Here is a 227881-nt window from a genome sequence, read left to right as displayed (position 1 = left end):
TGCATCCAATTACGCCGGTCAGGTGGACATCACCTGCGACATGCTGGTGTTGGGTGCAGGCCCAGGGGGTTATTCGGCCGCTTTCCGCAGTGCCGACCTCGGTTTGAATACTGTGCTGGTCGAGCGTTACAGCAGTTTGGGGGGTGTTTGCCTGAATGTGGGCTGCATTCCCTCCAAGGCTTTGTTGCACACCGCCCAGGTGCTGGAGGAAGCCCAACACATGGGCGAGCACGGCATCTCATTTGCGGCCCCCCAGGTTGATTTGGACAAATTGCGTGCCCACAAGGCTGGTGTGGTCGGCAAACTCACCGGTGGCTTGGCGGGCATGGCCAAGGCTCGCAAAGTTCAGGTGGTGCAAGGGGTTGGGCAGTTCGCCAGCCCAAATCACATGGAAGTCACAGCAGGCGATGGCAGCAAGAAAGTCATTCAATTTGCCAAGGCGATTATTGCGGCCGGTTCACAGCCTGTGCATCTGCCCTTCATTCCCGAGGACCCCCGCATTGTGGACTCCACTGGTGCCTTGGAGCTGCGGCAAATTCCAAAGCGCATGCTGATTGTGGGCGGCGGCATCATCGGCCTTGAAATGGGTACGGTGTACTCAGCACTGGGTGCCCGTCTGGATGTGGTTGAAATGCTGGACGGCCTGATGCAGGGTGCAGATCGGGATTTGGTCAAGGTTTGGCAAAAGCGCAATGCGCCCCGGTTTGACCACATCATGCTGAAAACCAAGACCGTGGCGGTTGAGGCCAAGCCCGAAGGTATTTTGGTGACATTCGAGGGTGAACAGGCCCCCAAGGAGCCTCAACTGTACGACATGGTGTTGGTGTCGGTTGGTCGAACACCGAACGGCAAGAAAATTGGCGCAGAGCATGCCGGTGTTGCGGTCACAGACCGCGGGTTCATTCCGGTGGACAAGCAAATGCGCACCAATGTGCCCCACATTTTCGCCATCGGTGACATTGTGGGTCAGCCGATGTTGGCTCACAAGGCGGTGCATGAGGGCCATGTGGCGGCCGAGGCGGCTGCAGGCGAAAAGTCGTTCTTCGATGCGCGGGTTATTCCGTCGGTGGCGTACACCCATCCCGAAGTGGCTTGGGTTGGTCTCACTGAAGAACAGGCCAAAGACCAAGGGGTCAAAGTGGGCAAAGCCGTGTTTCCATGGGCTGCGTCTGGTCGGGCCATTGCCAACGGTGCAGACGATGGGTTTACCAAGCTGATTTTTGATGAAGCCACGCACCGGGTGTTGGGCGGCGGCATTGTCGGCATGGGCGCTGGCGATTTGATCGGCGAGGTTTGCCTGGCTGTTGAAATGGGTGCAGATGCGACCGACATCGGCAAAACCATTCACCCGCACCCTACGCTGTGCGAGAGCGTGGGCATGGCTGCGGAGGTTTTTGAGGGCCACTGTACAGATTTGCCACCGGCTCGAAAGAAGTAATTCTTTCAGTCGGGACCTTGAACAAGCCACTCCGCTGTTGCGGGTGGCTTGCTTTTTTATGGGCTTGCTGGCTTTACAATACAGTTTTAGCGAGGCGACCATGCGACTGATTCTGGCCATATTTTTGCCCCCGGTGCTGTTTTTCACCATCGGCCGTCCCTTGGCTGGCCTCATCTGCCTGGTTTTGCAGTTCACCTTGATTGGCTGGGTTCCAGCTGCGTTGTGGGCAGTGTATGCCCTGAGTCAATACAAAACCGATCAACGAATTCAAGAAGCCATTGGAGACCGGGGCTAGAACCGACCTGCTGCCTCAACGGCGTGCTGGTTGTACATGCCGGTCCAAACTTTTCCTCATTCATACCCCATTCATTCAATAGATTCCATGGACGCACACAGTCTGAAACAGCAAGTGGCCAAGGCCGCGCTTCATTACGTCACGCCCAACACCATTTTGGGCGTGGGTACGGGTTCCACGGTCGATTGCTTTATTGACGCGCTGGCTGAGGCAGGCATTCCCTTGAAGGGTGCTGTGTCCTCCTCGGTGCGTTCGGAGAAGAAGCTGCGCGACATTGGTGTGCCGATTGTGGACATGAACGATGTCACAGAGCTGTCGGTGTATGTGGACGGTGCCGATGAAATTGACCCGGCGTACCACTTGGTGAAAGGCGGTGGCGGCGCACTCACCCGTGAAAAAATTGTGGCCGACATTTCACGCCAGTTTGTTTGTATCGCCGATGCTTCAAAGCTGGTGGACATTTTGGGGCGCTTTCCCTTGCCGGTGGAGGTGTTGCCGATGTCACAACAAGCCATTTCGCGGAAGCTGGCCTCTTTGGGTGGTCAAGTGAAGTTGCGGGAAGGGTTTGTCACTGACAACGGCAACGTGATTCTGGATGTTTCTGGCTTGCGCATCGCGGACCCGGTTGCACTGGAACAGACCATCAACCACTGGCCCGGCGTGGTCACCAACGGGCTTTTTGCCATGCGCAAGGCTGATGTGGTCTTGATTGGCTCGCCGGAAGGCGTCAAGACCCTGCGCTAAGCAAGCTTAAAACAGCCTGAGGCCACACGCTTGGGGTGTTTACACCCCCCAACGCGCGAGAACGTGGCACAATTAAATCGCTCGACGTGTTGCATGTGACAAATTCTTGTCATACGGCTATGACACAGTGTCGGCGTGGCATTCACCCAAAAAAATTGCATTCAAGGAAGAGACAATGACTGAACACACCTCCAAACAATATGACGCCGAGCTGGAATCGCTGCGCTCTCGCGTGCTTCAGATGGGTGGTTTGGTTGAGAATCAGATTGTGTCCGCCATTGAAGGCCTTGGCGCATCGGACACCAATATTTTTAAGGAAGTGATCCGCCGCGAGCAGGAAGTCAACCAGATCGAGATGGAGATTGACGAGCTGTGCAATCACATTTTGGCCCGTCGCCAGCCGGCTGCTGTGGACTTGCGGTCTGTGATTGTGGCCATCAAGATGATTCGTGACCTTGAGCGCATTGGTGATGAGGCTGAAAAAGTGGCCCGCATGGGCATGATGATTGCCGACGCCGGCAAGAACTTTGTTCCCAAAGTGGATTTGCACCGCATCTCCAGCAGTGCGATTGCCATGTTGCGCAAGGTGTTGGACGCTTATGCCCGCGTGAATGCCGTGTCGGCAGCCGAAGTGGTGAAGGCTGATCTGGAAGTGGACGATGAGTTCAAGGCGATTTTGCGCCAGCTCATCACCTTCATGATGGAAGACCCCCGCACCATTTCCCGATCCATTGAAATCCTGTTCATCGCCAAGGCGATTGAGCGGATTGGTGACCACTCCAAAAACATGTCGGAGCATGTGGTGTACATGGTCAAAGGCCGGGACGTGCGCCATCGGGGTCCTGAGGCGATTGCTCAGGAAGCTTCCGACGAATAAGGCGATTTGGCGGCTCCCCGCCAGCCATCACCAATAGCCTGGGCGGCCCATCATCCACCAAGCGGTGAACACGCGGATGGTGGGGCTCACGGCCATCACCGACAGCACATAAAACACCACACACCAGTTTGAGCCGGTGGTCTCAATGCCCATGCCCAACAAAAAGAGTCCGGTGGTCAGCAAGGTCCAACGACGCATGTAGGTGAGCAAGTGCCGCCGGTGGGCTTTGTTGTGGGCAATGGCGGCGTGGCGCCTGAATACTTCGGGTTGATTGACGTCTTGGAACAACCAGTCGTACAGCAGGTATTGTGCTAATCGGGATTGGGGCGCCATGCTCACCTCGGGCTGAATGGACCGCGTGAATGGTCAGTATGCACCGGGTTGACGGCCGTGAACAGGCCGTCCATGGACACCCGAACAGGTCAGTTGGCCGGTGGAACGTAACCCGCCGCCTGCACGTTGCCATCGCCGAAGAAATGTTTGTCCATTTGCTCCATCAAGTATTTGCGAGCACGAACATCGGCCAGACTCAAACGGTTTTCATTGACGAGCATGGTCTGGATTTTCAGCCATTCCTGCCAGGCTTGTTTTGACACATTTTCAAAAATTTTCTTGCCCAGCTCGCCGGGTGCGGGCGGAAAATCAAGCCCTTCGGCCTCCACGCCGAGTTTGATGCAGTGTACGGTGCGCGCCATGTTGACTCCTTATCGCGGTGCAGTTGTTTTTTCGTATGTGACAAAATCGAAGGCCCACGGGCGTTCGCCGGCCGGTGGGTTGTGAATGCGTTGGGTTTCGCGGAACTGTGCCTTGGGCCAGAACGGGAAATGGGCGTCGCCCGGAAAGTCGTGGTGGATTTCCGTCAATAAAAGCGTGTCCACCCAGCCCTGTTCCATGGCTTGGGTGTACAGGTTGCTGCCTCCAATCAGAAAAACCTGATCAAACGGGGCCAACCAGTTCAAAGCCTCATCCAGCGTGCTGGCCACGGCAATGGCCGTCTCGCCACCGGCGGGCAGCGCCTGTGGGGGGCGAGTCACCGCACGGGGGCTGCCGTCTTTTGCTGGGGCAGGCGCCCAGTCCGCTTGTTGAGTCAGGACCACATTCAGGCGACCGGGCAAGGGGCGGTTGATGGACTCATAGGTTTTCCGGCCCATGAGCACGGGGCAGCCCAGCGTGGTTTGCTTGAAGTAGGCCAAGTCTTCGGGCAAGTGCCAAGGTAGGCGGTTGTCGATGCCGATCACCCCATTGCGGGCCACGGCTGCAATCAGACTGACTTTCATTACACAGCCACCGGTGCCTTGATGTGGGGGTGACTTTGGTAATTCACAATTTCAAAGTCCTCAAAGCGGTAGTCAAAAATGCTCTCGGGCTTTCGGTGAATGACGAGTTGGGGCAAGGGCAGGGGCTCGCGTTGCAGTTGGGTTTCTACCTGCTCCATGTGGTTGCTGTACAGGTGGCAGTCGCCGCCTGTCCAAATGAAGTCGCCCACATCCAGATCACACTGTTGCGCCACCATGTGGGTGAGCAAAGCGTAGCTAGCGATGTTGAACGGCACGCCCAAAAAGATGTCGGCACTGCGCTGGTACAGCTGGCAACTCAGCTTGCCATCGGCCACGTAAAACTGAAAGAGTGCGTGGCAGGGTGGCAACTTCATATTCTCGATTTCGCCCACATTCCAGGCGCTCACAATGTGGCGGCGCGAGTCTGGATTGTTCTTGATCTGCTTCATCAACTGCGAAATCTGGTCGATGTGACGGCCGTCAGCCGTGGGCCAGCTGCGCCACTGAACGCCATACACCGGGCCCAGGTTGCCCTGTTCATCGGCCCATTCATCCCAAATACTCACCCCATTTTCCTTGAGATAGGCAATGTTGCTGTCACCCTTCAAGAACCACAGCAACTCATGGATGATGGAGCGCAAATGCAGTTTTTTGGTGGTGACCATGGGGAAACCGTCTTGCAGGTTGAACCGCATCTGGTAGCCAAACACCGAGCGCGTGCCTGTCCCTGTTCGGTCCATTTTGTCGGTGCCGTGGTCGCGCACGTGGCGCATCAGGTCGAGGTATTGTTTCATGGCCGCTGAGTTGGTTGGTTCACTGCCTCCAGTTTAACTGTTCAGACCCCCTGTTCGTTCAGGCAAGCAGGTGTTTTTCAGCCTTTTGGTCGATGAACTGAAGGGAAGCCAGCTTGGCATACAGGCCCTGTCGCGCCATCAACTCCCGGTGGGTGCCCATTTCCACGATTTGTCCCTCGTTCATGACCACAATCCGGTCGGCGGCCATCACCGTGGCCAAGCGGTGGGCAATAATCAAGGTGGTGCGGCCGTGGCGTGATTGTTCAATGGCCAGTTGCACCAAACGTTCACTTTCGGCATCCAGGCTGGCGGTGGCTTCATCCAGCAACAGCAGACCGGCATTGCGCAATATGGCCCGCGCAATCGACACCCGCTGGCGCTCGCCGCCGCTCAGCCGAACGCCTTTTTCACCCACCGAGGTGTTCAATCCTTCCGGCAGTCGTTTCACGAACTGGATGGCCGCTGCATCGGTCAAGGCCTGCAACACGTCGGCCTCGCTGGCCTTCGGTTTGCCATACCGAACGTTGTCGCCCAAGGTGCCGGAAAACACCACCGCTTCCTGGGATACATAGGCGCAGTGTTCACGCCAACCGGTCACATCCAGATGCTCAAGGGGTGTGCCCTCAATCAATATTTGGCCGCTGCGCACGTCATACCAGCGCAGCAACAAATTGAACAGGGTCGATTTGCCCGCACCGGAAGGGCCCACCACGGCCACAGTTTCGCCTCGGCGTATGGTCAGGTTGAAGTCACTCAGCACGGGTTTGTCGGGTGCCGATGGGTAGGCGAAATCCACATGATTGAACTCGATGTGGAAGCCACCGTTTTGCTGGGGCGAGGGCAGGCCTCGGCTTCGGATCATGGTGTTCAGGTTGAGCAATTCCACCAGCCGCTCTGCTGCACCAGCGGCGCGCTGAAATTCTCCCAATACTTCCGAGAGTGCCGCAAAGCCGCCGCCCACAAAGGCAGCGTACATCACGAACTGGGCCAATTCGCCGCCGCTCATCTGCCCGTTGGCCACGGCTTTGGCACCCATCCACAGCACCACCACCAACCCGGCAAACGCCAAGCCAATGGCGACGAACAACAGCGCTGCCCGGTTGACTGTGCGGCGCTTGGAGGTGGTGTACATGCGCTCGGACGATGCGTTGAATTTGGCCGCCTCGGCGCCTTCCTGGTTGAATGCCTGCACGGTGGTGATTTGGTTCAGCACCTCTTGCGCAATGGCGCTGCTGTCCGCCAGTTTGTCCTGACTGGCGCGCGACAGGGTTCGCACACGGCGTGCCAGCACCACCACGGGCACCATCACGACCACCACCAGCACCAGCACCGCGCCCGACAAATAAGGACTGGTCAGCACCAGCATGACCAAGCCCCCGAGTGTGGTCAGGCTGTTGCGCAGCGCAAATGACAGGCTGCTGCCCACCAGTGTTTGAATCAAGGTGGTGTCGGCGGTGAGGCGTGACAGCACTTCGCCCACTTTGAGTGTTTCAAAAAACTCGGGCCGTTGGATTAACAGGTGCCCGTACACCCGGTTGCGCAGGTCGGCGGAAATCCGCTCGCCCAGTGTGGTCACCAGGTAAAAGCGGCAGGCTGTGGCCACTGCCAGCACAAACACCACCAACAAAATCAGGCCAAATGCCCGGTTCAGTCCTTCGGGGTGTTGGCCTTGCAGAAAACCGCTGTCAATCAGCCAGCGAAACAGCATGGGCATGCTGAGCGACATGGCCGAACCCGTGAGCAAAGCAGCCAGTGCCGCACCGGCCCATGGTTTGTGGGGTTTCAGCAAACTGGCCAGCGTGCCGCCCAGGGTTTTAAACCGATTGGATTGAGTCATGTGAGTGGTTTACAAAGTCATGGGCCGATCATACCCGGTCATTTCAAGGTAGCCCCGCCCCCACGGTTGTTGATTCGCGTTTTCCACGGCCACAGCCCCCTCCCAGTACAGGGTGCCGGTGCTGTTTCGGGCATCCAGCTCTTGGTCGGGCATCATGGGCTTTAAATAGAACTGTTGGCCATCCAGCCGCAAGGCTTGTTCAACCGGGTACACGACACCAGTGCGGGGGGATGTCCAGGTTTGCCGGGTTTGGAATTCCACGGTTTTAAAGGTGTGCACCTGGCCTTGCGCGTTCCGCAGTGCGGCGTGGGTCCATATCGGTTTCAATGTTTTCCCGGGTTCGGGTTTGGGGCGTATTTGAAACGCCATCAGGGACTCACCCCCGGTGCCTTGAAGCCCAACCCAGTCCCAACCCTGTGCGTTGGGCGCCAGCACGGTGCTTGACCATTCATGGTCCATCCAGAAGCTGCCGTCCACGGGCAGTGTCTTGCTATCCACCCGAATGGTTCCCGTGGTTTTCAAGTGGGGCAGGGTGATGTAATAACTGGCCTGGGTTTCACCGGGCCCTTTGCGCGAGTATCCGTTGTTACCCTGCAACCAAGGGGCTTGGGTTTGTGTCATGCGCAAGCTCAGGCTCACCTCTTGAGCCTGAATGTCGCATTGCCATGTATCCCCTTGCGGGCTGGACAAGGCCCAGCCAGGCAACTGCAGGTCCAGTACTTTGCCCGGTGTGTTTCGGATGGCAGATAGCCCGGAGCCTGCTCGCCGGATGGTTTGCGCGTGTACCAGTTGACCCTTGCCGGGCATGGCAATCGCTGCGTGTGCGAACAACAACTGGCTGGGGTTGAATCGGCTGGGGTTCTCCACATCCAGCTCGGGTGCTGAACGGAAAAAAGTCACTTGTATGCCCAAAGGGTTTGCCATGCCAGGGCTGTTGAACCACCCGGTGAAATACCACCACTCGGTCCGAAAACCGGGGTGGGCTCCATGGTCTCTGGGCAGTTGTGGCGGCAGGTCAGCACGGGGTTGGTCAAACAGTCGGTTGGCTTTGGCCAGCACCGGGCCTTGCAGCGGTGCGGTCAGGCCGGCAGCCGCCAAAAACTGCAAGCAGGTGCGTCTGTTCATCATGACCAGTCCTCTTTCAACTGCATCAGCAGCTGGTGTTGCAAATGGCCGCGCAGCGCCAAGGTGACTGTCACGGTTGACATCACCATCAGCACGGCGACCATGATGACCAAGTCCCGCCAAGGCGTGAACCATTCCATGGTCCAGTGAAAGGATTGTGGGTTGACCACAAACACCAAAATGGCCGCGAATGACAAACCAATGGCCAGGCCCATGCCAGCGGCCAGTGCGCTGGACAGGAGTGCTTCGCGCAACAGCAGTTTTATCAGCAGAGACCTTGTGGCCCCCATGGCACCCAGCAAGGCAAACTCACGCCGTCGTTGCAAAGCCATGGCCGAAAAAGTGGTACCCACGCCAAACAGGCCGATGACCACAGCCGCCACTTCCAGCAGGTAGGTCACTGCAAAACTGCGATCAAAAATCCCCAGACTGACTTGCCGGATTTCGCCAGGTTCTGCAAAGGTGTACCGGGCTGCTTCGCCGGTATTGCCCAGTTGATTCGTCAAATTTTGTACCACAGCTTGTGGTGGAATACCTGCGCTGGGCCAAATGGCGCCTTGTGTATCGCGTAGCGTGTTGTTACCCGCTTTGTTCAGGCTCACCACATGCGCCTTGGGCACCACAATAGCGCCATGCTGGCGTGAGTAGTCGCGCCATACACCCATCACTTGCGCATTCAGTTGCTGACCGCTATCCAAGTGCAAGGTGAAGGTGTCGCCGCTGTGCAAGCGGTAAATGTCCACCATGGGTTCACTCACCCACACGGGAATGCGGTCGGCTTTCAAGCCGGTGTACTGAGCACCAATGAGAGGCAGACGCTGAGCAGCATCGGCCACGTCCAGTGGTCGAATGATCAACTCCACCGGTGGGCGCAGTGGGTCTAACACCACACTCTGGCTACCCCAAAATTCGGCACGCTCAACCCCTGCGGTGTGTTGGACCAGCGTTTGCACATTCGGCGGGATGGACTGCGATTGCATGTCCAGCACCTTCATGTACAGCGGTGCAGGCAGCACTTGGTTGAGCCACACATCCAGCGACTGTCGAAAACTGAAAATCATGACGTGCATGGCCACCACCAAAGCAAAACTGGCCACCACACCCGACAAACCCACACTGAGCAAATTCGGGGTGCTGGCCAGCCGTGAGCGGGCCAATTGGCCCAGGTTGTGCAGTGTTTTGGGTGGCCGCACAACAATACGCACAGCCAACCCCAAGAGCGCGATGCCACCAAACAGGCCCAGCGCCACAGCCAGGTAGCCGCCCACTGGAATATTGCCCACCGGTGGTATCCACAGGCAGGCCACTGCCAGAGCGCACAACACCAGGCCCAGCCAATGCGCCCGGTTGGCAAAGCGAAGCCCTGCCTCTTCAGTGCCGGCCCGCATGCGCTGCGCAATGGCCATTTGCGCCGTGTGTTGAGACGGGGCCAGCCCACCCAGAACAGTGGCCAGCAGACCAAAGCCCATGAACAGCAGGGCATCCAGAAGGTGCACGGTCAGTGCATGACTGCCGGTGTTGAAGTAGCCTGCACCCAGGTCAACGCCCAAGTGTTGAACCACCCATTGGGCAAGGCCTACACCCAGTGCAACCCCCAGCCCAGACCCCACCAGGCCACACACCGCACTTTCGAACAGCACCTGCAGCCGCAGCCGGGCAACGGACGTACCCATGGCCGCCAGCAAAGCCCATTGGCGTGACCGCTGAGCCACGGCGAGCATCTGCGTTGAAAAGCTCAAAAAGCCCCCTGTGAGCAGGGCAACCATCGCCAATATGGACAAGTTGGCCCGGTAGGCTTGCGAGACGGCTGCACCGCGTGTGGACTGGTCTCGTGGGGTTTCAAAGCGACCCACCGAGGAAAAGGCTTTGGCGTGTGTTGCGATGAAGGCTTCCGTTTGCACGCCCTCTTGCAGCTTGATGTCAACCCGGGATATTTTGCCGATGACGCCGAGCTTCCATTGCAGCGCAGCGATGTCGGACATGGCCAACAGTTGCCCGCTACCCGCAGCAGGCAAGCTGCCGGCAATTGTCCAGCGCACCGGTTTTCCGTTCATGTCGGCCAGCACTGTGGGGCTACGCTGGCTGTGTTGTTCAAGGGCGTGCTGATGGAGTGCCTCTCGCAAACTGGGGCTGATGAACACGGTGTCGCTCGCGATCAGCGGGATTTCACCGCGTGTTGGCGCTGTGTCCGTGTTGTCCACTTGCCCGATCAAATTGGGCGTTATTGCGGCAGACTGAAACACATCCAGGCCAAGCCATCGCACAGTTTGGTTCAGGCCTTCCAGGTGAACGCGCTGTTCAATCACGGGTGCTGCAAGGCGCACCTCAGGCAGTTGTGCCACCGTTTCCAAGAGCGTGTCGGGCAACCACTGGCTGTGCGGCAGCAGCTGGACATCGGCTTGCCCCGAAAATTGTTGAACACCTTGATTGAATTGCCCCAAGGCCTCTTGGTGAATGAGATGAACGGCCAGCCCCAACCCCACACCAACTGCAATCGACAGGGTGGTGATCAACCATTTCACGGGTTGGTCACGCACGGCGCCCTGCAACAGCAGAAGCATCAATCGCAGTCGTGGCCCAAAGCCCGGCATGGTCAGCCTCCAGCCAAACGGTGGTGGGTCAGGTTCAGTTTGCGTTGCAAATGGTTGGCGGCCCGGTCCGAGTGCGTCACCATGACCATGGCACAACCCTGGGCGTTGCAGGCATCCAGCAGCACGTTCAACACCTTGCCAGCATTGTCTTCGTCCAGGTTACCGGTGGGTTCATCGGCCAGCAGCAGGGGAGGGCTTAAGGCCAAGGCCCGTGCAATGGCCACGCGCTGCTGTTCGCCACCCGACAATTCGCGGGGGTAGCGAGACGCCTTGCCAGCCATGCCAACCAATTCGAGCAAGCGCATGCAATGCGCTTCGTCCGGTGTTTTGCCTGCCAGCAAATAGGGCAACTCGACATTCTGCCGGGCGTTGAGGTGCGGCATCAGGTAGTACGCCTGAAACACCAAGCCCACATGCTGAAGTCGCCTCATGGCCTGTTGGCTGGCAGTCCAGTGTTGAATGTTCTCACCGTGCCACAGCACTTCGCCAGCATCGGCGCTATCCAAACCGGCCATGAGGTGCAAAAGGGTGGATTTTCCGGAGCCCGATTCACCCACCACCGCCAGTGTCTCGCCACCCTGCAGTTGCAGGCTGACATCGGAAAAAAGTTGCGCACCCCCCAAGGATTTGGCGAGGTGCCGTATTTCCAGTGGCTGCTTTTTTTGCGACTGGTCCTTTTGCAACGGAGGATGCTGCATGTCAGCGGCTTGTCGGGTGCTTACTCGGCCATGCCGCTAACAACGGTGCTGTAACCTGCGTCCACGTAAGTGATTTCGGCCGTCACGCCGCGTGCAAGGTCAGACAGCAGGAACGCCGCCACGTTGCCCACATCCTGGATGGTCACATTGCGGCGCAACGGTGCGGCTTCTTCCACGGTGTGCAGAATTTTGCTGAAGCCTTTGATGCCGCTGGCCGCCAATGTCTTGATGGGTCCTGCGGAAATGCCATTGACCCGAATGCCGCGCGGGCCCAAGCTTTCGGCCAGGTAGCGTACCGAGGCTTCCAGCGAGGCTTTTGCCAAACCCATGGTGTTGTAGTTGGGCACCGTTTTCACGGCGCCCAGGTAACTCAAGGTCAGCAGTGCGCCCTCGCGGCCCTGCATCATGGGGTAAGCGGCTTTGGCCAGCGCCGGAAAACTGTAGGCAGAAATGTCGTGTGCAATCTTGAAAGCCTCGCGCGATATGCCTTCCAGAAAGTCGCCAGCAATCGCCTCTCGTGGCGCAAATCCGATGGCATGCACCAGGCCATCCAGACCGTCCCAATGCTTGGCCAGGTCAACAAACAACTGGTCAATTTGGGCGTCTTCTGCCACGTCCAGCGGGAAGGTCAGTGTGGATCCAAACTCGGCCGCCATGTCTTTGACCCGCTGTTCAAAACGTTCGTTTTGAAAGGTGAATGCCAACTCGGCACCTTGTGCTTTGCAGGACTCGGCGATGCCATAAGCGATGGACCGATTCGACAACAGGCCTGTGATCAGAATTTTTTTACCAGCGAGAAAACCCACTTTGCTTGCTCCTGAGAGAGAGGACATCTTGTGATTGATTTGTCCCGCTATTATAGGCGCGGCAAGCTGAGTGGGGTTGGTCGATGCAGCGTTTCAGGGTGTTCGCACGGGCTTGGCTTGCAGACGTGCTGGCCTCGTTGCGTTTTTCGGGCCGGTGTTCCACTCCATGGGCGCCAAGTACCCCAAAAACTGCTCGGCGCATTCGGCCCATGTGAAAGTACCCGCATGCGCCCGGGGCACCGAGCGGCGAATGTGCAACGCGGCCAATGCCGCCGTTCTCAGGTTCTCGTCCAGCACCCCGGCCCCGGAATTGCCCACCACGTCAATCGGCCCATTCACAGGAAATGCCGCCACGGGGCATCCGCAGGCCATGGCCTCCAACAACACCAAACCAAACGTGTCGGTTTTGCTGGGAAACACAAACACGTCGGCCTGCCGATAAATTTCGGCGAGGGCTGCATGCTTTTGCATGCCAAACCAGCGAACATCCGGATACTTTTTTTCCAACTGCTTTCTGGCGGGGCCGTCCCCCGCAACCCACTTTTCGCCGGGCAAGTCCAGGCTTAAAAATGCTTCGAGGTTTTTTTCCACAGCGACACGCCCAGCGTACAAAAATGCCGGTCGTTCAATCACCAGGGACTGTAGTTTTTTCAGAATCTCCACCTGTGCTGGGTCATCCTCATGGGATGCATCCGGGTTGTAGGCCAGGTTTCGCGACGCTTGGCTGGGTTCCGGACTAAAGCGGCTCAGGTCCACGCCGCGTTGCCACAACACGCAGTTGTTCAGGCCGCGTTGGCGAAGTATGTCAATCACGCTTTGGGTCGGCACCATGACATTGCGGCTGGGTCCATGAAACCATTTCAGCAAGCGCGCAGTGACGCGAACCGGTATGCCTGTTCGTGCCTTCACATATTCCGGAAACTGGGTGTGATAGGCCGTGGTAAACGGCAAGCGTCGGGCTCGCGCGATGAGCCGCATCGCCAGGCCAATCGGGCCCTCGGTGACAATGTGAATCGCCTGCGGCTTAAAGTCGTCAATGGCTCTGCGAACACCCGCCCAAGGCCACAAGGCCAAGCGAATTTCCGGGTAAGTGGGGCAGGGCACCGTCTTGAACAGTCCGGGGTGAATCACCTGCACTTCATGCCCTTGGCTGCTCAGTTGTAAGCACAGCTGGGTCAATGTTTGCACCACACCGTTGATTTGAGGTGCCCAGGCATCGGTGGCAATCAATATGCGCATTGGAAGTCTCCTTGGTCGGCCCGTCTGTGTTGCATCAAACCATTTCGGCTGCTTTGATTTTTTTGTGGCTCTCTGTCGTCGTGAGGGCATCGCGATGGGGCCAGTGCACAATCTCCAGTGTGCCGCAGGGCTTTTCAACCAGCGCGGTCAGGCTTTCTACCCAGTCGCCGTCGTTGCAGTACAACAGGCCATCCACCGTCTTGATTTCTGCCTTGTGAATGTGCCCACACACCACACCGTCGTAACCTCGGTTTTTTGCTTCGTGGATCAGGGCGTTCTCGAACTCCAGGATGAAATTCACGGCATTTTTTACCTGATGCTTCAGGTACTGAGACAGCGACCAGTAGGGGTATCCCAAGCGAATTCGAATGTTGTTCAACACCCGGTTCAGCATGAGCGCAAAGTTGTAGAGCGTATCTCCCAGGTAAGCCAGCCATTTCGCATAACGCACCACTTGGTCAAACTCATCGCCATGCACCACCCACAGCCGTTTGCCGTCTGCCGTGGTGTGCACATCGCGTTCCAGAATCGGGATGTCGCCAAAGGTCATGCCGCAAAACTGGCGTGCTGCTTCGTCGTGATTGCCCGGTATAAACACCACCCGTGTGCCTTTTCGGGCTTTTCGCAATACCTTTTGAATCACGTCATTGTGCGATTGTGGCCAGTACCAACCTTTGCGCAGTTGCCATCCGTCAATGATGTCGCCCACCAAGTACAGCGTGTCGCTCTCGTTGTGCTTCAAAAAATTCAGCAATGCATCGGCCTGGCAACCCGGCGTGCCCAAATGAATGTCGGAAATCCAGATGGTGCGGTAGTGTTGGTCGCTGGCCCCTGTTGGGTTGAGCATGGTCTCTGTCTGTTTTGTTGTCATGCAAACCATTACACGCGCGTGGTTTGACTGGCATGTGACAGATTTGTGATTCTTTTTTTACAGTGACCTGGGCGGCTTGCAATTGCCGTTGCTTTCTCTTATAGTTCGCCCACTCATTGGGGAGTAGCCGCCTTTCGATTGAAAAGGGCTGGTGTCAACACACTTGGTTCTGAGCAAACCGTTCAGCCATGGCACCAGCGGTCAAACGTACACATGGTGTACGGCGCACACTTGGCAAGACCTTTGACGACTTCGCAGCCTGGTATGGCCCGGGTAGGCGAGGGAGTCATTGCGTTCACTCCGGGCCAGGAACACTTCCATGTCATCTGCACTGCTCGTATCCACCGGCGTTGTTGCCCTGGCCGAAATCGGCGACAAAACCCAGTTGTTGGCGTTTTTACTGGCCACCAAATTCAAAAAGCCCTGGCCCATCGTGCTGGGCATTCTTGCAGCAACACTGATTAATCATGGCTTGGCTGGTGCCGTGGGCGCCTGGGTCACTGCCAACGTTGGCGCCGATATTTTGCGCTGGGTGTTGGGTGTTTCATTTTTGGGCATGGCCGTGTGGACCCTGGTCCCGGACAAGATTGAGGACGAAGAAACACAATTGGCCAGCAAACTGGGTGTGTTTGGGGCCACGTTCATCACATTCTTTTTGGCGGAAATGGGCGACAAGACCCAAATTGCAACAGTGGCCATGGCGGCCCACTATTCGGATGTGTTCATGGTGGTGGCAGGCACCACGCTGGGCATGCTGATTGCCGATGTACCCGCAGTGTTTGCTGGCGATAAACTCGCCAGCAAAATTCCCATGAAGTTGGTGCATGGCATTGCGGCGGCGCTGTTTGCCGCCCTCGGCCTTGCGACCCTGTTGGGTGCAGGCGGGCAGTTCGGGTTTTAACGCGCTTCCAGGCTCTTGGGCAACCACCAGGTGAAGCCATACAGCAGCGTTTTGAACACCACTTCCATGGTGGGCAGGTTTTTGCCGCGCAGGCGCAGGAATGCAATCGGCAGTTCCAGCGTGTGCGCAACCAGCAACAGCGCAGCCAAAATCAGGAAAATGGGCATGACCAGGCTCATCAGCATGTAGGCCGGTACAACAATCCAAAAGCCGCTCATGACCTTGCGCATGGATTCAAATGATTGGGGAGTCACTTTCATGTGGATTCTGTCTCTCAGTGGGGTTGTGGGTGTTTTTCTGTGTTGTGACAATAGGTCTTGTCAGAAGTAATGTCAAGCCTGCCCCATGTCTGCATTGACTTTCCAGCGTTCTGTTGTACAATCCCACCTCTTTCAGCGCAGGCGCGTAGCTCAGTTGGTTAGAGCACCACCTTGACATGGTGGGGGTCGTTGGTTCGAGTCCAATCGCGCCTACCACAACTTGACATCCAATCACGTTGTGGCCTGATGGTAAAATGGAAGTGCGGCGGCTGAATACGTCGCACTTTTTTTTTGCCTCAACAACTGCGCACCACAGCACTCTGCAAGGGAAGTACTATGCCTGTCATCCGCCTGCCTGACGGATCCGAACGCGTTTTCGACAAACCTGTGACCGTGGCCGATGTGGCCATGAGCATCGGTCCTGGACTGGCCAAAGCCGCTTTGGGTGGCTATGTCGATGGCAAGCAGGTGGACACTTCCCACACCATCACGCAGGACGCCAGCCTGGCCATCATCACCGACAAGGATGACGCAGGCCTGGACCTCATTCGCCACTCCACTGCCCATTTGTTGGCCTACGCTGTAAAAAGCCTGTATCCCACTGCCCAAGTCACCATTGGCCCGGTCATTGAAGACGGCTTTTATTACGACTTTTCCTACGAGCGGCCTTTTACGCCTGAAGATCTCGAAGCCATCGAGCAGAAAATGCAAGCCTTGGCCAAGCTCGATGAGGTGGTGGTGCGCGAAGAATGGGACCGCGATGAAGCCGTGAAGTTTTTCAAAGGCTTGGGTGAGCATTACAAAGCTGAAATCATTGCCAGCATTCCCACCAACGAAAAAATTTCCCTCTACCGCGAGGGTGACTTCATCGACCTGTGCCGCGGCCCACATGTGCCGTCCACTGGCAAGCTAAAGCATTTCAAGCTGATGAAGGTGGCTGGTGCCTACTGGCGCGGCGACTCCAACAACGAAATGCTGACCCGCATTTACGGCACGGCCTGGACCAAAAAAGAGGACTTGGCAGCCTACTTGCACCGCCTGGAAGAAGCTGAAAAGCGCGACCACCGCAAATTGGGCAAACAGCTTGACCTGTTCCACATGCAAGACGAGGCCCCCGGCTTGGTGTTTTGGCACCCAAAGGGTTGGACCATTTGGCAACAGGTTGAGCAGTACATGCGCAACGTGTACCTCGAAGGGGGTTATCAGGAAATTCGTTGCCCGCAGATTCTGGACCGCAAGCTGTGGGAAAAGTCGGGCCACTGGGCCAACTACAAGGAAAACATGTTCACCACCGAGTCGGAGAAGCGCGACTACGCGCTGAAGCCGATGAACTGCCCCGGTCACATCGAAGTGTTCAAGAGCGACCTGCGGTCCTATCGAGACTTGCCGCTGCGCTATGGTGAATTTGGCGCTTGCCACCGCAATGAAAGCTCGGGCGCTTTGCATGGCATCATGCGGGTGCGTGGTTTTACCCAAGACGACGGTCACATTTTTTGCACAGAAGACCAGGTGCGCGAGGAAGTGACCCTGTTCAACCAGGTGGCCATGAAGGTGTACGCCGACTTTGGCTTCAGTGACATTGCCGTCAAGTTGGCGTTGCGGCCTGAAGCCCGCCTAGGCAGCGACGAAACTTGGGACAAAGCCGAAAACTCCCTGCGGGACGCATTGCGTGCCTGTGGCGTGGAGTGGACCGAGTTACCGGGTGAGGGCGCTTTTTACGGCCCCAAAATTGAGTACCACATGAAAGACAGCCTTGGACGTTCGTGGCAGTGCGGCACCATCCAGGTGGATTTCCAGTTGCCGGGCCGTCTGGGGGCTGAATACGTGGCCGAAGACAACAGCCGCCGCACACCCGTGATGCTGCACCGGGCCATTGTGGGCTCCATGGAGCGTTTCATCGGCATTTTGATCGAAAACCACGCCGGTGCCATGCCGGTTTGGTTGTCACCGGTGCAGGTGGTAGTGGCCACCATCACCGATGCGCACAATGAATATGCACACACTGTGGTGCAAATGTTGAAGAAACAAGGCATTAGAGTTCAAGCGGATTTGCGTAACGAAAAGATCAATCGTAAAATCCGGGAGCAAACGCTTCAGAAGGTTCCTTACATCGCCGTCATTGGCGACCAGGAACGCGATTCTGGGCAAGTGGCCGTGCGCTTGCGCGGTAACGACAACCTGGGTTCCATGCCAGTGGCCGAGTTCGCGCAGCGCGTTCTAGGTGACATTGCAAACAGAACCTGAATTTTTAACTGACTTAAAAGAGGCACAACATCGTCGCGGAAAAGAAACATCGCACCAACGGAGAAATTCGCATTCCTGAGGTGCGTCTCATCGGAGTAGAAGGTGAGCAGCTGGGCATCGTTAAAACACTGGACGCCATTCGCATGGCCGAAGAAAACGATGTGGATTTGGTTGAAATAGCGCCACAGGCGGTTCCGCCGGTTGCCAAACTCATGGATTACGGCAAGTTCCGTTACCAAGAGCAGAAAAAGGCCCAAGAAGCCAAGTCCAAGCAAAAGCAGGTTCAGATCAAGGAAATCAAGTTCCGCCCGGGTACGGACGACGGTGACTACCAGGTCAAGCTGCGCAGTTTGACGCGCTTCCTGGAAGAAGGCGACAAATGCAAGGTGACCTTGCGTTTCCGGGGTCGTGAAATGGCCCACCAGGAACTGGGTGCGCGTTTGCTCGAGCGTGTGCGGGCTGACCTCGAAGAATTGGGCACGGTGGAACAGATGCCCAAGCTTGAGGGTCGTCAAATGGTCATGATGATCGGACCCAAGAAAAAATAAGTGAGTTGGAAATGCTCGAGCACGCAGTGTTCGGGCCTTTTAAATGCAGTGTGAACTGGACCCAAGCTGGGGTTACTCAAATGGTCAGCATCATTTGTGTATGTTCATGGTCTTCAAGGCACTCACTTATCAATTAGATCCGTCTCGAAGCTATTCGTCGACAGGTCAGCCAGTGACCGACCCGGGATTGCGCGGTCGTCTCCAATCGCTTTTTCAATCGTGGTTCAAAGAAAGAGCTGACTCGCCTTGGCACGGTCTGAGTCAAATTCCTGAAAGCTTTATGCACTCAGTCATGCAAAACCTCGATTTGCGTGATTTGAGTAGCCTGGCGATTGCCTTGTCACTGTCCCCACAAAAAACTGCGTGGCCAGTGGTCAGTTCGGCTCACTGGTATCCCTTCGGCGCGTTAAATGGCGAGCAAGCAAGGCTCGCCGTTAACCTCACGACTGTCCGTCTTGCGTCTATTACTCCCCAAATTAGAGAATTGGCAAACTTGCCCAATTTGCGGGTGCTGGATTTGACGGACAAGAAAGGGTTAAAAGACCTTGATGTCATGGATTTGTCCCTATTGATGGACAAAGGCAAGCCGACCCGGGTGTTGAAGATCCAGCCGAATGCCCCCCGCGCTGATCGCCTCTCCCTGGCCAGCCTTGCGCTCATTGATGATGTTGCAGACAGGCCCTGGCCACAGATTGATTTGGGGCCTTGCGAGGCCATCATCGCCGATGTGTTCAACGCCAGTTCAACACACTTGTCGCCAAGGCTTCAATCGGCGGTGGTGCCGCCAGTATCCATTCAGGTACGACTCGACGGCTTATCCGATGCCGATTTTTTGGTGCAGGCGGCAGGGCTGCCCACTGTAAATACCCGGGAGCTTGTGTTAAGGCAGGCTTCATCCAATCCAATTCTCCTGAAAAAGCCCCGATTTCATCGATGGATAGCCAAGCTGGTCATCGATACCTTGCATGCTGAATCCTTGGTCGTGGAACCCATGGATCTGACGGGTCTTCTGCAGCAATTGCCCAATCTTGAGCGTCTTTATCTAAACAATGTCGACATTGATTGGGACTATTTGTTTTCAAGGCAGCCTGAGTTTGGGCAATCACTGGTGTCGATCCAGGCAAAATCCAACCAAGCTTTCAAGCGATTGTGGTTGGTACCCGGTGAACGGTCGTTTCCGAATCTCAGTAACCTGCACATCACCAATGTCGACCCATCTGACATTGAGGTGGACCTTCATGTGAATTGGCTGCCTGTGATTGCACGGGCCCCCAACCTGCGCGTTATCCAACTGCATCTCCGTGATCCCCGGTTGTCCAGCGAGGAGATATCCCAGATCAAGACCTCAGTCATTCAGCAGCTGCAACAGTTCGCCAGGTTTGACCCGTCGGTGGTGGTCAATGTGCAGCCTCGTTTACTCCGGTCGGGTGTTTTTGGGCGGGTGTGAAAGCGCTTGATTGTTGTCGGGTTTTCGGTGTATTATCGCGGGCTAATTACAAAAGCTGTGATTGTTTTAAATACGCAATTCAGCCAGTGATTAATGCGCAACAGGTCTTAAAAGTGTTTCGATTCAATCTCTTGAAACCACCTGCACGCACTCATTAGGAGCACCCAGATGCCCAAGATGAAGACCAAAAAGAGCGCTTCCAAGCGTTTCTTGGTCCGCTCCAGCGGATCGATCAAGCGTGGTCACGCCTTCAAGCGCCACATCCTGACCAAGAAAACCACCAAGAGCAAACGTCAGCTCCGTGGTATGGAAACCGTGCATGCTTCCGACATCGGCCGCATTCGCGACATGATGCCTTACGCATAATTGGAAGGAGTGAACTATGCCTCGCGTTAAACGTGGTGTTACGGCCCGTGCCCGTCACAAGAAAGTAATCGCGCAAGCCAAAGGCTTCCGCGGTCGTCGCAACAATGTATTCCGCATCGCCAAACAAGCGGTGATGCGCGCCGGTCAGTACGCTTACCGTGACCGTCGCAACAAAAAGCGTGTATTCCGCGCTTTGTGGATTACCCGCATCAACGCGGCTGTCCGCGAGCACGGCATCACCTACAGCGTGTTCATCAATGGTTTGAAGAAAGCTGCCATTGGTTTGGACCGCAAAGTACTGGCTGACCTGGCCGTGACCGACAAGGCTGCATTTGCCGCCATCGTCGCACAGGTGCGTGCTGCTCAGGCCTAATTTTCAATTAGCGCCCATCAGCATTTTTCACGCTCATTTTGGCGTTTGCCAAATGTAAGCAACGTGAAAAAGCCCAATAAAAACGGGGCCTTCGGGCCCCGTTTGTCGTTTCTGCGCAGTACAATCTATGGCTTCATTCAAAGCCGTTCCCCACACGCCAACACACCATGGATGCTTCGCTGCTCGCCATACTGACCGAGGCCAATTCGGCCATGTCACACGCTTCAGACCCTGCCGCACTTGAAAACATCAAGGCCCAATTTTTGGGCAAACAAGGCAAGGTCACCGAGCTGCTCAAAGGCATGGCAGCGCTCACGCCCGAGGAGAAAAAAACCCGGGGCGCAGAAATCAATCAACTGAAGCAACAAGTGGAAGCGGTGCTAAATGCACGCCGCGAGGCCTTGGCCGATGCAGCCCTGCAAGCCAAGTTGCAGGCGCAAGCCATTGATGTGACCAAGCCAGGTCGCAGCCGTGGTGTGGGTGGCCTGCACCCCGCCATGCGAACCCTGGAACGCATTGAAGAAATTTTTACCTCCATCGGCTTTGATTTGGCCGACGGCCCCGAGATCGAAACCGATTTCCACAATTTCACCGCACTGAACACACCGGAAAATCACCCGGCCCGCTCCATGCACGACACGTTTTATGTGGAAGGTGGCAACCTGTTGCGCACCCACACGTCGCCCATGCAAGTGCGCTACATGCAAACCGGCAAGCCGCCCATCCGTATCATTGCGCCCGGGCGTGTATACCGTGTCGACAGCGACGCCACCCATTCGCCCATGTTTCACCAAGTGGAAGGGCTGTGGATTGACGAAGGGGTCAGCTTTGCCGACTTGAAAGCGGTGTTCATCGACTTTCTCAAAACTTTTTTTGAAACCGACGACCTCACCATCCGGTTCCGCCCATCCTTTTTCCCGTTCACCGAACCTTCGGCTGAAATCGACATGGCTTTCACCAGTGGCCCCAACAAAGGCAAATGGCTGGAAATTGCCGGCTCGGGTCAGGTTCATCCCAATGTGCTGCGCCACGTGGGCATCGACCCCGAGAAATACACAGGCTTTGCTTTTGGGGTTGGCCCAGACCGCTTAACCATGCTGCGTTACGGCATCAACGACCTGCGCCTGTTTTACGAAAACGACATTCGTTTTCTGCAGCAATTCAACTGATTACCGCTTGGACGAGCAACAATGCAATTCACAGAATCCTGGTTGAAATCCCTGGTCAACACCGACCTTGACACGCAGGCCTTGGGCGAAAAGCTCACCATGGCCGGTCTGGAAGTGGAAGAGCTGGAGCCGCTGGCCCCCGAGTTTTCGGGCGTGGTGGTTGGCCTGGTTGTCAAAAAAGACAAACACCCCGATGCAGACCGCTTGAGCGTGTGCCAAGTGCAGGTGGCTGAGGGCGATGTGCGCCAAATTGTGTGCGGTGCGCCCAACGTGGCCGAGGGCCTGAAAGTGCCATGCGCATTGCCCGGCGCAGTGCTGCCAGGTGGCTTTAACATCAAGCCCACCAAAATGCGCGGTGTTGAAAGTGGCGGCATGCTGTGTTCAGGCAAAGAGTTGGGTATTCCCAGCGATGTCGATGGCCTGCACATTCTGGATACTCAATTGCCAGTGGGCGGGAATGTTCGCGAATTGCTCGGTTTGAACGAAATGAAGTTCACACTGAAAATGACGCCCAACCGCGCAGACTGCCTGAGCGTGTGGGGCGTGGCCCGTGAAGTGGCTGCACTCACCGGTGCAACGCTCAACCCGCCCGCATTCACCCCTGTGGCCGCCACCATTGGCGACACGTTGGCGGTGAAGGTTGAAAACACCGACCTGTGCGGTCGTTTTGCGGGCCGGGTCATTCGGGGTGTTAACAACACGGTTAAAACACCCCAGTGGATGGTTGAGCGCCTGGAAGGTGCAGGGCAGCGCAGCCTTAGTCCCCTCGTGGACATTTCCAATTACGTGATGCTGGAGTTGGGTCGCCCAAGCCATGTGTTCGACCTGGACAAGGTGCAGGGTGGCCTCACCGTGCGCTGGGCCCGTGAGGGTGAGCAACTGAAGTTGCTCAACGACATGACGGTTGCGCTCAACCCCCGGTTTGGCGTGATTTGCGACGAGCAAGGGCCCGAGGCACTGGCTGGCATCATGGGCGGCGACCACACGGCGGTGAACGAGTCCACCACCAATATTTTTGTTGAAGCCGCTTTTTGGCACCCGGATGCGATTGTGGGTCGCGCACGCGAATTCAATTTCTCGTCCGATGCGTCGCACCGATTTGAGCGGGGGGTGGACTTCCAGAGCATTCCGGAACACCTGGAGCGCATCACAGCGCTGATTCTCGAGATTTGCGGTGGACAAGCAGGGCCGGTACAGGACCAGGTGCTCAACCTGCCTGCACGCAATCCTGTGGCGCTTCGCCATGCCCGCGCCGAAAGCGTGATCGGCATGCCCTTTGCGACCGAGCAAATCCAGACCGTGTTCCGCCAACTCGGTTTCCAGTTCAGTCTTGAAGGCGAGGGTGCTGAGTTGCGTTATGTGGTGACACCGCCCAGTTACCGCTTCGACATCGAGATTGAAGAAGACCTGATTGAAGAAGTGATTCGCGTGGTGGGTTACGACAGCCTGCCTCTGCGTGCCCCCCTGGGCAAACTCAAAATGTTGCCCGCACCAGAAAGCAAGTTGAGTCGGCATGCCATTCGCCGACAAGTGGCCGCCATGGGCTATCAGGAAGTGGTGAGCTACAGTTTCACACCCGAGCAGTGGGAGGCTGATTTCAATGCCAACACCGACCCGGTGCGCTTGCTCAACCCCATTGCCAGTCACCTGAGTGTGATGCGCTCCACCTTGTTGGGCAGCCTGACGGGTGTGCTCAAGCACAACCTGGGACACCGTGTGGACCGCCTGCGGGTGTTTGAAGTGGCCCGCGTGTTCGAGAAAAATGCCAAGGTGGGCGATGGCCCACAAACTGTGGCGGGCTTCATGCAAACCTGGAAACTGGGCGGTTTGGCCTATGGGCTGGCCGACCAATTGCAATGGAGTGCATCCAACAATCGCTTGCTGGACTTTTTTGATGTCAAAGGTGATGTTGAGCAATTGTTGGCAGGCAAAAAAGTGGAATTCAAGGCTTTTGATGCCAAGGCACAGCACCCAGCCTTGCACCCCGGGCGCAGTGCCCAGGTACTGGTCAACAACCGCGTGGTGGGCTTTGTGGGTGAATTGCACCCCAAGCTTGCGCAGGTGCAAGATTTGCCGTTGGCTCCGGTGGTGTTTGAGTTGCTGCTGGATGGGCTAAATACCCGCAAATTGCCGGCTTATCAGGACATTTCCAAGCAACCCGCTGTGGTGCGTGACCTGGCCTTTGTGGTGGACCAGCAGGTGCGCGCAGCAGACCTGAAAAAAGCACTGACAGATGCCAAAGAAGGCAACCCAGCTTGGGTGAAATCGGTTATTCTTTTCGATGAGTTTGTGCCGAAAGACGACGGTAAGGGTCTGAAAGCAAATGAGAAAAGCTTGGCGTTCCGCTTGACCCTTCAAGCCAGCGACCGCAGCCTCACCGACGCTGACATTGAACCCCTGTTGAACAACATGATTGAACTGGCTGCCCAGCGTTGTGCCGCCCGTTTGCGCTGATTATTTAAGTTTGAAGGTATTAACCGTGGACCAAGTTGTGTTGACTGACGACCGCTCGAATGAAACCAATGCCCGCAATGACCGCCTCGACCTGATTGAAGATGGTCTTGCGTCGGGTTCGCTCACAAAAGCCGAGCTGGCCGAAATGCTGTTTGACAGCCTGGGGCTGAACAAGCGTGAAGCCAAAGACTTTGTGGATGCCTTTTTTGATGAAATCCGCAACACGCTGGAAGGTGGTGTGTCGGTGAAATTGTCAGGGTTTGGCAATTTCCAGTTGCGTGACAAGCCTCAGCGCCCAGGCCGAAACCCAAAAACTGGCGAAGAGATCCCCATTGCTGCGCGCCGAGTGGTAACCTTTCATCCCAGCCAAAAACTTAAAGCCTTGGTTGAATAAAGTGGTCTAACTTCTGAATTGACCAAGGCGAAAGTCGAGAATGATCCAAAAACCGCACGAGTCCGAGAAAGTAGCACCCACCGCCAGTTTGCCACCCATTCCGGCCAAACGGTATTTCACCATTGGTGAGGTCAGTGATTTGTGTGGGGTTAAAACCCACGTGCTGCGGTATTGGGAGCAGGAATTCACGCAGCTGAAGTCCATTACCCGGCGAGGGAACCGGCGTTATTATCAACACCATGAGGTGCTGTTTATTCGGCGCATTCGTGAGCTGTTGTATGAACATGGTTTCACCATCAACGGTGCGCGCAACCGCCTGGATCAAGAGAAAAATGGCCCAGCCAACGACAAGCCACTGCCCGTGTTGATTGATCGCGAAGTTTTGAAAGAACAATTGTTGAATTTGCGCGCTGCGCTTCAAGACTAAGCGAAACACAGCTATAATCTCGCTTCTTCGGAATGTAGCGCAGCCTGGTAGCGCACTTGCATGGGGTGCAAGGGGTCGGAGGTTCGAATCCTCTCATTCCGACCAAATCAAAAAAGCCCGAGTGCTCTCAACGCGCTCGGGCTTTTTAACATCCAAATCCCGACATAGCCCGTTATACCCCCGCATTTGGGTGGGGGGTTAGCGTCGCCCCGCCGACAGATCAACGTGGCCCATTCCGGCATAATGAGTTGATTATTCATTTATTGTTTTATAGTCGCCCATGATTAAAATTGCCATTTTTGGCGCCGGTAGCATTGGTTGCTACCTGGGTGGCTGCTTGGGTGCAGCCGGTGCGCAGATCACGCTGGTGGGCCGCGAACGCGTGCTGACCGGCATTCGTGCCCATGGTCTTACTGTAACCGACTACCGTGGTCGGAATCAGCGCGTCAAAATGGATGACCTTACCCTGTCCATCCATGCCGATGTTGTGAAGGAGGCAGACCTAATTCTGGTCACCGTGAAGTCGGCTGCCACCCAAGAGGCTGGACAGGCGCTTGCACGCTTTGCACGTCAGGGAGTACCAATCATCAGTTTCCAGAATGGCGTGAGCAACCCCGAACAATTGGCCGTGTTGTTGCCCAACAACCCGGTGTTGGCGGGCATGGTACCGTTCAATGTGGTGGACCGTGGTCAAGGGCGCTTTCACCAAGGCTCATCGGGTGAGCTTGAAGTGGACGAGGGCCGTTTGCCCGGTGATGTGGAGTTGTGCTTTGAGTCAGCCAACTTGCCCCTGCTGCGGCAGGCCGACATGTTGGCTGTGCGTTGGGGCAAGCTTTTGCTGAACTTGAACAACCCGGTCAATGCATTGTCGGGTATTCCATTGAAAGAGGAGTTGTCCCAACGGGCCTACCGATGCTGCGTTGCCATGGCCCAGCGTGAGGCGCTGCAGTTGATGCAAATGGTCGGCATTCGCCCAGCCAAGGTGACTGCAGTACCATCCCATTGGCTGCCGACTGCACTCGAATTGCCTGATTGGTTGTTTACCCGTGTCGCAAAGAAAATGCTGGCAATCGACCCGCTGGCGCGTTCGTCGATGTGGGAAGACCTGCAGGCTGGCCGTCGCACGGAAATCGACTGGATCAACGGAGAAGTGGTGCGCCTTGCCGAACGTATAAAGCAGAAGGCGCCGGTGAATGCAAAGTTGGTTGAGTTGATCCGCGAGGCTGAACGCCCGGAGGACCGTCGGGACTGGTCGGGTGACGAGCTTCTTCAAACCCTGAAGGCGGCCCGGCAAAGGGCCGCTGCTGGTTAGTTCACAGTCACCGTGATGACCATGGCATCGGAATAACTGCCAGCCCGCACAAACTGGCTGGACGGGATGTGAATGAACGAGTCCTGCGTGGTGGATGCGCAGCTGGACAAAATCGCCACCACGCATTGCAAGGTGCCGCTTTGTGTTACGGTGCCGCCGGAGCCATCGCCCAATATGCTGGAGCTGGGGCTGCTGGTGGTGCGGATGCTGTAATTCAGTTTGCTGCTGCTGTCGGTGGCGTGCACCAATGTGCGTGCGGTTTGGTTGCCCGACCCACCCGCACCATACTGAATACTCCAGGTTTTGGTGGCAAACAGGGTGAGCACGCCGCCGCAGTCGATGACGATGCGGCTGGCCTGCGCCGCCGAAGCGGTGGGTACGCTGTACAGCACCGTGGGGTATGAGGTCAGCGTGAACGAGCACCCGCCCACCAAGGTGACCGCGTAGGCGGGCTGCGGCAATAAGCCCATCAGCCCTATCAGCAGAACCATTAAACCCAGTTTATTGCGCACGGCCGTCCACCTTGTAAACGCCGGACAAGGCCGGTGATATTTTCAAACGAATCGCGCCCATGGGCGAGTCCATGTCCACCGATTCAGGGTTGACCAACACCTGGTTGTGCTGGCCCACCAGGGCACCCGTGTTCAGGTTGTTGATGCTGACCTGTCCGTTGATGCGCGATTGAACGGCGTTGTAACCCAAATTTTGCGCCGCTTGCAGGCCGTCCACGGCCACCAACACATCGGCAGGCCGCGATGGGTCTTTGGGCAGGAAGCCGAGCACTTTGGGTTGTGGACCATAATCCAGGCCCACAATGCCCGAGATGGAGCCTTGGCCTCGCCCAGTGCTGTCCAATTGACCGCCCAGTGAGACGTGTTGGAAGTCGTGCCGTGTGCGTGCATAACTCAGTGCATCTGACACCAGCAAAAAACTGTCACGGGTTTGTAAAAAGCCGTTGAGCGACTCTTGGTGGGCCTGTGTGTTGCGCATGTCACCTGCGTTGGCCTTGGAATAGGAAAGCCCGCCCAGCAAGGGGTTGGGTGAGTTGAAACCCCGTGAATCCAGTGCCATGTTGGCGTTGACGCCACAGTACTGCAGCGACACATTCAGGCTGTCGCGGCCAGTTTTGCAATACAGGCTCATGTACCCGCCGTTGTAGAGCTCGGTGCGGAAGAACCGGGACAGCGTGTATTCAAACTCGGGGCCTTGCAAGGCGCGCATGTAGCCAATGCGCCAACCGCTGTAAGCAGCGTCGGGCTCAGTGGGTGAGCCTGCATTGAGCAACCAGCGCGGGTCGAAAGACACACCCATTTTTGCTGGCCCCAGGGCCTTTTCAAGGTACAGCAACTGGCTGCCATGGGCATACCCAATGCGCTGAATGCCCGGCCCGTAGGCTGTTTCGGACTGGTAACCCGCACTGAGAAAACCACCGCCCACCATGCTGCGTACAGCGAATGCAACTTCGGTGGGTTTGATGGGGCGCATGGTTTGTGCGGCATTCACCGGGGCCATGACATCCCCGGGGTGAATGTTGACTCGTCCACCTGCCTGTATGGTGAGCGCATCGGTCACGCCTTTTTCAATTTGGGCCTGCGCTGCCCAATGGTCCAGGCGTGCATCGCGATACAGGCTGGCTGCACCTTCCCACCGGCCTTTGGGTTGCAGGGCCTGGCTAAAAAAAATGTTGCGGTTGACCTGGACCAGCTCACCTTTTTCGTTGCGGTAAATAACCGCCACCTGGTTGTTACCCTCCACCAGCGGCACGTTGTAAATGCTGACATCCCCAGCCTGAACAGGCAGCGTGACGCGGGGTTGGTTGTTGACCAGCACGGTCAATTCAGTGTCAGACACCAAGCGGCCGCTGAACACCTGCACATTGTTTTGTGCCAAGCGGGAGGATTTGCGCCATTCAATGCCCTGGCCCAGCGATGACGCCAAAGGCCCTGCATCGGTCACCAGTTGCCCAATGCGCCATTGCCGAATGGCCACCGAAGAACTGTACCCAAACTGCTCGGCATCCAGCCGATACAGGTTGACATACCCTTGGCTGATACTGCCCACCTGGCTGGCGTTGAATTGCACACCGGGCCGCTGGTTGGCCATCAATTCATAATTCAGTTGGTGGGTTTGCGAGCCAGAAACCAGCTCGTAATTGAGGATGGCTGTTCGTGGGCTGGGTAGGTCGTAGCCTTCCAGGCGCGCATTGCCATAGCTTTGGCTCACGCGTTGAGCCTGCTCTTGAACCAGAAATTGCAGTTTGTCGGCTTGGTATTGGCCGCACCAGCGTTCGCCCCGCTCTGTCTCCAGCATGTGGGGCAGGGCGCCACATTCTTCCGGGTTTGCTTCGCGGATTTGTTGACTGCGCACGGTGCTGGTCAGGCCATCCTTGTAACGGATGTCTACAATATCCTGCTCACTCAGTACCGATGCGCTGCAGGGCCATGCAACGCTGAACAGGCAGCACGCGGTGGTCAGCAGGTGGGTGTGGTGGCGATCCATCGCGCAACTCGTACAAATCGCTCAGCATGCTTAAAACAGCGAGCCCAGCACGGACTGTTGCGTCTTGACCTTCAGGCCCAGCCGCAAACGGAATTCAAGTTGACTGCTGGCCACGGTACTGGGGTCAACCGAGGGCATTTCAGTGAAGTACAGCAGGCTTTGGTCGGTCAGGTCTTGCAAGGCGCAGGTGTATTGCAGGCGGACCGTTTGCGTGCCATTGGGGGGCAGGCTGATCTGTTTTGGGGACACCCGGTAACAAGACGTTTGTGCGGGGTCGCCGGCTTCCACGGTAAACAGCCGTGTTTGGTTGCTTTGATTGCTCAACTCCAAATGGGCAAAGCCGGTTTTGGGGTTGATCATGACGGCTGTTGGCGCAACGGAAATGCCAAAGGCATGCGCCAGGCTCAAGGTGGCGGAAAGCAGCAAGCCAGCCGTGTACCGAATCGATTGTGCGCGTGTCATGTTGGCCTCCTCATGGGAAGGTGACTGTGATGAGCACGGAGTCACTGTAGCTGCCTTGTTTCACACTCCATTGGGCCGAAGGAATTTTTCCAACCACAGTGAGGTTTTGGCTAGCGCCAGTGCCCGTTGATGAAACCACCCCCGCTTGCCCGGGTGCTTGCCACACGGTGGTGCCATCGCTTTGGTACAACTCGTAGTTCATGTACACGGTGTTGTCGGTGGCGTGCCGCAGGCGGCGTGTGCTGCCGCTGGCATAAGTACCCAGACCAAGGCCCACGTTGTAAGTGGTGCCCAAGGTGCAGCGCACCTGAATCACGGTGTTTTGCGTGCTGTCTGCAGCCGGTGTGTAGCTGCCCAGGTTCAGGCTGACGGTGGTGGCCCCCAACTCACAGTAGTCTGTGACGGTGGCCGACACATTCAGCGTGCCTGTGGTGGTGGCGGCCATGCTGGTGTTGCTGGCCAACAGCGCTGCAAGCATGGCGGGTGTGGCCAGTTTGCGCAGCATGGTGGTGTAGGGTGCCTGGTTTGCCATGGTTTGACTCCATTGGTTTTTCTGCCGCACGAGTTAAATGTGAAATAGCTCGTGTTTACACTTTAACCATTTAAATCAAGGTCAATTGATCTATATCCGGGCAAAAAACCCCTCATTTAGGGGTCATGCAATTGGAGGGGGGCGGAACCCCTTTACGAATCTTTACGCACTGGCCAGTAGGCAGGCGGCGCGGTTTCACCGTTAATACACACAGATGCCGATATTGGCATCCGTCACTAAAATTAAATTGCTTAGGAGTTTTAATCATGAAACTGAAACTGCTTGTAACCGGCCTGATCGCAGCTGCAGCTTTCCCCGTGTTGGCGCAAACACCAGCGGCTGGACAAGCGCCTGCTGAAAAACCTGCTGTGAAGCAAACCCACCAGGTGAAGAAGCACACCGCCAAACACAGTACCAAGCACCATGCCAAACAGGCTGCTGCCAAAAAAGCTGCTGAATAAGCCGCTGTAGATCGAGTAGACCGAACCGCACTGGGGCCCAAACCTGTACAGGTTTGGGCCCCAAGTATTGTTGAGGTCAGTTTGATTTGAGGCGCAGCCCCAACCCTTCCAGCAACAACAGGTTGACCTCCACGAGGTCATCAATGCTGGCGTTAAAACCCGAAATAATCCACGCCATGGTGGATTGACTGATGGCCCCTACAATCCCGATAGACAACAAGGTTTCCCGCTGTCGGTTCATGCAAAGATCGGGAAAGTAGTTTTTGACCATTTGCAGCAGCAGGTCACCAATGTCGTGGATGGTGGACTGATAAACCCTGTTCACGCGATCGCTCACGCCCAACACCTCAAACCAGATGGTTTTTGCAACCACTGGGTCTTGCACGCCTTTGAAAAAGGCCTGAAGGGCAGGACGTGCCATGTCGGCAATGCGCTCTTGACTTGAAATGGATGGCACGGCTTGCAGCACCGCGGCCACCAGTCGCTGGATTTCACGCTCATACACGGCCACCAGCACATCTTCCACGCTTTTGAAAGATTCATAGAAATAGCGGTCGGTCAGCTTGGCCTCGCGGCACAGCGCACGAACTGAAGCGGCCTTGTAGCCCACTGTGCCAAATAGCTGCAGCCCCGCATCCAGAAATTGCGCTTTGCGGCGCTGGGTGCGGTCTTCTGAAGTTTCACCACCATACAGGCGGCCGACTGTGTCGGATTTGGAGGGTTTCTTCATATTTGGCATTTGACTACATCCATCGTCAGATGTAAAGTGACAACACTCGTAGTCACATACAAAACAATCTTTCATCAGGGAAGCGAGACACATGGACAAGCATCACGTGGTTATTATTGGCAGCGGCTTTGGCGGTCAGTGTGCAGCCATCAACCTCATCAAGCGTGGCATCAGTGACTTTGTCATTCTGGAGCGCCGTGAATTCATGGGTGGTACCTGGTGCCAAAACAGTTACCCGGGCGCTGCGGTGGATGTTCAATCGCCCCTGTATTCCATTTCTCACGAGCCGTATAACTGGTCGCAAATGTTTGCGGAGCAGGCCGAGTTGGAGGAGTACACCAACCATGTGATCGAGAAATACAAACTGCGCGAGAAAACCCGCACCCACACCAATGTGGTGAAAGTGGAGTGGCAGGAAGAATTGAAATGCTGGCGCATCGACACTGAGCAGGGCGGGGCTGTATATGCGCAAATCCTGATCAATGCGTCGGGTCCATTGAGCACGCCTGTGATTCCCAATTTTCCAGGTCGTGACACCTTCAAAGGCAAAACATTCCACACCAACAACTGGGACCACAGTTATGACCACCGCGGCAAGCGGGTGGCCATCATCGGCAGTGGCGCCAGCGCAGCGCAGGTCATTCCAGCCATTGCCGGTGAGGTGGGCGAACTGCATATTTTCCAGCGCAGCCCACATTGGGTGTTGCCACGTCCAGACCGTACTTTCAAGCCCTGGCAGCGTGCCCTGTTGCGTATAAAGCCTGTTTACAAAGCGCTGCGCACCGCCATTTACTGGGGGCTGGAGGCCCGAGTGATTGGCTTCAAATATTCGCAAACCGCGCTCAAGGTGTTTGCTCAAAACCATGCCTTGAAGCACATTGAACAGCAAATTGCAGACCCGGAGTTGCGCCGCAAGGTAACACCCGACTTCACGATTGGCTGCAAGCGGATTATTTTGAGCAACACCTTGTACCCGGCTTACTGCAGGCCCAACGTGACACTGCATGACAAAGCCGATGGCATTGGCCGCATCACCGAAACAGGCATTGAAACCCAGTTGGGCTCACAGATTGAGCTCGATCTGATCGTATATTCGACTGGCTATGATGCAACCGATGGTGTCATTTCCTACCCGGTCAAAGGCCGTGATGGAAAGTCCTTGGGTGATGTGTGGAAAGAGTTTCCACGCGCTTACTTGGGTACGACTGTGCCTGGCTTTCCCAACCTGTTTATCGTCACTGGCCCCAACACGGGCATTGGGCACACCTCAGCCATTTTTGTGATTGAGGCGCAAATGAACTACATCATGAAGAGCATTGATGCCCTTCAGAAAAACAAGAAGCATGTGATTGAAGTCAAGCCACAGGCGGAACATGAATACACCACGATGATTCACACCGAGATGGACAAAACCGTGTGGAAAACAGGGGGCTGCAACAGTTGGTACCAGAGCAAGAGTGGTCATGTGATTGCCATGTTCCCGGGCTTCAGCTTTACCTATCGGCAAATGGCCAATAATTTCAAGCCAGAACACCACGTGTTTCAGTGAGGGCAATATGGGCTATTTCTCTGGAAAGGTGGTGGTGGTGACGGGTGCAGGATCTGGGATGGGCCGTTCCTACGCGCTGGAATTTGCGCGCAGTGGTGCTCGCCTGGCCTTGATGGACTTCGACGTGAAGGGCTTGGGCAAAACGGTGACCTTGCTCAATGGCCTGGGTCGAAGCGACATTCTGCACGAGGTGTTTGATGTGTCCAACCGTGAGGCGATGTTTGGTTTTGCGGAGCGTGTGTTGAAACGCTTTGGTACGGTGGATGTGGTTATCAACAACGCCGGCATTGCTGGTGATGGCATGCCTGCCTGGGAAACCAGCCTCAAGGCCTATGAGCGTGTGATGGCGGTCAATTTTTATGGTGTGTTGCACGGTACGCAAGCTTTTTTGCCCACGCTGATCCGCAAAAACCAAGGTCATGTGGTGAATGTGTCCAGCATTTTCGGTTTGGTGGGGGCACCCAGCCACACCGATTACAGCGCATCCAAGTTTGCCGTACGTGGTTACACCGAGGCTTTGATGGCTGAATTGAGTGCCACGGGTGTCGGTGTGCACCTGGTGCACCCGGGCGGTATTGCGACCAACATCGCCAAGGGCGGACAGTTTGACAAGTTTGATGCGCGCTATTTGACCACCAGCCCCGATGACATCGCCCGGGTGGTTCGCAAAGGCATCGAGCGCGGGCGCGCGCGTATGGTGTATGGCAACGACAGCTTCAAGACCTGGCTGGGAGCCCGACTGGTGCCGGTGAAGTGGCTCAGCAAACTGGTGTGGCACGACATGAAGGCCACTTTGAATTTGGCACCGTATGCGCAAGCCGGTGTGGTGAACAAAACAATTGAACAGCACAAGGAAACACAATGAAAAAATGGTTGGTGGGTGCGTTGGTGGTGGCTGGCTTGGCCAGCTGGGGCTTGAATGCCAACCCGGTGACGGGGCAGTTGTTCATGCAGTACGGTGGGCAACTGGAAGCCCGTGTGCATGGTTTTACAGAAAAGACGGTGACGGCCGCCGGCATTGCGCACCGCTTGTATGAAGGCGGTGATACCAACAAGCCCACTGTGGTGCTGTTGCATGGCTACAGTGCCGACAAAGACGTGTGGCCCCGTTTTGCTGCCCATTTGGTGAAGGACTACCATGTGGTGATTCCCGACATGGCGGGCCATGGTGAAACCGGTTTTCAGGCGGACTGGGACTACACCATACCGGCACAGGCTGCACGGGTGGTGGCGTTGATGGACGCCATGGACGTGAAGCAGTTCCATGTGGTGGGCAACTCCATGGGTGGTTATATTTCGGCCACACTGGCAGCCAATTTTCCAGATCGGGTGTTGAGTGTGTCTGCACTGGACCCAGCCGGTGTGCAAAGCCCCAAGCCCAGCAAAATGGCGCAAATGGTGGCAGCCGGGCGCAATCCATTTGAAGTGCAGAGTGCTGAGCAGTTCAAGGAGTTTTACGCCATGACCATGGCCAAGCCACCTTATCTGCCACAGTTTGTACTCAATGGCATGGCCAAAACCTACATGGACCGACGCGACCAATTGGCGACCATCTTCAAGGCCATTCACCAAATGGATGTGTTGGGCAAGCGCTTGGGCGACATCAAAGCGCCCATGCTGCTGCTGTGGGGCGCCAAGGATGACCTCATTGACGTCAGTTCAGTGCCCGTGTGGCAGGCTGGTGTGAAAAACCTGCGCGTGAAAATTTACGATGATTTGGGCCACATGCCCATGGTGGAGGCACCGGAGGAGTCTGCACGCGATGTGAAGGCGTTCATCGATTCAGTGCAAACCACCCCCGCGCATTGAGCGTTGGGAATCACTCCAGCAACAGATGGGCCCGTGCAACCGCCACGGGCTTGTCGGGCGACTCTTGCCAGGCTGACACCTGGACATTGGCCACTTGTTTGCCATGTTTGGTGACGGTGCACACCGCGAACAGGTCTTTCGCAAACCCAGGTCGCAAATAATCAATCGAGAAGTCCACGGTTTTGGGAACCGAATCTGTTTCCCGAATGCAGACCATGTGCATCAGCGCAGCCATTTCCATGAATCCGCCAATCAGCCCGCCATGCAGCGCGGGCAATTGGTCATTGCCAATGTTGTGGGGTTGAAAGGGCAGGTGGAATTCCAGTTGTCCGTCCCGAACTTCAATCTGCATGCCGATGAGCCGAGCGTAGGGCGACTGGTCCAGCAGTTGTTCCAGTTGATCGCGTTGGTCCATCATGCTGCTTCTCCTTTGGACGGGTGGCGGCGCATGAAGGTGCCCACGCTGTAAGCCACAGGCTGTGGGTTGCCTTCCTGGTAAGCGGTGGCGCGTGTGAAGGCAATGTTGCGGGCTAGTCGATAACATTCGGCTGTGCAATACACATCCACACCTGGTGTGGCGGGGCGCAGGTAATCAATCCGCAAGTCCAGTGTGGGTGTGGCTTCCGGGGTTTCCAGCAGCGAGAAAATGGACAGGGCACTGGTGGTGTCGATGAGCGCTGTCATCACGCCACCGTGCAACACACCGGTTTTTGAGTTGCCAACCAAGCGGTCCTGATACGGCAAACGCATGGTGGCTTTGCCGCGCTCACCCTGAACAAATTCAAGTTTTAAAATTGTGCAGTGGGGAATGCGGCACAACCACTGGGCAACGCCGTCAAACAGCGTGGGGTTGTTCACGGGCAGGGGCAGGTTCATCGGTGATCGAACTTAAAACCAAAACGCCCGCAGTCTAACACCGTAGGCCAGACAAACGGGCGCTCTCTATCTGGAGTATTTCTTCAGCGCATGTCGTACTTCAATTCAGCCATGAAGGTGCGTTGCGGATACGGGTGGAAATTCCAGTATTGGTAATTATTCAGGTTGTCGATGCCTGCAGCCACACTCCACGACGAGTCCAGCTTGTAGTGCACGCGCGCATCCACGGTGAAGTATTTGCTCACGCCCATGTAGGTGTAGCCGTTGATGTCCGAATTGTTGAGCGTGCGGTATTGACGGCCACTGTAGCGCGCCCCCACGCTGCCAGTCAGCTTTTCATCAAAGTGGTAAGCGAATAGGGCAGTGGCTCTTACTTTGGGGATATTGGGTTGATCTTTGCCAATGGTGTCGCCCGGCGTACTTACAAAGCCATTGTTTTCACGGATTTCCGATTGGGTGTAGGTGATGCTACCGCTGAAATCCAAGCCGCGGACCATCAGGTTTTCCGTATTGAGTACGGCTTCAATCCCTTGGGTTTCAATCCGCCCCACATTTTGAACCCGGCTCACCGTGGTGTTGGCGATGGGGTCGAAAATGCTTTGGCTGAATAAGCCGTCCTTGGTGCTTTCACGGAAATACGTCAAACGCAGCAAGCCTGCATTCAGCACCTTTTCCCAACTGAGTTCTCCAGTGATCGATTTTTCGGGATTCAGGTTGGGGTCGTTGATGAATTGCGAATTGGTGGTGGACGTGGCGCCGTACAGTTCAAATACGGTGGGCATCCGAACTGCACGCCCAACGGCGGCTTTTAGGGTGCTGTCCTCTGTCCATTGGTATGACAGCGCCGCTTTTGGAGACAGGAAATTGGCCTTGCGGGTTGGGTAGCTGGTGTTCAGGTTGGTGGCGGTGATCTGGGTCACACCCTCTTTGGCTTCCCAATACTCGCTGCGTAGGCCCAGCACAGTTTTCCACTTGGGCGCAAATGCCCAGGTGTCCTGTGCATAAAGGCTGGTCATCTGTGTTTCGCCACCCACAAAGCTGGCTTGTGCTCCGGCAGGGTCGGTGATCCAGTTGCCCGCAATGTTGGAAGTTCGGTAGCTCAGGTTGTAAAAGTCTTGTTGTACACCGAAGTCAACAATGTGCTCACCCTGAAGCCCTGTCGGTCGCCAGGTGCCTTTCAGTGCAAGGTTAATCCAGCCTGTTCCGCTGCCGTCTGCAATGGTACCTGCGCCACCCGTGCTGGCATTGGGCAGTGTATTTGCCGCGCTGTTTTGGCGCTTCAGGTCCTTGTCGTAATCATACAAACTTGCCGAGGCTTCCCAATCCCAGGTGCCTTTGGTATTGGACTTCAAGGAAAATCCATGCATCACATGGTTGATCTCCTCATTGGTCAACGGAAAGTCGCCGCCATTGACGCTTGAAAACTGCCGACCATTGATGACGATGGGACCACTGGTCACCGGTTGACCCGTTGCGGCGTTGGTCAGGTAGCTACTGGGGCGACCTTTGGCATCATTTTGCCAAATGCCAACCAGATAGCTGGCGCGCAAGGTGGGGCTGATGTCGTAGGCGACTTTGAATTTGAGATGGTCTTGAACAGTGTTGTATTGCGTACCGCCGCCCAGCACGTAAATGGGTGCACCTGTGGGGTCTGTGTCAGCCACTGCGCCGTTTACCGGCACGCCGTTGGTTGGTGCTGCACCCGTGCTGACGGTTCTGCGCGCAAAGGTGAGGGGTTGGCCTTGGCTGTCGGTGTGGCTCAGGTTGGCAAACCATGACCAGTCCCCAGTTTTGTTGCCCAGCGATGCGCTGCTGGACCAGCTTCGGTAGGTGCTGTCGGTGTTGTACAGCTTAAAGGGTTGCTCGCTGTAACCCAGCTTGGCGTGGGCTTCCAATTGTTCAGGCATGCGGGTGATGTAGTCGACCACCGCACCCACTGAGTTGCCGGGGTAGGCCGCTGAAAAAGGACCATACATCACATCCACCCGTTCAATTTCTTCGGGGGTTACCATGTTCCATCGGGGCGGAAAGCTCAGCCCACCCACACTGTTGCCCAAGTAGTTGGACAGCAAAATACCGTCCGCATACACGGCTGAACGGGCTGGGTTTCCAGTGCCCGATGCTCTGCTGGACAATATGGCGTGGTTGTAGTCACCTTCGTAACGTTTGCGCACCAACAAACTTGGAAAATATTTCAAGTAGTCTTCACTGTCGCGCGCATTGATGGATTGCTCAGCTTGCTCGGCTGTGATGCCTTCCATGGTGGCTGGAATTTGGGTGGGCAGTGAGGATGGGCGGCCTGAGTTGATGGTGACCACGCCCAATTCCTTGGTGGGCTCATCGACAGCCCAAACCAGCTGACCAAAGAGAATCAACAGGGCTGTAACCAGCGGTTTATGCGTGAATGGATGCAATCTCATGGTGATGCGTGTGATGAACGAGTGGTGATGGAACGTTTGCGGAGTTTGAGCAAACCCAAGCCTGCAAGAAAAATGACCATCAGGAGTGCCGTCACGGCCGTGCCCCAGTTTTGAAAGCTTCTTCCCAAGGGCTGGATGAAATTCCATTTGTGCAGATTTGAAAAGCTCCAGCGTTCTGGGCGGTCACTGTGGCGTGCAACATCGGCCAGCACGCCATTGCGGGTGTCGATGAACAGTGTTTTGTTCAAGGGTTCGCCGTATTGCACTTTCCACACAGGCAATCGTTTGTTGCGGAAATCGTAATCACCGCCAAAGCGGTTGATGAGGTGAACCGATTCTGGAGTGGCCGTGGGGTTTCCAATGAATCTTTGGGCCAATTGAATAGCCAATTCTCGGTCACCAGGCAGCCAGGCTGCGCCCGTCGTGGCATTCACGTAGAGCGCTGGGCCACTGATGGTCACGCCATCAAATCGTGCATTCCGAATGGCATCGGGCAGCACTGGAACGGCTTGGGATGTACTCACCAGGGTCATACCCAGGCGATATAGCAACTCGCCCTGCGGTGTTTGAACCAGGGACAGGCCCGCCAGAGAAAGGCCACGGGTGTCTTCCACCCAGTGGGACTGGATGTCATGTTGCAACAAGGCGAGGTTAAGAGGCGGGGACAGGTGCAGATTGAATTCTGCTGGGTGCAGGCGCTGGTTGATGAGGTGAAAGACACCGCTGCCAGACCATGCCACCAAAGGCACCACCAGCAACCAACCAGCGGCACGGTGCACGCGGCGCGGCCAAGGGCGCTTAGACACCACGGCCCTTTGTGGCTGGCCAAGCAACATGCGCAGGCCAGTCAAGGCCATGATCAACAGGCTCAGCATGCACAGCCCCACAATCACCAGCCGCAGTGGCTCTAGCCATTCGGGCAACCAAGACCAGGTGTGCAGCCATTGAAAGGTGGTCTGCATGATCCGCTTGGGTGTGTTGCTGACCGAGGCCAGACTGTTGTTCTCGGTGTACACATAGGCCACCAAGCCATTCACGTTGGGGTATTCCAATTTGTACACCGGCAGCAGGCGGTTAACTGCGGGGTAGGCTGTATCAAACGTCTGTTGGAAGCTCACCTTGGCCGGGTGGTCGGTGGGCTTCAAGCCCATGTAATGCTGAACCGCGAATTCCGCTTGGCGCATATCCTGGTCGGGTATTTCGACCCCTGTTTGCAGATTGAAGTATCGGCGCGGGGCAAGCGCATCGGTGCTGACCTGAAGAACAGGCTGCCCAGCATACGGCAATACCTGAACGGCCAGCGGCTGCTCAATATGCGCGGTTTGCAAGATGCTTTTGATACTGCGGGTGTCCGCCAGCTCCATAAGTGCTGTTGGGGGGCTAAACACAGTTTGTTGAATGCCAACAGCGCTCATCAAGGGGTGCAGTACCCCAGAAAGGCACCATGTCAGCATGGCGAAAAACGCGACATACAGCCATTGCCGGTGCAAAAACCTTGCCTTGAGCTTGCGTTGAAACACAGAGGGAAACATGGGGTGCGTGACACTTTACAGCCGAATTCGAAGTGGCTGATTGTGCCGTATTCCCAATAAAAAGGGCCGCGACATACTGCCGCAGCCTTCGCAGACTCGAAGTGTGTCGCGGGCCCACGGCCATGAGCGGTCCAAAGACCGCACCCGATGGGGCTTACACCTTCCCGATATATTTGGCATGCGGCATAAAGTCGCAGGGGTTTTAAACTCCTGAAAAGGATTCCATTTTGGAACCAGTCATATCAATTTAAGACTCACAAAGGCAGATTTTTCAATGAATGTTGAATGTATGACAATGCCCCCTATGAACAGTCAGAATTCTTCGCCTTTGCCAACTGATCACTCAGTCCAAAGAGATGAAGTTCCGAATCAGAAGATTTCGATATTGAATTCGCCTGGCCATCGATGCCGGGAGGTTGTTCAACAATTGGGGTACACATTGAAGCCAGTGCCAGCCCACATTGTGACGTTGTCGCCGCCTGTCGGTTTATTGCATTCCGCCATTCGACGATTTCCAAAGCGAAAAAACAAATTGAATTCCAGTCAGCAATTTTTAGACTGGACGATCAAACCTACCAATCCTTGCATGACAGACCGAGTTACCAACAGCTTCAATACCATGTGAGTGTTGGAAATACAGACAAGTCCAATCGGCTTGTGACCCCATCGATGATGGACGTTCCGATTGAATCAGCCTTGAAAGAGGCCAGGGAACGATTGGATGGTGAGGTTATCAATTGGATGAATCAGTGCAAATTGGCTTATGCCAAGTGCGATGTTGAGCCGATGAAGACCGCTGCGACAGCCCTTTATCAGCAACTAGAGACAACTGCCCGGTCTTTGAAACCGTTGGGTGTCGATGGATCTAGCTTATCGGGCGACTCCGTTCATGAGGAACGCCTCACCCAATTGATGAAGGTCGAATTCGCAGCTGCCATGCAACGCGCCCCGCAAGAGTTGTTGAATGAGCTGGGTCGGGTACCTCAGTATCAGGCACTGGATAAACAGATGGACGCTGATTTGGAACGTGGGAGAGTATTTATTCAGTTCGGCTTGAACCAATTTTTTTGGTAAGGATCGACCTGGGCCCACGACCTTGCTTCAGCAGGACGCCCCAAGTCGATCTTAATCCTGATCTTAATCGGATGCTCAGTCCCGAATTTCCAGCGCGCGGTTCAAACTGAGTGCAGCCAGCGAGCCCAATGCGCCCGACAGCAAATACAAGCTGACGTATTCCAAACCGAAATGTGCCGACAAGCCCAGGGCAATCAGCGGTGCAAATGCGGCACCCACCAGCCAGGCCAGATCAGACGTGAGTGCGGCACCGGTGTAGCGGAATTTCTGCTTGAAATTGGCGGTGACTGCACCGGCTGCCTGGCCATACGACAAGCCCAGCAACAAGAAGCCCACCAGAATAAAAATGGTTTGACCGGAATCACCACCATTCATCAGCATGGGCACAAAGCCACTGAAAATGGCAATCAACACCGCCAAGGTGCCCAGTGTGTTGCGGCGGCCAAAACGGTCAGCAATCAAGCCCGATGTAAACACCCCGAAAGCCGCCATGGCACCACCCAGCATTTGCACGGCCAAAAACTCGTCGACCGAGCGTTTGGAATACAACGAAATCCACGACAAGGGGAACACAGTGACCACGTGGAAGAGGGCATAGCTGGCCAGGGCCGCCAAAGCACCCACCAAAATGTTGTAGCCCTGCGAGCTCACCATCTCGGAAGTGCTCACTGGCTGCAGGGCCTGTTCTTCCAGCATGCGGGAATATTCGTTGGTGGCCACCAAGCGAAGACGCGAGAACAAGGCCACCACGTTGATGGCAAAGGCCACATAAAACGGGTAACGCCAGCCCCAGGTCAGGAAGTCGTCCTGCGACAGGTTATGCAGCAGGTAAGCAAACACGCCAGCCGCGATGATAAAACCCACCGGTGCACCCAACTGCCCAATCATGGCGTACCAGCCGCGCTTGTTTTCCGGGGCACTCAAGGCCAGCAGTGAAGGCAGTCCATCCCAGGAACCACCCAGGGCAATGCCTTGTCCAATCCGAAGCAGCGCCAGCAAAATCACTGCGGTAAAGCCAATTCGTTCGTAAATGGGTAAAAACGCAATACCGGCCGTGGAAATGCCCATCATGAAAAGCGCAATCGTGAGCTTGACCTCGCGACCAAATTGACGCTGCACCCGCATCATGAGCACGGTGCCCAGGGGGCGAGCCAAAAATGCGAAGGAAAAAATCACAAAGGAATAGAGCGTGCCTGTGAGGCGGTCCTCAAAAGGGAAGAACACCGACGGAAACACCAGCACGGAGGCGATGGCATACACAAAGAAGTCGAAGTATTCCGAGGCTCGGCCAATGACCACGCCGATGGCGATGTCACCCGGGTCGACATGGCTGCTGCCATGGTGGTGTGCCGAAATGTTGTTGGCTTGTGGGGTAGGTTTTGCCTGAAGTTGGCTGCTGTCCACGGTTTGCCCGCTCATATTTAGAATCACTCCTCACATCGTTCTTTGCTTGATTTGTTGTGGATTTTCAATGGTTTATTTCTTGTTGTTACAGGGTGGGACAAAATGTCCAATGCCCCCTGCCAGCCCACGGTACTAAAGTAGCACATATTCACATTCTGGCATTGGTGTATTCGAATGATTTCGCTACGCAAACTCAGCTCCTTTATCGGGCCGCGCATCAAGCACCGCGCGGGTCTGATCGCGATGCTGCCGGTGATGCTCCTTGCGGGGTGCAAAACGGTGGTGATGAATCCTTCCGGCGATGTGGCTGCCCAGCAGGCCGACCTGATTTTGGTGTCCACGGCCCTGATGCTGCTGATCATTGTTCCGGTGATTTTTTTGACGTTGTTTTTTGCGTGGAAATACCGCCAAAGCAACACGGCCGCCGAGTACGACCCTGAATGGGACCATTCCACCAAACTGGAATTGGTGATTTGGGGTGCACCGCTGCTGATTATTATTGTGTTGGGTCTTGTCACTTGGGTAAGCACCCACAAGCTGGACCCCTATCGCCCACTGGAGCGCATCGATGCCTCCCGCCCCTTGGCAGCAGACCACAAGCCCCTGGAAATTCAGGTGGTGGCCATGGACTGGAAGTGGCTGTTCATTTATCCAGAGCAGGGTATTGCCACCGTTAACGAACTGGTCACCCCGGTGGATCGCCCAGTGCGCTTCAAAATCACAGCCTCCACGGTGATGAACTCATTTTTCATTCCCGCGTTGGCTGGTCAAATTTATGCCATGCCCAGCATGGAAACCACGTTGAATGCTGTGATCAACAAGCCGGGTGAATATGAAGGGTTCTCGGCCAACTACAGCGGTGCCGGGTTCTCGCACATGCGTTTTAAATACTACGGCATGAACGAAGGCGACTTTGAGCAGTGGGTGGACAACACCCGCAAGGCCAGCAAAACGTTGGACCGCGTGGTGTACACCGAGCTAGAAAAGCCCAGCATCAAAGAACCTGTTCAAAAGTTTGGCAACGTGTCCAAGGACCTGTTCCATGCCATTGTGAACCGCTGTGTAGCTGAAGGCACCGTGTGCATGGACGCCCAGATGATGGCCGACAGCCTGCGCAACGGCACGTCGCTCAAAGCAGAGGAACTGGCCATCCTGATCAACAACGCCATGTGCACCGTCACACCGAATGGTGTAAACGCCAGCAACAAGGCCCTCCCGATTATCCAATCTTCGAAGAACGACGACCATGATGATTCACTATCCAACTGAGCCCAACCTGCTGTTCGGGCGACTGAGTCTGGACGTACTGCCGTTCCTGCATGACCCCATTGTGGGCGCAACCTTCGCGATGGTGATGCTGGGTGGCTTGGCGACAGTGGCCCTGATCACCAAATACCGCCTGTGGGGCACCCTCTGGCGCGACTGGTTTACCAGCATTGACCACAAAAAAATCGGAATCATGTACGTGATTCTCGGTCTGGTCATGTTGCTGCGCGGTTTTGCCGATGCAGTCATGATGCGAATGCAGCAGGCCATTGCCTTCAACGGCAATGAAGGCTTTTTGCCACCGCACCACTACGACCAAATTTTTACCGCCCACGGTGTGATCATGATCTTCTTCGTGGCCATGCCTTTGGTCACCGGGTTCATGAACTATGTGGTGCCCCTGCAAATTGGCGCACGCGATGTGGCTTTCCCGTTCCTGAACAACTTCAGCTTCTGGATGACCACCATGGGCGCAGCGCTCATCATGGCTTCGCTGTTTGTGGGTGAATTTGCCACCACAGGCTGGTTGGCCTACCCACCCTTGTCCGGTATTTTGGCCAGTCCGGGTGTCGGGGTTGACTATTACATTTGGGCTTTGCAGATTGCCGGTGTCGGTACATTGCTGTCAGGCGTTAACTTGGTGGTGACCATCGTGAAGATGCGCGCGCCTGGCATGACTCTGATGAAAATGCCGGTGTTCACCTGGACTGCACTGTGTACCAACGTCCTGATCGTCGCCGCCTTCCCAGTGTTGACCGCTGTGCTGGCCATGTTGGGCCTGGACCGCGTGTTTGGCACCAATTTCTTCACGAACGACCTGGGCGGCAACGCCATGATGTACGTGAACCTGATCTGGATTTGGGGTCACCCCGAGGTGTACATTCTGGTGCTGCCGGTGTTCGGTATTTTCTCGGAAGTGGTAGCCACCTTTAGCCGCAAACGTTTGTTCGGTTACACCTCCATGGTGTACGCGACGGTGGTGATCACCATCCTGTCCTACTTGGTGTGGCTGCACCACTTCTTCACCATGGGCAGTGGCGCCAGTGTGAACTCCTTCTTCGGCATCACCACCATGATCATCTCCATCCCCACGGGTGCGAAGATTTTCAACTGGCTGTTCACCATGTACAAGGGCCGCATCAAGTTTGAACTGCCCATGATGTGGACCATCGCCTTCATGGTGACCTTCGTGATTGGTGGCATGACCGGCGTGTTGCTGGCGGTGCCGCCTGCAGACTTCGTACTGCACAACAGCCTGTTCCTGATTGCGCACTTCCACAACGTGATCATTGGTGGCGTGCTGTTTGGCCTGTTTGCCGGCATCAACTACTGGTTCCCCAAGGCCTTTGGTTTCAAGCTCGATGTGTTCTGGGGCAAGATTTCTTTCTGGTGCTGGGTGATTGGTTTCTACCTCGCCTTCATGCCGTTGTACGTGTTGGGCCTGATGGGCGTAACCCGTCGCATGAGCCAGTTCAGCGACCCCAGCTTGCAGATTTGGTTCCAGATTGCAGCCTTGGGTGCTGCCTTGGTGGCCGTGGGCATCGCAGCCATGTTGGTGCAGTTTGGCGTCAGCATCTGGAAGCGCAAGGAACTGCGCGATGTGACCGGTGACCCTTGGGATGGTCGCACCCTGGAGTGGGCAACATCCAGCCCACCCCCGGCTTACAACTTTGCCTTCACCCCCAAGGTGTATGACAACGACGCCTGGACCGATATGAAGGCCAACGGTTACAAACGCCCCTTGACTGGCTTTGTGGACATTCACATGCCCAAGAACACGGGTGCAGGCTTCATCATCTCTGCCATCAGTGCAGTGGTGGGTTTCGCCCTGATCTGGCACATGTGGTTGGTGGCCGGCGTGAGCTTTGTGGCCATGGTGGCTGCAACCATCATCCACACCTTCAACTACAAGCGTGACTACTACATTCCGGCCAGCGACGTGGTTCGCACCGAGGATGCACACACCCAATTTCTGATGGAGGCCAAGCATGTCTAATGCTGCCGTGCTCGACGCGCACGCGTCCAACGATGTGACATCGGATGTCAGTTCACGTTATTACGTGAAGGAGCATCACCCCCAGAATGGCTCGCTGCTGGGCTTCTGGATTTACCTGATGAGCGATTGCCTGATTTTCGCTTGTCTGTTTGCAACCTACGCTGTGCTGGGCCGCAACTATGCAGGTGGCCCCACCGGTGCCGAGTTGTTTGACCTGAAACTGGTGGCCATCAACACGGGTTTCCTCTTGCTGTCGTCAATCACCTACGGTTTTGCGATGATTGCCTCGCAAGCCAAAAACAAAAGCGGTACCTTGGTTTGGCTGGCCATCACTGGCGTGTTTGGCGCAGCATTCCTGGGTTTGGAAATTTACGAATTTCTGCACCTCATCCATGAAGGCGCAGGTCCGCAGCGCAGCGGCTTCCTCACCTCGTTCTTTGCCTTGGTGGGTACTCACGGTTTGCACGTGTTCTTTGGCACCATCTGGCTGATTGTGTTGATGGTCCAAGTGGGCAAGTATGGTTTGATTCCTGAAAACAAGCGCCGCCTGATGTGCCTGTCCATGTTCTGGCACTTTTTGGACGTGATCTGGATTGGCGTATTCACCTTTGTTTACCTGATGGGAGTATTGCCATGAGCGATCACCACACACACGACGATGCTCACCACGACGAGCATGACGACCACGCCCACGGCACCGTAAAAAGCTACACCATCGGCTTTGTGCTCTCGGTCATCTTGACGGCCATTCCGTTTTGGCTGGTCATGAACAAGGCGATTCCGAGCTCCACCACCATGGGCCTGGTGCTCATGGCCTTTGCGGTGGTGCAAATTCTGGTCCACATGGTGTACTTCCTGCACATGAACACCAAGAGTGAAGGTGGCTGGAACATGTTGGCGCTGATCTTCACCTTGGTGCTGCTGGTGATCACGCTGGCTGGTTCAATTTGGGTCATGCACCATATGAACACCAACATGATGCCCGGCATGAACCATGAAATGCTGGACAAGATGAAGCAATTGCCATGACCCTCGGGCGGCAACGTCTCAACCTCAAAAAGGCTGCGCTCGCTCTGGGCGCGGCCTTTTTGTTTTTGGTGTTTCTGGCTTTGGGTACCTGGCAGGTGGAGCGGCGCCAATGGAAGCTCGATTTGATTGAACGGGTGGAAAGCCGCGCGTACGGTACGCCGGTGGATGCGCCCGGTCCCGCGCAGTGGCGCAGCATCTCGGCCGCCGATCATGAATACCTTCGGGTGCATGTGGCAGGGCACTGGGACGTGGCCCACACGGTGCGGGTTCGCGCTGCCTCGGCCTATGGACCCGGGTTTTGGCTCATGACCCCGGTCCAGACACCGGACGGCTACCGTGTGTGGGTCAACCGAGGTTTTGTGCCGGAAAACTGGGTAGACCCCTTGCTGGCGAAAAAGCCGACACTGGTGCATGTGGTTGGCTTGTTTCGGTTGTCTGAACCACAGGGTGGTTTTTTACGACCCAACCGCCCCGATGCAGGGCAGTGGTATTCGCGGGACATTGATGCGTTTAATCGACAGCTGCAGTTGACCCAGGCATCGCCCTATTTTGTGGATGCGCAACAACCGCCGAGCGCTGAATACCGCATTGATGCCGTGGTTCGCGCGCACAAGGCACAAGACGACACGGGCGAACAGCGGCTCAGCCTTGATCCAGCCAAGTTGCCATTGACTGGTCTGACGGTGCTGGTGTTTCGCAATAATCACCTGCAATACGCCATCACTTGGTATGCTTTGGCCTGCATGGTGGCCGGTGTCAGCATTTGGCTTGCACGTCGCCGCCCAGACTGAACCTGCGGTACCCCATGGCCAGCCACACCGACATTGTTAGCAAGCGCACACGCCCCGACGACGCCAGCCTAGAGCATGGTGTGGTCAGCCAAACCGGGCACAAAAACATGCTGCACCTCATCCACCTGCGGTGGCTGGCGGTGTTGGGGCAAATTGCCACCATCTTGGTGGCCACCCTGGTATTGGGCATTCATTTGCCCATGGCCAAAATGATCACGGTGCTGGTGGTATTGATTGCATTCAATGCGGGCAGCCACCTGCGTTGGCATGACGAAGCCTCGGTCACCAACCAGGCCCTGTTTTTGGCCTTGATGGTGGATGTGGCCACCTTGACAGCCTTGCTGTATTTCAGCGGTGGGACCAACAACCCGTTTGCGTTTTTGTTCTTGCTGCAAGTGATATTGAGTGCGGTGTTGCTGAAGGCCAGCAGCGCTTGGTTGTTCATGCTGATCACCACCTACTGTCTGGCTTTTTTGTCGGTGTTCCACGAACCGCTGGAGTTGCCGCCCACCAGTGCGCACCTCATGCCCAGCCTGTATTTACAGGGTTTGCTGGTGTGTTTCATTTTGATTGCCGCGCTGTTGGTGTTTTTTATCACGCGCATCAGCAGCAACCTGCGCGCGGGTGATGCTTACCTGGCCAATATCCGCCAGCGTGCTGTGGAAGAGGAACACATTGTCCGCATGGGCTTGCTGGCCTCGGGCGCAGCCCATGAGCTTGGCACGCCTTTGGCAACCATGGCGGTTATTCTCAACGACTGGAAGCGCATGCCGCAATTTCGGGATGATGCGGATTTGCAGGGGGATCTGGAGGATTTGCAAAACCAACTGATGCGCTGCAAAGGCATTGTCAGCGGGATTTTGATGTCGGCGGGTGAAACGCGGGGCGAGTCCTCCAAACGCACTACGCTTGACGCGTTTGTGCATGAGGTGGCTGAGCAGTGGAAACAATCCCAGCCCACAGTTCGCTTCGAGTGTGTGAATCGTGTCGAGCAAAGTATTCCGGTGGTGTTCGAGTCTGCACTGAAACAAACCCTGTTCAATGTGCTGGATAACGCCGCCGAGGTTTCTCCTCAATGGGTGAGGCTAGAGGCCAGTTGCATCGGTGATCAATTGCATTTGACGGTATCCGACCAAGGCCCTGGCTTTCAGCCTGAAATACTGGACAATATCGGTAAACCCTACAACAGCACCAAAGGCCGCCCAGGCGGTGGCTTGGGTTTGTTTCTGGCGGTGAATGTGGTTCGAACGTTGGGTGGAACCGTGAGTCCCATCAACAGGGCGGCGGGTGGTGCAGAGGTTCACATCCAGTTGCCTTTGAAGTCGATTGAGTTGTCTGTGGAGAAGTTGGATGTCCGGTGATCGTCTGTTGTTGATTGTGGAAGACGATGCGTCGTTTGGCCGAGTGTTGAGTCGCTCATTCGAGCGACGCGGCTATACGGTGCTGCACGCCGCCAATTTTGACGACATGCAAGACTTCCTGAAACAACACACCCCCACCCACGCCGTGGTGGACATGAAGCTGGATGGCAAGGCCTCTGGCCTGACCTGTGTGCAGGCTTTGCACGAGCACAACCCGGAGATGTTGATTGTGGTGCTCACCGGGTTTGCCAGCATCAACACGGCAGTGGAAGCCATCAAACTGGGTGCCTGCCAGTATTTGGCCAAACCCTCCAACACCGACGACATTGAAGCCGCATTTAACCATGTGGCGGGAACCGAAGAACCCGAGTTGTCCAATCGGCCAACCTCGCTCAAAAACCTCGAATGGGAGCGCATTCACGAGGTGTTGGTGGAAACCGATTTCAATATTTCAGAAACCGCCCGGCGTTTGGGCTTGCATCGACGAACGCTGGCCCGCAAACTTGAAAAGCAGCGCGTCAAATGAACCCCCATTACAACCACGAACACCTCATTCACCGCATTGGTTGGCTGCGTGCCGCCACCTTGGGTGCCAATGACGGCATTATTTCCATCTCCAGCCTATTGGTGGGCATGGCCAGCAGTGGGGCCGAATGGTCTGTGGTCATGACCAGTGGCTTGGCCGGCCTGGTCGCGGGTGCTGCGTCCATGGCAGCAGGTGAGTGGGTGTCTGTCATGTCGCAGTCTGATGCTGAAGAAGCTGAACTGGCGCTGGAGATCAAGCACATCGAAAACAACCCTCAGCAAGAGCTGATGGAGTTGCAGAAAATTTATGAAGGTCGAGGATTGAAGCCGGACTTGGCTCGCCAGGTGGCTGTCGCCCTCACCGAGCATGATGTGGTTGAAAGCCATGCGCGGGATGAACTGGGCATTACCGAGCACAGCAAGGCCAAACCAGCACAGGCGGCTTTGGCCTCGGCACTCACTTTTCTCAGCGGCGGTGTGGTGCCTTTGTTGCTGATGTGGCTCACCCAGACTTTGCACTTTGATCTGCCGGCCACGCTGTGGTGCATGGGTTTGGGCAGTGTGTTGACCTTGTTTGTGACGGGTGCGCTGGTGGCCCGGGCATCCAACGCCCATGTGTGGCGCAGTGCCTTCCGGGTGGCCATTTGGGGCACCATCTCCATGGCAGCCAGTGCGCTGTTGGGCAGGGCACTGGGTGTGCAAATGGCTTGAACTGGCCGCCTGATCAGTTCAGGTCATCTTCCTGAGGCAAGTGGGGCAGGGCGATGATGTCGATCCCCTCGTCCCGCAGTTCTTCAAATTCTTCCGGGCTGGCCTGTCCGCGAATGGCGCGAATGGGCGCCTCGTCGTAGTGGATTTTTCGCGCCTCTTCTGCAAACCGGTCACCCACATCTTCCGAGTGTCGAATCAGCGCCTGAATGGCTTGTTTGGCCATGACAAAAGCAGTGGCTACATCCACCGTGTTGGCTTTGTGGTCGGCGATGGTGGAGGCCGATGGTGCAGCAACGTTTGCTGTGGGTGTTTCGTGCGAGCGCGCCTGCCCAATGTTGATGCGGGATGGCACCTTTCGAATGGCCCCCGTGCCGCACTCCGGGCAGGTCAGCAATTTTTGTTCACGTTGGCTGTCAAAGTCGTCGGCTGAACGGAACCAGCCTTCAAAGCGGTGTGCGTATTCGCACTCCAGGTCGTAAATGATGGTGGCCACTGCAATTGAATGAAACGATGAATTCCAGTATTTTACAGTGGAATGGTTTGCCTACACGGGTTTGTCAAAGTTCTCTAGACTTCCGTGCACTCGATCAAAGCCCCAAAGAGGTTTGTATGTCCCGCAAAAAGTCCCTGGAACCGCACCTGCGTGGCCTTGTTGACTTGGTCTCGGCCACGCTTGATGAAGGCACTCGCCAAGTGGAAAGTGTGCACCGCCGCATTGCGGACATTCCATTTTCCGTGCTGAAAAAAATCCGCCCCATTGCGCCCATTTCATCGGCGGTGCACATGGTGGAAAAAAAGATCACACACTCGGCCTACGACACTGTGCGTTTGGTGGCCAAAGTGGGCGCTCAGGCCGTTCACAACGTTCTTCCCACCGACCCGGCAAGCCAGGGCATTGCAAAGCCCGAGTACAAACTCGACCACGACGCCATTCTGCGCGACAAGAAAAAGCCCCGCAAACCCTGAAACCCCCTTGAAAGAAGGGGATGGGTAAATCCGTAAGCTGCGAACATGCATATGGTAGTGGTATTCTTCTAAAGATGAGCATATGCTCATATAAAGCAAGAATTCGACGCGCAGGAGACCTTCGTGACAGACAGCATCCCAGCCAATATTGCATTTGGCCATGTGCAGCGGGCACCCGAACATTTCATTTCCCGGTCCGACGTGGCTTTGGTCAACCGATCCAGCGAGGAAGACCGTCGACAATTTTTTCGCAAGGCGTTTGCCATGGCGTCGGCGGCAGCCTTGTCGCCCAGCCTTGTGCGCGCTCAATCGGTGGGTGAGGGTGACCCGGCCATTTTGCAATTGCCCGAGCACAGCAAAGGCTTGGGTCAGTCGGTTGCTGCCCGTCCGTACGGTCAACCTTCAAAGTACGAGGCCAACCTTCAGCGTCGCCAGTCCCCCGGTTTGACTCGGGTGGGTGCTGCATCGGTCTCGTTTTCTCCGTTGCAGGGTCTGTTTGGCATCATCACCCCATCTGGTTTGCATTTTGAGCGCCACCACCAGGGTTGGTGGGACATAGACCCCACTCAGCACAGGCTGATGATCAATGGATTGGTGTCCCGACCGATGGTATTTACGCTGGACGAACTCATGCGCATGGAATCGGTGTCGCGCATGCATTTCATTGAATGCGGGGCCAATTCGGGCATGGAATGGGGCAATGTGGCTGTGCCCACCGTGCAGTACACGCATGGCATGTTGTCTTGCTCGGAATTCACTGGTGTTCCGCTGATCAAGGTGCTGGAGTATTGCGGCGTTGATTTAAAGAAAGGCCGATTCATTCTGGCCGAGGGGGCAGACGGCTCTTCCATGACACGGACCATTCCCATGGAGATGGTCGAGTCGGGTGAGGTGTTGCTGGCCTATGGCCAAAACGGCGAAATGCTGCGCCCGGAAAACGGCTATCCGCTTCGATTGGTGGTGCCCGGTGTGCAAGGCGTGAGCTGGGTGAAATACCTTCGCCGCATTGAGGTGGGGGACCAGCCTTATGGCACCAAAGACGAGTCGGTTCACTATGTGGACCTGATGCCAGACGGCCAACACCGCCAATACACGTCCATTCAGGAATGCAAATCCGTCATTACCACGCCATCTGGTGGCCAGAAGTTGTTGAACACCGGCTTTTACAACATCACTGGCCTGGCCTGGTCGGGTCGGGGCGCCATCAAGGCGGTGGACGTATCGGTGGATGGTGGGCGCAACTGGAAACCAGCCCGGCTGGAACAACCCGTGCTGAGCAAGTGTTTGACGCGGTTTAGCCTGCCTTGGGTGTGGGACGGGAAGGAAACCATTTTGCAAAGCAGGGCGGTGGACAGCACGGGCTACGTGCAGCCCAGTTATCAAACCCTGCGCGGCGTGCGCGGCAGCAAAAGCGTGTACCACAACAACGCCATCCAGAGCTGGCAGGTGTCTGCCGCTGGTGAGGTGAACAACGTGCAGGTGAACGCATCATGAGCCTATTCAAACGTTCAGGGTGCGCTGCACTGCTGTGGGCAGCTTTGCTCGCTGCCAGCCCCGTGCAGGCATTTGAGGGCTTGGGCCGTGTGGCCACACCCGCCGAAATCAAGGCATGGGACATTGATGTACGGCCCGACTTCAAAGGCATACCCCATGGCCACGGCACCGTGCAACAGGGGCAGGTGGTGTGGGAGGCGCAGTGTGCGTCGTGCCATGGTGCCTTTGGTGAAAGCAACGAGGTGTTCACACCGATTGTGGGCGGCACCACGGAAGCCGACCTCAAAACGGGCCACGTGGCAGCGTTGCGCACGGGTGGTGTGCCACAGCGCACCACGCTGATGAAGGTGCCCACACTGTCCACACTGTGGGATTACATCAACCGCGCCATGCCCTGGAATGCGCCGAAGTCACTGAGCACCAATGAGGTGTATGCAGTCACCGCGTACATTTTGAACCTGGGCGGCATTGTGCCGGATGATTTTGAGTTGAACCAGGACAACATCTCGGCCGTCCAACAAAAAATGCCCAACCGCAACGGCATGACCTCGAAACACGGCATGTGGCAGGTTTCGGGAAAACCCGATGTCAAAGAGCGGCGGTGCATGTCAAACTGCGCCAAGACTGTTGTTGTAAGCTCTTACTTGCCGGATTACGCCAAAGACGCGCATGGCAACTTGATGGATCAAAACCGCTTGATTGGCCCTGTGCGGGGGCAGCAAACGTCCAAAGTGTTGGCTGTGAATGCGAAGGCAAAGGACCTGTCCTCTGGCGAGGCGCTGTTCAATGCGCACGGTTGCACCGCGTGCCATGCGGTGGGCGAAGCTCGACTTGGACCTGCCATGGTGGCAGTGGCCGGCAAGTACAAAGACCGCGATGATGCGCAGGCCTACCTGGTCTCCAAAATTCGGCAAGGGGGTTTAGGTGTGTGGGGCAACATGCCCATGCCCGCTCAATCGCAGCTGAGTGATGATGATTTGAATACATTGGCGAACTGGGTAAGCCGCGAGTTGGTCAACCCGCAAAAAAAGCCATGACGAACAGACCGTTTTTTAGGAGGACGAAGTCCATGAATGAAAGCAGACGTGCAGTGCTGAAAGCGTCATCCGGGTTCACCGTGCTGGGTTTGGCGGTGGCTGCCGGGTTGATCAAGCCGTCCGATGTGTTGGCTTCAACAGCGGGTTACAACGAGAAGGCGTTCACTGCCAAAACCCTGGATGACTTGTGGAAAGCCATGGGCACCAAGGCCCCCAAAGAAAGCAATGCAGTCACCGTGATTGCCCCTGACATTGCTGAAAATGGTGCGGTGGTGCCAGTGGGCGTGTCCAGCACATTGCCCAACACCACCGAGGTGGCGTTGTTGGTGGCCAATAATCCGTCGGTGTTGTCAGCCAGCTTTGTATTGCCTGCCGGTACCGACACCAAGGTCAACACCCGCGTGAAAATGGGCCGTTCCAGCGATGTGTACGCGTTGGTCAAGGCCGATGGCCAGTATTACTTCGCCAAGAAGGAAGTCAAGGTGACCCTCGGCGGCTGCGGTGGCTGAAGCAAAACAAACAAGCTGGAGAATTCAAAATGGCTGATCCTATGAAAATTCGCGCCAAAGCCAATGGCGCCGATGTTGAAGTGAAAGTGTTGATGTCCCATGAAATGGAAACTGGCCAGCGGAAAGCCGCAGATGGCAGCTTGGTGCCCGCATGGTACATTCAAACCGTGACCGCAAAATGCAACGACAAAGTGGTGCTGCAGGCCAACTGGGGCCCATCGGTTTCTAAAAATCCATTTCTGTCGTTCCAGTTCAAGGGCGGCAATGTGGGCGACACGGTGGAGGTGAGCTGGGTCGACAACAAAGGCGAAACACGGACCGACAAAGCCAAAATCGCCTAATCCAATCACAACAATAGGGAGTCGGGGATGACACATTCATTGCACGGCAAGACCTTGGTCAAGGCAGGCTCATTGATTGCGCTCACGATGTGCTGCGCAGTCGGTAGTCCTTTGGCCATGGCACAAAAAACCGCTGAACAAGGCATTCAGGAATACCGGGACATGTTGGCCGATGGCAACCCCGCTGAACTGGTTGAGCTGCGGGGTGAAGACATTTGGAAAACACCGCAAGGCCCGAAGAAGGCGACGCTGGAACAGTGTGACCTGGGCATGGGCCCGGGCAAGTTGGAAGGGGCTGTGGCCAAATTGCCCAAGTTCTTTCCAGATGCCGGCAAGGTGATGGATGTCGAGTCGCGCTTGGTGTATTGCATGGTGAACCTGCAAGGCCGTGCTGAAGCCGATGTGACCAAAAAACCTTACTCGGGCACGGCCGAAAAGCCCACGGAGATGGAGTCTCTGGTGGCGTACGTTTATGCACAGTCTCGCGGAGCAACCATCGATGTTCCGCAATCCCATCCAGAGGAGCGGGCAGCCCGCGCACGCGGCGAAAAACTGTTTTACTACCGCGGTGGTCCTTATGATTTTTCATGCGCCAGTTGCCACGGGTCGGACGACAAACGCATCCGCCTGCAAGGCTTGCCCAACCTGACCAAATCGGGTCCAGCCCAGGCAGCGTTTGCGGCATGGCCAGCATACCGAGTTTCTCAAGGGGCCGTGCGCAGCATGCAATGGCGCATGTACGACTGTTTCCGCCAGCAACGCTTCCCCGAATTGAAATTCGGCTCGCAGGCGTCCATCGACCTTATCACCTTCCTGGGCGTGAATGCCAAGGGTGGCACGATGCAGGCCACGTCGCTGAAGCGTTGAAGGAGAACACACATGATGCGTAAAACCGTTTACATCGCTTTGAGTGCCACAGGCATAACCATTGCGGGCTGCGCCGCCCTGCAAAGCGGTCCTGAAGTGAGCAATGCCGAAGTGCGTCAGGAATTGCTGAGCAGCTTTCAGGACAAAGGCCAGGCAAAGCTTGACCGTGTTCAACAGACCGAATTGCAGGAAGCTTGTTCGGTGGCTGATTCTGGCAAAGCTTTGCCTGATGCAAAGCGTGCTGCGATTGAAAAATCGGCTTTGGCAGCAGTGAAATTTCCGGCCGATGGCCAGTACCTGGGCGACTGGAAAAGCGGTGAGAAAATTGCACAAACCGGCACTGGTTTTCAGTTTTCTGACAAGGCCGGGGAGCCTGCGGGCGGCAACTGCTATGCCTGCCACCAATTGGCCCCGCAGGAATTGGCCTATGGCAATATTGGCCCTTCGCTGTACAACTACGCCAAGTTGCGTGGCAACAGCGAAGAGATCATGAAGTACACCTGGGCCAAGATCTGGAATTCCCATGCGTACAATGCCTGCTCAGTCATGCCAAGGTTTGGCGATGCGGGCATTTTGACTGAAGCGCAAATCAAGGACGTGATGGCCCTGTTGATGTCGCCGGACTCACCGGTCAACAAATAAGCGTTCTTTGGTCGGGGGTGGCGGTGTCACCTCCGATTCACTCCACCCGATTGGACAAATTCTCATGCAAATGAATCGACGTGAATTCATGGGTATGCTGGCGGCCGCCTCGGCTGCGGGCATGGTGCTGAACAGTCGCGACGTGTTGGCCGCCGGCAAAGGCACAGCGCTGTACGACATCAAGCCTTTTGGCAACGCCAGCCTGCTGCATTTCACCGACTGCCATGCGCAACTGACGCCGATTTATTTCCGTGAACCGAATGTGAACCTCGGTGTGGCCGATGCTGTGGGCAAAGCCCCCCACCTGGTTGGCGAACGTTTGCTGAAAGCGTTCAAAATACCGAAGGGAACGCCCGAGGCCTATGCATTCACTTACCTGAATTTTGAAGAGGCCGCACGGCAGTATGGCAAGGTGGGTGGTTTTGCGCACTTGGCCACCTTGGTGAAACAGATGAAGGCACAGCGCCCGGGCGCATTGCTGCTGGACGGGGGCGACACCTGGCAAGGCTCAGCCACCAGTTTGTGGACCAACGCGCAAGACATGGTTGATGCCAGCAAGTTGCTGGGTGTCGATGTGATGACTCTGCACTGGGAATGCACCTACGGGCAGGACCGTGTACTGGAAATTGCCGAGAAAGACTTTAAAGGCCACATTGACATTGTGGCGCAAAACATCAAGACGGCTGATTTTGGCGACCCCGTGTTTCCCAGCCACGTCATGAAAAACATCAATGGCGTGCAAGTGGCCATCATCGGTCAGGCCTTTCCCTACACGCCCATTGCCAACCCACGTTACATGGTGGCCGACTGGTCCTTTGGCATTCAGGAAGACACCATGCAAAAAGTGGTGGATGAGGTGAAAGCCAAAGGCGCGAACATGGTGGTGGTACTGTCTCACAATGGCATGGATGTGGATTTGAAAATGGCCAGCCGCGTTCGGGGCATCGACTTTATTTTGGGTGGGCATACCCACGATGGTGTGCCCAAGCCCATCGCGGTTAAAAATCCGGGCGGTGTTACCCACGTGACCAACGCTGGCAGCAACAGCAAATTCCTGGGTGTGCTGGATCTGGATGTGCGTGGTGGTCAACTGCGCGATTTCCGTTACAAGTTGTTGCCCGTGTTTTCGAATTTGCTGCCGGCTGACCCTGGCATGCAAGCGTTGATTGACCGTGTGCGCTCACCCTTTGCAGAAAAGCTGGCCGAGCCTTTGGCTGTGACCGAGGGTTTGCTGTACCGTCGGGGCAATTTCAATGGCAGTTGGGACCAGTTGATTGTGGACGCCTTGATGGAAGTGAAGGGCGCGGACATTGCGTTTTCACCGGGCTTTCGCTGGGGCACCACCTTGCTGCCGGGGCAAACCATCACCCGCGAGCATGTGATGGACCAGACCGCCATCACCTATCCCTACACCACATTGACCGACATGCCTGGCAGCATGATCAAGACCATTCTGGAAGATGTGTGCGACAACCTGTTCAACCCAGACCCGTATTATCAACAGGGTGGCGACATGGTGCGGGTGGGCGGACTGACATACACCTGCCGACCCAACGAAACCATGGGCAAACGCATTGACAACATGCGTTTGAACGGAAAGCCACTGGATGCTGACAAGCTTTACAAAGTGGCTGGCTGGGCTCCAGTGGCCGAGGAGGCCAAAAATACCGGCGGTGCACCCATTTGGGATGTGGTTGAAACCTATTTGAAGGCCCGCAAGACGATTGCCAGGAAATCCCCTTATTTGCCCGAGTTAAAGGGTATGCAGGGCAATCCAGGGTTGGCGGCTTAATCCATGCTGGGGTGTTGGTCCGTGTGGCGGTGTTGGGCAGGGTTGGCGCTCGTCAATGTCATGCTGTGTTGGCCAGCCCATGCCAAAGACCAACACCTTCCATTTCCGGTCAACCTGTCGCAGGCTCAATCCCTGAGCCTGCAAAAGCCAGGTGCTGTTGTTATTTTGTTTTCCATTCCGGATTGTGCGTACTGCGAGCAGGTGAGGGCACAGTCGCTGCGCCATCTGGAGAAAGATCCCGCTTACCGGGGGCATGTGCGGGTTTTCGAATTGGATTTTACCGATGACCAACGCCGCTTGGTTTGGTTTGATGGTCAACAACGAACCGGCAAGGCAGTGGGGCAATTGTTGGATGTGAAATTCTCGCCCACCGTCTGGGTTTTTTCGCCGACAGGCGATGCGCCCGTAAAGCCTTTGCGGGGTGCAGGTTTGCCCGATTTTTACAATCAGTACTTGGATGACTTGATTCAACAGGTGTTTGCCACGCAAGCAAAGCCAGCGCGCTGATCAGTTGTCTTCAGACTGCTGTTTGTGGGCTTCAATGGACAAGCGAATGCGGTCCAGCATGCCCTTGGTGGGTTTTCTTCGTGAAATTTGCCGCGCCAGTTCATATCCTTTTTGGGCCATGCTCACCGAAAAGCACATTTCCAACAGGCTCGTCAGTGTCTCGTTCTCCATGCTGTCCAAGTCATCGACATGCTCCTGAAAAAACGCACTCAATCGCTCTTTGGCGCGCCCACCACGGTCATCTGAAATATCGCGTTGGATGTTCATGATGGCTCGTGCAATGTCCAGTGCGCTGGAACTCACCGTGCTGCGCAGTTTGGCTGTGAGTTTCTCTGCCTCGTCCATGCGGCCTTCGGCCACATAAATTTTTGACAGCTGCAGATAATCGCCCAGTTGCGACAGGGAGGTGTTTCTGGACCGATCAATGACTTTATTCAGGTAATTTTTGGACCGTGTGTTGTCCCCAACTCGCACCGACAGATCAGCCAGTTTACGCAGGCGTGTGGTGGAGGCCAATGCTTTGGCACCCATTTTTTCGAGTATTTCCAAGGCATCGTTGGGTCGGTTCTGCTCCCACAGCACATCGGCAAACAGGTCGCTGGCTGCCAGGTACTCGGGGTTGTGTTTCACAACGCCCGACAACAATTGACCCGCCTCATCGAAGCGCTTGCGTTCGATTTTCAATTTGGCCAGCAGCAATTTCATCCAGGGGCGTGGCTCCTGTTCCAGGTCTTCCATCAAGGCTGCTTCGGCCTTGTCGAGTTGTCCCGAACGGAAGTACGACTCAATCCGCACACGTTCCAGCTCCAGGCTGTACTGTGGGTAATCCACCAGCAATTCCAGGCACAAGGCCGGCAAGTCTTGATATCGACCTTCAAACTGGGCCGCGTACACCTTGGAAAGCCGCTGTTTTTTGTTAAAAATGCGAACAACCCGGTCTGACAGTGTGGAGGCTGTGAAGGGTTTGATCAGGTAGTCATCAGGTTCGAATTCGGCCACTGCCACCACATTGGCGTAACTGCGCTCGCCCGTGACCATCATGAAAGCGACATGGGGTTCCAGTTTCCGGTTAACCCGCAAGTCTTCCAACAACTGTTGGCCGTTGCGTTCGCCTTCCAGTTGGTACTCGCAGACAATCAAGGCGTAGTCCCGGCTCAGCAACTGTTGTTCAACTTCCGAGACGCTGCTGGCAAACACCACCGAGCGGGCCCCGAGTTGTGACAATTGGTCCTGCAAAGCACGGCGGGTGGCCAGTGCAGAGTCCACCACCAAGGCATTCTTGCCCTTCAATGGGGTCATGTCCTGCACGGCCTGGTGAACCGCAGGATTCAGCCCCGAGGGCAGGTTGTGACTACGTTCCGTGGCATTCAGGGTGGGTGTCATGGGATGTCGTCTGGAAAATCCAATGCGTTATTGTCCCAACTTCGAGGGGAAAGTTACCTTGGGAACTGGGGGGCTTTTTGTGCTCTTTTTTCGAATCTCCGTTCGGATACGGGGGCAAATCGGCCCATTAGAGTGCGACTTCCCTTTGTGTGTCCGGTGATTCATGGTTTAATAACAAAAAATAACTTTGTTACTCGCCGGTCAAATCCAATTGACTGCTTGCAAAGTAAAAAGAAAAAACACTGACGGAGACATTTGAATGATCAAAGCGGGCGTACTGCGCATTGCCGCCATCACGGGCTTTTTTGCACTCACGGCATTCGTGTCTGGTTGTGCCAAGGTGGAAGGGGCCGCCACCAATCTGGCCATCAACCTGGTTGAACGGCGCGTTCTTCCTCCCCAACTTGAAATTGCCGATGTGGACATGGGTTGTAATTTTGCCCAGTCCAACTTTCCATTGCTGAATTCTGCACTGCGCGCATTTCACGGTGATCCTTCCCTGATTGAGTCGTTGCTGTATGTGTCGGCCGCAGCGTGTTCTGAGGCCCGTGCGGTCGAAGAAGAGCTGCGCTACCTGCGCGCCTCCAAAGAAAACCGGATTCCCGAAGCACAGGACGCCCGCATCGCACAAAAGCGCCTGCTTGAACTGACCGCTCGCCGGCAGTTGGCCAGTTTTGAAGTCATGCGCAACAAGCTGGAAGACAAATACCACTTCTCCTATGGCGACAAATGCCCTGACTTCGAGCGTGATTTTGACGAGTTGGTGTATCTGTTGGGCACCGTTGCAGGCCTGCAGGCCGTTGTGAACGACATTGCGTCGCAGCAAATGGTGGGTGTGCCTACTGACATTGCTCCCAAGGCCGAACGTGCATTGGCCTGCTTGCAAAACGGCAAATGGTGGGGCGCGCCCAACGCAGCCCGTGCGGTGGTGTGGAGTATTCTGCCCGGCGCCTCTGAAGGCAAAGACATTTGGGGCACCTTCCGCCTGTCCATGACCATTGGCGAGCGCCATGGTGTGCGTCTTTCTCACGTGATGTATGGCTTGTCCGCGCTGGCCGTGGGTGACACAGCCCGTTTCCGCGATGCCACCAAGCGCTTTGCCAACGTGAAGGATTTCAAGCCAAGCAAACAATACCGTTTGGTTGAAGCCTTGGCGTCCAGCACCATGCTGAACCTGTCAGACCGCTACTGGACCGAGAACACTGGAACCCGCACACCAGTGGGTGCCATGGGTAAATACTGGGACGAAGAAGCCGCGATGCCCGAGGGCATGAACGTGGACGATCTATTGAAATAATGCGTGCGGATGTTGCATGGGGCGGTGCGCTATTTGGCGGCCCGTTCCTCTCGCATGCGTCAACTACCTGAAGGGAGATTTTCCATGACTATGAAAATGAAAGCAGTGGCCGCTGGTTTGGGCCTTGCCATGATGGCCGCCGTATCGCCAGCCATGGCCGCCAAAAACAAGGTGTGTGTATTTGACATCTTGGGTGCTGGTGGCGACGTGTTCAACATGACCAAAGACTATGCGCTGACTGCCAAGGGCTTCGGTTCAGAGCTGGAGTTGGAGCCATTTACCGACGAAAAAATTGCTTCTGAAAACTTCAAGACTGGCCAGTGCGACATGCTGGTGGCCACATCCTTCCGTACCCGTGCTTACAACTCCGTTGCTGGTTCCATCGACGCCCTGGGCGCTGCTTCCGTGGTGAAAGACGGTAAAGTGGACATGGACCTGAGCTACGAAGTGGTCAAGCGCACCATTCAGTTGTTTGCCTCTGAGAAAGCCGATGCGCTGATGACCTCTGGCAACTACCAAGTGGCTGGCATCATTCCATTCGGCGCTGCTTACCTGTACACCCGCGACCGCTCCATCAACTCTGTTGAAAAGCTGGCTGGTAAAAAGATTGCCTCGTTTGACTATGATTCTGCCCAGAAGCAGATGATTTCCAAAGTGGGCGCCTCACCAGTGTCTGCCGACATTTCCAACTTCGGTGCCAAGTTCAACAACGGCTCCGTGGACATCATCGCCGCCCCAGCCGCTGCCTACAAGCCGCTGGAACTTTACAAAGGCGTTGGTACCAAAGGCGCGATTGCCCGTTTCCCGGTGGCTGTGCTGACTTATCAAATCGTGGTGAACAAAACCAAGTTCCCCGATGGTTTCGCAACCAAGTCACGTGACTACTGGGCCAAGCGTTTTGGCGATGGTTTGAAGATTGTTCACAACGCGGAAAAGGCTATTCCTGCTGCAGCCTGGATGGAAATCGCCCCAGCAGATTCCGTGAAGTACACCGTGCTGTTGCGTGAATCCCGCGTGGACCTGGCCAAGAGCGGTGCCTACGATCCCAAAACCTTGAACATCATGAAAAGCATTCGTTGCGGCGTAAACCGTGCCGACTCCGAGTGTGCAACCAAGAACGAGCTGTAATGCCGTGTGTCACCGGTGCGACAGGTTTGCACCGGATTATCTGACGTAAGAAAACGGGGGATGTGCATGCCCCCGTTTTTACAGTTGCTAAACACCTATTGTTTTGTTCGTTGGCCCAAGGGCTGGCACTGATAAGGATTCGTCATGCAGACTTCCGCAGGAAAAAAGTGGATCGGTCGTTCCCCGCAGGAATGGTTGTCCAGCTTACCCATCTTCTCCTTGCTGTTGTTGACCCTGATCATCGGCACTGGTGAGATGGTTCACGGCCAGCTTTTGCGTTTGGGCGAGCGCATGTTTGGTGATTCGGAAAAGCAGGTGCAGTACTTCCTGCTGCGTGCCGATCCTGAAAAGCCCACCTGTGACCCCAATCCGGACATCGATTCGCTGGTCGCCAAAGAAGTTGAAAAAGCGAAAAACGCGCCGGCGTCTGACCTGGATTCCCTGTTTGGTCCACAGGAAGTCAATCCCGATGAAATTCGCCAGTCGCTGGAAGCGGCCCGTTCCCTGTGCCAGGAACGCTACGCCGTGTACGAGAAAGTCAGCAAGGCCATTACCCCCGAGCTGAAAGCTTTCCGCAGCCTTGAGACAGGCTTTTTTGGCATTTTCAAGTTTGGTACTGAAAACCGACCCTTGATTCTGCTGGTCATGGTGGCCATTGCCGCTGTAACCACCACCATGGGCTATCACCACATCAACTTGCGTCCGCCCCGCACCCGGAAAGACTTCCAGGTGTATTCGGTGGCCATGTTGATCGCCAACCTGATCATGTTTGTGTCCACCAGCTATTACCTGAAGCTGCAAATGGACTCTGGTGTGCCGGTTGAGCACCCTGCCATCAGTTGGATTTCCATCATTTTGTTCGCCGGTTTGTCACTGATCAGCTTGCGCGATGTGTTGAAGATTCCCGCCCATGCCGAGCCGGGTGGCTCATATGGCCTGGGTTTGCTGAGTATTCCGCTGTACGCCTTCATGGCCATCAATGCGGGCTTCAACTTCTTCATGGACGACTACGTTGCAGGCTTGGCCATTTACTTTGGTCAAATCACCGAGCTGGCTTCCATCTTCTTGAACCTGGCTTTGTACCTGTGGGCCGGTATGCTGTTGAAGCAAACCCGCGTGGTGCAGTTGTTCATGGATATTCTTCGTCCCTGGAAGCTGCCGCCTGAAGTGTTCACCTGGATTGTGCTGCTGGCCGCTGCTGTGCCCACGGCTTACACGGGTGCTTCGGGTGTGTTTGTGATTGCGGCCGGTGCCATTGTGTACCGTGAAGTGTTGGGTGTGGGTGCCCGCCGCCAGTTTGCACTGGCCGCTGCGGCCATGTCCGGTTCTCTGGGTGTGGTGTTGCGCCCTTGCTTGTTGATTGTGGTGATTGCCGCGTTGAACAAGGAAGTGACCACCAGCGAACTGTATGGCTGGGGTCTGTTCGTGTTCATCATGACATCCACCCTGTTTGTCATCATCGCTTTGCTCAAGTCTGAAGGGCGAGCCATTGAACGGGCCAAGGCCAAAGATGCCTTGCCCCAGTCACTGCGGGCTTTGGTGCCGGTGTCACCGTACATCGTCATCATGTTGCTGGTGGTGTTCGGTTACGAATACCTGCTGGACACCAAGCTGGACGAATTCACGGCCCCAGTGATGTTGCCAGTGATCATGCTGTTCGTGATTATTTTCGACAAACTGCGGGGTGGCCCCACCAAGGTGGGTGGCGACACGCCTTCGGAGAAAAAGCAGAACCAAGGCCTGGAGTTTGCCGTGCGTGCAGCCACCACCGAGACCATTGGTCACATTGGTGCGCTGATCATGCTGATGGCCTTGTCGGTCAGTGTGGGTGGCATGATTGAACGTTCGGGCATTATGAGTCTGGTGCCTGCTGACATGGGCAGCGTGTGGATTGCACTCACCTTGCTGATGTTGCTCATGATTTTCATCGGCATGGTGATGGACCCATTCGGTGCGGTGATTTTGGTGTCCGCCACCGTTGCGCCTGTTGCCTATTCCAACGGCATTCACCCCGTGCATTTCTGGATGATTGTGGTCACTGCGTTTGAATTGGGTTACCTGTCACCACCGGTGGCGCTGAACCAGTTGCTGGCCCGACAAGTGGTGGGTGAAGCGGAAATGGACAAGGCCGATGCCGAGAGCAAGCACCGTCCGTTCTATTACAAGTACGAACGTTGGTTGTTGCCGGTGTACACCATGATGACCGGCCTGCTGATTGTGGTGTATGGCGGCCAGTTGATGATCAACAACGCCGAAGCATTGAAACCGGTCAGCCACTTCCTGGGCCTGGACCAACTGCGTCCCAAGGAGTTGGGCAGTGAGGCACCTGCTGCACCCGCCCCAGCTGCTCCAGCACCTGCTGAAGCCCCGGCGATGCCTGCAGATGCGTCACCTGCCGCAGCTGCGGCAACAGCAGAGCCAGCTGCACCTGCCCCTGCGCCGGCACCAGCAGGCCCTGACTTGGGTGCCCTGAAAGCCGAGGTGAATGAAACTGTGAGCAACTGGGCCGCAGCCTGGAGCGCACGCGATGTGAATGGCTACCTCAGCTTCTATTCACCCAAGTTTGAGTTGCCAGGTGCTTTGTCCCGCGACAAGTGGGAAAAGCAGCGCCGCCAGCGCATCAGCAGCAAGAAGTCGATTGAGGTGTCATTGGCCAAACTGAACATTGACGTGACCGCCGATGGCAATTCAGCCACGGCAGTGGCCACATTTGAGCAGGATTATCGCTCGGACAATTTCAAGGAAGTGACCCAGAAAACCTTGCGACTGAGCAAGGAAGATGGCCACTGGCGCATTACCTCCGAACAGGCCAACTGAACGGTTTGGCTGACCAGGCAGTAATCGAGTTGAACCCCGCCACTGGCGGGGTTTTTTTATAGCACCATGAATGCCGCGGCTGCCACCGCAGTTGCTGGCAATGCCGCCAGCAACAGTTTGAACGGGTTGACCGTGCTGTCGGTGAAGCGGTCCTTCAAAATCGACAAACCTGCTGGGTTGGGGGCATTGGCAATCACCGTCAATCCACCGCCAGTAACGGCGCCTGCGACAATCGCATACCGAAATTCAGCGCTGGTGCCTTCGACCAGCGAGGCCAGATAGGTCAGCGCGGCATTGTCCGTGATGGCAGTCAGCCCGGTGGCCAAAAAGAACAGCACTTGAGAATTAACGCCCAGCAAGGTGTCTTGCAGCCACCATTGTTGCAAGCCACCCAACACCACCAAACCTGCCAGGAAAAAGCCAACCAGCAAGGCCTCTTTCAAAATCAAGGGCGATTGGTGTTGTTTGTAGGCCTCCGTGTAACCAATAAAAAACAGCAGCAAGCCCATGAACACGGGCGGGTGGTGTGCAAACACAATCACCCCGATCAAAAATGCGAGGTGAATGCCACTGACCAGTGCAGGTACGGAAGTTTCCAGTGGGGCTGGCATGTCCAAACCTTGAAGCTCGCGCCGCAACAAGAGGGTTATCAGGCTTGCATTCAACACCACAGCCAGTGCGGCTTTCCAGCCAAACTGGGTCAGCATGAACACAGTGCTCCAGTTCCAGCTGGCTGCCACCATCAGCACAGGTGGTGCCGCAAAATTGGTCAGGGTCCCACCGATTGAAATGTTGACAAACAACACACCCAAGGTGGCATAACGAAAACGTCCACTGACTTGGTCGGTGAAAAAACGATCCCGCAGCAGCAGTGCTGCCAGTGTCATCGCAGCTGGCTCGGTGATGAACGAGCCCAGCAGGGGCAGTACACCCAAACACAACCAGTACACAGCATGGCTGCGGTTCACTGGGAGCCACTTCGACAATTGGTCGATGGCGTGTTGGACAGTCAACAAAATTGGTCGACTTGCTGCAACCACCATGATCGCAAACACAAACAAAGGTTCGGTGAAATTGCGGCTGTCCAGGTAGGCCACTGCCTGTTGCTCGCCCAGCAAGGCAAACAGGCTGACCATCAACACCAGTGCCCACACACCAAACACCACCTCAATTTCTGCCAACCAATGCCACAGGCCTGCGTGTGTTGAGCTGTTGTGCGCCAGGTTTGCGAATAGCTTGGTGGAAAAGGTGTGGAGCACCGCCAAACCAAACAGAATGGCCGCTACCCACTCGGCACTGCTCACTGCGCCTGGTGTTGTCATGGAAAACTCACGGGAGAATAAGACGACTGACCGCGCAGGCCTGCTGAAAGTTCCGCAGGGCAGGGCGTTGATGGACGGTTGGAACTGGTGCCCCGGACAGGAATCGAACCTGTATTTGACCCTTAGGAGGGGCCGGTATTATCCATTATACGACCGGGACCACAATGCCAGCGCCGTATTCTACACCACCGACCGGCCCGCACTGAATGGCCAAGTCGGCGTAGCCCGGTTTCGCATTTTCTCATTTGCTTTGCCGGGTTTGGTACAAAAATTCAAACAACGCTGACGAGCTAATCCTTTTTAGTTCCATTAATTCAATCGCTTGCGTTGTTGGCAACCTTGGCACGCTGCCTGCACTTCTGGCAGGGAACACTTCCTCCAGAGGCCAGCACATGATGACGAACGCACAACACGATTTGCACCCCCCGCATGACAACCCGTTGGCCCAAGCAATGGTCACCGAGCTGGTTCAAGAAACCGCACTGGCCCCAGAACAACGCCGGGCACTGGAAGCGCTGCTCACCACCCAACGCAGCAGGTTAACCCATTTCATTCGTAAGCATTTGCGGCGCGATGATTGGGTGGACGATGTACTGCAACAAACCCACATGGCTGCGTTTCGCAACTGGTCCCGTTTTCGGGGTGAATCAAAGCCCGAGACCTGGCTGTTTGGTATCGCATTGAATCTGGTCAAAAACTTCCGTTATCGCGACGACAGTCACCGCTTTTGCAACGACGATTGTGAAGACGAAATCAACAACCTGCCATGCAGCAGTGAACTGGAACCTGAACAGGCCTTATTACAACGCGAACGCATCGAGATGCTTCGCGGCGCCATTGAGCACCTGCCCTTGAAAATGCAACGCGTGGTGCAGTTGGTGTTGCTGGAGGGCCTGAGCTATCAGGATGCTGCTGTCGAGTTGGATTTGCCGATTGGCACTGTCCGCTCAAGACTGTCCCGGGCTCGGGACGCGCTTCGTCTGGAAATGGATCGAAACGAGCCGCCAAGCGAACAAACACATTGAACCGGGGCGGGTTACCCGCACCAGTGGGTGAGGCGTTCTGCGTATGTCTCGCTCACAATGGCAGGGTCTCACTGCTATCAAGCCTTGCCATGAACCAACTCACCGTCTGTGTTAGGTCGCCAGAACTGCGCAGCCGCCTTCGGGCCGCTGCCTTGCTAATGCAAAGCGAATTGCGAGAGGTCCGTTTGGACGATTTATTGAGTCGACGGCAATTGCCCGGTCACTGGATTGTGGTGGACTCCCCACTGGATGAATTGGTCAACCTGATTGATCGGCTGAAGGCAGAGGGTAGAGACCCAGCGACACAAATTATTCGATTTATCGATCAGCCCTGGCAAAGCTATGTGTATCACGACATTCCGATTTTTGCATCCATAGTCGTACCCCCGGACCCATTGTCTACTGTTCAGATATTGGAAAAACTGTCAAAAACCCAGCCCTTTGCTCAGCATTTGGCTGTGTCAGGCTCAGTGGATGAGCCTTCAGATTCCAACCCATTCCACACAGATTTTGTCCGCTCGCCCGGGATGAGGCATGCAGTTCAGCAATTGGAGTGTTTGAAAAGCCTGACTGTGGACACGGTTCTGCTGGGGCCAACCGGTGCGGGTAAGGACACGGCAGCGCGTTGGCTCCACAAGCAGTCACGCAGCAGCGGTCAGTTTGTTCATGTCAATTGTGCTGCGCTGCCCGAAAACCTGTTTGAGGCAGAACTGTTTGGTGTTAGCGCTGGTGCGTACACCGGAGCAAGCAAAGACAGGCCGGGTAAATTTGAACTGGCCCATCAGGGGACGCTGTATCTGGATGAAATTGACAGCTTGAGTTTGGCTTGTCAGGCAAAGCTCTTGACCGCACTGCAGTATCGCGGTGCAACGCGCTTGGGGGGGCATCACTATGCAGAGTCTGACTGTCGGGTTATTGCGTCCACCAAAGTCGATTTTCCTGCTTTGATCGCGGCTGGCCGTTTTCGTGAAGACCTGTATTTCCGGTTGCACGTGTCGCAAGTGCAACTTCCCGCGCTGCGTGACCGCTTGGAAGACATCATTCCGCTGTATGAGCATTTTCTGGCGCTATTTGCGCAGCGCTTTCAGCGCCCCTTGCCCTCGCTGACAGCCGATTGGGTGGATCAATTGTTGAGCCATCCCTGGCCAGGCAACGTACGCGAATTGCAGGCCTGCGCACAGCGTCAAGTCATTGGCCTGGACTTCCCTTTGCTCGATCCCTCCTTGAGGACAAATCACGGTTCTGTTGGGTTGAAGGAACGGGTGATCGCCTTTGAAACGGCGCTGATTCAGCAGTCGCTAAAACGTCACCAGGGTTGCGCAAAATCGGCCAGTGTCGAATTGGGTTTGCCGTTACACGCCTTGTACTACCGTTTGCGACGGCAGGATGGCGATGTAAGCGACAGTCTGCATACAAATGGAACCTCCAGGCCAGAAATTCCACTCAAATAAAACCCTTGGATACTTTTTATGATCAATTCTTCTGGCTCGTTCGTACCTCAACAATCAGCCCCATCGGCCACTTCGGGTGCGGCTGGTTCAACCCACAGCGTCGCTGTAGCGCGGTGTGCCCAGTTTGATCGCATCTTGGCCCAGTTGCAGAACCGTCACCTGCGCCCCGTTTCCTTGGTACCCATCGCCCCGCCTGGGCAACAACTGGCGCAGCTTCAGCAAGATGGCTGTGCGCATTCTTAAGTCAACCCACTTTTTATCAGTGTATGGCAGCAAACCCTAACGCCGAAGACCGCTGGATAACGCTGGAAGAGCGTGTGCAAGCGGGTCTCGGCTGGTTTGCACTGCGCCAGCATCAAGCGTCTGTTCATGAATACACTTGGGAATTGCACCTGGATGAATACCAAAGTCGCTGCCATCGACAGTGGTTGGACTACCGTTGGCGTTTGTGCAGTCTGGCTGGTTCAGAGCTACAACTGAAAGGTCGCGACATGCTGGAAATTCGTTGTAGGCGCACCTTTGACTCATCCGATCGTGCCCAGCAGGCTTTCGAGCAATGGATTGAGGGCTTACTGAATGAATTGGATGTGGTGAGCGCTGAACGCGCCTAGTCTTGCGTGTTCCAACTTTTGAGCGATTGCTGTTCCACTGTGTTGTTGGCTTACCAAGACATTACGTGGCAGCGTTTACAAAGGTACTTTTTAATGCGTAGGCATAGTGTACAAATGCCTGGAATTGACGCATCAAGTTCTCGGTAATCTCCTCCTGAACTTGGCCATCGGCAAAACACGCACCACCCTCCAAGTCCAATACACTCCGCAAACAGTTGTCATGCCCTGAAATGGCCAAGGCCACATTTCTGGGCGTTCGCTCGCCCAAGTCCTGTTGAAGGCTCAATGCTTTTTCAATCTGGCGGTTTTGCGTTTCAAGTGATTTGGCCAGCCGGCTGATGCGTGAACTGACGCGGCAAATGTCAGGGGAGATGGCGTGGAGTTCTACAAAAAATTGATTGTCGAATTCAATCCGAAAGCCTTGTGTAGCCTCGGCCACAGAAGATTGAGGACATTTCAGGCCAAGTTGGGCGAGAATCAAGACCGTGGCGTCCTGCAAAGGCATCCTTTGTCGTGTCGGTTCTGTGGCTTGTGCAGTCTGCATCAGTCCATGTACTGATCGTAAATGTTTTTTAATTGCGCGCGAGACCGAGATATCCGTGATCGAACAGTACCGATGGGGATACCCAAGATATCGGCAGTTTCCTGGTACGAGTTGCCGTTTTGTACCACCAGCACCAATGTCTCTCGAAGGTCAATGGGCAATTTATCAATGGCACTCTGTAGTTTAATACTGAACTCGTTTTTCATGCAGTGGGACAAGGGGTCTGCACCCTCGGCTTGCTCATGCTCCAGCTCATCGTCTGTGGTGAAATTAAAGCGGAACTGGGGCGACCGCCTCGACATGTTGCGGATGATGTTCAGTGCGATGCCGAACAGCCAAGTGGCCCGTTTGGCGTCACCCCGAAAACTGTCCCAGCAACAGTAGGCCTCGATCAGGGTTTGTTGAAACACATCTTCAACGGCGTTTTCATCCCGAAAATGTTTCACGATGAAATTGCGCAGACGTTTGTCTTGTTTTGCAATCAGACTTTCAAATTCGGAACGGGTTGTTGCCACCCGATCGGTGTCACACTGCTGAATGCCAGCGATTTTCAAGGGGGTCAGCTTGGGGGTCACGGCAAACCTCTCAACTTGAAATGGGATGGATTGCATTGATTCCTCGGCGCGGGTGGTTTGTTCAAGCGGCAAGGGTAGCAATCTCTCAACAATCGAGTCCGGGAGTTAATCATTCGAAGCGACTCGCCGGGTTGTAAATTCTCAACACCCTTGAAATGTGCTAGTCGCATCTATTTGCTTGCCTTCCTGAATTCACTCTTGCACTGAGTGCGAGACCTCCAGGAATTGGTTCCAACAATCGGGAAGGGGCACTGGTTGTTGATATCATCCAAGGGTGTTTTTAAGCGATCCAACCATGAGCCAGTATCAAGAATCGTCCATTCGTGTGTTGAAAGGCCTGGAGCCGGTCAAACAGCGACCGGGCATGTACACCCGCACCGACTGCCCCTTGCACATCATTCAGGAAGTGATCGACAACGCCGCTGACGAGGCCTTGGGTGGCTTTGGCTCTCGTATCACGGTGACCGTGCACACCGACGGCAGCGTGTCTGTTCAGGACGAAGGGCGGGGTATTCCCATCGGCCTGCACCCGGAGGAGCAAGTCCCGGTGATTGAATTGGTGTTTACCCGTTTGCATGCGGGTGGCAAGTTCAACAAGGCCGATGGCGGTGCCTATCGGTTCTCGGGCGGTTTGCATGGGGTGGGTGTGTCGGTGACGAACGCCCTCAGCACCCGCCTGGAGGTGTCGGCCGTGCGCGACAAGCAGGTGGGCTCCATGGCGTTTTCAGGCGGTGATGTGGTGGAACAACTCAAGGTTCGCCCACAAACCTCGGGTGACCCCAAAAAAGGCACTTTGGTCCGGGTGTGGCCTGACCCCAAATATTTTGATTCGCCAGCACTCCCCATGGCTGAACTGGAGCGCCTGTTGCGCAGCAAAGCAGTGCTGCTCAAGGGTGTGGAAGTGGTGCTGGTGCTCGAAAAATCCGGCGAAGCCCGCAAGTGGAAGTTTGACGATGGTTTGACAGGTTTTTTGCGTGAAGAACTGATGGAGCGCGAGTTGGTGGCACCCCTGTTCTCGGGTGACCTCACTGTGGACCTGAAGCGTGACGAGGGCTTCGCAGAAGGTGAGGGTGCTGCCTGGGCCCTGGCGTTTGTGTCCGAAGGTGCGCCCGTGCGCGAAAGTTATGTGAACCTCATTCCAACGCCTGCTGGCGGTACGCACGAGTCGGGCCTTCGAGAGGCCGTGTTTCAAGCGGTGAAGTTGTTTTGCGAACTGCATTCGTTGCTGCCCAAGGGCATCAAGCTGATGCCTGACGACATTTTCTCCAAGGCGTGTTTTGTGTTGTCGGCCAAGGTGCTCGACCCCCAGTTTCAGGGTCAAATCAAGGAACGTCTGAACAGTCGTGATGCTGTGAAGCTGGTGTCATCACTGGTGCGTCCGGTGTTTGAGTTGTGGTTGAACCAGCACGTGGAAGACGCCAAAAAGATTGCGGAGCTTGCCATCAAGCAGGCACAGGCCCGCTCACGTGCCGCGCAAAAAGTAGAAAAAAAGAAAAGTTCTTCAGTGGCCATTTTGCCGGGCAAACTCACCGACTGCGAAAGCACCGACATCACCCTGAATGAAGTGTTTTTGGTCGAAGGGGATTCGGCTGGCGGTTCTGCCAAAATGGGTCGAGACAAAGAGTTTCAGGCCGTGTTGCCGTTGCGGGGCAAAGTACTGAATGCCTGGGAAACCGACAAGGACCGTTTGTTTGCCAACCAGGAAATTCACGACATTTCGGTGGCCATTGGGGTGGATCCGCACGCGGTCTCAGACGAACCTGACCTGTCTGGTTTGCGGTATGGAAAAATTTGTATTCTGTCCGATGCGGATGTGGACGGCTCGCACATTCAAGTGCTGCTGCTCACGCTGTTTTATCGGCATTTCCCGGCCCTGATTCGCCACCGCCATGTGTATGTGGCCCGCCCACCCTTGTTCCGGGTGGATGTGCCCGCCATGGGTAAAAAACCGGCGCGCAAATTGTATTGCCTGGACGAAGCCGAGTTGTTTGCCGTTCAGGACAAACTATCCAAAGAAGGTGTGAAGGAACACAACATCAAGATTTCCCGCTTCAAGGGTTTGGGCGAGATGAATGCAGAGCAGCTGTGGGAAACCACGCTGAACCCGGACACTCGCCGTTTGCTGCCCGTCACGCTGGGTGAGCTGGACACCGATCAAACCAACGCCATGATGCACATGCTCATGGGGCGCACGGAAAGTGGTGCACGCCGCACCTGGCTGGAAGAGAAAGGTAACCTGGTGGATGTGGACATTTAATGCCGCTGCCTCGGCTAGCGAAAGTCCCGGGAATGCACGGTAAGCTCCGTCAGCAAGGGGGTGTAGTCCACCAGTTTTTTGGCCAACAGGCTGACCACTTCCCCTTGCTGTTGCCAAATGCCAAAAACGCCCATCACCGTGGCATTGCGCAATATCTGTCGCTGTTGTTCGGCCAGCTCATTCCACACAATCACATTCACATGACCGGTTTCGTCTTCCAGGTTTAAAAACACGGTGCCTTTGGCGGTGGCCGGGCGTTGGCGGTGGGTCACCAACCCGCAGGCCCTGGCCAGCCGGCCATCGGGGTAGGTTTTCAGGGTGCTGATGGGTTGTATGCGGTGCTTGGCCAAATGCGCCCGCAAGAATGTGATGGGATGGTGCTCAAGGCTGGCCCCCAACGATCGGTAGTCCGCCAGCATGTCTTGCAGGGCACTGGCGGGCGGCAGTGTCACGGTGGTTTCGCTTTGGCGGGTTTGTTGCAGCAAATCCTTGTGGTGGTCCAAGCCTGTGCTTTGCCAAACAGCCTGTCGTCGATGCCCGGCCAGTGGCTTCAACGCATCGGCATCGGCCAGGGCTTGCAGGTCGCGGCGGTCCAGCTGTGCGCGTTTGCTGAGGTCTTCCACACTCTGAAAGCGACCAGCTTGCCGGGCTTCCACAATGCGTTGTGCTGCCGCCTGCTTTAAACCACTGATGCGGTTAAACCCCAAGCGGACCGGGTACAGCAGGCGATTGTTGGCAAGCCGTGTTCGGGCATGGTCGTCACGGGTCACGGGGCATTCCAGGTGGCTGTCAACGGCGCTGCACTGTACATCCACTGGCAACACCTGCACGCCATGCCGTTGGGCGTCTTGAATCAGTTGCGCGGGGGCGTAAAAGCCCATGGGCTGCGCATTGAGCAGGCCACACAAAAAAGCATCGGGGTGGTTGCATTTCAGCCATGCGGACAGGTAGACCAGCTTTGCAAAACTGGCTGCATGGCTTTCCGGAAAACCATACTCACCAAAGCCTTCCATTTGCCGAAAAATGCTTTCTGCAAATTCCCGGGTGTAGCCCCGTTCCAGCATGCCACCCACCACACGGTCGTAAAAATGGTGAAGGCCACCGCGTCGCTTCCAGGCGGCCATGCCCCGGCGAAGCTGGTCGGCTTCCCCTGGTGAAAATCCGGCCGCCAGAATGGCAATCTGCATGACCTGTTCCTGAAAAATGGGCACACCCAAGGTGCGTTCCAATGCGGTTTTCAAGGCATCTGACGGGTATTCCACGGCAGCTGGGTTTTGCCGGCGCTTCAAGTAGGGGTGCACCATGCCACCCTGGATGGGGCCAGGCCGCACAATGGCCACCTGGATCACCAGGTCATAAAATTCCTTGGGGCGCAGCCTTGGGAGCATGCCCATTTGGGCCCGGCTTTCTACTTGGAACACGCCGATGGTGTCGGCGTTGCTCATCATGCGGTAGGTCTCGGGTTCTTCGGGTGGGATGTCCTGCAGCCTGTGGGGCGCGCCAGGCTTGTGCTGCAATTCATCCAAGGTGAGCCGAATGGCGCTCAACATACCCAGGGCCAGCACGTCCACTTTCATCAGGCCCATGGCGTCCAGGTCGTCCTTGTCCCACTGGATCACGGTGCGTTCGGCCATGGCCGCGTTTTCAACCGGAACCAATTCATCCAGGCTGTCGCGGGCAATCACAAAGCCACCGGTGTGTTGCGACAAATGCCTGGGAAAGCGCAGCAGTTCTTCCGCAAAAAACAGGCAGCGCCGCACCACAGGGTCCTGTGTATTCAGGCCCGCTTGTTGGGCATGCTCCAGGTTCATCACCCGGTTGTATCCACCATCTTGCGAGGTGGCAATCTGTTCAATCAATTCAGGTGCCAGGCCCAGGGCTTTGCCGGCATCCCGAATGGCCGAGCGTGGGCGATACACCACCACACTGGCTGCCAACGCAGCCCTGTGCCTGCCGTATTTGCGATAAATGTACTGGATCACTTCCTCCCGGCGGCTGTGCTCAAAGTCCACATCAATGTCGGGGGGCTCGTTGCGTTCACGGCTGATGAACCGTTCAAACAGCACCGCCATGTCAGCCGGGTTGACCTCGGTGATGTACAGGCAGTAACACACCACGGAATTGGCAGCTGATCCTCGCCCCTGGCACAAAATGTTTTGGCTGCGGGCAAAGCGAACAATGTCATGCACCGTCAGGAAGTAGGCCTCGTACTGCAGTTCTGCAATCAACTGCAGTTCGTGGTCCATCTGCTTTTGAACTGTGTCGGGTATGCCCTCGGGAAAGCGTTGTTCAGCCCCTTGCTTGACCAGTGTACTTAGGTACTCTGCCGGGCTCAGGCCCTCCGGGCACACCTCACGGGGGTACTGGTATTTCAGCTCGTCCATGGAAAAGCCACATTGCGCTGCCCAGTGCAGTGTGTTGTCCAGCCAGTCGGCCGGGTAAAGCTGCGCCAGTTGGGCACGGGTGTGCAGGCTGCGACTGCAGTTGGGCAGCAGTTCGCTGCGCACAGCCTGCAAACTGCCATTGCAGCGAATCGCAGTCAGCACGTCGTGCAGGGGTTTGCGGTCGGGTGCGTGCATCACGGCCCGGTTACTGGCCAGCACCGGGCACTGGTAGAGGCCTGCCAAAGTGCGCAGTTGAGTGGCCCATGCGGTGTCAAAACCTTGTTGGGGCATGTGGGCCACCACGCCAATTCTGCCGGTGTAACGGCTGCTGCACCAGGCCAGAAAAGCTGGAAACCCCGCCTTGTTGCTGTCTTGTGGAATGAGCAAGAGCAGCAGGCCGGGCAGGGGGTTGGCCAAGTCACGGTGTGTGATGGTGTACTGCCCCTTGTCTGCGCGGGTTCGGGCTCGCGTAATGAGCCTGCACAATTGCGTGTAGCCTTCGCGGTTTTTGACCAGCAGCGCAAAACACTGGCCTGCAAACTCACTGCTGCTGTCCAGCTCAAATTGGGCGCCCACAATCAGGTGAATGCTGTGTTCACGCGCTGCTTCGTGGGCGCGCACAATGCCAGCCAGTGAGCATTCATCGGTGATGGCCAGGCTGCGGTAACCCAGCCTGCTGGCCTGCAGCACCAGCTCTTCGGGGTGGGAGGCACCCTTTAAAAAACTGAAGTTGCTGGTGCACAGCAACTCGGCAAACCCGGGAAGGTGTTGTTCAGTATTCATGCAAACACGCCATGCCAATACCACTGGTGTGGCGTGGTTTGCAAATCCTGATAAATCCAGACCATGCTGCGTTGGGGATTGAGTGCGCAGTAATAGTCCCGTTGACATGGCGTATCGTCCCACCAGCCGTAATTCACCCGTTCCGGGCCTGACAACAATTGCCAGGGGCTGTTCGCGGTCCAGCTGGGTGGCCCGCCTTGTAGGGCACGCGCCTGTGCCAACAACCACAGTGGGCGCGGCGTGCTGCCGGGTAACACCGCGGGTTGTTTGTGCCGTGTGTTGTGTGTGGGTGTTTGTTCAAACTGAAGGCTGTGTTCAGGCCGTGGGTCTGGCGCTGTGTGTGCAAACAGCACAGCTTGCTCGCCCAGTCGCGCACGCAGCAAGTCGCAGGTGTTGTCCCAGTGGGTTTCGGTTTCTGCTGCACTGGGAAACAGGTTCAGGCTGTGGGTTTTCCAGGGTTCGGTTTGTTCGCAGCGCAGGCGCACATGGCGTACATCGTCTGTGAAAGGCAAGCGCTGCAGGCGATGTTTCAAGAGGTGAAGCCAGCCATTGGCCTGGTGCATGGGCTGTGCACTGCGCAGGGCCAGTTCAACCTGTTCATGGGCTTGTTCGAATGTCCAGTGCAGCGCACGGGTGTGTTGCTGACGTGTGTTCAGCCAATCTTCCAAACGCTTTAGCAGCCGCTCTGCATGCCGAAGCACGGCATCCTGCTGCTGCGTGTGAAAAGGCAATTCTTCCCGATGTTCAAAACATTCAACCGGCGTGTGAATCTTTAGCACCGGTGCATCGGGGTGCTGCAAGCCAAACCCGGAGTCCAGCTCGCCCCGCAGGGTATTGCCAAACCGCTGGATGAAACCGTCCCGTGGCAGGCTCATCAGTTGAGCCAATGTGTGAAACCCGCATTGTTCCAAGGTCTGCAGGGTTTGCGGCGGGGCGTCCAACACCTCAACTGGCAAGGTTTCCAGCGCTGGCGTGCTGTCCTGTTCCATCCAGTCGGCATGTTGTTGTACGGCGTGGCCTTTGCAGAGCCACCAAGCGCCTGTGGCCGTGGTGTGGCGGCCCAGACAGACTGGAAATTCCAGTCCGCACAGGCTTTCCCACACAGCGTTCAGCAATCCATCCAACCCCCCAAACAGGCGCTCGCAACTGGCCACTTCCAATAGCCAACCCCGGTTGGCTTGGTGTTGGTCCTGCCGCAGGCAAATGGTGGGTGTGAAGCGCTCCAGGCGCGCGTACACCTCGGTTTGCCTTTGCAGTACCCAGGGTTCAGAAGAGGGTTTGTTGCGGCTTGCCTGGGGTGTGGGTGTGAATCTCACGGCGATCCAGCGCACCATAAACCTCCTGTGAGCGTGGGCCAATCGTGGCGTTCAGTTCGTGTTCAAGCATCAGGCCGGGCAGGGCGCTGTGCGGTGTGGGTAAGGCAATGCTCAAGGGCTGTTCCATGACCGGGCCTCGCCGTTTGATGAGGTGCACCCGCAAACGGTGCGGGCTTTGTGCGGTCAGGCACAGGCGCAGCGAGGCCGGTGAGGGTTGGTGTTGCGCATGCAGGGGCCGAAACACGAAACTGAGGCCAGCGCTGCGGTTGGACTGGTATTGCAAACGCCGCAGCGTGGCCGGGCTGACCAGTTGCTTGTCTTCGGGCAACCACACCAAGAGTGCGCCAAATGCATCGCTGCGCAGCAGTTGTTCAACCGCCCACAGGCGGTCTTGGGGTTTGCTGGTTTGTATCAGTGTGAGTTGTTTCAGGTTTACGCCATACTGCTCAAACACAGGGGTGAGTGGCAGGTGCGGGGGGGCAACCATCACCAGTTTGCGTTCTTCCAGCGACAGGCGCCGCAACACCGGCATGAGAAAACGCAGTTCACCAATGCCTTGGTGTTTCAACAGCAGTTCGATGAGATTTCGGGTGGGCCAACCGCCACCGGGCAGTTGCTGGTCGAGTTCAACAAAGCCGCTGGGTATGCGGGCAGAGGTGTCGCTGCCCAGTTGGTGGGCACGCCACAGGGCAGGGTGAATGTGTTCAGGCAGCAGGGGGGCGGCCGGCTGGCCGCCATTTTCCAGAGGCAATTTGGGTGTGGATGACATGGAAAGCCCCGTGCAAGCCGTGCATGTCAGTGCAGGTGACCTTGGCGGATCAAACCAACCGCCAAGCCTTCGATGGCAAAGTTGTCTTTGCGCAAGTCCACCTCGATGGGTGCAAACTCGGCGTTTTCCGCATGCAGTTCCACCGCGTGGCCCTTTTTGAAAAACCGTTTCACGGTGACATCGTCGTTCACGCGGGCCACCACCACCTGCCCGGCCCGTGCTTCGCTGGTGCGTTTCACGGCCAGCAGGTCACCATCCAGAATGCCGATGTCTTTCATGGACATGCCACGAACTTTCAGCAGGTAATCGGGTTTGTCCGGGAACAGGGCAGGGTCAACCGGCACATGTTTTTCAACATGTTCCTGGGCCAGAATGGGGCTGCCTGCAGCCACTCGCCCAACCAAGGGGAGTTGCATGAATTGCTCGGCCAGCGCTGCAATGTGGTTTGCTGCTTTGTTGGCCATGGTGCTGGCTGTTGAGGTGGCTTTACCGACCAGCTCATCCAACCCTTCGGCATGGTCGCCCAGCAGGCGAATGCCTCGGGAGGTGCTGGCGTCCAGCGCAATCACATTTTTTTTGGCCAAGGCCTGCAGGTGGTCTTCAGCTGCGTTGGCTGAGCGAAATCCCAATGTTTTGGCAATTTCTGCCCGTGTGGGTGGGCGGCCAAATTGCGCAATCTGTTCGCGAATCAGGTCCAGAATTTCTTGCTGGCGAGCGGTCAAGCCTTTCATGGTGGCACTCTCAAAGTCATGTGCTGTAATTATATCCAGTAAATTGAAAATTGCCAACCCGCAATTCACCGGCAGTGTTTCTGAATCCAATTGAGTGCTCAAACGGTACAAAGAACATCTTCGGGAGGGACAGCCTGGGAGACTCGGCCAAAGCGGGGCGACACGATTCGCCCCGCGGCCACCACACCACGCAGCCAGCCCAGTTTTTCCTGCCATCGGGTCCGCCCGCATCCTTTGTTTCACCACTTCCTGCGATAATGTCGGTTTGAGTGTTCTTCATTCCGAGTTCGAGTTGCGCCATGTTGCTAGCTGTACTGTCGCCTGCCAAATCGCTGGATTACGAAACCCCTTTGTCCACCACGCTGAGCACCAAACCGCAGTTTGTGCCGCAGGCTGAGGCTTTGGTGGAAACGCTGCGCCCCATGAGCCCAGCGGCCTTGGGCGAACTGATGTCGATTTCCGACAAACTGGCTGTGCTCAACGCGACCCGCTATGCCGAATGGTCGACCTCATTCACCAAACGCAATTCACGCCCCGCCGTGTTGGCTTTCAATGGCGATGTCTACGACGGCCTGGATGCAAAAACCCTGGATGAAGACGGGCTGAAATTTGCACAAGCGCATGTTCGCATCCTGTCTGGCTTGTACGGCATTCTGCGCCCACTCGACCTTATGCAACCGTACCGATTGGAAATGGGCACCCGCTTGCCAAACGCCAAGGGTGAAAACCTGTACAGCTATTGGAAAGACACCATTGCACCCGCTTTGAACAAAGAATTGAAAGGCGATAACCCTGTGCTGGTCAACCTCGCCTCGGATGAGTATTTCAAATCGGTGGATGTGAAAGCCCTGAAAGCCACCGTGATTGAACCGGTGTTTCAGGATGAAAAAAATGGCCAGTACAAAGTCATCAGTTTCTTTGCCAAAAAGGCCCGTGGTCTGATGGCCCGTTACCTCATTGACCACCGAATCACCGAGGCAGAGAAACTGAAAAAATTCAATGTGGATGGCTACAAATACGATGCCAAGGCATCCACAGCCACCCGGTGGGTGTTTCGCCGCAAGGAGCCCGCGTAATGAGCTTGCACAGCACGCCCCGCATCCTCATCAGCAACGATGACGGCTACAGCGCACCCGGCATTCTGGCCCTGCATGCAGCCCTCATCGAACGCTTTGGTACTGCCATCCACATTGATGTGATGGCGCCTGAACAGGACCGTTCCGGTGCGTCCAATTCCCTCACGCTGGACAGGCCCCTGACCGTTCGGACAGCATCCAACGGCTTTCGCTATGTGAACGGCACGCCCACCGACTGTGTGCACATTGCAGTCACTGGTCTGCTGGACCAGCGGCCTGATTTGGTGTTGTCTGGCATCAACAACGGTGCCAACATGGGTGACGACACGATTTACTCCGGCACCGTGGCTGCAGCCATGGAAGGCTACCAGTGTGGCCTGCCCGCCATTGCATTTTCGCTGGCCGGAAAAGGGTATGCGCACCTTGACAGTGCAGCCCGCGTGGCCGCCGAAATTGTGGAGCGCTTTTTGGACAAGCCCCAGGGGCTTGAGCATTGCTTGCTGAACGTGAACATTCCCCCGCTGCCCTATGACGAGTTGCAGGGCTATGAGTGCACACGCTTGGGCAAACGCCACCACGCAGAGCCTGTCATTCCCACCACCAACCCCAAAGACGAGGTGGTGTACTGGATTGGCCCACCGGGCAGTGCCAAGGATGCAGGCCCTGGCACCGATTTTTATGCCGTCAAGGCGGGGCGTGTGTCCGTCAGTCCCCTGAAAGCGGACCTGAGCGATTTCAACCTGATCAACACCGTGGCGGCCTGGCTGTAAGCGCATGGACCAGAAGCCCCGTTTCAAGCCTGCCCCTGTGCTCATGCCGCAGTCTGCCCGCAAGGTGGACCGCGTGCCCGAGCGCATTGGTGGTTTGAGTTTGACCTCGGACCGCGCGAGGGCAAACCTGGTGGCCAAGTTGAAAACATTGGGCATTGCCAATCAGCAAGTGCTGGACGTCATGGGTGCTGTGCCCCGTCACCTGTTTGTGGATGAGGCGTTTGCGTCCAGGGCTTATGAGGACGCTGCATTGCCGATCGGCCATCAGCAAACCATTTCGCGGCCTTTCACCGTGGCCCGCTTTGCAGAATATGCCCTGCAGGGTCGCAAAACCTTGGACCATGTGCTGGAGGTGGGCGCCGGCTGTGGTTATCAGGCCGCCGTGTTTGCCAGCCTGTCCAAGCGGGTGGTCAGCATTGAACGGATTGAAGCGTTGTATCACAAGGCTGTGAGGAACCTCTCCGCCGCTGCGGTCTCCAAAGTGAAGGTGTTGCACGGTGATGGTTTGTTGGGCATGCCCACGCTGGCACCGTTTGATGTCATTATTGTGGCCGCCGCTGGCCTGGACATTCCCCAAGAGCTGCTGCGCCAGTTGAAAGTGGGCGGGCGGCTGATTGTGCCAGTGGCTGATCAGGACAAGCAGGTGCTGGTCACTGTAGATCGCCTTGCGGCCGACAAATGGCACCGCGAAAACAAAGACTTGGTAAAATTCGTGCCCCTGTTAAAGGGCACCCGTGAGGTTTAGGCTCACTGCCTGAGCCTGCACTTGGTATAGAGATGGCATGGAGAAGAGAACAATGAAAAACACCCGTCACCTGTTGTTGCTTGGTGTGGCCTCTGCGGTATTGGCCGCCTGTACATCTGTACCCTTGAATCAACCGGCCCCCGTGATTGACCGTTTGCCCACTCGCAATGTTGAAGGCGGTTACCAGGCTGTGGATGGCTACTACACCGTGGTGGGGGGCGATACGTTGTACAAGATCGCCTTGGAATTTGGTTTGGATTGGCGTGAGCTGGCCCGAGCCAACAACATCACCGATCCGAACAGAATTTTTGTGGGTCAACGCCTGAAGGTTGAGGGCATCTCTTCCGCGCCAGCAGTCGCTGGTGCCGGTACAACGACTGACAGCAATGGCGTGGAAGTTACCCCGGTTGCACCGGCAGGCGGTGCCAAGCCGGTTGAAGCACCCAAGGTGATTGAGACCACACCCGTTGAACCACCCAAACCATTTGCAGCCACATTGGGCTTTGTCTGGCCGCACCCAGGTGAGGTTTTGCAGGGCTACAAAGCCGGCAGCAGCAAAGGCCTCGACATTGCCGCCAAAGTGGGCGACCCCGTGGTGGCAGCCCAGGCGGGCAGGGTGGTGTATTCCGGCAATGCGTTGCGGGGCTATGGCAACCTCATCATCCTCAAACACGACAACAATTTGCTGACAGCCTATGCGCACAACAAAACCTTGTTGGTCAAAGAGGGTGATCCAGTGACCAAGGGACAGAAAATTGCTGAGGCCGGTCAGTCTGATGCAGACCGTCCCAAGCTGCATTTTGAAGTGCGCAAGCAAGGCAAGCCCGTGGACCCCATGGATTACCTGCCCAAGCGATAAGCAACCAATCACACGCTATTAAGACTTAAACATGGGACGCAGCAGAAACAGAACACCGGCCATACCGGCCCAGGTGCAGCTGGTGGTCGAGTCCATCGACCTTGAAGGCAATGGCGTTGGCCATGTCGATGGCAAAGTACACTTTGTGGACGGTGCCATCACCGGTGAAACCGTGGTGGCCGAGGTCACGCGAAGCAAGCCTTCGTATGCCCGAGCCATCACACGCCAAGTGCTCTCCGAGTCTGCCCTGCGCGTCAAACCCAAATGCCCGCATTTTGGCGTGTGTGGCGGCTGCGCGGTTCAGCACATTGAGCCTGACGCCCAGGTGGCCATTAAAAACCGGGCACTCGAAGATTTGCTCGAGCGCATTGGTCGGCAAAAACCAGAGCAAATGATGCGCCCCATGGTTGGGCCGTCTTGGGGCTATCGCCACCGTGCGCGCCTCACCGTTCGTTTTGTCGAAAAAAAGGGCGGCATGCTGGTGGGCTTCCACGAGAAGGGGTCCAGCTATGTGGCCACCATGACCGAGTGCCATGTGCTGCCCAAACGGATATCCGACTTGTTGGTGCCGATTGGCCGCATGCTGGAAACCTTGTCCATCTACACCCGCATTCCCCAGCTTGAGCTGGCTGTTGGGCAAGGTGTGACCGCTTTGGTGCTGCGCCACCTGGAGCCTTTGTCAGCGAGTGACCTGGAAACGCTGCGTTCATTTGGGCGAGCCAACGACATCGACTGGTGGCTGCAGCCGGAAGGCCCGGCAACAGCCTATCGTCTGGAAGCGAATGTACCCCGTGAACTGGCTTATCACATTCCCAGTTTTGGCGTGCAGATGCGTTTCAGGCCCACAGACTTTACCCAGGTTAACCACCTGATCAACGACTCCATGGTGAGTAGAGCCGTGTCCTTGTTGGACTTAAAACCCGAGGACCGCGTGTTGGACCTGTTTTGTGGCTTGGGCAATTTCTCATTGCCCCTGGCCACTCGAAGCCGCTTTGTGAAAGGCTTTGAAGGCTCTCAAGACCTGGTTGACCGGGCGGGTGAAAACGCAGTGCTCAATGGCCTGCAAGGCAAAACAGAGTTTCATGTTCGCAACCTGTTTGAGGTTGAAAGCCCGGAATGGGAAAGTTGGGGCCAATTCGACAAAGTGTTGATTGACCCGCCGCGGGATGGTGCGCTCGCGATTTGCAAAGCCATTGTCGGTGCAAAGCCTGCACACCAGCCCAGTCGGATTGTGTATGTGTCGTGCAACCCGGCAACCTTGGCCAGGGATGTGGCCGTGCTGTGTTGCGCAGGGCCTTATGTACTCAAGCAGGCGGGCGTCATCAACATGTTCCCGCACACATCGCATGTGGAGTCGATTGCCGTGTTTGAGCGGAGGGCTGATTGGGTGCCGCTGGAGCAGGGCACTGACGCCCCGGAAATACTGTCCGCACAATAACAAACGGGGCCCTAGGGGCCCCGTTTACGTTGGAGACTGGCCTCTCCAACTTGGCGGTCGATACTATATCGACCTGTTGAGCTTTCAATTTGCGCTTTTTAAACGCACATTGCAAGTACTTTCAATGCTGCGCTGTGTCATCAATCGCGATCACCGCCGGCAAACGCCATCAGCAGTTGCAGCAGGTTCACGAACAGGTTGTACAGGTCCAGGTAAATGGCCAATGCCGCGGTGATGTAGTTGTCCTCGCCACCGCGCATCACGCGTTGCAGGTCATACAGCAGGAACATCGAAAACAGGCCCACACACAGCGTTGAAATGGTCAGTGACAGGGCTGGCATTTTCAGGAAAATGTTGGCCACTGAGGCCACCAACACCATCATCAGGACCACAAACAGGGTTTTGCCCATGGTGGTGAAGTCGCGCTTGGTCACTGCCGCATAGCTGGCCAAACCAAAGAAAATGGCACCGGTACCCAGTGAGGCCATGGCGATGATGGAGCCACCGTTGCTGTACCGCAAGGCCACAGACAGGATGCCGGACAGCATCAAGCCCATGAAAAAGGTAAAGCCCAACATGAGCACCACACCGAGCCCGTTGTCTTTGTTGCGCTGAATGCCCCAGACAAAGCCAAACATGGCCGCCATCATGACGAGAAACGACACAAGGGGGCTGCCTGCAAACAAGCGGAAAAAGCCAAACTGAACACCCAAGGTGGCACCCAGCGCCGTCGGTATCATGGACAGGGCCAGCAGAAAATAGGTGTTGCGCAGCACACGGTTGGTGTCTTGCACCACGACGGTGTCTGCAGATCGTCCAAACGAGGTCACGTTGTAGTCAGACATGAATCAATCACTCCCTGGTGAATGCCCAGGCTCATGAATAAGCCCAAGCTGTGTATGGATTTAGAGTAATGGTAGGGCTGAAAAGTTGCAAATCAAGCCCATGACCGGGCCTAGAGGGAGTTTTTTAGAGTGATGCAAAGCAAAATTCACACGGACGGGCTATAATGTAAGGCTAATTTTCTCAGTCTTTTCAAACTTTTCGATCATTTCTGGAGTTGTCCTCATGGCAATCGAACGCACCCTGTCCATCATCAAACCCGACGCAGTTGCCAAAAACGTGATTGGTCAAATCTATTCCCGTTTCGAAGGCGCTGGCCTGAAGGTGGTGGCTGCCCGCATGGCTCACCTGTCCCGCGCTGAAGCCGAAGGCTTTTACGCTGTTCACAAAGCCCGTCCTTTCTTCAAAGACCTGGTGGATTTCATGATCTCCGGTCCAGTGATGATTCAGGTTCTGGAAGGCGAAAACGCCATTGCCAAAAACCGTGAATTGATGGGTGCAACCAATCCCAAAGAAGCCGCTGCTGGCACCATTCGTGCCGACTTCGCTGAAAGCATTGACGCCAACGCGGTTCATGGTTCCGATGGTGCTGACACAGCAGCTGTTGAAATCGCCTATTTCTTCCCGTCTTCCCAGGTATTTGCACGCTGATTGGCTTACGCTGGCCGGTGTCGCTTCGTACATCACCGGCCAAATTGTTTTGTGAAGTGGTAGATTAAGCGGGGGCGTGAACGCTCCCGTTTTTCATTCGAGCATATGGGCAATACCTTGGACAACCTGCTGGAATATTCAGTGCCGGAGCTGGTGCAGTGGTGCACAGCGCTGGGTGAAAAACCGTTTCGTGCCAAGCAACTGGCCAAGTGGATCCACCAGGGCGGGGTTGCCGACTTCGAGGCCATGACCGACCTCGCAAAGTCCTTCCGTCAAAACCTGCAGGCCAAGGCTTGTGTGCAGTCGCCTGGCATTATTTCCGATCACAAATCCCGCGATGGCACGCGCAAATGGTTGTTCGATGTGGGCAATGGCGACGCCGTGGAAACCGTGTTTATCCCTGAAGAGCGGCGCGGCACTCTGTGCGTGAGCTCGCAGGCGGGTTGTGCGGTCAATTGCCGGTTTTGCTCCACAGGCAAGCAGGGTTTTTCACGAAACCTGAGCACGGCAGAAATTGTGGCCCAGTTGTGGAAAGCCAACGTGCTGCTGAAAGAGGCGGGTGACCATGTGTTTGCCCAAGAGCGCCCGGTGACCAATGTGGTGATGATGGGCATGGGCGAACCCCTGCTCAATTACGATGCGTTGGTGCCTGCCTTGCAGTTGATGCTGGATGACATGGCCTACGGACTGTCGCGCCGGCGGGTCACAGTGTCCACCTCGGGTGTGGTGCCTTTTATGGACCGATTGTCCCAGGATTGCCCGGTCGCTTTGGCTGTTTCTTTGCATGCACCCAACGACGCGTTGCGTGATCACCTTGTGCCATTGAACAAAAAATATCCGTTGAGGGAATTGCTGGATGCGTGTTTGCGTTACCTGCGATTTGCACCCCGCGATTTCATCACGTTTGAGTATGTGATGCTCGATGGCGTCAACGACACGCCAGACCATGCGCGCCAATTGCTGGACATTGCGAAGGTGGTGCCCTGCAAATTCAACTTGATTCCGTTCAATCCGTTTCCGGAATCGGGTTTGCACAAGTCCAAAACGCCGGCCATCAAAGCATTTGTGGATATTTTGTCCGAAGCGGGGGTGGTTACCACTGTGCGCAAAACCCGCGGTGATGACATTGATGCAGCCTGTGGGCAGTTGGCGGGTGAGGTGAAGGACCGCACGCGAATCAAACAGCGTCTTGAGACGGTGGTCCCTGTTGAAATTCTGAAAGCCAGCGCGAAACGGCAGTCTTGAGGCCCTTCTTCGGCATTGCTTTGTTCTACAATGAATTGGCGTGGAGCAACACATGCAAATTGGCGAATTTGTTACAGCGCAGCCGGTGTACTTCTTAGAACCTGTTTTGAGAACGCTGCTCAACTATATGAATAATTTGTAAATTTTCTTGAATAACGGGGCTGTGTTCGATTATTCTCTATTGAAACGCAGTGTCCGATGAAGTGACCCATAACAAAAGAAATTGGCCATGCCGTGGTGTGGCAACCGGAAACCCCAAATGAATGAAAACCGTGCGATGAGCAACAGCGACCTGACAGCCTCCTCGGGTTCCAAGCCGGAGCCTGCTGTGAACACCGACAAGCAACCCAATTTGACCCTGCTTGAGCCTGGACAAAACCCTGGCGCCATGCTGCGCTCCGCTCGTGAGCGAGCTGGCATGACCTTGTCCGACATCAGTGCGCAGACCAAAATCAATGAACGTCAACTTCAGGCCATTGAAAGTGGCGATACGGCCAAGCTGCCGCCTGAAACCTTTGCGAAGGCTTTTATCAAGAGCTATTGCAAAGTGCTCAAGATGGACCCCACACCGGTCATCCTCGCTTACGGTTTGTCTGAAGGCGCCGCCCCTGTCCGTGCAGCACCCGTGATCAGTGAGCACACCAGCCGAGGTGATGTGTCCGAGGCCCGCATGCCCAGCACTTCACGCCGTTTGTCCAGCTTGAGCTTTGACCGCAAGCCGGGCAAGTCATTGGGCTATGGTCTTGTGTTGGGCGCTTTGGTCCTGATGGCAGTTTTCTACCTGCCCGTGTTTTTGTCGGGCAAGCCCAAAGAGGCGGTTGAAACAGCCGAGCCCTCAACGCCAGCGGCAGAGCAAGCCGCACCATCAGTGCCTGTGCCCGCTCCAGCGGAGCCTGCGGCGGCGGCTGCCGGTCAAATTGCAACTGCAGAGCCCTCGGCCACGGCTGTATTCCCGGCTTTGCAGCAACCTTCTGCGCCTGCACCAGCCTCGGCACCAGCACCAGCACAGCCACTGGCTGCAACCAGCCCCACAGCCAACCCTGCAGCCAACCCTGTTCCACCGGCTGCCGCCCCAACTGCACCCACGCAAGCTGCCGTGCAAGCAGCACCGGCTGCAGCAGTTGCGCCAGCAGCAGCCAAACCTGCTGCTTCGGGTCCGGATTCCACCTTGCGCTTCAATTTTTCAGAGCAGAGTTGGGTCACCGTGCGTGATGCCGATGATCAGGTGCTGATCTCCCAATTGAATGCCGGCGGATCCTCCCTGGATGTGAAAGGCAAAGGTCCGTTCAAGCTGATTGTGGGCAATGCCAAGGCGGTCCGGGTGTTCAACAACGGTCAGTACGTTGACTTGGGGCCTTCCATTCGCGGAGAGGTCGCGCGTTTGACGGTTCAGTAATTCGGCATCGGTTCGAGGTCCAGCAGACCGTCCTTTCCCCGGGACGGTCTTTGATTTTCAAGGCCCTGTATTCAAACGCTCAGCGGATCGATTGCCCCGTGTTTTCATCAACAAGGCCATAGTTCATGTTCCGGGTGTCGCCGTGATTGCCAATACTCCTTTGAAACGCCGTGCAACGCACCAAGTCGAGGTGCGCTGGAAAGACCATGTTGTCAAGGTTGGTGGCGGTGCGCCTGTGGTGGTTCAGTCCATGACCAACACAGACACGGCCGATGCCTTGAACACGGCGCTGCAAATCAAAGAGCTCTACCTTGCTGGCTCCGAAGTGGTGCGCATTACCGTGAACAACGATGCCGCCGCACAGGCTGTGTCCTACATTCGCGAGCAGCTCGACAAAATGCGCATCCCGGTTCCCATCGTGGGCGACTTTCATTACAACGGGCATTTGCTGCTGCAAAAATACCCAGACTGCGCAAAAGCTTTGTCCAAATATCGCATCAACCCCGGCAATGTGGGCTCAAGCCGTTCGCGCGATGACAATTTTGCAGCCATGATTGCGATGGCCATTCAATATGACAAGCCTGTCCGCATCGGGGTCAACTGGGGGAGTTTGGACCAAAGCCTGCTGGCCCGGATGATGGATGAAAACGGTCAGCGGCCTGAGCCATGGCCACCTGAGCAACTCATGTACGAGGCGCTGATTGAGTCGGCCCTGTCCAGCGCGCACAAAGCCGTTGAGCTGGGTTTGCCCGCCAATCGCATCGTGCTGTCCTGCAAAGTCAGCCAGGTTCAAGACTTGATTGCGGTTTACCGCAGCTTGTCCCAGCGCAGTGAATTTCCGTTGCACCTGGGGTTGACCGAGGCCGGTATGGGCACCAAGGGGATTGTGGCGTCCACCGCTGCCATGTCTGTTTTGCTTCAGGAGGGTATTGGCGACACCATCCGGGTATCGCTCACGCCCGAGCCTGGTGGAGATCGCACCAAGGAGGTGTTGGTGGCCCAGGAAATCCTTCAGTCCCTGGGCTTGCGCGCCTTCACGCCGCAAGTGATTGCATGCCCAGGTTGTGGACGCACCACCAGCACGGTGTTTCAAGAGCTGGCAGACCAAATCCAGACCTATCTTCGCAACCAGATGCCGATCTGGAAAAACCAGTATGTGGGTGTGGAGAGCATGAAGGTGGCCGTCATGGGTTGCGTGGTCAATGGCCCCGGTGAAAGCAAGCATGCGGACATTGGTATTTCGTTGCCGGGCACGGGCGAGGCACCTTCAGCCCCCGTTTTTCTGGATGGACAGCGGTCTGTCACCCTGAAAGGCGACAACATTGCGCAAGAGTTCCAGCAAATTGTTCAACGTTATGTTGAGCAAAGGTACGGTGTCTCCCATCAAGGCCCTCAGGAATGAGCGACAATACCGGGTTGAATCAATTTCCAATCGCGTCCATGAGCCAGTCTGAGTCACAGGATCCATCCGGCAAAGCCAAAAAACCAGTCAAACTGCAGTCCGTCAAGGGCATGAACGATGTTCTGCCCGTGGAAGGCATTCATTGGGAAAATCTGGAAACCTTGCTGCGTGAATGGCTGACGGCCTATGGCTACCGCCTGATCAAAACCCCGGTGTTGGAGCCCACAGCGCTGTTTCGCCGAGGCATTGGTGAAGTCACAGACATTGTTGAAAAAGAAATGTTCAGCTTTATCGACCGCTTGAACGGCGATGAACTGACCCTTCGGCCTGAATTTACGGCGGGCATTGCACGCGCCACCATTCAACACAACTTGACGTATGCCGCACCCCAGCGTGTGTATGCCATGGGTCCCGTGTTTCGGCATGAGCGTCCTCAACGCGGCCGCTATCGGCAGTTCCATCAATTGGACGTTGAGGCTTTGGGCTTTGAAGGCCCGGACATTGATGCCGAGTTGATTGTGATGTTGTCGCGCCTGTGGCGCGACATGGGGCTTGATGGTGTCCGCCTGGAAATCAATTGCCTGGGTGAAGCCGCTGAACGCTTGGCCCACCGGGAAGCCCTGATTGCCTATTTTGAGCAACACAAGGCATTGCTGGATGAGGACGCCCAGCGGCGCCTGTACAGCAACCCGTTGCGCATTCTGGACACCAAAAACCCGACCATGCAGGACATGGTCAATGCTGCCCCCAAGTTGTCCCAGTATTTGGGAGAGGCTTCGCTGGCGCATTACAAGGGCGTTAAGCGTTTGCTGGATGATGCGGGCGTGCCTTACGTTGAAAACCCTCGCCTGGTTCGTGGGCTGGATTACTACAACCTCACCGTGTTCGAGTGGATTACTGATGCCCTGGGCTCCCAAGGCACCATCTGTGGCGGCGGGCGTTATGATGGCCTGATCGAAATTCTGGGTGGCAAACCCACACCGGCCATTGGTTTTGCGATTGGCCTGGAGCGTTTGCTGGAGCTGTACCTGGAAAGCGCCCAGCCCGATGATGCGGCTGATTTGGATGTGTATGTGGTTCACCAAGGTGAAGGCACAGCCCGCCGGGCGTTTACGCTGGCGGAGGAGCTGCGGGATGCAGGCTTCGCGGTGGTGCTTCATGCCGGTTCTGGTGGCTTTAAGTCCCAAATGAAGCGGGCTGATGTCAGCGGTGCTTCCGTGGCGGTCATTTTGGGTGAAAACGAACTCAACAAAGGCACCGCAGCCGTCAAGTTGCTGCGGGGTGAGGGAGAGCAAATGGAATTCAGTCAAGACACACTGGCCGAGTCGATTTTCGGTCTGCTGTACGGAGAAGGAGACGCGCAGTGAGCCGCTACACACTCGAAGAAGAAGAACAAATTGCCAATTTCAAGGCGTTTTGGAACAAGTACGGCAATTTCATTCTGACTGTGTTGATTTTGGTGTTTGGCAGCTTTGCGGCCAACAACGGCTGGAAATGGTGGCAGGCGCGTGAGTCGGCTGCGGCCGTTGCCCCCTACGAAAAGCTTGAAAAGGCGCTTGCGGACGGTGATTTGGCCTTGGCCAGTCAAATTCAAAACACCCTGAGTGCAGACCACAGCCGGTCACCGTATGCTCAGCGCGGTGCGTTGCTGGTGGCGCGGGCTTTGTATGCCAAGGGCCAGTCGAACGAGGCCAAAACTCAGTTGGAGTGGGCTGTGGAACACGCCCGGCAAGATGAGTTCACAGCCACAGCCAGCTTGATGCTGAGCGGTCTGTTGCTGGATGACAAGCAATACGACAAAGCAGCGGCACTCCTCGAAAAGAGTTATCCAGGCTTTGAGGGGCTGTTTCATGACCGCAAGGGCGATATTGCGCTGGCGCGTGGTGATGCCGCGAAGGCCAAAGCTGAATACGACGAGGCCTTGAAAACCATTCAAGCCGACAGCCCCTGGAAACCCGTGATAGAACGCAAACTGGCAGCGCTGCCCAAGACAGGAGACAAAGCCCAATGAAGCAGGTCATGAAATATGGTTGTGTGGCCATGGTGTCTCTGGTTCTGGGGGGGTGTTCAACCATGTCCTCCATGGTCAATGCCATCAATCCGTTTTCTTCGTCCAAAGTGCGTCCCGCCGAATTGGCCCAATTCAAGCCCGAACTGGCGGTGAATACCCGATGGTCCGTGGATGTGGGCGATTCTGAAAAAGGCTATTTCACGCCGGTGGTCTACGGCAGCACAGTGTATGCAGCATCGCAAGAGGGTAAGGTGTATGCGGTTGACAAGGCCAGCGGCAAAGTTCGCTGGTCGGTCAAACTGGATTCCAAGTTGAAGTCTGGTGTGGGCGTAACCGCGGACACCGTTGCGGTGGTAGATGCCAACAACCAGTTGGTTGCGCTCGATGGTCAAGGCAAGCCCAAATGGAAAGTGCCATTGGCCGTGGACTCCATCAGCGTTCCGGTGGGCACCATCAACAGCATTCTGATTCGTGGTATCGATTTCTCGGTCAACAACTACGCCAGCGACAATGGCGCGCTGCGTTGGGCGTTTACGCGCCAGTTGCCCCCGTTGACCCTGCGAATCAATTCGACCGTGGATGTCAACAATGCACGGGTGTATGCCGGTTTCCCGGGTGGTCGTCTGTTGGGTGTAGACCTGAACAACGGTGCACAGGTGTGGGAGGGTGTGTTGGCTTCGCCGTCTGGCACCACGGAAATTGAGCGCATCACCGACGTAACCGGTTCCCCGGTTTATAACTTCCGTGAAGTGTGCGCCGCGTCCTTCCAGGGGCGCGTGGGTTGCCTGGATGCAGTGAATGGCCGGAGTATTTGGTCCACTGAGTTTTCTTCCCCGAACGGTGCGTCGGTCGATGACCGTTATGTGATTGCGTCCAATGAACTGGGCGATTTGTTTGCCTTTTCCCGCTCTGGCGGCAAGCAGGTTTGGCGTGTGGCCAACTTCCAGCGCCGCCAGCCGACAGCGCCGTTGGCTGTTGGTCGTGCCGTGGCGATTGGCGACTACGAAGGGTATGTGCACTTTATCGACCGTGACACCGGCAAAACGATTGCCCGTACACAGGTGGGTTCATCCGCATTTTCAAGCAATCCGCAGCCCGGTGACAGTGGCGAGTTGGTTGTTCAATCCAGAAAGGGCAAGCTGGCCTTGCTCAGTGTTCAGTAAGTGAAACCATGAAACCAGTCATTGCCCTGGTGGGGCGCCCCAACGTGGGCAAGTCCACCCTCTTTAACCGTCTCACGCGCACGCGTGATGCGCTGGTGGCCAACCAGCCAGGGCTGACGCGCGACCGCCACTATGGTGTAGGCCGAATTGGCCCTCGCGATTACCTGGTGGTCGATACCGGTGGCCTGGAGCCTGTGGCCAAAGATGGCATTTATGCCGAAATGGCCAAACAAAGTCGTCAGGCCATTCTTGAGTCTGATGTGGTGTTGTTCATTGTGGACGGGCGCTCAGGCATCACGGCGCACGACCACGTGATTGCCGACGAACTGCGCAAATCCAAACGGGAAGTGATTCTCGTCGTCAACAAAACGGAAGGCTACACACACGCGGTGGCCGCCGCCGATTTTTATGAGCTGGGGCTGGGTGAGCCCGAGACCATCTCCGCCAGCCATGGCGATGGTGTGCGCCAGCTGATGGACATGGCCTGTGAACGTTTGCCGCAGCTTCCGGAAGATGAAGAGGGCGGCAAACGCATCAAGGTGGCGATTGCTGGGCGTCCCAACGTGGGCAAGTCCACCATGGTCAATACCTTGCTGGGCGAAGAGCGTGTGATTGCATTCGACATGCCGGGCACCACAAGGGACAGCATTTACATTGATTTTGAGCGGGGCGATAAACCCTACACCCTGATTGACACCGCTGGTTTGAGAAAGCGGGGCAAGGTGTTCGAATCGGTTGAAAAGTTTTCGGTGATCAAAACGCTGCAGGCGATTGAAGACGCCAACGTGGTCATCCTGATGCTGGATGCCCAGCAAGACATTTCCGATCAAGATGCGTCGATCGCGGGTTTCATTGTGGAAGCAGGGCGTTCGCTTGTGCTGGCTGTGAACAAGTGGGACAGCCTGGATGAATACCGGAAGGACCGCGTGAAAACCGAGGTCAACCGGAAGCTGGCGTTTTTGGGGTATGCCAAGCTGCATTTTGTGTCTGCAACCAAGGCCTTTGGCATTGGCGCCATGATGCGCTCTGTGGATGAGGCCCATGCAGCGGCGTTTGCCAAGTTGCCCACGCCCAAGCTGACGCGCCTCATTCAGGAATGCGTTGAACACCAACAGCCACCCCGAAAAGGCATTTTCCGCCCCAAAATGCGTTATGCGCACCAAGGTGGTCAAAACCCGCCGATTGTGGTTATTCACGGTACGGCGCTGGATGGTATTCCCGACAGCTACAAGCGCTTTCTGGAAACCCGCATACGCGAGCGTTTCAATTTGACAGGCACGCCGCTGCGGGTTGAATTCCGCAGCTCTGCGAACCCCTTCGATAAAAAAGACTGAGCGAAACAGACTGGGCAAGGAAAGACGATCTGCCTTCCTTGCGTGGCTCAGAAAGGAATCTTTCGAGTCAGAATGTCCTTGTACATCACCCAGTCCCCCATGAAACTCCACAAGGGATATTTGAAGGTTGCGGGTTTGTTTTTCTCGAAAAAGAAATGACCGACCCACGCAAACGCGTAGCCCTGAATCAGTCCACCGAAAAACCAGGCTGGATTGCCCGACATTCCAAAACGGATCAAGCAATACAGCGCAATGCTGGAACCCACAAAATGCAATCGCCGACAGGTCAGGTTGCTGTGCTCGGCCAAATAAAAGGGGTAAAAATCCGAAAAACTCTGAAAGCGGTTGCCAGTCTTGGGCATTGGTCTTGTCTCCGTATTGGTTTGTTGTAGACGGTAGTGTATCGCTTCGCTCGAAAATTGTTGAGTTGTCAATTTCAGAAGTCTGACATTCACACTTGAAAGATCGGGCAGATGCGGTAGGATGGAACAAAACCTTAGAACAAACTGCAAGGAGAGTGGTGATGAAAGTCAAAGAAGTGCTGCGCGTGAAAGGCAATACCCTGTTTACCGTGTCGCCTGAAACATCACTGTCTGATTGCGTGGTGACCATGGCTGACCATGATGTGGGTTCGCTGGTGGTGATGGACAAAGGTCGGTTGGCGGGCATTGTGACCTTCCGAGAGGTCATTCGGGTGCTGGCCAAGCGTCAGAAAGAGCACCGGACCGGCCCCACACCACCCGTGGCCGAAATCGTGGTAAACGAGGTGATGAATACATCGCCCACCGTGGCTACCTTGGACATGGAAGTGGATGCCCTGAGAAAACTCATGCTGGAAAACCACCAGCGCTACCTGCCTGTCATGGATGGCAACACGCTGTGCGGTGTGATCTCCTTCCACGATGTGGCCAAGGCAGTGCTGGAAGAGCAGGGCTTTGAGAACAAAATGCTCAAGGGTTACATTCGCGATTGGCCGATCGAAGAGAACAGCAACTGACTATGTTGAACAAGCGAGTTGCCATCGTCGGCGCAGGCATTTCAGGTTTGGCCTGTGCCCGTGAATTGGTCCAGCAGGGGTGCAACGTCACTCTGTACGAAAAGAGCCGTGGCCCCGGTGGTCGCATGCCCACACGCTGGCTCAATCGCGATGCAGAAGTACCACTGGGCTTTGACCACGGCGCCCAATATTTTCAGGTGTCTAATCCCCAATTTCAGCAATTGATTGAACAGGCGCAAGCCGATGGTGCCGTCGCACTGTGGACTGGTCGCGTGGTCGACCTCAGCTATGGCGTGGTTCAAGACCATGCGCCTGGGGCACGCCGTTGGGTTGGCACACCCGGCATGGCCAGTCTGGGGCGGTGGTTGTCACAGGGCCTGAACCTGTACACGCAGGCCCGTGTGGTGGGCGTGATGCGGCAGGGCGAGCAATACAAACTCACTGTTCACCTGGCCGATGGAACGGTGCGTGTCGACCAGGGTTTTGATGCGGTGGTGTGTGCCATTCCGGCCGAGCAAACCCGTGATCTGTTTGAGGAATCACACCCGATGTTGGCCCTGAAAGCGGCCCAAGTGAAGTCCACCGTGACGTGGACGGTCATGCTCAGTCTGCAGAGCCCGCTGAAGATGGACTACGACGGTGCTTTCGTGGTGGACAGCCCATTGGGCTGGATTTGCAGAGACTCGGCAAAACCGGGCAGGGCAGCGGGCGAGCGGTGGGTTCTGCAAGCCACTGCAGACTGGTCTTCCGTTCACCAGGACATTGCGCCCGATGAAGCGCTTCGACTGTTGCTGGATGTGTTTTGCAATGTAACAGGGCAGTTTGTGGAGCCTTTGCAAATGACAGCTCACCGGTGGCTGTATTCCTTGCCCACCAACCCCTGCAATGAACTGTATTACCTGGACGCCTCCCAATACCTGGGTGCTTGCGGTGACTGGTTGGCAGGCGCGCGGGTTGAAGATGCATTTTTAAGTGGCCATGCCCTGGCCAACAAGCTGCTTCGGGCCTGGGATTCAGCCCTGGTCTGAATATTCCGATAAAATGGCGGTTTTGGTTCGCGCATAACAATCATGTCCGGAAGCAGCCTGGGTCGTCTTTTCGTGGTCAGCAACTTTGGAGAAAGCCATGGGCCGGCCATTGGTTGCGTGGTGGACGGTTGCCCCCCGGGTTTGCCACTGACCGAGGCCGATTTGCAGGCCGACCTGGACCGGCGTAAGCCCGGCACCTCCCGTCACGTTACCCAGCGGCAAGAAGCCGATCAGGTCGAAATTCTCTCCGGCGTGTTTGAAGGCTTGACCACCGGTGCGCCGATCGGGTTGTTGATCCGCAATCAGGACCAGCGCAGCAAAGACTATGGCAACATCATGGACACCTTTCGTCCGGGCCATGCCGACTACACCTACTGGCACAAATACGGCATTCGCGATTACCGCGGCGGTGGCCGTTCATCGGCACGCATGACTGCGCCCATGGTGGCAGCCGGTGCAGTTGCCAAAAAATGGTTGAAATTGAATCACGGCATCGACATTCGCGGTTGCATGACGCAAATCGGCGATGTGGACATTCCCTTTGAGTCCTGGGACGAAGTGCACAACAATCCGTTTTTTGCACCCAATGCCAGCAAGGTTGCCGAGCTGGAAGCCTATATGGACGCCCTGCGGAAATCCGGGGACTCCTGTGGTGCAGGCCTGCGTGTGCAAGCCACCGGCGTACCAGTGGGCTTGGGCTCACCGCTCTACGACAAGTTGGATGCGGACATTGCCCATGCCATGATGGGCATCAACGCCGTCAAGGGTGTTGAAATTGGTGCGGGTTTTGGTTGTATCACCCAGAAAGGCTCCGAGCATGGTGATGAACTGCACCCAGATGGTTTTGGTTCAAACCACGCCGGTGGTGTATTGGGTGGCATTTCCACCGGCCAGGACATCGAAGTGCGCATGGCCATCAAGCCCACTTCCAGCATCCGTTTGCCCCGCAAATCAATCGACAAAGCGGGCCATTCCATCGACGTCGAAACCTACGGGCGGCATGATCCCTGTGTGGGCATTCGCGCCACACCGATTGCGGAGGCCATGCTGGCCTTGGTGATCATGGACCATGTGTTGCTGCACCGCGCCCAGTGCGGTGATGTGCAGGTAGACACCCCGCGCATCCCTGCCGATCGCTCACGCAATCAGTAACGTGCGTGGTTTGAAGTCCCAACATGCCTGGCTGGCATTGTTTTATGCTGCCTATTTTGGTTTCGTGGGGCTGTATTCGCCTTTTCTAGGGCCCTATCTCAAAACCCTGGGCCACAGCCTGGACGTGATTGCCCTGTCACTGGGCATGATGCAGCTGATGCGCATCGTCGGGCCATTTGCATGGGGCTGGTTATCGGACCACACAGCCAACCGGGTTCGCTGGATACGGGCGGGCGCCCTGGGTGGTTTTGTGTTTTCGGTGTTGGTGTTTCTCAACCAGCAAAACGCCACGGCCCTGGTGTGTCTCATTTTGCTGCTCAATCTCAATATTTCGGGTTTGGTGCCCATGTCCGACACCCACTGCATGGAAAGCTGTCGGGGTGACAGTGGCCAATATGGAAAAATCCGCCTGTTCGGTTCTCTGGGTTTTGTGGTTGCTGTATTGCTGTTTGGGTGGGTTGCCAATGTCTGGGGGTATGCGTCTTATCCCTATTTGGCGAGCATCAGTCTGCTGGTTGCCTTTGGCGCAGCCCTGCGGTTTTCGCCCGTGAGGCCTGAGCCTCTGTCCAGTTCGCTCACAGGGTCCACGCCCAGCAGTTTGAATGGTGACGCGATTGGCACCGGCTTTCGCCAGTTGCTGTTGCCCAAGCCCTTGCCAACCCTGTGGTTGGCCTCGTTCTTCATGATTTTGGCCCATGGTGTGTTTTACGCCTATTTTTCGCTGTACCTGCTGGAGCATGCGTACACCGAACTGACCATCGGCTGGTTGTGGGCGTTTGGCGTGTTGTGCGAGGTGGCATTTTTTGCATTTCAAACCCGGTTTTTTGATCGACTGCCGCTGTCCACCTGGTTGTGTGTGGGCTACGCTGCCTGCTCTGTTCGTTTTGCCTTGACGGCACTGTTTCCCGACTGGCCGTGGATGATGGTGTTTGCGCAGGGGCTTCACGCGCTGACCTTTGCCGCCCACCACACGGCGACCATTGCCTGGTTGCGTGCCCATTTGCCAGGCCGGCTGGTGGTTCGAGGGCAGGCCATGTATGCCACGATTGCCTACGGGTTGGGCGGTTCGGCGGGCACTTTCGTGGGCAGAAGCCTGTGGAAATGGGGCAGTCCGTCGTTGGCATTTTGGGCCGCCAGTGGCGCAGGCCTGATTGCCCTGTTGTATGGGCTGAAACTCCGGCGTCAGGAAGCCGTCTTACAATAACGCGCATGGATGCGCATTGATTTCAAGCGAGGACTGCATGTTAGGTTTATTCCCGATTCATGGTCGCAGAATGCTGTGGGCTGGCTCCCTAATGGTTGCCGGTGCATCGTTGGGTCTGTCCGGTTGTGCCAGCACCCACACCACGTCGGCGGGTGCTGTGGGCATTGACCGACCGCAGTTTGTGTCCATGGTGTCTGCACAGGACATGGAAACCAGCTCGGTGAAGGCCTACGCAGCCGAGTTGAACAAGGCACGCACCGCCGGCAAGCTGAATGTGAATACCCAGCAGGTGGAGCGCGTGCGAAACATTGCGCGCAGGCTGATTCCCCAAACCGCAGCATTTCGCACCGATGCCCCAGGCTGGAAGTGGGAAGTCAATGTGATCACGTCGGACCAGTTGAATGCCTGGTGCATGGCCGGTGGAAAAATAGCGGTGTATACCGGTCTGATCGACAAACTCAAACTCACGGATGATGAGTTGGCTGCGGTCATGGGGCATGAAATTTCGCATGCGCTGCGTGAGCATGCCCGTGAGCGGGTGTCCCAGAAAATGGCAACCGGTCTGGGTGTTGACTTGATTTCCATCGGTTTGGGCTTGGGGGCTGTGGGCAAAGACTTGGTGGGCATGGTGTCCGATGTCACCATTTCCCTGCCATACAGCCGCGAGCACGAGACTGAAGCCGACCGCATGGGCGTGGAATTGGCCGCACGGGCAGGCTATGACCCACGCGCAGCCATCACCTTGTGGGAAAAGATGGGCAGTGCAGGTGGTGGTGCACCCCCAGAATTGTTGTCCACGCACCCGGCACCGGCCAACCGCATGCGCGACCTTGAGGATTATTCTCGCCGGGTAGAGCCCCTGTACGAGGCGGCCAAGCGCCGTGGGTAAATCCCTGCCAAGCATGTTGCATCGGTGTTTGCCTGAGGCTTGTACCCGTTTTGTGCAGTGCAGGGCTGTGGCATAATAAAGGGCTGTTCCTGACCTGTAACCTGGCTGAAGCAAGGCCCTCTCATGGCAAAGACCCTTTACGACAAATTGTGGGAAAGTCATGTTGTCCGCACCGAATCGGACGGCACCTCCCTCATCTACATTGACCGTCACCTTCTGCATGAAGTGACCAGCCCACAGGCCTTCGAAGGCCTGCAGCTCGCTGGGCGCGCGCTGTGGCGCAACAGTGCCAACCTGGCGGTGGTTGACCACAATGTGCCCACCACAGACCGGTCCAAAGGCATTGAAGACGAAACGTCTCGGCTGCAGGTGGAAACCCTGGATAAAAATGCGCGAGCCCACAAGCTGGCCTACTTTGACATCAAAGACCAGCGGCAGGGCATTGTTCACGTGATTGGGCCTGAGCAAGGGGCCACGCTGCCCGGCATGACTGTGGTGTGTGGCGACTCTCACACCTCCACACATGGCGCCATTGGTGCCTTGGCATTTGGTATCGGCACGTCTGAGGTGGAGCATGTCATGGCCACCCAGTGCCTGATCATGAAAAAAGCCAAGAATATGCTGGTGCGTGTTGAGGGTCAGCTGGGTCAGGGTGTGTCTGCCAAAGACATCATTCTCGCGGTGATTGGCAAAATTGGTACGGCTGGCGGCACAGGCTACGCCATCGAGTTTGGCGGTTCCGCCATCCGTGGCTTGTCTGTTGAAGGCCGCATGACCCTGTGCAACATGGCCATTGAAGGCGGCGCACGCTCTGGCATGGTGGCTGTGGACGACAAAACCATTGATTACGTGAAGGGCCGACCCTACAGCCCCACCGGAGCCGATTGGGACAAAGCCGTTGCCTACTGGAATACCTTGCATTCGGATGCGGGTGCCCAGTTCGATGCCGTGGTGGAGCTTCGCGCGGAGGACATTCTGCCGCAGGTGACTTGGGGCACATCGCCAGAAATGGTCACCAGTGTTCAGGGTGCAGTACCTGATCCCGCCGCTGAGAAGGATCCGGTTCGCCGCCAGAGCATTGAACGCGCCTTGCAATACATGGGGTTGAGTGCGAATCAAAAAATTGAAGACATTGCCATCGACAAGGTTTTCATTGGTTCTTGCACCAATTCACGCATTGAAGACTTGCGCGAGGCAGCCTCGGTGATCAAGGGGCGCAAAAAGGCGGCCAACGTCAAGCTGGCCATGGTCGTTCCTGGTTCCGGTTTGGTGAAGGCTCAAGCTGAACAGGAAGGTTTGGATAAAATTTTCGTGGCGGCTGGTTTTGAGTGGCGTGAGCCCGGGTGTTCCATGTGTTTGGCCATGAACGCCGACCGTTTGGGCGCTGGCGAGCGCTGTGCCTCCACCAGCAACCGCAATTTTGAAGGCCGCCAGGGTGCTGGCGGACGTACCCACCTGGTGAGTCCAGCCATGGCAGCTGCTGCAGCCATTGCCGGTCATTTCACCGATTCACGTTCATTCTAAGGAGAACTGCCATGAAAAAGATTGCCATCATTCTGCTCTCCATTGCTGGTTTGGGTCTGTCCGCCTGCAATACCGTTGAAGGCATGGGCAAAGACATCAAACAGGGCGGCGCAGCCATTGAGCGCGCTGCCGACAAGAGCAAGTAATTTGAGCCGCTGAACGCACACTACCGCACATTACCGGATTGGTCATGGATAAATTTGTCACCCACACCGGTGTCGCAGTGGCGCTGAACCGCGCCAACGTAGACACCGATGCCATCATCCCAAAGCAGTTCCTCAAGTCGATCAAGCGCACCGGCTTTGGTGAGCACCTGTTCGACGGCTGGCGCTATCTGGATGAGGGCCAGCCGGGCATGGATTGCTCCAAGCGGCCCTTGAACCCTGACTTTGAACTGAACCAGCCTGCATTCCAAGGGGGCACCGTGCTGGTCGCAGGGCCCAACTTTGGCTGTGGCTCCTCCCGTGAGCACGCTCCGTGGGCCTTGCAGCAGTATGGTTTCAAGGCGATTGTGTCGGCCAGTTATGCCGATATCTTCTTCAACAATTGTTTTAAAAACGGGTTGTTACCCATTGTTTTAAAAGAAGAAGAGATGGCGGTGATATTCGCTACGATTGCGCGACAGCCCGGTGTTCAAATCACTGTCAGCCTGGAAAACCAGACTGTCAGCATTGGTGAACACAGCTTCGGCTTTCAGGTGGACCCTTTCCGCAAGCACTGCTTGATGAATGGCCTGGATGACATTGGTCTTACCTTGGAGCACAAAGACGAGATCAAGGCCTATGAGGCACGCCGCTTGGCCGAACAACCTTGGTTGGCCAACACCATTTAATTGACATATCACCTTCATTTGTCGCTGTAAGTGATTGCTTATAAAATATTAAATCGAGTTTTAGAATGACCCTGAAAATTGCCGTGATGCCCGGAGATGGCATTGGCCCCGAGATCACTGCCCAAGCCGTCAAGGTGCTGGAGGCCCTGAAAACCGACGGCCTGAAGGTCGAGTTTGAGCATGCGCTGATTGGCGGCGCCGCTTACCGCGCCACGGGCGTTCCATTGCCCGAGAGCACGGTTGAACTGGCCAAGGCCTCTGATGCGGTGCTGTTCGGCGCCGTGGGCGACTTTTCACTGGACACCTTGCCGCGTCACCTTCGCCCGGAGCAGGCCATTTTGGGCATTCGCAAGGCGTTGAATTTGTTTGCCAATTTCCGCCCAGCCATGGTGTATTCAGAGCTTGCCGACGCATCCACCTTGCGGCCTGAGGTTGTGGCTGGCTTGGACATTCTGATTGTTCGCGAATTGACAGGCGATATTTATTTCGGCACGCCACGCGGCCACCGCATTGCCGAAGATGGTCCCTTCAAGGGTGAGCGCGAAGCGTTCGACACCATGCGCTATGCGGAAACCGAAATCCGCCGGATTGCGCATGTGGCCTTTCAGGCGGCGCGCAAACGCAGTGGCAAGCTCTGCTCGGTGGACAAAGCCAACGTGCTGGAAACCACGCAGTTTTGGCGCGATGTGGTGACGGAGGTTGGCAAAGAATATGCCGATGTGGAGTTAAGCCACATGTACGTGGACAACTGCGCCATGCAGTTGCTGAAAAACCCCAAACAGTTTGACGTCATTGTGACGGGTAACCTGTTCGGCGATATTTTGTCAGATGAAGCCTCAATGTTGACCGGTTCCATCGGCATGTTGCCGTCGGCCTCTTTGAATGAATCGAATTTCGGTTTGTATGAGCCGATTCATGGCTCAGCCCCCGACATTGCCGGCAAAGACCTCGCCAACCCCATGGCCACTGTATTGTCCGCAGCCATGATGCTGCGTTACACCTTTGGACTGGAAGAGTATGCTTCCCGTATCGAGAAGGCGGTGCAAACCGTGCTGGCCAGTGGCCCGCGCACGGGCGACATTTGGCGCGACGGCAAGCAACGCACCGGCACCAGCGGTATGGGCGATGCCATTGTCGCCGCCCTGGCCCGGCAGTAAACGTATTCAAGATCAAGACCTGGAGTAATCATGTTGAAAGTGGGTTTGGTAGGCTGGCGTGGCATGGTGGGCTCCGTGCTCATGCAGCGCATGCAAGAGGAAAACGACTTTGCTCATTTTGAGCCCGTTTTCTTTTCGACGTCCAATGCGGGTGGAAAGGCCCCGGCTTTTGCCGGTGGTGCGGGCCCATTGCAGGACGCCAACAGCATTGACGCCTTGAAACAGATGGACGTGGTGTTGACCTGCCAGGGTGGCGACTACACCAACGATGTGTTTCCAAAGTTGCGCGAAGCTGGCTGGAATGGCTACTGGATTGACGCGGCTTCCAGCCTGCGCATGAAAGACGATGCCATCATTATTCTGGACCCGGTCAACATGAACGTCATCAAGGACGGTTTGACCAAGGGCGTCAAGAATTACGTGGGCGGCAACTGTACGGTGTCTCTCATGCTGATGGCCTTGGGCGGTCTGTTCCAGAACAACCTGGTGGAGTGGTTGACCTCCATGACCTATCAGGCGGCTTCGGGTGCTGGCGCTCAAAATATGCGCGAACTGATTGCCCAAATGGGCAGCATCCACAACCAGGTGAGCGGTTTGTTGGCCGACCCGGCCTCGGCCATTCTGGAAATTGACCGTCAAGTGGCTGCACACATCAATTCGCCCGAATACCCCACCGCCAACTTTGGCGTACCTTTGGGTGGCAGCCTGATTCCCTGGATTGACAAGGATTTGGGCAATGGTCAATCCAAAGAAGAGTGGAAAGGTGCTGCCGAAACCAACAAGATTCTGGGCAAGGTGGCTGGCCAGCCAGGCTCCATCCCCGTGGATGGCTTGTGTGTTCGCATTGGTGCCATGCGCTGCCATTCTCAGGCCTTGACCATCAAGCTGAAAAAGGACGTGCCGCTGGACGAAATCAACGACATGCTGGCCAAAGCCAACGACTGGGTGCGCGTGGTGCCCAATCAGCGTGAAGCCTCCATGAAAGACCTGACACCAGCAGCCGTTACTGGCCGCATGCATGTGCCTGTGGGCCGTCTGCGGAAAATGTCCATGGGTGGCGACTACCTCAGCGCATTCACGGTGGGTGATCAACTGTTGTGGGGTGCAGCCGAACCACTGCGCCGCATGTTGCGTATTTTGATTGAGCGCTGAACGGGGCAATGCCCACACGCCATGCCACCAGCGCATTCTGGGGTCTGCGTGTGTGGGTCAAGTTCAAGTAACATAAGGGCACGCGCAAAGCGTGCCCTTTTTATTTCATGGAGTGATCGGGTGAGGCACATTACAACAAAGACATTGCCGTTTCTGATGGCTGGACTTCTCCTCAGCACGGGCCTGCATGCAGCCCAGTTGGGCAAGTTGGAGGTACTGTCGTCATCCACCGAGCCCTTTGTGGCGCAAATCCAGATTGAAAGCATTCGGCCTGAAGAGCGCAATGGCTTACAGGCCAAGTTGGCCTCACCCGAGGCATTCAAGGCTGCGCGCTTGGCGCTGGATCCAAAATTGTCGGCTTTGACGTTTGAAGTGAAAGACAGTGGCAAAGCCGATGGTGCGATCATTCGCATCACTTCCGCCACGCCTTTGCCAGCCGGATTTCTGGATGCCTTGATTGAATTGAGTTGGGCGGGTGGCCGAGTGGCCCGCGAGTACACCTTCAATGTGGCTGAGGGCACAGTGCCCGCAACGAAAACCCAGGCTGTGCCCGAAATTCGACCTCCGCAAACATTGCCACCAGTGGTGCCACCAGCTGCTGCTCCTGCACCCAAAAGCTCAGCCACTGAGCCTGAGCAAGCTGCTGCAAAGTCAGAGCCCCAGCCGGCCGCCACTGAAACGCGTCTGGTGAAAAAGGGCGAAACGCTGTCAGAGATTGCCCAAAGCTTGACCGGGCAAGGGGTTACGCTTAACCAGGCCATGGCCGCCATTTATGAGGCCAATCGTGAGGCCTTTATTGCCAACAGCGTTCACTTGGTCAAAGAAGGTGCACAGCTGCGCATTCCCAACAAAGCTGCGCTGCGTGCAAAGTCTCCCCGTGAGGCTTTGTTGGTGTTGGCCAACAACGATGGTCGGGATGTGTACTCCCGCTATGCCCGCCAATTGGGTTTGTTGGCGGTTGCAGACCAAGCCGGCCAGTCCACCAACAGCAGCGCGGGCAAAATTGAGCCCAAGGCCCCAACCGATGCAGTGGCCGCACCCAAAGAAGACCGGCTGAAAATCGCGCCGGGTGGTCAATCCCGAGCAGCCGACGCCAATGCTGAAGAATTGACTGCGAAAAACAAGGCACTGGCTGAAGCCAACGAGCGCATCGCGCTGCTTGAAAAAAACGTGTCTGATTTGCAAAAACTGATCGACATGCAGAAAGACCAGGGCGCAGCAAAAGCGCCGGCCCAGGCCGAAGCAACGGTCGCACCGGCTGACAAGCCGGCAGAGCTCGCCGCTGATAAACCCGCTGAGCCTGCAGAAGTCACCAAACCTGCGGTGGAAGTGCCAGTCGAATCCCCTGCTGTTGTTGTGCCCGAGCCAAAGAAGGAAGAGCCACCCAAAGCCGCACCCGCGCCAATGCCGACCGTTGAACAGCCCTTTAACCTGATTCCCTGGTTGTTGGGCGGAGCGGGTGCGGTGGTTGCTGCTGTGGTGGGCTTGTTGGTCTGGCGCAGCCGCATCAAGACAGAGCCTGAGCCTTTCGTTGAGCGCGAGCCCGATTTTGAGAACCTGATCGCTGAGGACGCCGGTGTGGCAGCCCCCGCTGTTGACGACCCGCCCGCAGGCACGCTGGAAAAAGTGGCCGATGACGCCTTTGACCTGGATGAGTTGCTGGCCGACACCGAGCCCGCCAAGGCGGAAACAACGCCGCCTCCAGTGCCTGAATTCAAGGTGCCCGAACCAGAGCCCCAGCCGATGGCAGCCATGGAGCCCGAGGAATCGATTCCAGAATTGAGCCAGGCTTCTGCCCAAGCGATGGCAGAACCCGAATCCCTGAGCAGCGAAGTGAAGTTGGACTTTCCGGAAGAGAACCTGGGCGCATCGACTGAGCCTGCGGCATCGTCCATTCTGGATGACCTGGATTCTCTCTCGGTGGGTGCATCGGCCGCCCAGTCTGAAATTGAAGCCCTGCGCGCCAATCCACCTGCCATTGATGAGTCGGCCATCGACCCGGATTTGCTGGACGATGAACCCTTGAGCCCTTCGGCACCGGCGACAGAGGCACTGCCCAAAGATCTGGAAGATGCCATGGCGGACCTCGATCTGGATGTCGAGCAGCCCAAACTGAACGATGCCACTTGGCAGGAAGTGGCCACCAAGCTTGACCTGGCTGGCGCCTATGTAGAAATTGGCGATGCCGATGGTGCCAAGGAGTTACTCAATGAAATCATCAAGAAAGGCGATGTTGAGCAGGTGAAAAAGGCCAAAGCCTTGCTGGCGACCTTGGGCTGACATGAACCGAGTGGTGTTGGGCCTGCGTTACAGCGGCCATGCTTTTGAAGGCTGGCAGACCCAAGCCCATGGCAACACAGTTCAGGACGCATTGTTAAAGGCGCTACAGGCCATTTGCGGCGAGCGCCCCGTCATACACTGCGCAGGACGAACCGATACGGGCGTGCACGCCCGCCAGCAGGTGGTGCATTTTGACACCGAGGCCGAACGGCCCATCAGCGCTTGGGTGAAGGGCGTTAATAACCACCTCCCATCTTCCGTGGTCGTGGCGGGTGCCAAATTGCTGGGTGAGCCTTTTCATGCAAGGTATGCCGCTGTCTCCCGCGTGTACCGGTATTACTTTTATGCCTCCCCGGTGCGGGACCCATTCAAAACCCACATGACTTGGGTGCATTACCCGCTGGACTTGGTCCGCATGCAACAGGCAGCCAAACTGCTCATCGGCACGCACGACTTTTCATCCTTTCGCGCAGCGCAGTGCCAAGCCAAAAGCCCTGTGAAAACGCTGCATCGGGTTTCACTTGTGGAATGTGGGGACCACTGTTATGTTGAAATTCATGGCAATGCCTTTTTGCACCACATGGTGCGCAACATCATGGGTGCCTTGTTCGAAATCGGCATGCAACGCCAGCCTGTGGAATGGATGCAGGCGGTGTTGAGTGCCAAAGACCGCAGCCAAGGTGCCAAAACCGCCTCTGCTGCCGGTTTGACGCTGTGGGAAGTGGAATACCCGCCCGAGTTCGGCATCGCTGATCTGTTCAATTCAACCTCGTTCGATTTCAACGCATGAGAACTCGCATCAAACTTTGTGGACTGCAAACCTTTGAGACCGTGCAGGCCTGCGTACAGGCGGGTGCAGACGCGGTGGGTTTTGTGATGTACCCACCCTCTGTGCGGCATGTGTCGGTCGAACAGGCTGCCCGTTTGGCTTGCCACCTGGGCGCATGGCAAACCCCGGTGGTGTTGTTCGTGAACCCTGAGGTGGACCTGGTTCGGCAGGTGATTCAGGCCATCCCCCAGGTGTTGTTGCAATTTCATGGCGATGAAACGGCCGAATTTTGCCAACAATTCAACCGACCCTACCTCAAAGCCATTCGCATGAAGGCGGACACTGACTTGCAGCAGGCGTCCACCGAGTTTGCTTCCGCACAGGCCCTGTTGGTGGACTCCTGGAGTGAGGCGTATGGGGGCTCTGGCCACACTTTTGACTGGTCTTTGCTGCCCAAGCCCGGCGAATTGAAGCAGGCTTTGGTATTATCCGGAGGGTTGGACGAGGCAAATGTTGGCGAGGCCATTCGGGCGGTTTGGCCCTATGGCGTGGACGTGTCCAGCGGCATCGAATCGGCTCGGGGTGTGAAAGACATCCAGAAGATCGCCCGATTTTGTGCTGCAGTGCAGGCCGCCGACATGAGCGCCCAACACGGGGCTGAGACGCCCAGCCAAACCAGCGCGCTGGACCAGTGCGTAAATGATTCTACTGAGCAGTGACCATGAACAAACCCTATGACTTCCCCGATGCAGCTGGTCATTTTGGCCCCTACGGAGGCACCTTTGTTTCCGAAACATTGGTGCATGCGCTGGAAGAGTTGAAGTCCGTTTACGCCCACTATCAAAACGATCCAGAGTTTCTGGCCGAGTTTGAAAACGAGCTCAAGTATTTCGTGGGCCGCCCCAGCCCTATTTACCATGCCAAGCGCTGGTCGGACATGCTGGGCGGCGCCCAAATCTACTTCAAGCGCGAGGACCTGAACCACACCGGTGCGCACAAGGTGAACAATTGCATTGGGCAGGCACTGCTGGCCCGCCGCATGGGCAAGCCCCGCGTGATTGCAGAAACCGGGGCTGGCCAACACGGTGTTGCAACAGCCACCGTGGCTGCACGGTATGGCATGAAGTGTGTGGTCTACATGGGACAGGAAGACGTGGCCCGTCAGGCCCAAAACGTGTTCCGCATGAAGTTACTGGGCGCAGAGGTTATTCCTGTCACTTCCGGTTCCAAAACCCTGAAAGACGCCTTGAATGAAGCCATGCGCGACTGGGTCACGAATGTGGAAGACACCTTCTACATCATCGGCACGGTGGCGGGTCCTCATCCTTACCCCATGCTGGTTCGGGACTTTCAAAGCGTGATTGGCAAAGAATGTCTGGTGCAAATGCCGGCCATGGTCGGCCGCCAGCCGGATTATGTGTTGGCTTGCGTGGGTGGTGGCTCCAATGCCATGGGTATTTTTTACCCCTACATCAATGAAGAGCAGGTTCGCCTGATTGGCGTTGAGGCAGCCGGGGAGGGCATTGAAACCGGTCGCCATGCAGCCTCGTTGCAAGCAGGCACGCCGGGTGTGTTGCACGGTAACCGCACCTACCTGTTGCAAAGCGATGATGGGCAAATCATTGAAACCCATTCCGTGTCGGCCGGCCTGGACTATCCGGGTGTTGGCCCCGAACACGCTTGGCTCAAAGACATTGGTCGGGCGGAATATGTGGGCATCACCGACGCTGAAGCACTGGAGGCTTTCCACAACTGCTGCCGCATTGAGGGCATTATTCCTGCCTTGGAGAGTAGCCATGCCTTGGCGCACGCGGCCAAACTGGCCAAAACCTTGCCCAAGGACAAAATCATTCTGGTCAACTTGTCTGGCCGTGGTGACAAAGACATGCACACGGTTGCCCGCATGAGTGGTGCCGAGTTTTACTGCCACCCAGACTGCAAGACTGGTCATCAAAACAATTGCAGCGGCCCATCCGGCGCCGCTTGCAAGCCCTGAACGTTCAAGCCATGTCGCGCATTCAATCAGTTTTTGAAACACTCAAAAGCCAGGGCCGAAAAGGCTTGGTGCCTTTTGTCACCGGTGGTGATCCCGACCCCGCCCAAACCGTGGCCGTGCTTCACGCATTGGCCAATGCGGGTTCGGATGTGATCGAGTTGGGTGTTCCGTTTTCGGACCCCATGGCCGATGGTCCCGTGATTCAACGCTCCAGCGAGCGCGCATTGGCCAAAGGCGTGAGTACCCGAAAAATTTTGGACTACGTGCGCGAGTTTCGCCAAAACAACACCCACACGCCGATTGTGTTGATGGGCTACGCCAATCCCATTGAACGCATGGGCCAGCAAGCTTTTGTGGCGGCAGCCAAAGAGGCCGGTGTGGATGGCGTACTGGTGGTGGATTATCCACCCGAGGAATCCATCGATTTTGCACAACACCTTCGGGCGGCTGGGCTGGATCCCATTTTTCTGCTGGCGCCCACGTCGTCCGATGAACGCATCGAGAAAGTGGCCAAGGCAGCCAGCGGTTATGTGTATTACGTGTCGCTGAAAGGCGTGACCGGGGCGCAAAACCTGAACACTCAAGAAGTCAGTTCCAAGTTGCCGACCATTCGCCAACACACCCAAGTACCCGTGGGCGTTGGTTTTGGTATTCGTGATGCGGCCTCGGCTTGCCGTGTGGCTGAGTCGGCCGATGCGGTGGTGATTGGTTCTGCACTCATTCAATCCCTGGAAGCGGGGCTGCCTTCCGATGCAGCCCGTTTGGCGGGCGAGTTTATTGCACCCATTCGTGCCGCACTTGATGCGCAATTCAAGGCTTGAATTGAACCGTAACAACCACAAGGACAGGGCGACAGACCCTGCCTGTTAACCTCAGAAACCGGTTTGACTGATTCGAAGTCATACCCAAGCAAGGACCTGCAACCATGAGCTGGTTAGAAAAAATCATTCCGCCGCGCATCTCCACCAAAGGGCCCAGCGACGTTCCCAAGAAAACCGTGCCCGAAGGCCTTTGGGCCAAGTGTGAAGCGTGTGATGCGGTGTTGTATTACAATGACCTGGCCAACAACCAGATGGTTTGCCCATCGTGCAGCCACCACATGCGCATCAACGCGCGCGAGCGGCTCAACCTGCTGTTTGACAACGATGAGCGGGTTGAAATTGGCCAGGAAGTGGTGCCCATCGATTCCCTGAAATTCAAGGACAGCAAACCTTATCCGCAGCGCCTGAAAGACGCCGTGGAAGCCACGTCGGAGACCGATGCCTTGGTGGTGCAGCAAGGCGCCATGAACGGGCTTGAGGTGGTCATTGCCTGCTTTGAGTTTGAGTTCATGGGCGGGTCCATGGGCTCGGTGGTGGGTGAGCGGTTTTGCCGCGGTGTACAGGCTGCGCTCGATGCAAAGGTACCCTTCATCAGCTTTTCGGCATCGGGCGGTGCCCGCATGCAAGAGGGTTTGGGTTCGTTGATGCAAATGGCCAAGACCTCTGCCATGCTGGCCAAGTTGTCTCAGGCCAAATTGCCCTACATTTCGGTGTTGACCGACCCCACCATGGGCGGCGTGTCGGCCAGTTTTGCGTTTTTGGGCGACGTGGTGATTGCCGAACCCAAGGCCCTGATTGGGTTTGCCGGGCCACGCGTGATTGAACAAACCGTTCGGCAGACGTTGCCTGAAGGTTTTCAGCGCGCCGAGTTTTTGTTGGAAAAAGGCGCGGTGGATTGCATCGTTGACCGCCGTGAGATGAAGAACAAGCTCAGCGATTTGTTGCGTTTGCTCATGAGGACACAGTGAACAGTTCAAGCAGTACCCCGATCCCATCGACCGCTTCTCGCCCTGCCAACGGCGCCAGCCTCGACCAGTGGCTGGCTTACTTGGAATCCATCCACGCCAAACCCATCGACATGGGCTTGGACAGGGTTCAAACCGTCAAAGACCGATTGAATATTCAATTGGGTGGCGTGGTGTTCACCGTGGCTGGCACCAATGGCAAAGGGTCCACCTGTGCCATGCTGGAAAGCATCACCGTGCAGGCTGGCTACCAGGTGGGCATGTACACCTCGCCCCACTTGTTGCGCTTTACCGAGCGTGCGCGCATCAATGGTCAGGAAGTCGCTGAGGCAGACCTGGTGCATGCCTTCGAGGTGGTGGAAGATGCACGGCAAGGGCAGGGTGCTGAAGCAGTATCGCTCACCTATTTTGAATTCTCGACCCTGGCCATTGTGTGGCTGTTTGCACAGCGCCAGCTGGATGTGGTGATTCTCGAGGTGGGCTTGGGTGGCCGCCTGGATGCGGTCAATGTGTTCGACCCCGATTGCGCCATTTGCACCAGTGTTGATTTGGATCACATGGCCTTTTTGGGCCCGGACCGTGAAAGCATTGGCCGTGAAAAGGCTGGAATTTTCCGCGCAGGCAAACCCGCCGTGGTCAGCGACCCATCACCGCCCCAAAGCGTCATCAATCACGCAGCCGCCATTGGTGCGGACCTGTGGCTGTTTGGTCGTGACTTCAACTACAGCGGCGACAAACAGCAATGGGCCTACGGTGGGCGCAACATTCGACGGGGCGCACTGGCTTACCCCGCATTGCGCGGTGCCAACCAGTTGCTGAACGCATCTGCCGCGTTGGCCGCATTGGAAAGTGTGCGGGACCGTTTGCACGTTCCTGCGCAGTTCATTCGTCAGGGCTTTTTGCTGGTGGAATGGCCTGGCCGCTTCCAGGTGTTACCGGGGCAGCCCACGGTGGTGCTGGACGTGGGCCACAACCCGCATGCAGCGGCGCATTTGCGCGAAAGCCTGGACAACATGGGGTTCTTCCCCTACACGCATTGCATTTTTGGCATGTTGGGCGACAAGGATGCCCAAGCCGTGGTGGATGCATTGAAAGACCGCATTGACCATTGGCACTTGGTCACCCTGGAAGGGGACCGTGGGCGAACGGCCGCAGAATTAAAGGTTTCCCTCCAAAATGCAGGTGTTGATGCCCCCGTTTTTGACTGGGCTGCCAATGCAGACGCGCTGAGCAAGGGCGGCATTGCCAAACAGGCACCGGACAAAACCGTTCAGACCTACGACAGCGTGGCGCAAGCCTACACCGTGGTCTCAAAGGCGGCGTCTGCGAATGATAGAATTCTGGTTTTCGGGTCTTTCCTGACGGTTGCGCAAGCGCTGCAAGCGCGAGAACAGCTTCGGAAACGTTCCGCTTGACCATTCAACGAGGTGCCGGTGGCTTCCAATTCGCGTTCGACTGCCAAAAACAGAGTCAACAACGATCCGGTTGATGAACTGAAGCGCAGGGCTCGGCGACGTCTGGTGGGGGCCATTGCCTTGTTTCTGGCCGCTGTGATTGTGGTGCCAGCGCTGGTTGAAAACGAACCTGCACAAACACCGAGCAAAGTGGAGCTGATCGTCCCTGATCGCCCATCGTCGGACATCACTGCCGATGTCAAATCCAAAACGCCTGACAAGACCACCGAGAAGACGGATAAAACTTCCAAGCAATCCACTGTGAGCGCGGCGACAGCACCCATACCCTCGACCGAGGAGTCCGAGCCGATAGTGATTCCGCCCTTGGCGACCTCGAAACCCGAACCCAAGCCCGAAGCCAAAGTTGAAACGAAGCCTGACCCAAAGCCAGCGCCAAAAGTTGAAGCTAAACCTGTTGAAAAGCCCGTGGTGAAGCCAGAGGTCAAGACTGAACCCAAGCCTGAGGCCAAAGCCGAGACAAAAACGGATGCCAAGACGGCAACCAAAGCAGACAGCAAAGCAGGCACAAAATCGGGTGACGACCTCATCGCCAAGTTTGCAGATGAAGTCTACTGGGTACAGGTTGCAGCCGTGGGTGACAAAGCCCGTGCGGAAAGCCTGAAGCAAGAGTTGTCGGGCAAAGGTTTTTCTGCGCGCGTTGAGAGCACCAACAGCAATGGGGCCACCGTGTACCGTGTACGGGTTGGTCCGCTGAATGGTCAAGACAAAGCCGATGCCACCAAGGCGAAACTGAGTGCTGCCGGTTACTCGGGGAGAGTGGTGCAGTGAGTGCTGAGGTGAGTGCCTGGTTGCACAGCATGACCGCATTTGACCTCATTGTGGTCGCGATTGTGTTCTTGTCGGTGGTCTTGGGTTTGTTTCGGGGCATGGTCAAAGAAGTGCTGTCGCTGGCCAACTGGGTGATCGCATTTTGGCTGGCCAACAAATACGGGGCCGACATGGCTGTGCACATGGCTTGGGTCGAGGGCTTGACCGAACCCATGAAAGCGCTGATTGGCTGCGCCGCCACCTTCTTTGCCGCCATGGTTGTGGGCGCTATTTTGATTGCGCTGCTGGGTCGCATTGTGTCGGCAGCGGGGTTGGGTTTTGCTGACCGGGGCATGGGAGTGCTGTTCGGTTTTGCGCGCGGTTTGTTTATTGTGTTGGTGCTTGTCACAGGCGCGGGTTTCACGAGCTTGCCCAAGCAACCGTTTTGGCGAGATGCCCATTTGTCCCCCTATGCCGAAGATGCGATGCGTACCATCAAGCCGCATTTGCCGGAATCGGTGGCCAAGTGGGTTCGCTACTAGGAGAGTTCAATGTGCGGGATAGTCGGTATAGCCGGTTTTTCTCCAGTCAATCAAATGCTGTACGACAGCTTGCTGTTGTTGCAACACCGGGGGCAGGATGCGGCAGGCATCGCCACTGCCCACGGCAATGCCTTTTCAATGTTCAAAGGCAATGGCCTGGTTCGGGACGTGTTCCGCACCCGCAACATGCGTTCTCTGCCCGGGAACATGGGCATTGGCCACGTGCGTTACCCCACAGCCGGTTCGGCAGCCAGCTCTGAAGAGGCCCAGCCTTTTTACGTGAATGCGCCGTATGGTTTGGTATTGGCCCACAACGGCAACCTGACCAACAGCGAGCGCCTGAAGGCCGAGCTGTTCAAGAATGATCGCCGCCACATCAACACCAATTCAGATTCTGAAGTGTTGTTGAACGTCCTGGCCCATGAACTGCAGTCCAAGGCATCGGGCTATAACCTGGACCCGGTGACCATTTTCCGTGCGGTGGCTGGCATGCACAGCCGGGTGCGCGGTGCGTATGCTTGCGTGGCGCTCATTGCCGGTTACGGTCTGTTGGGCTTCCGAGACCCCTATGGCATTCGCCCGCTGGTGCTGGGCAAGATTGAAACGGAGCAGGGCACGGAATACATGCTGGCTTCCGAGTCCGTTGCTTTGGCGGGCTTGGGCTTTGAGTTTGTACGTGACATTGAACCGGGTGAAGCCATTTTTGTGGACATGGAAGGCAACATTTCAGCCCAGCAATGCGCAGAAAAGCAGTCCCTGAACCCATGCATTTTCGAGTATGTTTACCTGGCCCGTCCCGACTCGGTCATCGACGGCGTGTCGGTGTATGAAGCGCGGGTGAAAATGGGCGAATACCTGGCGGACCAAATCAAGGCAGCCATGGACCCGAAAGAAATTGACGTGGTCATGCCCATTCCCGACTCCAGCCGCCCCGCGGCACTGGAGTTGGCCAACCAGATTGGCGTGCCGTATCGGGAAGGCTTTATCAAAAACCGCTACATCGGCCGCACCTTCATCATGCCCGGTCAGGCTGTGCGCAAAAAAAGCGTGCGCCAAAAGCTCAATGCCATCTCGGTGGAGTTTCGGGGCAAAACCGTGTTGTTGGTTGACGATTCGATTGTTCGTGGAACCACCAGCCGTGAAATCGTGCAAATGGCCCGGGAAAGTGGCGCCAAGAAAGTGATTTTTGCCTCGGCAGCGCCACCTGTGCGGTTCCCCAATGTGTACGGCATCGACATGCCCACCCGCGATGAATTGATCGCCTCGGGCCGCAGTGACCAGGAAATTTGTGATGAGATTGGCGCAGATGCCTTGTTCTATCAGGACATCGAAGACATGAAGCGCGCCATCACGGATTTGAACCCCTCGATGACGGTGTTTGATGCCAGTTGCTTCGATGGGCATTACATCACGTGTGACATCACGGCTGAATACCTGGACCGTCTTGAGTACATGCGCAAGCACCCGGAGGTTCAGGAGTCGGGTGGTTTGCAAATGAATTTGGGTTATTCAGCGAATCAATAAGCGGCCAATCCATAGGCGGCCAAACAGTCGTCGTTTGAATTCGCGTCGGGACGCACAGGGAATGTCAGCTCCATGTCATTCCTTGTTGTAAAATACACAACACTTTGAAATCAAAGCGCGAAATGGTTCGCGCTTTTTATTTGTGCAGGATGCACTCAACATGGCATTGATCGTACACAAATACGGTGGTACCTCCATGGGGTCCACTGAGCGCATTAAAAATGTGGCCCGTCGAGTGGCCAAGTGGCACCGCGCCGGCCACCAAATGGTGGTGGTTCCGTCTGCCATGTCGGGCGAAACCAACCGATTGATTGGCCTGGCCAAAGAAATTCAGGCCGAACCCGACCCCCGCGAATTGGATATGCTGTGCTGCACGGGTGAGCAAGCCTCGGTCGCGCTGTTGGCCATGGCACTGAAAGCACAAGGTTTGGAGGCGATCAGCTTTTCCGGTTGGCAAGTGCCCATCAAAACCGACAGCGCCTACACCAAGGCCCGCATTGAGTCGATTGACGATGCACGCATTCGTGCTGAGTTGAATGCCGGCAAGGTCGTCATTGTGACGGGCTTCCAGGGCATTGACAGCCTGGGCAACCAAACCACACTGGGCCGAGGCGGTTCCGACACCTCAGCCGTGGCGATTGCTGCTGCACTGAAAGCCGCTGAATGCCTGATATACACCGACGTGGACGGTATTTACACCACCGACCCCCGCGTGGTGCCCGAAGCCCGCCGCATGACTGTGATTTCATTCGAAGAAATGCTGGAAATGGCCTCGCTGGGTTCCAAGGTATTGCAAATCCGCTCGGTGGAATTTGCCGGCAAGTACCGTGTGCCCACCCGCACACTGTCCAGCCTGACCGACCCCGACATTCCGCTGGCTGAAGAAATGAAGTCCGGCACACTGATTACTTTTGAGGAAGATGAACATATGGAACAGGCCGTTGTTTCCGGTATCGCCTTCAACCGTGATGAAGCCAAGATCACCATTCGCGGTGTTCCCGACAAACCCGGTGTTGCGTATCAAATTTTGGGTCAAGTGGCCGACGCCAACATTGATGTGGACATGATCATCCAGAACCAAGGTTCCGATGGCACCACAGACTTTACATTCACCGTGCACCGCAATGAGTTCAACAAGACCATGGACTTGTTGAAGAACAAAATCCAGGGTGCTGTGGGTGCTCGCGAAGTGGCTGGTGATACCAATGTGTGCAAAGTGTCCATCGTGGGTATTGGCATGCGTTCGCACGTGGGTGTGGCCAGCCTCATGTTCAAAACCTTGTCCGACGAAGGCATCAACATCCAGATGATTTCCACTTCGGAAATCAAGGTGTCTGTGCTGATTGAAGACAAGTACATGGAACTGGCTGTTCGCGCCTTGCACAAGGCATTTGGCTTGGACAAACAGGCCGCCTGAAATAAGCCCACCTAAAAGTGGGCTTGGCTGGTAATCAGCCGCAAACCGTGTATAATCCACGGTCTTACGGAGACGTGGCCGAGTGGTCGAAGGCACTCCCCTGCTAAGGGAGCATACCCCAAAAGGGTATCGGAAGTTCGAATCTTCTCGTCTCCGCCAGTGAACACCCAAAAACCCCGATTCAATGTTGCATGGTCAACACTGGTCGGGGTTTTTGCTTTTTTTTACAGCGGCGCTGAGTATTTTGGGGCTGTGGGTGTCGTTTGGCCAGTTTTGCTCAAGTTGACACGCACCTCATCGGGGTACACAAACATGGCACCGGTGGCCAGGTCGGTAATGCCCAAGTCCAAAATACTGCCCGCCAAACCAGCAGAGGTGGCGTGGCTCACCACTTTGATGGTCTGAGCTTCATGGCCAGGGGCGGTGCACAGGGCGATGATGTCGTCTTTGTCTTTGCTCACCACAATCGTATTTTTCTGCTTCGACACGGTGCCCAGTTCTCCGTCACCCACGCGGGAGAGACTGCACACCGTGCTGTCCGGGTCCATTTTAAAGATCAGGGTCTGTTGAGTGCCTTGGGTGATGGTGGCACAGGACGCCGATGCCAACAGCAGCAATGCGATCAATGTGCTTCTCAGTGGCGTGTGCATGGGTTTTCATCTGACAAGACCAATATGAGCTTGATACTAAGCGTGCTGTGCCTTAGCGGGGAATCGTCTGCATGGTGTAGTCAAAATGACTACGCTTTACTTGCGATGGTTGCGGTGGGTTTGATGGCGGTAGAGTAGGGCGATCATTAAACGGGTGACACACATCATGAAAATTTCCAGCGGTGCCTTGCGTGGATTGTTGTGGGTGGTATTGACGGCCTTGGTGGGCATGAATGCGGCGTGCACCTCGATGGCCAAATCCGCTGGCATGTCGCTGATATCCGGCAAGCTGGACAGCAACATCGGCCAATCCTATAACACCGTGATTGAAAACCCCCGCACCTATGGCCCGCTAATTGGCGAAGAGAAGCTGGCTGGTGGCTTTACCGTGAAGAAACACCTGACAGACCGGCGGGGCAAGGGCAGCATTTTTGACATGGCTGGCGGCGGCGAACCCATTGGTGTTGAGACAAAAATGCGGATGGCGACCTACTTCAAGGTGGATTCAAAAGGCATCATTCGGGACTGGGCCGCAGGCTATATCGATGTGGGCACTGGGTTTGGTTTGGCTGGCCTGAGCATTACAGAAATTTTTGGTGTGAAAGACCGGGATGTGTACATTGAAGAGGTGGACCAAACCGTGAAAACCCGGGACGACAAGCCCTACACCGTCTGGAAAACTGCCAGCTGATCAACGTGTGGGCGGTCAGAGCCGTTTGCGAACATCGTCCCAAATGGACACCAGGCTGACCATCAACAGCGACGCGGCAATGGGCACGGTGGTGATGTAACCAAACTGTTTGAACCCCCAGGCTCCGGCCAATCCCCCCGCAAAAAAAGCGGTCAACAGCCCAGCCAACAGGCGCAATTTGGCGCGGTCTGCACGCACTGGTGGTGTGGTCACATCCACTGTTCGGTTGATGTACAGCAGTTTGCCCAATTCAATACCGAGGTCGGTCACAATCCCCGTGACATGGGTGGTTCGAATTTCAGACCTCGACAACTTGCTGACCAAGGCATTTTGCAAACCCATGAGAAAGCACAGCAACGCAGCGGTCAAGGGGATGTAAAAGCGCTCGTAGTCGTCCAGCCGCGAACCCAGAAAACCAAAGCACAACAGCAGATTGGCCTCCAAGGCCAGGGGAATGGCAAACTCGCTGGCCAATTGACGCTTGCGTGCAAAATTGACGAGCACCGCACACAGCATGGCACCCAGCAAAAACGACACCAATGAGGCCGTGCCAGCCAACACCACGGTGTGTTGTCCAAGAACCCACGCATCGCTGAGAGAGGACACGACACCGGTCATGTGGCTGGTGTACTGGTGAACCGCCAAAAAGCCGCCCGCATTGATGGCACCAGCGACAGCCGCCAGGAAAATGCCCAATTGCACATTGGCCTGACGCGTTCGCTGGTGGCCGATCAATCTGCGGGGCAGTCTGAGCGGCATGGCTGCCTCATGCCGCCCGTTTGGCTGGTACGGTGTGCTGCTTGAGGTAGTCCAGTGCCTCGTTCACCTGGTCGATCAGCACCAACACCAGTGAGCCCGGCGTGGCCTGGTCCAGGGCGGTTTGAATGGCATTGAATTCACCCCGCAATTCCATCACTGTGGGCGGTGTGCCAGCATCAGCCTGCGCAATGCCTTGTTGAAGCAGGGCGAGCGTTTCGCCATCGGGGCGACCACGTTGGCATGCGTCTTCGTACAAAATGATGTGGTCGAAAAAACCACCGACAATTTGCCCTTGTTCAATGATGTCCACATCGCGCCGGTCGCCCGCAGCACTAATGACCACAGTCCGCTTGCTGGCGGGTACGTTTTTCAGCGTGTTGACCAGGGTGGCGATGGCATCGGGGTTGTGGCCATAGTCGGCAATGATGGATGCGCCCTTGTGGTCGAAGAAATTGAAGCGGCCAGGCACGGTGTCGGGTGTGGATTGGAAGGTGGCCAGGGCTGCGCGAATGGTGTCGAAGGGCACGTTGACACCCAAGGCAGCACCGATGGCGCACATCACATTGTGAACCTGGAAGGTGAACAGGCCATTGTTGGTCAGCGGTACGTCAGCCAAGTCGATGCTTTCTTCCAGACCATCGTAGCTGATGTGAACAATGCGCCCGTCGTGAACAATGACCGGCATGCCCTTGGCTTTGTGGGCTGCCACCACCGTGTTTTCAGGGTTGCTGGTGAAAAACAGCACCCGACCGGGCGTGAGCTTGGCCATGGCCACCGTGTGTTTATCGTCGGCATTGAGCACGGACAAACCCCCGGGCTTCACGTTTTGGACCAACACACTTTTCAGCAGGGCAAGGTCTTCAACGCTGTCGATGAAGTTCAGGCCCAAATGGTCGCCCTCGCCGATGTTGGTCACAATGCCCACATCGCACATATCAAAGCCCAAGCCTTCCCGAAGCATACCGCCGCGTGCGCACTCCAGCACGGCAGCGTCGGCTTCAGGGTGCATCAACACCTTGAGCGCACTGCGGGGGCCGCTGCAATCGCCAGTGTCCACCAGGTGGCCATTCACAATCACACCCTCTGTGCCGGTAAAGCCCACGCGCAGGTTGTGGTAGCGCAAAATTTGCTCAATCAGGCGCACCGTGGTGGTTTTGCCGTTGGTGCCGGTGACTGCCACAATCGGAATGCGGCCTGTTTCGCCCGGCGCAAACATGAAGTCAATCATGGCCTGGCCCACATCCCGACCCTTGCCGATCGATGGTTCCAAATGCATGCGCAAGCCCGGTGCAGCGTTCAGTTCAACAATGCCACCACCCTGGGCTTCCAGTGATTCGTCCACCCGCTGGCACACCACATCCACGCCGCACACATCGATGCCAATCAGTTGTGCCGCTTGAATCACCATTTGCGCCAGTTCAGGGTGCACGTTGTCGGTCACGTCGGTGGCGGTGCCGCCCGTGCTCAGGTTGGCGTTGTTGCGCAACACCACCCGGGTACCCGCTTCCGGAATGGAGTCGGGTGTAAACCCCTGTTTGGCAATCCGTGCTTTGGCAATGTCATCCAGCCGCAGCTTGCTCAACGCACTGCCGTGGCCTTCTCCGCGCAGGGGGTTTTTGTTTTCAATCGCAATCAATTCAGCAACGGTGTGTTTGCCGTCACCAATCACATTGGGTGGTTCACGGCGTGCAGCGGCCACCAGTTTTCCGCCGACCACCAGGAAGCGATAGTCGTGGCCTGGAATGAATTCCTCCACCATGGGAATGCCGCTGCCGTAGGGTTTCGCGGAGTCCCACGCGATTCGCAAGTGGTCTTCGTCCAGAATGTTGACTGTCACGCCCTTGCCCTGGTTGCCATCGCTGGGTTTGACCACCACGCCTTTGTTGATGTCCTTGCGGTTCAGTTTGCGAAACGCGTCCAGCGCCTCTTCAAACGTGGGGCACAAAAAACCGCGGGGTACAGGCACACCGGCAGCCGCCAGAATTTGTTTGGTCAGGTCTTTGTCTTGCGCAATGGCCTCGGAAATGGCGCTGGTGCTGTCTGTTTCAGCTGCCTGAATGCGGCGGGCCTTGGAGCCCCAGCCCAGTTGTGCAAGGCTGCCTTGGGTCAAACGGCGAACCGGAATACCCCGGCGGATGGCGGCGTTCACGATCGAGCCTGTGCTGGGCCCAAGCTTCACATCCTCATAAAGCGCTTTGAGCCTTGCAATGGCTGCAGCGGTGTCAAAGTGTTCGCCCTTCAGTTCGGCTTGAATGAGTGCAAAAGCCTCATCCATGGCAGCGCGCCCCAATTCTTCCTCTTCGTATTGCACCACCACGCGGAAGTAACCGCTGTTCAGGTTGTCGGCCACGTGAAAGAAAGTGACTGGTGAACCGGCCTCCACCTGAAGCCGCAATGCGACTTTGCCCAGAATATGGGCCAGTGCCAGGTTGCTCAGTTCCAGCCCGGTGGCCCGCAGCGCACCGATGCCGGGTATGGCTGTTCGCACCCGGGCTTCGATGCTGGCAAACCGGTCCAGCAGGCGTTCGTTTTCTTCGCAAAACACCAGTGCTTCAATACTGGTGTTTTTGCTCCACAGATTGGGGCCGCGCAGGGCTCGAATTCGTTCTATGTTCATGGTCTGTGTGGGGTCAAGGTTGTTTGCGCAATTCGGCACGCAGCAGGTGGTGCGGTACATCGCACACCCAACCACAGGCGGCCAGGGCCAACTGCTTCAACGGGTTGTCATCGGCATGGTCCAGGGGAATGGGCTTGCGTTCTTCCTGTTCGGCCCGGTTGCCCAAAAACTGCACGGCATGCTCGTCCAGCACCACAGCAATGCCACCGTTGCTGACGTGTTCGCGCACCACAGGATTGTCCGGGTTGGTTGAAATCCACACCACCTTGCCATCACAGAGTTCCTGCAAAGGCAACAGTGACACTTCATCGGCATTCAGCACGGCAAAGCCGCTGGGCAGCACCAGGTCGATCACGGTGCGTGTCACATTGAACAGTTTTTCGTGGTTCACGATGTCCCATTCCTGCAAGCCGTCCAGTTGTCCGAGGTGGGTCACCACGGCCACGGTGTTTCGATCGAAGGGCAAGCCTTCCGACAGAATGGTGGATTGCCGAACCTGCATGATCAACGTATTCAGCTTGTTATTCACCAGTGCATTGCGGCCCGACTCCCAATTGGCTGCGTCGTGGCGGTGTACGGCTTTGCCATTGACCCATAAACCGTGCTCGCAGGCCAGGCCAACACTGTGGCCTTTGTCCTCCAACATGGCGCACAGCTGTGGACCAAAGTCGGACAATTCAGGGCCGCCGGTGTAGGTGATGATGGGTATACGCCCGGTTTCGCCTTTTGGAAACAGGGATTCGATGATGGGCGCACCCACATTGCGGGGGGTGCCTTTGGTGGGTTTGATGTGCATCAGCAAGCCTGGGCCTGCATTGACTTCGACAATTGCAAATGCCTGGCCCTGTGGGTGTTGGTCAATGCGCTTACACATCAGGTCGATGCCTGCAATGTCCAGGCCCACCACTTTGGCGGCCAATGTACACAACCGCGCAATTTCGGGGTGCACCAGGTCGGTCACGTCCTCAGAAGCGTTGCTGTTGCGTTGCACCAGCACCTGGTGCCCCGCTGGCACCACGCTTTCCGGTTCAAAGCCCTGGCGACGCACTTCATACAGTGCTGTTGGGTCATGTCCGAAATCCACTGGATCGAGCGGACAATACTCTTCCCAGCCGCGTCGAGGGTCATTGTTGATTTGACTTTCAATCAATTCCAGCAGGGTTGATTGGCCATCGCCTTCCACAAACACCAGTTCGCCCCGGGTGGCCGCCACCATCTGATTGTTGATGATCAGCACACGGTGCTCATGGCCCGCGATGAATTTTTCTACCAAGACGCCACTGCCGATCTCGTCTGCATGCACATAGGCATCGCGAATGTCCTGTTCCTTGCTCAGTTCCAGCGACACGCCCCGGCCATGGTTGGCATCGGTTGGTTTCACGACAACCGGTACGCCGATGTCTTGGGCTGCCTCCCAAGCCTCGTCGGCAGAGTCCACCTCACGGCCCTCGGGCACTGGGATGCCGATTTGCGACAGCAGGTCTTTGCAGAGCTGTTTGTCGCTGGCAATGCCTTCCGCAATCGCGGATGTTTTGGAGGTTTCAGCGGTCCAGATGCGTTGCTGCTTTTCGCCGTAACCGATTTGCACCAGGTTGCCGTCGTTCAGCCGAATAAACGGAATCCGTCGGTCGTAAGCAGCATCCACAATGTGTTGCGTGCTGGGGCCAAGGCCTTTCATGTCGCACACCCGCTGAATTGTCTTCAATTCGGCTTTCAGGTCGTAAGGCGTGTCGTCAATGCAGGCGTGAATCAGCCGCACAGCGGCTTCCAGGCAAGCCATGCCCACATACCGGTCGGGGGTGCGGAACACCATTTTGTACACGCCGGGCACGCTGGTTTCGCGGGCCTTGCCAAAGCCTGCGTTCAGGCCAGCCAGCAAATGCAATTCAATGGTGATGTGTTCAAGAATGTGGGCGGCATACGTGCCATCCCGCAGGCGGATCAGGAAGCCGCCGGGCTCGCCAATCCCGCACTCGTGGTCAACCAAACCGGGCAGCAAAGCCGTTAAGCGTTCGTAGAAGCCGGGCAGCAGGTTGGACGGGAATTGTTCAAGGTCTTGAATGTCGACCAAGGCTTCGATGCAACTGCGGTAAGTCCAAATGTTGGGGCCGTCTAACCACAGGGTGCGTTTGATGATGAGTTTTTTCTGCGTCATGTTGTCGTTTTTGGCAGGGTTCATCGCAAGGATTGGATGTTCAAACAATGGTAACTCCGTGTCGCTGGAAATAGTGGTGTAGCATTAGCGAATTCATGAACTGAGGGGGTAATCTCATTGAAAATCGTTGGATTTTCGCCGTCTGAAGCGGAATTGAATCGTCTGGCCGAATGCTGGACGAGAGGGCAGGAAGCCCAGGGTGTTTTCGGTTCCGACATGAATACACGACTTGAATTTTCCAAAAGCATCCTTGCCTTTAACGCGCAAGAAGTGATCGTGTTAGACAAGCTGTCTCAAGCCCCTGTTTTTCAAGTTAAATTGGCCGACATTGATCGCGTGGTCATGGGTGACCATGCTGGCCTGTCGACGATTCTGATCCACAGCGCCCATCGGCCCGTGTTTCGTTTTTATGCCAGTTTCAGCTTGCACCGCGCCATGGATGAGTTTGTGGGCATGCTGGAAGAGGCCATTCGCCAGGCAGAAGCAGGCACAGGCCACACAGCAACCATTGCGCACCCCGGTGTTCCGGCTTTGTTGGCCGATGACGATGTGGAAGGCGCTGCTTTTGAAGAGCCTGTGTCCACCCGCGCCTTGTTGCGCCTGTGGCGGTTCGCCAAGCCATACCAAGGCAAATTGTTTGTTGGTTTGCTGCTGACTTTGATGTCCACCGGGGCCACTTTGGTGGCGCCTTACCTGTCCATGCCCTTGATGGACGATGTGCTGATTCCCTTTCAAAACGGGCAACCCATGAACACCCACCTGGCTGCGCTGTATTTGGGCGGCTTGTTGGCGTCGGCTTTCGTGGCGGCTGGTTTGAGTTGGGCGCGCACTTATTTGCTGGCTTTGGTGTCAGAACGAATCGGTTCTGATTTGCGCACCACCACATTTCGGCATTTGATGAGCTTGTCGCTGGATTACTTTTCAGCCAAACGCACCGGCGACCTCATCTCGCGGGTCAGTTCTGAAACGGACCGTATCAACCTGTTTTTGTCGCTGCACGCGCTCGACTTTGTGACCGATGTGATCATGATCGTGATGACATCCGTCATCCTGATGAGCATCGATTTCAAGCTGGCGTTGCTCACCCTGTTGCCACTGCCGCTGATCGCCTGGATGATTCACTTGGTGCGTGAAAAGTTGCGCACCGGTTTTGAAAAAGTGGACCGGGTGTGGGGCGAGGTCAACAACATTTTGGCCGACACCATTCCGGGCATTCGGGTTGTGAAGGCCTTTGCGCAGGAAGACCGCGAAAGCAACCGGTTTTTGGCGGCCAACACCCGCAACCTGGAGGTGAATGACCGCATCAACAAAACCTGGTCGCTGTTTGCACCCACCGTCAGCCTGTTGACCGAGGTGGGTATTTTGGTGATCTGGATTGGCGGTATTTCCATGATCATGCACAACAACATCACGGTGGGTGTGTTGACGGCGTTTTTGGCCTACATCAGCCGGTTTTATTCCCGGTTGGATTCCATGAGTCGCATTGTGTCCGTCACACAAAAAGCGGCGGCGGGCTCCAAGCGCATTTTTGATATTCTGGATTACAAAAGCTCGGTGCCCGAAGCGGAAAATCCGGTGACCATCAGCAAATTGAAGGGTGACCTGGAGCTGCGCAATGTGTCGTTTCGCTATGGCAGCCGGCAGGTGCTCGATGGTGTGTCACTGAAAGTCAAAGCTGGGGAAATGATCGGCTTGGTCGGCCACAGTGGTTCTGGCAAAAGCACCTTGGTCAACTTGCTGTGCCGGTTTTATGACATCAGCGAAGGCGAGGTGCTGGCAGACGGCATAGATATTCGCAACATTCACCTGAAAACCTACCGCCAAAACATTGGCCTTGTGTTGCAAGAGCCGTTTTTGTTCTTTGGCACGATTGCAGAAAACATTGCCTACGGCAAGCCCGATGCCACCCGTGAAGACATCATAGCCGCAGCCCGTTTGGCCCACGCGCACGAGTTCATACTTCGACTGCCGCATGGTTACGACAGCCTGGTGGGCGAGCGTGGACAGAGTTTGTCGGGCGGTGAGCGCCAGCGTATTTCGATTGCGCGGGCATTGCTGATTGATCCAAAAATCCTGATTCTGGATGAGGCCACCAGCTCGGTTGACTCTCAAACAGAAAAGGAAATTCAGAAGGCGCTGGACAACCTGGTGATGGGGCGCACCACGATTGCAATTGCCCACCGCTTGTCCACCCTGCGCAAGGCAGATCGGATTGTGGTCATGGACCGCGGCAAGGTGGTGGAAGAGGGGCCGCACCAAGCACTGCTGGATGCCAAAGGCCATTTCTGGAATTTGCACCAGGCCCAGGAAAAACTGAAGCAGGAGCAGGCCCTGTATGAATAAGTCCTACCCCTACGCTCAACCCCGCGTGGTTGAAAGTGAAGACGGCATGTTGGCCTTGTTGGATGGAGAGCATTTGGTGGCCAAACCCATCCACCCCGTGCTGGCTTTTCCGTTTTCCAATCCACACAACGGCATTTCCCTGGTGGATGAGTACAGCAAGGAATTGCTGTGGCTGAATTCACTGGATGATTTGGATACGCCTTCGCGCCAAGTGGTTGAGGCGCATTTGGCCCGCCGCGAATATCGCCCGGTGATCCGCAAAATCACCTCGGTGAACACCTATTCAACGCCCAGCGTGTGGAACCTGGACACCGACCGTGGACCCTGCAAGTTTGAATTGCCTTCGGAGGAAAGCATTCGCCGTTTGGGTGGTCAGCGCCTGGTGCTTACTCACGCCAATGGTATGCAGTTCATCATTGAAAACATGGCCGAACTGGATGCCCGTTCGCGGCAAATTCTGGCCCGTTTCATGGCCTGAAAAAAACGCCTGCCTTCCAGGGAAGTGCAGGCGCATCGAAAGGTCCATTTCACTAGACCAGGAGAGGATGACAACAAGAAAACGGGTCGTTTAGGCGACAACCAGCGCTTCGTCATTGAAGAAGCGGGTGGCGGCGTCCTGTTTGGTTTTGCCGGCCCGTGAGGGCACGTTGCACAAACCACATTCATAATCTTTCACCAAGTCGTAGGTGTGCACCACGTAACGTCCACCGCAGCAAGTGCAGGGGGCCGTGGTCAACATGCCAGCATCGAAAAACTTCACCAAGCGCCAGGCGCGGGTCATCGAGAGCACCTCGGGCAAACCCAGTTGGGTAATTTGTTCGCGGTACATTTTGTAGGCTTGCACCAGGGCCTGGCCATCGTCCATGTCGGTCGCTTTGATGCAAGCGTCGTAAAAATTCATGAACAGTGAACCGTGGATATTGGGCTGCCAGGTCATGAACCAATCGGTGGAGAAGGGCAGCATGCCTTTGGGAGGGGACTTCTTCTTGATCTCCTTGTACAGGCGGATCAAGCGTTCGCGAGACAATTGGGTTTCACTTTCCAGCACCTGCAAACGAGCGTCCATGTGGATCAGTTCGGATGCGAGCTTGATTTGTTGTGCTTCTGAAATCAGTGATTTAACTTTGGCCATGATCAATCCCCTCTGTTGGATGATGTGTGCGTTGTTTGGTGTATTTCTTATTGGCTGGTTTTAGCCTTGAATCTCGACACTGCGGCCAGCCATCAGGATGGCGGCGTGCATGCCGGAGATGTTGCGGTCCTTGCCGTGGTCCGATGCCAGTTTCCACACTTGTGGATCGGTGAACCGCAGGCTGCACATGGGCAAGTCGCTGGCCGCCATTTTCAGCACCTGCGCTGTGGTCAGGTCAGAGAGTAGCTCGGCGGTTTGTTCGTCAATACCCAAGCGAATCACGGCTTCGGCTTTGTCGTCGTTGATCATTTGCTTGGCCAGCAGCAGGTAAGACAGGTTGGCTTCGCGGATTTGTTCCAGAATTTCGTTTGCTCGCATGGTGAACATCCTCCCTATTCAGTGCAGCAATCTTTTTTGACCGGCTTCTTTGCTTCCCACAAGCATCGTTGCCATGACTGAATTATGCTGATTCACACGGTGTTATTAAGCCGGATAAAATCGTTAAAAATGGGCAGATAAACACCCGTTCGTGTGTCAGAAAAAGCCTTACAACAACCCGTCACCCCACAGGACAAACACCATGAGCAATGCCTTGATGCGCTGGATCTGCCGCAGTTTGATCGATTCAAAAGTCAAGAAAATGGGGCTTCGCAAAGTCTCTGTCCGCACGGAAGACGGGCGCTGGGTGTACTTCCACGGGGGGCAAGGGCCCAACCTGGTGCTGGTGCACGGCTTTGGCGCCAACAAGGAAAACTGGTTGGCGCTGGCACCCAAACTCATGAAGAAATTCACCGTCTGGATTCCGGACCTGATCGGCTTTGGTGAATCCGACCGTCCAGAGGGCGCACCCTACAACATCGAGGCGCAAGCCGAGCGTTTGCGCCGCTGGGCCGCTGCGGTTGGCATGAATGATTTTCACGTGATGGGCAATTCAATGGGAGGCTATTTGGCTGGTGTGCTGGCGTCGGATTCTCAGGCCATGCCCATTGTCAAAAGCGCTTGCCTGTTGAATCCGGCTGGTGTGAAAGGCGCTGAGCACACGGCTGTGGGCAAAGCGTTTGCAGAAGAAAACAAGGTGGTGTTGGCACCCACAAACCTGGCCGAATTTCAATGGGTGATGAACCTGTGCTTCAACAATGCCGCCCCACCCATGCCCCTGTTTTTACAAAAGTACTTTGCTGGGATTGCAGTGGCCAACAAGGCTCTGCAGGACAGGATTTTTCGGGAATTCGTGAACCCGGAGACCAACCCACCCCTCAACGAACTGGTGGCCCAAGCCCGTATTCCCCTCATGGTGGTGTGGGGTGATTCCGATCAGTTGGTGCATTCCAGCGGTTTGGCCATTTTGAAACAGGCCAACCCAAGCCTGGTGGACGTGATGCTGGAAAACACGGGGCATTGCCCGCAAGCGGACCGTGCCCGTGTTGTCGCCAACGCTTATGAGGCTTTTCTGGCCGGGGTTTGAATCGCCTCGTCGCTTGTATCGCCAAACATCATCCTGAAAGGCTGGGCCTGTTCAATTTCATACGCCAGCGCCAGCAGCATGGCTTCTGTGCCCATGGCGCCTGCAAAATGAACACCCACCGGAATGTTTTGCCGAGTGTGGTGCATGGGCAGCGTGATGGCCGGGGCACCCGCCACGTTTTGTGCGGCAGTGTAGCTGGCAAAGTTCATCAAGCGTTCACGCGCAATCTCAAAGGGCAGGTCCAGGCCCAAATACCCAAGTGGCTGGGGTGGTTGTCCCAAGGTGGGCGACAGCAGCACATCCACTGAATTGAAGGCATTGTCATATTCCTGCGCAAAACCTTTCAGGCGGCGCAAGGCAAACGGAAACTTCCAAATGTTGCGGGTAAAGTGGCCTGACAAACCGTAGGTCAGTGGCTCCAGTGCATCCCGATCAAAGCCCCTGCCCATCACCCAAGGACCGAGGCGGTGGGTTGCTGCTGCCAGCATGCCCCAGTACAACAAAAAATCATCGGCAAACTGGGCAGACAAGGGGATTTCGATTTGCTCGACTTCATGCCCCAGCTCGCTGCACAGCTGTGCGGCCAGTTCAACCGCTTTCACGCATTCCGGGTCACTGAACTGGCCATCGATCTTTTTCACGAAATAACCAATTTTCAAGCGCTGATGGGCTGGTCCTTTGATGTGGCCCACTGGTTTGAGCGTTTTGCTGGGGTGGTGCTGATCCACCAAGGCCATGAAGCCTGCGGCGTCCCGCACGCTTCGACACACAACGCCGTCGGACACGATGTTGATGGGCAGGTTTTTCGCCATTTCATTGGGCGCCCCACGTCCTCGACTGGGCTTCAATCCAACCAAACCGCAGCAGGCGGCCGGTATGCGAATGGAGCCGCCACCGTCGTTTGCATGGGCGATGGGCACGACACCGGCGGCCACCAGGGCCGCAGAGCCACCGGATGAACCCCCCGTGGTAAAGCCCGTATTCCAGGGGTTTCGGGCAGGTTCACCCTTTGAATATTCTGTGGTGGCGGTAAAGCCGAATTCAGGCAGTTTGGATTTGCCAAGCAACACCAAGCCCATGTTTTCCAATTGTTGGGCAACCGCCCCATTGACTGTTTTACGCTCTGCCGTGGTGGCCAGGGAGCCATGTCGCGTGGGGTGGCCATTCAAGTCGATGTTGTCTTTCAAAAATGCGGGCAGGCCCGCAAACCCCGAGAACTGTCCGGCACGGTCCAGTGCTTCGGCTTTTTCCAGGGCTTTGTCGGCCTGAAGGCAAACCGTGGCTGAAATGTCCCGTTCAACCTTCATCAAACGGTTCAGTGCTGCTTGAACCAAGGCGGTTGATGTGGTGTTCCCCGTTTGAAGTTGTTCCGCCAGCGCTGTGGCATCGAAGTGTCCCAAGGCATCTTGCCCAAAAGCTGACACGGTTTTTCGAATGGTTTTTTTCATGGCAATGTGTGTCTGTTATTGTGTTGTGAGTGGCCCTGTATCAGGCCTGCCCACAGTCTAAAATGCTTTGTGCACGACTGTGTGCCAATTCCGGTCAATCGACTCTGTTTAACCATCAAACGTTTGTTTTTTTATGTCGCTTGTGTCGTGTCCCTGCCATCGCGGGCCCTATGAAACCTGTTGCAGGCCCCTACACCACGGTTTGTCGGTTGCTGAATCGGCCGAGGCGTTGATGCGAAGCCGGTACAGTGCCTACGCGCTGGGTCTGTCCCAGTATGTGTTGTCCACATGGCATGCCTCCACGCGCCCCGCACAATTGGATTTGCGGGCCGACCTGGAACAAGGCAAGTGGTTGGGGCTACAGGTGTTGAAACATGTGGCGCAGGGCGACACCGCGACCGTCGAATTTGTGGCGCGCTACAAGCCCAAAACTGCAGCGGCCAGCCGCTTGCACGAGCGCAGCCGTTTTGTGAAAGAGGGCGGGCGGTGGTGGTATGTGGACGGCGACTTGTTCGATTAAACAGGCCTCTTGAAATTCCGAGTGCAATCCATACATCGAGTGTGTGGGCAATGTCTCTGGGAGAGTTGCCTGCTTTCAAATAAATCCTCGATTGATTGCTTCTGAAGGAGAATGATCATGGCCACCATCGACTTGACCCCCCTGTACCGCAGCACCATCGGCTTTGACCGCATGGCCAGCATTCTGGACGCCGCCATGCGTGCCGATACATCCAATGGCTACCCACCCTACAACATTGAAGTACTTGAAGAAAACCGCTACCAGATTAGCCTCGCCGTGGCAGGGTTTGAAGAGAGCGAGCTGGAACTGGAAGTGGAGCGTGGTGTCTTGACGGTGCGTGGTCGCAAGGCCGAAGATGAGGAAAAACGTTACCTTCACAAAGGCATCGCATTCCGAAGCTTCGAGCGCAAATTCAATTTGGCAGACCATGTTCAGGTTGAAGGCGCCGCTCTGAAAAATGGCTTGTTGGTGGTTGAATTGCTGAAGGTGATTCCCGAGCAGATGAAGCCCCGACGCATTCCGATTGGTGGCAACACACTGCGCACCATTGATGGAGACGGTGATCAAAGCAAAGCAGCCTGACATTTATTGGCTTTCCGACCGGGCCTTGCAACTGGATGTGCACGGCCGGGTTTTGTCGTCTGAACGCCATGCACAACAACTGCTGGCTTTGTGGTCCGCGCTGAAAACATGGAGCGCATCGCTCGATTGGCCCTCGCATGAATGGGTTTTGGCAGACCAGTCCATCACCGCAGTCTTCAATGTGCCCCCGTCGTCGGTTCAGTTCATGGCACAGGTGTTGAGGCAGGTGGCAGAGCAAACTGCGCTTGCCAACGCCAGTCCAACCCCAACGGCACCCACCTCCCGTTTGCACACCATTGAAGTGGCCTATGGTCCATCGCACGGTGCCGATTTTGATCAGGTTTGCGCGGCACTTCACTGCACGGCTCAACAGCTCATTTCGCTGCACACACAGGCCGAATACACGGTTCAGTTTTTGGGTTTCCTTCCGGGGTTTGCCTATTTGCAGGGCACGCCGAAGGCACTGCATTTGCCACGCCTGAGTACACCGCGAAGCCGGGTGCCGGCGGGCAGTGTGGCCGTTGCGGCCGGCTACACCGCCATTTACCCCGGTGAATGCCCGGGTGGCTGGCACCTCATTGGCCAGGCCAAATTGCCGCTGTTCAATCCGGAACAGCAACCGCCCGCAGTGCTTCAGCCTGGCGACCGGGTTCGCTTTGTGGAGGCAGGGCATGTTTAAGGTGGTCAAAGCGCAGGGCTTGGGCCTGGTGTCCGACCTGGGGCGTTTTGGGGGGCTGGGGCAGGGCGTTCCCTTGGGTGGTGTGATGGACCCGTATTCATTCGCCTTGGCCAACGTGGCGCTGGGCAACCATCCGGGCGACGCTGGTCTGGAGTTCATGGGCTCGTTTGAACTGGTGGCGAGTAAACCCGGTGCGTTCATGCTGGCCACCCGCAGTGGTCAGGTGAAAGTGAACAAAGCACTCATCACCAGTGGTCGAATTGTACAAGTGGATGTGGGCGACATTGTTCAGGTTCATCCCGCACTGAGTAGCCTGGTGACCGCCTTGTGTGTGCGGGGCGGTATTCAGGTGCCCGAGGTATTGGGCGCGCGGGGTACTTGCCTGGCTGGCGGGTTTGGCGGTTACGCGGGCCGTGCATTCAAAGCGGGTGACGAAATTCGTGTGGATGTGGTGGACCACGACCGGTTTGACCGGGGACCGCGAACACACGCACCCACCTTGGCCATGCCTGTGGCCATTTGGCGCGAGGCCGGCGATAGCAAAACCGCATTGGACATTCATTGTTTGCCCGGCCCCGAATTACAACACTTGGGCCACACCGGGCACGAGTTGTTCACCGGGCAGCGCTACGTGATTGAAGCTGCCAGTGGCCGCCAGGCCTACCGTTTAAAAGGCCACCGTGCCTTGCCCACCCACAACATGCCGGCGATGCGATCACATGCCGTGCACCCAGGCATTGTTCAATTGCCACCCAACGGGCAACCCATGGTGCTGATGTGGGACGCGCAGGCCACTGGCGGATACCCACGCCTGGCCAGCGTGCTGCACTGTGAGTTGTGGAAGTTGGGCCAGGCGGCACCTGGTCAGCGCATTCGTTTCAGGCTGGTGGATGTCGCGAAAGCAGTGCAGTTGAACCAGCAACATGACAAAGAACGGCAGGACATTCTTGAACACATCCACACGCATTTTCATCAACGCTGACCTGGGCGAGGGGTGCGGTGCCGATGGCGATTTGTTTCCATTGGTGGACTGGGCCAACATTGCATGTGGCGGGCATGCGGGCGATGCGTTGTCCATGCAAACCGCCTGTGAATTGGCCCTCGCCCACCATGTGGTGGTGGGTGCGCACCCCAGTTACCCCGACCGGGAGGGGTTCGGCCGCCGCAGGCCCGACATTCCGTTGAATCGTTTGTTGGACGAGTTGTGTCGGCAGGTGGAGGCGTTTGAACAAGTGGCTTCACGAGTGGGTTTGACACCCGCGCACATCAAACCGCATGGGCAGTTGTACAACGATGCCGCGGTCAACCCCGATGTGGCCGAGTTGTTGGTTCGCCTGATGGAACGGTTTCCTGGACGCCGCCTGTTGGCGCTGGCGGGTAGCCCACAGGTAGGGTGGTGCCGCAGTGCGGGTGTTGAGGTGGTGGAAGAGGCATTTCCCGACAGGGCCTACACCCGCGAGGGGCGTTTGGTGCCGCGCCAGTTTGCGCATGCCATGGTGCGGGATCCTGATCAACTGAAAAAGCAAACCCTGGCCATGTTGAATCACACGCCGTTTCAATCCGAATTGGGCGAGCCCGTGGTGGTGAAGGCGCACACCCTGTGTGTGCATGGAGATATACCGCAAGCGGTGGACAACGCGAAAATGATTCGTACCGTGGTGAACAGTGTTGCCCGCGGTCAGTTGATTTGACGTTTCACATTCAAGGGCGGCATGCCGTGTTTGGCACGGGCCTGGTTGCATCGGGGGTTCAGTTCGCCCTGTTCATCGAACACATCGTACTCACGGCAGGGGCTGGGCCGGTTGGGGTAAATGGTGCAGCTCACCGATTCGCCAATGTTGCCTGCCAAAGCAATGCACCGCGGGTTGCTTTGTGAAGTGCCCTTCATGCAGGCCCGGTACGGGTTCATTTGTTGGGTCATGTCTTCCGGCACATAACCCCCTTCAGAGGCCGTGGTTTCGCCCCAGTAAAAACTGATCCGGAATGTGGAGCAACACACGCCACAACTTTGGCACAGGGCCTCCACATCTTCGGTGGTGGTCAACAGGGAGGGGGGTGTATGGTCGGCGCTCATGGTGAGCAGAACTATACACCAAGCAGGCCTTCAAGGGCTGCCCGAATGCGCTCAGGCAGCGGTGTGGGGCGGTTGGTGCTGCGGTTCACAAACACATGCACAAAATGCCCATCCGCACACAGTTCACCGGCTTGGTTAAACAGCGCCAGCTCGTAGCGCACTGAGCTGTTGCCCAGCTTGCCCACCCGCAGGCCAGCGGTGATGGTGTCGGGGTAGGCAAGGGGTTTGTGGTATTTGCATTGGCTTTCCACCACAAAACCAACCGTGTCGCCGCCGTGAATATCCAGTCCGCCCTGCTCAATCAAAAAGCGGTTCACCACGCTGTCAAAGTAGCTGTAGTACACCACATTGTTCACATGGCCATAAATGTCGTTGTCATGCCAGCGGGTTTGAACGGTTTGTTGGTGCGGGTAGCTGGAAAGCGCGGTCATGGTCATGGGTATTTAAAATGCAGCAGCATAGATGGCGCGTGCTGCGGCTTGGTCAATCTCTCTGGGGTTGTTCGACAGCAAACGGGTTTGCAGCATGGCGGCTTGGGCCATGGTGTCGAGGTCCTTTTCAGCAATGCCCACGTCGCGAAGTTTTACCGGCAAGCCTGTGCTGGGCGACAAGGTGGCAGTCCAGTCAATAAAACGGTCTGCCAGAGCTGCTGCAGGCTCATTCGATGAGCCCAAACCGACCACCACCGCCAACTCTGCATACCACTGCAAAGCCGCTGGCTTGTTGAAGGTCAGCACATGCGGTAACACCAGTGAATTGCTCAAGCCATGCGGCACATGGAAAATGCCGCCAATCGGGTAGGCCAGTGCATGCACACCGCCCACAGGTGAATTGGCAAATGCTTGTCCTGCCATGCAGGCGCCCAGCATCATGGCTTGTCGCGCTTCCCGGTTGCCGGGCTCTTGGCACACGGTGTGCAAGTTGGCCGCCAACAGGCGAAGCGCCTCACAGGCCAAAAAGTCGGCGTAGGGGTTTTTCAAGCGTTTGGACGTGTAAGCCTCAATGGCATGCACCATGGCGTCAATGCCCGTGGCGGCGGTCACGTGTTGCGGCAGGCTCAGGGTCCAGTCGGCATCCAGCACGGCCACATCGCCGTACAGCACCGGTGAGACCACGCCCATTTTGGTGTCGGCGCCGGTGGTCACAATCGAAATTGGGGTCACCTCGCTGCCGGTGCCCGATGTGGTGGGCAGCAGCACCAAGGGCAAGCGGTCGCTGTGCACATTGCCCACGCCATACATGGCCTGCAGCGCCTGCTTGCCCTTGGCCAGCACCGCAATCAGTTTGGCCACATCCAGTGTAGAACCACCGCCAATGGCCAATACCAAGTCGGCTTGAAAAGTTTTGGCCTCCTCGGCCACACGCAATACCAATGCTTCGGGTGGGTCGGGTTCTACATCGCTGCTCACCAGCACATTGTGGCCTTTGGCTTGCAGGGCGGCAATAATCGCTTGGAAAGTTGTGGTGGCTTGAATGAACGGATCAACCAACACAAACAGGCGTGCTGTGCTCAAGCCCCGCTCAACAAGCAGCGGCGTCAAAATGTCCGGCAGTCGCAAGGCGCTGCCTGATTCACACACCAACCGGTGTACAGTCCGAAATTCAAACGGGGCCATGCGCACAGTCTCCTGAACTTATCGCTTCGGTGTCCACGCCCAAACGGCGCGCACAAAAATCGGTTCCTTGCTTTCGCTGTCGGTCACCGTTACCGCCACATCCACTTCGCCTTTTTCCTGGGTTTGCATCAGGGTGATTTGCTCTTGCGTCAACATGGCCTCGGCGCGCAAGTCACCACTGCAACGTTTGCGGTAATCCACTTCCATGCGCTTGATGACGGGAATGGCGTTTGCCGGGACATTCAACCCCACCAAGGCGCCGGTGGCCGATTCAGCGGTCATCAACATCACCACCGCGTGCAAACCACCAATGTGGTTTTGCAGGGCTGTTTTGTTTTTGATGGATACGATGGCGTGATTGGTTTCAATCCACTCAAATTTGCAGCCTGTGGTGCGAAAGAACTTCACTGCACGGCCAAAAATAGCTGTGAATGCCCGGGTTTTCAGCGGCGTAGGCAACTTGTCAACCTGGGCATAAACCTTTTGCAGCATCGATTTCTGTGTCATGTCAATTCCTAAAAATAAAGTGCTGCAATTAAAGCGTTACGGCCAGGCGTGTGGCCTGGTTGATGGCCCGCTTGGCATCCAGTTCGGCGGCCACGTCGGCACCGCCCACGCGGTGAACGGGAATGCCCAGGGCCTTCAAGGGCTCTTCCATCTCGCGCAAGGGGTCTTGGCCAGCGCAAATGATGATGTTGTCCACTTCCAGAATTTCCGGTCCGTGAGCACTCATGATGTGCAGTCCACGGTCGTCAATCTTCAGGTATTCCACACCTTGCATAAAGTGCACTTTGCGGCTTTTCAAGCTGGCCTTGTGCACCCAGCCCGAAGTTTTGCCCAGGCGTTTGCCCAGCGGTTCATCCTTGCGCTGGCATAGCCAAATTTCACGTGCAGGTGCGGGTGGTTGCGGCATCACGCGGTCAATACCACCGGCGTTGTTGGGGTCAAAGGTAATGCCCCATTCCTTTTTCCAGCTTTCCAGATCGAGCGTGGGGGAGGGGTGTGAAAAGTCATGGGTCAGGTATTCCGACACATCAAAACCAATGCCGCCTGCGCCAATCACCGCCACTTTCTGGCCCACCGGTTTTTTGTGCAGCAGCACGTCGATGTAGCTCATCACCTTGGGGTGGTCTACCCCTTCAATGCCCGGCGTGCGTGGCTTGATACCGGTTGCCAAAATCACCTCGTCAAACTGGCCTTCGCGAATCAACTCAGGCGTTACGCGGGTGTTCAGTTTCACCGTGACACCGGTTTTTTTCAGCATGGCATTGAAGTAAGTCAGCGTCTCATAAAACTCTTCTTTGCCTGGAATCACTTTGGCCATGTTGAACTGGCCACCAATTTGGCCGCTTTGTTCAAACAGCACCACAGCATGGCCTCGGCGCGCTGCTTCCGTCGATGCGGCCAGGCCAGCCATGCCAGCACCCACCACAGCAATTTTCTTTTTGCGGGTTAGTGGTGCATCCACAATTTCAGTTTCGTGGCAGGCACGCGGGTTCACCAGGCAGCTCACACGCTTGCCGCCAAATGCATGGTCCAGGCAAGCCTGGTTGCAGGCGATGCACACATTGATCTCATCGGCCCGGCCTTCTTTGGCTTTGTTGGCAAACTCGGGGTCGGCCAACAATGGACGGGCCATCGACACCATGTCGCACTGGCCCTCTGCCAACAGCTTCTCAGCCACATCCGGCTTGTTGATCCGGTTGGATGCAATCACCGGTATGCGCAAGGTCTTCTTCAAGCGCGCCGTCAATTCAGCAAACGCAGCGCGGGGCACCGAGGTCACAATGGTGGGTACCTTGGCCTCGTGCCAGCCAATGCCAGTGTTCAGCAGGGTTGCACCGGCTTCTTCCACGGCTTTGGCAATGTATTCAACTTCTTCCCAGGTGTTGCCACCTTCCACAAGGTCAAGCAGCGAATGGCGGTAAATGATGATGAAGTTGGGCCCCACGGTTTCGCGAATGCGGCGAACAATTTCAACCGACAGTCGCGCGCGGTTTTCAACCGGTCCGCCCCAACGGTCGGTGCGGCGGTTGGTGCGTTTGCAAATGAACTGGTTCAGCAAATAGCCTTCCGAGCCCATCACCTCCACACCGTCGTAACCGGCTTCTTGCGCCAGTTTCGCGGCTTTCGCAAAGGCCGCAATGGTGCGGCGAATGCCGAAGTCGCCAATTTCGCGGGGCTTGAACGGGTTGATGGAGCTTTTGATATTGGATGCCGACACACTCAAAGGGTGGTAGGCGTAGCGGCCTGCGTGCAGCAACTGCATCACAATTTTGCTACCGTGCTTGTGCACGCCTTCGGTGATTTTTTGGTGTGGCTTAATGGCGCCTTTGCTGCTCATTTTTGAGGCAAACGGGTACAGCCAGCCTTCCAGATTGGGCGAAAATCCACCCGTGACAATCAGCGCGGTGCCGCCTTTGGAGCGGGCCTCAAAATAGGCCGCCAGCTTGTCAAAGTCCTTGTATTTGTCCTCAATGCCCGTGTGCATTGAGCCCATCATGATGCGGTTGCGCAGGGTGGTGAAACCCAGGTCCAGTGGGGAATTCAGAATGGGAAATGCATCCGACACGTTACCGTCTCCTAAAAAATCGGCAATTTTTTGTAATTAAGTTCTGTATGTTACTTCGCAGTAACTAAAAAATTTCGAATCTTCGCTCAAATTAGCACGGTCGGTCATTTTTTTCCGGGTTTCCTGGTCCGTATGCCGCAAATTCCTGTATTGCAGCGCATCACTCGGAACCGACCTTGGCGCCTCATGTCCTACACTGGTTGATCGTTGCACCTCATTGTTTCAGCCATGGCTTCCTTGTCATTTTCCACCTATTGGCTTCAACAAAGCCGGCGCGCTTCCTTTCGCATTCTGTTTGCGGCCCTGGTGTTGGCCGTTGCAGCCATTGCTTCCGTGGGTGTGTTTTCAGCAAGAATTGAAGCGGCCCTGTTGCGGGACGCCGCACAAATGCTGGGTGGCGACCTGGTGATTGAAACCAAACGAAACCCGGCCAACTCGCCCTGGCAGGCGCTCACGCAACAAGCCCCCTACAGCACCTTGAAGAAAGCCGAAAGCGTGGAGTTTCCAAGTGTGCTGCCTTCTGACAAAACGGACCTGTTGGTCTCGATGAAGGCGGTGGGTGGGGCGTATCCGCTTCGTGGCATGCTTAAAACCCAGGGGCTGGATGGTGCTGTGGACGACACACCGCACGGCCCCAAACCCGGCGAGGTTTGGGTAGACCAAGGGGTGTTGGGCAGTTTGAACCTCAGCTTGGGCGACAGGCTGACCATTGGCGACCTGCAGTTGTCTGTTACCCGCACCATTTTGGTTGAGCCCGACCGGGGTGGTGGTTTTGTCAACTTCGCACCGCGGGTCATGTTCAATCAGGCCGATTTGGCCGCCACGCATTTGCTGGGCATGGGGTCGCGCGCCACCTGGCGCACCTATTTTGTCGGCCCGGCCAGCACGCTGAGTGCCTTTACCGCCCAGCTCAAGCCCTTGCTGACACCGCAGGAGGAACTAGAAAGCCTCGCCAAAGGCCGCCCCGAAGTGAATGGCACGTTAACCCGCGCCCGTGATTTTCTCTCCATGGCCGCGTTGATCGGCACCTTGGTGGCCTGCGTGGGCATTGCCCTGGTGTCGCATTTGTTTGCGCGAGAGCAAGCCGAAGAACTCTCTCTGCTCAAAAGCCTGGGTTACACGCCGCGGCATTTGTTGCGTTTGCAATTGGCCGGCCTTGCGGGGCTCACGTTGATCACCGGGCTTCTGGGTGTTGGCCTGGGTTGGTTGGCCCATTGGGGTCTCATGGCATTGCTGTCTGGCCTCATCACGGTCGAGCTGCCCCTGGCGGGTTTGTATTTCTTACCCTTGGGTATGGTGCTGTCTGCGGTGCTGCTGCTGGGCTTTGGTGCCGCACCCACCTGGTTGGCATTCCAGGCCCCTGCCGTTGCAGTGCTCAGGTCACGGCCTTTGCGCACGGGCCGTTTGCAACTGGCGGGTTCTGTGCTGTTGGGCATGGTGGCTGCTTTGGTGGTGTGTTTGCTCATGGTGGATAACCGCACCCTGGCTTTGCTGCTGTTCGGTGGTTTTTTGTTCACCTCAGCCGTTTTTGCCGGCGTGTTCTGGGCATTGCTCAAGGGCTTGTATGTGGCCAGTCGCCAAGTGGCGCAACGCGCAGCCCGCATTGACGTGTTTCAAAGCATGGCCCGTCGCACCAGCCTGTTGGTGGTGCAGGGTGTGGCATTGTCGTTGGGTTTGAGTGCCTTGCTCATGCTGTCCGTGGTGCAGGGGGATTTGCTGGACCGTTGGCGTGCCGTCGTTCCCGACCATGCACCCAACCGCTTTGTGTTCAACATTCAGCCAGACCAGGTGGAGGGTGTTCGATCGACCCTCAGTTCCGCCAGCGAGGGACCTGTGCGGCTGTACCCCATGGTCCGTGGTCGACTGACATCCGTGAATCAACAAACCATCACGGCAGACACCTACAGCGACCAACGTGCACAGGCCTTGGTTCAGCGTGAATTCAACCTCAGTTTTACAGACCAGTTGCCCAGCCACAACCGCATTCAGGCTGGTCAATGGTTTGACCCCAACGGAAAAGCGGGCGCTGAGGTTTCTCTTGAAAAGGGCATGGCCGAGCGCTTGGGTTTGAAACTGGGTGATGTACTCAGCTTCGATGTGGCGGGCAGCCCTTTGCAGGCCACGGTGACCAGCATTCGCGACCTGCGTTGGGACTCGATGGAGGTGAATTTTTACGTCATTTTCCCCAGCGCGGTGCTCAAAGATTTCCCCCAAACCTGGATCACGTCGGTGTACCTGCCGCCAGATCAGGCCGTGTCGGTGTCGCGTCAACTTGTTCGGGAGTTTCCCAACCTGACAGTGCTGGATACAGCCCTCATCATTGGCCAGCTCCGAAACATCTTGGCGCAGGTCAGCCGTGCTGTTCAATTTGTGTTTTTGTTCACTGTGGCTGCGGGTGGCTTGGTGGTGGTGGCCTGTGTGTTGACGGGGGTTCGTGGCCGTTTGCGAGAATCAGCCTTGTACAGGGCCATGGGTGCATCCAGTGGGCAACTGCAGCGTGCAGCCTGGGTTGAGTTGGCACTTCTGGGAGGGCTGGCGGGGTTGGTGGCTGCCCTGGCTGCACAAGGGTTGGGTTGGGGTGTTGCCCGCTTCGTGTTTGAATTTGATTACACCGTTTCACCGCTGTATGTGATCGCCGGCGTGTTGGGCGGTGTGACCGTGTCGGTGGTATTTGGGGCGTGGTCGGTGCGCCGGGTGTGCAATGCACCGGTGATGCAAACGCTGCGGTGGGTGTAGTCCTGGACAGCCTATGGTCATCGACGACCTGTGGTGATCGACTACAATAAGAAACATTCACGCACACCACACCATCGCATGACCACAGAATCCGCTTCAAACCAGTTGGCTCCAACCCAGCCACCCATTCACTATTTCGGCAACACCACGGACGAGCAATTGCTCAATGTGCGCCGGTTGGTCGATACGTTTTATGACGAGATGGATCAAAACCCGGACTATGCGGTCATCCGACGGTTGCACCCAGCCAACCTCGACCATTCCCGTGAAAAGTTTTACCTGTTTCTATCGGGTTGGTTGGGCGGCCCTGACCTTTACAGCCCGCAATTTGGCCACCCTCGTTTGCGCATGCGCCACATGCCATTCCCCATTGCCAGCAGCGAGCGTGATCAATGGTTGCTGTGCATGGTGCATGCGCTGCGTGTGCTTGAACTTCCAGAGCGGGTGATTGAAGGGCTCATGATGTCGTTTTTCAGAACGGCTGACTGGATGCGCAACCAGGCCGACCCACCGGGTAGCGCCAAAGTTGGAATGCCCTCGGGTACGAGTGCATCCTCCGGGACCAACGGCATTCCCGGCATCACCATCAAAGGCGAAGACATTCAATGAGCAACAGCATGATGGATTGGTTGATGCCTGTATTGCTGGTTTTGGGCTTGTTGCAATTGTTGGGCATGTGGGTGCTGTGGCGTAAAAGCCAGGGTGGCGAGGCAGAAGCGTTGCTGTTGCCCCTGCAAACCCTTCAATCCGACCTTGAGGGGGTGCGCCATGCGCTGGCCCAGCAACGTTTTCAAAGTGACGAACTGGCCAAGCAATTGCACCAAATGGGGCTGGATGTTGAAGCCCGTTTGAACCGCCAAGCAGAGGGCTTACAGGGCAACCTGGCACAACAACGGACCGAAACCCAACAATTGCTGCAAGGCTTGCAGACGGTTGTGGGCCAACAGTTTTCACAGGGTTCGCAATTGCAGGCTGAACGATTAAACCAGTTTGCTGAAACCCTACACCGCACCAATGGGCTCATCAATGACCAGTTGAATCAAATCCGCCTCTCCCTGGAGCAGAAGCTGAAGGACATTCAACAAGACAATGCAGGCAAGCTGGAGGAAATGCGACGCACCGTGGATGAAAAGCTGCACGCCACGCTGGAACAACGCCTGGGCGAGTCTTTCAAGCAGGTGAGTGATCGACTTGAACAGGTGTACAAAGGTTTGGGCGAAATGCAAAGCCTGGCCACGGGTGTTGGCGACCTAAAAAGGGTGCTCACCAACGTTAAAACCCGCGGTACCTGGGGCGAAGTGCAGTTGCAGGCCTTGCTGGAGCAAATGCTGACCCCAGCCCAGTTTGGCCAAAACATCAAGCCGGTACCCGGTAGCAGCAATATTGTTGAATTTGCGGTTCGCCTGCCGGGCAAGGAAGACGACAAGCCGGTGTGGCTGCCCATCGACTCCAAATTTCCCAAGGAACAATACGAACGGCTCTTGGAAGCCTTCGACAGGGCCGATGCCGATGGTGTGGCCACTGCATCCAAAGCCCTGGAGCAGGCTGTGCGGCTGGAGGCCAAGAGCATCGCCGAAAAATACCTGGCACCGCCGTACACCACCGACTTTGGCATTCTCTTTTTGCCCACCGAAGGCCTGTATGCCGAGGTGGTCAAGCGCCCAGGTTTGGTTGATGAACTTCAACGCGTTCACCGGGTCACGGTGGCGGGGCCTATCACTTTGACCACGTTGCTCAATGCCTTGCAGCTCGGTTTTAAAACATTGGCTCTTGAGAAACGCTCCAGCGAGGTATGGACCATTTTGAGTGCAGTCAAAACCGAGTTCGGAAAATTTGGTGATGTGCTCGCCAAAACCAAAGACACCCTGGAGCGCGCTGCCAGAAACATCGAGGGTGCGGAGCAGCGTTCACGCGTCATGCAGCGCAAACTGAAAGGGCTGGACATGCTGCCTGAACAGCAAGCCATTCAGATTTTGGGCGTTGGGCAGGGCGATGACGGCACGGCAGGTGCCGATTCAGACGACGATGAAGGGCTCACACCATGAGCCTGCCTCGGCTGCATCTGATTGCCACCGGGGGCACGATTGCGGGCTTGAGTCATGCACCTGCCGCACAAGCTGCCCCTTGGTCGTATTCCGCAGCACAACTGAGCGCAGAGCAACTGCTGCAAGCCACACCTGATTTGCTGACCGCTGCACATTGGACGGTTGATCAGCCATACAGCATTGGCAGCCAGGATTTAACACCGCAGCATTTGGTGGTTTTGCGTGAGGCCGTGTTGAAGGCTTTGCGCGACCCGGCGGTCGATTCGGTCATCGTGACGCATGGCACGGACACTGCCGAAGATGCCTTGTATTTTTTGCACCTCACAATTCCCTTGGCCTTGCGTACCAAGGCCATACTGTTTGTGGCCGCCATGCTGCCATCAGACCATCCGGATGCAGACGGGCCCAGCAACCTACGGCAGGCATTTGCCTGGGCATCAACAGGCGATTTGGGCCCGTCGCCCCTTGGGTTGGCGATGCAGGGTCGTTTTATACCCGCTGAGAAGGTCACAAAATGGAGCACGGCCGGTGTGGCAGCGTTTCAGCCACCCACAGACGGCGCATTTGCGGAACGCATGGATGCGGATGGGCCCTGTGCTGGTCAGTATGTAGACTTCGATCCCGATCGGTTTACACAGGTGGAGGTTCCTGTGGTGTATTGCACGCCGGGGCCCGCGCCGTTGCATGCGGTGGAGTCAGCATTCAAACGCCATGTGCAGTCGGTGGTGGTTGCGGCACCAGGCCATGGCAACATTCCTGAGACTCTGGTGCCTGTGCTTCGAGATTGTTTGCTCGCAGGCATTGACGTGGTCAGGGCCAGCCGTGTGCCACATGGTGGTGTTGAGCAGGGCGGGGAATTCAATTCCCTCGATAATTTTCGGGTACCCCGGTCTGGTTGTGGCGTATTCCGGGAAGCGGGTGCATTAAGCCTGAATAAATTGGTTGTGCTTGAAATGCTAAGGCATTCAGTTCGAACCTGAGGGTGTTAAACCAAGAGGGCAGTGTACGCCCCCCGGGTTTTTACAGTTGCGTCATTTTGCCGGTTTTGTGTGCCGGGCTTGCTGACTTTGCTGGTGCGGCTGTCAGGGGCTCGTTGCGTTCCCGAACAATTTGCCATTGTCCACCTTGCTGTTTCCAGGTCAGGGTTTTCTTGGACTTTTCCTGGTAGTTGTTGGAGCGATAATTCTGGGTAAAGGTCAGCTCGTAAATGGTTGGATCGTCGAAGTTCGGCACCACCTGAACATCGGTCATGTCGATTTCAATTTTTGCTGCGGACCTCAACCGTTCGCGCCGGTTGATTTCCCAAGATTCGTAATTGCCTTGCTCTGGTTTGAACGTGGGTGAATAAAATGCAATGTACGCATTCACGTCTTTGCTTTGCCAGGCCTTTAACCAATCACCAGTGCGTGCAATCAGGTTTTTCGACACGGTGGCCGGGTCAACTGTTTCCGCCGTTTTGGGCGGGGCCTGCAGATTCATGTTCACCGGCATGGTTGGCAGTGCATTGCTGTTCACATCCTGTTGAACCAAGGGCTCAGGCGCGCTGGGCAGCGGGTCATTGCTCACCTTCTTGAATGCATCATCAAATCCAATGTTGGGCATCTGGAAGCCCTGGATGTTGATCAGTTCGGCTGGACAACCTTCAGCCTCAGCACCCGTCTGGGTTTGCTCTTTGTAAAGGATGACTTGTCGCTTGACCGGTTCACCGGCTTTCACCAAATCATCCACGCCAAACAGGCCAATCAGCTGCCCCGTGGCTGACAACAAACGCAGCTTGGCCACGCTGAGGTCCGCATCAATGTTAATCAGTCCGCGATGGGCCTGGTAGTACTCGTTCTCTGCGCTCAACAGGTCAAGCAGGCTGCGACGCCCAACCGCAAATTGTTGCTCGTAGGCAGCGCGGGCTTTGGTGATGGCCTCGGTTTGCGCCCGCAAATAATTTTGTTTGCGTTGCAAGCTGTTCACGTCAAAAAGGGCGTTTTGGCTGTTCTGGCGAATGGCTCTACAGGTCACCAGCTTGTCATCCAGTGCCCGCATTTTTCGGTGAATAGCCGCGTTTCGGCTGGCAGAGTCGGCACCACCCCGATACAGGTTCATGCTGGCCAATACATCCACCGATGAAATTTGCCGCTCATCGAAGGTGGACAGGTAATTGCTGTACACGTCACTTTTCGCACGCAAATCAATACGGGGGTAGAAGCCCTCGCTGGCGGCGGTTACCGCTTGTTTTGATGCTTCAATGGCTGCATTGGCAGCCCGCAACAATGGGTGGGTATTCAGTGCAAACACCAGGCGTTCAACATTGTCCACCTCGAAATTGGCCTGCAGTACGTATTGGCCTTCATCGTTGATGGGCCATACGCGGTCGGTGATGCGCTGGTAATTGCTCATCGCAGTAAAGGCATTCGCCTTCTCGGTGGCGAGGTTACTCAATGCCAGGGTGTATCGGCTTCGAGCCTGTTCCAGGTCAGACTCACGGGCCACACCGCTTTTTACTTTTTCATCAATTTTGGCCATCAGGTCTTGATGAACTTTCAGGTTGCGTTCAGCCAGCTTGACCAATGCCTGCGCGCGTGACACATCTATGTGCGCACTTGAGGCTTCAAAAGCCACCTGGTTGGCCTTGTTCAAATAACGGTAGTAGGACTGCATGGCATCCGCGTAGGACGCCAAATACCGGGACTGCGAAGCAAAACCATTGAATACATTCTGGCGGGCTTCAATGCCATACGAGTTGGCGTTGTAGGTTCGTGAACCGACGCCATCAATTTTCGTTTTTTCACGGCCTGCGGAACCCCGCAAATCGACTGTGGGCAACAAGCCGCCAAACTTCACATTGGCTTCTTCAATTTGGGCAGACAGCCCCGACACTTCGGCGCTTAACGCAGGGTTGCTTTCCAGCCCGAGCACCACGCTGTCACGCAGCGGATTGGGCTGCGCAGCTTCCGCTGGCTCGGCAGCACCGGGTACATCCGGTGATACGGGCTGCCCAATCTGCGCGCCAGTCATGGCATCGTTGGCGGTCTGTTGCGCAAGCGCTGGCAGATCATGCAAAACCACCCAAGTAGAGAGGAGGGCGAGTGGCAATGTTTTCAAGGCGAAGTGTCGGGTCATGGGCGTGTGAGCAAAGCGAAAAAATTTAAACGGTGGCCAAAGCGTGCTGCTCGACCAGTTGAGAGGACGCCATGCTGTGGTCGGCTGAATACACAGCGTTCGCCCACGATTGCATGTGCTGCTGAAAATTTGACCCAACAGCCTCTTTGGTTTGCAAAATGCTGTTCATGTGTTCTTCCACATTGTGCAAAATGCTGCCGTCATAGGCTTTGGAGTCCCATTGCTGGTCGTGCATGCTGGTTGTTTTGCCATCACACACATCCGAAGGCTCGGGTTTGCAATCGGGTTGAGGGGGCGGGCACTGGGGCACAGGTGGTGCAGGGCACTCTGCCGTGGGGGGAGTGCACTCCGGCACCGGTGGTGGACATTCCGGCACGGGTGGTGGGCAAGGCGTGTCCTTCACATCCACCACCACATGGGCACTGTCAGTGAGGCAGCCGTGGTCACCAATGGTGTACGTGATGACGTCCTGACCGTGGAAACCTTCTTTGGCGGTGTATTTCAACTCGCCATTCACGATTTCGACGGTGCCATGTTCTGCTGTAGCATTCTTGATGATGAGCTCACCGCACCCTTTGTCATTGCTCAACACATCAATCGTGACTGGGCAGGTCCCTTTTGTGGTGGCACAGTCGTCTTTTGCATCAATGGGTGTTTTGCAAACATGCGTGTCGCAATCGGGCACCTTCGGCTCGCAAGGCGGGCAGGGATCGCAGGGTTTGCAAGGGGGTGGGTCACCATTGTTGTTTTCGCCAACGGTGGTTTCCTTCGTTGTTTTGGTGATGATTTCAGTGAGGATCCGTTCATTCGGATCCACGGGTGGGGGACCACCGTTTTCAGTCACACGCTTGGTCAGGTCGGGCTGAACATCGTCGTGACGACGGTCAACCACATAGCCATCGCTGATTTTCAGGATATCGGAGGGCACTTCATGATCCTGTGCACCAACGGTCACATATTTGCGAATCACACCCTTCTCAGGCGTTTGGTTTGCCTCCAGCGGATGAATGGTGCCATCCTTGGGTTTGATGACCCAATCGGTCGGACCTTCCAGGGGGCGCACCAGCTCTGGAGATGAGATGTGCCCATCTGTGAATGGACCCATTTGGACAACCCATTCAACCTCTGGTTTTTTCTTCAGGTTTTTGGGGGCTTTGCGGGCAATGCCCAAGGTGCTTGGGTCGCAATTCTGTGCGGGTATTTGGGGTTTCTCGCTCATGATCGTCCTCTCGTTCCTCGTGTCTGGTGTGTAAACCCAGGCGGGAGTTTGGTTCCATCCCGCTGGCCTGCCAAACAGGTGATTCGATGTGGAGAGGACGAGTTAACCCTTTGTGAGGAAGTCAACGTTCCGTAAATGCCTCTGCGGTGCCCCGCAGAATGGGTTTGGTGAGATAAGACAGAACAGAGCGCTGTTCGGTTTGAATACTGACGTTGGCCACCATGCCGGGCATGAGGCGTATTTTGCTGTGCACGTTTTTGCGCGGTACGCTGACTTTGACAACAAAGTAAGGTCGGCCCATTTCATCGGTCAGACTGTCTGCAGACACCGATTCCACGCGTCCCTCCAGCGAACCGTACATCGCATAGTCATATGCGGTAACACGAATGGTGGCTTGTTGTTCTGGCCGAATAAAGGCAACATCCTTCGGATTGATGCGGGTTTCAAAAATCAGCTGCTCATCCACGGGCACAATTTCGATGACTTCTTTGCCGGCAGGAACCACTGCACCTTTGGTGTTGTAAAGCACACGTTGAACCAAACCGTCAACAGGCGATTTGAGTGTTGCTTGGTTCACGCGGTCAGACAGCTCAATCTGATTTTGTTCCAGGCTGGCCAGTTTGGCCTTGACCTCTGACAGTTCGGTGCGCGCTTCGTTTTCCTGTTTCAGTCGTGTTTCCTGTAGCTTGTTTCGGGCTTCGGCAACGGCCGATTGCAAACGGCTGGATTGTGCGGTTGCACCCTCAAAGTCGCCTTTGGCTTTCACCACATCCCGTTCAAGGCGCAGCACCTCCACCGGCGACACGGCACCGCTTTTCAGCAGTGGGCGCGTGCTGTCCAATTCCTGCTGGGCGCTGGCCAATGTTTGTTTTGCAGCCACGGCACGGCTTTGTGCTTCATCCAGTTCCCGCTGCCGTTGTTGCAGTTGCTGCTCAACAATGTCGGTCTGTGCGCGCCATTCCTGCAGTTTGCTGTCCAGCAGTTTGCGCTCTTGGGCCACCATGTCCGGATAATTTTTCGCTGTGTCGGCATCTACCTCAAAACTGCTGCGGTTTAATTGGGCCTTCAGGCGGGCCTGACGCAATTGCATGGATGCGTCCACGGCTTGCTTTTCCCGCAGACTTGAGGAGAAACGGGTGGTGTCAATTTGTAGCAGCGTTTGACCCGCTTTGACTTCTTCACCCTCATGTACCAGGACATCTGTGATGACCCCACCATCAACCGCCTGGATGACCTGGAGCCGCTGGCTGGGAACGACGCGTGCTTCGCCTTGTGCCGCTTGTGGCACCTTTGCAATGGCCGACCACAACAACAACACCAGCAAACCAACCGACATTCGCAAGTTGATTTGCCGGGCATGGTTCAAGCTGCTTTGCCATTTGCGCAGTTCAGACAGGCTGAGTGTGGTGGGCCATTTCATGCGGTTTTACCCCCTTGGCTGAGTGCCTGGGCGGCCGCCAAAACCTCTGCCCGACCGCCTTGTGCGTGTATTTCGCCGCCTTGCATCAAAATAAGGTGTTTGCATGACCCCAGCAGGTTCAAGCGGTGTGTGGTCAGCACGACCGTACAACTGGGGGGCAAGTTGTTCAGTGTGTTGATGAAGGCTTGCTCAGCTTGAGCATCCAGACATGCAGTGGGTTCGTCCAGCAGTATGAGGTCTGGGTTGCCACACAAGGCGCGGGCCAGGGAGACCCATTGCCGTTGTCCCGATGACAAATTCGCGCCCATGGGTTCAATCGGGGTGTTCAGTCCTGCTGGCAGTGACTCCAGCCACGCTTGCGCACCCAGGCTTCGCAGGCTTTCTTCACAGGCTTGCGGGCTGATGTGGTGGCGATAAAAACGAATGTTCTCAAGCAAAGAGCCTTGAATGAGGTGAGGCGGGTTGTGGGCCATGCCAATGTGTTGGCCCAAGTCAGCCGGGTGAAATCGCCGGTGGTCGAGGTGATTGATTCGCAGCAGGCCCCTCGCCAAGGGCAATTGCGCTGCCAGGGCTCGCAGTAATGATGTTTTGCCCGACCCCATGGCGCCAATGATGGCCACCCGGTCGCCAGCCTGCAGATGAAGATGGACATTTTTCAGGAAATGGCTGTCATTCCGACCATCATCCGGAGTGCGCCCTGGCTTCAGGGCTGTGACTGCGTCCAGCGACACCGATGAAATGTGATTCAGTGCACTCGCCGTCATGTCGGCAGGCTCATCTTGTGAGCCCATGGACTGAGTCAGAAAGCGATTGAGGTCCATGAAATGCGCTTGGGCGGATTGTGTGTGCACCAATTGGCTTTGCAGCTTTTGAATGGGGCCGAAGCACCGAAGGGTGAGCATGGACACTGCAATCAGTCCACCGACACTGATGTGTTGGTCCACCACCAATGCCACGCCCAGCGCAATCGACCCCAGCCACGTGATTTGCTGGATCAGGTGCAGCCACTGGCCGTTGTCAAACAGCAAATTGCGAACGGTGTTTTGGTCCAATCGTGATCGCAGTTGTGCAGCGGCAATTTTTTCTGCGACAGGCCATTGCACGCCGTAGTTCTGGATGGGTTCCAGATTGGCCAATTGGTCAATCCACAACAAATGGCAATGGCGCGAGGATTGCATGTGGGCCTGGCTGGAGGTTGCCATGCGGTGGTGCGCCAGCCAAACAGTGAACAGTGCAGCACCCGTGGCAAGCCCCGCGATGAGGAGAAACAGCGGGTGAATGATGGCGATGATGGCCAGAAACAGCAGCAAAAATGGCAGATCGACAATGGCCACCAGAAACAGGCCCGACACCAGTTCCCGAAGTTGTTCGAATGATCGAAGATGCTGAAGCAGGGTGGCTGGGTCGGTGCTCTGGGGACGGGTGTTGAGCAGCGCTTTCGCCAGGTGGTCTGCGCATTGTATGTCCGCTTGTGTTGCAGCATGTTCCAGCAAGGTGTGCCGGGCATGTTTCAACCCGTGTTCAAACAGCAAGGCAATGGCCACGCCGGTGAGCAAGGCCCACAATGATGCGTATGCCGCGTTGGGAATGATGCGGTCATACACCTGGATGGAGAAAAACGGGCCAGTCAAGGCGAGCAGATTGATGAGAACGGAAGCGGTGATGACTGGCTTGAGTTGTGGCAGTGACTGGCGGATCGCATCCATGAGCCAGGGGCTTTGGCTCAAAGTTCGCCAAAAATCCAACAGGCCTTGCAAACCCGACTGTGGTTTTTTTGGGGACGAAACAGTACTGGGTGTTATTTCCAATGCCCAGTCTTCAAACCGCAAGGCCCTTGTACCCAAGTGAAGCCACTCATCCGGCGTGACTTTCTCGTGCAAACGGTAAGGCAGTCGGGCGGCATCCAGGTAGGCTTTGGCATGCGCCAGCGCGGTGGGCAGGGTGGGTTGCCCTGGGGGCTGGGTGTTGGCCGGGTTGGCGTGGCTGATTTGGGCCCACAGCCGCTCATGGAAGGGGTGCCCCAATGCAGCAAGCCGTGTTTTCAAGGCTGTGGGGTGGGTGTTCTCGGACATGCATCAGACCGCGGGGTGAAAAGTGCGCCCATGTTAATGCGCAGCCCCGTGCCTGAAAATCACTCACATGGTTCACTCCACCGGTTGAGGTAGAGCTTAAATCAAGCCTTCAAACGGCCACACTTCGCCCAAGTCACCGGCATTCAAGCTGCCCTGTTCATGGTGAAGCACCAGCAACCCGTCCGCCTCGGACATGCTGCGCAACACACCGGAGCCTTGTGCGCCGGTGAGGTGGGCGACCCACCCTTGAGCATCCCTTTCAAGCCAGACGCGCTGGTACTCAGTGCGCCCAGCTTTTTTGCGCACACCCTGAGCCAATCGAGCTGTCACGGTGGGCAAGGGGCGCGGTTGGGCGCCTGCGAGGTGGTGCAATGCATCGCGCACAAAGGCGTAAAAGGTGACCATCACGGCCACCGGGTTTCCTGGCAGGCCAAACAACACCGCAGAGCGGCCATCTGCTGGGTTGGTGATTTGGCCAAACGCCATGGGGCGCCCAGGGCGCATGGCGATTTTCCAAAAGTTTACAGCCCCCAGTTTTTGCATCACGGTTTTGGTGAAGTCGGCTTCGCCCACCGAGACACCGCCGGAGGTGAGGATGACATCGGCTTGGCTGGCGGCTTCGCACATGGCTTTTTCCAGGGCTTCCGGGGAGTCGTGCACAACACCCATGTCGATGGGCTCGACAAATTCAAGGCGGCGCAGCATGCCATACAGGGTGTACCGGTTGCTGTCGTACACGCAGCCTTCGTCCAGCGGTTGGCCCAACGAGCGCAGTTCATCACCCGTTGAGAAAAACGCCACGCGTAATGTCCGTTTGACCTTCACCTCTGGAACGCCCAGTGAGGCCAACAGGCCCAAATCAGCCGGTCGAATCACTTTACCGGCAGGCAGGGCTGGCTTGCCTTGAGTCAAGTCTTCACCTTTCAGGCGTCGGTTGTCGCCAGCGGACACGGCGCCGGGGGCAAACTGAATGAAACCATTCTCCGGGCTGGATACATTTTCCTGAACAACCACGGTGTCGCAGCCATTGGGCATCACCGCCCCAGTCATGATGCGGACACATTGCCCAGTGCCCACGCTGCCGGTGAATTTGTTGCCGGCCAGGGCAGTGCCCACCACCTGCAGTTTGGTTAGCCCGGCTGGCTCAATGCTTGAGCCTGAGAAGGCATACCCGTCCATGGCGGAATTGTCGTGGGATGGCACATCAATCGGCGACAAGATGGGCTCGGCCAATACCTGGTTGAGCGCATCCCGAATGGCCACGCAGCGGTGTTCACTCACCGGCTGCAATTGACGGGCAATCGCCGCTTTGGCCTCATCCACCGTTTGAAACTGGTTGGGTTCCTGAGTACTCATGCACGAGACTCCAGCTCTTTGAGTTCGGCCAGCGTGTTGACGTTGTGGAATGCATCCACATCGTCAAAGTCCACCACGGTGTGGTTTAGCTTGGCATACCAGGCGTCAATTTTTCGACCACCGCTGCGCATGAATTCATCCAGACTTTCATAGACGTCCACCCGCATCATGCAAAACACGGGGTGGCTTCTTCCGGCTGTGCTGGCCACCGTGAGTTGAAGCGACGGGTCTTCCTCAAACGGTGCTTTGAGCTTTTCAACCAGATTCAGCGGAAAGCGGGGCACATCGCAGGGAACCGTCACCAGAAAAGGCACATCCGCTTCATAGAGTGCGGCATGCATGCCAGCCAACGGGCCGGGGAAATTGGCCTCTTTGTCGCAAATGACGTGCACGCCAAAACCTTCGTAAACACCCAGGTTCCGATTGGCATTGATGCACACGCTGCCCACCTGGGGCTGCAGGCGCAACAGGGCATGCAAGGCCAATGGGGCGCCTTTGAAGTTTTGCAAACCTTTGTCGATGCCGCCCATGCGACGCCCTTGTCCGCCAGCCAGAATGATGGCGGTGATTTGATCGGGTGAGATGCTCATGCGAATTGACTGCTTTGAAGTGTGATGAATCGGTTTGCACCGGTGTACAACAGGTAATGCTTGCCCTGGCAGCGGCCAATCATGGTGATCCCGAGCTTGGTGGCGATCTCATGGCCCATTTGGGTCAGGCCTGAACGAGACACCAAAAACGGAATGCCCATTTGGGCGCATTTGATGACCATCTCGGAGGTTAAACGGCCGGTGGTGTAAAAAATTTTGTCGTCGCCTTGCATGCCGTGCAGCCACATCAACCCGGCAATGGCGTCTACGGCGTTGTGTCGCCCCACGTCTTCAACAAACAGCAAAATATCGCCCCGGTTGTCGCCTGCATTGGAACACAGCGCACAACCATGAACCGCACCCGCCTGTTTGTAAATGGACTCGTGTTTGCGCACGCGGTCCATGACGGTGTAGAGCACCTCTTGGCTCAACTGGTGAGCCTGGCTGAGTTGGATGTTGTCCAGGTCCGCCATCAAGTCACCAAACACCGTGCCTTGTCCGCAACCACTGGTGGTGGTTTTCTTTTCCAGTTTGCGTTCATGCGCTGGGTTGTCCCACAGCGGAACGCCAGTGTCTTTGAGTTGCCGGCTGGTGACTGCCACGCTGTGGGTTTCCCAATCCACTTGAATGGCCGCAATGTCGTCCACGCTGTTGACCAAGCGCTGGTTGCGCAGCCAACCCAATACCAAGGCCTCGGGTTGCGCGCCCAGGGTCATCAGGGTGAGCAGTTCGCGTTTGTCCACGTACAAGGTCAACGGGTGCTCGCCAGAAATGTCCACGGGTACGGTTTCGCCGTTCTCATTGATGGCGGAGATTTGTACTGTGCTGGGTATGCTGGCTTGGGTTAATTCAATTCGATGGTTCATGCGGCTCATCCACCGATGTACGACATTTCAATGCGGTCGCGGGGTTGTGTGGTGTGGGCAGTGCGTATTTCGCTGTAGCCGTCGCTTCGAACCGCCCACAGGTTTTGAATGGCATGGCGCAGTTGCTGGTTCACGTCATGGACATCCAAGGCAGAGCGGACCAGCGGCTTCAGGTCATGCCCTTTGGTGGCGAACAGGCAGGTGTACAGCTTGCCCTCTGTGGAAAGGCGAATGCGGGAGCAGTCTTTGCAAAAGGCTTGCGTGACCGATGAAATGACGCCGATTTCGCCATGTCCATCCAAATATTGCCAGCGTTCGGCCACTTCCCCGGTGTAGTTCGGGTCTACCGGCTTCAGCGGCCCCAACGCCTGGGCGATCTGGTTGATCACCCGTGCAGACGGAACGACCTCATCCATTTTCCAGCCATTGCTGCTGCCCACATCCATGTATTCAATGAAGCGAAGAATGTGGGGCGTGCTTTTGAAGTGTCGTGCCATGGGAATGATCTGGTGGTCATTCATGCCACCTTTGACCACCATGTTGACCTTGATGGGGCCCAATCCAGCCTCATGGGCTGCGGCGATGCCGTCCAGCACCTGTTGAACCGAGAAATCCACATCATTCATGGCTCGGAACACGTCATCGTCAATCGCATCCAGGCTTACGGTGACCCTGCTTAAACCGGCTGCTTTGAGGGCACGGGCTTTTTTGGGCAATAGGGTGCCGTTGGTGGTCAACGTCAATTCAACAGGTTTGCCGGAGGGGGTGTTCAGCCGTGCCAACTGTTCAATGAGGATTTCCAGATTTTTTCGAAGCAGTGGTTCGCCACCGGTCAAGCGTATTTTTTCAACGCCCAGCGCCACAAATTCCCGGGCAATCCGTTCGATCTCTTCAAAGGTTAGAAGGTCTTTGTGGGGCAGAAAGGTGTAGTCTTTGTCAAAGATGCTTTTGGGCATGCAATACACACACCGGAAATTGCATCGATCGGTCACGGAGATCCGGAGGTCGTGCAAGCGTCGTCCCCTCACATCCAGAGGACGGTTGCTCGGCTGGCTGGGTGCTGCGGTATTCAGCGGAATGACGCGTGCATCTTCCTGGACCAGTTGAATCACTCGGTCGGTCATTGTTCAATCCCTGAAGCCCCTGTGGGGCAAATGCCTATTGCGAACCTGACGGTATCTTTTAATCTAGTGTGCAAATTGTGCCTTGTGTGTTGGGGCACGGCAACGTTTCGAGGTGTATTTTGAGTGCAAATTTTTTGGCCTTGGGTGAGTTTCACTTGCAGGTGAAACTGGCCAAAATTCCCCAGCAGTCGATGTGGCAACCCCACCGATGGCAAGTATCGGCGCTGTTTCCGGCCGATATGGCGGTCGCTGTGGATGGGTTGCATGAGCATGTGGTTCACCTGCCAGTACGGGTTTATCAGGATGAGTTGCAAGGGTATTTTTTGAACCTGGACACCGAGCAACCCTTTGTGTTTTTCATGGTGCGCTATCCGGAGGACAACCGCTTGAATTGTCCGACGGTTGAGGACGTCACGCTGAGCTACGACGAGGCCGCCCGTTGGATGGATTCCAACGAGGAAGTCCAGACCTTGGCGATGCCCGAAGCGGTTCGATCCTGGTTGTCCGAGTTGGTGGCAGAGCGTTATAAACCCGAACCCAAGCAGCGTAAGCGCCCGAAGTCTTTTGTTGCTCCAGAGAAGCGGGAGGCATGACACCCATGTCTGAAGGATTCCTCAGTCGTTGGTCCCGTCGCAAGCAGGAGGCAAGGCAAGAACAGCTTGTCCCGGTTGCAGAGGCAACCACGCAGGCGCCAGCCGCATTAGACGTTCAGGCTGACGCGGGTGAAACGCCCATCGCCGCCGCTCCGCAGATTCCGGACAAGGAAACCTTGCCCCTGCCCACCGAAGCCGATTTGGAGTCTGTCCAGGCAGGCGGGGACGTGGTTGCATTCATGCAGAACAAGGTGGCGCCAGAGCTGCGCAACAAAGCCCTGAAGACGTTGTTTTCGCGGCCTGAGTTCAATGTGATGGATGGCTTGGACATCTACATCGACGATTACAACGTGTTTACACCCTTGGAGCAGTCCGACATCGACAAAATGGCCTTGGCCAAACAGTTGTTGAGTCGGCCTGATTTGGAGCCACCAGCCGAGGCGGACTTGGGGCCCAAAGAACCCGTGGTGGAGGGCAGCCCGCCGGTTACCGACGACCCGGCGGCGATTTCAGCCGAGGAACCAACTTCCACGTCGTGCGCTGAAACGTCCACTTCAGCAGAACCCGACAGCGGGTTTGTCGAAGTGAATAAGCCCTTGCAATCGGATTTTGTACAGGCCGATGCCAATAAACCCCGATTGGAGTAAGGGTTTATACCAATCAATACCCATGCGGTTCTTCAGTGTTTTGAGCCTTCTTTGTTGAGACAAAATGTCGCACCGTTTGACGCTTTTGACTTAGACAAAATGACCCAGGCTACCGGCGGTCAAAATGTTTCAGGTTTTAGAGGTTTGAATCTAAAGCATTTTTCGAGTTGACCTAATTTGGCACAAACCTTGCAAAAGTTTGCCAAATTACAAACCAAAAGTTTTTCATGGCCAACTCTGAAGTATTTGTATGCGGGTGCCAAGGTAGCGGCAACAAGGCCGCCTCCCTGATCGGGAAGGCGGGCGAGCAAGCCGTTGGATTGCGTGCCGTTGAGCGGGCTTGTCGAGACGGTTTGGGCGAATTGTTCTCCGCTGTCGAACAGTCTGGCGCCGAACAATGCTTGGTCGGATGTACTCAAGAGCTGGGCGTTTTCAATGCCATGCAAGCGTCAAACGGAGCCCAGCCCATTCAGTTTTTCAATTTGCGCGGTGCCTTGCGGGGCCAGCCTTCCAGCCTGGATGACCAAAGCAGGGCAGCGTTGATCGCAGCCCGTGCTGTGTACGAGTCGGCACTTCAAATAGAACCCGTTCCTTCTGTGCCGTTTAAATCATCAGGGCGGCTCGCCGTGGTGTGCCGGGACTCCAGCCTTGCGACGCAAATCGAACTGTTGGCCAAAAGTCTGTCCGTTGACTTGTTGATTGAGAATCCTCAAGGCTTGGGTCTGCACGCCGACCGTGCCATGAATGTTCAGGCCGTGAAGGTTGTGGGCATCGAGGGCTATCTGGGGGCTTTCAAGGTTAAAACGGCCAAATCCAACCCGGTGGACATGGAATTGTGTACGCGCTGTGGGGCTTGTGTGGATGCTTGCCCCACACAGTCCATTGATGCGGCGTCTATGACGGTGAACATGGACAGTTGTGACCGCAGTGGTGCCTGCGTGAAAGCGTGCGGCGGCTTTAAGGCCATTTCGTTCAATGACTTGAACACCGTGACCGAGCGGGAATACGACTTGGTCATTGATTGCTCGGGCGACGGTCTGTTTTCCGATCGACAGCCACCCTTGGGTTACTGGCATGTGGGCAGCAGTGCATCGCTGTTGACAGCGGCCATGCTGGAAGCGGTGCAAACGGTGGGTGATTTTGAAAAACCCAAGTTTTTTGATTACAAAGCCAGCATTTGCGCGCACAGCCGGTCTGAACTGGCCGGCTGCTCATCGTGCATTCAAGCCTGCAGCACCAAGGCGATTTCCTCCAAAGGTGATCACATCTCCGTAAACCCCCAACTGTGCTTGGGCTGCGGTGCATGCACCAGCGTGTGCCCCACCGGTGCATTGCAATACGCTTACACACCCGTGGTTGCCATGGGGCGTGCCTTGAAGCAGGCTGCCAAGGCTTTCAAGTTGGCCGAGGGGCAGCATTTGAACGTGGTGTTGCACGGTTCTGATTTGCCGGCCAACTGGCTGGAAGATGTCCGCCGCACTGCCGGGCAGGTGAGTGGAAAACAGGTTGCAGCGTTGCTGCCCGTCGAATTTCACCACAGCGCCAGCGCTGGGCCAGACCTCTGGCTGTCCGCCCTGGCTTTTGGGGCTGACCAAGTGTCGATTGTTCAAAGCCCTTCCGAACATGGCTATTACGGCAGCGCCTTGGCTGCGCAGGCCGCCTGGGTGAATGAAGTGTTGGTGGCAATTGGCCTGGGTGCTCGGGTGCAGGTGCTGAGTGTTGAGAAGGCGGGCAAGCTGTTTGAGCAAAACACCATTCCTGCCAACCCGGTGAAGCCGGCCAGTTTCGAATTGTCGGGGTCCAAGCGCACACGCTTGGAGTTTGCCCTAGAGCACCTGGCCAATGGTGTGGCTTTCAACACTGAACAACCCATTTCGCTGAGTGCTGGTGCCCCGTTTGGTGCTGTAAAGGTGAACAAGGACAGTTGCAGTCTGTGCATGTCCTGCACCAGCGCATGCCCAGCCTCCGCCTTGGTCGACAATCCGCTTGAACCGCAATTGCGGTTTATTGAGCGCAATTGTGTGCAATGTGGCCTGTGTGTGAATACCTGCCCCGAAAACGCGATTGAGCTGATTCCCCAGTTGAACCTGTCGGCTTCTGCGCGTGACAAGCAGGTGCTCAATGAGTCCCGCCCGTTCCATTGCATTCGGTGTGCAAAACCCTTTGGCACCCAACACATGATCGACAGCATGATCAAACGCATCAGTGGTCACAGCATGTTTGCTCAAAACACAGACCGCTTGAAGATGTGTGGTGACTGCCGGGTGAGCGACATGTTCAGTGCCAAAGATGAAATGACGATTTTTGAGGTGAAACGATGAGCCAGCATGAGCACGGCGACAATCTGCTCGCCGGTGAAGATTGGGCGAGAGCGGATTTTTACGGCCTTTTGTCGGCCCTGATGTCGGGCAAAGTGGACGATGCCTTTTTGGCCCGTTTTCGTGAAATTGACCGCAGCCAGCTGGACATCACCAGCCCGATCGGGTTTGAATTTTCCGAGCTCATTCGCCACGTGTCCGATGTGGATGCTCGCCAGATCATCGAAGAGTACAACGACTGTTTTGTGGGCGTGGGCAAACCGGACGTGATGTTGTACGGCTCGTATTACCTGGCTGGATTTTTGAATGAAAAGCCTTTGGTGGCGCTTCGCAACGACCTCGCCCGGTTTGGTTTGACCCGTGATGAGGCCATGGTGGAAACCGAAGACCATGTGGCTTTTCTGTGCGAAGTGATGCGCTATTTGATTTTGGCCGATGACCCGCCGGTGTCGTTTGACCAGCAACGCGCGTTTTTCCATGCACACCTTGCGCCTTGGTACGGTCGACTGGCCGATGCCATCGAGCAGTGTGGTTCAGCGAATTTTTACAAAACCGTGGGGCGTCTGTTGCGGGTCTTTTTGGACGTAGAGGCGCAGTCGTTTGATTTCGAAAGTGCAGTTTAAGGAGGTGTTGTGATGACTAAAAAATCCACACAAGTGAAAGAGCCCGCACTGGGTCGCCGCCAATTTCTGGTGGGGGCTGGAGCAGGGGTGGCAGCCGCGGGTGCGGCATTGGTATTGAGCAAGGAAGGTGCAAGCGCTCAAAGCGCCGGCACCCAAGAACAGGCCGACGCGCAAGGCAAGGGCTATCAGCTCACCGAGCATGTCAAGGCCTATTACAAAACCTTGCTGGTGTAATTCAAGGAGACCTCGATGTTGAAGCGACGCGATGAAAACAAAGTGGCTGCCGTGGTCCCGAGCCACAACCACAGCCTGTTGAGCAAAATCGGCTCCAGGTTGGGCGCCACCATGGACCGCCGTACGTTCCTGAAACGGTCAGGCATTGGCGTGGGTGCCGGTGCTGTGGCAGGCAGCTTGCCATTTGGCATGGTGAAAAAAGCCGAGGCTGCCGCAGAAGGTGGAGCAGGCAACGGAAAAATTGAAGTCAAGCGCACGGTGTGTACGCACTGTTCAGTGGGTTGTGCCACGGACGCAGTGGTGGAAAACGGCGTGTGGGTTCGTCAAAATCCCGTGTTCGACAGCCCCATCAACATGGGTGCACATTGCGCCAAGGGTGCCGCCCTGCGCGAGCACGGTCACGGCGAATATCGCCTGAAGTACCCGATGAAGTTGGTGAACGGCAAATACCAGAAGATCACCTGGGACGAGGCGCTTGATGGCATCACCAAAAAAATGATGGCCCTGCGGGAAGCCAATGGTCCTGACTCCCTGTTCTTCATTGGTTCTTCCAAGCACAACAATGAGCAGTCTTATCTGCTTCGCAAGTGGGTGTCCATGTGGGGCACCAACAACTGCGACCACCAGGCACGCATTTGCCACTCCACCACGGTTGCGGGTGTGGCCAACACCTGGGGTTATGGCGCCATGACCAACTCCTACAACGACATGCAGAACACCAAGTGTGCGTTGTACATCGGTTCAAACGCGGCTGAGGCCCACCCTGTGTCCATGATGCACATGCTGCACGCCAAGGAAACCGGCGCCAAGTGGATCGTGGTTGACCCACGCTTCACGCGCACGGCTGCCAAAGCGGACGAGTATGTTCGCATTCGTTCCGGTACAGACGTGGCCTTCCTGTTTGGTCTTCTGCACCACATTTTCAAGAATGGCTGGGAAGACAAGAAGTACATCAATGACCGTGTTTTTGGCATGGATGCCATCAAGAAAGAAGTGATGGAAAACTGGACACCCGAGAAAGTCGAAGAGGTGTGCGGTGTGCCTGAAGCCCAGATGTACAAAGTCGCCGAGATGATGGCGAAAAACCGGCCCAGCACGCTGGTGTGGTGTATGGGCCAAACCCAACACTCCATCGGCAACGCCATGGTGCGTGCATCATGCATCGTGCAATTGGCTTTGGGCAATATCGGTGTGTCGGGCGGCGGTGCGAACATTTTCCGCGGACACGACAACGTGCAGGGTGCGACCGACGTTGGGCCGAACCCAGACTCCTTGCCCGGCTACTACGGTGTTGCCGAAGGCTCCTGGAAGCACTGGTGCCGTATTTGGGGTGTGGATTACGACTGGATCAAGTCGCGCTACGCCGAAGGCATGTCGACCAAGTCGGGCATGACCGTGTCCCGTTGGGTGGACGGTGTGCTTGAAAACCCCGAGCTGATTGGTCAAAAGGCCGGTAACCTTCGCGGCTTGTTCTTCTGGGGGCACGCTCCCAACTCACAGACCCGTGGTCTGGACATGAAGAAAGCGATGGACAAGCTCGACCTTCTGGTGGTGATCGATCCCTATCCGTCTGCAACCGCCTCCATGGCTGCGATGCCCGGCGATCCCGCCGGCTTGAATCCAAACCGTGAAGTGTATTTGCTGCCAGCAGCCACACAGTTCGAATGTTCAGGTTCATGCACGGCTTCCAACCGTTCGCTGCAGTGGCGCGAGAAGGTGATTGAGCCGATGTACGACAGCCGCACTGACCACATGATCATGACCCAACTGGCTGAGAAGCTGGGCTTCGGTGAGCAGTTCACCAAGAGCATGACCATGGTGAAGGGCAAGGGCGGCATGATGGAACCCGAAATGGAATCCGTGCTGCGTGAAATCAACAAGGGCACCTGGACCATTGGTTACACCGGCCAAAGCCCGGAGCGTTTGAAGTTGCACATGAAAAACATGCACACCTTCAACGTTCGCACATTGAAAGCCGAGGGTGGTCCTTGCGATGGTGATTATTTCGGTCTGCCATGGCCTTGTTATGGCACTGCCGACATCAAGCACCCTGGTTCTCCCAACCTGTACGACACTTCCAAGCACGTGATGGACGGCGGCGGCAACTTCCGCGCCAACTTTGGTGTGGAAAAGGATGGCGTGTCGCTGTTGGCTGAAGATGGCTCCCACTCCAAAGGCGCTGAAATCACCACCGGCTACCCAGAATTCACGGCGGACATGCTGAAGATGCTAGGCTGGTGGGATGACCTCACAGAAGCCGAGAAGAAGGAAGCAGAAGGCAAGAACTGGAAGACCGACCTGTCTGGCGGTATTCAGCGTGTGGTCATGAAACATGGCTGCCATCCATTTGGCAACGCCAAGGCCCGCGCGGTGGTGTGGAACTTCCCGGACCCAGTGCCAAAGCACCGCGAGCCCATCTACTCGCCCCGTGCAGACTTGGTGGCCAAGTACCCGACCCACGACGACAAGAAGGAATTCTGGCGTCTGCCCACCTTGTACAAGTCATTGCAGGAAAAGAATGCCGACATCGGCAAGTCCTTCCCGCTGATCATGACGTCTGGACGTTTGGTGGAATATGAAGGCGGTGGTGAGGAAACCCGTTCCAACCCATGGCTGGCTGAATTGCAACAAGACATGTTTGTTGAAATTCACCCCAAGGCTGCGAACGACCGTGGCATCAAGCATGGTGACCAGGTTCGGGTCATGACGCCAACCGGCGCCAAGATTCAGGTTCAGGCCCAAGTCACTCGACGTGTGCCCGAAAACACCGTGTTCTTGCCTTTCCACTTCTCGGGACATTGGCAAGGTGCAGACCTGCTGGCGTACTACCCAGAGGGCGCTCACCCCGTGGTCCGTGGTGAGGCTGTGAACACCGCCACCACTTACGGTTACGACTCGGTGACGATGATGCAAGAGACGAAAACCACGGTCTGCCAAATTGAGCGGATTGCTTAAGCACTGAATGCGAAGGAGATAACAAATGGCACGAATGAAGTTTTTGTGTGATGCCGAGCGCTGCATTGAGTGCAATGGCTGTGTCACCGCGTGTAAAAACGACAACGAAGTACCTTGGGGCATCAACCGCCGCCGTGTGGTCACCATCAACGATGGTGAGCCTGGCGAGAAGTCGATCTCCGTGGCCTGTATGCACTGCTCAGACGCACCCTGTATGGCGGTGTGTCCGGTGAACTGTTTCTACAAAACCGATGAAGGTGTTGTGTTGCACGACAAAGACCTCTGCATCGGCTGTGGATACTGCTTCTACGCCTGCCCATTCGGCGCACCCCAGTTCCCGCAACAGGGCGCATTTGGTCAGCGCGGCAAAATGGACAAGTGCACCTTCTGTAACGGTGGTCCAGAGGAAGACAATTCCCAGGCCGAGTTTGAGAAGTATGGTCGCAACCGTCTGGCCGAGGGCAAATTGCCGCTGTGCGCGGAAATGTGCTCCACCAAGGCCTTGTTGGCCGGTGACGGCGACATCGTCTCCGACATCTTCCGCAACCGCGTGACTGTGCGTGGCAAGGGTGCCGAGGTGTGGGGCTGGAGCTCTGCTTACGGCAAACCCGAAGCACCAGCAGCAGCGCCCGCCAAGGGAGGTGCATGATGCAGAAAACGCGCAGTGTATTGCTGGCGGGTGTGGCGTTGACCTTGCTGACCACGGCCTGTGGTCGGCTGGAAGACGCCAACGGCGGCAAGGGCTATGCAGGCAAGGCTGACACCCCCGCATTTAGCAGCGGTGGTGGCACCTACAGCACTGGTGAATACAAAGCCGGTGACAAGGAAGGCTGGAAAGAAAGCCTTGCCGTGCGCGCCAAGGGCCAAAACGAGTATTTGCGCACGCCTCCGCGAGACGGTGCAGCGGCCACCAAATAAGGGAGGGCTGACATGATGCATATCAAAGAGTCTCGAGCCAATTGGCTGGGTACTTCGTTGGCGGGTCTGTTGTTGGCGTTCAGCTTGGGCTTTGGCCCAGCGCATGCCGAAGGTGTTCCCGCACAAACGCAGCGCTCGGTTGAGCAGCAGGAAAGGCAGACTCAGCAACCGTTGAACAACGCGCCGGTTTGGCGTGGTGTTTCCTCTGGCGAAACTTTCACCACCGTGACCAAAGGCCGAGAAACCGGCGTGTTGATCAACAAAAGCGGTGAAGTGTGGCGCGAGCTGCGCAACGGCACGATTCTGAAGCTGGGCGGTTGGGCAGTCGCGTTGGTCTTTTTGGCTATCATGGGCGCCTATTTCGTGAAAGGGCCCATCAAATTGCCTGAGCCTCGCACAGGCAAGCTGATTGAGCGCTTTACCTCGGCAGAGCGCTTGGCCCACTGGACCATGGCCTTCAGCTTTGTTGCACTGGCCATCACTGGTTTGTTGATGGCGTTTGGCAAGTATGTGTTGGCACCGGTGTTGGGTTTAACACTCAACTCGTGGCTGGCAAAACTGGCCATCGTCATTCACAACTTTGTAGGCCCCCTGTTTGCTGTCAGCATTGTGGTGTTTTTCATCATGTACGTTCGGGACAACCTGCCCGAGAAGTACGACATGGAGTGGCTGAAGAAGGGCGGAGGCTTGTTGGGTCACGCACCGGCCGGACGCTTCAACATGGGTGAAAAAATCTGGTTTTGGGGCGGAGTAACCGTGTTGGGTGTGTTGGTTTCGGCCACTGGACTCATCATGGACTTTCCCAACTTCGACCAGACCCGTTTGTTGATGCAACAAAGCCATGTGCTGCACGCCAGTGCGGCGCTGCTGTTCATCGTGATGTCCATGGGTCACATTTACATCGGTTCAATCGGAATGGAAGGTGCCCTGGAAGCCATGCGTGATGGCTATGTGGATGAAACTTGGGCCAAGGCGCACCACGACGCTTGGTACGAGGACATCAAGGCAGGCCGAGTATCCGCCGTTCGTTCCAAAGAAGGTGCTGCCGCACTGGGAGCTCAAGCGTTGAGCTCGAACTGAGTTTTGTCTTGACGGGTTGACCATTCGCACCGGTCAGCCCCCAGGGCGTTTCCTTGAACCCTCCCTTGCGGAGGGTTTTTTTATTGGGCCACGACAATGGCGTTGGCCCATATCCATAAAAAAGCCCCACCGTCCACCAGCAGTGGAGGGCAGGGCTTTAAATGGTTGCAAAGGCGATGTTGATACGCCTTCGCGCCATGCATGCAGGGCTTAGCTTCGACGATATTCTGGTTTGGTTTCAACCAAAATCAACTCACCATGGTGTGTTGGTTCCACGGGCTTTCGAACCCGTGGAGTACGCACAGGCGCCGGTGTGTTGGCAAGTTCCGCTTGAACCACACTCCACTTTTCACGGTCTGTTTCCACCCACAACATGCCGGCAGAATCCACCAGCGAATTGAGTGCTTCGCGTGTAAACAGAATTTGCGCAGGGGCCTGCTGTGCAATCGGTTGTGCAATGGCGTTGCCGACCGGTGCTTCTGCCTCTGCCACTGCCACTGCTTCCTGCGCCGCAGGGGTTTCCACCGGTACCGAAGCAGCCGATGTGGGCACCTCTGAATCGCTTGTCACATCCGCAGCAATTTGTTCAGTGGTCAATTCCAGTTCGGGTTGTTCACTGTCGTTTGTTGCCTCATCAGTGCCCTCGGTCTGGCCTTCGCCTTGACGACCACCACGGCGCCGGCGACGGCGACGGCGTTGACCGTCTTGCCCGGCTCCTTCCTCAACGCCCTGTTCCCCGTAACTCATGGACTGAACAATCTTGTTGGCGAGTTCTTCTTCGCTGGCCGCTGAGTCCGATTGGCTGGCAGATGCGTCAGCACTGCTAACCAAGGCTGCCGAATCATCGTTCATCCCATCCGCGACTGAATTGACTGTGCCTTCAGTATCTCCGGCACCCCGGCCACCCCGCCCACGGCGACGGCGGCGACGGCCTCCTTGACGATCCGAGTTTTCAGCATCGTCATCCGAGGCAACAGCCAAGCCTGGCAGGCGCTCTTCGGCGGCCTGCTGTGGCATCGCTTCCGAACGAGCGTCGCTTGGACGTTCATCGCGATTGCGTTGACGGCCGCCGCGATTGCCTTGGCGTCCACCGTTGTCCGTCGAGGTTTGAGTGTCTGTTGCTTCGCCTGCAGCAGCCGCTTGTCCTTCACCTCGAGCGGCTCTGGATTGCTCTCCATCACGCCCACCGCGGCGATTGCGATCACCACCGCGTCCACCTTGGTTCCGGTTGCGATCCCCATCGCGACCTTGACGGCGGTCGCCACCACGGCCCTTGGGCTTTTCAGCAGCGGCTTGTTCAATCACCACGGCTGGCACTTCTACCGTGCTGGGGCGCTTGAACCAGGCAATGATGCGCTGAAGCAAACCCGGTGTGGCTGTTGGTGCTTTGGCCACAGCCAGTTCGGTTTTTGGTTTGCGCTCGGTGTGGGCCGGTGCCGGCTGTGTCGGAATCACGCCTTTGATAACAGCTTCCTGACGTTTAACCGCCTCGCCTTCCACTTTCTTGTCGTAATAGCTTTGCTCTGGTTTGGCGGCAGCCAGCTCAAAACTGTTGCGTGGATCATCCAGACGCTCATCGTCATGACGCAGACGCGTCACTTCATAGTGCGGTGTTTCCAGGTGCTTGTTCGGAATCAGCAGAATGTTCACCTTCAGGCGAGCTTCCAATTTGTAAATTTCCGAGCGTTTTTCATTCAGCAGGAATGTGGCCACGTCCACCGGCACCTGAGTGTGCACGCTGGCTGTGCCTTCCTTCATGGCCTCTTCCTGAATAATGCGCAGCACGTGCAGTGCTGAGCTTTCAGTGTCGCGAATCACTCCGGTGCCGTTGCAACGTGGGCAGGTGGTGTGTGAACCTTCGTTCAGGGCAGGGCGAATGCGCTGGCGTGAAAGCTCCATCAAGCCGAAACGGCTGATCTTGCCCATTTGCACGCGTGCCCGGTCAAAATGCAGGCTGTCCTTGACCTTCTGCTCTACCTCTTTCTGGTTGCTGGCCTTTTCCATGTCGATGAAGTCGATCACGATCAGGCCGCCAAGGTCCCGCAGGCGCAACTGGCGCGCAGCCTCTTCAGCAGCTTCCAGGTTGGTCCGGAATGCGGTGTCTTCAATGTCTGAGCCGCGTGTTGCGCGGGCGGAGTTCACGTCGATCGACACCAGGGCTTCGGTGTGGTCAATCACAATGGCGCCGCCAGAGGGCAGGGGCACCATGCGGCTGTAGGCCGTTTCGATTTGATGTTCAATCTGGAAACGAGAGAACAGGGGAATGTCATCCCGGTAACGTTTCACCAGGTTCATCATGTCGGGCATGACATGCTGCATGAACTGCTTGGCCTGCTCGTAAATTTCGTCGGTGTCGATGAGCACTTCGCCAATGTCCGGGCTGAAGTAGTCACGAATGGCACGAATCACCAGGCTGCTTTCCTGATAAATCAGGAAAGCACCGTTGGCGGATTTGCCAGCGCTGTCAATGGCTGTCCACAGTTGCAGCAAATAGTTCAAGTCCCACTGCAGCTCTTCAACGGAACGCCCAATGCCCGCTGTGCGCGCAATAATGCTCATGCCCTTGGGGTATTCAAGTCGGTCAAGGGCCTCACGCAGTTCTTGGCGCTCTTCACCTTCGATTCGGCGGGAAACACCGCCTCCGCGTGGATTGTTCGGCATCAAAACCAGATAACGGCCGGCCAGAGAGATGAACGTGGTCAGGGCTGCGCCCTTGTTGCCGCGTTCTTCTTTTTCAACCTGAACGAACAGTTCCTGACCTTCTTTGATGACGTCCTGAATGCGGGCTTTGCCAGCATCAACGCCTTCTTTGAAGTACTGGCGGGAAATTTCCTTGAAAGGCAGAAAACCGTGGCGGTCTTCGCCGTAATTGACAAAACAAGCTTCCAGACTGGGTTCAACCCGGGTCACAACACCTTTGTAGATGTTGCTTTTGCGTTGTTCCTTGCCTGCTGTTTCAATGTCGATGTCGATCAGCTTTTGACCATCGACAATCGCAACACGCAACTCTTCAGCGTGAGTTGCGTTAAATAACATGCGCTTCATGCACACTCCCTATGCACCGTGGTGCAGTAAGTGACAACGAAGCAAGCGTGGAAAGCGGGAATTGATGACGCGTTTTAACAGAGGACATGCACAATGGCCTCTCCACCTAAACAGTGGGAAAGCCATCTACCAAACTATTGATTTGTAATAAAAAGTTGGTTCATTTACACCTGGTTCAGGCGAGGTCGCGTCGTACTGTTTTAGCCCAGCGCTGTGTGTTGATTTGCGCTGGTGCGTTAAATTCTGCTTTCAGTTGGCGGGCCCAATGGCCACACGCCACTTGCTCAATCGTCGTTGTCGCCTTCCAGGGTTGGCGACTCACCCGTTTCATTTAAATCGCCCAAAGGTCAATGTCGGCGTACAAAAGCCAATCTGCCCAAGCGATAATTCGGATTATATGCTGAATGCAAGCACTTGGTACATAAAAAGAAGTGAACTCACCTGAAAAGCCCAATCCGGATCGCGCTGTATTGATCAAAATTGATGAGCGCCATCACGACCAGCGACTGGACAATTTCCTTGCTGCCATCTGTAAAGGTGTTCCGAAAACCCATATTTTCAGAATCATCCGGTCGGGGGAAGTGCGGATCAATAAAAAACGGGCTGAGGCAAAAACCCGTGTTTATTCGGGCGATGAAGTGCGGGTACCACCCATAGAAACAACAAACAATCAATTACTTGAAATCAATTCTTCACAAGAAGCTTTTAATAAAAAATCGGCTGCTCAACTGGGGCAATCCATTCCGGTGTTGTTTGAGGATGATGGGTTGTTGGTCGTCAACAAGCCATCTGGTTTGGCTGTTCACGGTGGGTCGGGTCATTCCCAGGGGCTTATTGAATGTTTGCGTGCACTTAGAGCCGATACTCATATTGATTTGGAATTGGTTCATCGAATCGACCGAGAAACCTCAGGTGTGTTGGTTGTTTCAAAAAAACGCAGCGTGTTGAGACGCTTACAAGAACAACTTCGACAACGGTCTTGGAAAAAATACTACCTGGCCCTTGTGAAGGGCGCTTGGCCTTCGAACCTGCATCAGGTTGATTTGCCGCTGTTGAAAACCCAGGCATCTGAAAAAGAGGCCCGGGTGTTTGTAAGCTCAGAGGGTGACCATGCACTTACAAAGTTCAAGGTTATTCAACGCTTTAAATCCAATATTGGTGAATTTACTTTAATTCAAGCCAATATTTTGACGGGCCGTACGCATCAAATCCGTGTTCACACCAGTGCAAGTGGCTATCCCATCGTGGGGGACGACCGTTACGGTGATTTCGAACTCAACAAAATACTGGCCAAATCGGGTTTGAAGCGCATGTTTTTGCACGCCGCGCGGTTGGGTCTAATCCACCCCGGCACAAATGAACCTATAGTACTGGAGGCGCCGTTGGCCCCTGAGCTTGAGCGCTTTCTCCATTCTTTGCAGGCAGTTCCTAAATCATGACTTTCAAGATGGTCGTCTTCGACTGGGATGGAACCATACTCGATTCCACCGGCGCAATTACACGGGCCATTCGCCACGCTTGCACCGAGGCTGGCCTTCCCGATCCTGGGGCTGAAATTGCGTCCTACGTGATCGGCCTGGGGCTAACAGATGCGCTGCGCCATGCTGCGCCGGGCGCCAGCGACGAACAGGTGGCCAAGTTGGTCAACAGCTATCGTGAGCACTACCTGAGCAATGACCATGAACTTGAATTGTTCTCGGGTGCCATTCCCTTGCTCAAGGCGCTCAATGAATTGGGTGTGATTTGCACGGTTGCCACTGGCAAAAGCCGTCAGGGATTGAACCGCGCGATGGCGCATTCGGACACGGGGCGTTATTTCATGGGTTCGCGCTGCGCGGACGAATGCCACAGCAAGCCCCATCCACAGATGCTGCTTGAACTGCTGGCCGAGTTCGATTTGGAGCCCGAGCAAGCGCTGATGGTGGGCGACACCACGCACGATCTGAACATGGCCCAGGCCGCCGGTGTTAAAGCGGTATCGGTGCAGACCGGCGCACATCCGCCCAGTTTGTTAAACCAAGTGCCTCATTACAAATCATTTTTGTCGATCAACGAGATGTCTCCTTGGTTGATCGACCACATTCAGCAAGCCAGGACAGCATGACCCGTATTCGCGTGTGTTCTTCGGATGCCATTCAGGAAGGCGGTATCGGATACCGTTTCAAGGTTCACTACAATGGTGAAGAAACCAGCGCCTTCGTTGTTCGCGTCGACAACGAAGTTCGAAGTTTCCTCAACCGCTGCAGCCACGTGCCGGTGGAAATGGACTGGAACTATGGCGAGTTTCTCGACGATTCGGGTCGAATCATCGTCTGCGCCACCCATGGGGCCAGCTACGATGCGACAGATGGCAACTGTCTGGGTGGCCCGTGTTTGGGTAACCCACTGGTCCGCCTGAACGTCAGCGAACAGGGCGGTGAGGTATTCTGGCAACCTTCCGACACCATCACAGTACCGCCAGAAGGCATTGAGGATTAACCATGAGTGACAACAATACGCCCGGATGGGAGCGTAAGCTGCTTGAGAAGCTGGCCTCAGAGTCCCTGCTGGAGCAGCGCCGCAAACGCCGTTGGGGCATCTTTTTCAAATTCGTCGGTGTGATTTATGTGGGTGTGCTCATTGCCACGTTTCTCGGGCTGACAGCCCCCAAAAGCCTTGAGGTGACCAAGCACACCGCTTTGGTGGAATTGAATGGCGTGATTGCCAGCGACACCCTGGCCAGCGCAGACCGCATCAATTCCAGCTTGCGGGCGGCTTTTGAGAATGCCGATTCCGTGGGGGTTGTGCTTCGGATCAACAGCCCGGGTGGAAGTCCGGTTCAGGCTGGGTTGATTTACGATGAAATCAAACGCTTGAGGGCGAAATACCCCAACAAACCCCTGTACGCCATGGTTGAAGAAATGTGTGCCTCTGGGGGTTACTACGTGGCAGCAGCGGCAGACAAAATTTATGTGGACAAAGCCAGCCTGGTGGGCTCCATTGGCGTCATCATGAATGGCTTTGGCTTTACGGAAACCATGAAAAAGCTGGGGGTTGAACGGCGACTCATCACAGCCGGTGAAAACAAGGCGTTTTTGGATCCGTTCAGTGAGCCCAACGCTTACCAGACTGAATTCGCCAAGCAAATGGCCGCTGAAATCCATGAGCAGTTCATCAAAGCCGTCAAAGATGGGCGTGGCGATCGCTTGAAGCCCAATCCTGAATTGTTTTCTGGCCTGATTTGGACCGGGGCCAGTGCCATTCAGCTCGGCCTTGCCGACCAGCTGGGTTCACTGGACAGTGTGGCGCGGGATGAATTGAAGGCGGAAGACATTCTGGATTACACCGAGCAAGAGTCCATTGCTGAACGTTTTGCCAAGCGGGTTGGTGTTGAGTTTGGCGCAGCCCTTCGAAGTGTCGTTCCGCAGGCCGCCTCGGCCTCATGGCTCAGCTTTCGCTAACCAAGCGAACATGCAGGGAAATTTGCCGGGAGAGGGCGCCTGCCTTCTCCAGTCGGCAACCTGTTTGGTAACGATTCGGGCCTCTGCACCGGTCAGGTCCCAGGCCACACACAAGCGTGTGGTTGGACTCAGCACCTTCAGCAGTGCTTCAATCAAACGCTCATTTCTGAATGGTGTCTCAATCGCCAGCTGTGTACAGGCCTGGCTTTTGGAGGTTTTTTCTGTCGTTGCAATCCAGGCGTCTCTAGCGCTGGCGTCCACTGGCGGGTAGCCATGGAATGTAAACCGCTGTCCGTTTAGGCCGCTGCCCATCAGGGTCATCACAATTGAGCTGGGCCCCACCAAGGGGTGAACGGGGCAATTCAAGTCGTGAGCCAACTGAACCAGTTCGGCGCCAGGGTCTGCAACTGCGGGGCAGCCAGCATCGCTCATCAGTCCAATCGGGGCTTCCGGACTGGCTTGGTTCAGCAAACGGACGCGTTCGGTTTTGTCCAGCGTGGCCAGTTCAAGCAAGGTCAATTGCCGAATGGGTTTTTCCATGCCCAACAGCGCCAGGGCAGCGCGTGCCGGTTTGGCGTTTTCGACCACCCAGGTCGATATGCCTCTCACCAAAGGCAGGTCGGCTTGAAGCAGCGGCAGCGAGGGCGTTTTTTGGCTGAGTGGGCTGGGGACAAGAAGCAGCATGTCATGGAAGCGTTAGGTTAAACCGTCGAAGCGTGGCGGCCAGTTCAATCAGCGGCAAACCAATAATTGAGGTGGGGTCGGTGGACTCGATGCGCTTCAACAGCGTGATTCCCAAGCCCTCGCTTTTTGCCGAGCCAGCGCAGTCGTAGGGTTTCTCGGCCAACAAGTACCGCTCGATTTCGTCTGCGTTCAATTCACGAAACTCCACCGTGGTGGGCACCACAAACACTTCGCACTGCCCAGTGTTTTGGCGTGCAACGCACACAGCGCTGTGAAACACAATGCGCTGACCGCTCATGGCAGCCAGTTGCTTTTGGGCATTTTCATGGTTGCCCGGTTTGCTGATGGCAACACCGTTGACGTCGGCAACCTGATCTGAGCCAATCACGATGCTGTCCGGGTTGAGCCGTGCCACAGCCAGGGCTTTTTCGCGAGCAAGCCGCATGCAGGTTTCGATTGGCGTTTCATGGGGGAGCACGGACTCGTCGATGTCCGGGCTCAATACACGAAACGGATATCGCAGTCGGACAAGCAGTTCGTGCCGGTACTTGGAGCCGGAAGCCAGGATCAGGTCAGGGTTCATGGATTCGTGTCGCTTGAGTGACGGATTTTGCGGAAAGTGAATGCGTATTGTGTGGGTTGTGATGTCGGCTTTTCTTTGACAGCCCCGTCCTTTCAGGGTATTATCGCGCGTTTTCTTGCTTTTCTGATCTGCATGCGGCCCAAAGCCAACCAAAAAGATCTGCTCTCGCTGGACGCTTGGTCCTTCTGTAAAACGGGCGGGCACTTTGAAAGCAAGGACATCACCCTGGAATTTCCTCGCCTGGCTGGAGACGACCATCTTCTGCGTTGCGCTGTGCATTCTTGGGATGTTCGCGGTCGCGTCAACGCAAAGTCCGAGTGCGTGGTCACGCTGACCGGCAGTTTCAGTGGTTGGTTCTCTTGTGTGGTGTGTGAGCAAGCTGTTGAGCAGAAGCTCGAGTTTGAGAGAAACCTGATTCTAAAAACCTCAGAATCCGAGGCTGATGCCTACGACGACGAGTCACTGGATGAAATCACAGACGTGGTTGCCTGTGCAGGTGATGTAAACTTGCGGGATTGGCTGGAAGACGAAATTTTGTTGGCATGCCCGATGTTTTCAAGGCATGCCAGCTGCGAGGGGAACACCTCGCCCGAATTGAGCAGTTACAAGCAGCGCGCTTCACGGGATGACACTGCCGTGGAGCAGGAGCGCGATGTACAGCGTCCCTTTGCGAACCTGGGCGATTTGCTCAAGGGCCGCAAGCAATAACCTTTTTACACTGGAGTTTTAACATGGCCGTTCAACAGAACAAAAAATCACCGTCCAAGCGCGGCATGCACCGCTCTCACCAAAACCTGACAGCGCCAACTCTGTCTGCCGATTCTGCATCTGGTGAAACCCACCTGCGTCACCACATCAGCCCAAACGGCATGTATCGTGGTAAAAAGGTTGTGAAGACAAAAGCCGACGAATAAACCGGTTTAATTGCGCAGTACACTGGCCAGCCAACCACAACAACAAGGCAACCGCAGTCTGTTGCCACAACAGAATAGGGCTCTCACAGATGGTTCGCATTGCGATTGATTGCATGGGTGGTGATCACGGTCTGACAACGACCATCCCCGCCTGTTTGCGTTTTTTGAAGCAGTACGATGATGTGGAGTTGATTCTGGTTGGCCGGCAAGCGGAGGTAGAAGGTGCCCTCTTGAAAAAGAAGGCGCTGGAGCATCCCCGCATCACCATTCGCCACGCCAGCGAGGTGGTGGCCATGGATGAGCCACCTGCGCAGGCCCTGCGCAACAAAAAAGACTCATCCATCCGCGTCTGCGCCAATTTGGTGAAAGACGAACTGGCCGCTGCGTTTGTGAGTGCTGGTAACACTGGCGCGCTCATGGCCATTTCCCGCTTTGTTCTCAAAACGCTCGACAGCATTGACCGCCCTGCGATTGCGTCTGCATTGCCCAACCAAAAAGGCAAAGGCACGCTGATGCTCGATTTGGGTGCGAATGTGGATTGCTCGCCCGAACATTTGTTTCAGTTTGCGGTCATGGGTTCGGCCTTCGTCAAAGGCACGGAAGGCATTGATCGCCCCACCGTGGGTCTGTTGAACATTGGCGAAGAAGTGATCAAGGGCAATGATGTCGTCAAGAAAGCGGCTGAGTTGCTGCGAGCCAGTGAATTGAATTTCTACGGCAACGTGGAAGGCAATAACATATACGAAGGCACCACCGATGTCGTGGTGTGCGATGGTTTTGTGGGCAACGTGGCCCTGAAAACCTCAGAAGGTCTGGCGCGCATGCTGGGCGATGTAATCAAGACAGAGTTCAAGAAAGGCCTCTGGCCCAAAATTGCTGCGGTTGTGGCCGCGCCAGTTCTGCTTCGCTTCAAAAAACGGATGGACCACCGCCGATACAATGGAGCAGCGCTGCTTGGGTTGAAAGGGATTGTGATCAAGAGCCACGGCTCAGCAGATGCTTACGCATTTTTCCATGCCATCAAGCGCGCCTACGACGCAGCAAATTCCAATTTGCTGGAGAGCATTCGCGTTACCATGGCGCACTATGTGCCCGCTGCACCCGCAGATGCACCTGTGGAAGCCCTTGCTGAAACCGGGGCCAAACCAGAATAAGAGATTGAATGCCTCAGCACAGCTCAATACTTGGCACGGGTTCCTACCTGCCAAGGCGAGCCGTCAGCAATCAGGAACTCACTGATTTTTTGGCGGCCAAGGGCGTTGAAACCAGCGCCGATTGGATCCAGACCCGAACGGGTATTCTTCAGCGACATTTCGCCGAAGGCGATGAAACCAACACCTTCATGGCCTCCGCTGCTGCAAAGCAAGCGCTGGCCAAAGCCGGTGTGGATGCCCAGTCGGTCGACCTGATTATTCTTGCCACCTCAACCCCTGATCAAATCTTCCCGTCCACGGCCTGTGGCGTTCAGGCCGCGCTGGGCGCTCACAAGGCCATGGCCTTTGACATTCAAGCCGTGTGTAGCGGGTTTGTTTACGCGCTCACCGTGGCCGACTCGATGATTCGCTCCGGACAAGTGCGCAACGCACTGGTCATCGGCTCGGAGGTGTTTAGCCGATTGATGGACTGGATGGACCGCACCACCTGTGTGTTGTTTGGTGATGGGGCCGGTGCCGCATTTCTACAGGCTTCCGATGAACCGGGTGTGCTGGGTTGCCAGTTGCACGCTGATGGCACTTTGGGATGCATTTTGAATGCCGATGGGCGCATCGAAAATGGCCGTATTGTCGGCGACCCTTTCTTGCGCATGGATGGTCAGGCTGTGTTCAAGCAGGCGGTGTCTGTGCTGGGCAGCAGTGCCCTGGCCTTGTTTGAATCACTGAATTTCGAATTGGACCAGCTGGATTTCCTGGTGCCTCACCAAGCCAATGTGCGCATATTGCATGCGGTTGCCCGCAAATTGAAACTGCCTGAGTCCCGCGTGGTGGTCACCGTTGGGCAGCATGGAAACACATCGGCTGCATCGGTGCCCCTGGCACTGGACCTCGCCATGTCGAGTGGCATGATAAAAAAGGGCCACAATGTGCTGTTGCAAGGTGTGGGTGGTGGTTTTACATGGGGCAGTGTGCTTGTTCGCATGTAGAATAGCGCCAAATTAAAAATTAGATGATTTCCTCAAAAGCATGACTAGCAAAATTGCCTTTCTGTTTCCCGGCCAGGGTTCGCAGAGCGTGGGAATGTTGAACGGATTCAAGTCCAGCCCCAACACCGCCGCCCTGAGCCAACAGCTGCTCGACCGTGCAAACAAGGCGTTGGGCGAAAACATCGACGCCTTGATTGCTGAAGGTCCGGCAGACGCGTTGAATTTAACCGTGAACACACAACCCGCCATGTTGCTGGCCGACGTGCTGGTATTTGAAGCGTGGAAAGCCGCGGGAGGACCCTTGCCGGCCATGGTGGCTGGCCACTCCTTGGGCGAATACGCTGCATTGGTGGCAGCTGGCGTTATTGCGCTGGAAGATGGTTTGCAAACCGTGCGTGTGCGTGCCAAGGCCATGCAAGAGGCTGTGCCGGTCGGGCAGGGTGGCATGGCGGCCGTTTTGGGGTTGACTGACGACCAAGTGCGCCAGGCCTGCGAAGCTGGTAGCGTGAACGGCGAAATCGCTGAGGCCGTTAACTTCAACGCACCCAGCCAAGTGGTGATTGCGGGCAGCGCTGCAGGTGTTAAAGCCGCCTGTGAAGCAGCCAAAGCACTGGGCGCCAAACGAGCCCTTGAATTACCCGTGTCTGCACCGTTCCATTCCTCCTTGATGAAGCCAGCGTCTGCGGCGCTTGCGGCACACCTGTCCACCGTTCAGTTTCAGTCACCCCAAGTGCCCGTATTCAACAACATTGATGTGGCTGTTGAAACGGAGCCCAAGCGCATTGCGGATGCCTTGGTTCGACAGGCGTATGGCCCGGTTCGCTGGGTTGAGACCATCGTGGCCATGGAAAAAGCTGGCGCAACCCTGTTTGTGGAATGCGGTCCAGGCAAGGTGCTGTCGGGCTTGGTCAAGCGCATATCCGAGGTGCCGGTCGTCAACGTGAACGATCCGGATAGCCTGGCGGCCGCATTGGCAACGCTCTGACGTTCATCACTCAACCCCCCTGCTGGAGATTTCATTCAATGAATTCGTTTGATTTGACAGGCAAAGTGGCCTTGGTGACCGGCGCCAGTCGTGGTATTGGCCGAGAAATCGCGATGGCCTTGGGCAATGCCGGTGCAGCCGTGGTGGGTACGGCCACTTCTGAGGCGGGTGCGGAGGGTATTTCTGCTGTGTTCAACGAGGCGGGAATTCGAGGCTTTGGGGCCGTACTGAACGTCACAGAGCCAGCTGGGTTTGAGCCTTTGTTTGAGCGCATCGCCAATGAACTCGGGCCATTGGCCATTTTGGTCAACAACGCTGGTATTACAAGAGACCAATTGGCCATGCGCATGAAGGATGAAGATTGGGATGCCGTGATTGCGACCAATTTGTCGTCCAATTTCAAATTGGCCAAGCTGGCCATGAAACCCATGATGAAACAGCGCACCGGGCGTATCATCAACATCACGTCGGTGGTGGGAACTGCCGGAAACCCAGGCCAGGCCAACTACGCAGCCGCCAAGGCAGGCGTGACGGGAATGACAAAAGCGCTGGCGCGTGAGTTGGGTAGCCGCAATATCACGGTAAACTGTGTGGCGCCCGGATTTATACAGACTGACATGACTGATGCCCTGTCTGAAACACAGGTGGATCAGTTGAAGCAACAAATTCCGTTGGGGCGACTGGGGCAGGTTCAGGACATTGCTGCGGCAGTGCTTTACCTGGCCAGCGACCAGGCGGGATATGTAACTGGCACCACTTTGCATGTCAATGGCGGCATGTGGATGGGCTAATGGCTCGGCAATCGACTATGATCTGTCACATTGCTTTGCTAGACTCTTTCGATTTTTATTTAAACCCACGGAGGCTCCGTAATGGAAAACATTGAACAGCGCGTTAAGAAGATTGTGGCCGAACAGCTCGGCGTCAAAGAAGAGGAAATCAAAAACGAATCCTCTTTTGTAGATGATCTCGGCGCTGATTCCTTGGACACAGTGGAACTGGTGATGGCGCTCGAAGAAGAATTTGAAACAGAAATTCCCGACGAAGAAGCTGAAAAAATCACCACTGTTCAGCAAGCCATTGATTACGTCAAAGGCAATTCCAAGGGCTAATGGCGCTTGGGTCATGCAGGCAAACCCGGCCCCTGGTGTGGGTCGGGCTGCTGCATTTGAACCGTTAGATTCACGGGAGGGCTTGTGAGCCGCAGACGCGTTGTTGTGACTGGATTGGGCATCGTAAGCCCTGTTGGCAATTCGGTGACTGAAGCCTGGAGCAATCTGATCGAAGGTCGCTCGGGTATTTCGACCATCACAAAATTCGACACCGAATCGCTGGGTGTAAAAATTGCCGGCGAGGTCAAAGGTTTCGATGTGGCAGAGTACATCCCAGGCAAAGAAGCCGCGAGGATGGACACATTCATCCACTTTGGACTCGCAGCCGCCATCCAGGCATTCAAGGATTCCGGAATTGAGGTGAACGAACAAAATGCAGAGCGCATGGGCGTCAGCATTGGTTCGGGTATCGGTGGTCTTCCCATGATCGAGGAAACCCACACCGACCTCATCAACAAGGGCTTTCGCCGCATTTCCCCGTTTTTTGTGCCGGGCAGCATCATCAACATGATCTCCGGGCACATGTCCATCATGTATGGACTGAAAGGTCCCAACATCGCCATGGTCACGGCCTGTACCACCGGAACCCATTCCATTGGCGAAGCAGCCCGCATCATCGAATACGGGGATGCCGATGTCATGGTGGCCGGTGGCGCTGAGTCCACCGTCTCACCGCTGGGCATTGGCGGCTTTGCAGCCATGCGTGCCTTGTCCACGCGGAATGATGACCCGGCAGCTGCAAGCCGCCCTTGGGACAAAGACCGCGATGGTTTTGTGTTGGGCGAAGGTGCAGGGGTACTCGTTCTTGAAGAATATGAGCACGCCAAACGCCGTGGCGCCCGCATATATTGCGAGGTGGTCGGGTACGGCATGAGTGCGGATGCCAGCCACATGACAGCACCGTGCGCCGATGGTGACGGCGCCGCCCGTTGTATGGCAGCTGCACTTCGCAATGCGCGCATGAATGCGTCGGATGTGCATTATCTGAATGCCCACGGCACGTCGACCCCGCTCGGCGATGTGGCTGAGACCATGGCCGTGAAGCGTGCTCTGGGCGATCACGCTTACAAAACGGTGGTGAACTCCACCAAAAGCATGACTGGCCATCTGTTGGGTGCAGCGGGTGGTATCGAAGCAGTGTTCACGGCCCTGGCTGTGCACCATCAGGTGTCACCGCCCACCATCAACCTTCATGAAGCTGGTGAGGGGTGTGATCTTGACTATTGCGCCAATACAGCGCGTGATCTCAATATTCAATTGGCCCTGTCCAACTCTTTCGGTTTTGGCGGAACCAATGGCACTTTGGCCGTTGCCAGAATTTGATGCGGGGCTGAATTGCATTCATTGGGCTCCGGGAACCCGGCACTGCATGCGGAGTTGACTGGTCGGCTGTGGTCGCTTCGTCGTGCAGGTCGGCCCTGCCGCCTAACCCTGAGCACATTCACTGAGTCGATGGATGAGGGTGCTGCGCGTCCGTTGAGTGGGTATGTTGCTTATTTAAGCTTCAAAGAGGACGCCCATCAACACAGCTTTGCGTGTGTTGAGCAGGCTTGGCACCTGGGTCGGTTTGCGCTGATCAAGTTGCGTGTTTCATCCGCCACCCAAAGCAGTCGCCGAGATGCGGTGACTGTATTGCTCACTGGTAAAGCGACTGACATGGCCGCTTGTCGGCGTTGGTTGAACGGCCTTCGGGTCTATCCAGGTTTGCAATTCCAGCAAGGGTCCCGGCATGTCCACTGAACGTGACGAGGACTATCTGATCGTCCAGCGCGTGCAAGCGGGCGATAAAAAGGCATTCAATCTGCTGGTGTCCAAATATCACCGACGGGTCGGTCGTCTCCTCACGCGCATGGTCAAAAACCCCGAAGACATCGAGGAAGTCGTTCAAGAAACCTTCATCAAGGCCTACCGAGCCATTGGCAATTTTCGTGGCGAAAGTGCTTTCTACACCTGGGTTTATCGAATTGCCATCAACACCGCCAAGAACCTGCTGGTGAACCAGGGCAAGCGTCCCACCACCCTCAAAGAGGTGGGTGATGAGGACAGTGAAACTTTTGAAGACAATGCCGCTCTTAGTAACATTGACACGCCCGAGTCGCTGTTTCAGACGAAACAAATTGGGGAGGCGGTCAATGAAGCCATGGCTGCATTGCCGGAAGAACTGCGGGCAGCCATTGTGATGCGTGAAATTGACGGCTTGAGTTACGAAGAAATAGCGCAGGCCATGGATTGCCCGATTGGGACGGTGAGATCGCGCATTTTTAGGGCGCGGGAAGCTGTGGCGGCAAAAATCAAGCCGCTGCTGGAGCCCACGGGTGGCAAGCGTTGGTAAATGGACGAATGAAACATGGCGCACACTGAACAGTTGTCGGCACTCATGGATGGTGAGTTGGACGAGCAATCCCTGGGGGCGGTACTTCGCAGCCTGGACGATGAGGCGTTGGAAGATTGGCATTTATTGTGTGCCGTGGGCGATGTCATGCGGTCCTCTGAATTGTCGGCGCACCATTCCCCGGTTTTTTTGAAGCGGTTTGAATCCGCCTTGGCCGAGGAGGCAACCGTGTTGGCCCCGGCAGCATCGGCCCATTGGTCCAAACGCGTGGTCCAGCGCCTGTCCCGCACCGGCTCAACCCGCAGAATGGCTGCGAGTGCCGCTGCTGTGGCCGTGTTTTCATTGGCCATGTACCAAGCCGTTCCTCCGCTGGAACGCAGTGTTCAAATGGTTCGCACCATACCCGTTCAAACTGTGTCGGACCAAGACCTTGCGCTTTGGCAAGAATACTTCATGGCCCACCAGCAAAACAGCCTGCGCAGTGGTCTGTCGGGTGTTTCGCCCATCGCACGGGTGGATGCCGATCGACCACAGCTCAATACCGTGAGCCAGATGAATGTGGGCACACCAGACGGGCTTGGTTGGATGAATGTGTGGCAACCCAGTGACGATGGTGTTGCGGTGGATTCGTCATCGGTCCGATTCAACTACGTGTCTGCAGGTCGATGAGGCGTTTCGTCCCCATGCAACCCATGCGGTACCCTCGATTTTTATTGTGCGCGGTGCTTCTGTTGGTCGGACTGCATGCACAATCCAGTCGGGCCGACAACAGCCGCGAGCTGTGGTCTTTGCTCGACAACAGTCACGAACAGGCCAAGGCTTTGAGTTATTCGGGCTTGTTGCTGACACAATCCGGTGACTACACCCAAGCCAGCAAGCTGCTGCATCAAAGCGGTCAGGGCGGTGAATTTGAGGTGCTGGAACGTTTGGATGGCCCCTCGGCGAAGTGGATTCGGCACAACGAAGATATTCAATGTGTTTTGCCAGAAAAAAAGCTGATCCTCTCGGAAAAACGCCAAACATCCGTGGCTTTCCCGCGCTTGTTGTCCAATCCGGATGGCACCTCCATGTTGGTCAAGCTGTACGACATTCGGGAGATGTCTGCCAAGCGTGTTGCCGGGCGTTCCGTGCGAGTCATTCAACTCACCCCAAAGGATGATTTGAGGTACGGCTACCGGTTTTATCTGGACCGGCTGCGCAACTTATTGCTTCGTTCCGAGCTTTTTTCCCACAAAGGCGAGGTGCTTGAGCATGTGGGCTTCACCGAAATCAGTTTTGATGCGGAAGCGGCTGTGAAGCCGGAAATGCCGCAGGCAGGTCCAGGCTGGAAAGTGGCCGCCACCGAAATCCGGGTGATGAGGGAGGGCGAGCTACCCTACAACCTGCCGGACATCTTTGTCGGATTCAAGCGGTCTGACACCTTGTGCCGCATCAAGGGCAAAGAATCGCAAATCCATCAAACCTTGTACACCGACGGCCTTTCCAGTGTGTCGGTGTTTATACAAAAGGCCAATGACGGCCATTCCATGCCGCAGGCACCCATCAGCCACGGCGCTGTCATGTCAAGGTCTGAGGTTCAGGGCCAATACCTGGTCACCGTGCTGGGTGAAGTTCCTGAAAAAACACTGGGTCTTTTTCTGAAATCCGTTCGATGGAAGTCTCAATAACAAGGACGTCAACATGAGATCGAATACACAACATGCACTGCAGGCTTGGTGGGCACAAGCATTGGCAGTTTTGGCCCTGATTTTGACTGTGGGCACCCTTCAACCCGCCCATGCTGCAGCCAAAGATCTGCCGGACTTTTCGGATCTTGTCGAGAAGGTGGGGCCTGCCGTGGTGAACATTCGCACGACCCAAAAGGTCAGCCAGGTTCAGCAAAATGCAATGCCCAATTTCCCAGGATTGGATCCCAGCGATCCGTTCTATGAGTTTTTCAAGCGCTTCATGCCCCCCATGCAGCCACAGCAACCTCAGGCGCCTCGCGGCAAGTCTGAGCGTGAGGTTCCGGCAGGTGTGGGCTCAGGGTTTGTGATTGATTCCGATGGCTACATTTTGACCAATCACCATGTGGTTGATGGGGCAGAGTCCATCATCGTGACGTTTCCGGACAAGCGCGAATTCAAGGGCAAGGTGATCGGTTCAGACCAGCGCACCGACGTGGCTTTGGTCAAGATCGAAGGCAAAGGTTTCCCCGCCTTGAAAATTGGTGATGTGAACAAGGCCAAAGTGGGGCAATGGGTGGTTGCCATTGGTTCCCCGTTCGGCCTGGACAACTCAGTGACTGCTGGCATTATCAGTGCCAAAGGGCGCGACACAGGTGAATACCTGCCATTCATTCAAACCGACGTGGCGGTAAACCCGGGCAACTCCGGTGGACCACTGCTCAACCTGGACGGCGAGGTGGTTGGCATCAACAGCCAGATTTACAGCCGCACCGGTGGATTCATGGGCATTTCGTTTGCCATTCCCATCGATGAAGCCATGCGGGTGGTGAAGCAACTCCGCGAAACTGGCAAAGTCAGTCGGGGGCGAATCGGAGTGGGCATTGGTGAAGTCGATAAAGATGTTGCCAAGGCATTGGGATTGAACACGACCCAAGGCGCATTGGTGGGCTCTGTTACCAAAGACAGTCCCGCAGACAAAGCTGGGGTGGTTGCGGGCGACATCATCCTGAAATTTGACGGCCGCAAGGTGGACAAGGCCTCTGATTTGCCTCGCATCGTCGGCGAAACGAAACCAGGCTCCAGGGTGAACATGACCCTGTGGCGCAAAGGGGCCGAGAAAACCGTGCAAATCACCGTGGGTGAGTTTGAAAACGAAAAAACAGCCAAAGCCTCCACGCCCAAAAAAGTTGAACCGACCCAGGCTGACCGCTTTGGGATGGCTGTGAGCGATGCAACGGACGCTGAACGGAAGGCCCTAGGCTTTGCTGGCGGTGTTGTGGTGCGCGCCGTGGAAGGTGCCGCCGCCGATGCCGGCATTGCTGTGGGTGATGTCATTCTCCAGGTGGGTCGCCAAGACATCAGTTCGGCCAAGCAATTTGCCGAGGTGGTGAAGAGCGTGGCCAAAGGTCAGACCGTGCCCGTGTTGGTCCGCAGGGGTGAAAATTCATTCTTTGTGGTACTGACACCCTAAACGGTGCCTTTGTCGGGTTGGGCCCTGCAAACTGCGTGTTATTCAGGGCCCGATCAGGTAAAATGACAAGTTACCGAATTTACCTGGGGGCAACGTTGCCCCCTTTTTAATGATGCAGATGCAGCACATACGCAATTTTTCGATCATTGCCCACATTGACCACGGGAAATCCACGCTGGCCGATCGCCTCATTCAGCGTTGCGGGGGCTTGAGCGACCGTGAAATGGACGAGCAAGTGCTGGATTCCATGGACATTGAGCGCGAGCGCGGTATTACCATCAAAGCGCAGACGGCAGCACTGACCTACAAGGCCAAGGACGGCAATACCTACCTTCTGAACTTGATCGACACCCCAGGGCATGTGGACTTTTCCTATGAAGTCAGCCGTTCGCTGTCGGCTTGCGAAGGTGCTTTGCTGGTGGTGGATGCTTCTCAAGGTGTGGAAGCCCAAACTGTGGCCAACTGCTACACGGCACTGGACCTGGGCGTGGAAGTGTTGCCCGTCTTGAACAAGATGGATTTGCCGCAAGCTGATCCGGAGACCGCCAAAACCGAGATTGAAGACGTGATTGGCATTGATGCAGCCGACGCAGTGCCCATTTCTGCCAAAACGGGCATGGGCATTGAGGATGTGCTGGAATTGGTGGTCAACAAGATTCCGCCCGCCCGGGGTTCACGCGATGCCCCATTGCAAGCCCTGATCATTGACAGTTGGTTCGACAACTATGTTGGCGTGGTGATGTTGGTCCGTGTGGTGAACGGTGTGTTAAACCGCAAGGACAAAATTCGGCTGATGGCCACCAACTCGACGCACATGGTGGAAGACCTCGGTGTGTTTACACCGAAGTCGGTTGCCCGCGATAGCTTGTCAGCTGGCGAGGTGGGTTACATCAACGCAGGCATCAAGGAATTGGCCAGTGCCAAGGTTGGCGATACGGTGACCTTGGCGGCCCAACCCGCACCGGCGCCGTTGCCCGGCTTCAAAGAGGTGCAGTCCCAAGTGTTCGCGGGCTTGTTCCCGGTGGAAGCCAATCAATATGAGGCGCTTCGCGAGGCACTGGACAAATTGAAGCTCAACGATGCAGCGCTGAACTACGAACCTGAGGTATCGCAGGCGCTGGGTTTTGGTTTCCGTTGCGGCTTTTTGGGCATGTTGCACATGGACATTGTGCAAGAGCGCCTCGAGCGGGAATTTGACATGGACCTGATCACCACCGCACCCACGGTGGTGTACGAGGTGGTGCAGCGGGATGGTTTGGTGGTGCGGGTCGACAACCCCTCCAAAATGCCTGACTTGAGCAAACTGCAGGAAATTCGCGAGCCAATTGTAACGGTCAACCTCTTGATGCCACAGGAGTACGTGGGCGCTGTTATGACCCTGTGCCAGCAGCGTCGTGGTGTACAGACCAACATGGTTTACCACGGTCGCCAGGTGCGGATTACGTTCGAGATGCCGATGGCCGAGATCGTGCTGGACTTCTTTGACAAGCTCAAATCGACCTCACGTGGCTATGCCTCCATGGACTATGCATTCAAGGAGTACCGGGCTGCTGACATTGTGAAAGTGGACATGCTGATCAACGGCGAGAAAGTCGATGCATTGTCCATCATGGTTCACCGTGCCAATTCTCAATTCAGGGGTAGGGCGGTGGCCCAGAAGATGCGGGAAATCATTTCCCGACAGATGTTCGATGTGGCCATTCAAGCGGCCATTGGTGCCAACATCATCGCCCGCGAAACCGTGAAAGCCTTGCGCAAAAACGTGTTGGCCAAGTGTTATGGCGGCGACATCAGCCGCAAGAAAAAGCTGCTGGAAAAGCAGAAAGCCGGTAAAAAACGCATGAAACAAGTCGGCAACGTTGAAATTCCCCAGGAAGCGTTTCTGGCCATTCTTCAAGTGGAAGACAAATAACAATGAATTTCTCGGTCATCCTGTTTGTATTGGTTCTGTTTACCGGCTTTTTTTACATGCTGGATTTGTTGGTGTTCAAGCCCAAACGGCGGTTTGCCGCCCAGCAGGCATTGGCCTCAGCTGGTCAGTCCGCTCAGTTGGACCCTGCCACTGAACGCAAGCTGCGTCATCAATTGATGAAACAACCCATTTGGCTGGAATACAGTGCCAGCTTTTTCCCAGTGATTTTGTTTGTTTTTCTGCTGCGTTCATTTGTGGTGGAGCCGTTCAAAATCCCGTCGGGTTCCATGATTCCCACCCTGTTGATCGGCGATCTGATTCTGGTGAACAAGTTCACCTATGGCATTCGCTTGCCGATCATTGACAAAAAAATTGTGCCGCTGTCCGATCCCAAGCGGGGTGATGTGGTGGTATTCCGGTACCCAATGGACCCCTCGCTGGATTACATCAAGCGTGTGGTGGGCATTGGCGGTGACGTGATTGAGTACAAAAACAAAAAGTTGACCATCAATGGTGTGCCCCAAGCCCAGACAGCGATGGACAAGTTTTATGACCCCAACACCTTCAGTTATTCGCTCCAGTTCAAAGAAAACCTGGCTGGCAAAGAGCACCGAATTCTGAATGATGAAGAGGCACCTGTTTACGTGGTGGGTGCCCAGAATTTCCCCAACCGTGAAAACTGCCAGTACGATGTCAATGGCTTCCGTTGTGTGGTCCCCAAAGGCCAGTATTTCATGATGGGTGACAATCGAGACAACTCCAGCGACAGCCGCATTTGGGGCTTTGTGCAAGACAAGCAAATTGTCGGCAAGGCCTTTTTGGTGTGGATGAACTTCAATGATTTCTCCCGGATCGGCTTTTTCCGTTGATTGACCCGAGTGCCCGCACTGTGAAGCCTGGGTTGACCGAGTTGCAGCAGGCCTTGGGACATGTTTTTTCCAACATGGGCTTGCTGACCCAAGCCCTCACACACCGAAGCCATTCCACGGCGCACTACGAGCGTTTGGAGTTTTTGGGGGACAGTGTGCTGAATTGTGCTGCCTCCATGCTGTTGATTGAACGGTTTCCAGACATCGATGAGGGGCGCCTTTCGCGCATCCGTTCGCACCTGGTAAAGCAGGACTGCCTGGCCAAAATCGGTCGCGAACTTCGCTTGGATGCGCTGATGTACCTGGGTGCGGGCGAACTGAAAAGTGGCCGTGAAATCAAGGAAAGTATATTGGCAGACTCGGTAGAAGCATTGTTTGGTGCAGTACTTCTGGATGCTGGGTTTGATCAAGCCAAAGCAGCTGTGTTTCGGCTTCTGGCCCCGGTGCTGGACAGCACGCCCGAGGATAGCCTGGGGAAGGACGCAAAAACCCGCTTGCAAGAACAGCTACAAGCACAGAAACTGAAATTGCCGCTGTACACCGTGCTGGTTGAGGGTGGTACCAGCACCTCGCCTGCCTTTGAGGTGGAGTGCGTGGTTGAAGAGTTGAACCTAACGGCCCGTGGCATGGGCAACTCCAGACGTTTGGCTGAACAGGAAGCTGCGGGGCATTTGCTGGCGAAAATCGTTCAGCAATCCAAATTGAAAGGTGGTGTGTAAATGGAATTGAGCCGTTGTGGTGTGATCGCCGTGGTGGGCCGTCCCAACGTGGGCAAATCAACCCTGATGAATGCTTTGGTTCAGGAACACCTGTCCATTACCTCATCGAAACCCCAAACCACGCGTCATCGTGTGTTGGGCGTTGTCACTGAAACAGTGAAGGGCACGCCGACCCAATTCATTTTTGTGGACACGCCGGGCTTTCAGACCAAACATTCAAACGCCCTGAACAAAACCATGAACCGTGCGGTGATGACAGCGCTTGCCGATGTGCATGCTGTGCTGTGGGTGGTGGAGCAGGGCAAACTGACACCAGCGGATACCCGTGTGCTTGAGTTGTGCCCCAAAGAAGTCCCCCTGATTGCTGTCGTGAACAAGGTTGACCTGCTGAAAGACAAGGCCATGGTCTTGCCTTTTCTGCAAAAAGTGGCCGCTTTAAGAGACTTTGCTGCCGTGGTGCCACTCAGCGCCGAGTCGGAGTTAAACCTCGTAGCACTGAAAGAGGCGATTTCAGGTGTGCTGCCCGAGCAGGAGTTTTTCTACGACGAAGACATGCTCACAGACCGCCCGGAAAAATTTTTGGCTGCGGAACGCATTCGCGAAAAATTGTTTCGCTTGGTGGGTGATGAACTGCCGTACACCTGCACCGTGGTCATCGACCGGTTTGTGATCGAAGAGGGGCGGCGGATGATCCACGCATCCATTCTGGTTGATCGTGCATCCCACAAGGCCATGATCATTGGCAAAGGTGGCGAAAAGCTAAAGCGAATTGCCTCTGAAGCCCGACAGGACATGGAACGCTTGTTCGACGGGTCCGTCCACCTGGAAACCTGGGTTAAAGTTCGGGGTGGTTGGGCTGACAATGCGTCGGTGTTGCAAACCCTGGGTTACGACTAGACTGCTTTGGCACATCCATGAACAGGACCAGTTCGGTATCAGACACCGCCTTTGTCTTGCACGCAGTGCCTTACAAAGAAACCAGTCTGATTGTGGAGCTTTTTTGCCGCGAAGCAGGGCGGCTGCCTGTGGTTGCCAAAGGTGCCAAAAGGCCCCATTCCGGCTTGCGCGCCGTGCTGGTGAGCTTTCAGCCGGTGCATGTTCGGTTCAGTGGCCGTTCGGAAGTTAAAACCTTGATGTCCGCCGAGTGGGCTGGTGGGCTGTTGGCACCCACAGACAAAGCGCTGTTCTCGGCGTATTACTTGAACGAATTGCTGATGCGCGGATTGGGGCGCGAGGATGCTCATCCTGAGTTGTTTGACAGCTACGCGCTGGCTTTGGCGGCGTTGGCGGATGGTGAAGACATGACGGTGGTGGTGAGGCGATTTGAAATAGAGTTGCTTCAAGCATTGGGTTATGGACTCACGCTGGACCATGATGCAGAGGGTGCCGCCATCCAAGCAGATTCAGTCTATGTGTGGTTGAATGAGGTGGGCTGGGCTAACTCTGATGGGTTAGGTGTCATGCCCAGCGATGATTTGGGCGTTGATGTGGGTGTGCCAGGACAAGTCCTTATTGATTTGAATGCGGGTTTGCTGACTCGCTCTGCAGCCAGCGCACTTAAAATGGTGACTCGAAAAATGTTAACGGCCCATGTGGCACCCAATGGCGTGTTGTCCAGGGCTTGGATGGAGCAATTGATTAAAGCATGATTGAACTGGGTGTCAATATAGACCACGTGGCCACCATCCGGCAGGCCCGTCGAGGTGTGGAACCAGATCCGCTTCAGGCCGCCTTGCTGGCTGAGGAATATGGTGCAGATGCGATCACCGTCCATGTCCGGGAAGACCGCCGACACATGCAGGATGCCGATGTGAAGCGCATTCGCCCACAATTGACCACGCGCATGAATTTTGAATGTGCTGTTGTGGAAGAAATGATCCGCTTGGTGGAGGCGGTAGGGCCGCAAGATGTTTGTTTTGTGCCCGAGCGTCGCGAAGAGGTCACCACCGAAGGTGGTTTGGACGTTGTCGGCGGGCTGCACATGATTGCCCCGGCGATTGCCCGGCTAAAAGCACAGGGCATGCGGATTTCATTGTTTATTGACCCCAACCGTGAACAAATTGAGGCTGCATTGACTGCCGGCGCTGATGCTGTTGAACTGCACACAGGGCGCTATGCCCATGCCCACGGCGAGTCGCTTGCTGCTGAAATTGAACGCATACGCGATGCAGCCAATTTTGGTGCAGCGGAGGGCTTGCGCGTGAATGCCGGCCATGGTTTGAATTACCAGAATGTGCAGGCGATTGCCGCCATTGAGACCATTGCAGAGCTGAACATTGGCCACAGCATTGTGGCCAACGCTGTATTCATGGGGTGGGAAAAAGCCATCAAAACCATGAAGGCGCTGATGATTGAAGCACGCATGGGTGCGTTGAGGCCCCGTTGAACATGGACATTCCTGGCTTGGTGGGCATCGGCTGCGATTTGGTTGAAACAAACCGGATCGAGACCTCCATTCAATCGCTGGGGGATCCATTCATTCGAAGGGTACTAACACCCACTGAATTCAACGAATATGTAGTAAGGAGCAGCAAGTCTCGTCAAAGGGGTGTATTGTTTGTCGCCTCCCGCTTTGCTGCAAAAGAGGCGTTGTCAAAAGCGTTGGGCACCGGGATTGGAGAGCGATTGTCGTTTCAGGATGTCTCGGTGGTGAACCGTGACAGCGGAAAGCCAACGTTTGAGTTCTCAAACACTTGGTTGAATAAGCCGGAGAACAGTCGATTGCACGCAGAGCTGTCGATTACGGATGTTGATCACCTGGCCATGGCGATGGTGGTGGTGGTTCGCAGTGCGCTGTAAATTTGCAAGATGTATTGAACTAAACACGAATAAGGAATATTGCGCATGAACCTTGGCCCTTTCATTATTGGTCTGACCGGGCTGACCTTGTCCACCGACGACGTCCGTCGCATTCAAAACCCGGCCGTGGGTGGTCTCATTCTTTTTTCCCGAAATTTCGAGAACAAAACCCAGTTGATGGAACTGCTGAAATCCATCAGAGCCAATGGTGGCAGGCACAAGCCAGTTTTTGTGGATCATGAAGGCGGTCGAGTACAACGCTTTCGAGAAGGGTTTACTGCCATTCCATCCATGCGCCAAATTGGTCGTCGGGCGATGGAAGATCTAGACGATGGCTTGAAGCTTGCTCGCGAAGCGGGCTACGTGATGGCGGCTGAACTTCGTGCCTGTGACATCGATATGAGTTTTGCGCCTGTGCTGGACTTGGACTGGGGCAATAGCGAAATCATCGGTGATCGATCTTTCTCAAACGATCCGAAAATGGTTTCGCGCTTGGCGGCCGCCGTGATGAATGGCATGGCCTTGGCTGGCATGCAAGCCTGTGGCAAACATTTCCCTGGGCACGGCTGGGTCAAGTTGGACAGCCATTTGGCCTTGCCCCAAGACAACCGCTCCCTGACCGATATTTTGCGTGCGGATGCGCTGCCTTATGAATTGAACAATGCGTTGAACATGGCCAGTGTCATGCCAGCACACGTGGTGTACTCTGAAGTGGACATAAAGCCGGCTTGTTTCTCGAAAATCTGGATTGAGGATATTTTGAGGGTTAAGCTGGGGTTTGATGGCGCGGTGATCAGCGATGACCTTGACATGGTGGGTGCACATGGCGAAGGCAATATACGCGACAGGGCTGCTGCGGCCTTGAGGGCTGGTTGTGACGCTGTGTTGAGCTGCAACAACTTTGACGACATCGAAGCCTTGGTGAATGACCCAATTCCAGAAGCGCTTCGCAACGTGGAAATTCGTAGCCGCCGAATGACTCGGCTGATGGGATCAGGCCCGTTGATGACTTGGAGTGGCTTGGCAGGCAGTTACAGCTATCAGGCTGCGATTGAGCGTATATCTCAGCTCTGACGCTGGTTGATGATTTAACAAACCCGTTCATAACCCATCGGTTTGGTTTTGAACGGGTTTGTATGTTCGTTTACGCGATCACTTCACCTTGGCGCCTGAAATCAACTTCTCTTGATAGGCTTCCCACTTTTCCTCAACCATGCGCTGTTCGAGTTGATCCCGAACTTGATCCAGCGCGGGTGGTGTGGCTTGGCGTGTGTCTGCCAGCAGAATGACGTGGTAACCGAATTGGCTCTTCACAGGTGTCTTGGTGTATTCACCTTTTTTCAAGCCAACCATGGCTTGGGAAAACTCAGGCACAAAGCTATTGGGGTTGGCCCAATCCAGATCGCCACCGTTGGGGGCTGAGCCGGGGTCTTTGGATTCGGCCTTGGCCAGGTCTGCAAATTTTGCGCCCTTGTCTAGTTTGGCAATGATGGCCTTTGCAGCGTCTTCAGAAGGGACCAAAATATGGCTCGCACGGTACTCGGAGCCGCCCATCATTTCAGCAATTTTCTTGTACTGGGCCTGAAGCTCTGCATCCGATGGCTTGTTGGCTTTCAGAAAGTCTTCACGCAGGGCATTGGCCAAAATGGCTTGGTTCATCATTTGAACCTGGTACTTCACTTCAGGCTTGCTGCTCAAACCTTTTTTCAGGGCTTCCTGCTTCAATACTTCCTGCTTGATCAGTTCTTGACGAATGGCGGCACGCAGTTCGGGTGAAGGGGCCTGGCCACGCTTGCCTTGTTCTTTCACGATAAAGTCCACCAGTTCACTGGGAATGGACTGACCATTGACCAAGGCTGCATTTTGAGCCAAAGCGGCCGATGAAGCCAAGGCCACAACAGTCGTCAAACCGACCAAAGCCGCTGTTTTGAGTGAATTCTTCAACATAAAAAATACCTTGTGTGTCTCGTAGGGGGGTAAGAAAGGGCGCTGGTGGCTTCCAGCTAGTCGTCAGCAAGGGCTGCGTCTATGGCCAAGGCGTGGATTTCTTTTTTCATCCAATCTGACACAGCATCATACACGAGGCGATGACGGCCCAATGTGCCCAAACCTGCGAATTTGCGGCTTTTCACCCGGACCCGAAAGTGGCGCCCACCATCGCGCGCACCGGCATGGCCGGCGTGCAAATGCGATTCATCTTCCACCTCGACGGTGGCCTCCAGCGCCTGTTCCAGGCGTTCACGCAATTGATCTGCTGTGATGCTCATGTTACTGCGCTCCGTTTTGCGGCTTCATGTGCCGCGACATGTAAACCCCTTGTCCCAAAACAAACAATACCGTTGCGCCCAGGGCACCAAACAGCTTGAAATCCACCCAGATGTCGGTGGAGAAGTTGTACGCCACAAACAGGTTGGCAGCAGCCATGACCACAAAGAACAGTACCCAGGCCCAGAGCAGGCGAGTCCACGCGGCTTCAGGCAATTCAACCTGACCCTTCATCATGAGCTCAATCGGGTTTTTCTTGAAAAGTGTGGCCATGATGAAGCCTGATGCCATCAACAGGTAAAGCACGCTGGGTTTCCATTTGATGAAGGTTTCGTTTTGAAGCACCAAGGTGGCACCTCCAAACACCACGATCACGGCCAGGCCCACCCATTGCATGGCCTCAATTTTTTTTCCGCTGATCCGCTGAATGACGATGAGTGCGGCAGTGACCACAATCGCAACCACAGTCGCCAACAAGATAGGCACTTGGGCAGGTTGTATGGCAACGCCAGACAGTTGGTTCAGCACGGGCTCCAGCCACTGGCGGGCCTGATCGGTGTGCGTGCCCGCCCATTTGAAGCTGAGGAAAAACAGCACGATGGGCAGGAAGTCGAGTAGCAGTTTCATGAACGGTCTGTATGGCAGCCAAAATGGAGGTGAATGTCGGCATCGTAAATCAAAAATCAGTCAGGCCGAGCTGTCCTGCGCAAAAGGCTCGAATGCCAGGCTTGCCGAATTGATGCAGTACCGAAGACCCGTGGGGGGTGGGCCATCCTCAAAGACATGTCCCAAGTGGGCGTCACACACTTTGCAGGTAACCTCGGTGCGTACCATCCCATAACTTCGATCAACATGCTCTTCAACATGGTCCGGGTTCAATGGGGCAAAGTAACTGGGCCAGCCACAGCCTGATTCAAACTTGGTGTCTGATGCAAACAGCGGTGTGCCGCAGCAAATACACCGGTAAATACCGGGTTCATGGTGATCCCAGTAGTGCCCTGTGAATGCACGCTCGGTGCCTTTTTGGCGAGTCACCTCGTAACTGAGGGGCGTTAGCTCATCGCGCCATTGCGCATCGGTTTTAATGACTTTTTCAACCATGTGAATACCTTTTGAGTGTGATGCAGACCTCACGACGAACAGCTTAAAACCAGGCCACGCGCCCACTCGGGTGGTGCGGCCAAGTCTGTGTCAGCATGGTGGTCATCGAATGGATGAGACAGTGCATGAGCCAGTCGGTTCACCTCGGCAAAGTCGCCCTGCTGGGCTTGCTCAATGGCGGTTTGCAAAAGGTGGTTGCGCAAAATCCACGCTGGGTTAAGGATGTTTAATCCAGTGCGCCAGGCAACGGCGTCGAAGGCAACATCAGGGTTCAGCGCTGTGTACCACTGGCTCCAACGGGTCAGCCAGTGCTGCGCGTCGGTTACCTGCTGTTCATCGCCCAAAGTCAACGGACAATACGGGCTGGATTGCCATGCTGCAAAGTTGTCTGCGGTGCAGTTCAACGGGTTGAGCACCGCCAGCGACCGAAAGAACCGTGTGAAATCCAGGTGGTGCTGGTGCATGAATTGCAGGGTTTGCTCAACGGCCTCGTCGTGGGTGGCTGTGCATGGACGGCTTCTCGCCGATGAAGATATGAGCCCCAGCTTTGCTGCAAATGTCGCGTTGTGTTCCTGGTGGAATACATCAGCAAATTCATCGAGAACCGCTTGAATTGTGTCTTTCTCGAATTTGAGCAGCGGTGTTAAAGCCTGGGCCAATGCATACAAATTCCAGTGACCAATGCGAGGCTGATTTCGGTAGCTGTAGCGGCCATTGTGATCAGAATGGTTGCAAACATGGTCCACATCAAAAGCGTCCATGAAGCCAAATGGACCGTAGTCGATGGTTAAACCCAGCACACTCATGTTGTCGGTGTTCATTACGCCATGGCAAAACCCCACCGCTTGCCAGGCCGCCATCAGTTTGGCGGTGCTGTGCACCACGGTTCTCAGCCATTGCAGCACGGCATTGCTGAAATCCTCGTCGTTGTTACCCTGGTCGATGTCCGGGTGTTGATGGTCCAGGTGCCAACTCAGCAATTCCCGCAAACGGTCGTGCTGGTTGGTGTAACAAAAATACTCCAAGTGGCCAAAACGCAAAAAGCTGGGGCTGACCCGGCACACAATGGCTGCAGTTTCTGTGGTTTCGCGAAACACCGGGTCGCTGCTGGCGGTGAGGCCAAGTGCACGGGTGGTGGGGATGCCCAAGTGGTGCATGGCTTCGGAACACAAATATTCCCGAATGGATGACCGCAACACAGCTCGGCCGTCGGCGTGGCGAGAGTAGGGCGTTGGGCCGGCGCCTTTCAGTTGGAGTTGCTGGTATTGGCGCCCTTTGCGAATTTCCGCGATCAAAAGTGCCCGGCCGTCGCCCAGCTGGGGCACGAAAACGCCAAACTGGTGCCCACAATACACGCTGGCGCGGCTTGCATAGCCTGGCCAGGGTTGGGCACCGCTGAGCACATCAAGCCCATCGCTGGACTGTAGGGCTGCCGGGTTGAGTCCGATTTGATCGGCCAAGGCTGTGTTAACGGCAACCCAATGGGCCGGTGTTTTCCAAGGGGTTGCGGGCACATTCGTCAAAAATGGCGACCCAAGGCTGGCGTATTCCTGAACCAAAACAGAATCGGTTGAATGTAACAAGGTAGGGTCCTGCGATATAGTCACTGTGACAGACGGTGTAAGCCACTGAGGTGGGTTTACAAAGCCGCCAACAAAGGCCAATGAGAAAGCCAATCAAAAAGCCAACATGGCCATTGTAAGTGGGTTCACACCGGCAAAACAGCATGATCTGGAGGAGAGAGACAACATGCAGGGTTTGATGATGCACATGCCGCTTTTGATTTCATCGGTGCTGCAGCACGCCGAGCGGCACCACCCAAGCGGCGAGATCGTATCACGGCGCACCGAAGGCGATATCCACCGCACCAACTGGGGTGAGGTGGGCAAGCGTGCCAAAAAACTGGCCAACCAACTGATTGCGGATGGTGTTCAACCTGGCGAGAACATAGCGACCCTGGCGTGGAACGGCTATCGCCATGTCGAAATTTATTATGCCGTGTCGGGCATGGGGGCTGTGGTTCATACACTGAATCCCCGTTTGTTCCCTGAGCAGTTGGTGTACATCATCAACCATGCCAAGGACACAACCGTATTTTTTGACACCACCTTTGCGCCGCTGATCAAAGCGATTGCGCCCGCCTGTCCAACTGTGAAGCGGTGGGTCCAGTTGTGCGACGAGGCTGTGATGCCCGCGGAACCTGCGGTTGCCGGTTGCCTGAATTACGAGGCGTACATTGCCAAAGCCAGCGACCAGTACAGCTGGCCCGAGCTGGATGAAAATTCCGCCTGTGGCTTGTGCTACACCTCGGGCACCACCGGTAACCCCAAAGGCGCCCTGTATTCGCACCGCTCAACGGTGTTGCATGCCATGGCCGCCTGTACGCCCGATGCACTGGGCATCAGCAGCCGTGACACGGTCTTGCCGGTGGTCCCCATGTTCCACGTCAATGCCTGGGGTTTGCCATACATCGGCGCCATGGTGGGGGCGAAAATGGTGATGCCCGGCGGTGCGCTCGACGGCGAGTCCATCTACAAACTGATGGAAGCCGAGCGCGTGAATATTTCGGCTGGGGTACCCACTGTGTGGCTGGGCTTGTTGAACTATGTTCAGCAAAACGGCCTGAAATTTTCCACATTCAACCGCACGGTGATTGGTGGTTCGGCAGCGCCACCCGCCATGATCAAAACCCTGAACAGTCTGGGTGTGGAGGTGATTCACGCTTGGGGCATGACCGAGCTGTCGCCCTTGGGCACCGTTTGCCGTTTGAAGGCCAAGCACCTGGACATGCCACTGGAAAGCCAGCAAAAAGTGTTGGAAAAGCAGGGCGTGGCCATTTATGGCGTGGACATGAAAATTGTCAATGACGAGGGTGAAGAGTTGCCCTGGGATGGACAGGCTTTTGGCGACCTGCTGGTGCGCGGGCACTGGGTGGTGGGTGGTTATTTTGGCGGCGAGGGCAAAAATGCCTTTTCAACCGACAAAGATGGCAAACGTTGGTTCAGCACGGGCGATGTGTCCAAAATTGACCCGGATGGGTACATGCAAATCACAGACCGCAGCAAGGACGTCATCAAGTCAGGCGGTGAGTGGATCAGCTCAATCGATTTGGAAAACGTGGCCATGGGACACCCGGCTGTGCAAGAGGCTGCGGTTATTTCGGCCTATCACCCCAAGTGGGACGAGCGCCCCTTGCTGGTGGTGGTGAAAAAGCCCAATGCCAATGTGAGCCGTGAGGAGTTGCTGAAATACTATGACGGCAAGGTGGCCAAGTGGAGTATTCCAGACGATGTGGCCTTTGTTGAAGAATTGCCCCACACCGCAACTGGTAAAATCCAGAAACTGAAGTTGCGCGAGCAATTCAAGGACTACAAGCTACCCGGCTAAAAGTTTGCCGTAGCGTGCATGTTCAGGCCACTGGGGTAACTTGGTGGCCTGTTTAATTTTTAGGAAGTCAACATGATCAAGCACATTGTTTTTTGGCAATTGAAAGACGAAGCCCTGGGCAACACCAAAGCACAGAATATGCAATTGGTGAAAGAAAAGCTCATGACTTGCGCCCAGGTGGTACCCGGAATTCTGGAGTTTGAAGTGGCACTGGGTGGACAAGGTTTGGAATGCACCTACGATGTGGCGTTGTATTCCGTGTTTGAAAACAAGGCAGCCCTGGATGCCTATGCCGTGCACCCAACCCACGAAGCCATTAAAGCGTTTATTGGCGAAGTGCGCAGCGCACGGCAGTGCATGGACTACGAAGTGTAAAAAGAGAAACAGCGAGTACCGGTGGTTTGGCCATCCGGGCCAAACGATGTTTCACGGATACTCACCTTGCCCGCTGCAGTCATCCACACCACGGTGCTGGAGCGGGTGCCATACAAAGGCGAAACAATCTTGATCGCCGAAAGGCGTTTTTCCCAATCGTAAGGCACACCTGTGTTGGGCAATTCCGAGTCGGGTGCTGTGGTGGTGTCCGACAACAGGCTCAAACCCTGCGCCTCAATCAGCTCATCGACGGGGTTGACTGGCATCGTCAACAAGAGCTGCTTCAATCGTTCTTTGAGGTGCCGTGTTTTTGGCCAATCCGCATCCATGTCGGCGTTTGACAAACCGTGAATCGGGCCTTTCAGGACATGAATGTCAGGCTCACGCTGTGCGCTCGACATTCGCTGGTTGGTCAACACCGAGAATTGTTGTGTGCCAATGTTCCCGTGCAGCAGGTTGAAACCTGAATAATCGGCCCAGTTGTCCGTTTGCTCAAGGGTTCCGTCCAGTGCTGCCTTGACCAACAGGCCTCTGGAAGGGGCTGGTTCGGGTTTGTTAAGTGCCGCATTGCGTACATTGGTGAGCAATGCAAAGCGGCCATCTTCAGACAAGGCCAGCCAGGTTCCTCCACCTTTCAGGTCAAGGCCTGCATAGGCTGCGCGACTGCCCCAGTTGTTTCGCAGATTCAAAGGCTCGGTCGGCCTGTCGTGAAATTCATCCCGGTTGGACAGGCAAATGAACGGAATTTCCGGGTGTGCCCCCAAGGCCAGTGCAACTAGGCACATGGCTCAAACACCTCGAGTTTGCGATCCGGGTAATAGGCTGTTGAGGCAAAACACAAGGCTGCCCATTGATTGAGCTGCCGTTGCCAATTCGCCACAACCGCTTGCGGTGTAACAGCCTCCCCAGGCAACTCGACCATTTCCATCCAGGTGGTGTAGGGCTTGTCGATTTCCACCCGACGATATAGGCGGGTTGTTGACGCGCCGGCCGACTTTGCCTGTTTAAGCAATTGTCGCGAAGCCAATTCGCAATGCTCGTCGCAGGCGGTGGGAGCCCGGTAATAGGTGTAAAACACAGTCACTTCAGGCCACCTCGAACAGATTGCCCTTTTGGTGCAAATCGTACGGTGCGCCCAGCACTTGCAGTGGCAGCGTTTCGGTGTCTGTTCGTGCCTCAAACCGCGCGTCAGGGGTCTCCAACATGTCCAATGGCAACTCCACCAACATGGCCCACTGATGGCCTTGTTGCACGGCCGTGATGACTTGACCTGCAGGTTCATTGTCCTTCCCGATCAGCCAGACATCTTTGCCAGCCCAGTCCAATGTGCTGACTTGCGTGGTGGTGCCTGCTGACACAACTCTTACCGCACGGCGCTTGAGTTTGCCCAGGTAATGGGAGCGCGCCACCACCTCTTGGCCTGGGTAGCAACCCTTGCTAAAACTAACACCACCCACCAAGTCGAAATTCATGCTTTGCGGAACAAACATTTCGACTGTGGCGGCGGACACATAGGGAATGCCCAGTTCAAACAAATCCAGCTCAAAGGCGTCGTCGCCACCTGCGGCCAACACGTTTTCGACGACGGGCACCAACTCAAAACCTGGCATGCGGGGCTGCTGCGCCGGGTTCGCAGGGGTGATTGCCCGAAGGCTGGCGCGAATGGGCTGCGAGACGTCCTCAGGCCAAAGCACTTGCATGGGCTTGAAGGCCTCGATGTGATCCAAGGCGTGAATGGACCAGCTGGCGCTGGCGTCGCTCACCTTGCATTTGCTGCGCAACACGAACATCGACAAGCGCTTCACCAAGGCCGCGACGGTGTCTTTCCGCGTCACCAGCAGAATGGTGTCGGCCTTTCGCATGATGAAAAACGTACCCAGCAAGCGGCCTTTTGCTGTGCAAAGCCCAGCCATGCGTAGGGTATGTTCTCCAAGACCCGCCACGTCATTGCTCAATTGGGCGTGCAAAAATTGAACTGCGTCAGGCCCTGCAACCTGAATGACACCCCAGCGGGCCAAAGCATTTTGATGGTGATTGGACATGCAAAGAACTTTCCTGCGTGAATTTGATGATGAACAACGATTACCGCGCTTGAGATGAGGCCAATTCGTCCAATCTCAAGCCATTCTCGTTATCATAGGCGCTCGCTCGGTTGCTTTGTGCAATGGTTTGTATTTTGCTGACCGGCATCTGGATACACACCCCATGATTTCGTCAAATCTGTGAAAAAAACACCCCGAAAATCTCCGAAAAAAAATGCGCCTGGTCGCAAGTCCAGCGTGGGCAAATTTTCACCATTCCGTTGGTGTTTGAAGATTGTTGCTGGGGGTTTGTTGACGGCATTTGTTGTCCTGGGGTGGCTGTTGAATACAGCCATTGAACGAAACACCAACACATTGGACGTGCATGTGAGCGCAGGGCAGGGCGCGCGCGCGATTGCAGAGGAATTGCGCGCCCAAGGTCTGTTGGTCAATGCCACGTTGTTTACGCTGACCGCCCGTTTCACCGGCGCAAGTGGCCAGTTGAAAGCGGGACGATACGAAATTCCACCCGCCATCAGCACTTGGGACCTGGTGGGTTTTTTGAGCAAAGGGGTTAGCAAACTCAGCAGCGTGGCGCTGGTGGAGGGGTTTACTGCGCAAGAGTTGCTGCGCAAACTGCGGGCTCAACCTGACTTGGTGGATGATTTACAAGGGCAGAGCCCCCAGGACATCGCGAAAAAACTGGGCCTGGACGGCGGAAGTCTGGAAGGTTGGATTTACCCGGACACCTACAAATACTCACCGGGTTCAACATTGAGTGAGTTTTTAAAGCGAGCAACCCGCCTGCAGCAACAAGCCTTGCAAGAGGCCTGGGCGCAACGCGCGCCCAACTTGCCCTTGAAGACGCCGTATGAAGCATTGATTCTGGCCTCCATTGTTGAAAAAGAGACTGGACAGGCCAAGGACCGGCCGAAAGTGGCCAGTGTGTTTGTGAATCGACTGAAGGCTGGCATGTTGCTGCAGACCGACCCAACCGTGATTTATGGTGTAGGCGATGGATTTGATGGCAACTTGACGCGAAGACACCTGCAGACCGACAACCCTTACAACAGCTACACACGGCCAGGCCTGCCACCCACACCCATTGCCAACCCGGGCAAGGCTGCGCTGTATGCCACCGTGCGGCCTGAGGAATCCCAGTATTATTACTTTGTGGCCAAGGGCGATGGCAGCAGTTATTTCAGCAAAAACCTGAGCGAACACAACAACGCCGTGCGCAAATTCCAACTGGGGCGATAACTTGCTAAACACACAACAAAGCGGATTTTTCATCAGTTTTGAAGGGGTGGATGGCGCGGGTAAGTCGTCCCACATGAACCGGGTGCGTGAGCACTTGGAGTCATTGGGTGTGGAGTGTATTCAAACCCGTGAGCCGGGTGGTACACCCGTGGGCGAAGCCATCCGTGAATTGGTTCTGCACCACGACATGGACATCAACACGGAATTGCTCTTGATGTACGCCGCCCGCCGACAACATGTGGTGCAAACCATTGCCCCTGCGCTGGCCCGCGGTGCCTGGGTGATTTCCGACCGGTTTGAAGATTCCAGTTTTGCCTACCAGGCCAGTGCAGGGGGCGCTGTGTGGGAAGATTGTGTACAACTCAGCAAATGGGCATTAAAGGGGTTTGAACCCGCACTGACCTTTTTGTTCGATTTGCCGATCGAGGTTTCACAGTCCCGAATTCAGGCCAGGGCAGCCCAAGGTGACAAATTTGAGGCCAAGCCCACCAGCTATTTTGAAGCGGTGCGGGCTGGCTTTATTCGACGCGCGCAAATCAACCCAACCCGCGTGCGGCTGATTGACGCAGAGCCGGATGAAGCCACGGTGGGTGAGGCTGTGCTGGCCGAATTGGACCGATTTATTCGAACCCACTTGAAAAAGGCCAAGCGCTAACATGCACGCACCTTGGCTGACCAGAGTTACGCAGCAATTGACGCGGTTGATGGACGCAACCACAGCCCCCATTCTGCTGCACGGGCACCAAGCGCAAGGCCTGTATGACTTGGTGTTGGACCATTTGGGCAAGCTGCTGTGCGAGGCACCCATGGGTGCGCACAAACCCTGCGGTCAATGCCCCGCATGCCACATGATGGCAGCCAACAACCATCCCGATTTGCGTTTGCTGATGCCGCAGGCTGTGGCCATTGATTTGGGTTTTCCGCTGGAGCTCAAAAGCAGTGCCAAACCCAGCAACGACATCCGCATTGATGATGTGCGCGAGTTGCAGAATTACTTCACCATGGCGTCCAGTCGGGGGGCAGACCGATATGTGGTCATTTACCCGTTTGATGCCATGAACACCAACACGGCCAATGCCTTGTTGAAAACGCTGGAAGAACCTCCACATGGTTTGCGGTTCATTCTGGTGGGCAGCCGGCTAGACAACCTATTGCCCACCATTCGGTCGCGCTGCCAGGCCTTGCCCGTGCTTCAGCCCAGTATCAGTGAGTGCGTGGACTGGCTTCAAACCCAAGGGGTTGCTTCCCCTGATGTGGCCTTGAGTGTGGCCATGGACGACCCGTTTGAAGCCCGCAAACTGGCGCTTCATCAACCCGATCAACTGGAGCTGCGTCGCAAATTGCTGGAATGGTTGGCCAACCCGGATCAACATGCAGCAGTCCCTGCGGGCCTGGAGAAGGCGGGATTGGCAGCAGTGCTCGAGCTTTCCATGCGGTTGTGTCATGACTGTACTCACATCGCTCAGGGGCTGAAGGCTGATTACTTCGCTTGGCTAGCGCCCAAACTGTTGTGGGCAAAAAAGGTACCCATCCAGCAATGGTCACTGTTGTACACGGCTTTGCAGCGTGAATTTCGTTTGGCGCACCATCCGATTAACCCCCGTTTGGCGCTAGAGTTTGTGGGCCAACAATGGCAAACTCTGAACCAATGACCATTCAACACCATTGCCCGTCATGTCCAACCCCAGTGTGACCACCCCTGTGAACAAAGCAGCCAAAGAGTCGGCCCGGCCCTGGATGCTGTCGTTGAATCTGACCGACAAGGGGCATGTGGCGCAGGTGTACATGCCTTTCATCAAAGGGGGCGGTGTGTTTGTGGAGACCGACAAGGACTACAACCTGGGCGACCCTGTGTTTGTCTTGTTGACCGTGGGTGATGAGGGGCGGAGATTTCCCATCAATGGCAAAGTGGTCTGGATTTGTGGCCCCAATGCGCGCGGTGACAAACCGCAAGGCATCGGGATTCAGTTTCCCAAGGATGACAGCGGGGAGAGTGCGCGACTGGCCATTGAGCAAATGGTTGGTAAAATGATGCATTCTGTTAAAAAGACATCGACGCTGTAGTGTTTACCGACTCTCATTGCCATCTTGATTTCCCTGGACTGATTGAACAACTGCCCGACCTCTTGGAGCGTATGCGGCAGGCGAAGGTAGACCGTGCCCTGTGCATTTCTGTTCAACTCGAAGACTTTCCCAATGTGTTGGCCTTGGCTGAGGCGCACGACATGCTGTGGGCCACGGCTGGTGTGCACCCAGACTATGAAGACATTCAAGAGCCCACCGTCGAGGTTTTGCTGGCGCTGGCCAACCATCCCAAAGTGATTGGTATTGGTGAAACCGGTTTGGATTATTTCCGCTTGACGGGTGACCTGACTTGGCAGCGCAACCGGTTTCGAGTTCACATTCAAGCGGCCAAAACGTGTGGCAAGCCCTTGATTGTGCACACCCGAAACGCCGGCGACGACACGCTGCGCATTTTGCGAGAAGAGGGGGCACAGCAGTGTGGCGGCATTATTCACTGCTTCACCGAAACGCTGGACTTTGCACGTGCTGCATTGGACCTTGGGTTTTACCTGTCCTTCTCGGGTATTGTCAGCTTCAAAAATGCAGCCGACTTGCGTGAAGTGGTGCGTTTTGCCCCCATGGACCGCATCTTGATTGAAACCGATTCCCCCTACCTGGCACCGGTGCCTTTTCGCGGCAAAACCAATGAACCCAGCTTTGTACCGCATGTGGCAGCCGTGATTGCGCGAGAAAAAGGCCTGGATGTGGAGGAGGTGGGTCGCATCACATCCAGCAACTTCGACCGCCTCTTCAACATGGGCACTACCGCGCAATGAGCAAGCGCTGGCATCACTCGATTGCGGTCGGTGTTTCCAGTGTTCTCATGCTGTGGTCAATCTGCGCATCGGCTGGTGCTTATGAGGACTTTTTCACAGCGATCAAATTTGACGATGCACCAAGGCTGCGGGGCTTGCTGATTCGCGGCTTTGACCCCAACACATTGAGCGAAGACGGCACATCGGGCCTTGTGTATGCCATGCAGCAAGAATCCCCAGCCGCCTTTGCAGTGCTGTTAACGTCCCCGGCCATCAATCCCAATGTGGTGGACGCTAAAGGCGACACACCCCTCATGGTGGCGTCAGCCAAGGGACAATTGGAGGCTGTTCAATCCCTGATCAAACGTGGCGCAGACCTGGGGAAAGAGGGCGCTTGGACTGCGTTGCATTATGCCGCCAGCGCTGGGAGTGTCCCCGTGATTCAAGCCTTGGTAGCGGCCGGGGCGCCTGTGGATATTCGCTCGGAAAACGCAACCACCCCGTTGATGATGGCGGCACGGGCCGGCCGGGAGGAGGCTGTGCGCAAACTGCTGCAGTTGGGTGCAGACCCGGCTCTGGTCAATGAAGCCGGTTTTAACGCGGCAGGTTATGCATTGCGGGCCAAAAAGAAAGAACTGGCTTTCGAAATCATGAGAAAAGAGCGGGCGATTCGACTGAACCGGTCCCGCTCTTCCGGCGCCAACAATCAATAAACTGGGGCCTTACAGGCTGGCCTCAAAATGCTTGACCAGCGTTTTCAGGTCACCTGAAGTGTTGGCCAAACGACCTGCGGCGGAATCCAGATCCTGAATGGCGGCCATGTTGCTTTCCGTGAGCGCACTCATGCGTTCCATGCTGTTGGCCACTTCCAGGCTGGCAGTGGATTGTTGCTCCAGCATGGCTGAAATGTCCTTGGCCGATTGCGCAACGCCACTGCTGGCCGATTTGATGGCCTCCAGACTTTCACCGGCTTCTTGAATCAGGGCTGTACCCACTTCCACCTCCCGAACTGCGCGGTTCATGGTTTCCAAACCCCGTGTGGTGCCGGTTTGCACTTCCTGAACAGTGGATGCAATTTCTGTGGTGGACTGACGGGTCATTTCAGCCAGTTTGCGAACTTCATCGGCCACCACCGCAAAACCCCGGCCTGACTCGCCTGCACGCGCTGCTTCAATGGCTGCGTTCAAGGCCAGCAGGTTCGTCTTCTCGGCAATTTCCGTGATGGTGCGGGTCACGGTGCTGATTTTTTGCACAGCCACGTTCAGCTCTTCAATGTTGCGTTTGGCGTCCAGCACCACCTCAGCCACCTTGCCCGTGGCCTGGGTTGAACGCTGCATGCTCACCGAACCGGTTTCCACCACATCCATGGCGTTTTTCGCGTGGTTGGAGCTCTTGTTGGTGGCCTCTGAAATTTCATGGACCGACACAGACAATTCTTCCAGCGCAGCGGCCACGCTGTTGATACCGTCGGATTGTTGATTCGAGCGGCTCATCAAATCAACGGCCAGCGTTCTCAATTCATTGGCGTTGTCGCTAACTTGGCTCGAGCCGGAGACCACATCGGCGATGATGGCGCGCAAATTCACCTGCATGCTTTTGAATGCGGTGTGAACTCGATTGAACTCACGCACGGGCGAGGAGGGGATTTCATGCTTGAAATTGCCTTCCGACAGCGCGGACATGGCATCCAGCAGTGCCTCGGTGGTGTTTTTGATGCGCCCTTTCAGCCAAAACAACCCGCCAATCGCGGTCAACAATCCCGTAACAACCCCTACCACGGTCAACACAGGGTTGTTTAGTGCGGCGAGCATGGCGAACAAAACAGGCACAAGGCATACCACGGCAAGGTCGAGGTCAAATGGCCTGCCTTGATTGGTTTTTGTCCATGGAAATGGAGTGGAGCCAGCGTTGATGGCCTTGTACAAGCTTTCCGCGTCGCGCTTTTGGTCTTCGCTCGGTTTTGAACGCACTGACATGTAGCCAATGCGCTGCCCATTCTGCGTCAAGGGTGTCACATAGGCGTCCACCCAATAGTAACCGCCGTCTTTACAACGGTTTTTAACCAAACCTTTCCATGGCTCACCTTGCCTAACGGTCTCCCACAAGTCCTTAAAGGCATCTCGAGGCATGTCCGGGTGGCGAACCACATTGTGGGGCTGGCCCATCAACTCGTCGAGTGTGAAGCCTGAAATATCCACAAATGCCGGGTTGGCATAGGTGATTTTCCCTTTCAGGTCTGTCTTGGTGACGATGGGTACCTTGGGGTCCAGCAGCCGTTCAGTGCCGTTGGTGGGTGCAGCCATTCGGGCCATGCGGCCTTTGGGGTTTTGTTCGGTGCTGGACATGAAATGTCACCTGTTATTGGTTGGAACGTTAACAGTCTATGAAATGCTGGCGGTTCCACAACAGGCTAAAAGGGGGACGAATGGGCTTTATTTCCCATGATCCGCCCCCGATCAAACTGCAAATTGTTTGATCTATCTCAAGGCAGAGCTCACCACTTGTGTGCTGCCTTCGATGGTGTGTACAACGGAAAACCCATGTTGAACCACTGTTACGGGCCATTCTGGGAAAATGGCGGATCCGAGCAATGCAACAAACAGAAACTTGTACATTTCAAACACCCGTGAAAGAAATTAAAGAATGACCATCGTCAAATTTCTTTTCGGCCAAACCTTGGGTGCTCAGCATCCTCAGTTTTGGTGGGGTTCACTCGGGGCCCCCCAACAACGCATCCGTAATACGTATAATTTATATTATGTAAACTAATACTGATAACAATCCATCAAGGTCAGTCTCCTTCCCCAGTACGCTGCTGGTGCGTTCATGCACCGCCCCTGTGCCGCAGTGTGCTGTTTTGCCTCTCGATGGTGCTTCAGCGCACGCAGAAATAGCCTTACCGACATATTTACTGCACTGAGAACATCTGGCCCGGTCTTTGCATTGGTATCCACATCGGGAGTTCAACGGTGAATTCCCCTGTGCGTCGTCTCGCACAACCGGACTATGGCGTCCACATTCCGACTGGCTTTGCCTGTTGGCGTGTGCGGCGCCTTTTTCGTTTTTATTTTTGCGATGGAGCAAGTATCAGCATGGACAAACGATCTTTCCTCAAGGCTGGGCATACGCCGACCTTGTTTGCCGCTTTTTTGTATTTCGACCTGGCTTTCATGGTGTGGGTCCTTTTGGGGCCTTTGGCAATCGGCATTTCAAAAGATTTGGGTTTAACCCATGCTCAAAAAGGCCTGATGGTGGCAACTCCTGTGCTGGCAGGTGCCTTGCTCCGTTTGGTCATGGGCGTTTTGGTAGACCGTTTGTCTCCCAAAAAAGCCGCGATGATCGGTCAAATCGTGGTCATGGGTGCTTTGGCTTATGCGTGGCTTGTGGGTTTGCACTCATTTCACGATGTGTTGTTGTTCGGCGTGGGTTTGGGCGTTGCTGGCTCATCGTTTGCTGCCGCCCTGCCCCTGGCGTCCCGTTGGTATCCACCTGAACACCAAGGCACCGCCATGGGCATTGCGGGTGCTGGCAACTCTGGTACTGCGCTGGCGGCACTGTTTGCACCTAGCCTAGCATTGGCGTTTGGATGGTCGAATGTGTTTGGCTTGGCTTTAATCCCGTTGAGTATTGTGTTTGTGGTGTTTTGCGTGGTCGCCAAGGATGCACCAGGCGCCCCTCCAGCCAAAACACTGGCTGAATACCTCAAGGTGTTGAAAGACAAAGACGCCTGGTGGTTCATGTTTTTCTACTCGGTCACCTTTGGCGGGTTTGTTGGCTTGGCATCATCCTTGGTTATTTATTTCAATACACAGTATGGGCTGGACGCCAAAACGGCCGGTTACTTTACCGCCGCCTGCGTATTTGCAGGCTCGTTGGTGAGGCCTGTGGGTGGTGCTGTGGCAGACAGAATTGGCGGTGTAAAGTCATTGAGTGTGATGTATGTGCTGGCCGCCCTCTTTCTGTCCGTTGTCAGCATCGGTTTGCCCACGGCCTGGATGGCGTTGATCGCTTTTGTTTTGGCGATGCTTGCATTGGGCATGGGCAATGGTGCTGTGTTCCAATTGGTTCCACAACGCTTCAAAAAGGAAATCGGTGTGATGACTGGTTTGGTGGGCATGGCGGGTGGTGTGGGTGGCTTTTACCTGGCATCCAGTCTGGGTTACTCTCGGGAGCTGACCGGTAGCTATCAATTCGGCTTTTCGGTGTTTGCTGCGTTGGCCTTGTGCGCCCTGCTGGGCTTGACCCAAGTGAAAAAACGCTGGCGTACCACTTGGGGTGCGAGCCACCTCACTTCTGCAAGGATTTGATCATTCCACGCACGCAACATTTGGAGGTGGCATTGGGACATGCCACCCTCACCGGCCCCCGTGAGCGAAACGAGGACTTCTGCGGCGCTGCAACGCCCACGGGTCGGGATTTGGTCACCAAGGGTGTCATTGCCGCTGTGGCCGACGGCCTTGGAGGCCACCGGGGTGGCCGCGAGGCTGCGGAGTACACCGTGCGGGGTTTGCTGAGCGATTACTACGCCACGCCCGAGACCTGGAGCATCGTGAAGTCGGTGGAAACCGTTCTCAAGGCCTTGAACCGATGGGTGATGGCGGAAGGCGCACGAAATGCCGAGGTCAGTGGCATGGCCACCACCCTGACAGCCTTGGTATTTCGGGGTGAGCGCTATGTGTTGGCCCACATTGGCGACAGCCGTGCTTACCGACTGCGGGACGGTATGCTGACCCGCCTGTCCACTGACCACACTTGGGATCACCCTGAGCTCCATGGAGTGTTGTCCCGAGCCATCGGTTTGGATGCACGTTTGCTGGTCGATTTTGACCAAGGCCCCCTGCTTGCTGGCGACCGGTTTCTGCTGGTGTCGGATGGCGTATGGGGCCCCTTGGCCGACCCAGTGATTCAAGAGGTGCTGTTAAGCCATGTGGATCCCCAAGCGGCCAGCTCAGCCCTGGTGTCGATGGCACAAGCCAATGGCGGACAGGACAATGCATCGTCGGTGGTTGTGGACATAATCAGCCTGCCAGAACTGAGTTTGGCCGATGCGCTACAGGAGCAGGCCATTTTATCCCCCCCACCCCGCCTGAAAATTGGCCAACAGATGGATGGCTTGGTGGTGGAGGAACTGCTTCACGAGTCCAGAGAAACATTGCTGTACAAAGTGCGCGATGTTTCCAACACGCGTTCCATGGTGCTGAAAACGCTTCAAGCGGACAACTCGGACCTACCGGTATTGACCAGGGCGCTGATTTTGGAAGAATGGCGTGGAAAGCGGTTGTTTAGCAAACACCTACCGGATGTTCTTCCTGCTGAGCAACGCACCAGCCTGTATTTTTTGATGTCGTGGCATGCCGGCACCAGCTTGCAGCAGCGCCTGGATCGTGGACAGCATTTCACCGTGCAAGAAGTCATTGGTTTGGGCATTCAACTGCTGAAAGGCCTGGCTGCCTTGCATCGCATGGATATTGTCCACCGCGACATCAAACCGGCCAATTTGCACCTCGGGACAGACGGCCTTTTGCGCCTGCTCGATCTTGGTGTGTCCATGGCGCTGGGTGAGAGCGATCAAAATGATCAGCTGGAGCGGGTTGGAACCCCCTCTTTCATGGCCCCAGAGTTGTTCCAGGGCCTGGAAAACCAAGGGGTATCCACCGCATCGGATTTCTATGCCGTGGGGGTGACTTTGTATCACCTGCTCAGTCGTCGGTACCCGTACGGCGAGATAGAGCCCTTCCAAACCCCACGCTTTGCACAAGCCACGCCGCCAACCCGCTGGCGACCCGACACACCGGCCTGGCTTGAGCGTGCCATTCTAAAAGCCTGCAGCGTTGCACCGGAAGATCGATTCGAAACGGCCGATGAGTTTCTCATTGCCCTGCAACGTGCAGACCATGCCACCCTGCCCCTGTTGCCGGTCCGGCAACCCCTCATTCGTCGAAATCCGGTTCGGCTTTGGCAGTGGATCAGTTTTCTGCTTCTTTTAAGCAACCTTGCGCTGCTGTTTTTACTGAAACGCTGAATCCGATGCTTGCTGTATGTCAGTATTATTCGGATACGCTGTAGGTTCACCAGAGGTCAATATGCGCAATGGTATGGGATGGTTCAAGGGCTTTTTAGCCGGCGCAATTCTGCTGGTTTTTACCACCGTGGCCTACGCAAGCGAACACCGGCTCGTCATTCAGTTCAAGCCGGATGGGAATCGGGCTCAAACCATGAGCCTGAACGCACATCAAACTGCACTGCAGGCCCATGTAGACGCACTGGCCAAAACACACAAACGTGTCATGAATATGATCCGTCCATTTGACACCAATGGTGCGGTCATTCGGGTGCAAGCCGATGACCTGCCCGCTGTGTTAAGCCGCCTGCAATCCGATCCCAGTGTGCTGTCCGTCGCAGAGGACCGCCGAATTCACCTCACCGCACAGTCGCCCCTGGTCGGTTTGCTCAATGGACTCGATTTCAGTCGTCGTTCACGGTCTTGGTACCACCAGGATTTGGCATCACAACCTGCGTCCATCAATTCCTCGGCCCTGTGGACAAACTTTCATGGCAGCAGCCCCACAGTCATTGCCGTGCTGGACACAGGCGTACTGCCGGACCACCCCATGCTTCAAGGCCATTTGCTGCCTGGTTACGACATGATTGCAGACCCGCTGATTGGTGCTGACAACCAGGGCAGCGGATCAAACAGCCGAGACGACGACCCCACCGACCCCGGCGATGGCGTGTCCGCAACAGACCTGGCTGCCGACCCTGCCTGTGCGGGGCTGAGCAACTCGTCTTGGCACGGCACATTTGTGGCCGGGTTGTTGGCCGGCAACCCCATCGCCTCCGAAGGCGTATTTTCCGTGAACTGGAGTGCGTCGATTGTTCCTGTGCGCGTGTTGGGAAAATGTGGTGGCTTTTCCAGTGACTTGGCCGATGGCATACGTTGGGCGGCGGGACTGTCCGTCACCGGCGCACCCACCAACCCCTTCCCTGCCAAAATCATCAACCTGAGCTTGGGTTCTCAAGGGGCTTGTGTGTCCAGCATTGAAGGCGCTGCCATTGCCGCGGCGCGCAACGCCGGCTCGCTGGTGGTGGTGGCTGCAGGCAACGATGGCAGCACGGTTGACTCACCCGCCAATTGCCCCGGCGCCTTTGCTGTTGCAGCATTGGATCAAGAAGGCTTGAAGGCAAACTACAGCAATTTTGGTTCTGCTGTGCAAATGGCTGCACCGGGCGGCGATGCAGCCTACCCCATTTGGAGCGCATCCAACACCGGCGTGTATGGTGCACTCACCAACACCTACAATTCCAAAATCGGGACCAGTTTTGCTGCGCCCATGGTGGCTGGTGCTGCATCCTTGTATTGGTCCCTCAACCCTTCCGCATCCGTGGCCACAGTTGAAGCGGCACTCAGAAGCAGCGTCCGGCCATTCCTGAATGTATCTGGGGTTGCTGCGTGCAGTACATCCACTACCAGCACAGCTTGCAACTGCACCACCAGCACTTGCGGGTCAGGCATGCTGGATGTCTCCGTTCTCATCAACTCAGTGTCTGCAGGCGGTTTAACAAACCTGTTTTCCAACACAGGCAGCGTGATTCCCCCGGGGGCTACACGCACTTTCCAGTCCACAGAATCAACCAACGCCAGCGGCCAAGCGGTGAGCAGCGTTGCTTACACCATCGGCAACATTGTGCGTTCCACCGGTTCAACAGCGACGCCCACATTGTCCAGCAGCGGACTGAGCACGGACATCACCGCGCCCAGTGGGGTGCTTGGGTTTGACCTGACTGCAACAGCACCCGGTGGGCGTTCTTCAACGCTGACGATCACCGTGGCCAACTCGGGCACAACCTCCCCCACTTTGTTGGCCAGCCTGCTTTCGCCACTCCTCAATGGTGCAGCAGCCTTGGACTCCCCGGTTGTCAGTGGCACGGGGGGTGGAACTGCTGGCACCGTGGGTGAGTCAGCCGGCTCCGGTGGAAGTGGTGGGGGCGGAGGCGGCGGAGGTGGTGTTTCCTTGGCTGGGCTTCTGGTGATGGCGCTACTGATGGCAATGGTACGCCATGCCAAATACGGGAAAACCCTCTGACAAAATGCCTCAACCCATTGAATTCACAAAGAAACAACGTTAGAGACAGCGCTCCAATAAATACCATTGAGTACTGATACAGTTCAATTGCTAACCCGCTGGTTAGTAATTTTAAGTTGTGGAGGTATTTATGAAATCGCTGACATCCTATCCCGGTGTGTTGACCTTGATCATCGTGGGCGCCGGTTTGCTGATAAACGGCTTGGTGGATTACATCAATTACGAAGTGGCCAGCCCCAGTGTGTTGGGTGCAGTCAGCTGCGCTTTGGCTGCCATTTCACTCATCGGCGTCTACGAACTGCAAAATTTGCGCAAACGTCGCAAAGTGTTGACCGCCAAGAAGGCCTGATGACATTCAGGGCTTTTTGGGCGGCGTGACTTGCTGGATGGTGCTGGGGTTTTTTGCGGCATTTTGAGCAGCGATCACAGCCTGCAGGTTTTTCTGGGTGCTCAATGTCAATGCATCGTTGTCACCCAGAGAATCCTTGCGGATTACGTAGGCCCTGCTCAATGCTTTCTCAGCGCGCTGCAAATCGCCGGCCCTGTACAACACCACACCCAGGTTATTGAGTGACTGGCTGGTGCGAACATCATCGGGGCCAAATGCAGCTTGGCGAACCTCAAAGGCTGTTTGGTAGTTTTTGGCAGCATTCACCAAATCATCCTCACGCATTTGCAAGGTGCCCAAAAACGTCAGTACCTCCGCTTTGATGGGTTGATTCAGGAAATCTGGATGATCGGCAATCACATCGGCCAACACTTGAAACTCGGCCTTGGCCTCTGGTTCTTTGCCCATGTCCAGCAAACCAACGGCATAGTTCATGCGGGTTTCAATGGTTCTGGGGTGCATTTTACCCAAGCGGATTTCGTGAATGATGCGGGATTTCCGAAACGCCTCTTCAGCCTTTTGGGGTTGGTTCTGCAACGCATAAAAACTGCCCAGGGCGTCCTGCAGAATGCCAGCGGGCAAGGTAAAGCGCCCCACTTCACGGTCAATGCGTTCAGCCGTCGTCAAAAACAAGGATTCAGCATCTTTGACTTTGTCCACTTGCACCAAGGTTTGTGCCACCAACACCTGGAGCCGGGCCCATTGCTCAGACCCCGCTGGATTCTTTCGGTCCAGGGCTATGTATTGACCAGCCTCCCGCCAGGTCGACATGGCCAATTCCGGTTCATTTTGGGCCAAGTAGGCCTTGCCGAGGTTTTCAAGCACGTTGACACGTTTCGTCGTGGTCAGCGGCGCAGCCAGCTCCTCGCGACACGTTTCAATGGTTGTGGCGACTGGCTGCTGCGTCAGGCTTTGCTCACAGCGGCTGGCACCCGGTGTGGCGGTCTGTCCAAAGGCGGCATGAGACAGGGCAATGCTCGCCGACATGATCAATACAACGGTGGCTTTAGAACGAAAAATGTGTGGATTCAACATCAGCAGTTGTTTTGTTGTGGAATGGCTGGAGGCACGGCACTAAAACCAAATTGACGCGAGCGCAGTACAAATGAAAAAGGGACACAGTTCAACCACCATGAGTTTAGACAACAAAGCAGCATCTGTAGAAAAACTGGGGAAGAAGTTTGAAACTTTGACACTGGTTGACAGACTCATCGAAGAGAACGAAGCTCTTAAACAGGAGCTTAACCTAAAAACGAAACGATTGAGGGCGCTTCAAAAAGCCGTACACGCGTTTTTGATGGGCACCGAAGACGAGGGCAAAACCACATCGCTGAGGCAACTCAGCCGGGAGTTGTGATGGCTGACTTCGATTTCAAGGAATGGGCTGATCTGTACCAGGTTGATCCAGATGCGTTCAACGCGCGCAAAGAGGCTGTATTGGCCCACTTTGTGGAGCAAGCACCCGAAGAAAACAGACCCGCTCTGGAGCAAACACTGTTTCGCATTCGAATGACTGCACGGCGATCGAAAAGCCCGCTGCAATCGGCCATGGAAGCCAACAAGCTCATGTGGGAGTCATTTGGCAAACTTCGAGAAAAGCTGGAAGAGTTTGAGCAACTGTCTGCAGCAACTTCACAGGATACCCCTCCCCGCACCAACAGCCTGCGCCTCATCGGCGCAGACAGCACGCAGGCGCCAGCGCCCCACAGGGCTTTCGCGGATGCAGACCAAGCGCAGCCATTGCAAAACCCTGCGGCACGAATTATCCCTTTCAAGGCTTCAGGCAAACCCGTCCATTGATAGACACACTCACCTGGCTACTGCCGGGTGCGGTGGCCACTTCAACAGATTTGGACATGCTGTCGGCCGCAGCATAAGCCCTGGCCATCATGGGCATGGGTCTTCCCGCTCCCTCATCATTGACTGAAATTTCACCCAAGGTGTAAGCAGTGCGGCCAAAACCTTTGGCGACATGGTCCGCCTTGGCTTGAAATTGCTTCATGGCCTCATCCAGCAAACGCGCACGGCTTGCCTGGGTTTGTGCCTCGCTCGGGAAGTACTCCAGGTTGCTCAACACCAGTCCATCGGCCACCTTCAGGGCGCCCTTGCTTTTCAAGGTTTGCACATTCATCTCGAAACTGAGTGTACCCACCGCCTGCCAAGTGCTGATGATTTGCTGCTTGCCATATTGTGGATAGGTCTGGATGTTGTTGCGCAGCTTCTGGACGTCTTTGTTGGCCGACAGCGTGGCCACACTCTGCTCCAGTGCTTTGTTCACGGCAGACATGGCCTCATTCGCACTGGCACCTTGAACCTGGATGGTCCAGTTCAGTCGTACCATGTCGTTGTTGATGTCTTCTGAAGCTGTTGCGTTCAAATTAACGGCAGGTTGCTTTTCGCAAACATCTGCCGATGCAACTGGGGTGTGCAGGGCCGTAAACAACACAACCGTGGGGAATAAGGCAACACGCAAATTATTTTTCATGGGCTCTCGGGTTTTGTCATGGACCGGTTGATACAATTCATGGGTATTCGGTGCTTCCACCGATTAACGCATATTACTTGAACGTGCTGACATGGCCGAGCACCTGAAACAACCTAAAACTCTCATCAGTATTTTGTTCACGGTGCTCATCATCCTCGGTGCAACGGTGGTGTTGTCGCCATTTTTGCTGGCCATTTTGTGGGCTGGCATCATTGCCACGGCTTTCTGGCCCCTGCACTGTCGCATTCGTTCCAAATTGCCCGGTCGCCCCAACCTGTCTGCATTCACCACCACGCTGGTGGTTGCGCTGTTGTTGGTGGGCCCCATGATCGGCTTGTTCGCCTTCATGGTGACGGACGTGCTCGAGTTGCTCACCATTTTGCGCACAGCCGATCAAAAAGGCATACCCACACCCAAGTGGCTGGTGCAAGTGCCCGTGTTTGGCGATTTGCTGGCAGCCACCTGGAAAAAATACCTGGCCATACCGCGCCAAATTTCCGGCTTGCTGCGGGATACCCTTTCACAACCGCTGGGCCTGGTGCAGCGGGCAGCCTCGGTGTTGGTGCTGGACTTTTTTGGTCGCGTGGCCACCTTGTTTTTCGCGCTGTGGGTGCTGTTCTTTTTTTATCGCGATGGCTCGGCACTCACGGTGCGCATGAACCGCATTGGCACGGAATGGTTGGGGGCCCGCTGGAAACCTTATGTCTCCCACATGCCGCCCGCGCTGCGTGCAGCCGTCAACGGACTGGTGATTGTCAGCTTTGCAGAAGCGGTTATTTTGTCGGTGCTGTTTTATTTTTGCGGTGTGTTTGCGCCAGTCATTCTCGGCACCGCCACTGCGTTGATCGCCTTCATCCCCATGGCAGCACCGGCGTTGCTCGGCATTCTTGGCATGGTGCTCATTCTCAGCGGGCACGGTGCCGAAGCCATTGTTCTCATGAGTGCTGGCATGTTGATTGTCATGGTGGCCGACTATCTGGTCCGCCCGTTGCTGATTCAAGGCGGTACCCATTTGCCGTTTTTGGCGGTGCTGTTTGGCGTCTTCGGCGGCGTGATCACCATGGGCATTGTCGGGCTGATCATCGGCCCTGTGCTCTTGGTGTTGCTGGTGGTGTTTTTTGACGAAGCCTCACACCCACCCCCTGAAGAGGCAGCTGCCCTACCCTAAAATAGCGGCTATTCATCCAGTTTTACAGTGAGAAGTTCATGAGCCGTTTAACCACCACCATCCAGTTCCCCGAGAAAATTGGCACACCACTGGCGGCCAATGCCATCAAAGTGATGCTGCTGGGCAGTGGCGAGTTGGGCAAAGAAGTCATCATGGCCTTCCAGCGCCTGGGCGTGGAGGTGATTGCGGTGGACCGCTACCCCAACGCACCGGGACATCAGGTTGCCCATCGCTTTCATGTCATCGACATGACCAATGCAGCTCAGCTCAAAGCCCTGATAGCGCAAGAAAAGCCGCACATTGTGGTGCCTGAAATTGAAGCCATTGCCACCCCAGCGCTCAAGGAACTGGAAGCCGAAGGTGTGGTCCGTGTGGTGCCCACAGCCAACGCGGCCTGGCTCACCATGAACCGGGAAGGCATTCGCCGCCTTGCTGCTGAAGAATTAAAACTCGCGTGCTCTCACTATGCCTTTGCCGATGATTTTGACACCTTGAAAAAGGCTGTTGAACACGGTTTGAACGGCGCTGCGCCAGTCGGTTACCCCTGCATCATCAAACCCGTGATGTCATCGTCTGGCAAAGGCCAATCCAAGGTCGACGGTCCTGGCGAACTGCAAGCCGCCTGGGACTACGCTGGCTCTGCTGGCCGCGTTAACGCAGGGCGCGTCATTGTTGAGTCGGTGGTCCACTTCGACTATGAAATCACCTTGTTGACCGTGCGCAGCCGCAACCCAGCCAGCAAAGCGATTGAAACCAGCTACTGCGAGCCGGTTGGCCACATCCAGGTCAGCGGCGACTATGTCGAAAGCTGGCAGCCCCAAGCCATGAGCCCCAAGGCACTGGAAGCCGCCAAGGCCATGGCTGACAAGGTGACCACGGCCTTGGGTGGCACCGGCCTGTTTGGTGTTGAAATGTTTGTGAAGGGCGACATGGTATGGTTCTCGGAAGTGAGCCCCCGCCCCCACGACACCGGCATGGTGACCATGATTACCCAGTGGCAAAACGAATTTGAGTTGCATGCTCGCGCCATTTTGGGCTTGCCAACCGACACCAGCTTGAAAACACCCGGAGCCAGTGCCGTCATTTATGGCGGAATGGACAAGGAAGGCATTGCGTTTGAAGGGGTAGCCGATGCATTGGCTGAACCTGGCACCGATGTGCGCTTGTTTGGCAAACCCGAGTCATTCATGAAACGGCGCATGGGCGTGGCATTGGCCCGCGACCCTGATGTAGAGCAGGCCCGCCTGAAAGCCAAGCGGGCCGCAGCCAAGGTGAAGCCTGTGGCTTCCTGATGACTTCGTGGGGATTAGTGCAAGCCCTGGCTTTGACGGTATTCGTCAAACGTACCGCGGTAATCCACAATCCCGTCTTCCCGCATTTCAATGATGCGGGTGGCAATGCCTTCAATAAACTGGCGGTCATGCGACACCACAAACACAGTGCCCTCGTATTTTTCCAGCGCGTACTGCAGGCTTTCAATGCTTTCCATGTCCAGGTGGTTGGTGGGTTCGTCCATCAACAACACGTTGTGACGGCCCAACATCAATCGGCCAAACACCAAACGGTTTTTCTCCCCACCTGAACACACCTTGGCTTGCTTGGTGATGTCGTCCTGGCTAAACAGCAAACGGCCCAAAATGCTGCGGATGGCTTGGTCGTCATCGCCATCCTGGCCAAAACGCTCCATCCACTCGGTCAGGTTGAGGCTTCCCTGAAATTCATCACTCACGTCCTGGGCCATGTAGCCCAGGTTGGCATTTTCAGACCATTTCACCTCACCCGCTGTGGGCTGCATCACCTGGGCCAGCAGTTTCAGCAAAGTGGTTTTGCCAGTGCCGTTGCCGCCCACAATACCCACCTTGTCACCCGCTTCAATCATCAGGCTCAGGCGCTTGATGACGGCATTGTCGCCATAGCTGTGGGTGACGTTGTCCAGCTCAACAGCCAAGCGGTGCATTTTCTTGGTCTGCTCAAAACGGATAAACGGGTTTTGTCGTGATGAGGGCTTGAGCACCACTGTGTCCGCCTTGATTTTTTCAATCTGCTTTTGGCGGGATGTGGCTTGGCGTGCCTTCGATTTGTTGGCGGCAAAGCGGCGCACAAAGTCCTGCAGGTCGGAAATTCGTTCCTTGGCGCGGGCATTGGCGGCCTGGGCACGCTCGCGGGCCTGTGCAGCGGCCAGCATGTAGTCGTCGTAATTGCCGGGCACAATTTGCAACGTGCCGTAATCCAGGTCGGCCATGTGGGTGCACACGGCATTCAAAAAGTGCCGGTCGTGGGAAATAATGATCATCGTGCTTTCATATTCGTTCAGCACGTCTTCCAGCCAGGCAATGGTGTTGATGTCCAGGTTGTTGGTCGGTTCGTCCAGCAGCAGCACGTCTGGTTTTGAAAACAAAGCCTGCGCCAACAACACCCGCAGCTTCCAGCCTGGGGCAATTTCGCTCATCAAACCATTGTGCTGTTCAGTCGGTATGCCGGCCCCCAGCAACAACTGCCCTGCCCGCGCCTCGGCTTCATAACCGCCGTACTCGGCGTACACGGTTTCTAGGTCTGCAGCGCGCATGTAGTCTTCATCGGTGGCTTCCGGGTTGGCATACAGCGCATCCCGCTCGGTCATGGCGGCCCACATTTCCTTGTGGCCCATCATCACCACGTCCAGCACCCGGACGTTTTCAAAAGCGAATTGGTCCTGACTCAATTTGCCCAAACGCACATTGGGGTCAACTACCACCGTGCCGTGGCTGGGCTCCAAGTCGCCACCCAGAATTTTCATCAAGGTGGATTTGCCGCAACCGTTGGCACCAATCAGGCCATAGCGGTTGCCTTCACCAAATTTGGCGTTGATGTTTTCAAACAGGGGTTTGGCACCAAATTGAATGGTGATGTTCGCTGCTGTGAGCATAAGTCTCTGAGAGATTGGGAATTTTCAGGAAGTGCGCATTATACACGCACTGGCCAGCCAACCCTCACAACTTCTGGGTCAAGCGGCAAGCAATGCCATCGTGGGCATCCACTGTCAGTTGGCCCTCCACACCCTGAAAAAAACAAGCCTTGGGCGTGGTGTGGCCAAATGGAAAGTCACTCAGGATGGAAACCCGTTGTCCGCCTGCTTGTTGGGTTTCTCGATCCAGCGCTGCTTGAACGCAAGCAATTGCATCGGGCAAGGCATACCCATCATCGTGTGTTGAAGGTGCAGGCTCTGAACATTGGCCAACCAGCACCGCTTTTTGCTGCCCCAAAACACCCGCCTGCTGCAATTGCAGCAGCATGCGCTCAATTCTGTAAACTGGTTCGTTCACATCTTCCAGCACGAGAATGCCACCTTTGATGGCTGGCAGCCACGGTGTGCCGAGCAAGCTGCACAACATGGCCAGGTTACCGCCCCACACCGGCCCATGCACCGACAGTTGTTGACCTTGAGCCACCGGGTTTGCACGTTCGCATGTCCAGCTGATGTCCACCAAACCATGCTCAACCGCTTGTTTGAAGTGACTGAGCGTTGTGGGGTGCACACCATCCACCCCACCAAAATCGAAGCACACCATGGGGCCGTGCAAGAGCTTGAGGTGGCTGGCGCTGTGCGCCATCAAGCCCAATTGCAACGCAGTAATATCGCTGTGCCCGCACAGCACATGGCCGTGCAAGCTCAACTGCTCAGCCAAGGTCTGCCAGGGAATGTCGTGCATCAGCCGGGTTAGGCCGTAACCACCGCGCGAAGCCATCAAGAGCTGGCTTCCGGGTCGTTGGGCAGCTTCCACAATGGCATGCAGGCGCTGTTCGTCACTGCCTGCAAAGCGCAGGTCCCGCATGCGGGCGTTGGGCGACTCACCCACATCAAAGCCTGCCAAGCGCAACGCATCCAGCCCGCGTTCGTATGCTTCGGCATCGATGATGGCTCCGCTGGGAGAAAACACCCAGACCTTATTCATACGTAGTCCTTCCACGAACGCACCGGCTCACCGTCTAAATAGTCGCACAAACTTTCAAACACCGCAGCCTGCATGCGGTTGCCGTCGGTTTTCAACTGTTCTCCAATACGGCGAAGTCGCGCAGTGTGGTGAGCCAAACCGGGATTCAAAAAATCAGCACCGCTGTGCAGCCCCAATTGATTGAGCAGCACGAGGGTGTCTTTGTTGACGTTGGGCAGGTCAGCCAGTTGTTTCAACTGCTGTAACGTGCTCTCACGGCTTTGTCGCTTGGTTTTAAAAAATTCGCTGAGCATGGCGGCAGAGGCTGCAGCCATACAACCCGTTTCAAATCGGCACGCGTGCCAAGCGTCGGATTGTTCGAACAGGCTCAAGGTGTGAGCCAGGTCTTCATGAAAACGCGATTGTGGACTGCCCACCACCACACGGCCAATTCGGGCGTGAAAAATGCCCCCCAAACACATCAAGCAGGGCTGCAGGGTCACATACAAAGTTGCTGCCGAACCCAGGCGGTAATTGCCAACGTGCTGGCAAGCCTCTTGAATGGCCTGAAGTTCCGCATGGGCACACGGATTGTTCAACCGAACCGGGGCATTGCGCCCACGGCCCACCACCACATTGTTGACCACCAGCACCGCGCCGATGGGTACTTCGCCCTCGCTGGCCGCCACACGAGCCAGCTCCAAAGCTTGGAGCATGTATTGCTCATCCGCCGGATTATACCGATGCTCCTCCAGCACAAATTTGTTCAGAGAACGAGTGGCCGACACCATGAAGGCAGCTTATTCCCACTCAATCGTCGCAGGTGGTTTACCCGACACGTCATAGACCACCCGGTTCACGCCCTTCACCTCGTTGATAATTCGGTTGGACACTCGGCCCAACAGCGCATAAGGCAGGTGCGCCCAGTGGGCGGTCATGAAGTCTTGGGTTTGCACAGCGCGAATAGCCACCACGTATTCGTAGGTGCGGCCATCGCCCATCACGCCGACGGATTTCACCGGCAGAAACACCGCAAAAGCTTGGCTTGTGAGGTCATACCAACTCTTGCCCACTTCGTCGGCTTTGCACAGGCCAGCAGCAGCATCGGCTGCCGTCGCACGGGTATTGCGCAGCTCTTCAATAAACACCGCATCTGCGAGTTGCAAAATTTCAGCATATTCAGCCTTCACTTCACCCAAAATTCGCACGCCCAGGCCGGGGCCAGGGAATGGATGGCGGTACACCATCTCAGGGTCCAGGCCCAGCTCAACGCCCAGCTTGCGCACTTCATCCTTGAACAGGTCGCGCAGGGGTTCGAGCAGTTTCAGGTTCAATGTGTCCGGCAGGCCGCCCACGTTGTGGTGGCTCTTGATGTTGGTGGCTTTGCCAGTTTTGGCTCCAGCCGATTCAATCACATCGGGGTAAATGGTGCCTTGGGCCAACCATTTCGCGTTCTGGCGCTGGCCTGCCTCACGCTGGAACACATCCACGAAGGCCTTGCCAATGATTTTGCGCTTGGCTTCTGGGTCGCTCACACCTTTCAATTGGCCCATGAATTCGTCGGTGGCATTCACATGCACCACACGCACACCCAAATGCTTGGCAAACGTCTCCATCACCTGCTCGCCCTCTTTATAGCGCAGCAAGCCGTGGTCTACAAACACGCATGTCAATTGGTCACCGATGGCCTTGTGAATGAGCGCGGCCGCCACCGAGGAATCCACCCCGCCGGACAAGCCCAAAATCACTTCATCGGTACCCACCTGGGCGCGGATTTTTTCAACAGCCTCGTCAATGAAACTGGGCATGGACCAATCGCCTGAACAGCCGCAAATGTCGCGAACAAAGCGGGTCAGCATGGCCTTGCCTTGTTTGGTGTGGGTCACCTCCGGGTGGAACTGCACCGCGTAAAATCGGCGCTCTTCGTCGGCCATGCCAGCAATAGGGCAGGAGGCGGTGGAAGCCATCAATTTGAACCCGGGTGGAAGTTGGGTCACTTTGTCACCATGGCTCATCCACACATCGAGCAGACCGTGGCCTTGGTCGTTGGTGTGGTCCGCAATACCATCGAGCAAGCGGGTGTGGCCGTGCGCGCGAATTTGCGCATGGCCAAACTCCCGAACGGTGCCCGGCTCTACCTTGCCACCCAATTGTTGGGCCATGGTCTGCATGCCGTAGCAAATGCCCAGCACTGGCACGCCCAAGGTAAACACCACGTCAGGCGCCTTGTCGGTGGCTTCTTCGTACGCGGATTGATGGCTGCCTGACAAGATAATGCCGTTGGCACCATAGGCTTGGATGCGAGAGGGGTCTGCATCACAGGGCAGAATTTCGCAAAAAACACCGGCTTCCCGCACCCGTCGCGCAATCAACTGAGTAACTTGTGAGCCAAAATCCAATACCAGTATTTTTTGATGATTCATGATGTTAACGGTTTAATTTAAATTTCTTTCTGAAGAGATTCCATCCAAAAGGATGGCTTGCGTGCAGTGTCGATCGGCCCGGTCACGGTGATGCCGGCCAAGCGGCATTCAATGAGGGTTTTAACACCCAGGCTCTCAACCGGCAGGCTTCTGCATTTGGCAGAGATTTTGGCAATCAGCTTGCGAACATCGCTGTCGATTACCCGTGGGCACACCGCCAAAAACAAGGAGGGCTCCAACACTGCCAGACTGGCAGAGGCAGGGATTTCATCGCGAACCATCGCCGCCACATGTTTGCGGAAATCCAGCAAACGGTCTGCACCAAAACGTGCGCACAGGCTGTCCATGTCTGACAGCCGTACAGCAATCAAGCTGACAGGATGACCCTCTTCGCCAGCCGATCGCAGTTCCTCCGCCAACACCGATTCGATACCGCGAATGTTCCAGGCGCCGATTTGTGGATCAATGAGGGCCACGCGCTGGTCTTCACTCAGGCCCTCGATCAGGGTTTGAACCACCGAACTGGTCGGCCCCAACGCAAGCTCAGCCTCAACCAGTTTTGCAAAATCACACAGGTCCTGCACATTGGCTGGGGAAAAATCACGCGGCGTGTAGTCGATGAGGCACAAGGTGCCCAACACCACATTGTTTGGGTCTCGAATGGCCTGGCCGGCATAAAACCGAATACGCGGCTCCCCGGTCACCAAGGGGTTGTCCGCAAACCGTTGGTCGTTCAAGGCATTGGGCACCACGAAGGGTTCATCCTGCAAAATTGCATGTCCGCAAAACGACACTTCACGGCCTGTGGTGCATGCATTCAAGCCCTGGTTGGACTTGAACCACTGCAACTCCTTGTAGACGATGGAGACCAAGGCCGTGGGAACATTGAAGTGCCGCATGGCCAACCGGGTGATACGGTCGAACCGGGCCTCGGACGGCGTGTACATGATGCCCAACTGCTGAAGGGCCAATGTCCGTGAGGCTTCATTGTCTGGAATGCTTGGCCTTTTCATGCGTTTAGCACCACTGCCCGCCGTTAGTCGACGTGGTAGTTGGGTGCTTCCTTGGTGATTTGCACATCGTGAACATGCGACTCGCGCATGCCCGCCGAGGAAATTTCAACAAACTCAGCCCGTGCATGCATTTCAGCAATGGAGCGGCAGCCCACATAGCCCATGGAGGAGCGTACGCCACCCACCAACTGGTACAGAATGGCCAGCACCGAGCCCTTGTAAGGCACGCGACCTTCAATGCCCTCCGGTACCAATTTGTCGGCATTGTTGGCGGGGTCCTGGAAGTAACGGTCGGCCGAGCCCTGAGTCATGGCGCCCAGTGAGCCCATGCCACGGTAAGCTTTGTAACTGCGCCCCTGGAACAGAATGACCTCACCGGGTGCTTCTTCAGTACCCGCGAACATCCCGCCCATCATCACGCTGCTGGCGCCCGCTGCCAATGCCTTGGAAATATCACCGGAGTAGCGAATGCCGCCATCAGCAATCACCGGCACGCCGGTGCCTTCCAGTGCTTTGGCCACGTTGGCGATGGCGCTGATTTGCGGCACACCCACACCCGCCACAATCCGTGTGGTGCAAATGGAGCCTGGGCCAATACCCACTTTCACACCGTCCGCGCCGTGGTCCATCAAGGCCTTGGCTGCCGACGCGGTGGCAATGTTGCCACCAATCACATCCACTTGCGGGAAGTTCTTCTTCACCCACTGCACGCGGTCAAGCACGCCTTTGCTGTGACCGTGCGCGGTGTCCACCACAATCACATCCACACCAGCGGCCACCAGTTTTTCAACCCGGTCTTCGGTGCCATCACCCACGCCCACAGCAGCGCCAACGCGCAGTTTGCCATGCACATCTTTGCTGGCATTGGGGTGTTCCGTGGCCTTCTGAATGTCTTTGACCGTGATCAATCCTTTCAAGTGGTGATTGTTGTCCACCACCAGCACACGTTCCAGGCGGTGGCGGTGCATCAATTGCTTGGCTGTTTCAAGGTTATCGTCGTCCGACACAGTCACCAGCCGCTCACGGGGTGTCATGATGTTGGAGACAGGCTGGTCCAGCTTGGTCTCAAAGCGGAGGTCGCGGTTGGTCACAATGCCCACCACTTTGCCATCTTGAACCACTGGTAGACCTGAAATTTTGTGGTGCTGGGTGATGGCAATCACTTCCCGCACGGTCAGGCTGGGCTCGATTGTGATTGGGTCACGCAGCACGCCAGACTCATGGCGCTTGACCTTGGCCACTTCAGCCGCTTGCTGGCTGGCCGTCAGGTTTTTGTGAACAATACCGATACCCCCTTCTTGCGCCATGGCAATGGCCAAGCGCGCTTCGGTCACGGTGTCCATGGCAGCGGACACAAGTGGAATGTTCAGGCGGATGTTTCGGGTCAGTTGGGTGGACAGCGAAGTGTCTTTGGGGAGGACGTCAGAGAACGCGGGTACTAAAAGTACATCGTCGAACGTCAGCGCTTTTTGCGTAACACGCATCTATTTTCTCCTGGCGCAAAATCGAATTATACAGGAAACCCTGGCTGCTTTTTGCTACGCCGAGCTGGTTTACCCTCGCCCAGCGCTGCTTTGTGCTGGGCTCGCCTTCGGCGGCTGTCCATCGGGTTAAAGCGCAGTGCATCCAGAATTTCCAACCGATCGCCAGGGTGCAGAATGGTGTTGGCAGATGCATAAACCCCATAAACGGACACAGCCCGGGCCTCCAACAGTGCTTTGATGTCAGCGCTGGTTCTCCCCAAAAGGCGCAACACCGCTTCAACCGTAGAGGCATCCGGAACCTCCAGCGTGGCGGGAGACTTGGGCAAAAGCCCGCCATCCTCGGGAAGCAATTCAATCCACTGAACCTGCATCAAAGGTCGTCCACACCGTGCAACGCTTCGGCACGGCGAATAAAGCTGTCAACAAAGCTGTTGGCAATCGAATGGAAAATGGGCCCTACCAACTGCTCCAGCACCTTGCTGGAAAATTCATAATCCAGCCGAAACAACACCTTGCAAGCATCGGCTGCCAAAGCAATGAAGCTCCACTCACCTTTCAATTCGGTAAAAGGCCCCTCTTCCAGGGTCATGTGAATGGCTTGGTCCTGCTCTAACCGATTCAGGGTACAAAAGGTTTGTTTCACCCCTTTAAAATTGATCTCGACACTGGCTTTTTCAAGATCGGGCGAAAGGCGCTCGGCATGGCCAGCACTGCACCACGGCAAAAACTGGGGATAGTCGTCCACCTTGCGCACCAATTCAAACATTTGATGCGCCGAAAACAGAACGAGAACAGACTTTTCAACAGTGGCCATGGGCAAAACGCGGCGCTTCCCAGCGGGAAAAGGATTAAACTCCTCATTTTAACGTTTTTGCTGCACCAAAGCCCGGCCACTTGCCCGCCGATGGTGCATTGCAGTGCATTGCCAGTGGATTTATGAGCATCGTTCAGAACAAAAAAGCCGGATTTGACTACTTCCTGGAAGAAACCTACGAAGCCGGGGTTGTTTTGGAAGGTTGGGAAGTGAAAGCCATTCGCGCGGGCCGGGTTCAAATCAAGGAAGGCCACATCATTATTCGTAACGGCGAATTGTGGCTACTCAACAGCCACATCACCCCGTTGAACAGCGCCTCCACCCATGTGCGACCCGACACCGTTCGCACGCGCAAGCTCATGCTCAAAAAAATGGAAATCAATCGGCTGATTGGCAAGGTTGAGCAGCGGGGTTACTCACTGATCCCGCTGGACTTTCATTTCAAAAACGGCCGCATCAAATGCAGCATGGCGCTGGCCAAGGGTAAAAAACTGCACGACAAACGCGACAGTTTGAAAGACAAAGACTGGAAGCGCGAGCAGGAGCGCCTGATGAAAGTGCACCGAACGTAATTTGTAATATCTCTAATGCAAATTGCGACGGAAAGTGTCGATCAAGTCTTTTTCAGGCGTAACGGTTAAGCGTTTGGCGCGATGATCGGCCAGCCGTGTTTTGATGCGCTCATACATCTTGCTGGATTGCTCACTCACAGTGCCAGTCAAACCGCGAAGCGTCTGCTCGACCTGCCGTGAATTGAACAGGGCGGGAATGCGCACGCCATGGTTGCTGGTTGGCTGAATAACCGGCCTTGACGCCGCTGGGTATGGTGGCGCGGGGTTTGCAGGTTCAATCATTGCCGAAATGCTTGGGTTAGGACCTGTCGAACGCTTTGATTGCGGGGTTGGGCACACTTCAACAAATTTGACCAATCATTGGCTTAAAGCCAGGGAGAGTTCCCGAATCAGGAACTACAAAAATCTCAGCGCGACTCCGACTTGCCCTGTTGAATCACCTGCATGGCCGTGGCCACCATGCTGCCCATGTTGGACAGATCGCCCGGCAGAATCAGGGTATTGCCCTCTTTGGCCACCTTGGAAAACGCCTCAATATACTGCTCAGCCACTTTCAGGTTCACTGCTTGAATTCCGCCCGGCTCATTAACGGCTGCAGCCACCTTTCGCAAGGCCTCGGCAGTCGCATTGGCAATTTCCGTGATGGCCACGGCGTCACCTTGGGCCTTGTTAATGGCGGCAATGCGCTCGCCCTCGGAACGGGCAATGGAAGACTCGCGCTCACCGGTGGCGATGTTGATCTGCTCTTGCTTACGGCCTTCAGAGGCGGCAATCAACGCCCTCTTCTCGCGCTCGGCGGTGATTTGTGCCTGCATGGACTGCAAAATTTCCTTGGGCGGGGTGAGGTCTTTGATTTCATAACGCAGCACCTTCACGCCCCAGTTCAAAGCGGCCTCGTCCAATGCATTCACGATGGCGGCATTGATCATTTCGCGTTCTTCAAAGGTTTTGTCGAGCTCCAGTTTGCCAATCACAGACCGCAGTGTGGTTTGTGCCAGTTGGGTCACGGCGCTGATGTAGTCGCTAGAGCCGTAGCTGGCCCGCATGGGGTCGGTGACTTGGAAATACAGAATGCCGTCCACCTGAAGTTGGGTGTTGTCCTTCGTGATGCACACTTGGCTGGGCACATCCAACGGGATTTCTTTCAGGGAATGTTTGTACGCCACGCGCTCTACAAACGGCACCAGAAAATTCAAACCGGCCTGCATGTTTCGGTCAAATTTGCCCAACCGTTCAACCACCCAGGCACTTTGCTGGGGAACAATGCGAACCGATTGGCTAATAAACACCACAGCCAACACCAATATGACGAGTGACACTTCCATGGTCTGCTTCCTTTAGGCTTGGGGTGATTTTTGCAGTTTGAGAACACTGCCCTGCACGGCCACAATGCGGTGCTCACCCGGGGTGGGCGCGGCATCCACCGACTCGGCTGCCCATTGCGAACCCCGATATTGAACGGTGGCACGGCCGCCTTGTTGCCAGCTTTCAACCGACACGGGGTTGCCAATGTCCAGCGACTGGTTGTCTGTTTGGGCTGCGGAGTCGTTTTTTCGAGAATTTTTTAAAGCCAACGTGGCGGCTGCCGCAAACACGCCAGCCGCCGCAATTTGAAGGGGTACCGGGTAGCCCATGTAAGCCACTCCAGCCCCCAACAAGGCACCCAAGGCCACCATGAGCAAATAGAACGTTCCTGTGGTCATTTCGGCGATCAACAGCGCGCCGCCAAACACCAGCCAGAATGACACCTCGCCCATGGTGATGCCCCTTTAACCCGCGCGCTTTTGGCGATCCGCCAGCTTTTGCCAGGTATCCACCACAGTATCTGGGTTCAAGGAGATGGACTCAATGCCCTCGGCCGCCAACCACAAAGCAAAGTCGGGGTGGTCCGAAGGCCCTTGACCGCAAATGCCCACATATTTGCCTTTGGAACGGCAAGCTTCAATGGCTTTGCTCAGCAACGCCCGCACGGCTGGGTCGCGTTCGTCGAAGTCAGCGGCCAGCAGTTCAAGGCCCGAGTCCCGATCCAGGCCCAAGGTCAATTGAGTCAGGTCGTTGGAGCCGATGGAGAAACCATCAAAGTATTCCAGGAACTGATCGGCCAACACAGCATTGGAGGGTACCTCGCACATCATGATGAGCTTGAGTTTGTTCTCGCCACGCTTCAGCCCGTTGCGACCCAGTAGGTCCACCACGCGGGCAGCCTGGTTCAGGGTGCGTACAAACGGAATCATGATTTGGACGTTGTCCAAGCCCATTTCCTCACGAACGCGTTTGAGGGCAAGGCATTCCATTTCGAAGCATTCTGCGAATTCCTCGGAAATGTAGCGCGCTGCGCCACGGAAACCCAACATCGGGTTTTCTTCTTCCGGTTCGTAACGGCTGCCGCCAATCAGCTTGCGGTACTCGTTGGACTTGAAGTCCGACATCCGCACAATGACGGGTTTTGGATAGAAGGCCGCGGCAATGGTTGCCACGCCCTCTGCCAGCTTGTCCACAAAAAAGGCCACCGGGCTTGCATGGCCACGGGCCACACTTTCAACGGCCTTTTTCAGGTCTGCATCCACATTGGGATAATCCAGAATCGCTTTGGGGTGAATGCCGATGGCATTGTTGATGATGAATTCCAAACGCGCCAAACCCACGCCTTTGTTGGGCAGTTGGCAGAATTCAAACGCCAGTTGTGGGTTGCCCACGTTCATCATGATCTTGACCGGGATTTCGGGAAGCTCACCGCGCTTGACCTCGGTGACCTCGGTTTCCAGCAAGCCTTCGTAGATGTGTCCGGTGTCGCCTTCGGAGCAGCTCACGGTCACCAGCATGCCTTCTTTCAATTTGTCGGTGGCGTCGCCACAACCCACCACAGCAGGAATACCCAACTCGCGCGCAATAATTGCGGCATGGCAGGTGCGCCCACCTCGGTTGGTCACGATGGCAGACGCACGCTTCATCACCGGTTCCCAGTTCGGGTCGGTCATGTCGGTCACCAAAATATCGCCCGCTTGAACACGGTCCATTTCGGCGGCGTCGTTGATCACACGCACTGGGCCTGAACCAATTTTCTGGCCGATGGCGCGGCCGGTGCTGAGCACAGACGAATTGCCCTTGAGCTTGTAGCGCAATTGCACATCGTTGCTTTTCTGGCTGTTCACGGTTTCTGGGCGTGCCTGCAAAATGTAGAGCTTGCCGTCATTTCCGTCTTTGCCCCATTCAATGTCCATGGGGCGGCCGTAATGCTGCTCGATGATCATGGCGTACTTGGCCAGTTGCACCACGTCCTCATCGGTCAGGGAGTAACGGTTGCGCAGCTCTGCGGGAACATCGACGGTGCGCACGCTTTTGCCGGTTTCCTTGTTCAGATCGAATTCCATCTTGATGAGCTTGGAGCCAATCTGCCGGCGGATGATGGGGTTCTTGCCGCTTTCCAGCGTGGGCTTGAAAACATAAAACTCGTCAGGATTGACCGCACCCTGCACCACCGTTTCGCCAAGTCCGTAGCTGGAGGTGATGAAGACCACCTGGTCAAAACCGCTTTCGGTGTCCAGCGTGAACATCACGCCGGCGGCACCCACGTCAGACCGAACCATGCGCTGGATACCGGCGCTCAGGGCCACATCGCTGTGGGCAAAGCCCTTGTGGACACGGTAAGAAATGGCTCGGTCGTTGTACAGGGAGGCAAACACCTCTTTGATTTTTTCAAGTACGTCGTCAATGCCATTCACGTTCAGGAAGGTTTCCTGTTGGCCGGCAAACGAGGCATCGGGCAGGTCCTCAGCCGTGGCCGAGGAACGAACAGCCACGGAAATTTCGGCACCACTTTGCGCCATCATGGCCGCATAGTGTTCGCGAATGGCTTTTTCAAGATCAGCAGGCAATGGTGCCTCAACCACCCACTGGCGAATTTCAGCACCGGCCTGTGTCAACGCACGCACATCGTCCACATTCAGTGCGTCCAGTTTGGTGTTGATGCGTTCAACCAGGTTGTTGGCTTTCAAAAATTCACGAAACGCATGCGCCGTGGTGGCAAAACCACCCGGAACGCGCACACCGGTTTCGGCCAACTGAGAGATCATTTCCCCCAGCGAAGAGTTTTTACCGCCGACAATTTCAACATCGTCCATTCGAAGTTGCTCGAAGGGGAGGACGAGTGCTGTCTCGCTAACTCCTTGATTTGTTGCCATGGTTTCACCTTATGAATCAAAAGAAATAATGAATGCGGCTCTTGGGGGGCGTCACATCGATTATTTCCACTGATATTTTCACTATGATTGTAACTGTAACCGGTGTTTTGAACAGTGCGGCCCAGGAGAATGATTCATGCCAGAAAATATTCCTCAAGAGCGAACAGTGGTGTTCGTTTCAGACGGAACCGGCATCACGGCCGAAACCCTCGGCCACTCGGTGCTGTCCCAGTTCGAGGGCATCAAATTCAAGCAAATTCGCATCCCGTTTATTGATTCAGAAGTGAAGGCCATTTCGGCCAAGCAGAAGATCAATGACATCGCTATTTATGATGGCATCAAGCCCATTGTGTTCAGCACTTTGGTGAACCCCGTGATCAATGAAGTGGTCCACAAGGCCAATGGCGTGTTCATGGACTTGTTTCTTAAATTTGTGGAGCCATTGGAAAATGAGCTGGGTGTGAAAAGTACCCACCGCATTGGTCGGTCCCACACCATTTCCGACAATGAGCAATACAAAAACCGGATTGAAGCCATCAATTTCACCCTGGCCCACGACGATGGTCAAACAGACAAAGACCTGGCAGGCGCCGATGTGATTTTGATCGGTGTATCACGCTCTGGCAAAACCCCCACCAGCCTTTACCTCGCCATGCAATATGGCATTAAGGCAGCCAACTATCCACTCATTCCCGAAGACTTCGAACGCGGTGAGTTGCCACTGGCCCTGCCCCCGTTCAAAAACAAAATCTTTGGTTTGTCGATTTCACCGGAACGGC

At 55.9% G+C, this 227881-nt stretch carries 223 protein-coding genes, 4 tRNA genes, 1 pseudogene and 1 riboswitch (2 of these 229 running past the window's edge); of the genes and pseudogenes, 146 read left to right on the top strand and 82 right to left on the bottom strand.

All coding sequences use genetic code 11. The features are described from left to right. The 4 genes from lpdA to phoU all read left to right on the top strand — a co-directional run. Positions 1 to 1438: the 3' portion of a dihydrolipoyl dehydrogenase gene (lpdA, locus tag VGE55_RS09285; RefSeq protein ID WP_331131408.1), read on the top strand. The gene continues 329 nt to the left of window position 1, outside the view; 1438 of the gene's 1767 nt are visible here — the last part of the coding sequence; its start codon lies off the left edge, out of view; its stop codon occupies positions 1436 to 1438. 100 nt (positions 1439 to 1538) lie between these two features. Continuing rightward, positions 1539 to 1733 (top strand): YqaE/Pmp3 family membrane protein, encoded by a 195-nt coding sequence (locus VGE55_RS09280; RefSeq protein WP_331131407.1) that lies wholly within the window; start codon positions 1539 to 1541, stop codon positions 1731 to 1733. Between the two features lie 87 nt (positions 1734 to 1820). Further along, a complete protein-coding gene (gene rpiA, locus VGE55_RS09275; protein ID WP_331131406.1) occupies positions 1821 to 2477 on the top strand; it encodes a ribose-5-phosphate isomerase RpiA in 657 nt (218 codons plus the stop codon). Positions 2478 to 2652: 175 nt separating this feature from the next. Continuing rightward, positions 2653 to 3354 carry a phosphate signaling complex protein PhoU gene (gene phoU, locus VGE55_RS09270; protein WP_256764930.1) on the top strand — a complete coding sequence of 234 codons (702 nt, stop codon included), beginning with the start codon at positions 2653 to 2655 and terminating at the stop codon, positions 3352 to 3354. A 27-nt stretch (positions 3355 to 3381) separates the two neighbouring features. Here phoU and VGE55_RS09265 read toward each other — a convergent pair whose 3' ends face one another. From VGE55_RS09265 to VGE55_RS09215, 11 genes are all read right to left on the bottom strand, one after another. After that, positions 3382 to 3687, bottom strand: coding sequence for a hypothetical protein (locus VGE55_RS09265; RefSeq protein ID WP_331131405.1), 306 nt, complete (start codon positions 3685 to 3687; stop codon positions 3382 to 3384). 89 nt (positions 3688 to 3776) lie between these two features. Further along, positions 3777 to 4049, bottom strand: a complete 273-nt coding sequence (locus tag VGE55_RS09260; protein WP_256764928.1) for an oxidative damage protection protein — start codon at positions 4047 to 4049, stop codon at positions 3777 to 3779. A gap of 9 nt (positions 4050 to 4058) precedes the next feature. Beyond that, positions 4059 to 4631 carry a dihydrofolate reductase gene (locus VGE55_RS09255; protein ID WP_331131404.1) on the bottom strand — a complete coding sequence of 191 codons (573 nt, stop codon included), beginning with the start codon at positions 4629 to 4631 and terminating at the stop codon, positions 4059 to 4061. Further along, positions 4631 to 5425 (bottom strand): thymidylate synthase, encoded by a 795-nt coding sequence (gene thyA, locus VGE55_RS09250; protein WP_331131403.1) that lies wholly within the window; start codon positions 5423 to 5425, stop codon positions 4631 to 4633. The genes VGE55_RS09255 and thyA overlap by 1 nt, the downstream gene beginning before the upstream one ends. A gap of 58 nt (positions 5426 to 5483) precedes the next feature. Continuing rightward, entirely contained in the window at positions 5484 to 7262 is a 1779-nt protein-coding gene (locus tag VGE55_RS09245) for an ABC transporter transmembrane domain-containing protein (RefSeq protein ID WP_331131402.1), read from the bottom strand. Positions 7263 to 7271: 9 nt separating this feature from the next. Further along, positions 7272 to 8390 (bottom strand): lipocalin-like domain-containing protein, encoded by a 1119-nt coding sequence (locus VGE55_RS09240; RefSeq protein WP_331131401.1) that lies wholly within the window; start codon positions 8388 to 8390, stop codon positions 7272 to 7274. Further along, positions 8387 to 10978 (bottom strand): ABC transporter permease, encoded by a 2592-nt coding sequence (locus VGE55_RS09235; protein ID WP_331131400.1) that lies wholly within the window; start codon positions 10976 to 10978, stop codon positions 8387 to 8389. Before VGE55_RS09235 ends, VGE55_RS09240 begins: the two co-directional genes overlap by 4 nt. Positions 10979 to 10980: 2 nt before the next feature. Then, the gene (locus VGE55_RS09230; protein WP_331131399.1) at positions 10981 to 11676 is read right to left on the bottom strand and encodes an ABC transporter ATP-binding protein; all 696 of its coding nucleotides are present in this window, start codon (positions 11674 to 11676) and stop codon (positions 10981 to 10983) included. Between the two features lie 20 nt (positions 11677 to 11696). Next, positions 11697 to 12482 carry an enoyl-ACP reductase FabI gene (fabI, locus tag VGE55_RS09225; RefSeq protein ID WP_331131654.1) on the bottom strand — a complete coding sequence of 262 codons (786 nt, stop codon included), beginning with the start codon at positions 12480 to 12482 and terminating at the stop codon, positions 11697 to 11699. Between the two features lie 93 nt (positions 12483 to 12575). Next, complete coding sequence (locus VGE55_RS09220; protein WP_331131398.1) at positions 12576 to 13721, bottom strand: glycosyltransferase family 1 protein; 1146 nt, start codon at positions 13719 to 13721, stop codon at positions 12576 to 12578. Positions 13722 to 13755: 34 nt separating this feature from the next. Further along, positions 13756 to 14592 carry a UDP-2,3-diacylglucosamine diphosphatase gene (locus VGE55_RS09215; RefSeq protein ID WP_414674991.1) on the bottom strand — a complete coding sequence of 279 codons (837 nt, stop codon included), beginning with the start codon at positions 14590 to 14592 and terminating at the stop codon, positions 13756 to 13758. Positions 14593 to 14698: 106 nt separating this feature from the next. Continuing rightward, a riboswitch (yybP-ykoY riboswitch) is annotated at positions 14699 to 14863 on the top strand. 48 nt (positions 14864 to 14911) lie between these two features. On the opposite strand from VGE55_RS09215, the gene VGE55_RS09210 reads away from it, so the two are divergent. After that, positions 14912 to 15493: a TMEM165/GDT1 family protein gene (locus VGE55_RS09210; RefSeq protein WP_331131396.1), complete on the top strand. Its 582-nt coding sequence runs from the start codon at positions 14912 to 14914 to the stop codon at positions 15491 to 15493. Here VGE55_RS09210 and VGE55_RS09205 read toward each other — a convergent pair. Beyond that, a complete protein-coding gene (locus VGE55_RS09205; RefSeq protein WP_331131395.1) occupies positions 15490 to 15753 on the bottom strand; it encodes a hypothetical protein in 264 nt (87 codons plus the stop codon). The two genes, VGE55_RS09210 and VGE55_RS09205, sit on opposite strands and share 4 nt — an antisense overlap. 139 nt (positions 15754 to 15892) lie before the next feature. Here VGE55_RS09205 and VGE55_RS09200 point away from each other — a divergent pair. The 12 genes and pseudogenes from VGE55_RS09200 (at position 15893) to VGE55_RS09145 (ending at position 26487) form a co-directional block, all read left to right on the top strand. Then, positions 15893 to 15969 (top strand) — tRNA-Val (locus VGE55_RS09200). 120 nt (positions 15970 to 16089) lie between these two features. Continuing rightward, positions 16090 to 17997: a threonine--tRNA ligase gene (gene thrS, locus VGE55_RS09195; protein ID WP_331131394.1), complete on the top strand. Its 1908-nt coding sequence runs from the start codon at positions 16090 to 16092 to the stop codon at positions 17995 to 17997. Between the two features lie 29 nt (positions 17998 to 18026). Beyond that, positions 18027 to 18545, top strand: a complete 519-nt coding sequence (gene infC / locus VGE55_RS09190) for a translation initiation factor IF-3 (RefSeq protein ID WP_256765187.1) — start codon at positions 18027 to 18029, stop codon at positions 18543 to 18545. A gap of 100 nt (positions 18546 to 18645) precedes the next feature. After that, positions 18646 to 19992, top strand: a complete 1347-nt coding sequence (locus VGE55_RS09185; RefSeq protein ID WP_331131393.1) for a hypothetical protein — start codon at positions 18646 to 18648, stop codon at positions 19990 to 19992. 168 nt (positions 19993 to 20160) lie between these two features. After that, a complete protein-coding gene (gene rpmI / locus VGE55_RS09180; RefSeq protein ID WP_256764915.1) occupies positions 20161 to 20358 on the top strand; it encodes a 50S ribosomal protein L35 in 198 nt (65 codons plus the stop codon). Between the two features lie 16 nt (positions 20359 to 20374). Further along, positions 20375 to 20731 carry a 50S ribosomal protein L20 gene (gene rplT, locus VGE55_RS09175; RefSeq protein WP_256764914.1) on the top strand — a complete coding sequence of 119 codons (357 nt, stop codon included), beginning with the start codon at positions 20375 to 20377 and terminating at the stop codon, positions 20729 to 20731. Positions 20732 to 20943: 212 nt separating this feature from the next. Beyond that, positions 20944 to 21900, top strand: a complete 957-nt coding sequence (pheS, locus tag VGE55_RS09170; RefSeq protein WP_414675003.1) for a phenylalanine--tRNA ligase subunit alpha — start codon at positions 20944 to 20946, stop codon at positions 21898 to 21900. 21 nt (positions 21901 to 21921) lie between these two features. Further along, positions 21922 to 24354 (top strand): phenylalanine--tRNA ligase subunit beta, encoded by a 2433-nt coding sequence (gene pheT / locus VGE55_RS09165; protein ID WP_331131391.1) that lies wholly within the window; start codon positions 21922 to 21924, stop codon positions 24352 to 24354. 118 nt (positions 24355 to 24472) lie between these two features. Further along, a pseudogene (locus VGE55_RS09160) lies at positions 24473 to 24748 on the top strand (integration host factor subunit alpha); the annotation flags it as partial. 40 nt (positions 24749 to 24788) lie between these two features. Further along, a complete protein-coding gene (locus VGE55_RS09155) occupies positions 24789 to 25175 on the top strand; it encodes a MerR family transcriptional regulator (RefSeq protein ID WP_331131390.1) in 387 nt (128 codons plus the stop codon). A gap of 28 nt (positions 25176 to 25203) precedes the next feature. Further along, positions 25204 to 25280, top strand: a tRNA-Pro gene (locus tag VGE55_RS09150). Positions 25281 to 25455: 175 nt separating this feature from the next. After that, entirely contained in the window at positions 25456 to 26487 is a 1032-nt protein-coding gene (locus tag VGE55_RS09145; protein WP_331131389.1) for a 2-dehydropantoate 2-reductase, read from the top strand. Here the strand turns inward: VGE55_RS09145 and VGE55_RS09140 are convergent. From VGE55_RS09140 to VGE55_RS09125, 4 genes are read right to left on the bottom strand one after another with little or no spacing between them, the layout of a single operon-like run. Then, on the bottom strand, positions 26484 to 26999 hold the full coding sequence (locus tag VGE55_RS09140; protein ID WP_331131388.1) for a spore coat protein U domain-containing protein: 516 nt from the start codon (positions 26997 to 26999) through the stop codon (positions 26484 to 26486). The two genes, VGE55_RS09145 and VGE55_RS09140, sit on opposite strands and share 4 nt — an antisense overlap. Then, positions 26989 to 28986 carry a hypothetical protein gene (locus VGE55_RS09135; protein WP_331131387.1) on the bottom strand — a complete coding sequence of 666 codons (1998 nt, stop codon included), beginning with the start codon at positions 28984 to 28986 and terminating at the stop codon, positions 26989 to 26991. The genes VGE55_RS09140 and VGE55_RS09135 overlap by 11 nt, the downstream gene beginning before the upstream one ends. Before the next feature lie 30 nt (positions 28987 to 29016). After that, positions 29017 to 29448, bottom strand: coding sequence for a hypothetical protein (locus VGE55_RS09130; RefSeq protein ID WP_331131386.1), 432 nt, complete (start codon positions 29446 to 29448; stop codon positions 29017 to 29019). A 10-nt stretch (positions 29449 to 29458) separates the two neighbouring features. Continuing rightward, positions 29459 to 29980 (bottom strand): spore coat U domain-containing protein, encoded by a 522-nt coding sequence (locus tag VGE55_RS09125; protein ID WP_331131385.1) that lies wholly within the window; start codon positions 29978 to 29980, stop codon positions 29459 to 29461. A gap of 266 nt (positions 29981 to 30246) precedes the next feature. Here VGE55_RS09125 and VGE55_RS09120 point away from each other — a divergent pair, with 266 nt between their 5' ends. Continuing rightward, the gene (locus VGE55_RS09120) at positions 30247 to 30441 is read left to right on the top strand and encodes a hypothetical protein (RefSeq protein ID WP_331131384.1); all 195 of its coding nucleotides are present in this window, start codon (positions 30247 to 30249) and stop codon (positions 30439 to 30441) included. Between the two features lie 76 nt (positions 30442 to 30517). Here the strand turns inward: VGE55_RS09120 and VGE55_RS09115 are convergent, their stop codons facing one another. After that, complete coding sequence (locus VGE55_RS09115) at positions 30518 to 31180, bottom strand: helix-turn-helix domain-containing protein (protein WP_331131383.1); 663 nt, start codon at positions 31178 to 31180, stop codon at positions 30518 to 30520. A gap of 82 nt (positions 31181 to 31262) precedes the next feature. Here VGE55_RS09115 and VGE55_RS09110 point away from each other — a divergent pair, with 82 nt between their 5' ends. The 3 genes from VGE55_RS09110 to VGE55_RS09100 are packed head-to-tail and all read left to right on the top strand — an operon-like array spanning position 31263 to position 34529. Next, the gene (locus tag VGE55_RS09110; RefSeq protein ID WP_331131382.1) at positions 31263 to 32720 is read left to right on the top strand and encodes an NAD(P)/FAD-dependent oxidoreductase; all 1458 of its coding nucleotides are present in this window, start codon (positions 31263 to 31265) and stop codon (positions 32718 to 32720) included. Between the two features lie 7 nt (positions 32721 to 32727). Then, positions 32728 to 33585, top strand: a complete 858-nt coding sequence (locus tag VGE55_RS09105) for an SDR family oxidoreductase (RefSeq protein WP_331131381.1) — start codon at positions 32728 to 32730, stop codon at positions 33583 to 33585. After that, positions 33582 to 34529, top strand: a complete 948-nt coding sequence (locus tag VGE55_RS09100) for an alpha/beta hydrolase (protein WP_331131380.1) — start codon at positions 33582 to 33584, stop codon at positions 34527 to 34529. The genes VGE55_RS09105 and VGE55_RS09100 overlap by 4 nt, the downstream gene beginning before the upstream one ends. 10 nt (positions 34530 to 34539) lie before the next feature. Here the strand turns inward: VGE55_RS09100 and VGE55_RS09095 are convergent, their stop codons facing one another. The 4 genes from VGE55_RS09095 to VGE55_RS09080 form a co-directional block, all read right to left on the bottom strand. Continuing rightward, positions 34540 to 34947, bottom strand: a complete 408-nt coding sequence (locus VGE55_RS09095) for a PaaI family thioesterase (protein WP_331131379.1) — start codon at positions 34945 to 34947, stop codon at positions 34540 to 34542. Continuing rightward, entirely contained in the window at positions 34944 to 35405 is a 462-nt protein-coding gene (locus tag VGE55_RS09090) for a PaaI family thioesterase (RefSeq protein WP_331131378.1), read from the bottom strand. Before VGE55_RS09090 ends, VGE55_RS09095 begins: the two co-directional genes overlap by 4 nt. An 83-nt stretch (positions 35406 to 35488) precedes the next feature. Beyond that, complete coding sequence (locus VGE55_RS09085) at positions 35489 to 37825, bottom strand: TonB-dependent receptor (RefSeq protein WP_331131377.1); 2337 nt, start codon at positions 37823 to 37825, stop codon at positions 35489 to 35491. Continuing rightward, complete coding sequence (locus tag VGE55_RS09080) at positions 37822 to 39357, bottom strand: hypothetical protein (protein ID WP_331131376.1); 1536 nt, start codon at positions 39355 to 39357, stop codon at positions 37822 to 37824. Before VGE55_RS09080 ends, VGE55_RS09085 begins: the two co-directional genes overlap by 4 nt. A 669-nt stretch (positions 39358 to 40026) precedes the next feature. On the opposite strand from VGE55_RS09080, the gene VGE55_RS09075 reads away from it, so the two are divergent. Further along, a complete protein-coding gene (locus VGE55_RS09075) occupies positions 40027 to 40431 on the top strand; it encodes a hypothetical protein (protein ID WP_331131375.1) in 405 nt (134 codons plus the stop codon). A 75-nt stretch (positions 40432 to 40506) separates the two neighbouring features. Here the strand turns inward: VGE55_RS09075 and VGE55_RS09070 are convergent, their stop codons facing one another. Then, complete coding sequence (locus VGE55_RS09070; RefSeq protein ID WP_331131374.1) at positions 40507 to 41850, bottom strand: MFS transporter; 1344 nt, start codon at positions 41848 to 41850, stop codon at positions 40507 to 40509. 159 nt (positions 41851 to 42009) lie between these two features. Here VGE55_RS09070 and cyoA point away from each other — a divergent pair, with 159 nt between their 5' ends. From cyoA to VGE55_RS09030, 8 genes are read left to right on the top strand one after another with little or no spacing between them, the layout of a single operon-like run. Then, complete coding sequence (gene cyoA / locus VGE55_RS09065; RefSeq protein WP_414674989.1) at positions 42010 to 43104, top strand: ubiquinol oxidase subunit II; 1095 nt, start codon at positions 42010 to 42012, stop codon at positions 43102 to 43104. Beyond that, positions 43085 to 45097 carry a cytochrome o ubiquinol oxidase subunit I gene (cyoB, locus tag VGE55_RS09060; protein WP_331131652.1) on the top strand — a complete coding sequence of 671 codons (2013 nt, stop codon included), beginning with the start codon at positions 43085 to 43087 and terminating at the stop codon, positions 45095 to 45097. The genes cyoA and cyoB overlap by 20 nt, the downstream gene beginning before the upstream one ends. Then, complete coding sequence (cyoC, locus tag VGE55_RS09055; protein ID WP_331131373.1) at positions 45090 to 45734, top strand: cytochrome o ubiquinol oxidase subunit III; 645 nt, start codon at positions 45090 to 45092, stop codon at positions 45732 to 45734. Before cyoB ends, cyoC begins: the two co-directional genes overlap by 8 nt. Then, complete coding sequence (gene cyoD, locus VGE55_RS09050) at positions 45731 to 46126, top strand: cytochrome o ubiquinol oxidase subunit IV (protein ID WP_331131372.1); 396 nt, start codon at positions 45731 to 45733, stop codon at positions 46124 to 46126. The genes cyoC and cyoD overlap by 4 nt, the downstream gene beginning before the upstream one ends. Continuing rightward, a complete protein-coding gene (locus tag VGE55_RS09045; protein ID WP_331131371.1) occupies positions 46123 to 46917 on the top strand; it encodes an SURF1 family protein in 795 nt (264 codons plus the stop codon). Before cyoD ends, VGE55_RS09045 begins: the two co-directional genes overlap by 4 nt. A gap of 14 nt (positions 46918 to 46931) precedes the next feature. Then, positions 46932 to 48278: an ATP-binding protein gene (locus tag VGE55_RS09040; protein WP_331131370.1), complete on the top strand. Its 1347-nt coding sequence runs from the start codon at positions 46932 to 46934 to the stop codon at positions 48276 to 48278. Next, on the top strand, positions 48268 to 48804 hold the full coding sequence (locus tag VGE55_RS09035; RefSeq protein WP_331131369.1) for a response regulator transcription factor: 537 nt from the start codon (positions 48268 to 48270) through the stop codon (positions 48802 to 48804). Before VGE55_RS09040 ends, VGE55_RS09035 begins: the two co-directional genes overlap by 11 nt. After that, positions 48801 to 49514 carry a VIT family protein gene (locus VGE55_RS09030; protein ID WP_331131368.1) on the top strand — a complete coding sequence of 238 codons (714 nt, stop codon included), beginning with the start codon at positions 48801 to 48803 and terminating at the stop codon, positions 49512 to 49514. The genes VGE55_RS09035 and VGE55_RS09030 overlap by 4 nt, the downstream gene beginning before the upstream one ends. A 13-nt stretch (positions 49515 to 49527) precedes the next feature. Here VGE55_RS09030 and VGE55_RS09025 read toward each other — a convergent pair whose 3' ends face one another. After that, positions 49528 to 50007, bottom strand: coding sequence for a DUF1178 family protein (locus VGE55_RS09025; protein WP_331131367.1), 480 nt, complete (start codon positions 50005 to 50007; stop codon positions 49528 to 49530). A 116-nt stretch (positions 50008 to 50123) separates the two neighbouring features. On the opposite strand from VGE55_RS09025, the gene VGE55_RS09020 reads away from it, so the two are divergent. From VGE55_RS09020 to VGE55_RS08980, 9 genes are all read left to right on the top strand, one after another. Next, complete coding sequence (locus tag VGE55_RS09020; protein WP_331131366.1) at positions 50124 to 50480, top strand: hypothetical protein; 357 nt, start codon at positions 50124 to 50126, stop codon at positions 50478 to 50480. Positions 50481 to 50603: 123 nt separating this feature from the next. Beyond that, positions 50604 to 51974, top strand: a complete 1371-nt coding sequence (gene soxC / locus VGE55_RS09015; protein ID WP_331131365.1) for a sulfite dehydrogenase — start codon at positions 50604 to 50606, stop codon at positions 51972 to 51974. After that, positions 51971 to 53011 carry a c-type cytochrome gene (locus tag VGE55_RS09010; protein WP_331131364.1) on the top strand — a complete coding sequence of 347 codons (1041 nt, stop codon included), beginning with the start codon at positions 51971 to 51973 and terminating at the stop codon, positions 53009 to 53011. Before soxC ends, VGE55_RS09010 begins: the two co-directional genes overlap by 4 nt. A gap of 32 nt (positions 53012 to 53043) precedes the next feature. Further along, positions 53044 to 53520, top strand: a complete 477-nt coding sequence (gene soxY, locus VGE55_RS09005; protein ID WP_331131363.1) for a thiosulfate oxidation carrier protein SoxY — start codon at positions 53044 to 53046, stop codon at positions 53518 to 53520. A 29-nt stretch (positions 53521 to 53549) separates the two neighbouring features. Next, complete coding sequence (gene soxZ, locus VGE55_RS09000; RefSeq protein ID WP_256763580.1) at positions 53550 to 53861, top strand: thiosulfate oxidation carrier complex protein SoxZ; 312 nt, start codon at positions 53550 to 53552, stop codon at positions 53859 to 53861. A gap of 87 nt (positions 53862 to 53948) precedes the next feature. Further along, positions 53949 to 54728 carry a sulfur oxidation c-type cytochrome SoxA gene (gene soxA, locus VGE55_RS08995; protein ID WP_414675002.1) on the top strand — a complete coding sequence of 260 codons (780 nt, stop codon included), beginning with the start codon at positions 53949 to 53951 and terminating at the stop codon, positions 54726 to 54728. A gap of 15 nt (positions 54729 to 54743) precedes the next feature. Continuing rightward, a complete protein-coding gene (soxX, locus tag VGE55_RS08990; protein WP_331131651.1) occupies positions 54744 to 55370 on the top strand; it encodes a sulfur oxidation c-type cytochrome SoxX in 627 nt (208 codons plus the stop codon). 70 nt (positions 55371 to 55440) lie between these two features. After that, positions 55441 to 57162, top strand: a complete 1722-nt coding sequence (gene soxB / locus VGE55_RS08985; RefSeq protein WP_331131650.1) for a thiosulfohydrolase SoxB — start codon at positions 55441 to 55443, stop codon at positions 57160 to 57162. Positions 57163 to 57222: 60 nt separating this feature from the next. Continuing rightward, on the top strand, positions 57223 to 57669 hold the full coding sequence (locus VGE55_RS08980) for a hypothetical protein (protein WP_331131361.1): 447 nt from the start codon (positions 57223 to 57225) through the stop codon (positions 57667 to 57669). On the opposite strand, the gene VGE55_RS08975 is transcribed toward VGE55_RS08980, so the two are convergent. After that, a complete protein-coding gene (locus tag VGE55_RS08975; RefSeq protein ID WP_331131360.1) occupies positions 57670 to 59052 on the bottom strand; it encodes a tetratricopeptide repeat protein in 1383 nt (460 codons plus the stop codon). A 259-nt stretch (positions 59053 to 59311) separates the two neighbouring features. Here VGE55_RS08975 and VGE55_RS08970 point away from each other — a divergent pair, with 259 nt between their 5' ends. The 3 genes from VGE55_RS08970 (at position 59312) to VGE55_RS08960 (ending at position 64294) form a co-directional block, all read left to right on the top strand. Beyond that, on the top strand, positions 59312 to 60349 hold the full coding sequence (locus tag VGE55_RS08970; RefSeq protein ID WP_331131359.1) for a hypothetical protein: 1038 nt from the start codon (positions 59312 to 59314) through the stop codon (positions 60347 to 60349). A gap of 84 nt (positions 60350 to 60433) precedes the next feature. Beyond that, the gene (locus tag VGE55_RS08965) at positions 60434 to 61477 is read left to right on the top strand and encodes a putative solute-binding protein (protein ID WP_331131358.1); all 1044 of its coding nucleotides are present in this window, start codon (positions 60434 to 60436) and stop codon (positions 61475 to 61477) included. A gap of 144 nt (positions 61478 to 61621) precedes the next feature. Continuing rightward, the gene (locus VGE55_RS08960) at positions 61622 to 64294 is read left to right on the top strand and encodes a TRAP transporter large permease subunit (RefSeq protein WP_331131357.1); all 2673 of its coding nucleotides are present in this window, start codon (positions 61622 to 61624) and stop codon (positions 64292 to 64294) included. A gap of 56 nt (positions 64295 to 64350) precedes the next feature. Here VGE55_RS08960 and VGE55_RS08955 read toward each other — a convergent pair whose 3' ends face one another. Then, positions 64351 to 65616 carry a putative Na+/H+ antiporter gene (locus VGE55_RS08955; RefSeq protein WP_331131356.1) on the bottom strand — a complete coding sequence of 422 codons (1266 nt, stop codon included), beginning with the start codon at positions 65614 to 65616 and terminating at the stop codon, positions 64351 to 64353. 85 nt (positions 65617 to 65701) lie between these two features. Next, positions 65702 to 65776: transfer RNA gene (locus VGE55_RS08950), tRNA-Arg, on the bottom strand. Positions 65777 to 66008: 232 nt separating this feature from the next. Between VGE55_RS08950 and VGE55_RS08945 the strand changes: the two genes are divergently transcribed. Beyond that, positions 66009 to 66641 (top strand): RNA polymerase sigma factor, encoded by a 633-nt coding sequence (locus tag VGE55_RS08945; protein WP_331131355.1) that lies wholly within the window; start codon positions 66009 to 66011, stop codon positions 66639 to 66641. A gap of 89 nt (positions 66642 to 66730) precedes the next feature. Beyond that, positions 66731 to 68092 (top strand): sigma-54 dependent transcriptional regulator, encoded by a 1362-nt coding sequence (locus tag VGE55_RS08940; protein WP_331131354.1) that lies wholly within the window; start codon positions 66731 to 66733, stop codon positions 68090 to 68092. Positions 68093 to 68179: 87 nt separating this feature from the next. On the opposite strand, the gene VGE55_RS08935 is transcribed toward VGE55_RS08940, so the two are convergent. Beyond that, positions 68180 to 68329: a hypothetical protein gene (locus tag VGE55_RS08935; protein ID WP_331131353.1), complete on the bottom strand. Its 150-nt coding sequence runs from the start codon at positions 68327 to 68329 to the stop codon at positions 68180 to 68182. A gap of 29 nt (positions 68330 to 68358) precedes the next feature. Between VGE55_RS08935 and VGE55_RS08930 the strand changes: the two genes are divergently transcribed. Next, the gene (locus VGE55_RS08930; protein WP_331131352.1) at positions 68359 to 68703 is read left to right on the top strand and encodes a hypothetical protein; all 345 of its coding nucleotides are present in this window, start codon (positions 68359 to 68361) and stop codon (positions 68701 to 68703) included. A 61-nt stretch (positions 68704 to 68764) separates the two neighbouring features. Here VGE55_RS08930 and VGE55_RS08925 read toward each other — a convergent pair whose 3' ends face one another. Then, positions 68765 to 69208 (bottom strand): hypothetical protein, encoded by a 444-nt coding sequence (locus VGE55_RS08925; protein WP_331131351.1) that lies wholly within the window; start codon positions 69206 to 69208, stop codon positions 68765 to 68767. A 38-nt stretch (positions 69209 to 69246) separates the two neighbouring features. Then, complete coding sequence (locus tag VGE55_RS08920; RefSeq protein ID WP_331131350.1) at positions 69247 to 69822, bottom strand: RNA polymerase sigma factor; 576 nt, start codon at positions 69820 to 69822, stop codon at positions 69247 to 69249. A 295-nt stretch (positions 69823 to 70117) separates the two neighbouring features. Here VGE55_RS08920 and VGE55_RS08915 point away from each other — a divergent pair, with 295 nt between their 5' ends. Next, positions 70118 to 72079, top strand: a complete 1962-nt coding sequence (locus VGE55_RS08915; RefSeq protein WP_331131349.1) for a DNA topoisomerase IV subunit B — start codon at positions 70118 to 70120, stop codon at positions 72077 to 72079. Between the two features lie 14 nt (positions 72080 to 72093). Here VGE55_RS08915 and VGE55_RS08910 read toward each other — a convergent pair whose 3' ends face one another. The 4 genes from VGE55_RS08910 to lexA are packed head-to-tail and all read right to left on the bottom strand — an operon-like array spanning position 72094 to position 78062. After that, positions 72094 to 75246 (bottom strand): error-prone DNA polymerase, encoded by a 3153-nt coding sequence (locus VGE55_RS08910; RefSeq protein ID WP_331131348.1) that lies wholly within the window; start codon positions 75244 to 75246, stop codon positions 72094 to 72096. Further along, positions 75243 to 76562: a DNA polymerase Y family protein gene (locus VGE55_RS08905; protein ID WP_331131347.1), complete on the bottom strand. Its 1320-nt coding sequence runs from the start codon at positions 76560 to 76562 to the stop codon at positions 75243 to 75245. The genes VGE55_RS08910 and VGE55_RS08905 overlap by 4 nt, the downstream gene beginning before the upstream one ends. Beyond that, positions 76513 to 77331 (bottom strand): translesion DNA synthesis-associated protein ImuA, encoded by an 819-nt coding sequence (imuA, locus tag VGE55_RS08900; protein WP_331131346.1) that lies wholly within the window; start codon positions 77329 to 77331, stop codon positions 76513 to 76515. Before imuA ends, VGE55_RS08905 begins: the two co-directional genes overlap by 50 nt. Positions 77332 to 77357: 26 nt before the next feature. Continuing rightward, positions 77358 to 78062, bottom strand: a complete 705-nt coding sequence (gene lexA, locus VGE55_RS08895; protein WP_331131345.1) for a transcriptional repressor LexA — start codon at positions 78060 to 78062, stop codon at positions 77358 to 77360. Between the two features lie 302 nt (positions 78063 to 78364). On the opposite strand from lexA, the gene yaaA reads away from it, so the two are divergent. Genes yaaA through rlmD form a run of 5 tightly spaced genes read left to right on the top strand, consistent with a single transcriptional unit; the run spans position 78365 to position 82950 of the window. Continuing rightward, positions 78365 to 79138 carry a peroxide stress protein YaaA gene (gene yaaA, locus VGE55_RS08890; protein ID WP_331131649.1) on the top strand — a complete coding sequence of 258 codons (774 nt, stop codon included), beginning with the start codon at positions 78365 to 78367 and terminating at the stop codon, positions 79136 to 79138. Beyond that, the gene (surE, locus tag VGE55_RS08885; RefSeq protein WP_331131344.1) at positions 79138 to 79908 is read left to right on the top strand and encodes a 5'/3'-nucleotidase SurE; all 771 of its coding nucleotides are present in this window, start codon (positions 79138 to 79140) and stop codon (positions 79906 to 79908) included. The genes yaaA and surE overlap by 1 nt, the downstream gene beginning before the upstream one ends. A 4-nt stretch (positions 79909 to 79912) precedes the next feature. Further along, complete coding sequence (locus VGE55_RS08880; protein WP_331131343.1) at positions 79913 to 80653, top strand: protein-L-isoaspartate(D-aspartate) O-methyltransferase; 741 nt, start codon at positions 79913 to 79915, stop codon at positions 80651 to 80653. Between the two features lie 52 nt (positions 80654 to 80705). Then, positions 80706 to 81512: a peptidoglycan DD-metalloendopeptidase family protein gene (locus tag VGE55_RS08875; protein WP_331131342.1), complete on the top strand. Its 807-nt coding sequence runs from the start codon at positions 80706 to 80708 to the stop codon at positions 81510 to 81512. Between the two features lie 31 nt (positions 81513 to 81543). After that, a complete protein-coding gene (gene rlmD, locus VGE55_RS08870; protein ID WP_331131341.1) occupies positions 81544 to 82950 on the top strand; it encodes a 23S rRNA (uracil(1939)-C(5))-methyltransferase RlmD in 1407 nt (468 codons plus the stop codon). Between the two features lie 140 nt (positions 82951 to 83090). Here the strand turns inward: rlmD and VGE55_RS08865 are convergent, their stop codons facing one another. Beyond that, on the bottom strand, positions 83091 to 83795 hold the full coding sequence (locus VGE55_RS08865) for a Bax inhibitor-1/YccA family protein (protein ID WP_331131340.1): 705 nt from the start codon (positions 83793 to 83795) through the stop codon (positions 83091 to 83093). Positions 83796 to 84018: 223 nt separating this feature from the next. On the opposite strand from VGE55_RS08865, the gene ndk reads away from it, so the two are divergent. The 8 genes from ndk (at position 84019) to der (ending at position 92995) form a co-directional block, all read left to right on the top strand. After that, entirely contained in the window at positions 84019 to 84444 is a 426-nt protein-coding gene (gene ndk / locus VGE55_RS08860) for a nucleoside-diphosphate kinase (protein ID WP_331131339.1), read from the top strand. 105 nt (positions 84445 to 84549) lie between these two features. Continuing rightward, positions 84550 to 85689: a 23S rRNA (adenine(2503)-C(2))-methyltransferase RlmN gene (gene rlmN, locus VGE55_RS08855; protein ID WP_331131338.1), complete on the top strand. Its 1140-nt coding sequence runs from the start codon at positions 84550 to 84552 to the stop codon at positions 85687 to 85689. 259 nt (positions 85690 to 85948) lie between these two features. Beyond that, positions 85949 to 87085 carry a helix-turn-helix domain-containing protein gene (locus VGE55_RS08850; protein ID WP_331131337.1) on the top strand — a complete coding sequence of 379 codons (1137 nt, stop codon included), beginning with the start codon at positions 85949 to 85951 and terminating at the stop codon, positions 87083 to 87085. Positions 87086 to 87227: 142 nt separating this feature from the next. Next, the gene (gene ispG / locus VGE55_RS08845) at positions 87228 to 88487 is read left to right on the top strand and encodes a flavodoxin-dependent (E)-4-hydroxy-3-methylbut-2-enyl-diphosphate synthase (protein WP_331131336.1); all 1260 of its coding nucleotides are present in this window, start codon (positions 87228 to 87230) and stop codon (positions 88485 to 88487) included. Between the two features lie 38 nt (positions 88488 to 88525). Next, the gene (gene hisS / locus VGE55_RS08840; protein ID WP_331131648.1) at positions 88526 to 89854 is read left to right on the top strand and encodes a histidine--tRNA ligase; all 1329 of its coding nucleotides are present in this window, start codon (positions 88526 to 88528) and stop codon (positions 89852 to 89854) included. Then, complete coding sequence (locus VGE55_RS08835) at positions 89851 to 90498, top strand: YfgM family protein (protein ID WP_331131335.1); 648 nt, start codon at positions 89851 to 89853, stop codon at positions 90496 to 90498. The genes hisS and VGE55_RS08835 overlap by 4 nt, the downstream gene beginning before the upstream one ends. Then, positions 90495 to 91661, top strand: coding sequence for an outer membrane protein assembly factor BamB (gene bamB / locus VGE55_RS08830; protein WP_331131334.1), 1167 nt, complete (start codon positions 90495 to 90497; stop codon positions 91659 to 91661). Before VGE55_RS08835 ends, bamB begins: the two co-directional genes overlap by 4 nt. A gap of 8 nt (positions 91662 to 91669) precedes the next feature. Beyond that, positions 91670 to 92995 carry a ribosome biogenesis GTPase Der gene (gene der / locus VGE55_RS08825; protein WP_331131333.1) on the top strand — a complete coding sequence of 442 codons (1326 nt, stop codon included), beginning with the start codon at positions 91670 to 91672 and terminating at the stop codon, positions 92993 to 92995. A 47-nt stretch (positions 92996 to 93042) separates the two neighbouring features. On the opposite strand, the gene VGE55_RS08820 is transcribed toward der, so the two are convergent. Further along, a complete protein-coding gene (locus VGE55_RS08820) occupies positions 93043 to 93357 on the bottom strand; it encodes a DUF962 domain-containing protein (protein ID WP_331131332.1) in 315 nt (104 codons plus the stop codon). 161 nt (positions 93358 to 93518) lie between these two features. Between VGE55_RS08820 and VGE55_RS08815 the strand changes: the two genes are divergently transcribed. The 22 genes from VGE55_RS08815 to VGE55_RS08710 all read left to right on the top strand — a co-directional run bounded on the left by VGE55_RS08815 (position 93519) and on the right by VGE55_RS08710 (position 115625). Then, entirely contained in the window at positions 93519 to 93992 is a 474-nt protein-coding gene (locus VGE55_RS08815) for a CBS domain-containing protein (RefSeq protein ID WP_331131331.1), read from the top strand. Between the two features lie 2 nt (positions 93993 to 93994). Further along, positions 93995 to 95020, top strand: a complete 1026-nt coding sequence (locus VGE55_RS08810) for an NAD(P)/FAD-dependent oxidoreductase (RefSeq protein WP_331131330.1) — start codon at positions 93995 to 93997, stop codon at positions 95018 to 95020. Positions 95021 to 95062: 42 nt separating this feature from the next. After that, positions 95063 to 96172: a chorismate synthase gene (gene aroC, locus VGE55_RS08805; RefSeq protein ID WP_331131329.1), complete on the top strand. Its 1110-nt coding sequence runs from the start codon at positions 95063 to 95065 to the stop codon at positions 96170 to 96172. A 1-nt stretch (position 96173) separates the two neighbouring features. Beyond that, positions 96174 to 97376: an MFS transporter gene (locus tag VGE55_RS08800; protein ID WP_331131328.1), complete on the top strand. Its 1203-nt coding sequence runs from the start codon at positions 96174 to 96176 to the stop codon at positions 97374 to 97376. A gap of 37 nt (positions 97377 to 97413) precedes the next feature. After that, positions 97414 to 98265 (top strand): M48 family metallopeptidase, encoded by an 852-nt coding sequence (locus VGE55_RS08795; RefSeq protein WP_331131327.1) that lies wholly within the window; start codon positions 97414 to 97416, stop codon positions 98263 to 98265. A gap of 123 nt (positions 98266 to 98388) precedes the next feature. Then, the gene (gene leuC, locus VGE55_RS08790; RefSeq protein WP_331131326.1) at positions 98389 to 99789 is read left to right on the top strand and encodes a 3-isopropylmalate dehydratase large subunit; all 1401 of its coding nucleotides are present in this window, start codon (positions 98389 to 98391) and stop codon (positions 99787 to 99789) included. A gap of 11 nt (positions 99790 to 99800) precedes the next feature. After that, on the top strand, positions 99801 to 99935 hold the full coding sequence (locus tag VGE55_RS08785) for an entericidin A/B family lipoprotein (RefSeq protein WP_331131325.1): 135 nt from the start codon (positions 99801 to 99803) through the stop codon (positions 99933 to 99935). Between the two features lie 44 nt (positions 99936 to 99979). Continuing rightward, a complete protein-coding gene (leuD, locus tag VGE55_RS08780) occupies positions 99980 to 100621 on the top strand; it encodes a 3-isopropylmalate dehydratase small subunit (protein WP_331131324.1) in 642 nt (213 codons plus the stop codon). 71 nt (positions 100622 to 100692) lie between these two features. Next, positions 100693 to 101778: a 3-isopropylmalate dehydrogenase gene (leuB, locus tag VGE55_RS08775; RefSeq protein WP_331131647.1), complete on the top strand. Its 1086-nt coding sequence runs from the start codon at positions 100693 to 100695 to the stop codon at positions 101776 to 101778. Positions 101779 to 101811: 33 nt separating this feature from the next. Beyond that, on the top strand, positions 101812 to 102930 hold the full coding sequence (gene asd, locus VGE55_RS08770; RefSeq protein ID WP_331131646.1) for an aspartate-semialdehyde dehydrogenase: 1119 nt from the start codon (positions 101812 to 101814) through the stop codon (positions 102928 to 102930). A 156-nt stretch (positions 102931 to 103086) separates the two neighbouring features. Next, positions 103087 to 105210, top strand: coding sequence for a FimV/HubP family polar landmark protein (locus VGE55_RS08765; protein ID WP_331131323.1), 2124 nt, complete (start codon positions 103087 to 103089; stop codon positions 105208 to 105210). A gap of 1 nt (position 105211) precedes the next feature. Continuing rightward, positions 105212 to 106000, top strand: coding sequence for a tRNA pseudouridine(38-40) synthase TruA (gene truA / locus VGE55_RS08760; RefSeq protein ID WP_331131322.1), 789 nt, complete (start codon positions 105212 to 105214; stop codon positions 105998 to 106000). Then, a complete protein-coding gene (locus VGE55_RS08755) occupies positions 105997 to 106698 on the top strand; it encodes a phosphoribosylanthranilate isomerase (RefSeq protein ID WP_331131321.1) in 702 nt (233 codons plus the stop codon). The genes truA and VGE55_RS08755 overlap by 4 nt, the downstream gene beginning before the upstream one ends. 2 nt (positions 106699 to 106700) lie before the next feature. Continuing rightward, complete coding sequence (trpB, locus tag VGE55_RS08750; RefSeq protein WP_331131320.1) at positions 106701 to 107975, top strand: tryptophan synthase subunit beta; 1275 nt, start codon at positions 106701 to 106703, stop codon at positions 107973 to 107975. Between the two features lie 11 nt (positions 107976 to 107986). Then, the gene (trpA, locus tag VGE55_RS08745; protein ID WP_331131319.1) at positions 107987 to 108796 is read left to right on the top strand and encodes a tryptophan synthase subunit alpha; all 810 of its coding nucleotides are present in this window, start codon (positions 107987 to 107989) and stop codon (positions 108794 to 108796) included. A gap of 104 nt (positions 108797 to 108900) precedes the next feature. Further along, positions 108901 to 109764, top strand: coding sequence for an acetyl-CoA carboxylase, carboxyltransferase subunit beta (gene accD / locus VGE55_RS08740; protein ID WP_331131318.1), 864 nt, complete (start codon positions 108901 to 108903; stop codon positions 109762 to 109764). Further along, complete coding sequence (folC, locus tag VGE55_RS08735) at positions 109761 to 111176, top strand: bifunctional tetrahydrofolate synthase/dihydrofolate synthase (protein ID WP_414674987.1); 1416 nt, start codon at positions 109761 to 109763, stop codon at positions 111174 to 111176. The genes accD and folC overlap by 4 nt, the downstream gene beginning before the upstream one ends. Before the next feature lie 18 nt (positions 111177 to 111194). Then, positions 111195 to 112004 (top strand): SPOR domain-containing protein, encoded by an 810-nt coding sequence (locus VGE55_RS08730; protein WP_331131317.1) that lies wholly within the window; start codon positions 111195 to 111197, stop codon positions 112002 to 112004. Continuing rightward, positions 112001 to 112525 (top strand): CvpA family protein, encoded by a 525-nt coding sequence (locus tag VGE55_RS08725; protein ID WP_331131316.1) that lies wholly within the window; start codon positions 112001 to 112003, stop codon positions 112523 to 112525. The genes VGE55_RS08730 and VGE55_RS08725 overlap by 4 nt, the downstream gene beginning before the upstream one ends. Positions 112526 to 112534: 9 nt before the next feature. Continuing rightward, positions 112535 to 114049 carry an amidophosphoribosyltransferase gene (purF, locus tag VGE55_RS08720; RefSeq protein WP_331131315.1) on the top strand — a complete coding sequence of 505 codons (1515 nt, stop codon included), beginning with the start codon at positions 112535 to 112537 and terminating at the stop codon, positions 114047 to 114049. Positions 114050 to 114209: 160 nt separating this feature from the next. Next, positions 114210 to 115466 (top strand): aspartate kinase, encoded by a 1257-nt coding sequence (locus VGE55_RS08715; RefSeq protein WP_256763636.1) that lies wholly within the window; start codon positions 114210 to 114212, stop codon positions 115464 to 115466. A 68-nt stretch (positions 115467 to 115534) separates the two neighbouring features. Next, positions 115535 to 115625, top strand: a tRNA-Ser gene (locus VGE55_RS08710). Between the two features lie 65 nt (positions 115626 to 115690). Here the strand turns inward: VGE55_RS08710 and VGE55_RS08705 are convergent. Further along, positions 115691 to 116116 carry a hypothetical protein gene (locus VGE55_RS08705; RefSeq protein WP_331131314.1) on the bottom strand — a complete coding sequence of 142 codons (426 nt, stop codon included), beginning with the start codon at positions 116114 to 116116 and terminating at the stop codon, positions 115691 to 115693. A gap of 166 nt (positions 116117 to 116282) precedes the next feature. On the opposite strand from VGE55_RS08705, the gene VGE55_RS08700 reads away from it, so the two are divergent. Continuing rightward, entirely contained in the window at positions 116283 to 116807 is a 525-nt protein-coding gene (locus VGE55_RS08700) for a hypothetical protein (protein WP_331131313.1), read from the top strand. A gap of 15 nt (positions 116808 to 116822) precedes the next feature. Here VGE55_RS08700 and VGE55_RS08695 read toward each other — a convergent pair whose 3' ends face one another. Genes VGE55_RS08695 through VGE55_RS08685 form a run of 3 tightly spaced genes read right to left on the bottom strand, consistent with a single transcriptional unit; the run spans position 116823 to position 122362 of the window. Then, positions 116823 to 117566 carry a YoaK family protein gene (locus VGE55_RS08695; protein WP_331131312.1) on the bottom strand — a complete coding sequence of 248 codons (744 nt, stop codon included), beginning with the start codon at positions 117564 to 117566 and terminating at the stop codon, positions 116823 to 116825. Positions 117567 to 117573: 7 nt separating this feature from the next. After that, entirely contained in the window at positions 117574 to 120183 is a 2610-nt protein-coding gene (gene cphA / locus VGE55_RS08690; RefSeq protein WP_331131311.1) for a cyanophycin synthetase, read from the bottom strand. A 13-nt stretch (positions 120184 to 120196) separates the two neighbouring features. After that, a complete protein-coding gene (locus tag VGE55_RS08685) occupies positions 120197 to 122362 on the bottom strand; it encodes a cyanophycin synthetase family protein (protein ID WP_331131310.1) in 2166 nt (721 codons plus the stop codon). A gap of 192 nt (positions 122363 to 122554) precedes the next feature. Between VGE55_RS08685 and VGE55_RS08680 the strand changes: the two genes are divergently transcribed. Together VGE55_RS08680 and VGE55_RS08675 are read left to right on the top strand one after the other, a co-directional pair. Beyond that, entirely contained in the window at positions 122555 to 124681 is a 2127-nt protein-coding gene (locus tag VGE55_RS08680) for an ABC transporter ATP-binding protein (RefSeq protein WP_331131309.1), read from the top strand. Further along, positions 124674 to 125159 carry a DUF1854 domain-containing protein gene (locus tag VGE55_RS08675; protein ID WP_331131308.1) on the top strand — a complete coding sequence of 162 codons (486 nt, stop codon included), beginning with the start codon at positions 124674 to 124676 and terminating at the stop codon, positions 125157 to 125159. Before VGE55_RS08680 ends, VGE55_RS08675 begins: the two co-directional genes overlap by 8 nt. Positions 125160 to 125249: 90 nt before the next feature. Here VGE55_RS08675 and flhC read toward each other — a convergent pair whose 3' ends face one another. Both flhC and flhD read right to left on the bottom strand, forming a co-directional pair. Next, on the bottom strand, positions 125250 to 125813 hold the full coding sequence (gene flhC / locus VGE55_RS08670) for a flagellar transcriptional regulator FlhC (protein WP_331131307.1): 564 nt from the start codon (positions 125811 to 125813) through the stop codon (positions 125250 to 125252). 60 nt (positions 125814 to 125873) lie between these two features. Beyond that, on the bottom strand, positions 125874 to 126191 hold the full coding sequence (gene flhD, locus VGE55_RS08665) for a flagellar transcriptional regulator FlhD (RefSeq protein ID WP_331131306.1): 318 nt from the start codon (positions 126189 to 126191) through the stop codon (positions 125874 to 125876). Between the two features lie 202 nt (positions 126192 to 126393). Here flhD and VGE55_RS08660 point away from each other — a divergent pair, with 202 nt between their 5' ends. Further along, entirely contained in the window at positions 126394 to 127278 is an 885-nt protein-coding gene (locus VGE55_RS08660; protein WP_331131305.1) for an alpha/beta hydrolase, read from the top strand. Here VGE55_RS08660 and VGE55_RS08655 read toward each other — a convergent pair. Then, complete coding sequence (locus tag VGE55_RS08655) at positions 127251 to 128726, bottom strand: amidase (protein WP_331131304.1); 1476 nt, start codon at positions 128724 to 128726, stop codon at positions 127251 to 127253. The two genes, VGE55_RS08660 and VGE55_RS08655, sit on opposite strands and share 28 nt — an antisense overlap. A 133-nt stretch (positions 128727 to 128859) precedes the next feature. Between VGE55_RS08655 and VGE55_RS08650 the strand changes: the two genes are divergently transcribed. The 5 genes from VGE55_RS08650 to VGE55_RS08630 all read left to right on the top strand — a co-directional run bounded on the left by VGE55_RS08650 (position 128860) and on the right by VGE55_RS08630 (position 132198). After that, complete coding sequence (locus VGE55_RS08650; RefSeq protein WP_331131303.1) at positions 128860 to 129246, top strand: YchJ family protein; 387 nt, start codon at positions 128860 to 128862, stop codon at positions 129244 to 129246. Between the two features lie 117 nt (positions 129247 to 129363). Then, on the top strand, positions 129364 to 129828 hold the full coding sequence (locus VGE55_RS08645) for an Hsp20 family protein (protein WP_331131302.1): 465 nt from the start codon (positions 129364 to 129366) through the stop codon (positions 129826 to 129828). Beyond that, on the top strand, positions 129797 to 130507 hold the full coding sequence (pxpB, locus tag VGE55_RS08640) for a 5-oxoprolinase subunit PxpB (protein WP_331131301.1): 711 nt from the start codon (positions 129797 to 129799) through the stop codon (positions 130505 to 130507). Before VGE55_RS08645 ends, pxpB begins: the two co-directional genes overlap by 32 nt. Continuing rightward, positions 130500 to 131489, top strand: coding sequence for a biotin-dependent carboxyltransferase family protein (locus tag VGE55_RS08635; RefSeq protein WP_331131300.1), 990 nt, complete (start codon positions 130500 to 130502; stop codon positions 131487 to 131489). The genes pxpB and VGE55_RS08635 overlap by 8 nt, the downstream gene beginning before the upstream one ends. Beyond that, positions 131455 to 132198 carry a LamB/YcsF family protein gene (locus VGE55_RS08630; RefSeq protein ID WP_331131299.1) on the top strand — a complete coding sequence of 248 codons (744 nt, stop codon included), beginning with the start codon at positions 131455 to 131457 and terminating at the stop codon, positions 132196 to 132198. The genes VGE55_RS08635 and VGE55_RS08630 overlap by 35 nt, the downstream gene beginning before the upstream one ends. Here the strand turns inward: VGE55_RS08630 and VGE55_RS08625 are convergent. From VGE55_RS08625 to VGE55_RS08605, 5 genes are read right to left on the bottom strand one after another with little or no spacing between them, the layout of a single operon-like run. Next, a complete protein-coding gene (locus VGE55_RS08625) occupies positions 132186 to 132581 on the bottom strand; it encodes a YkgJ family cysteine cluster protein (protein ID WP_331131298.1) in 396 nt (131 codons plus the stop codon). The genes VGE55_RS08630 and VGE55_RS08625 overlap by 13 nt on opposite strands. Before the next feature lie 11 nt (positions 132582 to 132592). Further along, entirely contained in the window at positions 132593 to 133012 is a 420-nt protein-coding gene (locus VGE55_RS08620) for a thioesterase family protein (RefSeq protein WP_331131644.1), read from the bottom strand. Positions 133013 to 133024: 12 nt separating this feature from the next. Beyond that, positions 133025 to 134197, bottom strand: a complete 1173-nt coding sequence (locus VGE55_RS08615) for an iron-containing alcohol dehydrogenase (RefSeq protein WP_331131297.1) — start codon at positions 134195 to 134197, stop codon at positions 133025 to 133027. An 18-nt stretch (positions 134198 to 134215) separates the two neighbouring features. Further along, positions 134216 to 134704, bottom strand: coding sequence for a DUF4442 domain-containing protein (locus VGE55_RS08610; protein ID WP_331131296.1), 489 nt, complete (start codon positions 134702 to 134704; stop codon positions 134216 to 134218). A gap of 28 nt (positions 134705 to 134732) precedes the next feature. Next, positions 134733 to 136769, bottom strand: coding sequence for an NADPH-dependent 2,4-dienoyl-CoA reductase (locus VGE55_RS08605; protein WP_331131295.1), 2037 nt, complete (start codon positions 136767 to 136769; stop codon positions 134733 to 134735). A gap of 228 nt (positions 136770 to 136997) precedes the next feature. Between VGE55_RS08605 and VGE55_RS08600 the strand changes: the two genes are divergently transcribed. The 4 genes from VGE55_RS08600 to VGE55_RS08585 all read left to right on the top strand — a co-directional run bounded on the left by VGE55_RS08600 (position 136998) and on the right by VGE55_RS08585 (position 142530). Continuing rightward, entirely contained in the window at positions 136998 to 139505 is a 2508-nt protein-coding gene (locus tag VGE55_RS08600) for an ABC transporter permease (RefSeq protein WP_331131294.1), read from the top strand. A gap of 78 nt (positions 139506 to 139583) precedes the next feature. Next, positions 139584 to 140114, top strand: a complete 531-nt coding sequence (locus VGE55_RS08595; RefSeq protein WP_414674985.1) for a group II truncated hemoglobin — start codon at positions 139584 to 139586, stop codon at positions 140112 to 140114. Next, positions 140111 to 141550 carry a DNA recombination protein RmuC gene (gene rmuC / locus VGE55_RS08590; protein WP_331131293.1) on the top strand — a complete coding sequence of 480 codons (1440 nt, stop codon included), beginning with the start codon at positions 140111 to 140113 and terminating at the stop codon, positions 141548 to 141550. The genes VGE55_RS08595 and rmuC overlap by 4 nt, the downstream gene beginning before the upstream one ends. Continuing rightward, entirely contained in the window at positions 141547 to 142530 is a 984-nt protein-coding gene (locus VGE55_RS08585; RefSeq protein ID WP_331131292.1) for an asparaginase domain-containing protein, read from the top strand. The genes rmuC and VGE55_RS08585 overlap by 4 nt, the downstream gene beginning before the upstream one ends. Before the next feature lie 40 nt (positions 142531 to 142570). On the opposite strand, the gene VGE55_RS08580 is transcribed toward VGE55_RS08585, so the two are convergent. From VGE55_RS08580 to moaA, 8 genes are all read right to left on the bottom strand, one after another. Then, positions 142571 to 144664, bottom strand: coding sequence for a TolC family outer membrane protein (locus VGE55_RS08580; protein ID WP_331131291.1), 2094 nt, complete (start codon positions 144662 to 144664; stop codon positions 142571 to 142573). Positions 144665 to 144689: 25 nt separating this feature from the next. After that, positions 144690 to 145883, bottom strand: a complete 1194-nt coding sequence (locus VGE55_RS08575; protein WP_331131290.1) for an Ig-like domain-containing protein — start codon at positions 145881 to 145883, stop codon at positions 144690 to 144692. Positions 145884 to 146004: 121 nt separating this feature from the next. Continuing rightward, on the bottom strand, positions 146005 to 147303 hold the full coding sequence (locus tag VGE55_RS08570) for an HlyD family type I secretion periplasmic adaptor subunit (protein WP_331131289.1): 1299 nt from the start codon (positions 147301 to 147303) through the stop codon (positions 146005 to 146007). Beyond that, the gene (locus VGE55_RS08565) at positions 147300 to 149375 is read right to left on the bottom strand and encodes a peptidase domain-containing ABC transporter (RefSeq protein ID WP_331131288.1); all 2076 of its coding nucleotides are present in this window, start codon (positions 149373 to 149375) and stop codon (positions 147300 to 147302) included. The genes VGE55_RS08570 and VGE55_RS08565 overlap by 4 nt, the downstream gene beginning before the upstream one ends. Before the next feature lie 96 nt (positions 149376 to 149471). Then, complete coding sequence (glp, locus tag VGE55_RS08560; RefSeq protein ID WP_331131287.1) at positions 149472 to 150731, bottom strand: gephyrin-like molybdotransferase Glp; 1260 nt, start codon at positions 150729 to 150731, stop codon at positions 149472 to 149474. Continuing rightward, positions 150728 to 151321 carry a molybdenum cofactor guanylyltransferase MobA gene (mobA, locus tag VGE55_RS08555; RefSeq protein ID WP_331131286.1) on the bottom strand — a complete coding sequence of 198 codons (594 nt, stop codon included), beginning with the start codon at positions 151319 to 151321 and terminating at the stop codon, positions 150728 to 150730. The genes glp and mobA overlap by 4 nt, the downstream gene beginning before the upstream one ends. Beyond that, positions 151318 to 152187, bottom strand: coding sequence for a formate dehydrogenase accessory sulfurtransferase FdhD (locus VGE55_RS08550; RefSeq protein ID WP_331131285.1), 870 nt, complete (start codon positions 152185 to 152187; stop codon positions 151318 to 151320). Before VGE55_RS08550 ends, mobA begins: the two co-directional genes overlap by 4 nt. A 5-nt stretch (positions 152188 to 152192) precedes the next feature. Then, positions 152193 to 153311, bottom strand: a complete 1119-nt coding sequence (moaA, locus tag VGE55_RS08545; protein ID WP_331131284.1) for a GTP 3',8-cyclase MoaA — start codon at positions 153309 to 153311, stop codon at positions 152193 to 152195. 119 nt (positions 153312 to 153430) lie between these two features. Here moaA and VGE55_RS08540 point away from each other — a divergent pair, with 119 nt between their 5' ends. From VGE55_RS08540 to VGE55_RS08500, 9 genes are all read left to right on the top strand, one after another. Next, positions 153431 to 153904 (top strand): DUF3305 domain-containing protein, encoded by a 474-nt coding sequence (locus tag VGE55_RS08540; RefSeq protein ID WP_331131283.1) that lies wholly within the window; start codon positions 153431 to 153433, stop codon positions 153902 to 153904. Next, positions 153901 to 154551: a DUF3306 domain-containing protein gene (locus VGE55_RS08535; protein WP_331131282.1), complete on the top strand. Its 651-nt coding sequence runs from the start codon at positions 153901 to 153903 to the stop codon at positions 154549 to 154551. Before VGE55_RS08540 ends, VGE55_RS08535 begins: the two co-directional genes overlap by 4 nt. Before the next feature lie 227 nt (positions 154552 to 154778). Further along, positions 154779 to 156872: a 4Fe-4S binding protein gene (locus VGE55_RS08530; protein ID WP_331131281.1), complete on the top strand. Its 2094-nt coding sequence runs from the start codon at positions 154779 to 154781 to the stop codon at positions 156870 to 156872. After that, positions 156869 to 157492: a TorD/DmsD family molecular chaperone gene (locus VGE55_RS08525; RefSeq protein ID WP_331131280.1), complete on the top strand. Its 624-nt coding sequence runs from the start codon at positions 156869 to 156871 to the stop codon at positions 157490 to 157492. The genes VGE55_RS08530 and VGE55_RS08525 overlap by 4 nt, the downstream gene beginning before the upstream one ends. 12 nt (positions 157493 to 157504) lie before the next feature. Further along, complete coding sequence (locus VGE55_RS08520) at positions 157505 to 157726, top strand: twin-arginine translocation signal domain-containing protein (protein WP_331131279.1); 222 nt, start codon at positions 157505 to 157507, stop codon at positions 157724 to 157726. Between the two features lie 15 nt (positions 157727 to 157741). Next, the gene (locus VGE55_RS08515; protein ID WP_331131278.1) at positions 157742 to 160681 is read left to right on the top strand and encodes a molybdopterin-dependent oxidoreductase; all 2940 of its coding nucleotides are present in this window, start codon (positions 157742 to 157744) and stop codon (positions 160679 to 160681) included. Positions 160682 to 160706: 25 nt separating this feature from the next. Next, complete coding sequence (fdh3B, locus tag VGE55_RS08510) at positions 160707 to 161330, top strand: formate dehydrogenase FDH3 subunit beta (RefSeq protein ID WP_331131277.1); 624 nt, start codon at positions 160707 to 160709, stop codon at positions 161328 to 161330. Further along, positions 161327 to 161599, top strand: coding sequence for a hypothetical protein (locus VGE55_RS08505; RefSeq protein ID WP_331131276.1), 273 nt, complete (start codon positions 161327 to 161329; stop codon positions 161597 to 161599). The genes fdh3B and VGE55_RS08505 overlap by 4 nt, the downstream gene beginning before the upstream one ends. A gap of 12 nt (positions 161600 to 161611) precedes the next feature. Next, positions 161612 to 162679, top strand: a complete 1068-nt coding sequence (locus VGE55_RS08500; protein WP_331131275.1) for a formate dehydrogenase subunit gamma — start codon at positions 161612 to 161614, stop codon at positions 162677 to 162679. Positions 162680 to 162889: 210 nt separating this feature from the next. On the opposite strand, the gene VGE55_RS08495 is transcribed toward VGE55_RS08500, so the two are convergent. Together VGE55_RS08495 and VGE55_RS08490 are read right to left on the bottom strand one after the other, a co-directional pair. After that, entirely contained in the window at positions 162890 to 165724 is a 2835-nt protein-coding gene (locus tag VGE55_RS08495) for an Rne/Rng family ribonuclease (protein WP_331131274.1), read from the bottom strand. A gap of 175 nt (positions 165725 to 165899) precedes the next feature. Then, positions 165900 to 166055: a hypothetical protein gene (locus tag VGE55_RS08490; protein ID WP_331131273.1), complete on the bottom strand. Its 156-nt coding sequence runs from the start codon at positions 166053 to 166055 to the stop codon at positions 165900 to 165902. Positions 166056 to 166155: 100 nt separating this feature from the next. On the opposite strand from VGE55_RS08490, the gene VGE55_RS08485 reads away from it, so the two are divergent. The 4 genes from VGE55_RS08485 to VGE55_RS08470 are packed head-to-tail and all read left to right on the top strand — an operon-like array spanning position 166156 to position 169164. After that, positions 166156 to 167163 (top strand): RluA family pseudouridine synthase, encoded by a 1008-nt coding sequence (locus VGE55_RS08485; protein ID WP_331131272.1) that lies wholly within the window; start codon positions 166156 to 166158, stop codon positions 167161 to 167163. Then, positions 167160 to 167828, top strand: a complete 669-nt coding sequence (locus tag VGE55_RS08480) for an HAD-IA family hydrolase (RefSeq protein WP_331131271.1) — start codon at positions 167160 to 167162, stop codon at positions 167826 to 167828. The genes VGE55_RS08485 and VGE55_RS08480 overlap by 4 nt, the downstream gene beginning before the upstream one ends. Further along, the gene (locus tag VGE55_RS08475) at positions 167825 to 168202 is read left to right on the top strand and encodes a Rieske (2Fe-2S) protein (protein WP_331131270.1); all 378 of its coding nucleotides are present in this window, start codon (positions 167825 to 167827) and stop codon (positions 168200 to 168202) included. The genes VGE55_RS08480 and VGE55_RS08475 overlap by 4 nt, the downstream gene beginning before the upstream one ends. Positions 168203 to 168204: 2 nt before the next feature. Continuing rightward, entirely contained in the window at positions 168205 to 169164 is a 960-nt protein-coding gene (locus VGE55_RS08470) for a S49 family peptidase (protein ID WP_331131269.1), read from the top strand. On the opposite strand, the gene VGE55_RS08465 is transcribed toward VGE55_RS08470, so the two are convergent. After that, on the bottom strand, positions 169144 to 169848 hold the full coding sequence (locus VGE55_RS08465; protein ID WP_331131268.1) for an SAM-dependent methyltransferase: 705 nt from the start codon (positions 169846 to 169848) through the stop codon (positions 169144 to 169146). The genes VGE55_RS08470 and VGE55_RS08465 overlap by 21 nt on opposite strands. A 1-nt stretch (position 169849) precedes the next feature. Beyond that, positions 169850 to 170431, bottom strand: coding sequence for a Maf family protein (locus tag VGE55_RS08460; RefSeq protein ID WP_331131267.1), 582 nt, complete (start codon positions 170429 to 170431; stop codon positions 169850 to 169852). Between the two features lie 132 nt (positions 170432 to 170563). Here VGE55_RS08460 and VGE55_RS08455 point away from each other — a divergent pair, with 132 nt between their 5' ends. The 21 genes from VGE55_RS08455 (at position 170564) to nagZ (ending at position 188425) form a co-directional block, all read left to right on the top strand. Next, positions 170564 to 171139: a DUF177 domain-containing protein gene (locus VGE55_RS08455; protein ID WP_331131266.1), complete on the top strand. Its 576-nt coding sequence runs from the start codon at positions 170564 to 170566 to the stop codon at positions 171137 to 171139. A 23-nt stretch (positions 171140 to 171162) separates the two neighbouring features. Next, a complete protein-coding gene (rpmF, locus tag VGE55_RS08450; protein WP_256763688.1) occupies positions 171163 to 171345 on the top strand; it encodes a 50S ribosomal protein L32 in 183 nt (60 codons plus the stop codon). A gap of 89 nt (positions 171346 to 171434) precedes the next feature. Then, on the top strand, positions 171435 to 172499 hold the full coding sequence (gene plsX, locus VGE55_RS08445) for a phosphate acyltransferase PlsX (RefSeq protein WP_331131265.1): 1065 nt from the start codon (positions 171435 to 171437) through the stop codon (positions 172497 to 172499). An 8-nt stretch (positions 172500 to 172507) separates the two neighbouring features. Continuing rightward, positions 172508 to 173485, top strand: coding sequence for a beta-ketoacyl-ACP synthase III (locus tag VGE55_RS08440; RefSeq protein ID WP_331131264.1), 978 nt, complete (start codon positions 172508 to 172510; stop codon positions 173483 to 173485). A 40-nt stretch (positions 173486 to 173525) separates the two neighbouring features. Beyond that, positions 173526 to 174470 carry an ACP S-malonyltransferase gene (gene fabD, locus VGE55_RS08435; protein WP_331131263.1) on the top strand — a complete coding sequence of 315 codons (945 nt, stop codon included), beginning with the start codon at positions 173526 to 173528 and terminating at the stop codon, positions 174468 to 174470. Between the two features lie 38 nt (positions 174471 to 174508). Beyond that, complete coding sequence (gene fabG / locus VGE55_RS08430; protein ID WP_331131262.1) at positions 174509 to 175261, top strand: 3-oxoacyl-ACP reductase FabG; 753 nt, start codon at positions 174509 to 174511, stop codon at positions 175259 to 175261. Between the two features lie 81 nt (positions 175262 to 175342). Beyond that, a complete protein-coding gene (gene acpP, locus VGE55_RS08425) occupies positions 175343 to 175582 on the top strand; it encodes an acyl carrier protein (protein ID WP_331131261.1) in 240 nt (79 codons plus the stop codon). An 84-nt stretch (positions 175583 to 175666) separates the two neighbouring features. Continuing rightward, positions 175667 to 176905 (top strand): beta-ketoacyl-ACP synthase II, encoded by a 1239-nt coding sequence (fabF, locus tag VGE55_RS08420; RefSeq protein WP_331131260.1) that lies wholly within the window; start codon positions 175667 to 175669, stop codon positions 176903 to 176905. Between the two features lie 12 nt (positions 176906 to 176917). Continuing rightward, positions 176918 to 177322, top strand: a complete 405-nt coding sequence (locus tag VGE55_RS08415; protein ID WP_331131259.1) for a hypothetical protein — start codon at positions 176918 to 176920, stop codon at positions 177320 to 177322. After that, positions 177312 to 177914 carry an RNA polymerase sigma factor RpoE gene (gene rpoE / locus VGE55_RS08410; RefSeq protein ID WP_331131258.1) on the top strand — a complete coding sequence of 201 codons (603 nt, stop codon included), beginning with the start codon at positions 177312 to 177314 and terminating at the stop codon, positions 177912 to 177914. Before VGE55_RS08415 ends, rpoE begins: the two co-directional genes overlap by 11 nt. Before the next feature lie 15 nt (positions 177915 to 177929). Further along, on the top strand, positions 177930 to 178583 hold the full coding sequence (locus VGE55_RS08405) for a sigma-E factor negative regulatory protein (RefSeq protein ID WP_331131257.1): 654 nt from the start codon (positions 177930 to 177932) through the stop codon (positions 178581 to 178583). Between the two features lie 14 nt (positions 178584 to 178597). Then, positions 178598 to 179581 carry a MucB/RseB C-terminal domain-containing protein gene (locus VGE55_RS08400; RefSeq protein ID WP_331131256.1) on the top strand — a complete coding sequence of 328 codons (984 nt, stop codon included), beginning with the start codon at positions 178598 to 178600 and terminating at the stop codon, positions 179579 to 179581. Positions 179582 to 179594: 13 nt separating this feature from the next. Further along, positions 179595 to 181052 (top strand): DegQ family serine endoprotease, encoded by a 1458-nt coding sequence (locus tag VGE55_RS08395; RefSeq protein WP_331131255.1) that lies wholly within the window; start codon positions 179595 to 179597, stop codon positions 181050 to 181052. 118 nt (positions 181053 to 181170) lie between these two features. Further along, entirely contained in the window at positions 181171 to 182964 is a 1794-nt protein-coding gene (gene lepA, locus VGE55_RS08390) for a translation elongation factor 4 (RefSeq protein WP_331131254.1), read from the top strand. A 2-nt stretch (positions 182965 to 182966) separates the two neighbouring features. After that, a complete protein-coding gene (lepB, locus tag VGE55_RS08385; RefSeq protein ID WP_331131253.1) occupies positions 182967 to 183833 on the top strand; it encodes a signal peptidase I in 867 nt (288 codons plus the stop codon). Continuing rightward, positions 183830 to 184552 carry a ribonuclease III gene (gene rnc, locus VGE55_RS08380; protein WP_331131252.1) on the top strand — a complete coding sequence of 241 codons (723 nt, stop codon included), beginning with the start codon at positions 183830 to 183832 and terminating at the stop codon, positions 184550 to 184552. The genes lepB and rnc overlap by 4 nt, the downstream gene beginning before the upstream one ends. Beyond that, on the top strand, positions 184553 to 185449 hold the full coding sequence (gene era, locus VGE55_RS08375) for a GTPase Era (RefSeq protein WP_331131251.1): 897 nt from the start codon (positions 184553 to 184555) through the stop codon (positions 185447 to 185449). A 17-nt stretch (positions 185450 to 185466) separates the two neighbouring features. Beyond that, a complete protein-coding gene (recO, locus tag VGE55_RS08370; protein WP_331131250.1) occupies positions 185467 to 186201 on the top strand; it encodes a DNA repair protein RecO in 735 nt (244 codons plus the stop codon). Next, on the top strand, positions 186198 to 186938 hold the full coding sequence (locus VGE55_RS08365; protein ID WP_331131249.1) for a pyridoxine 5'-phosphate synthase: 741 nt from the start codon (positions 186198 to 186200) through the stop codon (positions 186936 to 186938). Before recO ends, VGE55_RS08365 begins: the two co-directional genes overlap by 4 nt. 20 nt (positions 186939 to 186958) lie before the next feature. Next, positions 186959 to 187351: a holo-ACP synthase gene (acpS, locus tag VGE55_RS08360; protein WP_331131643.1), complete on the top strand. Its 393-nt coding sequence runs from the start codon at positions 186959 to 186961 to the stop codon at positions 187349 to 187351. A 45-nt stretch (positions 187352 to 187396) separates the two neighbouring features. Beyond that, entirely contained in the window at positions 187397 to 188425 is a 1029-nt protein-coding gene (nagZ, locus tag VGE55_RS08355) for a beta-N-acetylhexosaminidase (protein WP_331131248.1), read from the top strand. A 78-nt stretch (positions 188426 to 188503) separates the two neighbouring features. Here nagZ and VGE55_RS08350 read toward each other — a convergent pair whose 3' ends face one another. The 5 genes from VGE55_RS08350 to VGE55_RS08330 are packed head-to-tail and all read right to left on the bottom strand — an operon-like array spanning position 188504 to position 192300. Next, entirely contained in the window at positions 188504 to 189298 is a 795-nt protein-coding gene (locus VGE55_RS08350) for a peptidylprolyl isomerase (RefSeq protein ID WP_331131247.1), read from the bottom strand. Positions 189299 to 189354: 56 nt separating this feature from the next. Next, positions 189355 to 189618 carry a BolA family protein gene (locus tag VGE55_RS08345; protein WP_331131246.1) on the bottom strand — a complete coding sequence of 88 codons (264 nt, stop codon included), beginning with the start codon at positions 189616 to 189618 and terminating at the stop codon, positions 189355 to 189357. 1 nt (position 189619) lies between these two features. Further along, positions 189620 to 190243 carry a septation protein A gene (locus tag VGE55_RS08340; protein WP_331131245.1) on the bottom strand — a complete coding sequence of 208 codons (624 nt, stop codon included), beginning with the start codon at positions 190241 to 190243 and terminating at the stop codon, positions 189620 to 189622. Positions 190244 to 190303: 60 nt separating this feature from the next. Continuing rightward, positions 190304 to 190717, bottom strand: a complete 414-nt coding sequence (msrB, locus tag VGE55_RS08335) for a peptide-methionine (R)-S-oxide reductase MsrB (RefSeq protein WP_331131244.1) — start codon at positions 190715 to 190717, stop codon at positions 190304 to 190306. A gap of 29 nt (positions 190718 to 190746) precedes the next feature. Continuing rightward, positions 190747 to 192300, bottom strand: a complete 1554-nt coding sequence (locus VGE55_RS08330; protein ID WP_331131243.1) for a protein adenylyltransferase SelO — start codon at positions 192298 to 192300, stop codon at positions 190747 to 190749. Between the two features lie 166 nt (positions 192301 to 192466). On the opposite strand from VGE55_RS08330, the gene VGE55_RS08325 reads away from it, so the two are divergent. Next, the gene (locus VGE55_RS08325; protein WP_331131242.1) at positions 192467 to 194104 is read left to right on the top strand and encodes a 3-(methylthio)propionyl-CoA ligase; all 1638 of its coding nucleotides are present in this window, start codon (positions 192467 to 192469) and stop codon (positions 194102 to 194104) included. Between the two features lie 72 nt (positions 194105 to 194176). Next, on the top strand, positions 194177 to 194479 hold the full coding sequence (locus tag VGE55_RS08320; RefSeq protein WP_331131241.1) for a Dabb family protein: 303 nt from the start codon (positions 194177 to 194179) through the stop codon (positions 194477 to 194479). Here VGE55_RS08320 and VGE55_RS08315 read toward each other — a convergent pair. The 3 genes from VGE55_RS08315 to VGE55_RS08305 are packed head-to-tail and all read right to left on the bottom strand — an operon-like array spanning position 194467 to position 196521. After that, a complete protein-coding gene (locus tag VGE55_RS08315; RefSeq protein ID WP_331131240.1) occupies positions 194467 to 195264 on the bottom strand; it encodes an NRDE family protein in 798 nt (265 codons plus the stop codon). The two genes, VGE55_RS08320 and VGE55_RS08315, sit on opposite strands and share 13 nt — an antisense overlap. Continuing rightward, a complete protein-coding gene (locus VGE55_RS08310) occupies positions 195255 to 195563 on the bottom strand; it encodes a hypothetical protein (protein WP_331131239.1) in 309 nt (102 codons plus the stop codon). Before VGE55_RS08310 ends, VGE55_RS08315 begins: the two co-directional genes overlap by 10 nt. A 1-nt stretch (position 195564) precedes the next feature. Next, positions 195565 to 196521: a folate-binding protein gene (locus tag VGE55_RS08305; RefSeq protein WP_331131238.1), complete on the bottom strand. Its 957-nt coding sequence runs from the start codon at positions 196519 to 196521 to the stop codon at positions 195565 to 195567. 321 nt (positions 196522 to 196842) lie between these two features. On the opposite strand from VGE55_RS08305, the gene mltG reads away from it, so the two are divergent. Genes mltG through VGE55_RS08275 form a run of 6 tightly spaced genes read left to right on the top strand, consistent with a single transcriptional unit; the run spans position 196843 to position 201292 of the window. Continuing rightward, positions 196843 to 197760 carry an endolytic transglycosylase MltG gene (mltG, locus tag VGE55_RS08300; protein ID WP_331131237.1) on the top strand — a complete coding sequence of 306 codons (918 nt, stop codon included), beginning with the start codon at positions 196843 to 196845 and terminating at the stop codon, positions 197758 to 197760. A 1-nt stretch (position 197761) separates the two neighbouring features. After that, entirely contained in the window at positions 197762 to 198415 is a 654-nt protein-coding gene (gene tmk, locus VGE55_RS08295) for a dTMP kinase (protein WP_331131236.1), read from the top strand. Positions 198416 to 198464: 49 nt separating this feature from the next. Beyond that, entirely contained in the window at positions 198465 to 199412 is a 948-nt protein-coding gene (locus VGE55_RS08290; RefSeq protein ID WP_331131235.1) for a hypothetical protein, read from the top strand. A 22-nt stretch (positions 199413 to 199434) separates the two neighbouring features. Beyond that, positions 199435 to 199824 carry a PilZ domain-containing protein gene (locus VGE55_RS08285; RefSeq protein ID WP_331131234.1) on the top strand — a complete coding sequence of 130 codons (390 nt, stop codon included), beginning with the start codon at positions 199435 to 199437 and terminating at the stop codon, positions 199822 to 199824. Beyond that, positions 199824 to 200600 (top strand): TatD family hydrolase, encoded by a 777-nt coding sequence (locus VGE55_RS08280; RefSeq protein ID WP_331131233.1) that lies wholly within the window; start codon positions 199824 to 199826, stop codon positions 200598 to 200600. Before VGE55_RS08285 ends, VGE55_RS08280 begins: the two co-directional genes overlap by 1 nt. Positions 200601 to 200647: 47 nt before the next feature. Then, positions 200648 to 201292, top strand: a complete 645-nt coding sequence (locus tag VGE55_RS08275) for an ankyrin repeat domain-containing protein (protein WP_331131232.1) — start codon at positions 200648 to 200650, stop codon at positions 201290 to 201292. Between the two features lie 9 nt (positions 201293 to 201301). Here VGE55_RS08275 and VGE55_RS08270 read toward each other — a convergent pair whose 3' ends face one another. Further along, positions 201302 to 202924 (bottom strand): PAS domain-containing methyl-accepting chemotaxis protein, encoded by a 1623-nt coding sequence (locus VGE55_RS08270; RefSeq protein ID WP_331131231.1) that lies wholly within the window; start codon positions 202922 to 202924, stop codon positions 201302 to 201304. Between the two features lie 747 nt (positions 202925 to 203671). Between VGE55_RS08270 and VGE55_RS08265 the strand changes: the two genes are divergently transcribed. The 4 genes from VGE55_RS08265 (at position 203672) to VGE55_RS08250 (ending at position 209012) form a co-directional block, all read left to right on the top strand. Next, the gene (locus tag VGE55_RS08265; RefSeq protein WP_331131230.1) at positions 203672 to 204886 is read left to right on the top strand and encodes a nitrate/nitrite transporter; all 1215 of its coding nucleotides are present in this window, start codon (positions 203672 to 203674) and stop codon (positions 204884 to 204886) included. A 32-nt stretch (positions 204887 to 204918) separates the two neighbouring features. Then, complete coding sequence (locus VGE55_RS08260; protein ID WP_331131229.1) at positions 204919 to 206601, top strand: bifunctional protein-serine/threonine kinase/phosphatase; 1683 nt, start codon at positions 204919 to 204921, stop codon at positions 206599 to 206601. A 193-nt stretch (positions 206602 to 206794) separates the two neighbouring features. After that, the gene (locus VGE55_RS08255) at positions 206795 to 208663 is read left to right on the top strand and encodes a S8 family peptidase (RefSeq protein ID WP_331131228.1); all 1869 of its coding nucleotides are present in this window, start codon (positions 206795 to 206797) and stop codon (positions 208661 to 208663) included. A gap of 130 nt (positions 208664 to 208793) precedes the next feature. Continuing rightward, positions 208794 to 209012 carry a hypothetical protein gene (locus tag VGE55_RS08250; RefSeq protein ID WP_331131227.1) on the top strand — a complete coding sequence of 73 codons (219 nt, stop codon included), beginning with the start codon at positions 208794 to 208796 and terminating at the stop codon, positions 209010 to 209012. A gap of 6 nt (positions 209013 to 209018) precedes the next feature. On the opposite strand, the gene VGE55_RS08245 is transcribed toward VGE55_RS08250, so the two are convergent. Beyond that, positions 209019 to 210038, bottom strand: coding sequence for a tetratricopeptide repeat protein (locus VGE55_RS08245; RefSeq protein ID WP_331131226.1), 1020 nt, complete (start codon positions 210036 to 210038; stop codon positions 209019 to 209021). A gap of 118 nt (positions 210039 to 210156) precedes the next feature. Between VGE55_RS08245 and VGE55_RS08240 the strand changes: the two genes are divergently transcribed. Then, on the top strand, positions 210157 to 210408 hold the full coding sequence (locus tag VGE55_RS08240) for a hypothetical protein (RefSeq protein WP_331131225.1): 252 nt from the start codon (positions 210157 to 210159) through the stop codon (positions 210406 to 210408). Beyond that, positions 210408 to 210851 (top strand): DUF3135 domain-containing protein, encoded by a 444-nt coding sequence (locus VGE55_RS08235; RefSeq protein WP_331131224.1) that lies wholly within the window; start codon positions 210408 to 210410, stop codon positions 210849 to 210851. Before VGE55_RS08240 ends, VGE55_RS08235 begins: the two co-directional genes overlap by 1 nt. Here VGE55_RS08235 and VGE55_RS08230 read toward each other — a convergent pair. Then, positions 210823 to 211536 (bottom strand): SIMPL domain-containing protein, encoded by a 714-nt coding sequence (locus tag VGE55_RS08230; protein ID WP_331131223.1) that lies wholly within the window; start codon positions 211534 to 211536, stop codon positions 210823 to 210825. The two genes, VGE55_RS08235 and VGE55_RS08230, sit on opposite strands and share 29 nt — an antisense overlap. 91 nt (positions 211537 to 211627) lie before the next feature. On the opposite strand from VGE55_RS08230, the gene VGE55_RS08225 reads away from it, so the two are divergent. Further along, positions 211628 to 212704, top strand: a complete 1077-nt coding sequence (locus VGE55_RS08225) for an AI-2E family transporter (RefSeq protein ID WP_331131222.1) — start codon at positions 211628 to 211630, stop codon at positions 212702 to 212704. Between the two features lie 59 nt (positions 212705 to 212763). Next, positions 212764 to 213996: a formate-dependent phosphoribosylglycinamide formyltransferase gene (purT, locus tag VGE55_RS08220; protein WP_331131642.1), complete on the top strand. Its 1233-nt coding sequence runs from the start codon at positions 212764 to 212766 to the stop codon at positions 213994 to 213996. Between the two features lie 14 nt (positions 213997 to 214010). On the opposite strand, the gene VGE55_RS08215 is transcribed toward purT, so the two are convergent. From VGE55_RS08215 to VGE55_RS08180, 8 genes are all read right to left on the bottom strand, one after another. Then, on the bottom strand, positions 214011 to 215609 hold the full coding sequence (locus tag VGE55_RS08215; protein ID WP_331131221.1) for an ABC-F family ATPase: 1599 nt from the start codon (positions 215607 to 215609) through the stop codon (positions 214011 to 214013). 64 nt (positions 215610 to 215673) lie between these two features. Continuing rightward, positions 215674 to 216636 (bottom strand): LD-carboxypeptidase, encoded by a 963-nt coding sequence (locus tag VGE55_RS08210; RefSeq protein ID WP_331131220.1) that lies wholly within the window; start codon positions 216634 to 216636, stop codon positions 215674 to 215676. After that, positions 216633 to 217331 (bottom strand): nucleoside deaminase, encoded by a 699-nt coding sequence (locus VGE55_RS08205; RefSeq protein ID WP_331131219.1) that lies wholly within the window; start codon positions 217329 to 217331, stop codon positions 216633 to 216635. The genes VGE55_RS08210 and VGE55_RS08205 overlap by 4 nt, the downstream gene beginning before the upstream one ends. Before the next feature lie 84 nt (positions 217332 to 217415). Next, positions 217416 to 219038, bottom strand: a complete 1623-nt coding sequence (gene guaA, locus VGE55_RS08200; protein WP_331131218.1) for a glutamine-hydrolyzing GMP synthase — start codon at positions 219036 to 219038, stop codon at positions 217416 to 217418. 17 nt (positions 219039 to 219055) lie between these two features. Continuing rightward, entirely contained in the window at positions 219056 to 220051 is a 996-nt protein-coding gene (locus VGE55_RS08195) for a GAF domain-containing protein (protein ID WP_331131217.1), read from the bottom strand. 23 nt (positions 220052 to 220074) lie between these two features. Further along, positions 220075 to 221535 carry an IMP dehydrogenase gene (gene guaB, locus VGE55_RS08190; protein WP_331131216.1) on the bottom strand — a complete coding sequence of 487 codons (1461 nt, stop codon included), beginning with the start codon at positions 221533 to 221535 and terminating at the stop codon, positions 220075 to 220077. A 26-nt stretch (positions 221536 to 221561) separates the two neighbouring features. Then, positions 221562 to 221906 carry a MoaD/ThiS family protein gene (locus tag VGE55_RS08185; RefSeq protein WP_331131215.1) on the bottom strand — a complete coding sequence of 115 codons (345 nt, stop codon included), beginning with the start codon at positions 221904 to 221906 and terminating at the stop codon, positions 221562 to 221564. After that, positions 221906 to 222349 carry a type II toxin-antitoxin system RatA family toxin gene (locus VGE55_RS08180; RefSeq protein WP_331131214.1) on the bottom strand — a complete coding sequence of 148 codons (444 nt, stop codon included), beginning with the start codon at positions 222347 to 222349 and terminating at the stop codon, positions 221906 to 221908. Before VGE55_RS08180 ends, VGE55_RS08185 begins: the two co-directional genes overlap by 1 nt. A 122-nt stretch (positions 222350 to 222471) precedes the next feature. On the opposite strand from VGE55_RS08180, the gene smpB reads away from it, so the two are divergent. Then, positions 222472 to 222921 carry an SsrA-binding protein SmpB gene (gene smpB / locus VGE55_RS08175; protein WP_256764417.1) on the top strand — a complete coding sequence of 150 codons (450 nt, stop codon included), beginning with the start codon at positions 222472 to 222474 and terminating at the stop codon, positions 222919 to 222921. Positions 222922 to 222933: 12 nt separating this feature from the next. Here smpB and VGE55_RS08170 read toward each other — a convergent pair whose 3' ends face one another. From VGE55_RS08170 to ppsA, 4 genes are all read right to left on the bottom strand, one after another. Beyond that, the gene (locus VGE55_RS08170; RefSeq protein WP_331131213.1) at positions 222934 to 223203 is read right to left on the bottom strand and encodes a hypothetical protein; all 270 of its coding nucleotides are present in this window, start codon (positions 223201 to 223203) and stop codon (positions 222934 to 222936) included. A 125-nt stretch (positions 223204 to 223328) separates the two neighbouring features. Then, positions 223329 to 224246 (bottom strand): stomatin-like protein, encoded by a 918-nt coding sequence (locus VGE55_RS08165; RefSeq protein ID WP_331131212.1) that lies wholly within the window; start codon positions 224244 to 224246, stop codon positions 223329 to 223331. Between the two features lie 12 nt (positions 224247 to 224258). After that, positions 224259 to 224678, bottom strand: coding sequence for an NfeD family protein (locus VGE55_RS08160; RefSeq protein WP_331131211.1), 420 nt, complete (start codon positions 224676 to 224678; stop codon positions 224259 to 224261). 12 nt (positions 224679 to 224690) lie between these two features. Beyond that, on the bottom strand, positions 224691 to 227102 hold the full coding sequence (gene ppsA / locus VGE55_RS08155) for a phosphoenolpyruvate synthase (RefSeq protein WP_331131210.1): 2412 nt from the start codon (positions 227100 to 227102) through the stop codon (positions 224691 to 224693). A gap of 136 nt (positions 227103 to 227238) precedes the next feature. Between ppsA and ppsR the strand changes: the two genes are divergently transcribed. Continuing rightward, positions 227239 to 227881: the 5' portion of a posphoenolpyruvate synthetase regulatory kinase/phosphorylase PpsR gene (gene ppsR / locus VGE55_RS08150; RefSeq protein WP_331131209.1), read on the top strand. Its footprint extends 194 nt past the window's final position; only the first 643 of its 837 coding nucleotides appear in the window; it begins with the start codon at positions 227239 to 227241; the stop codon falls past the right edge of the window.

Origin of the sequence: Limnobacter sp. (assembly GCF_036405155.1) — a bacterium.
Classification (GTDB): Bacteria; Pseudomonadota; Gammaproteobacteria; order Burkholderiales; family Burkholderiaceae_B; genus Limnobacter.
This window is presented reverse-complemented; position numbering and strand designations above follow the sequence as displayed.

Excerpts from the sequence above, each read along its gene's own strand:
- VGE55_RS09030 (WP_331131368.1), top strand. The coding sequence starts at position 48,801 with ATGAACCCCCATTACAACCACGAACACCTCATTCACCGCATTGGTTGG.
- plsX (WP_331131265.1), top strand. The coding sequence starts at position 171,435 with ATGGTTCGCATTGCGATTGATTGCATGGGTGGTGATCACGGTCTGACA.
- cphA (WP_331131311.1), bottom strand. The coding sequence starts at position 120,183 with ATGAACATAGAACGAATTCGAGCCCTGCGCGGCCCCAATCTGTGGAGC.
- imuA (WP_331131346.1), bottom strand. The coding sequence starts at position 77,331 with ATGTCATCCACACCCAAATTGCCTCTGGAAAATGGCGGCCAGCCGGCC.
- rpmF (WP_256763688.1), top strand. The coding sequence starts at position 171,163 with ATGGCCGTTCAACAGAACAAAAAATCACCGTCCAAGCGCGGCATGCAC.
- VGE55_RS08940 (WP_331131354.1), top strand. The coding sequence starts at position 66,731 with ATGAACCAACTCACCGTCTGTGTTAGGTCGCCAGAACTGCGCAGCCGC.
- VGE55_RS08365 (WP_331131249.1), top strand. The coding sequence starts at position 186,198 with ATGATTGAACTGGGTGTCAATATAGACCACGTGGCCACCATCCGGCAG.
- flhD (WP_331131306.1), bottom strand. The coding sequence starts at position 126,191 with ATGCGAGCAAACGAAATTCTGGAACAAATCCGCGAAGCCAACCTGTCT.
- cyoA (WP_414674989.1), top strand. The coding sequence starts at position 42,010 with ATGATTTCGCTACGCAAACTCAGCTCCTTTATCGGGCCGCGCATCAAG.
- VGE55_RS08965 (WP_331131358.1), top strand. The coding sequence starts at position 60,434 with ATGACTATGAAAATGAAAGCAGTGGCCGCTGGTTTGGGCCTTGCCATG.
- VGE55_RS08465 (WP_331131268.1), bottom strand. The coding sequence starts at position 169,848 with ATGCTGCTTCTTGTCCCCAGCCCACTCAGCCAAAAAACGCCCTCGCTG.
- VGE55_RS08850 (WP_331131337.1), top strand. The coding sequence starts at position 85,949 with ATGAATGAAAACCGTGCGATGAGCAACAGCGACCTGACAGCCTCCTCG.
- VGE55_RS08785 (WP_331131325.1), top strand. The coding sequence starts at position 99,801 with ATGAAAAAGATTGCCATCATTCTGCTCTCCATTGCTGGTTTGGGTCTG.
- VGE55_RS08915 (WP_331131349.1), top strand. The coding sequence starts at position 70,118 with ATGAGCCAGTATCAAGAATCGTCCATTCGTGTGTTGAAAGGCCTGGAG.
- soxY (WP_331131363.1), top strand. The coding sequence starts at position 53,044 with ATGAATGAAAGCAGACGTGCAGTGCTGAAAGCGTCATCCGGGTTCACC.
- VGE55_RS09205 (WP_331131395.1), bottom strand. The coding sequence starts at position 15,753 with ATGAAAGTGACTCCCCAATCATTTGAATCCATGCGCAAGGTCATGAGC.
- VGE55_RS09185 (WP_331131393.1), top strand. The coding sequence starts at position 18,646 with ATGTTCATGGTCTTCAAGGCACTCACTTATCAATTAGATCCGTCTCGA.
- moaA (WP_331131284.1), bottom strand. The coding sequence starts at position 153,311 with ATGACCGACCGAGTGATTCAACTGGTCCAGGAAGATGCACGCGTCATT.
- bamB (WP_331131334.1), top strand. The coding sequence starts at position 90,495 with ATGAAGCAGGTCATGAAATATGGTTGTGTGGCCATGGTGTCTCTGGTT.
- VGE55_RS08240 (WP_331131225.1), top strand. The coding sequence starts at position 210,157 with ATGAAAAAGGGACACAGTTCAACCACCATGAGTTTAGACAACAAAGCA.
- VGE55_RS08480 (WP_331131271.1), top strand. The coding sequence starts at position 167,160 with ATGACTTTCAAGATGGTCGTCTTCGACTGGGATGGAACCATACTCGAT.
- VGE55_RS09105 (WP_331131381.1), top strand. The coding sequence starts at position 32,728 with ATGGGCTATTTCTCTGGAAAGGTGGTGGTGGTGACGGGTGCAGGATCT.
- VGE55_RS08625 (WP_331131298.1), bottom strand. The coding sequence starts at position 132,581 with ATGAGCGCCGACCATACACCCCCCTCCCTGTTGACCACCACCGAAGAT.
- VGE55_RS08765 (WP_331131323.1), top strand. The coding sequence starts at position 103,087 with ATGGCTGGACTTCTCCTCAGCACGGGCCTGCATGCAGCCCAGTTGGGC.
- VGE55_RS09125 (WP_331131385.1), bottom strand. The coding sequence starts at position 29,980 with ATGGCAAACCAGGCACCCTACACCACCATGCTGCGCAAACTGGCCACA.
- VGE55_RS08345 (WP_331131246.1), bottom strand. The coding sequence starts at position 189,618 with ATGAGCATCACAGCAGATCAATTGCGTGAACGCCTGGAACAGGCGCTG.
- VGE55_RS08525 (WP_331131280.1), top strand. The coding sequence starts at position 156,869 with ATGAGCCAGCATGAGCACGGCGACAATCTGCTCGCCGGTGAAGATTGG.
- VGE55_RS09120 (WP_331131384.1), top strand. The coding sequence starts at position 30,247 with ATGAAACTGAAACTGCTTGTAACCGGCCTGATCGCAGCTGCAGCTTTC.
- soxB (WP_331131650.1), top strand. The coding sequence starts at position 55,441 with ATGAATCGACGTGAATTCATGGGTATGCTGGCGGCCGCCTCGGCTGCG.
- soxA (WP_414675002.1), top strand. The coding sequence starts at position 53,949 with ATGTGCTGCGCAGTCGGTAGTCCTTTGGCCATGGCACAAAAAACCGCT.
- VGE55_RS08475 (WP_331131270.1), top strand. The coding sequence starts at position 167,825 with ATGACCCGTATTCGCGTGTGTTCTTCGGATGCCATTCAGGAAGGCGGT.
- VGE55_RS08645 (WP_331131302.1), top strand. The coding sequence starts at position 129,364 with ATGGCCACCATCGACTTGACCCCCCTGTACCGCAGCACCATCGGCTTT.
- truA (WP_331131322.1), top strand. The coding sequence starts at position 105,212 with ATGAACCGAGTGGTGTTGGGCCTGCGTTACAGCGGCCATGCTTTTGAA.
- soxZ (WP_256763580.1), top strand. The coding sequence starts at position 53,550 with ATGGCTGATCCTATGAAAATTCGCGCCAAAGCCAATGGCGCCGATGTT.
- VGE55_RS08470 (WP_331131269.1), top strand. The coding sequence starts at position 168,205 with ATGAGTGACAACAATACGCCCGGATGGGAGCGTAAGCTGCTTGAGAAG.
- fabD (WP_331131263.1), top strand. The coding sequence starts at position 173,526 with ATGACTAGCAAAATTGCCTTTCTGTTTCCCGGCCAGGGTTCGCAGAGC.
- VGE55_RS08660 (WP_331131305.1), top strand. The coding sequence starts at position 126,394 with ATGAGCAATGCCTTGATGCGCTGGATCTGCCGCAGTTTGATCGATTCA.
- VGE55_RS08955 (WP_331131356.1), bottom strand. The coding sequence starts at position 65,616 with ATGACAACACCAGGCGCAGTGAGCAGTGCCGAGTGGGTAGCGGCCATT.
- VGE55_RS08575 (WP_331131290.1), bottom strand. The coding sequence starts at position 145,883 with ATGAGCGAGAAACCCCAAATACCCGCACAGAATTGCGACCCAAGCACC.
- VGE55_RS08275 (WP_331131232.1), top strand. The coding sequence starts at position 200,648 with ATGCTGTGGTCAATCTGCGCATCGGCTGGTGCTTATGAGGACTTTTTC.
- VGE55_RS08600 (WP_331131294.1), top strand. The coding sequence starts at position 136,998 with ATGGCTTCCTTGTCATTTTCCACCTATTGGCTTCAACAAAGCCGGCGC.
- rpmI (WP_256764915.1), top strand. The coding sequence starts at position 20,161 with ATGCCCAAGATGAAGACCAAAAAGAGCGCTTCCAAGCGTTTCTTGGTC.
- VGE55_RS08320 (WP_331131241.1), top strand. The coding sequence starts at position 194,177 with ATGATCAAGCACATTGTTTTTTGGCAATTGAAAGACGAAGCCCTGGGC.
- VGE55_RS09210 (WP_331131396.1), top strand. The coding sequence starts at position 14,912 with ATGTCATCTGCACTGCTCGTATCCACCGGCGTTGTTGCCCTGGCCGAA.
- VGE55_RS08620 (WP_331131644.1), bottom strand. The coding sequence starts at position 133,012 with ATGACCGCGCTTTCCAGCTACCCGCACCAACAAACCGTTCAAACCCGC.
- VGE55_RS08305 (WP_331131238.1), bottom strand. The coding sequence starts at position 196,521 with ATGTCCAATCACCATCAAAATGCTTTGGCCCGCTGGGGTGTCATTCAG.
- ppsA (WP_331131210.1), bottom strand. The coding sequence starts at position 227,102 with ATGGCAACAAATCAAGGAGTTAGCGAGACAGCACTCGTCCTCCCCTTC.
- VGE55_RS08655 (WP_331131304.1), bottom strand. The coding sequence starts at position 128,726 with ATGAAAAAAACCATTCGAAAAACCGTGTCAGCTTTTGGGCAAGATGCC.
- VGE55_RS08970 (WP_331131359.1), top strand. The coding sequence starts at position 59,312 with ATGATCAAAGCGGGCGTACTGCGCATTGCCGCCATCACGGGCTTTTTT.
- trpB (WP_331131320.1), top strand. The coding sequence starts at position 106,701 with ATGAACAAACCCTATGACTTCCCCGATGCAGCTGGTCATTTTGGCCCC.
- VGE55_RS09035 (WP_331131369.1), top strand. The coding sequence starts at position 48,268 with ATGTCCGGTGATCGTCTGTTGTTGATTGTGGAAGACGATGCGTCGTTT.
- VGE55_RS08400 (WP_331131256.1), top strand. The coding sequence starts at position 178,598 with ATGCAACCCATGCGGTACCCTCGATTTTTATTGTGCGCGGTGCTTCTG.
- VGE55_RS08875 (WP_331131342.1), top strand. The coding sequence starts at position 80,706 with ATGAAAAACACCCGTCACCTGTTGTTGCTTGGTGTGGCCTCTGCGGTA.
- VGE55_RS08245 (WP_331131226.1), bottom strand. The coding sequence starts at position 210,038 with ATGTCGGCGAGCATTGCCCTGTCTCATGCCGCCTTTGGACAGACCGCC.
- accD (WP_331131318.1), top strand. The coding sequence starts at position 108,901 with ATGAGCTGGTTAGAAAAAATCATTCCGCCGCGCATCTCCACCAAAGGG.
- pheT (WP_331131391.1), top strand. The coding sequence starts at position 21,922 with ATGCAATTCACAGAATCCTGGTTGAAATCCCTGGTCAACACCGACCTT.
- VGE55_RS08325 (WP_331131242.1), top strand. The coding sequence starts at position 192,467 with ATGCAGGGTTTGATGATGCACATGCCGCTTTTGATTTCATCGGTGCTG.
- VGE55_RS08685 (WP_331131310.1), bottom strand. The coding sequence starts at position 122,362 with ATGAACCCTGCCAAAAACGACAACATGACGCAGAAAAAACTCATCATC.
- cyoB (WP_331131652.1), top strand. The coding sequence starts at position 43,085 with ATGATTCACTATCCAACTGAGCCCAACCTGCTGTTCGGGCGACTGAGT.
- glp (WP_331131287.1), bottom strand. The coding sequence starts at position 150,731 with ATGAGTACTCAGGAACCCAACCAGTTTCAAACGGTGGATGAGGCCAAA.
- purF (WP_331131315.1), top strand. The coding sequence starts at position 112,535 with ATGTGCGGGATAGTCGGTATAGCCGGTTTTTCTCCAGTCAATCAAATG.
- VGE55_RS09235 (WP_331131400.1), bottom strand. The coding sequence starts at position 10,978 with ATGCCGGGCTTTGGGCCACGACTGCGATTGATGCTTCTGCTGTTGCAG.
- VGE55_RS08585 (WP_331131292.1), top strand. The coding sequence starts at position 141,547 with ATGAGCCTGCCTCGGCTGCATCTGATTGCCACCGGGGGCACGATTGCG.
- VGE55_RS08565 (WP_331131288.1), bottom strand. The coding sequence starts at position 149,375 with ATGTCCGAGAACACCCACCCCACAGCCTTGAAAACACGGCTTGCTGCA.
- VGE55_RS08265 (WP_331131230.1), top strand. The coding sequence starts at position 203,672 with ATGGACAAACGATCTTTCCTCAAGGCTGGGCATACGCCGACCTTGTTT.
- VGE55_RS08530 (WP_331131281.1), top strand. The coding sequence starts at position 154,779 with ATGGCCAACTCTGAAGTATTTGTATGCGGGTGCCAAGGTAGCGGCAAC.
- VGE55_RS08165 (WP_331131212.1), bottom strand. The coding sequence starts at position 224,246 with ATGGAAGTGTCACTCGTCATATTGGTGTTGGCTGTGGTGTTTATTAGC.
- VGE55_RS08755 (WP_331131321.1), top strand. The coding sequence starts at position 105,997 with ATGAGAACTCGCATCAAACTTTGTGGACTGCAAACCTTTGAGACCGTG.
- VGE55_RS08910 (WP_331131348.1), bottom strand. The coding sequence starts at position 75,246 with ATGAATACTGAACAACACCTTCCCGGGTTTGCCGAGTTGCTGTGCACC.
- VGE55_RS08865 (WP_331131340.1), bottom strand. The coding sequence starts at position 83,795 with ATGTCTGACTACAACGTGACCTCGTTTGGACGATCTGCAGACACCGTC.
- hisS (WP_331131648.1), top strand. The coding sequence starts at position 88,526 with ATGAGCCAGTCTGAGTCACAGGATCCATCCGGCAAAGCCAAAAAACCA.
- VGE55_RS08440 (WP_331131264.1), top strand. The coding sequence starts at position 172,508 with ATGCCTCAGCACAGCTCAATACTTGGCACGGGTTCCTACCTGCCAAGG.
- VGE55_RS08695 (WP_331131312.1), bottom strand. The coding sequence starts at position 117,566 with ATGCCGCTCAGACTGCCCCGCAGATTGATCGGCCACCAGCGAACGCGT.
- acpP (WP_331131261.1), top strand. The coding sequence starts at position 175,343 with ATGGAAAACATTGAACAGCGCGTTAAGAAGATTGTGGCCGAACAGCTC.
- VGE55_RS09155 (WP_331131390.1), top strand. The coding sequence starts at position 24,789 with ATGATCCAAAAACCGCACGAGTCCGAGAAAGTAGCACCCACCGCCAGT.
- VGE55_RS08615 (WP_331131297.1), bottom strand. The coding sequence starts at position 134,197 with ATGGCCCCGTTTGAATTTCGGACTGTACACCGGTTGGTGTGTGAATCA.
- guaA (WP_331131218.1), bottom strand. The coding sequence starts at position 219,038 with ATGAATCATCAAAAAATACTGGTATTGGATTTTGGCTCACAAGTTACT.
- VGE55_RS08815 (WP_331131331.1), top strand. The coding sequence starts at position 93,519 with ATGAAAGTCAAAGAAGTGCTGCGCGTGAAAGGCAATACCCTGTTTACC.
- lepB (WP_331131253.1), top strand. The coding sequence starts at position 182,967 with ATGAATTTCTCGGTCATCCTGTTTGTATTGGTTCTGTTTACCGGCTTT.
- thyA (WP_331131403.1), bottom strand. The coding sequence starts at position 5,425 with ATGAAACAATACCTCGACCTGATGCGCCACGTGCGCGACCACGGCACC.
- VGE55_RS09265 (WP_331131405.1), bottom strand. The coding sequence starts at position 3,687 with ATGGCGCCCCAATCCCGATTAGCACAATACCTGCTGTACGACTGGTTG.
- VGE55_RS08395 (WP_331131255.1), top strand. The coding sequence starts at position 179,595 with ATGAGATCGAATACACAACATGCACTGCAGGCTTGGTGGGCACAAGCA.
- VGE55_RS08795 (WP_331131327.1), top strand. The coding sequence starts at position 97,414 with ATGTTAGGTTTATTCCCGATTCATGGTCGCAGAATGCTGTGGGCTGGC.
- thrS (WP_331131394.1), top strand. The coding sequence starts at position 16,090 with ATGCCTGTCATCCGCCTGCCTGACGGATCCGAACGCGTTTTCGACAAA.
- fabG (WP_331131262.1), top strand. The coding sequence starts at position 174,509 with ATGAATTCGTTTGATTTGACAGGCAAAGTGGCCTTGGTGACCGGCGCC.
- VGE55_RS08595 (WP_414674985.1), top strand. The coding sequence starts at position 139,584 with ATGACCACAGAATCCGCTTCAAACCAGTTGGCTCCAACCCAGCCACCC.
- VGE55_RS09220 (WP_331131398.1), bottom strand. The coding sequence starts at position 13,721 with ATGCGCATATTGATTGCCACCGATGCCTGGGCACCTCAAATCAACGGT.
- VGE55_RS08945 (WP_331131355.1), top strand. The coding sequence starts at position 66,009 with ATGATGACGAACGCACAACACGATTTGCACCCCCCGCATGACAACCCG.
- VGE55_RS08675 (WP_331131308.1), top strand. The coding sequence starts at position 124,674 with ATGAATAAGTCCTACCCCTACGCTCAACCCCGCGTGGTTGAAAGTGAA.
- surE (WP_331131344.1), top strand. The coding sequence starts at position 79,138 with ATGAGCTTGCACAGCACGCCCCGCATCCTCATCAGCAACGATGACGGC.
- VGE55_RS08210 (WP_331131220.1), bottom strand. The coding sequence starts at position 216,636 with ATGAATAAGGTCTGGGTGTTTTCTCCCAGCGGAGCCATCATCGATGCC.
- VGE55_RS09100 (WP_331131380.1), top strand. The coding sequence starts at position 33,582 with ATGAAAAAATGGTTGGTGGGTGCGTTGGTGGTGGCTGGCTTGGCCAGC.
- VGE55_RS08700 (WP_331131313.1), top strand. The coding sequence starts at position 116,283 with ATGAAAATTTCCAGCGGTGCCTTGCGTGGATTGTTGTGGGTGGTATTG.
- VGE55_RS08520 (WP_331131279.1), top strand. The coding sequence starts at position 157,505 with ATGACTAAAAAATCCACACAAGTGAAAGAGCCCGCACTGGGTCGCCGC.
- VGE55_RS08205 (WP_331131219.1), bottom strand. The coding sequence starts at position 217,331 with ATGCTCCAAGCTTTGGAGCTGGCTCGTGTGGCGGCCAGCGAGGGCGAA.
- VGE55_RS09090 (WP_331131378.1), bottom strand. The coding sequence starts at position 35,405 with ATGAACCTGCCCCTGCCCGTGAACAACCCCACGCTGTTTGACGGCGTT.
- VGE55_RS09010 (WP_331131364.1), top strand. The coding sequence starts at position 51,971 with ATGAGCCTATTCAAACGTTCAGGGTGCGCTGCACTGCTGTGGGCAGCT.
- VGE55_RS09095 (WP_331131379.1), bottom strand. The coding sequence starts at position 34,947 with ATGATGGACCAACGCGATCAACTGGAACAACTGCTGGACCAGTCGCCC.
- VGE55_RS08930 (WP_331131352.1), top strand. The coding sequence starts at position 68,359 with ATGGCAGCAAACCCTAACGCCGAAGACCGCTGGATAACGCTGGAAGAG.
- msrB (WP_331131244.1), bottom strand. The coding sequence starts at position 190,717 with ATGGTTGAAAAAGTCATTAAAACCGATGCGCAATGGCGCGATGAGCTA.
- VGE55_RS08515 (WP_331131278.1), top strand. The coding sequence starts at position 157,742 with ATGTTGAAGCGACGCGATGAAAACAAAGTGGCTGCCGTGGTCCCGAGC.
- leuD (WP_331131324.1), top strand. The coding sequence starts at position 99,980 with ATGGATAAATTTGTCACCCACACCGGTGTCGCAGTGGCGCTGAACCGC.
- guaB (WP_331131216.1), bottom strand. The coding sequence starts at position 221,535 with ATGCGTGTTACGCAAAAAGCGCTGACGTTCGACGATGTACTTTTAGTA.
- VGE55_RS09280 (WP_331131407.1), top strand. The coding sequence starts at position 1,539 with ATGCGACTGATTCTGGCCATATTTTTGCCCCCGGTGCTGTTTTTCACC.
- VGE55_RS09080 (WP_331131376.1), bottom strand. The coding sequence starts at position 39,357 with ATGTTTCCCTCTGTGTTTCAACGCAAGCTCAAGGCAAGGTTTTTGCAC.
- VGE55_RS08715 (WP_256763636.1), top strand. The coding sequence starts at position 114,210 with ATGGCATTGATCGTACACAAATACGGTGGTACCTCCATGGGGTCCACT.
- VGE55_RS08505 (WP_331131276.1), top strand. The coding sequence starts at position 161,327 with ATGATGCAGAAAACGCGCAGTGTATTGCTGGCGGGTGTGGCGTTGACC.
- VGE55_RS08290 (WP_331131235.1), top strand. The coding sequence starts at position 198,465 with ATGGACGCAACCACAGCCCCCATTCTGCTGCACGGGCACCAAGCGCAA.
- VGE55_RS08935 (WP_331131353.1), bottom strand. The coding sequence starts at position 68,329 with ATGCGCACAGCCATCTTGCTGAAGCTGCGCCAGTTGTTGCCCAGGCGG.
- VGE55_RS09215 (WP_414674991.1), bottom strand. The coding sequence starts at position 14,592 with ATGACAACAAAACAGACAGAGACCATGCTCAACCCAACAGGGGCCAGC.
- leuC (WP_331131326.1), top strand. The coding sequence starts at position 98,389 with ATGGCAAAGACCCTTTACGACAAATTGTGGGAAAGTCATGTTGTCCGC.
- VGE55_RS08235 (WP_331131224.1), top strand. The coding sequence starts at position 210,408 with ATGGCTGACTTCGATTTCAAGGAATGGGCTGATCTGTACCAGGTTGAT.
- VGE55_RS08340 (WP_331131245.1), bottom strand. The coding sequence starts at position 190,243 with ATGAAACTGCTACTCGACTTCCTGCCCATCGTGCTGTTTTTCCTCAGC.
- VGE55_RS08180 (WP_331131214.1), bottom strand. The coding sequence starts at position 222,349 with ATGGCCACTGTTGAAAAGTCTGTTCTCGTTCTGTTTTCGGCGCATCAA.
- VGE55_RS09245 (WP_331131402.1), bottom strand. The coding sequence starts at position 7,262 with ATGACTCAATCCAATCGGTTTAAAACCCTGGGCGGCACGCTGGCCAGT.
- VGE55_RS09075 (WP_331131375.1), top strand. The coding sequence starts at position 40,027 with ATGATGGACGTTCCGATTGAATCAGCCTTGAAAGAGGCCAGGGAACGA.
- trpA (WP_331131319.1), top strand. The coding sequence starts at position 107,987 with ATGTCGCGCATTCAATCAGTTTTTGAAACACTCAAAAGCCAGGGCCGA.
- VGE55_RS08285 (WP_331131234.1), top strand. The coding sequence starts at position 199,435 with ATGTCCAACCCCAGTGTGACCACCCCTGTGAACAAAGCAGCCAAAGAG.
- VGE55_RS08350 (WP_331131247.1), bottom strand. The coding sequence starts at position 189,298 with ATGTTGAAGAATTCACTCAAAACAGCGGCTTTGGTCGGTTTGACGACT.
- rpiA (WP_331131406.1), top strand. The coding sequence starts at position 1,821 with ATGGACGCACACAGTCTGAAACAGCAAGTGGCCAAGGCCGCGCTTCAT.
- VGE55_RS08820 (WP_331131332.1), bottom strand. The coding sequence starts at position 93,357 with ATGCCCAAGACTGGCAACCGCTTTCAGAGTTTTTCGGATTTTTACCCC.
- VGE55_RS08250 (WP_331131227.1), top strand. The coding sequence starts at position 208,794 with ATGAAATCGCTGACATCCTATCCCGGTGTGTTGACCTTGATCATCGTG.
- VGE55_RS08170 (WP_331131213.1), bottom strand. The coding sequence starts at position 223,203 with ATGATTGAACCTGCAAACCCCGCGCCACCATACCCAGCGGCGTCAAGG.
- rpoE (WP_331131258.1), top strand. The coding sequence starts at position 177,312 with ATGTCCACTGAACGTGACGAGGACTATCTGATCGTCCAGCGCGTGCAA.
- flhC (WP_331131307.1), bottom strand. The coding sequence starts at position 125,813 with ATGGCCAAAGTTAAATCACTGATTTCAGAAGCACAACAAATCAAGCTC.
- VGE55_RS08980 (WP_331131361.1), top strand. The coding sequence starts at position 57,223 with ATGCTGTGTTGGCCAGCCCATGCCAAAGACCAACACCTTCCATTTCCG.
- VGE55_RS08315 (WP_331131240.1), bottom strand. The coding sequence starts at position 195,264 with ATGTGCCTAGTTGCACTGGCCTTGGGGGCACACCCGGAAATTCCGTTC.
- VGE55_RS08880 (WP_331131343.1), top strand. The coding sequence starts at position 79,913 with ATGGACCAGAAGCCCCGTTTCAAGCCTGCCCCTGTGCTCATGCCGCAG.
- VGE55_RS08255 (WP_331131228.1), top strand. The coding sequence starts at position 206,795 with ATGAGCCTGAACGCACATCAAACTGCACTGCAGGCCCATGTAGACGCA.
- VGE55_RS09135 (WP_331131387.1), bottom strand. The coding sequence starts at position 28,986 with ATGGATCGCCACCACACCCACCTGCTGACCACCGCGTGCTGCCTGTTC.
- VGE55_RS08455 (WP_331131266.1), top strand. The coding sequence starts at position 170,564 with ATGCGGCCCAAAGCCAACCAAAAAGATCTGCTCTCGCTGGACGCTTGG.
- VGE55_RS08610 (WP_331131296.1), bottom strand. The coding sequence starts at position 134,704 with ATGACACAGAAATCGATGCTGCAAAAGGTTTATGCCCAGGTTGACAAG.
- VGE55_RS08230 (WP_331131223.1), bottom strand. The coding sequence starts at position 211,536 with ATGAAAAATAATTTGCGTGTTGCCTTATTCCCCACGGTTGTGTTGTTT.
- VGE55_RS09255 (WP_331131404.1), bottom strand. The coding sequence starts at position 4,631 with ATGAAAGTCAGTCTGATTGCAGCCGTGGCCCGCAATGGGGTGATCGGC.
- rmuC (WP_331131293.1), top strand. The coding sequence starts at position 140,111 with ATGAGCAACAGCATGATGGATTGGTTGATGCCTGTATTGCTGGTTTTG.
- VGE55_RS08490 (WP_331131273.1), bottom strand. The coding sequence starts at position 166,055 with ATGAAACGGGTGAGTCGCCAACCCTGGAAGGCGACAACGACGATTGAG.
- VGE55_RS09240 (WP_331131401.1), bottom strand. The coding sequence starts at position 8,390 with ATGATGAACAGACGCACCTGCTTGCAGTTTTTGGCGGCTGCCGGCCTG.
- VGE55_RS08195 (WP_331131217.1), bottom strand. The coding sequence starts at position 220,051 with ATGAAAAGGCCAAGCATTCCAGACAATGAAGCCTCACGGACATTGGCC.
- VGE55_RS09085 (WP_331131377.1), bottom strand. The coding sequence starts at position 37,825 with ATGAGATTGCATCCATTCACGCATAAACCGCTGGTTACAGCCCTGTTG.
- rlmN (WP_331131338.1), top strand. The coding sequence starts at position 84,550 with ATGGGCAATACCTTGGACAACCTGCTGGAATATTCAGTGCCGGAGCTG.
- aroC (WP_331131329.1), top strand. The coding sequence starts at position 95,063 with ATGTCCGGAAGCAGCCTGGGTCGTCTTTTCGTGGTCAGCAACTTTGGA.
- VGE55_RS08650 (WP_331131303.1), top strand. The coding sequence starts at position 128,860 with ATGTCGCTTGTGTCGTGTCCCTGCCATCGCGGGCCCTATGAAACCTGT.
- VGE55_RS09020 (WP_331131366.1), top strand. The coding sequence starts at position 50,124 with ATGTCCCGCAAAAAGTCCCTGGAACCGCACCTGCGTGGCCTTGTTGAC.
- VGE55_RS08810 (WP_331131330.1), top strand. The coding sequence starts at position 93,995 with ATGTTGAACAAGCGAGTTGCCATCGTCGGCGCAGGCATTTCAGGTTTG.
- lepA (WP_331131254.1), top strand. The coding sequence starts at position 181,171 with ATGCAGCACATACGCAATTTTTCGATCATTGCCCACATTGACCACGGG.
- VGE55_RS08570 (WP_331131289.1), bottom strand. The coding sequence starts at position 147,303 with ATGAAATGGCCCACCACACTCAGCCTGTCTGAACTGCGCAAATGGCAA.
- VGE55_RS08185 (WP_331131215.1), bottom strand. The coding sequence starts at position 221,906 with ATGCAGGTTCAGTGGATTGAATTGCTTCCCGAGGATGGCGGGCTTTTG.
- VGE55_RS08705 (WP_331131314.1), bottom strand. The coding sequence starts at position 116,116 with ATGCACACGCCACTGAGAAGCACATTGATCGCATTGCTGCTGTTGGCA.
- VGE55_RS08975 (WP_331131360.1), bottom strand. The coding sequence starts at position 59,052 with ATGACACCCACCCTGAATGCCACGGAACGTAGTCACAACCTGCCCTCG.
- VGE55_RS08580 (WP_331131291.1), bottom strand. The coding sequence starts at position 144,664 with ATGACCCGACACTTCGCCTTGAAAACATTGCCACTCGCCCTCCTCTCT.
- ndk (WP_331131339.1), top strand. The coding sequence starts at position 84,019 with ATGGCAATCGAACGCACCCTGTCCATCATCAAACCCGACGCAGTTGCC.
- mobA (WP_331131286.1), bottom strand. The coding sequence starts at position 151,321 with ATGAGCATCTCACCCGATCAAATCACCGCCATCATTCTGGCTGGCGGA.
- VGE55_RS08270 (WP_331131231.1), bottom strand. The coding sequence starts at position 202,924 with ATGTCCAGCACCGAACAAAACCCCAAAGGCCGCATGGCCCGAATGGCT.
- VGE55_RS09230 (WP_331131399.1), bottom strand. The coding sequence starts at position 11,676 with ATGCAGCATCCTCCGTTGCAAAAGGACCAGTCGCAAAAAAAGCAGCCA.
- VGE55_RS08160 (WP_331131211.1), bottom strand. The coding sequence starts at position 224,678 with ATGGGCGAGGTGTCATTCTGGCTGGTGTTTGGCGGCGCGCTGTTGATC.
- rlmD (WP_331131341.1), top strand. The coding sequence starts at position 81,544 with ATGGGACGCAGCAGAAACAGAACACCGGCCATACCGGCCCAGGTGCAG.
- VGE55_RS08925 (WP_331131351.1), bottom strand. The coding sequence starts at position 69,208 with ATGCCTTTGCAGGACGCCACGGTCTTGATTCTCGCCCAACTTGGCCTG.
- der (WP_331131333.1), top strand. The coding sequence starts at position 91,670 with ATGAAACCAGTCATTGCCCTGGTGGGGCGCCCCAACGTGGGCAAGTCC.
- VGE55_RS08535 (WP_331131282.1), top strand. The coding sequence starts at position 153,901 with ATGACACCCATGTCTGAAGGATTCCTCAGTCGTTGGTCCCGTCGCAAG.
- era (WP_331131251.1), top strand. The coding sequence starts at position 184,553 with ATGGAATTGAGCCGTTGTGGTGTGATCGCCGTGGTGGGCCGTCCCAAC.
- VGE55_RS09070 (WP_331131374.1), bottom strand. The coding sequence starts at position 41,850 with ATGAGCGGGCAAACCGTGGACAGCAGCCAACTTCAGGCAAAACCTACC.
- VGE55_RS08550 (WP_331131285.1), bottom strand. The coding sequence starts at position 152,187 with ATGAACCATCGAATTGAATTAACCCAAGCCAGCATACCCAGCACAGTA.
- soxX (WP_331131651.1), top strand. The coding sequence starts at position 54,744 with ATGCGTAAAACCGTTTACATCGCTTTGAGTGCCACAGGCATAACCATT.
- VGE55_RS08495 (WP_331131274.1), bottom strand. The coding sequence starts at position 165,724 with ATGAAGCGCATGTTATTTAACGCAACTCACGCTGAAGAGTTGCGTGTT.
- VGE55_RS09260 (WP_256764928.1), bottom strand. The coding sequence starts at position 4,049 with ATGGCGCGCACCGTACACTGCATCAAACTCGGCGTGGAGGCCGAAGGG.
- VGE55_RS08215 (WP_331131221.1), bottom strand. The coding sequence starts at position 215,609 with ATGCTCACAGCAGCGAACATCACCATTCAATTTGGTGCCAAACCCCTG.
- VGE55_RS08635 (WP_331131300.1), top strand. The coding sequence starts at position 130,500 with ATGTTTAAGGTGGTCAAAGCGCAGGGCTTGGGCCTGGTGTCCGACCTG.
- cyoC (WP_331131373.1), top strand. The coding sequence starts at position 45,090 with ATGTCTAATGCTGCCGTGCTCGACGCGCACGCGTCCAACGATGTGACA.
- pxpB (WP_331131301.1), top strand. The coding sequence starts at position 129,797 with ATGGAGACGGTGATCAAAGCAAAGCAGCCTGACATTTATTGGCTTTCC.
- fdh3B (WP_331131277.1), top strand. The coding sequence starts at position 160,707 with ATGGCACGAATGAAGTTTTTGTGTGATGCCGAGCGCTGCATTGAGTGC.
- VGE55_RS08680 (WP_331131309.1), top strand. The coding sequence starts at position 122,555 with ATGAATACACGACTTGAATTTTCCAAAAGCATCCTTGCCTTTAACGCG.
- smpB (WP_256764417.1), top strand. The coding sequence starts at position 222,472 with ATGAGCATCGTTCAGAACAAAAAAGCCGGATTTGACTACTTCCTGGAA.
- VGE55_RS08225 (WP_331131222.1), top strand. The coding sequence starts at position 211,628 with ATGGCCGAGCACCTGAAACAACCTAAAACTCTCATCAGTATTTTGTTC.
- cyoD (WP_331131372.1), top strand. The coding sequence starts at position 45,731 with ATGAGCGATCACCACACACACGACGATGCTCACCACGACGAGCATGAC.
- VGE55_RS09045 (WP_331131371.1), top strand. The coding sequence starts at position 46,123 with ATGACCCTCGGGCGGCAACGTCTCAACCTCAAAAAGGCTGCGCTCGCT.
- VGE55_RS09145 (WP_331131389.1), top strand. The coding sequence starts at position 25,456 with ATGATTAAAATTGCCATTTTTGGCGCCGGTAGCATTGGTTGCTACCTG.
- phoU (WP_256764930.1), top strand. The coding sequence starts at position 2,653 with ATGACTGAACACACCTCCAAACAATATGACGCCGAGCTGGAATCGCTG.
- VGE55_RS08460 (WP_331131267.1), bottom strand. The coding sequence starts at position 170,431 with ATGAACCCTGACCTGATCCTGGCTTCCGGCTCCAAGTACCGGCACGAA.
- VGE55_RS08500 (WP_331131275.1), top strand. The coding sequence starts at position 161,612 with ATGATGCATATCAAAGAGTCTCGAGCCAATTGGCTGGGTACTTCGTTG.
- VGE55_RS08405 (WP_331131257.1), top strand. The coding sequence starts at position 177,930 with ATGGCGCACACTGAACAGTTGTCGGCACTCATGGATGGTGAGTTGGAC.
- VGE55_RS09040 (WP_331131370.1), top strand. The coding sequence starts at position 46,932 with ATGGCCAGCCACACCGACATTGTTAGCAAGCGCACACGCCCCGACGAC.
- recO (WP_331131250.1), top strand. The coding sequence starts at position 185,467 with ATGAACAGGACCAGTTCGGTATCAGACACCGCCTTTGTCTTGCACGCA.
- VGE55_RS09130 (WP_331131386.1), bottom strand. The coding sequence starts at position 29,448 with ATGACACGCGCACAATCGATTCGGTACACGGCTGGCTTGCTGCTTTCC.
- nagZ (WP_331131248.1), top strand. The coding sequence starts at position 187,397 with ATGAACCTTGGCCCTTTCATTATTGGTCTGACCGGGCTGACCTTGTCC.
- pheS (WP_414675003.1), top strand. The coding sequence starts at position 20,944 with ATGTCACACGCTTCAGACCCTGCCGCACTTGAAAACATCAAGGCCCAA.
- rplT (WP_256764914.1), top strand. The coding sequence starts at position 20,375 with ATGCCTCGCGTTAAACGTGGTGTTACGGCCCGTGCCCGTCACAAGAAA.
- VGE55_RS09110 (WP_331131382.1), top strand. The coding sequence starts at position 31,263 with ATGGACAAGCATCACGTGGTTATTATTGGCAGCGGCTTTGGCGGTCAG.
- VGE55_RS08960 (WP_331131357.1), top strand. The coding sequence starts at position 61,622 with ATGCAGACTTCCGCAGGAAAAAAGTGGATCGGTCGTTCCCCGCAGGAA.
- lexA (WP_331131345.1), bottom strand. The coding sequence starts at position 78,062 with ATGAAAGGCTTGACCGCTCGCCAGCAAGAAATTCTGGACCTGATTCGC.
- VGE55_RS09115 (WP_331131383.1), bottom strand. The coding sequence starts at position 31,180 with ATGCCAAATATGAAGAAACCCTCCAAATCCGACACAGTCGGCCGCCTG.